This window comes from Pseudomonas sp. Fl4BN1, assembly GCF_009908285.1.
Classification (GTDB): Bacteria; Pseudomonadota; Gammaproteobacteria; order Pseudomonadales; family Pseudomonadaceae; genus Aquipseudomonas.
Window position 1 is genome coordinate 1 of record NZ_JAAARM010000008.1, and the last position, 230686, is coordinate 230686.

Annotated in this window: 214 protein-coding genes, 4 tRNA genes, 1 rRNA gene and 2 pseudogenes (1 of these 221 cut by a window edge); 128 read left to right on the plus strand and 93 right to left on the minus strand. The window is 58.5% G+C overall.

What is annotated here, in order from left to right; translation table 11 throughout:
- The 51 genes and pseudogenes from rrf to bfr form a co-directional block, all read left to right on the plus strand.
- A 5S ribosomal RNA gene (rrf, locus tag GV818_RS35300) occupies positions 1 to 84 on the plus strand; the annotation flags it as partial.
- A 169-nt stretch (positions 85 to 253) separates the two neighbouring features.
- The gene (birA, locus tag GV818_RS10990; RefSeq protein ID WP_161776654.1) at positions 254 to 1213 is read left to right on the plus strand and encodes a bifunctional biotin--[acetyl-CoA-carboxylase] ligase/biotin operon repressor BirA; all 960 of its coding nucleotides are present in this window, start codon (positions 254 to 256) and stop codon (positions 1211 to 1213) included.
- A 68-nt stretch (positions 1214 to 1281) separates the two neighbouring features.
- Positions 1282 to 1617, plus strand: a pseudogene (locus GV818_RS34415) (pantothenate kinase); the annotation flags it as partial.
- 7 nt (positions 1618 to 1624) lie between these two features.
- Positions 1625 to 2071, plus strand: coding sequence for a hypothetical protein (locus tag GV818_RS10995; RefSeq protein WP_161756647.1), 447 nt, complete (start codon positions 1625 to 1627; stop codon positions 2069 to 2071).
- 142 nt (positions 2072 to 2213) lie between these two features.
- Positions 2214 to 2298 (plus strand) — tRNA-Tyr (locus tag GV818_RS11000).
- A 24-nt stretch (positions 2299 to 2322) separates the two neighbouring features.
- A tRNA-Gly gene (locus GV818_RS11005) sits at positions 2323 to 2396 on the plus strand.
- A gap of 26 nt (positions 2397 to 2422) precedes the next feature.
- A tRNA-Thr gene (locus tag GV818_RS11010) sits at positions 2423 to 2498 on the plus strand.
- 84 nt (positions 2499 to 2582) lie between these two features.
- Positions 2583 to 3776 carry an elongation factor Tu gene (gene tuf / locus GV818_RS11015; RefSeq protein ID WP_161756629.1) on the plus strand — a complete coding sequence of 398 codons (1194 nt, stop codon included), beginning with the start codon at positions 2583 to 2585 and terminating at the stop codon, positions 3774 to 3776.
- A gap of 54 nt (positions 3777 to 3830) precedes the next feature.
- Positions 3831 to 3906: transfer RNA gene (locus GV818_RS11020), tRNA-Trp, on the plus strand.
- Positions 3907 to 3951: 45 nt separating this feature from the next.
- The gene (gene secE / locus GV818_RS11025; RefSeq protein ID WP_016968680.1) at positions 3952 to 4320 is read left to right on the plus strand and encodes a preprotein translocase subunit SecE; all 369 of its coding nucleotides are present in this window, start codon (positions 3952 to 3954) and stop codon (positions 4318 to 4320) included.
- A 9-nt stretch (positions 4321 to 4329) separates the two neighbouring features.
- Positions 4330 to 4863 (plus strand): transcription termination/antitermination protein NusG, encoded by a 534-nt coding sequence (nusG, locus tag GV818_RS11030; protein ID WP_003317113.1) that lies wholly within the window; start codon positions 4330 to 4332, stop codon positions 4861 to 4863.
- A gap of 118 nt (positions 4864 to 4981) precedes the next feature.
- The gene (rplK, locus tag GV818_RS11035) at positions 4982 to 5413 is read left to right on the plus strand and encodes a 50S ribosomal protein L11 (RefSeq protein ID WP_003176435.1); all 432 of its coding nucleotides are present in this window, start codon (positions 4982 to 4984) and stop codon (positions 5411 to 5413) included.
- Positions 5413 to 6108, plus strand: coding sequence for a 50S ribosomal protein L1 (gene rplA, locus GV818_RS11040; RefSeq protein WP_025132370.1), 696 nt, complete (start codon positions 5413 to 5415; stop codon positions 6106 to 6108). The genes rplK and rplA overlap by 1 nt, the downstream gene beginning before the upstream one ends.
- Positions 6109 to 6307: 199 nt before the next feature.
- Positions 6308 to 6808, plus strand: a complete 501-nt coding sequence (rplJ, locus tag GV818_RS11045; protein WP_161756634.1) for a 50S ribosomal protein L10 — start codon at positions 6308 to 6310, stop codon at positions 6806 to 6808.
- Positions 6809 to 6888: 80 nt separating this feature from the next.
- Entirely contained in the window at positions 6889 to 7254 is a 366-nt protein-coding gene (gene rplL / locus GV818_RS11050; RefSeq protein ID WP_161756633.1) for a 50S ribosomal protein L7/L12, read from the plus strand.
- 221 nt (positions 7255 to 7475) lie between these two features.
- Positions 7476 to 11549, plus strand: coding sequence for a DNA-directed RNA polymerase subunit beta (gene rpoB / locus GV818_RS11055; RefSeq protein ID WP_161756632.1), 4074 nt, complete (start codon positions 7476 to 7478; stop codon positions 11547 to 11549).
- A 64-nt stretch (positions 11550 to 11613) separates the two neighbouring features.
- Complete coding sequence (rpoC, locus tag GV818_RS11060; protein WP_161776568.1) at positions 11614 to 15813, plus strand: DNA-directed RNA polymerase subunit beta'; 4200 nt, start codon at positions 11614 to 11616, stop codon at positions 15811 to 15813.
- Positions 15814 to 16028: 215 nt separating this feature from the next.
- On the plus strand, positions 16029 to 16400 hold the full coding sequence (gene rpsL / locus GV818_RS11065) for a 30S ribosomal protein S12 (protein WP_003186084.1): 372 nt from the start codon (positions 16029 to 16031) through the stop codon (positions 16398 to 16400).
- Between the two features lie 111 nt (positions 16401 to 16511).
- Positions 16512 to 16982 (plus strand): 30S ribosomal protein S7, encoded by a 471-nt coding sequence (rpsG, locus tag GV818_RS11070; RefSeq protein WP_007925959.1) that lies wholly within the window; start codon positions 16512 to 16514, stop codon positions 16980 to 16982.
- A gap of 30 nt (positions 16983 to 17012) precedes the next feature.
- Positions 17013 to 19160, plus strand: coding sequence for an elongation factor G (gene fusA / locus GV818_RS11075; RefSeq protein WP_161756630.1), 2148 nt, complete (start codon positions 17013 to 17015; stop codon positions 19158 to 19160).
- A gap of 34 nt (positions 19161 to 19194) precedes the next feature.
- Positions 19195 to 20388 (plus strand): elongation factor Tu, encoded by a 1194-nt coding sequence (gene tuf / locus GV818_RS11080; RefSeq protein WP_161756629.1) that lies wholly within the window; start codon positions 19195 to 19197, stop codon positions 20386 to 20388.
- Between the two features lie 140 nt (positions 20389 to 20528).
- Entirely contained in the window at positions 20529 to 20840 is a 312-nt protein-coding gene (gene rpsJ, locus GV818_RS11085) for a 30S ribosomal protein S10 (protein WP_003186070.1), read from the plus strand.
- A gap of 80 nt (positions 20841 to 20920) precedes the next feature.
- Positions 20921 to 21556, plus strand: a complete 636-nt coding sequence (gene rplC, locus GV818_RS11090) for a 50S ribosomal protein L3 (RefSeq protein WP_003186059.1) — start codon at positions 20921 to 20923, stop codon at positions 21554 to 21556.
- Between the two features lie 12 nt (positions 21557 to 21568).
- A complete protein-coding gene (gene rplD, locus GV818_RS11095; protein WP_003228735.1) occupies positions 21569 to 22171 on the plus strand; it encodes a 50S ribosomal protein L4 in 603 nt (200 codons plus the stop codon).
- On the plus strand, positions 22168 to 22467 hold the full coding sequence (gene rplW / locus GV818_RS11100) for a 50S ribosomal protein L23 (protein WP_002555488.1): 300 nt from the start codon (positions 22168 to 22170) through the stop codon (positions 22465 to 22467). The genes rplD and rplW overlap by 4 nt, the downstream gene beginning before the upstream one ends.
- Positions 22468 to 22481: 14 nt before the next feature.
- The gene (gene rplB / locus GV818_RS11105) at positions 22482 to 23306 is read left to right on the plus strand and encodes a 50S ribosomal protein L2 (protein ID WP_161756628.1); all 825 of its coding nucleotides are present in this window, start codon (positions 22482 to 22484) and stop codon (positions 23304 to 23306) included.
- A 16-nt stretch (positions 23307 to 23322) separates the two neighbouring features.
- Complete coding sequence (gene rpsS / locus GV818_RS11110; protein ID WP_002555486.1) at positions 23323 to 23598, plus strand: 30S ribosomal protein S19; 276 nt, start codon at positions 23323 to 23325, stop codon at positions 23596 to 23598.
- A 13-nt stretch (positions 23599 to 23611) separates the two neighbouring features.
- On the plus strand, positions 23612 to 23944 hold the full coding sequence (rplV, locus tag GV818_RS11115) for a 50S ribosomal protein L22 (protein WP_003103908.1): 333 nt from the start codon (positions 23612 to 23614) through the stop codon (positions 23942 to 23944).
- A gap of 13 nt (positions 23945 to 23957) precedes the next feature.
- Positions 23958 to 24644, plus strand: a complete 687-nt coding sequence (gene rpsC / locus GV818_RS11120) for a 30S ribosomal protein S3 (protein ID WP_003176422.1) — start codon at positions 23958 to 23960, stop codon at positions 24642 to 24644.
- A gap of 12 nt (positions 24645 to 24656) precedes the next feature.
- Positions 24657 to 25070 carry a 50S ribosomal protein L16 gene (gene rplP / locus GV818_RS11125; protein WP_019409905.1) on the plus strand — a complete coding sequence of 138 codons (414 nt, stop codon included), beginning with the start codon at positions 24657 to 24659 and terminating at the stop codon, positions 25068 to 25070.
- Positions 25070 to 25261: a 50S ribosomal protein L29 gene (rpmC, locus tag GV818_RS11130; RefSeq protein ID WP_002555481.1), complete on the plus strand. Its 192-nt coding sequence runs from the start codon at positions 25070 to 25072 to the stop codon at positions 25259 to 25261. The genes rplP and rpmC overlap by 1 nt, the downstream gene beginning before the upstream one ends.
- Before the next feature lie 2 nt (positions 25262 to 25263).
- Complete coding sequence (rpsQ, locus tag GV818_RS11135) at positions 25264 to 25530, plus strand: 30S ribosomal protein S17 (protein ID WP_003194644.1); 267 nt, start codon at positions 25264 to 25266, stop codon at positions 25528 to 25530.
- Between the two features lie 23 nt (positions 25531 to 25553).
- Positions 25554 to 25922, plus strand: coding sequence for a 50S ribosomal protein L14 (rplN, locus tag GV818_RS11140; protein ID WP_002555479.1), 369 nt, complete (start codon positions 25554 to 25556; stop codon positions 25920 to 25922).
- 11 nt (positions 25923 to 25933) lie between these two features.
- The gene (gene rplX, locus GV818_RS11145) at positions 25934 to 26248 is read left to right on the plus strand and encodes a 50S ribosomal protein L24 (protein WP_071553151.1); all 315 of its coding nucleotides are present in this window, start codon (positions 25934 to 25936) and stop codon (positions 26246 to 26248) included.
- A gap of 20 nt (positions 26249 to 26268) precedes the next feature.
- On the plus strand, positions 26269 to 26808 hold the full coding sequence (gene rplE, locus GV818_RS11150; RefSeq protein ID WP_003210069.1) for a 50S ribosomal protein L5: 540 nt from the start codon (positions 26269 to 26271) through the stop codon (positions 26806 to 26808).
- A 13-nt stretch (positions 26809 to 26821) separates the two neighbouring features.
- Positions 26822 to 27127, plus strand: a complete 306-nt coding sequence (gene rpsN / locus GV818_RS11155; protein ID WP_161756627.1) for a 30S ribosomal protein S14 — start codon at positions 26822 to 26824, stop codon at positions 27125 to 27127.
- 207 nt (positions 27128 to 27334) lie between these two features.
- The gene (gene rpsH / locus GV818_RS11160) at positions 27335 to 27727 is read left to right on the plus strand and encodes a 30S ribosomal protein S8 (protein WP_011063773.1); all 393 of its coding nucleotides are present in this window, start codon (positions 27335 to 27337) and stop codon (positions 27725 to 27727) included.
- A gap of 12 nt (positions 27728 to 27739) precedes the next feature.
- The gene (gene rplF, locus GV818_RS11165; RefSeq protein ID WP_025129400.1) at positions 27740 to 28273 is read left to right on the plus strand and encodes a 50S ribosomal protein L6; all 534 of its coding nucleotides are present in this window, start codon (positions 27740 to 27742) and stop codon (positions 28271 to 28273) included.
- Between the two features lie 10 nt (positions 28274 to 28283).
- Complete coding sequence (rplR, locus tag GV818_RS11170) at positions 28284 to 28634, plus strand: 50S ribosomal protein L18 (RefSeq protein WP_003186037.1); 351 nt, start codon at positions 28284 to 28286, stop codon at positions 28632 to 28634.
- A gap of 3 nt (positions 28635 to 28637) precedes the next feature.
- Entirely contained in the window at positions 28638 to 29138 is a 501-nt protein-coding gene (gene rpsE / locus GV818_RS11175; RefSeq protein WP_007924184.1) for a 30S ribosomal protein S5, read from the plus strand.
- Between the two features lie 2 nt (positions 29139 to 29140).
- Positions 29141 to 29317 carry a 50S ribosomal protein L30 gene (gene rpmD / locus GV818_RS11180; protein WP_003176408.1) on the plus strand — a complete coding sequence of 59 codons (177 nt, stop codon included), beginning with the start codon at positions 29141 to 29143 and terminating at the stop codon, positions 29315 to 29317.
- Positions 29318 to 29320: 3 nt separating this feature from the next.
- On the plus strand, positions 29321 to 29755 hold the full coding sequence (gene rplO, locus GV818_RS11185) for a 50S ribosomal protein L15 (protein WP_025129399.1): 435 nt from the start codon (positions 29321 to 29323) through the stop codon (positions 29753 to 29755).
- Positions 29756 to 31084, plus strand: coding sequence for a preprotein translocase subunit SecY (secY, locus tag GV818_RS11190; protein ID WP_007924182.1), 1329 nt, complete (start codon positions 29756 to 29758; stop codon positions 31082 to 31084). It begins immediately after the preceding gene.
- 24 nt (positions 31085 to 31108) lie between these two features.
- Positions 31109 to 31225, plus strand: coding sequence for a 50S ribosomal protein L36 (gene rpmJ / locus GV818_RS11195; RefSeq protein WP_002555468.1), 117 nt, complete (start codon positions 31109 to 31111; stop codon positions 31223 to 31225).
- Between the two features lie 130 nt (positions 31226 to 31355).
- Positions 31356 to 31712 carry a 30S ribosomal protein S13 gene (rpsM, locus tag GV818_RS11200; protein WP_003186020.1) on the plus strand — a complete coding sequence of 119 codons (357 nt, stop codon included), beginning with the start codon at positions 31356 to 31358 and terminating at the stop codon, positions 31710 to 31712.
- 30 nt (positions 31713 to 31742) lie between these two features.
- Complete coding sequence (gene rpsK, locus GV818_RS11205) at positions 31743 to 32132, plus strand: 30S ribosomal protein S11 (RefSeq protein ID WP_007924177.1); 390 nt, start codon at positions 31743 to 31745, stop codon at positions 32130 to 32132.
- An 18-nt stretch (positions 32133 to 32150) separates the two neighbouring features.
- Positions 32151 to 32771 carry a 30S ribosomal protein S4 gene (gene rpsD / locus GV818_RS11210; protein ID WP_025129398.1) on the plus strand — a complete coding sequence of 207 codons (621 nt, stop codon included), beginning with the start codon at positions 32151 to 32153 and terminating at the stop codon, positions 32769 to 32771.
- 22 nt (positions 32772 to 32793) lie between these two features.
- Positions 32794 to 33795, plus strand: a complete 1002-nt coding sequence (locus GV818_RS11215) for a DNA-directed RNA polymerase subunit alpha (RefSeq protein ID WP_007970428.1) — start codon at positions 32794 to 32796, stop codon at positions 33793 to 33795.
- A gap of 42 nt (positions 33796 to 33837) precedes the next feature.
- A complete protein-coding gene (rplQ, locus tag GV818_RS11220; protein WP_007924175.1) occupies positions 33838 to 34224 on the plus strand; it encodes a 50S ribosomal protein L17 in 387 nt (128 codons plus the stop codon).
- A 176-nt stretch (positions 34225 to 34400) separates the two neighbouring features.
- A complete protein-coding gene (locus GV818_RS11225) occupies positions 34401 to 35849 on the plus strand; it encodes a catalase (RefSeq protein ID WP_161776569.1) in 1449 nt (482 codons plus the stop codon).
- Between the two features lie 155 nt (positions 35850 to 36004).
- A complete protein-coding gene (gene bfr / locus GV818_RS11230) occupies positions 36005 to 36469 on the plus strand; it encodes a bacterioferritin (protein ID WP_161776570.1) in 465 nt (154 codons plus the stop codon).
- 117 nt (positions 36470 to 36586) lie between these two features.
- Here bfr and uvrA read toward each other — a convergent pair whose 3' ends face one another.
- Positions 36587 to 39421, minus strand: coding sequence for an excinuclease ABC subunit UvrA (gene uvrA / locus GV818_RS11235; RefSeq protein ID WP_161776571.1), 2835 nt, complete (start codon positions 39419 to 39421; stop codon positions 36587 to 36589).
- Between the two features lie 178 nt (positions 39422 to 39599).
- On the opposite strand from uvrA, the gene GV818_RS11240 reads away from it, so the two are divergent.
- The 14 genes from GV818_RS11240 (at position 39600) to GV818_RS11305 (ending at position 54810) form a co-directional block, all read left to right on the plus strand.
- The gene (locus GV818_RS11240; protein WP_161756622.1) at positions 39600 to 40994 is read left to right on the plus strand and encodes an MFS transporter; all 1395 of its coding nucleotides are present in this window, start codon (positions 39600 to 39602) and stop codon (positions 40992 to 40994) included.
- Positions 40995 to 41003: 9 nt separating this feature from the next.
- Positions 41004 to 41513, plus strand: coding sequence for a single-stranded DNA-binding protein (locus GV818_RS11245; protein WP_011063767.1), 510 nt, complete (start codon positions 41004 to 41006; stop codon positions 41511 to 41513).
- 257 nt (positions 41514 to 41770) lie between these two features.
- Complete coding sequence (locus GV818_RS11250) at positions 41771 to 43141, plus strand: flippase (RefSeq protein ID WP_161776572.1); 1371 nt, start codon at positions 41771 to 41773, stop codon at positions 43139 to 43141.
- Positions 43142 to 43411: 270 nt separating this feature from the next.
- Complete coding sequence (locus GV818_RS11255; RefSeq protein ID WP_161776573.1) at positions 43412 to 44242, plus strand: class I SAM-dependent methyltransferase; 831 nt, start codon at positions 43412 to 43414, stop codon at positions 44240 to 44242.
- An 87-nt stretch (positions 44243 to 44329) separates the two neighbouring features.
- Positions 44330 to 45430: a glycosyltransferase family 4 protein gene (locus GV818_RS11260; protein WP_161776574.1), complete on the plus strand. Its 1101-nt coding sequence runs from the start codon at positions 44330 to 44332 to the stop codon at positions 45428 to 45430.
- Between the two features lie 4 nt (positions 45431 to 45434).
- Positions 45435 to 46394 (plus strand): GDP-mannose 4,6-dehydratase, encoded by a 960-nt coding sequence (locus GV818_RS11265; protein WP_161776575.1) that lies wholly within the window; start codon positions 45435 to 45437, stop codon positions 46392 to 46394.
- A 50-nt stretch (positions 46395 to 46444) separates the two neighbouring features.
- A complete protein-coding gene (gene gmd, locus GV818_RS11270; protein WP_161776576.1) occupies positions 46445 to 47569 on the plus strand; it encodes a GDP-mannose 4,6-dehydratase in 1125 nt (374 codons plus the stop codon).
- A gap of 1 nt (position 47570) precedes the next feature.
- Positions 47571 to 48548: a GDP-L-fucose synthase gene (fcl, locus tag GV818_RS11275; protein ID WP_161776577.1), complete on the plus strand. Its 978-nt coding sequence runs from the start codon at positions 47571 to 47573 to the stop codon at positions 48546 to 48548.
- Positions 48549 to 48732: 184 nt separating this feature from the next.
- On the plus strand, positions 48733 to 49155 hold the full coding sequence (locus tag GV818_RS11280; RefSeq protein WP_256679464.1) for an acyltransferase: 423 nt from the start codon (positions 48733 to 48735) through the stop codon (positions 49153 to 49155).
- Entirely contained in the window at positions 49152 to 50339 is a 1188-nt protein-coding gene (locus GV818_RS11285) for a glycosyltransferase (RefSeq protein ID WP_161776579.1), read from the plus strand. Before GV818_RS11280 ends, GV818_RS11285 begins: the two co-directional genes overlap by 4 nt.
- The gene (locus tag GV818_RS11290; protein ID WP_161776580.1) at positions 50336 to 51490 is read left to right on the plus strand and encodes a glycosyltransferase family 4 protein; all 1155 of its coding nucleotides are present in this window, start codon (positions 50336 to 50338) and stop codon (positions 51488 to 51490) included. Before GV818_RS11285 ends, GV818_RS11290 begins: the two co-directional genes overlap by 4 nt.
- A 2-nt stretch (positions 51491 to 51492) precedes the next feature.
- Complete coding sequence (locus GV818_RS11295; protein WP_161776581.1) at positions 51493 to 52623, plus strand: glycosyltransferase; 1131 nt, start codon at positions 51493 to 51495, stop codon at positions 52621 to 52623.
- Positions 52624 to 54033 carry a mannose-1-phosphate guanylyltransferase/mannose-6-phosphate isomerase gene (locus GV818_RS11300; RefSeq protein WP_161776582.1) on the plus strand — a complete coding sequence of 470 codons (1410 nt, stop codon included), beginning with the start codon at positions 52624 to 52626 and terminating at the stop codon, positions 54031 to 54033.
- A 9-nt stretch (positions 54034 to 54042) separates the two neighbouring features.
- Positions 54043 to 54810 (plus strand): glycosyltransferase family 2 protein, encoded by a 768-nt coding sequence (locus tag GV818_RS11305; RefSeq protein WP_161776583.1) that lies wholly within the window; start codon positions 54043 to 54045, stop codon positions 54808 to 54810.
- A 276-nt stretch (positions 54811 to 55086) separates the two neighbouring features.
- Here GV818_RS11305 and GV818_RS11310 read toward each other — a convergent pair whose 3' ends face one another.
- From GV818_RS11310 to GV818_RS11370, 13 genes are all read right to left on the minus strand, one after another.
- The gene (locus GV818_RS11310) at positions 55087 to 56139 is read right to left on the minus strand and encodes a hypothetical protein (protein WP_161776584.1); all 1053 of its coding nucleotides are present in this window, start codon (positions 56137 to 56139) and stop codon (positions 55087 to 55089) included.
- Between the two features lie 32 nt (positions 56140 to 56171).
- The gene (locus GV818_RS11315; protein ID WP_161776585.1) at positions 56172 to 58013 is read right to left on the minus strand and encodes a hypothetical protein; all 1842 of its coding nucleotides are present in this window, start codon (positions 58011 to 58013) and stop codon (positions 56172 to 56174) included.
- 3 nt (positions 58014 to 58016) lie between these two features.
- Positions 58017 to 59291, minus strand: a complete 1275-nt coding sequence (locus tag GV818_RS11320; protein WP_161756611.1) for a hypothetical protein — start codon at positions 59289 to 59291, stop codon at positions 58017 to 58019.
- A gap of 25 nt (positions 59292 to 59316) precedes the next feature.
- Positions 59317 to 60258 carry a hypothetical protein gene (locus tag GV818_RS11325; protein ID WP_161756610.1) on the minus strand — a complete coding sequence of 314 codons (942 nt, stop codon included), beginning with the start codon at positions 60256 to 60258 and terminating at the stop codon, positions 59317 to 59319.
- Between the two features lie 68 nt (positions 60259 to 60326).
- Positions 60327 to 62708, minus strand: a complete 2382-nt coding sequence (locus GV818_RS11330) for a hypothetical protein (protein ID WP_161776586.1) — start codon at positions 62706 to 62708, stop codon at positions 60327 to 60329.
- Positions 62709 to 62718: 10 nt separating this feature from the next.
- Positions 62719 to 63891, minus strand: a complete 1173-nt coding sequence (locus GV818_RS11335; RefSeq protein ID WP_161776587.1) for a hypothetical protein — start codon at positions 63889 to 63891, stop codon at positions 62719 to 62721.
- The gene (locus tag GV818_RS11340) at positions 63870 to 65315 is read right to left on the minus strand and encodes an alkaline phosphatase family protein (protein WP_161776655.1); all 1446 of its coding nucleotides are present in this window, start codon (positions 65313 to 65315) and stop codon (positions 63870 to 63872) included. Before GV818_RS11340 ends, GV818_RS11335 begins: the two co-directional genes overlap by 22 nt.
- The gene (eboE, locus tag GV818_RS11345; RefSeq protein WP_161776588.1) at positions 65305 to 66543 is read right to left on the minus strand and encodes a metabolite traffic protein EboE; all 1239 of its coding nucleotides are present in this window, start codon (positions 66541 to 66543) and stop codon (positions 65305 to 65307) included. The genes GV818_RS11340 and eboE overlap by 11 nt, the downstream gene beginning before the upstream one ends.
- Entirely contained in the window at positions 66540 to 67424 is an 885-nt protein-coding gene (locus GV818_RS11350) for a TatD family hydrolase (protein WP_161756606.1), read from the minus strand. Before GV818_RS11350 ends, eboE begins: the two co-directional genes overlap by 4 nt.
- 56 nt (positions 67425 to 67480) lie before the next feature.
- On the minus strand, positions 67481 to 68248 hold the full coding sequence (locus GV818_RS11355) for an EboA domain-containing protein (RefSeq protein WP_161776589.1): 768 nt from the start codon (positions 68246 to 68248) through the stop codon (positions 67481 to 67483).
- Entirely contained in the window at positions 68245 to 69129 is an 885-nt protein-coding gene (locus GV818_RS11360) for a UbiA family prenyltransferase (protein ID WP_161776590.1), read from the minus strand. Before GV818_RS11360 ends, GV818_RS11355 begins: the two co-directional genes overlap by 4 nt.
- On the minus strand, positions 69126 to 71009 hold the full coding sequence (locus tag GV818_RS11365) for a 3-dehydroquinate synthase (protein WP_161776591.1): 1884 nt from the start codon (positions 71007 to 71009) through the stop codon (positions 69126 to 69128). The genes GV818_RS11360 and GV818_RS11365 overlap by 4 nt, the downstream gene beginning before the upstream one ends.
- A 728-nt stretch (positions 71010 to 71737) precedes the next feature.
- Entirely contained in the window at positions 71738 to 72304 is a 567-nt protein-coding gene (locus GV818_RS11370; protein ID WP_161756602.1) for a cysteine hydrolase family protein, read from the minus strand.
- Between the two features lie 158 nt (positions 72305 to 72462).
- Here GV818_RS11370 and GV818_RS11375 point away from each other — a divergent pair, with 158 nt between their 5' ends.
- Positions 72463 to 73404 (plus strand): GlxA family transcriptional regulator, encoded by a 942-nt coding sequence (locus tag GV818_RS11375; protein WP_178124866.1) that lies wholly within the window; start codon positions 72463 to 72465, stop codon positions 73402 to 73404.
- Between the two features lie 50 nt (positions 73405 to 73454).
- Here the strand turns inward: GV818_RS11375 and GV818_RS11380 are convergent, their stop codons facing one another.
- Entirely contained in the window at positions 73455 to 77738 is a 4284-nt protein-coding gene (locus GV818_RS11380; protein ID WP_161776593.1) for a DEAD/DEAH box helicase, read from the minus strand.
- Positions 77739 to 78045: 307 nt separating this feature from the next.
- Here GV818_RS11380 and GV818_RS11385 point away from each other — a divergent pair, with 307 nt between their 5' ends.
- Positions 78046 to 78930 (plus strand): sugar nucleotide-binding protein, encoded by an 885-nt coding sequence (locus GV818_RS11385; RefSeq protein WP_161756599.1) that lies wholly within the window; start codon positions 78046 to 78048, stop codon positions 78928 to 78930.
- The gene (locus GV818_RS11390) at positions 78923 to 79852 is read left to right on the plus strand and encodes an NAD-dependent epimerase/dehydratase family protein (RefSeq protein WP_161776594.1); all 930 of its coding nucleotides are present in this window, start codon (positions 78923 to 78925) and stop codon (positions 79850 to 79852) included. Before GV818_RS11385 ends, GV818_RS11390 begins: the two co-directional genes overlap by 8 nt.
- A gap of 60 nt (positions 79853 to 79912) precedes the next feature.
- Here GV818_RS11390 and GV818_RS11395 read toward each other — a convergent pair whose 3' ends face one another.
- The 5 genes from GV818_RS11395 to GV818_RS11415 form a co-directional block, all read right to left on the minus strand.
- Positions 79913 to 80611 (minus strand): OmpW/AlkL family protein, encoded by a 699-nt coding sequence (locus GV818_RS11395; protein WP_161756597.1) that lies wholly within the window; start codon positions 80609 to 80611, stop codon positions 79913 to 79915.
- A 223-nt stretch (positions 80612 to 80834) separates the two neighbouring features.
- On the minus strand, positions 80835 to 81356 hold the full coding sequence (locus GV818_RS11400; protein WP_178124867.1) for a DUF3299 domain-containing protein: 522 nt from the start codon (positions 81354 to 81356) through the stop codon (positions 80835 to 80837).
- 25 nt (positions 81357 to 81381) lie between these two features.
- Positions 81382 to 82647, minus strand: a complete 1266-nt coding sequence (locus GV818_RS11405; RefSeq protein WP_161756595.1) for an ABC transporter permease — start codon at positions 82645 to 82647, stop codon at positions 81382 to 81384.
- 1 nt (position 82648) lies between these two features.
- Positions 82649 to 83359 (minus strand): ABC transporter ATP-binding protein, encoded by a 711-nt coding sequence (locus GV818_RS11410; RefSeq protein ID WP_161756594.1) that lies wholly within the window; start codon positions 83357 to 83359, stop codon positions 82649 to 82651.
- Positions 83360 to 83423: 64 nt separating this feature from the next.
- Positions 83424 to 84035 (minus strand): DUF2796 domain-containing protein, encoded by a 612-nt coding sequence (locus tag GV818_RS11415; RefSeq protein ID WP_161776595.1) that lies wholly within the window; start codon positions 84033 to 84035, stop codon positions 83424 to 83426.
- A gap of 135 nt (positions 84036 to 84170) precedes the next feature.
- Here GV818_RS11415 and GV818_RS11420 point away from each other — a divergent pair, with 135 nt between their 5' ends.
- Complete coding sequence (locus GV818_RS11420) at positions 84171 to 84512, plus strand: hypothetical protein (RefSeq protein WP_161756592.1); 342 nt, start codon at positions 84171 to 84173, stop codon at positions 84510 to 84512.
- A 92-nt stretch (positions 84513 to 84604) separates the two neighbouring features.
- Here the strand turns inward: GV818_RS11420 and trxA are convergent, their stop codons facing one another.
- From trxA to GV818_RS11435, 3 genes are all read right to left on the minus strand, one after another.
- Positions 84605 to 85477 carry a thioredoxin gene (gene trxA / locus GV818_RS11425; protein WP_161756591.1) on the minus strand — a complete coding sequence of 291 codons (873 nt, stop codon included), beginning with the start codon at positions 85475 to 85477 and terminating at the stop codon, positions 84605 to 84607.
- A gap of 78 nt (positions 85478 to 85555) precedes the next feature.
- Positions 85556 to 86245 carry a class I SAM-dependent methyltransferase gene (locus GV818_RS11430; RefSeq protein WP_161776596.1) on the minus strand — a complete coding sequence of 230 codons (690 nt, stop codon included), beginning with the start codon at positions 86243 to 86245 and terminating at the stop codon, positions 85556 to 85558.
- Complete coding sequence (locus tag GV818_RS11435) at positions 86242 to 86700, minus strand: hypothetical protein (protein ID WP_161756589.1); 459 nt, start codon at positions 86698 to 86700, stop codon at positions 86242 to 86244. The genes GV818_RS11430 and GV818_RS11435 overlap by 4 nt, the downstream gene beginning before the upstream one ends.
- Before the next feature lie 129 nt (positions 86701 to 86829).
- Here GV818_RS11435 and nrdR point away from each other — a divergent pair, with 129 nt between their 5' ends.
- From nrdR to GV818_RS11495, 12 genes are all read left to right on the plus strand, one after another.
- Positions 86830 to 87294 carry a transcriptional regulator NrdR gene (gene nrdR, locus GV818_RS11440; RefSeq protein WP_019095943.1) on the plus strand — a complete coding sequence of 155 codons (465 nt, stop codon included), beginning with the start codon at positions 86830 to 86832 and terminating at the stop codon, positions 87292 to 87294.
- Positions 87291 to 88424 carry a bifunctional diaminohydroxyphosphoribosylaminopyrimidine deaminase/5-amino-6-(5-phosphoribosylamino)uracil reductase RibD gene (ribD, locus tag GV818_RS11445; RefSeq protein WP_161776597.1) on the plus strand — a complete coding sequence of 378 codons (1134 nt, stop codon included), beginning with the start codon at positions 87291 to 87293 and terminating at the stop codon, positions 88422 to 88424. Before nrdR ends, ribD begins: the two co-directional genes overlap by 4 nt.
- Positions 88425 to 88471: 47 nt before the next feature.
- Positions 88472 to 89134, plus strand: a complete 663-nt coding sequence (locus tag GV818_RS11450) for a riboflavin synthase (RefSeq protein WP_161756587.1) — start codon at positions 88472 to 88474, stop codon at positions 89132 to 89134.
- A gap of 16 nt (positions 89135 to 89150) precedes the next feature.
- Positions 89151 to 90242, plus strand: a complete 1092-nt coding sequence (ribBA, locus tag GV818_RS11455; RefSeq protein ID WP_161756586.1) for a bifunctional 3,4-dihydroxy-2-butanone-4-phosphate synthase/GTP cyclohydrolase II — start codon at positions 89151 to 89153, stop codon at positions 90240 to 90242.
- Between the two features lie 91 nt (positions 90243 to 90333).
- The gene (gene ribH, locus GV818_RS11460) at positions 90334 to 90810 is read left to right on the plus strand and encodes a 6,7-dimethyl-8-ribityllumazine synthase (protein ID WP_161756585.1); all 477 of its coding nucleotides are present in this window, start codon (positions 90334 to 90336) and stop codon (positions 90808 to 90810) included.
- The gene (gene nusB, locus GV818_RS11465; protein ID WP_161756584.1) at positions 90807 to 91307 is read left to right on the plus strand and encodes a transcription antitermination factor NusB; all 501 of its coding nucleotides are present in this window, start codon (positions 90807 to 90809) and stop codon (positions 91305 to 91307) included. Before ribH ends, nusB begins: the two co-directional genes overlap by 4 nt.
- An 18-nt stretch (positions 91308 to 91325) precedes the next feature.
- Positions 91326 to 92291: a thiamine-phosphate kinase gene (gene thiL / locus GV818_RS11470; RefSeq protein WP_161756583.1), complete on the plus strand. Its 966-nt coding sequence runs from the start codon at positions 91326 to 91328 to the stop codon at positions 92289 to 92291.
- Complete coding sequence (locus tag GV818_RS11475; RefSeq protein WP_161756582.1) at positions 92288 to 92791, plus strand: phosphatidylglycerophosphatase A family protein; 504 nt, start codon at positions 92288 to 92290, stop codon at positions 92789 to 92791. Before thiL ends, GV818_RS11475 begins: the two co-directional genes overlap by 4 nt.
- Positions 92792 to 92802: 11 nt before the next feature.
- Entirely contained in the window at positions 92803 to 93561 is a 759-nt protein-coding gene (locus tag GV818_RS11480) for a substrate-binding periplasmic protein (RefSeq protein WP_161776598.1), read from the plus strand.
- Between the two features lie 113 nt (positions 93562 to 93674).
- Positions 93675 to 94292, plus strand: a complete 618-nt coding sequence (ribA, locus tag GV818_RS11485; RefSeq protein WP_161756580.1) for a GTP cyclohydrolase II — start codon at positions 93675 to 93677, stop codon at positions 94290 to 94292.
- Positions 94289 to 94708, plus strand: a complete 420-nt coding sequence (locus tag GV818_RS11490) for an MFS transporter (RefSeq protein ID WP_161756579.1) — start codon at positions 94289 to 94291, stop codon at positions 94706 to 94708. Before ribA ends, GV818_RS11490 begins: the two co-directional genes overlap by 4 nt.
- Complete coding sequence (locus GV818_RS11495; RefSeq protein ID WP_161756578.1) at positions 94708 to 95505, plus strand: cobalamin-binding protein; 798 nt, start codon at positions 94708 to 94710, stop codon at positions 95503 to 95505. The genes GV818_RS11490 and GV818_RS11495 overlap by 1 nt, the downstream gene beginning before the upstream one ends.
- A gap of 63 nt (positions 95506 to 95568) precedes the next feature.
- Here the strand turns inward: GV818_RS11495 and GV818_RS11500 are convergent, their stop codons facing one another.
- The 9 genes from GV818_RS11500 to GV818_RS11540 form a co-directional block, all read right to left on the minus strand.
- On the minus strand, positions 95569 to 97452 hold the full coding sequence (locus GV818_RS11500; RefSeq protein WP_161776599.1) for a TonB-dependent receptor domain-containing protein: 1884 nt from the start codon (positions 97450 to 97452) through the stop codon (positions 95569 to 95571).
- 129 nt (positions 97453 to 97581) lie between these two features.
- Positions 97582 to 99483, minus strand: coding sequence for a 1-deoxy-D-xylulose-5-phosphate synthase (gene dxs, locus GV818_RS11505; RefSeq protein ID WP_161756576.1), 1902 nt, complete (start codon positions 99481 to 99483; stop codon positions 97582 to 97584).
- Positions 99484 to 99595: 112 nt separating this feature from the next.
- The gene (gene ispA / locus GV818_RS11510; RefSeq protein WP_161756575.1) at positions 99596 to 100483 is read right to left on the minus strand and encodes a (2E,6E)-farnesyl diphosphate synthase; all 888 of its coding nucleotides are present in this window, start codon (positions 100481 to 100483) and stop codon (positions 99596 to 99598) included.
- Positions 100480 to 100722: an exodeoxyribonuclease VII small subunit gene (locus tag GV818_RS11515; RefSeq protein WP_011063724.1), complete on the minus strand. Its 243-nt coding sequence runs from the start codon at positions 100720 to 100722 to the stop codon at positions 100480 to 100482. The genes ispA and GV818_RS11515 overlap by 4 nt, the downstream gene beginning before the upstream one ends.
- Positions 100723 to 101206: 484 nt before the next feature.
- Positions 101207 to 102511: an MFS transporter gene (locus tag GV818_RS11520; protein ID WP_161776600.1), complete on the minus strand. Its 1305-nt coding sequence runs from the start codon at positions 102509 to 102511 to the stop codon at positions 101207 to 101209.
- 20 nt (positions 102512 to 102531) lie between these two features.
- Positions 102532 to 103470: a LysR substrate-binding domain-containing protein gene (locus GV818_RS11525; RefSeq protein WP_161776601.1), complete on the minus strand. Its 939-nt coding sequence runs from the start codon at positions 103468 to 103470 to the stop codon at positions 102532 to 102534.
- Between the two features lie 77 nt (positions 103471 to 103547).
- A complete protein-coding gene (locus GV818_RS11530) occupies positions 103548 to 105554 on the minus strand; it encodes a CocE/NonD family hydrolase (RefSeq protein WP_161776602.1) in 2007 nt (668 codons plus the stop codon).
- A gap of 60 nt (positions 105555 to 105614) precedes the next feature.
- The gene (locus GV818_RS11535; protein ID WP_161776603.1) at positions 105615 to 106916 is read right to left on the minus strand and encodes an OprD family porin; all 1302 of its coding nucleotides are present in this window, start codon (positions 106914 to 106916) and stop codon (positions 105615 to 105617) included.
- A complete protein-coding gene (locus GV818_RS11540) occupies positions 106913 to 108511 on the minus strand; it encodes a BCCT family transporter (RefSeq protein WP_161776604.1) in 1599 nt (532 codons plus the stop codon). The genes GV818_RS11535 and GV818_RS11540 overlap by 4 nt, the downstream gene beginning before the upstream one ends.
- A 612-nt stretch (positions 108512 to 109123) precedes the next feature.
- On the opposite strand from GV818_RS11540, the gene GV818_RS11545 reads away from it, so the two are divergent.
- From GV818_RS11545 to nirK, 7 genes are all read left to right on the plus strand, one after another.
- Entirely contained in the window at positions 109124 to 109915 is a 792-nt protein-coding gene (locus tag GV818_RS11545; RefSeq protein WP_161756574.1) for a YfaP family protein, read from the plus strand.
- 37 nt (positions 109916 to 109952) lie between these two features.
- Positions 109953 to 111683 carry a DUF2138 domain-containing protein gene (locus GV818_RS11550; protein ID WP_161776605.1) on the plus strand — a complete coding sequence of 577 codons (1731 nt, stop codon included), beginning with the start codon at positions 109953 to 109955 and terminating at the stop codon, positions 111681 to 111683.
- Positions 111668 to 112327, plus strand: a complete 660-nt coding sequence (locus GV818_RS11555) for a DUF1175 domain-containing protein (RefSeq protein ID WP_161756645.1) — start codon at positions 111668 to 111670, stop codon at positions 112325 to 112327. Before GV818_RS11550 ends, GV818_RS11555 begins: the two co-directional genes overlap by 16 nt.
- On the plus strand, positions 112324 to 116904 hold the full coding sequence (locus tag GV818_RS11560) for an alpha-2-macroglobulin family protein (protein WP_161776606.1): 4581 nt from the start codon (positions 112324 to 112326) through the stop codon (positions 116902 to 116904). Before GV818_RS11555 ends, GV818_RS11560 begins: the two co-directional genes overlap by 4 nt.
- 1 nt (position 116905) lies before the next feature.
- On the plus strand, positions 116906 to 118549 hold the full coding sequence (locus tag GV818_RS11565; RefSeq protein ID WP_161776607.1) for a DUF2300 domain-containing protein: 1644 nt from the start codon (positions 116906 to 116908) through the stop codon (positions 118547 to 118549).
- A 3-nt stretch (positions 118550 to 118552) separates the two neighbouring features.
- A complete protein-coding gene (locus GV818_RS11570; RefSeq protein WP_161756570.1) occupies positions 118553 to 119371 on the plus strand; it encodes a YfaP family protein in 819 nt (272 codons plus the stop codon).
- 113 nt (positions 119372 to 119484) lie between these two features.
- Entirely contained in the window at positions 119485 to 120576 is a 1092-nt protein-coding gene (nirK, locus tag GV818_RS11575) for a copper-containing nitrite reductase (RefSeq protein ID WP_161756569.1), read from the plus strand.
- 58 nt (positions 120577 to 120634) lie between these two features.
- Here nirK and GV818_RS11580 read toward each other — a convergent pair whose 3' ends face one another.
- From GV818_RS11580 to exaC, 24 genes are all read right to left on the minus strand, one after another.
- Positions 120635 to 121714: a dienelactone hydrolase family protein gene (locus GV818_RS11580; RefSeq protein ID WP_161776608.1), complete on the minus strand. Its 1080-nt coding sequence runs from the start codon at positions 121712 to 121714 to the stop codon at positions 120635 to 120637.
- Between the two features lie 136 nt (positions 121715 to 121850).
- Positions 121851 to 122300, minus strand: a complete 450-nt coding sequence (locus GV818_RS11585) for a DUF3828 domain-containing protein (protein WP_161756567.1) — start codon at positions 122298 to 122300, stop codon at positions 121851 to 121853.
- 10 nt (positions 122301 to 122310) lie between these two features.
- Positions 122311 to 122682, minus strand: coding sequence for a CHAP domain-containing protein (locus GV818_RS11590; protein ID WP_161776609.1), 372 nt, complete (start codon positions 122680 to 122682; stop codon positions 122311 to 122313).
- A 356-nt stretch (positions 122683 to 123038) separates the two neighbouring features.
- Positions 123039 to 123956 (minus strand): NAD-dependent epimerase/dehydratase family protein, encoded by a 918-nt coding sequence (locus GV818_RS11595; RefSeq protein ID WP_178124861.1) that lies wholly within the window; start codon positions 123954 to 123956, stop codon positions 123039 to 123041.
- A complete protein-coding gene (locus tag GV818_RS11600; protein ID WP_372242090.1) occupies positions 123910 to 124872 on the minus strand; it encodes a glycosyltransferase family 2 protein in 963 nt (320 codons plus the stop codon). Before GV818_RS11600 ends, GV818_RS11595 begins: the two co-directional genes overlap by 47 nt.
- Complete coding sequence (locus GV818_RS11605) at positions 124862 to 126175, minus strand: glycosyltransferase family 61 protein (protein ID WP_161776611.1); 1314 nt, start codon at positions 126173 to 126175, stop codon at positions 124862 to 124864. The genes GV818_RS11600 and GV818_RS11605 overlap by 11 nt, the downstream gene beginning before the upstream one ends.
- A 12-nt stretch (positions 126176 to 126187) precedes the next feature.
- Positions 126188 to 127807, minus strand: coding sequence for a glycosyltransferase family 61 protein (locus GV818_RS11610; protein WP_161776612.1), 1620 nt, complete (start codon positions 127805 to 127807; stop codon positions 126188 to 126190).
- A gap of 229 nt (positions 127808 to 128036) precedes the next feature.
- Positions 128037 to 129128, minus strand: a complete 1092-nt coding sequence (locus tag GV818_RS11615) for a DegT/DnrJ/EryC1/StrS family aminotransferase (RefSeq protein WP_161776613.1) — start codon at positions 129126 to 129128, stop codon at positions 128037 to 128039.
- On the minus strand, positions 129125 to 129541 hold the full coding sequence (locus GV818_RS11620) for a sugar 3,4-ketoisomerase (protein WP_161776614.1): 417 nt from the start codon (positions 129539 to 129541) through the stop codon (positions 129125 to 129127). The genes GV818_RS11615 and GV818_RS11620 overlap by 4 nt, the downstream gene beginning before the upstream one ends.
- Positions 129528 to 130646 (minus strand): FkbM family methyltransferase, encoded by a 1119-nt coding sequence (locus GV818_RS11625; RefSeq protein ID WP_161776615.1) that lies wholly within the window; start codon positions 130644 to 130646, stop codon positions 129528 to 129530. The genes GV818_RS11620 and GV818_RS11625 overlap by 14 nt, the downstream gene beginning before the upstream one ends.
- On the minus strand, positions 130643 to 131803 hold the full coding sequence (locus tag GV818_RS11630) for a Gfo/Idh/MocA family protein (RefSeq protein WP_178124862.1): 1161 nt from the start codon (positions 131801 to 131803) through the stop codon (positions 130643 to 130645). The genes GV818_RS11625 and GV818_RS11630 overlap by 4 nt, the downstream gene beginning before the upstream one ends.
- Positions 131800 to 132984, minus strand: coding sequence for an ATP-grasp domain-containing protein (locus tag GV818_RS11635; RefSeq protein WP_161776617.1), 1185 nt, complete (start codon positions 132982 to 132984; stop codon positions 131800 to 131802). The genes GV818_RS11630 and GV818_RS11635 overlap by 4 nt, the downstream gene beginning before the upstream one ends.
- Positions 132977 to 133720 (minus strand): ABC transporter ATP-binding protein, encoded by a 744-nt coding sequence (locus tag GV818_RS11640; protein WP_161776618.1) that lies wholly within the window; start codon positions 133718 to 133720, stop codon positions 132977 to 132979. Before GV818_RS11640 ends, GV818_RS11635 begins: the two co-directional genes overlap by 8 nt.
- Positions 133721 to 133726: 6 nt before the next feature.
- The gene (locus GV818_RS11645; protein WP_161776619.1) at positions 133727 to 134515 is read right to left on the minus strand and encodes an ABC transporter permease; all 789 of its coding nucleotides are present in this window, start codon (positions 134513 to 134515) and stop codon (positions 133727 to 133729) included.
- 1716 nt (positions 134516 to 136231) lie between these two features.
- The gene (gene ppa, locus GV818_RS11650) at positions 136232 to 136759 is read right to left on the minus strand and encodes an inorganic diphosphatase (protein WP_003219382.1); all 528 of its coding nucleotides are present in this window, start codon (positions 136757 to 136759) and stop codon (positions 136232 to 136234) included.
- A gap of 238 nt (positions 136760 to 136997) precedes the next feature.
- Positions 136998 to 137810, minus strand: coding sequence for a zinc-dependent peptidase (locus GV818_RS11655; RefSeq protein ID WP_161776620.1), 813 nt, complete (start codon positions 137808 to 137810; stop codon positions 136998 to 137000).
- Between the two features lie 5 nt (positions 137811 to 137815).
- Entirely contained in the window at positions 137816 to 138472 is a 657-nt protein-coding gene (locus GV818_RS11660) for a DedA family protein (protein ID WP_161756558.1), read from the minus strand.
- 244 nt (positions 138473 to 138716) lie between these two features.
- Positions 138717 to 139175, minus strand: a complete 459-nt coding sequence (locus GV818_RS11665; protein WP_161756557.1) for a GNAT family N-acetyltransferase — start codon at positions 139173 to 139175, stop codon at positions 138717 to 138719.
- Positions 139176 to 139281: 106 nt separating this feature from the next.
- Positions 139282 to 140106: an ethanolamine ammonia-lyase subunit EutC gene (eutC, locus tag GV818_RS11670; protein ID WP_161756556.1), complete on the minus strand. Its 825-nt coding sequence runs from the start codon at positions 140104 to 140106 to the stop codon at positions 139282 to 139284.
- Positions 140107 to 140117: 11 nt separating this feature from the next.
- Positions 140118 to 141512: an ethanolamine ammonia-lyase subunit EutB gene (locus GV818_RS11675; RefSeq protein ID WP_161756555.1), complete on the minus strand. Its 1395-nt coding sequence runs from the start codon at positions 141510 to 141512 to the stop codon at positions 140118 to 140120.
- 51 nt (positions 141513 to 141563) lie between these two features.
- Positions 141564 to 143759: an ethanolamine ammonia-lyase gene (locus tag GV818_RS11680; protein ID WP_161776621.1), complete on the minus strand. Its 2196-nt coding sequence runs from the start codon at positions 143757 to 143759 to the stop codon at positions 141564 to 141566.
- Positions 143760 to 143787: 28 nt separating this feature from the next.
- The gene (locus tag GV818_RS11685; protein ID WP_161776622.1) at positions 143788 to 145224 is read right to left on the minus strand and encodes an ethanolamine ammonia-lyase reactivating factor EutA; all 1437 of its coding nucleotides are present in this window, start codon (positions 145222 to 145224) and stop codon (positions 143788 to 143790) included.
- A 25-nt stretch (positions 145225 to 145249) separates the two neighbouring features.
- The gene (gene eutH, locus GV818_RS11690; RefSeq protein ID WP_161756552.1) at positions 145250 to 146530 is read right to left on the minus strand and encodes an ethanolamine utilization protein EutH; all 1281 of its coding nucleotides are present in this window, start codon (positions 146528 to 146530) and stop codon (positions 145250 to 145252) included.
- Between the two features lie 188 nt (positions 146531 to 146718).
- Entirely contained in the window at positions 146719 to 148239 is a 1521-nt protein-coding gene (gene exaC, locus GV818_RS11695) for an acetaldehyde dehydrogenase ExaC (RefSeq protein WP_161756551.1), read from the minus strand.
- A 435-nt stretch (positions 148240 to 148674) separates the two neighbouring features.
- Between exaC and GV818_RS11700 the strand changes: the two genes are divergently transcribed.
- The 4 genes from GV818_RS11700 (at position 148675) to GV818_RS11715 (ending at position 153052) form a co-directional block, all read left to right on the plus strand.
- Positions 148675 to 150594, plus strand: a complete 1920-nt coding sequence (locus GV818_RS11700) for a sigma-54-dependent Fis family transcriptional regulator (RefSeq protein ID WP_161776623.1) — start codon at positions 148675 to 148677, stop codon at positions 150592 to 150594.
- Positions 150595 to 150793: 199 nt separating this feature from the next.
- Positions 150794 to 152143 (plus strand): UDP-N-acetylmuramate:L-alanyl-gamma-D-glutamyl-meso-diaminopimelate ligase, encoded by a 1350-nt coding sequence (gene mpl, locus GV818_RS11705; RefSeq protein WP_161756549.1) that lies wholly within the window; start codon positions 150794 to 150796, stop codon positions 152141 to 152143.
- Complete coding sequence (gene ubiX / locus GV818_RS11710) at positions 152140 to 152772, plus strand: flavin prenyltransferase UbiX (protein WP_161776624.1); 633 nt, start codon at positions 152140 to 152142, stop codon at positions 152770 to 152772. Before mpl ends, ubiX begins: the two co-directional genes overlap by 4 nt.
- Positions 152765 to 153052 (plus strand): YceK/YidQ family lipoprotein, encoded by a 288-nt coding sequence (locus tag GV818_RS11715; protein ID WP_161756547.1) that lies wholly within the window; start codon positions 152765 to 152767, stop codon positions 153050 to 153052. The genes ubiX and GV818_RS11715 overlap by 8 nt, the downstream gene beginning before the upstream one ends.
- A gap of 57 nt (positions 153053 to 153109) precedes the next feature.
- On the opposite strand, the gene GV818_RS11720 is transcribed toward GV818_RS11715, so the two are convergent.
- The 3 genes from GV818_RS11720 to GV818_RS11730 form a co-directional block, all read right to left on the minus strand.
- Positions 153110 to 153751, minus strand: coding sequence for an oxidoreductase (locus GV818_RS11720; protein WP_161776625.1), 642 nt, complete (start codon positions 153749 to 153751; stop codon positions 153110 to 153112).
- Between the two features lie 28 nt (positions 153752 to 153779).
- On the minus strand, positions 153780 to 155498 hold the full coding sequence (locus GV818_RS11725) for a C13 family peptidase (RefSeq protein ID WP_161776626.1): 1719 nt from the start codon (positions 155496 to 155498) through the stop codon (positions 153780 to 153782).
- Positions 155499 to 155600: 102 nt separating this feature from the next.
- Positions 155601 to 156056 carry a MaoC family dehydratase gene (locus GV818_RS11730; protein WP_161756544.1) on the minus strand — a complete coding sequence of 152 codons (456 nt, stop codon included), beginning with the start codon at positions 156054 to 156056 and terminating at the stop codon, positions 155601 to 155603.
- Between the two features lie 177 nt (positions 156057 to 156233).
- Between GV818_RS11730 and GV818_RS11735 the strand changes: the two genes are divergently transcribed.
- Genes GV818_RS11735 through GV818_RS11745 form a run of 3 tightly spaced genes read left to right on the plus strand, consistent with a single transcriptional unit; the run spans position 156234 to position 157910 of the window.
- Positions 156234 to 156596, plus strand: coding sequence for a CidA/LrgA family protein (locus GV818_RS11735; RefSeq protein WP_161756543.1), 363 nt, complete (start codon positions 156234 to 156236; stop codon positions 156594 to 156596).
- A complete protein-coding gene (locus GV818_RS11740; RefSeq protein ID WP_161756542.1) occupies positions 156593 to 157309 on the plus strand; it encodes an LrgB family protein in 717 nt (238 codons plus the stop codon). Before GV818_RS11735 ends, GV818_RS11740 begins: the two co-directional genes overlap by 4 nt.
- 10 nt (positions 157310 to 157319) lie before the next feature.
- Positions 157320 to 157910 carry an LON peptidase substrate-binding domain-containing protein gene (locus GV818_RS11745; RefSeq protein ID WP_161776627.1) on the plus strand — a complete coding sequence of 197 codons (591 nt, stop codon included), beginning with the start codon at positions 157320 to 157322 and terminating at the stop codon, positions 157908 to 157910.
- A gap of 30 nt (positions 157911 to 157940) precedes the next feature.
- Here GV818_RS11745 and GV818_RS11750 read toward each other — a convergent pair whose 3' ends face one another.
- Both GV818_RS11750 and GV818_RS11755 read right to left on the minus strand, forming a co-directional pair.
- On the minus strand, positions 157941 to 159257 hold the full coding sequence (locus GV818_RS11750; RefSeq protein WP_161776628.1) for a bifunctional DedA family/phosphatase PAP2 family protein: 1317 nt from the start codon (positions 159255 to 159257) through the stop codon (positions 157941 to 157943).
- Between the two features lie 47 nt (positions 159258 to 159304).
- Positions 159305 to 159991 carry a DNA-3-methyladenine glycosylase gene (locus GV818_RS11755; RefSeq protein WP_161776657.1) on the minus strand — a complete coding sequence of 229 codons (687 nt, stop codon included), beginning with the start codon at positions 159989 to 159991 and terminating at the stop codon, positions 159305 to 159307.
- 176 nt (positions 159992 to 160167) lie between these two features.
- Here GV818_RS11755 and GV818_RS11760 point away from each other — a divergent pair, with 176 nt between their 5' ends.
- From GV818_RS11760 to GV818_RS11820, 13 genes are all read left to right on the plus strand, one after another.
- The gene (locus tag GV818_RS11760) at positions 160168 to 161433 is read left to right on the plus strand and encodes a glutamate-5-semialdehyde dehydrogenase (protein ID WP_161756539.1); all 1266 of its coding nucleotides are present in this window, start codon (positions 160168 to 160170) and stop codon (positions 161431 to 161433) included.
- Complete coding sequence (nadD, locus tag GV818_RS11765) at positions 161433 to 162077, plus strand: nicotinate-nucleotide adenylyltransferase (RefSeq protein WP_161756538.1); 645 nt, start codon at positions 161433 to 161435, stop codon at positions 162075 to 162077. The genes GV818_RS11760 and nadD overlap by 1 nt, the downstream gene beginning before the upstream one ends.
- Before the next feature lie 70 nt (positions 162078 to 162147).
- Positions 162148 to 162642: a ribosome silencing factor gene (gene rsfS / locus GV818_RS11770; RefSeq protein ID WP_161756537.1), complete on the plus strand. Its 495-nt coding sequence runs from the start codon at positions 162148 to 162150 to the stop codon at positions 162640 to 162642.
- A 9-nt stretch (positions 162643 to 162651) separates the two neighbouring features.
- Positions 162652 to 163119 (plus strand): 23S rRNA (pseudouridine(1915)-N(3))-methyltransferase RlmH, encoded by a 468-nt coding sequence (gene rlmH / locus GV818_RS11775; protein ID WP_111454206.1) that lies wholly within the window; start codon positions 162652 to 162654, stop codon positions 163117 to 163119.
- 11 nt (positions 163120 to 163130) lie between these two features.
- Positions 163131 to 165026 carry a penicillin-binding protein 2 gene (mrdA, locus tag GV818_RS11780; protein WP_161776629.1) on the plus strand — a complete coding sequence of 632 codons (1896 nt, stop codon included), beginning with the start codon at positions 163131 to 163133 and terminating at the stop codon, positions 165024 to 165026.
- 31 nt (positions 165027 to 165057) lie between these two features.
- Positions 165058 to 166161 (plus strand): rod shape-determining protein RodA, encoded by a 1104-nt coding sequence (gene rodA / locus GV818_RS11785; protein WP_178124873.1) that lies wholly within the window; start codon positions 165058 to 165060, stop codon positions 166159 to 166161.
- 17 nt (positions 166162 to 166178) lie between these two features.
- On the plus strand, positions 166179 to 167189 hold the full coding sequence (mltB, locus tag GV818_RS11790) for a lytic murein transglycosylase B (RefSeq protein WP_161756534.1): 1011 nt from the start codon (positions 166179 to 166181) through the stop codon (positions 167187 to 167189).
- A complete protein-coding gene (locus tag GV818_RS11795) occupies positions 167189 to 168199 on the plus strand; it encodes a septal ring lytic transglycosylase RlpA family protein (protein WP_161756533.1) in 1011 nt (336 codons plus the stop codon). Before mltB ends, GV818_RS11795 begins: the two co-directional genes overlap by 1 nt.
- A 185-nt stretch (positions 168200 to 168384) precedes the next feature.
- The gene (locus GV818_RS11800) at positions 168385 to 169542 is read left to right on the plus strand and encodes a D-alanyl-D-alanine carboxypeptidase family protein (protein WP_161756532.1); all 1158 of its coding nucleotides are present in this window, start codon (positions 168385 to 168387) and stop codon (positions 169540 to 169542) included.
- An 81-nt stretch (positions 169543 to 169623) separates the two neighbouring features.
- Entirely contained in the window at positions 169624 to 169899 is a 276-nt protein-coding gene (locus GV818_RS11805) for a DUF493 domain-containing protein (protein WP_161756531.1), read from the plus strand.
- Positions 169899 to 170546, plus strand: a complete 648-nt coding sequence (lipB, locus tag GV818_RS11810; RefSeq protein ID WP_161756530.1) for a lipoyl(octanoyl) transferase LipB — start codon at positions 169899 to 169901, stop codon at positions 170544 to 170546. Before GV818_RS11805 ends, lipB begins: the two co-directional genes overlap by 1 nt.
- A 1-nt stretch (position 170547) precedes the next feature.
- A complete protein-coding gene (gene lipA, locus GV818_RS11815) occupies positions 170548 to 171570 on the plus strand; it encodes a lipoyl synthase (RefSeq protein WP_161776630.1) in 1023 nt (340 codons plus the stop codon).
- Positions 171571 to 171733: 163 nt separating this feature from the next.
- Positions 171734 to 172681 carry a S66 peptidase family protein gene (locus tag GV818_RS11820; protein ID WP_161776631.1) on the plus strand — a complete coding sequence of 316 codons (948 nt, stop codon included), beginning with the start codon at positions 171734 to 171736 and terminating at the stop codon, positions 172679 to 172681.
- Positions 172682 to 172722: 41 nt separating this feature from the next.
- Here GV818_RS11820 and GV818_RS11825 read toward each other — a convergent pair whose 3' ends face one another.
- The 5 genes from GV818_RS11825 to leuS form a co-directional block, all read right to left on the minus strand.
- A complete protein-coding gene (locus GV818_RS11825) occupies positions 172723 to 174045 on the minus strand; it encodes a lytic murein transglycosylase (protein WP_161776632.1) in 1323 nt (440 codons plus the stop codon).
- A 63-nt stretch (positions 174046 to 174108) separates the two neighbouring features.
- Positions 174109 to 174270, minus strand: coding sequence for an alternative ribosome rescue factor ArfA (arfA, locus tag GV818_RS11830; protein ID WP_161776633.1), 162 nt, complete (start codon positions 174268 to 174270; stop codon positions 174109 to 174111).
- A gap of 112 nt (positions 174271 to 174382) precedes the next feature.
- Complete coding sequence (gene holA / locus GV818_RS11835; RefSeq protein ID WP_161776634.1) at positions 174383 to 175420, minus strand: DNA polymerase III subunit delta; 1038 nt, start codon at positions 175418 to 175420, stop codon at positions 174383 to 174385.
- Positions 175421 to 175459: 39 nt separating this feature from the next.
- Complete coding sequence (lptE, locus tag GV818_RS11840; RefSeq protein WP_161756524.1) at positions 175460 to 176065, minus strand: LPS assembly lipoprotein LptE; 606 nt, start codon at positions 176063 to 176065, stop codon at positions 175460 to 175462.
- An 89-nt stretch (positions 176066 to 176154) separates the two neighbouring features.
- Entirely contained in the window at positions 176155 to 178761 is a 2607-nt protein-coding gene (leuS, locus tag GV818_RS11845; protein ID WP_161756523.1) for a leucine--tRNA ligase, read from the minus strand.
- Positions 178762 to 179020: 259 nt separating this feature from the next.
- Here leuS and GV818_RS11850 point away from each other — a divergent pair, with 259 nt between their 5' ends.
- Together GV818_RS11850 and GV818_RS11855 are read left to right on the plus strand one after the other, a co-directional pair.
- Positions 179021 to 179341 carry a hypothetical protein gene (locus tag GV818_RS11850; protein ID WP_161756522.1) on the plus strand — a complete coding sequence of 107 codons (321 nt, stop codon included), beginning with the start codon at positions 179021 to 179023 and terminating at the stop codon, positions 179339 to 179341.
- A gap of 124 nt (positions 179342 to 179465) precedes the next feature.
- Positions 179466 to 180227 (plus strand): YdcF family protein, encoded by a 762-nt coding sequence (locus tag GV818_RS11855; RefSeq protein ID WP_161776635.1) that lies wholly within the window; start codon positions 179466 to 179468, stop codon positions 180225 to 180227.
- A 48-nt stretch (positions 180228 to 180275) separates the two neighbouring features.
- On the opposite strand, the gene lnt is transcribed toward GV818_RS11855, so the two are convergent.
- The 5 genes from lnt to miaB form a co-directional block, all read right to left on the minus strand.
- Positions 180276 to 181799, minus strand: a complete 1524-nt coding sequence (gene lnt, locus GV818_RS11860; RefSeq protein ID WP_161776658.1) for an apolipoprotein N-acyltransferase — start codon at positions 181797 to 181799, stop codon at positions 180276 to 180278.
- A gap of 190 nt (positions 181800 to 181989) precedes the next feature.
- A complete protein-coding gene (locus tag GV818_RS11865; protein WP_161756520.1) occupies positions 181990 to 182829 on the minus strand; it encodes an HlyC/CorC family transporter in 840 nt (279 codons plus the stop codon).
- Between the two features lie 42 nt (positions 182830 to 182871).
- Positions 182872 to 183330 carry an rRNA maturation RNase YbeY gene (gene ybeY / locus GV818_RS11870; RefSeq protein WP_161756519.1) on the minus strand — a complete coding sequence of 153 codons (459 nt, stop codon included), beginning with the start codon at positions 183328 to 183330 and terminating at the stop codon, positions 182872 to 182874.
- Positions 183323 to 184342, minus strand: coding sequence for a PhoH family protein (locus GV818_RS11875; RefSeq protein WP_161756518.1), 1020 nt, complete (start codon positions 184340 to 184342; stop codon positions 183323 to 183325). The genes ybeY and GV818_RS11875 overlap by 8 nt, the downstream gene beginning before the upstream one ends.
- A 184-nt stretch (positions 184343 to 184526) precedes the next feature.
- Positions 184527 to 185855 (minus strand): tRNA (N6-isopentenyl adenosine(37)-C2)-methylthiotransferase MiaB, encoded by a 1329-nt coding sequence (gene miaB / locus GV818_RS11880; protein ID WP_178124863.1) that lies wholly within the window; start codon positions 185853 to 185855, stop codon positions 184527 to 184529.
- A gap of 134 nt (positions 185856 to 185989) precedes the next feature.
- Here miaB and GV818_RS11885 point away from each other — a divergent pair, with 134 nt between their 5' ends.
- Positions 185990 to 186316, plus strand: a complete 327-nt coding sequence (locus tag GV818_RS11885; protein WP_007927079.1) for a DUF1820 family protein — start codon at positions 185990 to 185992, stop codon at positions 186314 to 186316.
- A gap of 58 nt (positions 186317 to 186374) precedes the next feature.
- Here GV818_RS11885 and GV818_RS11890 read toward each other — a convergent pair whose 3' ends face one another.
- From GV818_RS11890 to GV818_RS11905, 4 genes are all read right to left on the minus strand, one after another.
- A complete protein-coding gene (locus GV818_RS11890; RefSeq protein ID WP_161756516.1) occupies positions 186375 to 186929 on the minus strand; it encodes a tetratricopeptide repeat protein in 555 nt (184 codons plus the stop codon).
- A gap of 221 nt (positions 186930 to 187150) precedes the next feature.
- Positions 187151 to 188434, minus strand: coding sequence for a glutamate-1-semialdehyde 2,1-aminomutase (hemL, locus tag GV818_RS11895; protein WP_161756515.1), 1284 nt, complete (start codon positions 188432 to 188434; stop codon positions 187151 to 187153).
- A gap of 33 nt (positions 188435 to 188467) precedes the next feature.
- A complete protein-coding gene (gene thiE, locus GV818_RS11900; RefSeq protein ID WP_161756514.1) occupies positions 188468 to 189091 on the minus strand; it encodes a thiamine phosphate synthase in 624 nt (207 codons plus the stop codon).
- Positions 189092 to 189109: 18 nt separating this feature from the next.
- Positions 189110 to 189907 carry a hydroxymethylpyrimidine/phosphomethylpyrimidine kinase gene (locus tag GV818_RS11905; protein ID WP_161756513.1) on the minus strand — a complete coding sequence of 266 codons (798 nt, stop codon included), beginning with the start codon at positions 189905 to 189907 and terminating at the stop codon, positions 189110 to 189112.
- A 290-nt stretch (positions 189908 to 190197) separates the two neighbouring features.
- On the opposite strand from GV818_RS11905, the gene GV818_RS11910 reads away from it, so the two are divergent.
- From GV818_RS11910 to GV818_RS11925, 4 genes are all read left to right on the plus strand, one after another.
- Positions 190198 to 192564, plus strand: coding sequence for a hybrid sensor histidine kinase/response regulator (locus GV818_RS11910; protein ID WP_161776659.1), 2367 nt, complete (start codon positions 190198 to 190200; stop codon positions 192562 to 192564).
- 74 nt (positions 192565 to 192638) lie between these two features.
- Positions 192639 to 194291, plus strand: coding sequence for an acyl-CoA dehydrogenase family protein (locus GV818_RS11915; protein ID WP_161776637.1), 1653 nt, complete (start codon positions 192639 to 192641; stop codon positions 194289 to 194291).
- Positions 194292 to 194364: 73 nt separating this feature from the next.
- Complete coding sequence (gene amn, locus GV818_RS11920; RefSeq protein ID WP_178124864.1) at positions 194365 to 195837, plus strand: AMP nucleosidase; 1473 nt, start codon at positions 194365 to 194367, stop codon at positions 195835 to 195837.
- Positions 195838 to 195984: 147 nt separating this feature from the next.
- Complete coding sequence (locus GV818_RS11925; protein WP_368668895.1) at positions 195985 to 196551, plus strand: pseudouridine synthase; 567 nt, start codon at positions 195985 to 195987, stop codon at positions 196549 to 196551.
- Here GV818_RS11925 and GV818_RS11930 read toward each other — a convergent pair.
- Positions 196546 to 196755: a DUF2788 domain-containing protein gene (locus GV818_RS11930; RefSeq protein ID WP_161756509.1), complete on the minus strand. Its 210-nt coding sequence runs from the start codon at positions 196753 to 196755 to the stop codon at positions 196546 to 196548. The genes GV818_RS11925 and GV818_RS11930 overlap by 6 nt on opposite strands.
- 193 nt (positions 196756 to 196948) lie before the next feature.
- Positions 196949 to 197428 carry an Lrp/AsnC family transcriptional regulator gene (locus GV818_RS11935; protein ID WP_161756508.1) on the minus strand — a complete coding sequence of 160 codons (480 nt, stop codon included), beginning with the start codon at positions 197426 to 197428 and terminating at the stop codon, positions 196949 to 196951.
- A 413-nt stretch (positions 197429 to 197841) separates the two neighbouring features.
- On the opposite strand from GV818_RS11935, the gene GV818_RS11940 reads away from it, so the two are divergent.
- Positions 197842 to 198936 (plus strand): DUF6515 family protein, encoded by a 1095-nt coding sequence (locus GV818_RS11940; RefSeq protein ID WP_161776638.1) that lies wholly within the window; start codon positions 197842 to 197844, stop codon positions 198934 to 198936.
- Here the strand turns inward: GV818_RS11940 and GV818_RS11945 are convergent.
- Positions 198930 to 199826, minus strand: a complete 897-nt coding sequence (locus GV818_RS11945) for a cation diffusion facilitator family transporter (protein WP_161776639.1) — start codon at positions 199824 to 199826, stop codon at positions 198930 to 198932. The two genes, GV818_RS11940 and GV818_RS11945, sit on opposite strands and share 7 nt — an antisense overlap.
- Positions 199827 to 199853: 27 nt before the next feature.
- On the minus strand, positions 199854 to 200273 hold the full coding sequence (locus GV818_RS11950) for a polyribonucleotide nucleotidyltransferase (RefSeq protein WP_161756505.1): 420 nt from the start codon (positions 200271 to 200273) through the stop codon (positions 199854 to 199856).
- A 130-nt stretch (positions 200274 to 200403) separates the two neighbouring features.
- Between GV818_RS11950 and hrpB the strand changes: the two genes are divergently transcribed.
- Positions 200404 to 202926: an ATP-dependent helicase HrpB gene (hrpB, locus tag GV818_RS11955; protein WP_161776640.1), complete on the plus strand. Its 2523-nt coding sequence runs from the start codon at positions 200404 to 200406 to the stop codon at positions 202924 to 202926.
- A gap of 89 nt (positions 202927 to 203015) precedes the next feature.
- On the opposite strand, the gene GV818_RS11960 is transcribed toward hrpB, so the two are convergent.
- The 4 genes from GV818_RS11960 to GV818_RS11975 form a co-directional block, all read right to left on the minus strand.
- Positions 203016 to 203858: an alpha/beta hydrolase gene (locus GV818_RS11960; protein ID WP_256679461.1), complete on the minus strand. Its 843-nt coding sequence runs from the start codon at positions 203856 to 203858 to the stop codon at positions 203016 to 203018.
- A 234-nt stretch (positions 203859 to 204092) separates the two neighbouring features.
- Positions 204093 to 206972, minus strand: a complete 2880-nt coding sequence (locus GV818_RS11965) for an autotransporter domain-containing protein (protein ID WP_161776661.1) — start codon at positions 206970 to 206972, stop codon at positions 204093 to 204095.
- Between the two features lie 305 nt (positions 206973 to 207277).
- On the minus strand, positions 207278 to 208354 hold the full coding sequence (locus GV818_RS11970; RefSeq protein ID WP_161756501.1) for an endonuclease/exonuclease/phosphatase family protein: 1077 nt from the start codon (positions 208352 to 208354) through the stop codon (positions 207278 to 207280).
- 88 nt (positions 208355 to 208442) lie between these two features.
- The gene (locus GV818_RS11975; protein WP_161756500.1) at positions 208443 to 209105 is read right to left on the minus strand and encodes a YciC family protein; all 663 of its coding nucleotides are present in this window, start codon (positions 209103 to 209105) and stop codon (positions 208443 to 208445) included.
- A gap of 179 nt (positions 209106 to 209284) precedes the next feature.
- On the opposite strand from GV818_RS11975, the gene GV818_RS11980 reads away from it, so the two are divergent.
- The 3 genes from GV818_RS11980 to GV818_RS11990 all read left to right on the plus strand — a co-directional run bounded on the left by GV818_RS11980 (position 209285) and on the right by GV818_RS11990 (position 211302).
- A complete protein-coding gene (locus GV818_RS11980; RefSeq protein ID WP_161776641.1) occupies positions 209285 to 210046 on the plus strand; it encodes a DUF2076 domain-containing protein in 762 nt (253 codons plus the stop codon).
- Positions 210047 to 210183: 137 nt separating this feature from the next.
- The gene (locus GV818_RS11985; RefSeq protein ID WP_060841231.1) at positions 210184 to 210663 is read left to right on the plus strand and encodes an NYN domain-containing protein; all 480 of its coding nucleotides are present in this window, start codon (positions 210184 to 210186) and stop codon (positions 210661 to 210663) included.
- Between the two features lie 27 nt (positions 210664 to 210690).
- Positions 210691 to 211302 (plus strand): 3'-5' exonuclease, encoded by a 612-nt coding sequence (locus GV818_RS11990; RefSeq protein WP_161756498.1) that lies wholly within the window; start codon positions 210691 to 210693, stop codon positions 211300 to 211302.
- A gap of 237 nt (positions 211303 to 211539) precedes the next feature.
- Here GV818_RS11990 and GV818_RS11995 read toward each other — a convergent pair whose 3' ends face one another.
- Positions 211540 to 211992 (minus strand): Lrp/AsnC family transcriptional regulator, encoded by a 453-nt coding sequence (locus tag GV818_RS11995; protein WP_161756497.1) that lies wholly within the window; start codon positions 211990 to 211992, stop codon positions 211540 to 211542.
- A gap of 164 nt (positions 211993 to 212156) precedes the next feature.
- Here GV818_RS11995 and yedA point away from each other — a divergent pair, with 164 nt between their 5' ends.
- On the plus strand, positions 212157 to 213068 hold the full coding sequence (yedA, locus tag GV818_RS12000; protein WP_161776642.1) for a drug/metabolite exporter YedA: 912 nt from the start codon (positions 212157 to 212159) through the stop codon (positions 213066 to 213068).
- Between the two features lie 26 nt (positions 213069 to 213094).
- Here yedA and GV818_RS12005 read toward each other — a convergent pair whose 3' ends face one another.
- Positions 213095 to 214135 carry an alpha/beta hydrolase family protein gene (locus tag GV818_RS12005; protein ID WP_161776643.1) on the minus strand — a complete coding sequence of 347 codons (1041 nt, stop codon included), beginning with the start codon at positions 214133 to 214135 and terminating at the stop codon, positions 213095 to 213097.
- Positions 214136 to 214422: 287 nt separating this feature from the next.
- Positions 214423 to 217644 carry a discoidin domain-containing protein gene (locus tag GV818_RS12010; protein ID WP_256679462.1) on the minus strand — a complete coding sequence of 1074 codons (3222 nt, stop codon included), beginning with the start codon at positions 217642 to 217644 and terminating at the stop codon, positions 214423 to 214425.
- A 309-nt stretch (positions 217645 to 217953) separates the two neighbouring features.
- On the opposite strand from GV818_RS12010, the gene GV818_RS12015 reads away from it, so the two are divergent.
- A complete protein-coding gene (locus GV818_RS12015; RefSeq protein WP_161756494.1) occupies positions 217954 to 219285 on the plus strand; it encodes a DEAD/DEAH box helicase in 1332 nt (443 codons plus the stop codon).
- Between the two features lie 45 nt (positions 219286 to 219330).
- Here the strand turns inward: GV818_RS12015 and GV818_RS12020 are convergent, their stop codons facing one another.
- The 5 genes and pseudogenes from GV818_RS12020 to GV818_RS12035 form a co-directional block, all read right to left on the minus strand.
- Positions 219331 to 220563 carry a TIGR03862 family flavoprotein gene (locus GV818_RS12020; protein ID WP_161756493.1) on the minus strand — a complete coding sequence of 411 codons (1233 nt, stop codon included), beginning with the start codon at positions 220561 to 220563 and terminating at the stop codon, positions 219331 to 219333.
- A gap of 111 nt (positions 220564 to 220674) precedes the next feature.
- Positions 220675 to 220917 (minus strand): glycosyltransferase family 4 protein, encoded by a 243-nt coding sequence (locus GV818_RS12025; RefSeq protein WP_161756492.1) that lies wholly within the window; start codon positions 220915 to 220917, stop codon positions 220675 to 220677.
- A gap of 17 nt (positions 220918 to 220934) precedes the next feature.
- On the minus strand, positions 220935 to 221948 hold the full coding sequence (gene galE, locus GV818_RS12030; RefSeq protein WP_161776644.1) for a UDP-glucose 4-epimerase GalE: 1014 nt from the start codon (positions 221946 to 221948) through the stop codon (positions 220935 to 220937).
- Between the two features lie 512 nt (positions 221949 to 222460).
- Positions 222461 to 222912: pseudogene (locus GV818_RS34420) on the minus strand (hypothetical protein); the annotation flags it as partial.
- Positions 222913 to 223215: 303 nt separating this feature from the next.
- Positions 223216 to 224136 carry a histone deacetylase family protein gene (locus GV818_RS12035; RefSeq protein ID WP_161776645.1) on the minus strand — a complete coding sequence of 307 codons (921 nt, stop codon included), beginning with the start codon at positions 224134 to 224136 and terminating at the stop codon, positions 223216 to 223218.
- 75 nt (positions 224137 to 224211) lie between these two features.
- On the opposite strand from GV818_RS12035, the gene GV818_RS12040 reads away from it, so the two are divergent.
- The 3 genes from GV818_RS12040 (at position 224212) to GV818_RS12050 (ending at position 226344) form a co-directional block, all read left to right on the plus strand.
- Positions 224212 to 224781 (plus strand): GNAT family N-acetyltransferase, encoded by a 570-nt coding sequence (locus GV818_RS12040; RefSeq protein ID WP_161756489.1) that lies wholly within the window; start codon positions 224212 to 224214, stop codon positions 224779 to 224781.
- Positions 224782 to 224884: 103 nt separating this feature from the next.
- A complete protein-coding gene (tesB, locus tag GV818_RS12045; RefSeq protein WP_161756488.1) occupies positions 224885 to 225754 on the plus strand; it encodes an acyl-CoA thioesterase II in 870 nt (289 codons plus the stop codon).
- Positions 225751 to 226344: an HAD family hydrolase gene (locus GV818_RS12050; protein ID WP_161776646.1), complete on the plus strand. Its 594-nt coding sequence runs from the start codon at positions 225751 to 225753 to the stop codon at positions 226342 to 226344. The genes tesB and GV818_RS12050 overlap by 4 nt, the downstream gene beginning before the upstream one ends.
- A 24-nt stretch (positions 226345 to 226368) precedes the next feature.
- On the opposite strand, the gene GV818_RS12055 is transcribed toward GV818_RS12050, so the two are convergent.
- Both GV818_RS12055 and ypfJ read right to left on the minus strand, forming a co-directional pair.
- Complete coding sequence (locus GV818_RS12055) at positions 226369 to 227340, minus strand: alpha/beta hydrolase (protein ID WP_161776647.1); 972 nt, start codon at positions 227338 to 227340, stop codon at positions 226369 to 226371.
- On the minus strand, positions 227341 to 228237 hold the full coding sequence (ypfJ, locus tag GV818_RS12060; RefSeq protein WP_161776648.1) for a KPN_02809 family neutral zinc metallopeptidase: 897 nt from the start codon (positions 228235 to 228237) through the stop codon (positions 227341 to 227343).
- A gap of 140 nt (positions 228238 to 228377) precedes the next feature.
- Here ypfJ and pcaQ point away from each other — a divergent pair, with 140 nt between their 5' ends.
- The 3 genes from pcaQ to pcaG all read left to right on the plus strand — a co-directional run.
- On the plus strand, positions 228378 to 229307 hold the full coding sequence (gene pcaQ / locus GV818_RS12065; RefSeq protein WP_161756484.1) for a pca operon transcription factor PcaQ: 930 nt from the start codon (positions 228378 to 228380) through the stop codon (positions 229305 to 229307).
- Between the two features lie 103 nt (positions 229308 to 229410).
- The gene (gene pcaH, locus GV818_RS12070) at positions 229411 to 230130 is read left to right on the plus strand and encodes a protocatechuate 3,4-dioxygenase subunit beta (protein WP_161756483.1); all 720 of its coding nucleotides are present in this window, start codon (positions 229411 to 229413) and stop codon (positions 230128 to 230130) included.
- 10 nt (positions 230131 to 230140) lie between these two features.
- On the plus strand, positions 230141 to 230686 hold the 5' portion of the coding sequence (gene pcaG, locus GV818_RS12075; RefSeq protein ID WP_161756482.1) for a protocatechuate 3,4-dioxygenase subunit alpha. 60 nt of this gene lie beyond the right edge of the window; the window shows 546 of its 606 coding nt (coding positions 1-546); it begins with the start codon at positions 230141 to 230143; its stop codon lies beyond the right edge, outside the window.

The following is a 230686-nucleotide window of genomic DNA, read 5'->3' on the forward strand; positions in this document are numbered from 1 at the left end:
TCCCATCCCGAACTCAGTAGTGAAACGATGCATCGCCGATGGTAGTGTGGGGTTTCCCCATGTGAGAGTAGGTCATCGTCAAGATTAAATTCCGAAACCCCAATTGCGAAAGCAGTTGGGGTTTTGTTTTGCCCGAGAAAAAGCTCTGTTGCTGGCTCTTGGTGTTTTTACCTTGCCCCTTGCTGGTGGTGATTTCTATGCAATGGCTTTCGGCGTAGCTATTATGCCTGCCTCATTAGGGGGCGGAACTTGCATGTTAACGTTGTTAGAGCTTCTTAAGGATGGGCGATTTCACTCAGGGCAAGCCCTTGGGGAGGCGCTGGGTATCAGTCGTAGTGCTGTATGGAAGCAATTACAGCTTCTTGAGGCTGAGCTGGGGCTCGTCATTCATAAGGTGCGAGGTCGTGGGTATCAGCTGGCCTCTCCAATCATCTTTTTAGGCACTGCAGAGATCGCCAAATACTCTCCTGGGAGTACTTGGGGCGTTCAGGTTTTCGACTCTATCGACTCGACAAACGCAGAGGCGCTGCGATCCATTGCTCGAGGGTGCTCGTCCCCTTTTGTGGTTCTAGCTGAGCGTCAAACGGCGGGGCGAGGGCGGCGTGGTCGTAAGTGGATCAGTCCTTTTGCCGAAAATATTTATTACAGCCTTGTGCTGCGCATTGAAGGTGGCATGCGACAGCTGGAAGGGCTCAGTTTGGTTGTGGGGCTTGCTGTTATGCATGTCCTGCGAGAGTTTGGAGTTCTGGGTGCGGGGCTGAAGTGGCCTAATGATGTTTTGGTAGGGCAGAAGAAGATCGCCGGCATACTTTTGGAGTTGGTAGGTGATCCTGCGGATGTATGTCACGTGGTCCTGGGCATTGGGATCAATGTGAATATGCAGAATGCTGAAGAGGTTGATCAGGAATGGACTTCAGTAAGGTTGGAGTCCGGCAGGATGGCTGATCGCAATCAACTGGTTGCCCGTCTGGGTGAGATCCTTGCTTCTTATTTGGAGCGCCATCAGTTGAAAGGATTCCCTGCTATCCGAGAGGAATGGGAGCAAAACCATCTCTGGCAGGGGAGGGCTGTATCTTTGATCGCGGGCGTAAATAAAGTCGATGGCGTGGTGATGGGTATCGATCGCCAGGGGGCTTTGTGCTTGAGTGTCGAAGGTGAGGAGCGGGTGTATAGCGGTGGTGAGTTAAGCCTGAGGCTGCGTGATGATTCCTGAGCTTGACTGCGGCAATAGATTTATAAAATAGCGGGTGATGATTGTAAGTCTGTTAAATATTTTTCTGAGGTGAGCATCTGAGAGGATTTATTTATCCGGAGATGCTCCTTATGCGTAATCAGTTGCGTCCAATACTCGCCGAATCTGTTATGACGATCTCTCGGCTGAGAGTGTGCTCTTGGGCTCTGCGCCAGGAAGGCCAATGATGGTGAGACGTGGTTGTTCACTGATGTTGCAGGGATTTGTGCTGATGTAGTTGAAGTTGGTGCGAGGGTGCTGGGGAAGGGGGTGCAGTCTTTCTCGCCGGCGGTGACGCCGACCTGGTTGTCGCGTTGGTACCACAAGGCCGGGTTGTGTCTGACCTGGTCTTTGTTGGGTTGGTTATGGCCTGTCCTCTGTCCTGAGGTTCTTATGCGTTGGTTGTTTCTGCTGTTATTGGTCCTCAATGGCTTTTACTACGTCTGGCATCAGCAGGAGGCGCCGCTTCGGGCTAAAGAGGTGATGCCGCTGTCGCTTTATCGTGGTTCTCAACAAGATATTCGCTTGCTGAGCGAGTCCGCTGACTCGGTAGAGCGACGCGATAAAGGTAAGGGTGGGGAGGTAGATGCGAGCTGTCTTTATCTGGGGGGCTTTACTCGTCGAGAGGTGGCTCAGACCCTTGAGCAGCGTTTGGTAGGGCTTGGGGTAGAGGTTCGATTGCAGTCTTTGAGTGTTCCTGGTTCTGTGGGGTTTTGGTTGCGGGTATCTCCCGAGAGTAAGTATTTGTTGGATGATCCTCAGCTGCAGAACCTTGCTAAGGAATTCAATGAGTTAAAACATAAAATAATGCCGTGTGAGGGGGTTGCAACTGTCGAATAGGTTGCATAGAATGGCGCCCGCTCCGCAGTGAAGACTTCTTGAAGTCAAAGCGGTGGAGTGAGGTCAACGCAGCTAACCTCAAGATTTTATTGAGAAAATGCTTGACAGAAGGGTAGCGTGATGTATAATGCTGCCTCGCTTAGGAGGGGTTCCCGAGCGGCCAAAGGGATCAGACTGTAAATCTGACGTCTACGACTTCGAAGGTTCGAATCCTTCCCCCTCCACCAGATTTAGCGAGAGCTGCAGGCTCCGCGGGTATAGTTTAGTGGTAGAACCTCAGCCTTCCAAGCTGATGATGCGGGTTCGATTCCCGCTACCCGCTCCAAGTTTGCAGGTTTTGCAAGGTGTTACGCTCTTGTAGCTCAGTTGGTAGAGCACACCCTTGGTAAGGGTGAGGTCAGCGGTTCAAATCCGCTCAAGAGCTCCATATAACAAGGCAGATATGAAAATATCTGCCTTTGTTTTAATGGCTTATGTTGGTTGCTTAATTCTTCTCCTAGGGGTGATTTCGATGGCTAAGGAAAAGTTCGAACGTAAAAAACCGCACGTTAACGTGGGTACTATCGGTCACGTTGACCACGGTAAGACCACTCTGACTGCTGCTTTGACTCGCGTTTGTTCCGAAGTTTTCGGTTCGGCCAAGGTTGACTTCGACAAGATCGATAGCGCCCCGGAAGAGAAGGCTCGTGGTATCACCATCAACACTTCTCACGTTGAATACGATTCGGCTGTGCGTCACTATGCGCACGTTGACTGCCCAGGTCACGCCGACTACGTAAAAAACATGATCACCGGTGCTGCCCAGATGGATGGCGCGATCCTGGTTTGCTCGGCCGCTGATGGTCCGATGCCACAGACTCGTGAGCACATCCTGCTGTCCCGTCAGGTAGGCGTTCCGTACATCGTTGTCTTCCTGAACAAGGCTGACATGGTTGACGACGCTGAGCTGCTGGAACTGGTTGAGATGGAAGTTCGCGACCTGCTGAGCACTTACGACTTCCCAGGTGATGACACTCCAATCATCATCGGTTCGGCTCTGATGGCTCTGAACGGCCAAGACGACAACGAAATGGGTACCACCGCTGTTAAGCGTCTGGTAGAGACTCTGGATACCTACATCCCAGAGCCAGAGCGTGCAATCGACAAGCCGTTCCTGATGCCAATCGAAGATGTATTCTCGATCTCGGGTCGCGGTACTGTTGTGACTGGTCGTGTTGAGCGTGGCGTTGTTCGCATTCAGGAAGAAGTTGAGATCGTTGGTCTGCGCGATACTCAGAAAACTACCTGCACCGGCGTTGAGATGTTCCGCAAGCTGCTTGACGAAGGTCGTGCTGGCGAGAACTGCGGCGTACTGCTGCGCGGCACCAAGCGTGACGATGTTGAGCGTGGCCAGGTTCTGGTTAAGCCAGGCACCGTTAAGCCGCACACCAAGTTCACCGCAGAAGTATACGTTCTGAGCAAGGAAGAAGGCGGTCGTCATACTCCGTTCTTCAAAGGCTACCGTCCACAGTTCTACTTCCGTACTACTGACGTGACTGGTAACTGCGAGCTGCCAGAAGGCGTTGAAATGGTAATGCCAGGTGACAACATCCAAATGGTTGTTACTCTGATCAAAACCATCGCGATGGAAGATGGTCTGCGTTTCGCTATTCGTGAAGGCGGTCGTACCGTCGGCGCTGGCGTCGTAGCCAAAGTCATCGAATAAGTTCTTGAAATATCTCCATCAGGCCGACATAATGGTCGGCCTGATTTTGTTTTTAGGTCAGTAGCTCAATTGGCAGAGCGACGGTCTCCAAAACCGTAGGTTGGGGGTTCGATTCCCTCCTGACCTGCCAGATTCACTCAATGTGTCTGGCTTTCTTTTCACAGGATCTTCATAGATGACTCCTAAGGCTGAAGCTCAAGGCTCTCGCTTCGATCTGCTCAAGTGGCTCGTTGTGGTTGCTTTGGTGATTGTTGGTGTTGTTGGCAATCAGTATTACTCTGCTTCGCCGATCCTGTACCGTGTCTTGGCGCTGCTTGCCATTGCCGCTGTTGCTGCCTTCGTTGGTTTGCAGACTGCAAAGGGTAAGTCGTTCTTTGTTCTGGTCAAGGAAGCTCGCACTGAGATTCGTAAAGTCGTATGGCCAACTCGCCAAGAGACCACGCAGACCACTCTAATTGTTGTGGCTGTGGTTCTGGTTATGGCGTTGCTGTTGTGGGGGTTAGACTCCTTGCTCGGCTGGCTTGTTTCCTTGATTGTTGGCTAAGGGTGTCCCGTGGCTAAGCGTTGGTACGTTGTGCATGCTTACTCGGGTTACGAGAAGCATGTAATGCGCTCGTTGGTCGAGCGTGTGAAGCTGGCAGGCATGGAAGATGGCTTCGGCGAAATTCTGGTTCCCACTGAAGAAGTGGTTGAGATGCGTAATGGCCAGAAGCGCAAAAGTGAGCGTAAGTTCTTTCCAGGCTATGTGCTGGTTCAGATGGATATGAATGAGGGTACTTGGCACTTAGTCAAGGATACTCCTCGTGTCATGGGTTTCATTGGTGGGACTGCGGATAAACCTGCTCCTATCACTGATAAAGAGGCGGAAGCAATTCTGCGTCGCGTTGCTGATGGTAGCGACAAGCCCAAGCCTAAGACCTTGTTTGAGCCAGGTGAGGTGGTCCGTGTTACTGACGGCCCATTTGCTGACTTTAATGGCACAGTTGAAGAAGTTAACTACGAGAAGAGTCGGATCCAAGTGGCCGTACTCATTTTCGGTCGCTCTACTCCGGTAGAGCTAGAGTTCAGTCAGGTCGAGAAGGCGTAACTGAACGAGAATCCCATACCCCACAGTCTTAGGCTGTGGGGTTTTGTCGTCACTGGGATAAACGCGCAAGTAACCGGGGAGCCTGTTTAGGCGTCTGAACCCGTAATTGGAGTGCCTCATGGCTAAGAAGATTACTGCTTACATCAAGCTGCAAGTTAAGGCCGCTCAGGCCAACCCAAGTCCGCCCGTTGGTCCAGCACTGGGTCAGCACGGCGTGAACATCATGGAGTTCTGCAAGGCCTTCAACGCCCGTACTCAGGGTCTTGAGCCGGGTCTGCCGACTCCTGTGATCATCACTGTTTACAGTGACCGCAGCTTCACTTTCGAAACTAAGAGCACCCCTGCTTCGGTTCTGCTGAAGAAAGCTGCTGGTCTGACTAGCGGTTCCGCTCGTCCGAACACCGTTAAGGTTGGCACCGTTACCCGTGCTCAGCTGGAAGAGATCGCGAAAACCAAAAACGCTGATCTGACTGCAGCTGATATGGATGCAGCCGTGCGTACTATCGCCGGTTCTGCTCGTAGCATGGGCCTTAACGTGGAGGGTGTGTAATGGCTAAGCTGACCAAGCGCCAAAAGGCTATCGCCGGCAAGATTGAAGCAGGCAAGGCCTACAACTTTGTAGACGCCGCCGCTCTCCTGACCGAGCTGTCGACCGTTAAGTTCAGCGAGTCCGTAGACGTTGCTGTGAACCTGGGCGTAGACCCGCGTAAATCTGACCAGGTTGTTCGTAGCGCTACTGTGCTGCCACACGGCACTGGCAAGACCGTACGTGTTGCTGTGTTCACCCAGGGCCCAGCGGCTGAAGCTGCTCTGGCTGCCGGCGCAGACCGCGTAGGTATGGACGATCTGGCTGCCGAAATGAAAGGCGGCGACCTGAACTATGACGTAGTTATTGCTTCCCCGGATGCAATGCGCGTTGTTGGTCAGCTGGGTCAGGTTCTGGGTCCTCGCGGCCTGATGCCTAACCCGAAAGTTGGTACCGTGACTCCAGACGTAGCTACGGCAGTTAAGAACGCCAAAGCTGGTCAGGTTCGCTACCGTACCGACAAAAACGGCATCATCCATACCTCTGTTGGCAAGGTCGGCTTCGACGCCGTCAAGCTGAAGGAAAACGTTGAAGCCCTGATCGCTGATCTTAAGCGTATCAAGCCGGCCTCCTCGAAAGGTATCTACGTCAAGCGCGTTACTCTGAGCACCACTATGGGCCCAGGTCTGGTCATCGACCAAGGTTCGCTGGACGTATAAGACACAAGCTGGTGCAAGCGATTGCGCCAGCTGAAAGATTGGGGTCCCTGCCTGGCGGGGGCTATCCAAGACCGTAGGCGACGCAAGTCTTAAACCATCAAGCCTACGCAGATGGTGCTCCCGGTTCCTTACCGAATCAGACACCAAAACGACATCCAGCCTCGGTTGGATGAAACGGTAACAAGCAGGAGTTAAACCCGTGGCAATTAAACTCGAAGACAAGAAGGCCATCGTCGCTGAAGTCAACGAGGCTGCCAAAGCCGCTCTGTCTGCTGTCGTGGCTGATGCCCGTGGTGTGACAGTAAGCGCTATGACCGGACTCCGTAAAGAGGCCCGCGAAGCTGGTGTTTATGTACGTGTCGTACGTAACACACTGCTCAAGCGCGCTGTTGAAGGCACTCAATATGACGTGCTCAACGACGCGTTCGTCGGCCCTACCCTGATTGCATTCTCCAAGGAACATCCGGGCGCTGCTGCTCGTATTTTCAAAGAGTTCGCAAAGGGTCAGGACAAGTTCGAGATCAAGGCAGCTGCGTTCGAGGGCAAGTACCTCGCAGCAAACGAGATCGACGTGTTGGCTTCGCTGCCAACTCGCGACGAAGCTATTGCAAAGCTGATGAGCGTGATCCAAGGCGCTACCAGCAAGCTGGCTCGTACTCTGGCGGCTATTCGCGACCAGAAAGAAGCTGCTGCTGCCTAAGGCACTGCAAGCCCTTTCAAAATCATATGTTTAATTTGATGGCTGCGTAGGCTGTCACCCCAATACAGGAATTTATAGTCATGTCTCTGACTAACGAGCAAATCATCGAAGCAATCGGCCAGAAAACCGTTCTGGAAGTTGTTGAACTGATCAAAGCTATGGAAGAAACCTTCGGCGTTACCGCTGCTGTTGCCTCTGCTGGCCCAGCTGCTGCCGCTGCCGTTGTTGAAGAGCAAACTGAATTCAACGTCATGCTGACCGAAGCTGGCGAGAAGAAAGTTAACGTGATCAAGGCTGTACGTGAGCTGACCGGTCTGGGCTTGAAAGAAGCCAAGGCTGTAGTTGACGGCGCTCCTGCCATGGTTCTGGAAGCTGTTGCTAAAGAAGCAGCTGAAAAAGCCAAAGCAACTCTGGAAGAAGCAGGCGCTAAAGTCGAGCTCAAGTAAGCATCGACTTTGTGTCTCCAGCCCAAGCGTCAAGCGAACGGCTGATGGCTGGTGGCTTTTGCCACCGGCCTTTTTCCGTTATTGGCAGCCGACTGGGTCGGTGCCTTTAACGTGCTGTAACCCACCCTGTGTGGTGGAGCAAACCAAAGGGTTTGCACGATTTTCTGGCTGCTCCCGTCGGGAGGAGCCGAATAAGCAGGTGACCAAGCTGGGGAACGCTGATGGCTTACTCATATACTGAGAAAAAACGTATCCGCAAGGACTTTAGCAAGTTGCCGGACGTCATGGATGTGCCGTACCTCCTGGCCATCCAGCTGGATTCGTATCGTGAATTCTTGCAAGCGGGAGCGACTAAAGATCAGTTCCGCGACGTGGGCCTGCATGCGGCCTTCAAATCCGTTTTCCCGATCATCAGCTACTCCGGCAATGCTGCGTTGGAGTATGTCGGTTATCGCCTGGGCGAACCGGCGTTTGATGTTAAAGAATGCGTGTTGCGTGGCGTAACTTACGCCGTACCTTTGCGGGTAAAAGTTCGTCTGATCATTTTCGACAAAGAATCGTCGAACAAAGCGATCAAGGACATCAAAGAGCAAGAAGTCTACATGGGTGAAATTCCCCTGATGACTGAGAACGGTACCTTCGTAATCAACGGTACCGAGCGTGTAATTGTTTCCCAACTGCACCGTTCTCCTGGCGTATTCTTCGACCACGACCGTGGCAAGACGCACAGCTCCGGTAAGCTGCTGTACTCCGCGCGCATCATTCCTTACCGCGGTTCGTGGTTGGACTTCGAGTTCGACCCGAAAGACTGCGTGTTTGTTCGTATCGACCGTCGTCGCAAATTGCCTGCTTCGGTGTTGCTGCGTGCGCTGGGCTACACCACTGAAGAAGTGTTGGACGCTTTCTACACCACCAACGTATTCCACGTGAAAGGCGAGACCTTGAGCCTGGAGCTGGTGCCTCAGCGCCTGCGTGGTGAAATTGCTGTTCTGGATATCCTGGATGACAAGGGCAAGGTTATTGTCGAGCAGGGTCGTCGTATCACCGCTCGCCACATCAACCAGCTGGAAAAAGCCGGTATCAAGGAATTGGACGTACCTCTGGACTACGTCCTGGGTCGTACCACTGCCAAGGTCATCGTGCACCCGGCTACCGGCGAGATCCTGGCAGAGTGCAATACCGAGCTGAACACCGAGATCCTGGCAAAAATTGCCAAGTCCCAGGTTGTTCGCATCGAAACTCTGTACACCAACGACATCGATTGCGGTCCGTTCGTTTCCGACACTCTGAAGATCGACTCCACCAGCAACCAATTGGAAGCACTGGTCGAGATCTATCGGATGATGCGTCCTGGCGAGCCGCCAACCAAAGATGCTGCCGAGACTCTGTTCAACAACCTGTTCTTCAGCCCTGAGCGCTATGACCTCTCCGCCGTTGGCCGGATGAAGTTCAACCGTCGTATCGGTCGTACCGAGATCGAAGGTTCGGGCGTACTGTGCAAAGAAGATATCGTTGCGGTTCTGAAGACTCTGGTCGACATCCGTAATGGTAAGGGCATCGTCGACGACATCGACCACTTGGGTAACCGTCGTGTTCGCTGTGTTGGCGAAATGGCCGAGAACCAGTTCCGCGTTGGTCTGGTGCGTGTTGAGCGTGCGGTCAAAGAACGTCTGTCGATGGCTGAAAGCGAAGGCCTGATGCCGCAAGACTTGATCAATGCCAAGCCAGTGGCTGCGGCAGTGAAAGAGTTTTTCGGTTCCAGCCAGCTGTCCCAGTTCATGGACCAGAACAACCCGCTGTCCGAGATTACCCACAAGCGTCGTGTCTCTGCACTCGGCCCGGGCGGTTTGACTCGTGAGCGCGCAGGCTTTGAAGTTCGTGACGTACACCCGACTCACTACGGTCGTGTATGCCCGATTGAAACGCCGGAAGGTCCGAACATCGGTCTGATCAACTCCTTGGCGGCCTACGCGCGCACCAACCAGTACGGTTTCCTCGAGAGCCCGTACCGTGTGGTGAAAGATGCGCTGGTAACCGACGAGATCGTGTTCCTGTCCGCTATTGAAGAGGCCGATCACGTGATCGCGCAGGCTTCGGCGACCATGAACGACAAAGGTCATCTGATCGATGAGCTGGTAGCTGTTCGTCACTTGAACGAATTCACCGTCAAGGCGCCAGAAGACGTCACCTTGATGGACGTGTCGCCGAAGCAGGTAGTTTCGGTTGCTGCGTCGTTGATTCCGTTCCTCGAGCACGACGACGCCAACCGTGCGTTGATGGGTTCCAACATGCAGCGTCAAGCTGTACCAACCCTGCGTGCTGACAAGCCGCTGGTAGGTACCGGCATGGAGCGCAACGTTGCCCGTGACTCCGGCGTTTGCGTCGTGGCTCGTCGTGGCGGCGTGATCGACTCGGTCGATGCCAGTCGTATCGTGGTTCGTGTTGCCGATGACGAAGTTGAAACTGGTGAAGCCGGTGTCGACATCTACAACCTGACCAAGTACACCCGCTCCAACCAGAACACCTGCATCAACCAGCGTCCATTGGTTAGCAAAGGTGATCGGGTTCAGCGCAGCGACATCATGGCTGACGGTCCGTCCACCGACATGGGTGAACTGGCTCTGGGTCAGAATATGCGCATCGCGTTCATGGCGTGGAACGGCTTCAACTTCGAAGACTCCATCTGCCTGTCCGAGCGTGTGGTTCAGGAAGACCGCTTCACCACGATCCACATCCAGGAACTGACCTGCGTGGCTCGTGACACCAAGCTTGGCCCAGAGGAAATCACTGCGGACATCCCGAACGTGGGTGAGGCTGCACTGAACAAGCTGGACGAAGCCGGTATTGTTTATGTAGGTGCTGAAGTTGGCGCAGGCGACATCCTGGTGGGCAAGGTCACTCCGAAAGGCGAGACCCAGCTGACTCCGGAAGAAAAACTGCTGCGTGCGATCTTCGGTGAAAAGGCCAGCGACGTTAAAGACACTTCCCTGCGCGTTCCTACTGGTACCAAAGGTACTGTCATCGACGTACAGGTCTTCACTCGTGACGGTGTAGAACGTGATGCTCGTGCTCTGTCCATCGAGAAGAGCCAGCTCGACGAGATCCGCAAGGACCTCAACGAGGAGTTCCGTATCGTTGAAGGCGCGACTTTCGAGCGTCTGCGTTCCGCTCTGGTCGGTCATAAAGCCGAAGGCGGCGCTGGCCTGAAGAAAGGTCAGGAAATCACCGACGAGGTCCTCGACGGTCTTGAGCACGGCCAGTGGTTCAAACTGCGCATGGCTGAAGATGCTCTGAACGAGCAGCTCGAGAAGGCCCAGGCCTATATCGTTGATCGCCGCCGTCTGCTGGACGACAAGTTCGAAGACAAGAAGCGCAAACTGCAGCAGGGCGATGACCTGGCTCCGGGCGTGCTGAAGATCGTCAAGGTCTACCTGGCAATCCGTCGTCGCATCCAGCCGGGTGACAAGATGGCCGGTCGTCACGGTAACAAGGGTGTGGTCTCCGTGATCATGCCGGTTGAAGACATGCCGCACGATGCCAATGGCACCCCGGTCGATGTAGTCCTCAACCCGCTGGGCGTACCTTCGCGTATGAACGTTGGTCAGATTCTCGAAACTCACCTGGGCCTCGCGGCTAAAGGTCTGGGCGAGAAGATCAACCGCATGGTCGAAGAGCAGCGTAAGGTCGCAGAGCTGCGTACCTTCCTGGACGAGATCTACAACCAGATCGGCGGTCGTAACGAAGACCTGGACAGCTTCTCCGACCAGGAGATCCTGGATCTGGCGAAAAACCTGCGCGGCGGCGTACCGATGGCCACTCCGGTGTTCGACGGTGCCAAGGAAAGCGAAATCAAGGCCATGCTGAAACTGGCAGACTTGCCAGAAAGCGGCCAGATGCAGCTGACCGATGGCCGTACCGGCAACAAGTTCGAGCGTCCAGTTACCGTTGGCTACATGTACATGCTGAAACTGAACCACTTGGTAGACGACAAGATGCACGCTCGTTCTACCGGTTCGTACAGCCTGGTTACTCAGCAGCCGCTGGGTGGTAAGGCGCAGTTCGGTGGTCAGCGTTTCGGGGAGATGGAGGTCTGGGCACTGGAAGCATACGGTGCTGCATACACTCTGCAAGAAATGCTCACAGTGAAGTCGGACGATGTGAACGGTCGTACCAAGATGTACAAAAACATCGTGGACGGCGATCACCGTATGGAGCCGGGCATGCCCGAGTCCTTCAACGTGTTGATCAAAGAAATTCGTTCCCTCGGCATCGATATCGATCTGGAAACCGAATAACACGTGACGCGAATCGAGAGCGGGGCAGGATTGCCCGCTCTCTGCTCCGCCAGGAGGAAAGGCCTTGAAAGACCTACTGAATTTGCTGAAAAACCAGGGTCAAGTCGAAGAGTTCGACGCTATCCGTATTGGATTGGCCTCGCCTGAGATGATCCGTTCGTGGTCGTTCGGTGAAGTTAAAAAGCCGGAAACCATCAACTACCGTACGTTCAAGCCTGAGCGTGACGGCCTGTTCTGCGCCAAGATCTTTGGCCCGGTAAAGGATTACGAGTGCCTGTGCGGTAAGTACAAGCGCTTGAAGCATCGCGGCGTGATCTGCGAGAAGTGCGGCGTTGAAGTCGCACTGGCCAAGGTTCGTCTTGAGCGCATGGCGCACATCGAACTGGCTTCGCCGGTTGCCCACATCTGGTTCCTGAAATCGCTGCCGTCCCGTATCGGCCTGCTGATGGACATGACCCTGCGTGATATCGAACGCGTTCTCTACTTCGAGAGCTATGTCGTTATCGATCCAGGCATGACCACCCTTGAAAAAGGTCAGCTGCTGAACGACGAGCAGTACTTCGAAGCGCTGGAAGAGTTCGGCGACGATTTCGACGCCCGTATGGGTGCCGAAGCTGTCCGTGAACTGCTGCACGCTATCGATCTGGAACACGAGATTGGCCGTCTGCGTGAAGAAATTCCGCAAACCAACTCGGAAACCAAAATCAAGAAGCTGTCCAAGCGTCTGAAGTTGATGGAGGCCTTCCAGGGTTCCGGCAACTTGCCAGAATGGATGGTGCTGACCGTTCTGCCGGTTCTGCCGCCAGATCTGCGTCCACTGGTCCCGCTGGATGGCGGTCGCTTCGCGACTTCCGACCTCAACGATCTGTATCGTCGAGTGATCAACCGTAACAACCGTTTGAAGCGCCTGCTTGATCTGTCCGCTCCGGACATCATCGTGCGCAACGAAAAGCGTATGTTGCAAGAAGCTGTCGATGCGTTGCTCGACAACGGTCGTCGTGGCCGCGCTATCACCGGTTCCAACAAGCGTCCTCTGAAATCCTTGGCTGACATGATCAAGGGTAAGCAAGGTCGTTTCCGTCAGAACTTGCTCGGTAAGCGTGTTGACTACTCCGGTCGTTCGGTAATTACCGTAGGCCCGACCCTGCGTCTGCACCAGTGCGGTCTGCCTAAGAAGATGGCACTTGAGCTGTTCAAGCCATTCATCTTCGGCAAGCTGGAAATGCGCGGTCTCGCGACCACCATTAAAGCGGCCAAGAAAATGGTCGAGCGCGAACTGCCAGAGGTTTGGGACGTTCTCGCTGAAGTGATTCGCGAACACCCGGTTCTCCTCAACCGTGCACCGACCCTTCACCGTCTGGGTATCCAGGCGTTTGAACCGGTACTGATCGAAGGTAAGGCTATCCAGCTGCACCCTCTGGTCTGTGCTGCGTACAACGCCGACTTCGACGGCGACCAAATGGCCGTGCACGTACCGCTGACGCTGGAAGCCCAGCTGGAAGCGCGTGCGTTGATGATGTCGACCAACAACATTCTGTCGCCAGCCAACGGTGAGCCAATCATCGTTCCGTCGCAGGACGTTGTATTGGGTCTGTACTACATGACTCGTGAAGCGATCAACGCCAAAGGCGAAGGTCGTATCTTTGCTGACTTGCAGGAAGTCGACCGCGTATTCCGCGCCGGCGAAGCTGCCCTGCACGCTAAGATCAAGGTTCGTATCAACGAAACCGTAAACGATCGTGATGGCGGCAGCGTGAGCGGTACCCGTATCGTCGACACCACTGTCGGCCGTGCTTTGCTGTTCCAGGTTGTGCCTAAAGGCCTGTCCTTTGACGTCGTCAACCTGCCGATGAAGAAAAAGGCGATCTCCAAGCTTATCAACCAGTGCTACCGCGTGGTTGGTCTGAAAGAGACCGTGATCTTCGCTGACCAGTTGATGTACACCGGTTTTGCCTACTCGACCATTTCCGGCGTTTCCATCGGTGTTAACGACTTCGTTATTCCGGATGAAAAAGCTCGCATCATCGGTGCTGCTACCGACGAAGTGAAAGAAATCGAAAGTCAGTACGCCTCCGGCCTGGTAACCCAGGGTGAGAAGTACAACAAAGTGATCGACCTTTGGTCGAAAGCGAACGACGAAGTCTCCAAGGCAATGATGGCCAACCTCTCGAAAGAGAAAGTCATCGACCGTCATGGCGACGAAGTCGAGCAAGAATCGTTCAACTCGATGTACATGATGGCCGACTCCGGCGCACGGGGTTCTGCTGCGCAGATCCGTCAGCTGGCCGGTATGCGTGGTCTGATGGCCAAGCCGGACGGCTCCATCATCGAAACGCCGATTACTGCGAACTTCCGTGAAGGTTTGAGCGTACTCCAGTACTTCATCTCGACTCACGGTGCTCGTAAAGGTTTGGCGGATACCGCGTTGAAAACTGCGAACTCCGGTTACCTGACTCGTCGTCTGGTAGACGTGGCGCAGGATCTGGTTGTAACCGAGATCGATTGCGGCACCGAACATGGCCTGCTGATGACTCCGCACATTGAAGGCGGTGATGTTGTAGAACCGTTGGGTGAGCGCGTATTGGGCCGTGTTATCGCTCGTGACGTATTCAAGCCGGGCACCGAGGACGTTATCGTTCCTGCTGGCACTCTGGTTGACGAGAAGTGGGTCGAGTTCATCGAGCTGAACAGCATCGACGAAGTGATCGTGCGTTCGCCAATCAGCTGTGAAACCCGTTACGGCATCTGCGCCAAGTGCTACGGCCGTGACTTGGCTCGTGGTCACCAGGTGAATATCGGTGAAGCTGTCGGCGTTATCGCTGCCCAGTCCATCGGTGAGCCGGGTACCCAGCTGACCATGCGTACGTTCCACATTGGTGGTGCGGCAAGCCGGACCTCCGCAGCCGACAGCGTTCAGGTGAAGAATGGCGGTACTGTCCGTCTGCACAACCTGAAGCACGTTGAGCGAGTGGATGGCCACCTGGTTGCTGTGTCCCGTTCCGGTGAGCTGGCAATCGCTGATGACTACGGTCGTGAGCGTGAGCGTTACAAGCTGCCGTACGGTGCTGTGATTTCGGTTAAAGAAGGTGACAAGGTCGACGCTGGCGCAATCGTGGCCAAGTGGGATCCGCACACTCACCCAATCGTTACCGAAATGAAAGGTACCGTGACCTACGTGGGCATGGAAGAAGGCATCACGATCAAGCGTCAGACTGACGAATTGACCGGTATGACCAACATTGAAGTACTCGACGCGAAAGATCGTCCAGCTGCCGGCAAGGATATCCGTCCTGCCGTTAAGATGGTCGATGACAACGGCAAGGACTTGTTGCTGCCAGGCACTGACGTAATCGCTCAGTACTTCCTGCCAGCCAACGCCCTGGTCGGTGTAGCGGATGGTGCGAAGATCGCGATCGGTGATGTTATCGCGCGTATCCCGCAAGAAACTTCGAAGACCCGTGACATCACCGGTGGTCTGCCGCGTGTTGCCGACTTGTTCGAAGCTCGTCGTCCGAAAGAAGCGTCGATTCTGGCTGAAGTCAGCGGCACCATCGCGTTCGGTAAAGAGACCAAAGGCAAGCGCCGTCTGGTCATTACCCCGAACGACGGTAGCGATCCGTATGAAGAGCTGATTCCGAAGTGGCGTCACCTGAACGTGTTCGAAGGCGAACAGGTAAACCGCGGCGAAGTTATCTCCGACGGCCCGAGCGATCCACACGACATCCTGCGTCTGCTGGGTGTGAGTGCGCTGGCCAAGTACATCGTTAACGAGATCCAGGACGTTTACCGTCTGCAAGGCGTGAAGATCAACGATAAGCACATCGAGACCATCCTGCGTCAGATGCTGCGTAAAGTTGAAATCGCTGAATCCGGCGATTCCAGTTTCATCAAGGGCGACCAGATGGAACTGACTCACGTATTGGTAGAGAACGAGCGTCTGGCTGGCGACGACAAATTCGTTTCCAAGTTCACTCGTGTGTTGCTGGGTATCACCAAGGCGTCGTTGTCCACTGAGTCGTTCATCTCGGCGGCCTCCTTCCAGGAGACCACTCGCGTACTGACCGAAGCAGCGGTAACCGGCAAGCGCGATTACCTGCGCGGCCTGAAAGAAAACGTGGTTGTGGGTCGTCTGATCCCAGCTGGTACCGGTTTGGCCTATCACAGCGAGCGCAAGCGCCGCCGTGAACTCGACAAGCCGCTGCGCGTAAGCGCCAGTGAAGTGGAAGCTGCACTGACCGAAGCGCTGAACTCAAGCGGTAACTGAGTTCTGCGATAGAAAGACTGGGCCCTGGCAGCCCCGTTCGTCGGATCTAGGCAGTTTTGCCTTGGTTCAGCGGAGGGGGAGGTCGGGGCCTTGCCTTGACTGGGGACAAGATCCTCTTTAGACTCTTGTACCCCTAAATTTGGCGGGAATTCGTTCCTGCCATTTTGCTTTTCTTGCAAGACAATAGCGTCGCAAGACAACAGTGGAGCTAGTAGATGGCAACTATCAACCAGCTGGTACGTCAGCCGCGTAAGCGTATCGTCGAGAAATCCGACGTGCCTGCGCTGCAGAACTGCCCGCAACGTCGTGGCGTGTGCACTCGCGTGTATACCACTACGCCGAAAAAACCTAACTCGGCACTGCGTAAAGTATGCCGTGTGCGCCTGACCAACGGTTTCGAGGTTTCCTCGTACATCGGCGGTGAAGGCCACAACCTGCAAGAGCACAGCGTCGTACTGATTCGTGGCGGCCGTGTAAAAGACTTGCCAGGTGTTCGTTACCACACCGTTCGCGGCTCCCTGGATACTTCCGGCGTTAAAGGTCGTAACCAAGGTCGTTCGAAGTACGGTACCAAGCGTCCGAAGTAATCGGCCGTTTTGCAGTTTTTAATTATATTGAGTCGATAAGAGTAAGGTCGGGCACGCGTCCATTGGATCAACTGTCCCGAGCTAACCTGAAGACCGTTTGAGGGCTTATCAATGCCAAGACGTCGCGTAGCAGCCAAGCGTGAGATTCTGGACGATCCGAAATACGGAAGCCAGATCCTCGCAAAATTCATGAACCACGTAATGGAAAGCGGCAAGAAAGCCGTTGCCGAACGTATCGTTTATGGTGCGCTGGAAAAAGTTAAGGAACGCAAGAACAGCGATCCCCTGGAAATCTTCGAGAAAGCTCTCGACGCCATCGCTCCGCTGGTCGAAGTGAAGTCGCGCCGTGTAGGCGGTGCTACTTACCAGGTTCCGGTCGAAGTTCGTCCGTCCCGTCGTAATGCTCTGGCAATGCGCTGGTTGGTAGACTTCGCGCGCAAGCGCGGTGAGAAGTCTATGGCTCTGCGTTTGGCTGGCGAACTGCTGGACGCTGCCGAAGGCAAGGGTGCTGCAGTTAAGAAGCGTGAAGACGTACACCGTATGGCTGAAGCCAACAAGGCTTTCTCGCACTACCGCTTCTAATATCAGCATCATTCAATTTGCGAGGGCTTTATGGCTCGTACTACAGCAATCAACCGCTACCGTAACATTGGTATCTGTGCCCACGTTGACGCGGGCAAGACTACCACTACCGAGCGGATCCTGTTTTACACAGGTCTCAGCCATAAGATGGGTGAGGTGCATGACGGCGCTGCTACCACAGACTGGATGGTGCAGGAGCAGGAGCGTGGTATTACCATTACCTCCGCTGCTGTAACTACTTTCTGGAAGGGTTCGCGCGGCCAATTCGATAACTATCGTGTAAACGTTATCGATACCCCGGGCCACGTTGACTTCACCATTGAAGTAGAGCGTTCGCTGCGCGTACTCGACGGTGCGGTCGTTGTGTTCTGCGGTACTTCCGGTGTTGAGCCTCAGTCTGAAACCGTATGGCGTCAAGCCAACAAATACGGCGTTCCACGTATTGTTTACGTGAACAAGATGGACCGTGCTGGTGCTAACTTCCTGCGCGTTGTTGGTCAGATCAAGAACCGTCTGGGTCACACCCCGGTTCCTGTTCAGCTGGCTATCGGCTCTGAAGATAACTTCGAAGGTCAGGTTGATCTGATCAAGATGAAGGCTATCTACTGGAACGACGACGACAAAGGTACTACTTATCGCGAGGAAGAAATTCCTGCCGATATGCTGGACCTGGCTAACGAGTGGCGCTCCAACATGGTTGAAGCTGCTGCTGAAGCCAACGAAGAGCTGATGAACAAGTACCTTGAAGAAGGTGACCTGACTGTCGAAGAGATCAAGGCCGGCCTGCGTGCGCGCACCCTGGCTAGCGAGATCGTTCCGGCTGTCTGCGGTTCTTCGTTCAAGAACAAGGGTGTTCCCCTGGTTCTCGACGCCGTTATCGACTTCCTGCCTGCTCCTACCGAGATCCCAGCGATCAAAGGTATCCACCCGGATCTCATCGAGAAGCCGAAGGAAGAGCTGGTAGAAGCGGATTACGACGAGCGTCATGCTGACGATTCGGAACCGTTCTCGGCTCTGGCATTCAAGATCGCTACTGACCCGTTCGTTGGTACTCTGACTTTCGTGCGCGTTTACTCGGGCTTCCTGAGCTCGGGCGACTCCGTGATCAACTCGGTCAAGGGCAAGAAAGAGCGCGTTGGTCGTATGGTGCAGATGCACGCCAACCAGCGTGAAGAGATCAAGGAAGTACGTGCAGGCGACATCGCTGCCCTGATCGGCATGAAGGACGTCACCACTGGTGACACTCTGTGCGATCTCGACAAGCAGATCATTCTTGAGCGTATGGACTTCCCTGAGCCTGTGATTTCGGTAGCGGTAGAGCCGAAAACCAAGCAGGACCAGGAAAAGATGGGTATCGCACTGGGCAAGCTGGCTCAGGAAGACCCGTCGTTCCGCGTCAAGACCGACGAAGAGACTGGTCAGACCATCATCTCTGGTATGGGCGAGCTGCACCTGGATATCCTTGTTGATCGTATGCGTCGTGAATTCAACGTTGAGGCCAACATCGGTAAGCCGCAGGTTTCGTACCGCGAGAAGATCAGCAAGAGCAACATTGAGATCGAAGGCAAGTTCGTTCGTCAATCTGGCGGTCGCGGTCAATTCGGTCACTGCTGGATCCGTTTCTCGGAGCCGGACGTCGATGCGAACGGCAACATCACCGAAGGTCTGGTCTTCACCAACGAAGTTGTTGGTGGTGTGGTTCCTAAGGAATACATCCCGGCTATCCAGAAGGGTATCGAAGAGCAGATGAAGAACGGCATCGTTGCCGGTTATCCGCTGATCGGCCTGAAGGCTACCGTGTTCGATGGTTCCTACCATGACGTCGACTCCAACGAGATGGCGTTCAAGGTGGCAGCCTCCATGGCGACCAAGCAGCTGGCCCAGAAGGGTGGCGGTGTTGTGCTTGAGCCGATCATGAAGGTTGAAGTAGTAACCCCAGAGGACTACATGGGTGACGTGATGGGTGACCTGAACCGTCGTCGTGGTCTGATTCAGGGTATGGATGACTCGGTGTCCGGCAAGGTTATCCGTGCTGAAGTGCCGCTGGGTGAAATGTTCGGTTATGCAACTGACGTTCGTTCCATGTCTCAGGGTCGCGCGAGCTACTCCATGGAATTCTCCAAATACGCCGAAGCTCCGTCGAACATCGTCGAAGCTCTCGTTAAAAAACAAGGCTGATTCAGTCTCCCCTTTAGGCTAGGAGTTAATTGTCGTGGCTAAAGAAAAATTTGAACGTAAAAAACCGCACGTCAACGTTGGCACCATCGGTCACGTTGACCACGGTAAAACCACTCTGACTGCTGCTCTGACTCGCGTTTGTTCCGAAGTTTTCGGTTCGGCCAAGGTTGACTTCGACAAGATCGATAGCGCCCCGGAAGAGAAAGCTCGTGGTATCACCATCAACACTTCTCACGTTGAATACGATTCGGCCGTGCGTCACTACGCGCACGTTGACTGCCCAGGTCACGCCGACTACGTAAAAAACATGATCACCGGTGCTGCCCAGATGGATGGTGCGATCCTGGTTTGCTCGGCCGCTGATGGTCCGATGCCACAGACTCGTGAGCACATCCTGCTGTCCCGTCAGGTAGGCGTTCCGTACATCGTTGTCTTCCTGAACAAGGCTGACATGGTTGACGACGCTGAGCTGCTGGAACTGGTTGAGATGGAAGTTCGCGACCTGCTGAGCACTTACGACTTCCCAGGTGATGACACTCCAATCATCATCGGTTCGGCTCTGATGGCTCTGAACGGCCAAGACGACAACGAAATGGGTACCACCGCTGTTAAGCGTCTGGTAGAGACTCTGGACACCTACATCCCAGAGCCAGAGCGTGCAATCGACAAGCCGTTCCTGATGCCAATCGAAGACGTATTCTCGATCTCGGGTCGCGGTACTGTTGTGACTGGTCGTGTTGAGCGTGGCGTTGTTCGCATTCAGGAAGAAGTTGAGATCGTTGGTCTGCGCGATACTCAGAAAACTACCTGCACCGGCGTTGAGATGTTCCGCAAGCTGCTTGACGAAGGTCGTGCTGGCGAGAACTGCGGCGTACTGCTGCGCGGCACCAAGCGTGACGATGTTGAGCGTGGCCAGGTTCTGGTTAAGCCAGGCACCGTTAAGCCGCACACCAAGTTCACCGCAGAAGTATATGTTCTGAGCAAAGAAGAAGGCGGTCGTCATACTCCGTTCTTCAAAGGCTACCGTCCACAGTTCTACTTCCGTACTACTGACGTGACTGGTAACTGCGAGCTGCCAGAAGGCGTTGAAATGGTAATGCCAGGTGATAACATCCAAATGGTTGTTACCCTGATCAAAACCATCGCGATGGAAGATGGTCTGCGTTTCGCTATTCGTGAAGGCGGTCGTACCGTCGGCGCTGGCGTCGTAGCCAAAGTCATCGAGTAATCGACGACTCATAAAGAGGCCCCCGCTTGCGGGGGCTTTTTTATTGGGTTGACACTCTGTGGGGCCGTCTATAGAATTGCGCCTCCTTTTAACGGGCGTATTGCGTCCGGTGGGAATAGCAGCCTGGAGTCTGAAATCCAATGCAAAATCAGCAAATCCGTATCAGGTTGAAGGCTTTTGACCATCGCCTGATCGACCAATCCACCCAGGAAATCGTGGAAACCGCGAAACGTACTGGTGCTCAAGTGCGTGGTCCAATTCCACTGCCTACCCGTAAAGAGCGGTTCACCGTTCTGGTCTCCCCGCACGTCAACAAAGACGCGCGTGACCAGTACGAGATCCGCACTCATAAGCGCGTACTGGACATCGTCCAGCCAACGGATAAAACCGTTGATGCACTTATGAAGCTTGATCTTGCGGCAGGTGTGGAAGTGCAGATCAGCCTCGGCTAAGACTCGGTCTTAGTCGTGTAACGCTCTGAAATGGGCGGCCATAGCGGGTGAAAGCCCCGTACACTCATGAGGTTTACAACATGACTATTGGTGTAGTCGGTCGTAAATGCGGTATGACCCGTATTTTCACCGAAGAAGGTGTCTCCATTCCGGTCACGGTCATTGAGATCGAGCCGAATCGCGTCACCCAGTTCAAAACTGAAGAAACCGATGGCTATCGTGCAGTGCAAGTCACTGTAGGTGAGCGTCGTGCTTCGCGTGTGACTGCTGCTCAAGCAGGTCACTTCGCTAAAGCCAACGTTGCAGCTGGTCGTACTGTTATGGAATTCCGTCTTGAAGAAGGCGAGTACCAGGCAGGCGATCTGATCAACGCTGAAATCTTCGCCGCTGGTCAGCTGGTTGATGTAACCGGTCAGTCCAAAGGTAAAGGCTTCCAGGGTACGATCAAGCGTTGGAATTTCCGTGGCCAAGACAACACTCACGGTAACTCCGTTTCCCACCGCGTCCCGGGCTCTATTGGCCAGTGCCAGACTCCTGGTCGTGTATTCAAGGGCAAAAAAATGTCCGGTCATATGGGCGCTGAGCGCGTGACCGTGCAGTCCCTCGAAGTAGTGCGCGTCGACGCTGAACGCAATCTGTTGTTGGTCAAGGGTGCTGTTCCTGGCGCTACTGGCGGCAACCTGGTTGTACGTCCGGCGGCCAAGGCTCGCGGTTAAGGGGAAGCTGACATGCAATTAAATGTAAATGACGCTCAAGCGATCGAAGTTTCCGAACTGACATTTGGCGGCGAATTCAACGAGACGCTGGTTCACCAAGCAGTCGTGGCCTACATGGCCGGCGGCCGTCAAGGTAGCAAGCAGCAAAAGACCCGTTCCGACGTTCGTGGTGGCGGTAAGCGCCCTTGGCGTCAGAAAGGTACTGGCCGTGCTCGTGCCGGTACTATCCGTAGCCCAATCTGGCGTGGCGGCGGTACCACTTTCGCAGCTCGTCCACAGGATCACTCGCAGAAGCTCAACAAGAAGATGTATCGCGCAGCAATGCGTTCCATCCTCGCTGAGCTGGTACGTACTGATCGCCTGGTCGTGGTTCAGGATTTCGCTGTTGAAACTCCGAAAACCAAAGATCTGCTGGGCAAGCTGAACAACATGAGCCTGACCGACGTTCTGATCGTGTCGGACGCTGTTGATCAGAACCTGTACCTGGCTGCTCGTAACCTGCCACACGTTGATGTACGCGACGTGCAGGGTTCCGATCCAGTTAGTCTGATCGCATACGACAAAGTGTTGATCACTGTGTCGGCCGTGAAGAAATTCGAGGAGCTGCTGGGATGAACCAGGAACGCGTATTTAAAGTTCTGCTTGGCCCGCACGTTTCCGAGAAGGCTACGGTTCTGGCAGACAAGAAAGGCCAGTTCGTTTTCAAGGTTGCTACTGATGCAACCAAGCTGGAAATCAAGAAGGCCGTCGAAAGCCTGTTCAGCGTGAAAGTGGAACGTGTTACTACCCTGAATGTTCTGGGTAAGAGCAAGCGTACCGCTCGCGGTCTGGGCAAGCGTAATGACTGGAAGAAGGCAGTTATCTCCCTTCAGCCAGGCCAAGATCTCGATTTCAGCAGCAGTGCTGAGTAAGGAAGGGGTGCATCATGGCAATCGTTAAATGCAAACCGACTTCCCCTGGCCGCCGTTTTGTGGTCAAGGTGGTCAACCAGGAGCTGCATAAAGGCGCTCCTCACGCACCGCTGCTCGAGAAGAAATCGAAGTCTGGTGGTCGTAACAACAATGGCCGTATTACCACTCGTCACATCGGTGGTGGTCATAAGCAGCATTACCGTCTGGTCGACTTCCGTCGCAACGACAAAGATGGCATCTCTGCCACTGTCGAGCGTATCGAATACGATCCAAACCGTACTGCTCACATCGCTCTGCTGCTGTACGCAGATGGCGAGCGTCGCTACATCATCGCCCCTAAAGGCGTGAGCGCTGGCGACCAGCTGATCGCAGGTGCTCTGGCACCGATCAAGCCGGGCAACGCTCTGCAGCTGCGTAATATTCCAGTTGGTAGCACCGTACACGGCATCGAACTGAAGCCAGGTAAAGGCGCGCAAATCGCTCGTTCGGCTGGTGCTTCGGCTCAGCTGGTCGCTCGTGAAGGTGTCTACGTGACCCTGCGTCTGCGTTCTGGTGAGATGCGTAAAGTGCTGGCTGAATGCCGCGCGACCTTGGGTGAAGTCTCGAACTCCGAGCACAGCCTGCGTTCGCTGGGTAAAGCTGGTGCCAAACGCTGGCGTGGCGTTCGCCCAACCGTTCGTGGTGTTGCCATGAACCCGGTTGACCACCCACATGGTGGTGGTGAAGGTCGTACCTCTGGTGGTCGTCATCCGGTATCGCCATGGGGCTTCCCGACTAAGGGCGCGAAGACTCGTGGTAATAAGCGTACCGACAAAATGATCGTCCGTCGTCGCAAGTAAATAGAGGGATACGACAGTGCCACGTTCTCTGAAAAAAGGTCCTTTTATTGATCTTCACCTACTGAAGAAGATCGAAGTGGCGGCGGAAAAGAACGATCGCAAACCAGTTAAGACCTGGTCGCGCCGTTCTATGATCCTGCCACAAATGGTCGGTCTGACCATTGCTGTGCATAACGGTCGTCAACATGTTCCAGTTCTCGTGAACGAAGACATGGTCGGCCACAAACTGGGCGAGTTCGCCGGTACCCGTACATATCGCGGGCACGTGGCTGACAAGAAAGCCAAGCGTTAAGGGGTAAGGAACGATGGAAGTAGCCGCTAAGTTGTCGGGCGCTCGAATCTCCGCCCAGAAAGCCCGCTTGGTCGCCGACCAGATCCGCGGGAAGAAGGTGGGCGAAGCGCTCAACCTGTTGGCTTTCAGCAGTAAGAAAGCCGCCGAGATCATGAAGAAAGTGCTGGAGTCGGCCGTAGCCAACGCCGAGCATAACGAAGGCGCAGACGTTGATGACCTGAAGGTCTCCACCGTTTTCGTCAACGAAGGGCGTTCGCTGAAGCGCATCATGCCACGTGCCAAAGGCCGTGCTGATCGCATCGTCAAGCGGTCTTGCCATATCACTGTCAAGGTTGCTGACAAGTAACGGAGTCGAAGAGATGGGTCAGAAAGTACATCCCATTGGCATTCGCCTGGGAATCGTCAAGGAGCACACCTCCGTCTGGTACGCAGACGGTCGGACTTATGCGGACTACTTGTTCGCTGATCTGAAGGTGCGTGAGTATCTCCAAGACAAACTAAAAAGCGCGTCCGTAAGCCGTATCGATATCCATCGTCCGGCCCAAACTGCACGCATCACCATCCACACCGCTCGCCCAGGTATCGTTATCGGGAAGAAAGGTGAAGATGTTGAGAAGCTGCGTCAGGACCTGACCAAGCAAATGGGTGTGCCTGTGCACATCAATATCGAAGAGATCCGTAAGCCGGAGCTCGACGGTATGCTGGTTGCGCAGAGCGTAGCTCAGCAGCTGGAGCGTCGTGTAATGTTCCGCCGCGCTATGAAGCGCGCTGTACAGAACGCCATGCGCATTGGTGCCAAAGGCATCAAAATCCAAGTGAGCGGTCGTCTCGGCGGTGCTGAAATCGCACGTACTGAATGGTATCGCGAAGGTCGTGTGCCACTGCACACCCTGCGTGCCGACATCGACTATGCCAACTACGAAGCTCACACCACTTACGGTGTGATCGGTGTAAAGGTTTGGATCTTCAAAGGCGAAGTAATTGGTGGTCGCCAAGAAGAGCTGAAGCCACAAGCACCAGCGCCTCGTAAAAAAGCTGCTAAGTAAGGGGTACGCCAAATGTTGCAACCAAAGCGTACGAAGTTCCGCAAGCAAATGACCGGCCACAACCGTGGTCTGGCATTGCGCGGTAGCAAAGTCAGCTTCGGCGAGTATGCGCTGAAGTCTGTAGCTCGTGGTCGTCTCACCGCTCGTCAGATCGAGTCAGCGCGTCGTGCTCTGACCCGTCACGTGAAACGTGGCGGCAAGATCTGGATCCGTGTATTCCCGGACAAGCCTATTTCCAAAAAGCCACTCGAAGTTCGGATGGGTAAAGGTAAGGGTAACGTCGAATACTGGGTTGCCCAGATTCAGCCAGGCAAAGTCCTGTATGAGATCGAGGGTGTTTCTGAAGAGCTGGCGCGTGAGGCTTTCGCCCTGGCTGCTGCAAAGCTGCCGCTCGCCACCTCCTTTGTTAAGCGGACGGTGATGTGATGAAAGCGAATGAACTTCGTGAAAAATCCGCACAGCAGCTGAACGAGCAACTGCTCGGCCTGCTGCGCGACCAGTTCAATCTGCGTATGCAGAAAGCAACTGGCCAGTTGGGGCAGTCGCATCTGCTCTCGCAAGTTAAGCGCGACATCGCTCGCGTGAAGACTGTGCTCAACCAGCAGGCAGGTAAGTAATCATGGCTGAAGCCGAAAAAACTGTCCGTACGCTGACTGGCCGTGTTGTCAGCGACAAGATGGACAAGACCATCACCGTTCTGATCGAGCGTCGCGTTAAGCACCCTATCTACGGTAAATACGTTAAGCGTTCGACTAAGCTGCACGCGCACGACGAAACCAATCAGTGCCACATCGGCGACAAAGTCACTATTCGTGAAACTCGTCCGATGGCCAAGACTAAGTCTTGGGCTCTGGTTGATGTTCTCGAACGCGCTGTGGAAGTCTAAGGGCTAGGGGTCGGAGAAATTATATGATTCAGACTCAATCCATGCTCGATGTGGCCGATAACAGCGGCGCTCGCCGCGTTATGTGCATCAAGGTGCTGGGTGGCTCCCATCGTCGTTACGCTGGTATCGGTGACATCATCAAAGTTACCGTTAAGGAAGCAATTCCTCGCGGTAAGGTGAAGAAAGGCCAAGTGATGACTGCTGTTGTAGTCCGCACTCGCCATGGTGTTCGTCGTGCAGACGGCTCCATCATCCGCTTTGATGGCAACGCTGCTGTTCTGTTGAACAACAAGCAAGAGCCGATCGGCACCCGTATCTTTGGGCCAGTGACCCGTGAACTTCGTACTGAGAAGTTCATGAAGATCGTCTCGCTCGCCCCAGAAGTGCTGTAAGGAGATCCGACATGCAAAAGATTCGTCGTGACGACGAGATCATCGTGATCGCCGGCAAAGACAAAGGTAAGCGCGGTAAGGTGCTTAAGGTTCTGGCTGATGACCGTCTGGTCATCGGTGGCCTGAACCTGGTCAAGCGTCATACCAAGCCTAACCCGATGTCGGGCGTACAGGGCGGTATCGTCGAGAAAGAAGCGCCACTGCACGCTTCCAACGTCGCCATTTTCAACGGCGAAACCAACAAGGCTGACCGCGTTGGTTTCAAAGTAGAAGACGGCAAAAAAATTCGTGTCTTCAAGTCGACCCAAAAAGCGGTTGATGCTTGAACACTGCTAGGTAGAAGACCATGGCACGACTAAAAGAGATTTACCGGAAGGAAATCGCTCCGAAACTTAAGGAAGAACTTAAGCTTTCGAACGTGATGGAAGTTCCGCGCGTTACCAAAATCACCCTGAACATGGGTCTGGGCGAAGCTATCGGCGACAAAAAAGTCATCGAGCATGCTGTTGCTGACCTGGAAAAGATCACCGGCCAGAAAGTCGTTGTGACCTACGCTCGTAAATCCATCGCTGGCTTTAAAGTCCGCGAAGGATGGCCGATCGGCGTCAAAGTGACCCTGCGCCGTGAGCGTATGTACGAGTTCCTGGATCGTCTGCTGTCGATCTCCCTGCCTCGGGTTCGCGACTTCCGCGGCCTGAATGCCAAGTCCTTCGATGGTCGTGGCAACTACAGCATGGGCGTGAAAGAGCAGATCATTTTCCCGGAAATCGATTACGACAAGATCGATGCTCTCCGCGGTCTGGACATTACCCTGACCACCACTGCTAAGAACGATGATGAAGGCCGCGCTCTGCTGCGTGCTTTCAAATTCCCGTTCCGCAACTGATTGGAGTAGGAAAATGGCCAAGACGAGCATGAAGAACCGTGAGCTGAAGCGTCAGCTCACCGTTGCCAAGTACGCCACCAAGCGTGCAGCGCTGAAAGCTATCATCGTGGATCTGAACGCAAGTCCAGAAGCACGTTGGGAAGCTACTGTAGCTCTGCAGAAGCAGCCACGTGATGCAAGCGCTTCGCGCATGCGTAACCGCTGCCGCCTGACTGGTCGTCCGCACGGCGTTTACCGCAAGTTCGGCCTGGGCCGTAACAAGCTGCGTGAAGCTGCAATGCGTGGTGACGTGCCAGGTCTGGTTAAAGCCAGCTGGTAATAGCTATCAAAGTCGCGATTAGCGGCTTCGCAAGAAGCCGATAATCGGTGGCCTTGAACGTGAATCAAGCCCCTTTTGGGGCTTGATTCATTTCTGGGGTGTGTCTAGAATGACCGGCTCGCCTGAGCCCGTGTTTTTTGCCCGGAATTTCTCGGCGACAGTTGTAGCCGCAAGGCTAATTCTTTTTGTATCAGGAGCATCTAGCCCATGAGTATGCAGGACCCGTTAGCGGACATGCTAACTCGAATCCGTAATGCCCAGATGGCTGAAAAGTCCGTCGTAAGCATGCCGTCTTCCACGTTGAAGGTGGCTGTAGCAAAAGTCCTGAAGGACGAAGGTTACATCGCGGGTTATCAGATCAGCAGCGAAATCAAACCTCTGCTGTCCATCGAGCTGAAGTACTTCGAAGGCCGTCCGGTCATCGAGGAAGTTAAGCGCGTTAGCCGTCCAGGCCTGCGTCAGTACAAGTCCGTTGAAGAACTGCCGAAAGTACGTGGCGGTCTTGGCGTGTCTATCGTCTCCACCAACAAAGGTGTGATGACTGATCGTGCTGCGCGCGCTGCCGGTGTCGGCGGCGAAGTTCTTTGCACTGTGTTCTAAGGGGGGATAAGCATGTCTCGCGTCGCTAAGAACCCCGTTAAGCTGCCAGCTGGTGTCGAAGTTAAATTCGCCGGCCAACAGCTTTCGGTGAAGGGTGCCAAGGGCACTCTCGAACTGAACGTACACTCGTCCGTTGAAATTGTTGAGGAAGCTGGTGAGCTGCGTTTTGCTGCTCGCAATGGCGACCAACAAACTCGCGCAATGGCCGGTACCACTCGTGCTCTGGTAAACAACATGGTCCAAGGCGTAAGCCAAGGCTTCGAGCGTAAGCTCCAGCTGGTCGGTGTTGGTTACAAGGCACAAGCAAAAGGCACAGTGCTGAATCTGGCCCTCGGCTTCTCGCATCCAGTGGATTACGAACTGCCGGAAGGCATCACCGCTGAGACTCCTAGCCAGACCGATATCCTGATCAAGGGCATCGATAAGCAGCTGGTAGGTCAAGTGGCCGCTGAGATCCGCGACTTCCGTCCACCAGAGCCTTACAAAGGCAAAGGTGTGCGCTACGCGGACGAAGTCGTCCGTCGTAAAGAAGCCAAGAAGAAGTAGGGCATAGCAAATGACCGACAAAAAAGTTACTCGACTGCGTCGCGCTCGCAAAGCACGCCTGAAAATGCACGAACTCGAAGTCGTGCGTCTCTGCGTGTTCCGCTCTTCGCAGCACATCTACGCCCAGGTCATTTCGGCCGACGGCAACAAAGTCCTGGCAAGTGCCTCGACTTTGGATAAAGAACTGCGTGATGGCGCCACTGGCAACATCGACGCGGCCACTAAGGTTGGCCAGCTGGTCGCTACGCGTGCTAAAGCCGCTGGCGTCTCGCAGGTGGCTTTCGACCGCTCTGGCTTCAAGTATCACGGCCGCGTCAAGGCGCTGGCTGATGCTGCTCGTGAAGCTGGGCTGGAGTTCTAAGTTATGTCAAATAACGACCAAAAGCGCGACGAAGGCTACATTGAGAAGCTGGTTCAAGTTAACCGCGTAGCCAAAACCGTAAAAGGCGGCCGTATCTTCACCTTCACCGCGTTGACCGTGGTTGGTGATGGTAAGGGCCGTGTTGGCTTCGGCCGTGGCAAGTCGCGTGAAGTGCCTGCTGCGATCCAGAAGGCAATGGAAGCTGCTCGTCGCAACATGATCCAAGTTGATCTGAACGGCACCACTCTGCAGTACGCAATGAAGTCCGCTCACGGCGCTTCGAAGGTGTACATGCAACCTGCTTCTGAGGGTACCGGTATCATCGCTGGCGGCGCTATGCGTGCTGTTCTCGAAGTTGCTGGTGTTCAGAACGTTTTGGCCAAGTGCTACGGCTCGACTAACCCAGTAAACGTGGTTCACGCCACTTTCAAGGGTTTGAAAGCAATGCAGTCCCCTGAATCCATTGCCGCCAAGCGTGGCAAAAGTGTCCAGGAGATCATCTGATCATGGCTACCGTAAAAGTAACGCTGATCAAAAGCATGACCGGCCGTATCCCTAACCACAAACTGTGCGTTAAGGGTCTGGGTCTGCGTCGCATCGGTCACACTGTAGAAGTCCAGGATACTCCCGAGAATCGCGGGATGATCAACAAGGCTTACTACATGCTGCGTGTCGAGGGTTAATCGATGAAACTCAATGATCTGAGTCCAGCGCCGGGTTCCCGTCGCGAAAAGCATCGTCCGGGCCGTGGTATCGGTAGTGGTTTGGGTAAGACTGGTGGCCGTGGTCACAAAGGTCAGACCTCCCGCTCCGGTGGCACCATTGCTCCAGGCTTTGAAGGCGGTCAACAGCCGCTGCATCGTCGCCTGCCGAAGTTTGGTTTCGTTTCCCTGAAGGCCATGGACCGCGCAGAAGTGCGTCTGTCTGAACTGGCTAAAGTGGAAGGCGACATCGTTACCGTGCAGTCCCTGAAGGATGCCAACGTGATCAACGTCAACGTTCAGCGTGTGAAAATCATGCTGTCCGGCGAAGTTACTCGCGCTGTGACCATCAAGGGCATCGCCGCCACCAAAGGTGCGCGTGCGGCTATCGAAGCAGCTGGCGGCAAGTTCGAGGAATAAATGGCTAAGCAAGGTGCTCTCTCTGCGCTCGGCAAAGGCGGTATGTCTGAACTCTGGGCTCGACTGCGTTTTCTGTTCCTGGCGATTATCGTCTACCGAATAGGCGCACACATCCCGGTTCCAGGTATCAACCCGGACCGACTCGCAGACCTGTTTCGACAGAATGAGGGGACCATTCTTAGCTTGTTCAACATGTTTTCCGGCGGTGCGCTGGAGCGGATGAGCATCTTTGCATTGGGGATCATGCCGTACATTTCGGCATCGATCATCATGCAGCTGATGACCGCCGTCAGCCCGCAGCTGGAGCAGTTGAAGAAGGAAGGTGAAGCTGGCCGTCGCAAGATCAGCCAGTACACCCGCTACGGCACTGTCGTCCTAGCTCTTGTTCAGGCCATCGGCATGTCCGTCGGTCTGGCAGGGCAGGGCGTTGCGTTCACTGGTGACTTTGGCTTCCATTTCGTCGCGGTATCCACTTTTGTGGCTGGTGCGATGTTCATGATGTGGCTGGGTGAGCAGATTACTGAGCGTGGTGTTGGCAACGGTATCTCGATGTTGATTTTCGCAGGTATCGTCGCCGGTCTTCCGAGAGCGATCGGGCAGTCTTTCGAGTCTGCACGTCAAGGTGATATCAATATTTTTGCCTTGGTTGCGATCGGTTTGCTGGCAGTAGCGATTATCGGTTTTGTGGTGTTCATTGAGCGTGGCCAGCGTCGTATTGCTGTTCACTACGCCAAGCGTCAGCAGGGCCGCAAGGTGTTTGCTGCGCAGACCAGCCACTTGCCGCTGAAAGTGAATATGGCCGGTGTTATTCCTGCTATCTTCGCGAGCAGCATTTTGCTGTTTCCGGCTTCGTTGGGTGCCTGGTTCGGTCAGTCTGAAGGTATGGGCTGGTTGCAGGACATCTCGCAGTCGATCGCTCCTGGTCAGCCGTTGAATATTCTGCTGTTTAGTGCAGGGATTATTTTCTTCTGCTTCTTCTATACGGCGTTGATGTTCAATCCGAAAGACGTAGCGGAAAACCTGAAGAAGTCCGGTGCCTTTATTCCGGGCATCCGTCCAGGTGAGCAGTCAGCGCGCTACATTGATGGCGTTCTGACCCGTTTGACCATGTTCGGTGCTCTATATATGACGGCCGTCTGCCTGTTGCCCCAGTTCCTGGTGGTTGCTGCAAACGTTCCGTTCTACCTTGGCGGGACCTCGTTGCTGATCGTGGTCGTGGTTGTTATGGACTTTATGTCGCAAGTACAATCGCACCTCGTTTCCCACCAGTACGAATCCCTGATGAAGAAAGCCAACCTGAAGGGTTACGGCAGCGGCATGCTGCGTTAATCCATAAGGTTCGAGGAGTTGGTGATGAAAGTTCGTGCATCGGTGAAAAAGCTGTGCCGTAACTGCAAGATTATTCGCCGCGAAGGTGTTGTTCGAGTAATTTGCAGCGCGGAACCGCGTCACAAACAGCGCCAAGGCTGAGTGTGATTGTGCTTCAAGCCCGGCAGCTAGTGCGCTGCCGGGTTGATTATTTGTTATTACAGCGATATTATCTCGCGCCCTATTTCTTGGCTTCCGGGGCGTAGGTAGCTGTCAATTGGAGTCCCACTGAATGGCCCGTATTGCAGGCGTTAACATTCCAGATAACAAGCATACTGTTATCTCGCTGACCTACATCTATGGTGTTGGTCGCACTACTGCGCAGAAAATCTGCGCGGTGACTGGGGTCAACCCAGCTGCGAAGATCAAGGATCTGAGCGACGAGCAAATTGAACAGCTGCGTGGCGAAGTGGCGAAGTTCACCACTGAAGGTGACCTGCGTCGCGAAATCAACATGAAAATCAAACGCTTGATGGATCTGGGCTGCTACCGCGGTCTGCGCCATCGTCGTGGTCTTCCAGTGCGCGGTCAGCGTACCAAGACCAACGCGCGTACTCGCAAAGGTCCGCGTAAGCCGATCCGCAAGTAATCGCACCAGCGAATCGACAGGAATTTAGTCATGGCAAAACCTGCTGCTCGTCCTCGTAAAAAGATTAAAAAGACAGTGGTTGATGGCATCGCCCACATCCACGCGTCTTTCAACAACACCATCGTGACCATCACCGACCGTCAAGGTAACGCTCTTTCCTGGGCAACCTCCGGTGGTTCGGGTTTCCGCGGTTCTCGCAAGTCCACCCCGTTCGCTGCTCAAGTAGCTGCTGAGCGTGCTGGTCAAGCTGCGCTGGAATATGGCCTGAAAAACCTCGACGTTAACGTCAAGGGTCCAGGTCCAGGTCGTGAATCCGCAGTCCGCGCTTTGAACGGCTGTGGCTACAAGATCGCCAGCATCACCGACGTGACGCCAATCCCGCACAACGGGTGCCGTCCGCCGAAGAAGCGCCGCGTGTAATCCAGGAGATTGTAAAGAATGGCTCGTTACATTGGTCCAAAATGCAAACTGGCTCGTCGCGAAGGCACCGATCTCTTCCTGAAGAGCGGCGTGCGCGCTATCGAATCTAAGTGCAACATCGAAGCAGCTCCTGGCATTCACGGCCAGCGCCGTGGTCGTCAGTCCGACTACGGTACTCAGCTGCGTGAAAAGCAAAAAGTTCGTCGTATCTACGGCGTACTTGAGCGTCAATTCAGCGGCTACTACAAACAAGCAGCTGGCAAGAAGGGCGCAACCGGCGAAAACCTGTTGCAACTGCTCGAATGCCGTCTGGACAACGTTGTATACCGCATGGGCTTCGGTTCTACTCGTGCCGAATCCCGTCAGTTGGTATCGCACAAGTCGATCAGCGTAAACGGTCAGACCGTTAACGTTCCGTCCTTCCAGGTTCGTGCTGGTGACGTGGTCGCTGTTCGCGAGAAAGCAAAAAATCAACTTCGCATTGTCCAAGCTCTCGATCTGTGTGCTCAACGTGGCCGCGTAGAATGGGTAGAAGTAGACACTGAGAAGAAGTCGGGCGTTTTCAAGAACGTTCCAGCTCGCAGTGATCTGTCCGCCGACATCAACGAAAGCCTGATTGTCGAGCTCTACTCCAAGTAAGGGCTAGAAAATAGGTGCATCCATGCAGATTTCGGTAAATGAGTTCCTGACACCCCGCCACATTGATGTGCAGGTTGTCAGTCCAACCCGCGCCAAGATCACCCTCGAGCCTCTCGAGCGTGGTTTTGGCCACACCCTGGGCAACGCGCTGCGCCGCATCCTGTTGTCCTCAATGCCCGGCTGTGCAGTAGTCGAGGCCGAGATTGACGGTGTGCTCCACGAGTACAGCGCCATCGAAGGTGTACAGGAAGACGTAATTGAAATCCTGTTGAACCTTAAAGGTCTGGCTATCAAGCTGCACGGCCGTGACGAAGTTACGCTGACCTTGTCGAAGAAGGGTTCGGGGGTGGTTACCGCTGCCGATATTCAGCTGGATCATGATGTCGAGATCGTTAACCCCGATCACGTAATCGCTAACCTGGCGTCTAACGGCGCCCTGAACATGAAGCTCGTAGTAGCTCGTGGTCGTGGTTATGAACCGGCGGACTCGCGTCAGAGCGATGAAGACGAAAGCCGCAGCATTGGTCGCTTGCAGCTTGACTCTTCGTTCAGCCCGGTTCGCCGCATCGCATACGTGGTGGAAAACGCCCGTGTCGAGCAGCGTACTAACCTGGACAAGCTGGTTATTGATCTGGAAACCAACGGTACCCTGGATCCTGAAGAGGCTATCCGTCGTGCAGCAACCATTCTGCAACAGCAGTTGGCTGCGTTCGTCGACCTCAAGGGTGACAGTGAGCCAGTGGTAGTCGAGCAAGAAGACGAGATCGATCCGATCCTGCTTCGCCCGGTTGACGATCTGGAACTGACTGTACGTTCGGCTAACTGCCTTAAGGCGGAAAACATTTACTACATCGGCGACCTGATTCAGCGTACCGAAGTAGAACTGTTGAAGACTCCGAACCTGGGCAAGAAATCCTTGACCGAAATCAAGGACGTTCTGGCCTCCCGCGGTCTGTCCCTCGGCATGCGCCTCGACAACTGGCCGCCTGCAAGTCTTAAGAAGGACGACAAGGCGACTGCCTGATCGTCGTAATCACCGAACGTTGTGTTTGGTAAGGAATGAACCATGCGTCATCGTAAAAGTGGGCGTCACCTGAGCCGCACCAGCTCGCACCGCAAGGCCATGTTCCAAAACATGGCGGTGTCGCTGTTCGAGCACGAGCTGATCAAAACTACACTGCCGAAAGCTAAAGAACTGCGCCGCGTTGCTGAGCCGCTGATCACTTTGGCCAAGACAGACAGCCTGGCTAACCGCCGTCTGGCTTTCGACCGTACTCGTTCGAAAGCTATCGTTGGTAAGCTCTTCAACGACCTGGGCAAGCGTTACGCTACCCGTGAGGGTGGCTACCTGCGCATCCTCAAGTGCGGTTTCCGTGCTGGCGACAACGCTCCTATGGCGTACGTTGAACTGGTTGATCGTGCTGTCGGCGGTGAAGCTGTATCCGCTGAGTAAGACGTCAGTCTGAAACAAGAAACCGGGCCTAGTGCCCGGTTTTTTGTTGTTGGATGTATTAGATATTTCTATCGTTAACGAATGTGTAATGCATTGGATGTTGTAACATCCATGGTCAATACTCCTTGTCAGCCGATTAGCCGGCAGTTTCCCAGACTGACAGAGGAAGAATGAGCATGAGCCAAACTAAAGTTCTTACTACAGCGAGTGGCGCGCCTGTCGCTGATAACCAGAACTCTCGTTCCGCCGGCCCCCGAGGCCCTTTGCTTCTTGACGATTTTCACCTGATTGAAAAGCTTGCCCATTTCAATCGTGAGAATATTCCCGAGCGCCGTGTGCACGCCAAGGGATCGGGTGCTTACGGCACTTTCACCGTCTCTCGCGATATCACGCAGTACTCCAGCGCCAAGCTGTTTGAGTCGATAGGCAAGAAAACCCCGACTTTCCTGCGCTTCTCCACGGTTGGCGGTGAGCGTGGTTCGGCAGATACCGAGCGCGATCCACGTGGTTTTGCCCTCAAGTTCTACACCGAGGAGGGCAACTGGGACATCGTCGGCAACAACACCCCGGTATTTTTTATCCGTGACCCGTTGAAGTTTCCCGACTTTATCCACACCCAGAAGCGTCTGCCCCAGAGCAACCTGAAAAGTGCACAGATGATGTGGGATTTTTGGTCGCACTCGCCTGAGGCGTTGCACCAAGTAACCATCCTCTTCTCGGATCGGGGTATTCCTGATGGCTACCGCCATATGCATGGTTTTGGCAGTCACACCTACAGCTTGATCAATGCCAAAGGTGAGCGGCATTGGGTCAAGTGGCACTACAAGACCAAGCAAGGGATCAAGAACCTGGCGCCAGCAGAGGCTGCTCGTTTGGCGGGTACAGACCCGGACTACGCCCAGCGCGACCTGTTTAATGCGATCGAGCGTGGGGACTTCCCGAAATGGAGCGTCTGCATCCAGGTCATGACTGAAGCCCAAGCTGCAGCTCATTATGAGAACCCGTTTGACGTGACCAAGACCTGGTCGCAGAAAGAGTTCCCTTTGATCGAAGTTGGCGAGTTGGAATTGAACCGCAACCCGCTTAACTATTTCGCCGAGGTCGAGCAGGCGGCCTTCGGTCCAAGCAACATGGTACCGGGCGTGGGGCTTTCACCCGACCGCATGTTGCAGGGTCGGGTGTTTGCTTACGCTGATGCCCATCGCTACCGCGTAGGCACCAACCACCAGCAACTGCTGGTGAACGCCCCATTGAGTCCAGTGAACAGCTACCAGCGCGATGGAGCCATGGCGTTCGGGCCTAACGGCGGTGCTGCGCCGAACTACGAGCCCAATAGCTACTCAGAGGCGCCGAAGCAGGCGCCGCGTTACGCAGAACCGGCACTGGCACTCAGTGGCGCTGCAGATCGCTACGATCACCGTGAGGACACTGATTACTACAGCCACGCGGGTGCCTTGTTCCGCTTGATGAATGATGAGCAGAAAACTCTGCTGATCAACAACATTGCCGGTGCGATGGCTGGGGTGACTGCGGATGTAGTGGGGCGTCAGTTGCAACACTTCTTCAAGGCAGACCCGGCTTATGGCGAAGGTATTGCCAAAGTCCTGGGCGTATCGCTCAAGTAAGTCTAAATAAGAAGCAGAACCGCCCTCATTTGGGCGGTTTTTGCGTTATTTAAACTACTTTTCTCAGATAATCTTCACTTTTTCACTCGTTTCTAAGTGACCTGCAAGTCAGCTTGGTTCAAACTATCCACTTTCAAGCAGGGAGATGTAGGGCGATGCAAGGTCACCCGGACGTAATCGATTACCTCAACACGTTGCTGACGGGCGAACTGGCAGCCCGCGACCAATATTTCATCCACTCGCGGATGTACGAAGACTGGGGCTTCACCAAGCTTTATGAACGTATCAACCATGAAATGGAAGAAGAGGCGCAACACGCTGATGCCCTGATGCGCCGTATCCTGATGCTCGAGGGCACGCCGCGTATGCGTCCCGATGATCTTGATACCGGGACCACGGTGCCGGAGATGCTGGCCAGCGACCTGCGTTTGGAATACAAGGTTCGCGCTGCGCTGTGCAAAGGCATTGAGCTGTGCGAGTTGCACAAGGACTATGTCAGCCGCGAGATCCTGCGAATTCAGTTGGCGGATACTGAGGAAGATCATACCTACTGGCTGGAAAAACAGTTGGGTCTGATCAAGTCCATCGGACTGGAGAACTACCTGCAGTCGCAGTTCTGATTGCAGCCAGCGTTAGTGTTGGGCCCAGAGCAGATTTGCTCCTGCGGCAAACTCGCTAACCGCCAGATGTAAAAAAGCCCCTGTCACCGTGAAGTGACAGGGGCTTTTTCATGAGCCTCAGGCGCGATCGCGGATCAGCAGCGGCTTGAGGTAGTGCCCGGTATAGGATTGCGGCATTTCCGCCACTTGCTCCGGAGTGCCGACAGCGATGATCTGACCACCTTTGGAGCCGCCTTCCGGCCCCAGGTCCACCATCCAGTCCGCGGTCTTGATCACGTCCAGGTTGTGTTCGATCACCACCACGGTGTTGCCGTGGTCGCGCAGTCGGTGCAGAACGTCCAGCAACTGCTGGATATCCGCGAAGTGCAGACCAGTGGTCGGCTCGTCGAGGATGTAGAGGGTTTTACCGGTATCGCGTTTTGACAGCTCGCGGGACAATTTGACCCGCTGCGCTTCACCACCGGACAAGGTGGTGGCTGATTGGCCGAGCTTGATGTAGGACAGGCCGACATCCATCAGCGTCTGTAGCTTGCGCGCCAGGGCCGGGACTGGGTCGAAGAACTCGCGGGCCTCTTCGATGGTCATTTCCAGGACTTCATGGATGTTCTTGCCCTTGTACTTGATCTCCAGAGTTTCACGGTTGTAACGCTTGCTCTTGCACACGTCGCAGGGCACATAGATGTCCGGCAGGAAGTGCATCTCGACCTTGATCAAGCCATCGCCCTGGCAGGCCTCACAGCGCCCACCCTTGACGTTGAAGGAGAAGCGGCCAGGCCCGTACCCCCTGGAGCGCGACTCCGGCACCCCGGCGAACAACTCGCGGATTGGCGTGAACAGCCCGGTGTAGGTCGCCGGGTTGGAGCGCGGAGTACGACCGATGGGGCTCTGGTCGATGTCCACCACCTTATCGAGATGCTGCAGGCCATTGATACTGTCGTGAGGTGCAGCCTCGAGGGTTGTCGCGCCGTTCAGCGCTGTGGCGCTCAAAGGGAACAAGGTGTTGTTGATCAGCGTCGACTTGCCCGAGCCAGACACCCCGGTCACACAGGTCAGCAGGCCAATAGGGATTTCCAGATCGACGTTGCGCAGGTTATTGCCGCGAGCGCCCTTGAGGGTCAGGGACAGTTTCTTGTTGCGCGGGGTACGTTTGGCCGGAACCACAATCTTCACCCGGCCCGACAAGTACTTGCCGGTCAAGGAATCAGGGTGCGCCATGACTTCTGCGGCGGTGCCCTCGGCGACGATGCGCCCGCCATGCACACCAGCACCTGGACCGATGTCGACTACATAGTCGGCAAGGCGGATGGCGTCTTCGTCGTGTTCAACGACAATTACTGTATTACCGATATCCCGCAGGTGTTTCAGGGTCCCCAGCAAGCGATCGTTGTCCCGCTGGTGCAGACCAATGGACGGCTCGTCGAGGATGTACATCACCCCTACCAGGCCGGCGCCGATCTGGCTGGCCAGGCGAATACGCTGGGCCTCTCCGCCGGACAGGGTGTCGGCGCTGCGATCCAGGGTCAGGTAGTCAAGCCCGACGTTCACCAGGAACTGCAGGCGCTCGCGGATTTCCTTGAGGATCTTGTCGGCGATTTCACCACGGCGCCCGGTTAGCTTCAGGGTGCCGAAGTAGTTGGTGGCGTCGCCGATAGGCAGGCTGGTGACCGCCGGCAGGGTTTTCTCACCGACCCAGACGTGCCGCGCTTCGCGCCGCAAGCGAGTGCCACGGCAATCCGGGCAAGGTTGTGTACTGAGGAACTTGGCCAGTTCCTCGCGCACTGTGGCCGATTCGGTTTCGCGGTAACGGCGCTCCAGGTTCGGCACTATGCCCTCGAACGGGTGGGAGCGCTTGACGATGTCGCCCCGGTCGTTCAGGTATTTGAAGTCGACGTTTTGGCTGCCGCTGCCGTGCAGAATGACCTTCTGCTGATCCGCAGACAATTGGTTGAACGGTATTTCCAGGCTGAACCCGTAATGTGCCGCCAGTGAGCCGAGCATCTGGAAGTAGTAGACATTGCGCCGGTCCCAGCCGCGGATTGCCCCTTCGGCCAGGGTCAGCTCGCCATTGACCAGGCGCTTGATGTCGAAGAATTGCTTGACCCCCAGACCGTCGCAAGTCGGGCAGGCGCCCGCCGGATTGTTGAAGGAAAACAGTTTGGGTTCCAGCTCGCTGATGGCGTGACCGCAGATCGGACAGGCGAAGCGCGCGGAGAAGATCATTTCTTCTCCCGGCTCGTCGTCCATCGGAGCCACCAGGGCGATCCCGTCCGCCAGCTTCAATGCTGTTTCAAAGGACTCGGCCAGCCGCTGTTGCAGATCGGCGCGGACCTTGAAGCGGTCGACCACTACATCGATCGAATGCTTCTTCTGTTTATCCAGCTTCGGTAGTTCGTCCAGTTCACACAGTTTGCCGTTGACCCGTGCGCGAACGAATCCCTGCGCCCGCAGTTCTTCAAATACCGATAGGTGCTCGCCCTTACGCTCGCGAATCACCGGTGCCAGCAGCATCAGCTTGTTGCCCTCGGGCTGGGCCAGCACCAGGTCGACCATCTGGCTGACGGTCTGGGCTTCCAGCGGGATGTCGTGATCCGGGCAGCGTGGAGTGCCGACACGAGCATAGAGCAGACGCAGATAGTCATAGATCTCGGTGATGGTGCCGACGGTGGAGCGGGGGTTGTGCGAGGTGGATTTCTGTTCAATCGAGATCGCCGGCGACAGCCCTTCGATGGTGTCGACATCGGGCTTTTCCATCATCGACAGGAACTGTCGGGCATAAGCCGACAACGATTCGACATAGCGGCGCTGGCCTTCGGCATACAACGTATCGAAAGCCAGGGACGACTTGCCGGACCCAGACAGCCCGGTGATGACGATCAACTTGTCCCGTGGCAGGGTCAGGTCGATGTTCTTCAGGTTGTGGGTGCGGGCCCCACGAATCAGAATCTTGTCCAAAAGTGGCCTCGATCGGCGGGCGTAAAGGCAGGAGTATAAAACTAAACACTGGATGGATGCACACTATCCAGCGGTGCTTTTTCGGTCGCAGGCAAGGGCTGCGCGGCAAAGCGTCGCCATATACCCCCTCAATCGATCGGACTGGTAGAATCGCCGCCGGTTCACACGAGGTTTTTCCATGCACGATCCCCACAGCGAACGCATGAGTGGCAGCGAGACCCGCGCGGCAAGCGGTCTGGCCCTGGTGTTCGCTTTCCGTATGCTTGGCATGTTTATGGTACTGCCGGTCCTGGCGACCTATGGAATGGATCTCGCAGGAGCGACCCCGGCCCTGATCGGGTTGGCGATCGGTGCTTATGGCCTGACCCAGGCGGTTTTCCAGATTCCCTTCGGGATCATTTCCGACCGTATCGGTCGTCGTCCGGTGATTTACCTGGGGCTGATCGTGTTCGCCCTGGGCAGCGTGCTGGCGGCCAATTCCGACTCGATCTGGGGGGTGATCGCCGGGCGTATCCTGCAGGGCGCCGGTGCCATCTCTGCAGCGGTAATGGCGCTGTTGTCTGACCTTACCCGTGAGCAGCATCGCACCAAGGCCATGGCCATGATCGGCATGACCATCGGCCTGTCCTTTGCGGTGGCCATGGTGGTCGGCCCGCTGTTGACCCGCAGCTTTGGCCTGTCCGGGTTATTCCTGGCCACCGGCGCTATGGCCCTGGTGGGCATTCTGATCGTCGCCTTCATGGTGCCGCGCTCCACTGGCGCCTTGCAGCACCGTGAGTCCGGCGTGGCGCGCCAGGCACTGATCCCCACACTCAAGCATCCCGACCTGCTGCGCCTCGACCTGGGTATCTTCGTGCTGCACGCGATGTTGATGTCGAGCTTTGTCGCGTTGCCGCTGGCGCTGGTGGAGAAAGCCGGCCTGCCAAAAGAGCAGCACTGGTGGGTGTACCTTACCGCGCTGCTGATTTCCTTCTTCGCCATGATCCCGTTCATCATCTACGGCGAAAAGAAACGCAAAATGAAACGAGTTTTACTCGGCGCGGTCACTACGCTGATGCTCACCGAGCTATTCTTTTGGGAGTTCGGCGACAGCTTGCGTGCGCTGGTGATTGGCACCGTAGTGTTCTTCACTGCATTCAACTTGCTGGAGGCGTCTCTGCCGTCGTTGATCAGCAAGGTTTCGCCGGCAGGCGGCAAGGGCACTGCGATGGGGGTGTACTCCACCAGCCAGTTCCTCGGTTCGGCACTGGGCGGCATCCTCGGCGGCTGGTTGTTCCAGCATGGCGGTTTGTCGGTTGTGTTCCTCGGATGCGCAGTCCTGGCTGCACTCTGGCTGGCCTTTGCTGTTACCATGCGCGAGCCCCCGTATGTGACGAGCCTGCGCTTGCCGTTATCGCCCGAAGCGATCCGCGAAGCCGGCCTGGTCGAGCGCCTGAAGGCCGTTGTTGGGGTAACAGATGCCGTAGTAGTGGCCGAAGAGGCCGCCATTTACATCAAATTGGACACCGAATTATTGGATCGCGCGACCCTCGAGCAGCTGGTCAATCCAGCGCCGTCGGCGAGCGAAGCCTAGGAGAACGTTATGGCCCGTGGGGTTAACAAAGTCATATTGGTCGGCACTTGCGGCCAGGATCCCGAAGTTCGCTATCTGCCTAACGGTAATGCCGTGACCAACCTGAGTCTGGCCACCAGCGAACAGTGGACCGACAAGCAAACCGGTCAGAAAGTTGAACGCACCGAATGGCACCGAGTGTCGATGTTCGGCAAGGTCGCGGAGATCGCCGGCGAGTACCTGCGTAAAGGTTCGCAGGTTTACATCGAAGGCAAGCTGCAGACCCGCGAGTGGGAAAAAGACGGTATCAAGCGTTATACCACTGAGATCATCGTCGACATGCAGGGCACCATGCAGCTGCTGGGCGGCCGTCCTCAGGGCGACCAGCAAGGCCAGGGCGGCATGTCCAACTCGGCACCGCGTCCTCAGCAGTCCCGTCCTGCTCCGCAGCCACAGCGCGAGTCGCGTCCAGCGCCACAGCAGGCCGCTCCGCAGCCGGCCCCGGATTTCGACAGCTTCGATGACGATATTCCGTTCTGAATCGAAGCTTTTTATTGACGTAAACATTAAGAGCGAAGCCATTAATTTGGCTTCGCTTTTATATGGATGGTCGCTTGTGATCTTTTTCTCATATAGTTGACAGGCGTCGTATTTATTGTATGACCGCCATGGTAAAGAAATGCTGTTCTTAATCGTTAGACGGTAGAAATATAATAGAGGGGTTTATCAATAAATCTTGTTCTCAGGATTTGGTTTGGTGGAATATTAAGTTTTTATACTTTTGGTATGGACTTTAGATGAGTGCTTTGCAACCCCCCAGAAAACCAGCGTGGTTAAATATACTTCCTGAATTCATTGGGCGGCATTTGGATGGGCGGAAGAGTATTGCCTCAATAGTTTATAATAGCGGTTGGTTACTGTTTGATCGAGTTGTCAGATTGTTGCTTGGGCTTTTAGTAGGGGCGTGGGTTGCTCGTTATTTGGGGCCGACGCAATATGGTGAGCTAGCATATGCACTTGCCTATATCGCTTTTTTTCAAGCGATTGCTACTCTGGGACTGGACGGTGTTGTTGTTCGTGATATTTCTAATTCTCCGGAGTCTGCCGGAGCAATATTGGGCACAGCCCTCTCTCTAAGGCTCATGTCGGGTGTGGTTTGTTGGTTGTCGGCTGTTTTGGGTATGGCCGTAATAAATGGGATTGACAGTCGAAGCGTGATTTTGACGGCCTTGGCTGGTGGGACACTGATTTTTCAGGCAGCAGACACCATTGATTTATGGTTTCAGAGTCAGAGTCAGGTGCGGCGCACGGTTTTGGCAAAGCTTGCGGCCTGCTTGATTTCAAATGGTGTAAAGGTCATGCTAATTCTTATTGATGCTCCTCTTATAAGTTTTGCAGCTGTGCTGGCATTCGATGCTCTGATTGCTGCCTTGGGGTTGATGGTTGCGTATAAGTTGTACCCTTGCGAGAGTCGCTGGGAAAGAGTAGCGGCGACTTCGAAGGAGTTGTTGAGAGAGGGCTGGCCTTTTATGCTTAGTGGACTCTCTATAATTGTTTATATGCGAATTGATTTGATAATGATCAAGGAGTTGATCGGGGAGGGCGAGCTAGGGGTTTACGCGGCAGTATTGCCAATAGCTACGCTTGGGCAAGTAGCGCCGGTTATTTTGGTTACTAGTTTGGCTCCTTTTGTGGCCAGGAAAAAGGCTGAAGGAGAGCAGGCATATTGGAATGCGCTTGAGAAAATATTCCAAGGATTTGCTCTGGTTGGGTGGTTGGCATGTATATTTATCTCGATTTTTTCGCACCTGATAGTTGATTTGCTTTTAGGTGAGAGTTATAGTTCAGGCGCTACTGTATTGGCGATTTACTCTATAACGAGTATTTTTATAAGTTTGGGTGTTGCGCAGTGGCTTTGGTCATTGAATGAAAAGAAGTCTAGGTTCTATTTGTATAAGACCTTGGCGGGTAGCGCTGTATGTGTGCTTGGCAATTTTTTAGTTGTGAGTCGTTTCGGTTTGATTGGGGTGGCCTGGGTTGCTGTGGCCTCTCAATTTGTTTCGGCGGTGTTGAGTAATTTATTTTTTGCTCAAAAGGTTATAAGGCTTCAGATTTCGTCAATTTTTTTTTACGCTTACATAAAAAATCTGATCAAGAAAAAATATTGAATGTCAAAGTGTTGGTGACTTGTCAGAGGTTCGGGGGGGGGGGCAGTTTTTGGAATGGGTGCTGTGTGTTCGAGGCTCTCTTCCTCTCCCCCGGAAAGCTTTATATTATTCGACATCAAGAGGCGCGACTTAGGTGCGGTTTTAGGTTTTTTGCTCTTGATTGCTTTTAGAATTTAGGTATTCGGTATTCGGATTTCGGGGTTTGTACTTTTTTATAAGTTCATGGTGTGGGTGGTGTTTTTTTACTGTTTTTTCAATGTGGAAATTAGGATGCCTAATCATTGTCTTGGTGCGGTTCAGGGTGAAGTTGAGCTGGTGTGCCGGTTATGCGCCGGTCCTCTGACTAAAAAATTTAATCTGATTGTGCTTCAGAAGTATACGGTTGATTATTTTTTTTGTGCTGGGTGTCATTCGTTACAAACGGAAAAGCCTTATTGGTTAGGTGAGGCATATGGTGAGAATAACCTGTCAAGCCTAGATACGGGAGCTGCACAGCGTAATTTTTACAACCTGGCAGCCTCTTATGGAATATCAAAATTATTTGGGGTTAAGAACGCGATCGATATCGGCGGAGGTGATGGTTTACTCTGTCGGCTGCTGCGCGATTACGAAGTAAATTGTTATGTAACAGATAAGTATGCATCACCTGTATATGCTCAAGGATTTACGGATCCTGATTTCGATAAGCCGGAAATAGTATTGGGCTTCGAGGTGTTGGAGCACTTTGCGGATCCTGTGGTAGATCTTGTAGATGTGTTTAAGCATCAGTCAAAAGTGATCCTGTTAAGCACAGAACTTTTTTGGGGGCAGCAGAAAGATTGGTGGTATTTAGTTCCCGACTCGGGGCAGCATATATTTTTTTATAGTGCTAAGTCTTTGGAGCTCTTGGCGGAGAGATATGGTTATACTGTTCTTGCTCGTGGTGGCTTTGTTTTGTTTATTAGGCCTGATGTGTCGGCGATAAAAAGATGGATTGCTGGTCTTTTATTGAGTTCTCGTGTGTGTCGTTTGATTAAGGTTTTGATGGCGATTTTACCTGCTCGCGGAGTAGCAGTAGATCACTCGTTTCAGATTGAACAATCTAAACTTCGTCATAAGTGAGTTGCGCTGCAGTTCTCGGGTGTGCGAGGGGTTATGACCGTTTTGAAGTGTTAGCCGTATTTTGCGATTTTGTTTCTAGGGGGTAGCGTGCGGATTGCTTTTGATCATCAAATATTTTGCTTGCAAAATTACGGTGGTATTTCTCGGTACTTCTCCCGCATAGCTGAAGAGATGATTGGCTTAAGTCATGAGGTCGGTATTTTCTCTCCTCTCCATCGCAATGCCTATATTAATGATCTTCCAGGCAAAGTGGTTCGCGGGCGTATAGTGAAGGAATATTGGCCCAGAACTACAAGGCTTGCATTGATTGTTAATCATGTTCTTGGTCAGCATGCCATGAAAGAATGGCGGCCGCATATAGTGCATGAGACGTATTATTCGCGCTTTAGTCCGGCGCCTAAAGAAAGTCTGGTTGTACTGACGGTTTACGACATGATTCATGAGTTGTTTCCCGAGAGCTTCTCCCCACGAGACAGCACCACAGATCTAAAGCGATTGGCTGTGGAGCGTGCCGATCACATTATTTGCATTTCAGAAAGCACCCGACGGGATCTCATACAATTATTTTCCGTTCCTGAGGAAAAATTGTCAGTTGTCCATTTAGGATTTGAACAATTCAAGCCTATGTCGGATGGCAAGCAGGTTAAGCCGGTTAAACCTTACCTGCTTTATGTGGGGAGTCGGCAAGGCTATAAGAATTTTTCGGGGTTGCTCAGGGCTGTGTCGAGCTCAGTTCGGCTAAGGTCCGATTTTGATATCGTTGCTTTTGGTGGCGGTGGATTTTCGGTGAGAGAGCAAGAATTGATTGGAGAACTAGGCTTTTCCCCAGAGCAGGTTCGTCAGGTCGGGGGCGATGACGCGGTGTTGGCAGATCTTTATGACGGGGCACGTGCGTTTGTTTATCCCTCTCTTTATGAAGGTTTTGGGCTTCCTCCGTTGGAGGCGATGGCACACTCCTGTCCTGTAATCAGTAGCAATACCAGTTCTATGCCTGAGGTTATCGATGATGCAGGAGTGTTTTTTGATCCTGCCCGTAATGATGAAATTATCGGTGCAATAGAAAGAGTAGTTTATTCTGATAGTGAGATATCTAGGTTGATCGAACGAGGTCGTAAGCGCCTAGATCACTTTTCCTGGCAGCGCTGTGCGCAGGAAACACTTTCCATCTACCAGTCCTTGCAAAGGTAAGATTTTGGATTACTCAGAAAAAACAGCCTTGATTTGTGGGGTGAGTGGGCAAGATGGTGCTTATCTTGCGAAGCTCCTGCTCGACAAGGGCTACACCGTCTGGGGAACGTCGCGGGATGTGCAGGGCTCGTCACTTGGTAATCTGAAGCGTTTGGACATTTTGTCTAGAGTGAATTTGCTTTCGATGGTGCCTGAAGATTTTCGCAGTGTATTTATGGCATTAAAGTCCAGCCAGCCTGATGAGGTTTATTTCCTCGCGGGGCAGTCATCCGTCGGGCTTTCATTCGAACTGCCGGCGGAGACTATCCAGAGTATCACTCTTGGGACGCTGAACATGCTTGAAGCTTGTCGGATGAGCGAGCGTCCGATTCGTTTTTATCAAGCAGGTTCCAGTGAATGCTTTGGCGATACTAAGGGTGAGCCTGCTTCTGAGGTAACCCCTTTTCATCCGCGTAGCCCCTATGCCGTCGCAAAATCCTCGGCGTTCTGGCTGGTCGATAATTATCGCGAAGCTTATAATCTGTTCGCTTGTACCGGAATCTTGTTCAATCATGAATCCCCAATACGCCCTCTCAGATTTGTCACGCAAAAAATTGTGACAACGGCTAAGCGCATCGCCTCTGGGTCGGACGAACGGCTTACGCTCGGGCGACTAGATATTGCGCGTGATTGGGGGGCCGCTGCAGAGTACGTTGATGCAATGTGGCGAATGCTTCAATGCGAGCAGCCGAGCGACTTTGTTATCGCTACTGGCAAGACGCACACGCTGGAAGCCTTCGTATCTGAAGCCTTTACACAACTGGGCTTGGACTGGAGGCAGCATGTGGACCAGTCGGAGGCGTTTTTTCGGCCCACTGATCTATTGGTTAGTCGCGCAGATCCCTCGAAAGCCGAACAGGTTCTGGGTTGGAGGGCAAAAGCGACGATGCCTGATGTTATCGCCAGCATGCTAAGTGCCGATTGAGCCGGGATTCCCCGATTAAATACACATTTAAAGAGTTCTAGGACTTAGACATGACCCTGAAAAAAGCACTGATCACCGGGATTACCGGTCAGGACGGTTCCTACCTAGCCGAATTACTGTTGGAGAAAGGCTATGAGGTTCACGGTATCAAGCGACGTGCATCCTCCTTCAATACTCAGCGCGTCGATCATATCTATCAAGATCCGCACGTCGACAATCAGCGTTTCATCTTGCATTACGGTGACTTGTCCGACTCTTCGAATTTGACCCGCATCATTCAGGAAGTACAGCCTGACGAGGTTTACAACCTAGGTGCTCAGTCGCATGTCGCCGTGAGCTTTGAGTCGCCGGAATACACCGCCGATGTCGATGCGATGGGGACTCTGCGTATTCTCGAAGCCATTCGCTTACTTGGTCTTGAAAAGAAAACGCGCTTCTACCAAGCCTCTACTTCTGAGCTGTATGGTCTCGTCCAGGAGACCCCCCAGAAAGAAACCACACCGTTCTATCCGCGCTCACCGTATGCGGTAGCTAAGTTGTACGCCTACTGGATCGTTGTGAACTACCGCGAAGCTTACGGCATGCACGCTTGTAACGGGATTCTCTTCAATCATGAATCACCACGCCGTGGCGAGACGTTTGTAACACGCAAGATTACCCGCGGTTTGGCGAACATTGCTCAAGGACTTGAGCAATGCCTCTACATGGGAAATATGGATGCCCTGCGTGACTGGGGTCATGCCAAGGACTATGTGCGCATGCAGTGGATGATGCTGCAGCAGGATGTGCCAGAAGATTTCGTCATTGCCACTGGGGTTCAGTACTCCGTCCGTGATTTCATTTGTTGGTCTGCTGCCGAGTTGGGTATCACTTTGCGTTTCGAGGGCAATGGTCTGGAAGAGCGCGGTATCATTGAAGCGATTTCTGGCGACAAGGCCCCTGCCGTCAAGGTCGGGGACACTTTGGTACGCATCGACCCGCGTTATTTCCGCCCTGCTGAGGTCGAGACCTTGTTGGGGGATCCGACTAAAGCAAAAAACAAGTTGGGCTGGGTTCCTGAAATTACAGCACAGGATATGTGTGCCGAAATGGTCTGCGAGGATTTGAAGGTTGCCCAGCGGCATGCGCTGTTGAAGAACCATGGCTACGATTTGCCGGTGTCGCTGGAGAACTAAGATGTCACGTCAATTGAGCGAGCGCATTTTTGTCGCCGGGCACAAGGGGATGGTTGGCTCGGCCATTGTCCGTCGTCTGCAAGCATTGGGCTATACGGATATTGTCACTTGCGACAGGGCTCAATTGAACCTGCTGGATCAGCGTGCGGTAGAGGACTTTTTCCATACCGCGAATATCCAGCAGGTCTATGTTGCTGCAGCCAAGGTTGGTGGAATTCATGCGAATAACACCTATCCTGCCGAATTCATCTACGAAAACCTGATGATGCAGGCAAACATTGTTCAAGCTGCTCATCGCAATGATGTGCAGAAGATGTTGTTCCTTGGCTCCTCTTGCATCTATCCGGTGGGTGTTCAGCAGCCCATGTCTGAAGGTGCCTTGTTAACGGGGGTTTTGGAGCCGACCAACGAGCCATACGCTATTGCGAAAATCGCTGGGATCAAGCTTTGTGAAAGCTACAACCGTCAATACGGTCGTGATTACCGGAGTGTCATGCCGACAAATCTGTATGGGCCGCATGACAACTTTCATCCGGAAAACTCTCACGTCATTCCCGCGCTTCTACGTCGTTTCCACGATGCAGTGACGCAGGGGGTGGAGGAGGTCGTGATCTGGGGAAGTGGGACGCCGATGCGTGAGTTTCTGCATGTCGACGACATGGCCAGTGCCAGTGTTCATGTCATGGAACTCGCTGAAGAGCAATACAGAGAGCATACCCAACCGATGCTATCCCACATCAATGTCGGGACCGGAGAGGACTGTAGCATTCGCGAATTGGCAGAAACGATTGCCAGGGTGACAGGCTTCAAAGGTCGCCTTGTCTTTGACTCGAGTAAACCAGATGGTTCACCGAGAAAACTGATGGATGTCTCTCGTCTCAGTCTGTTGGGCTGGCGTGCCAGTGTCAGCTTGGAGGACGGGCTGCATGATGCGTACAGATGGTTTTCCGAGAACGTGTTGTACGCTCGTTCACGATAAGTCGGTTGTCGCGCGCAAGTAGCCCTGTTTCAGAGTTTGCGCTCTTGCGCGTTTTTCCTTTCCCTGAAAGTGTTCCCGTTTTCGGGAGCTCTCCGTTGAACGTTAGTCGGTAGTTATGATCAGGCATTTATTCAACATCTTGCTGTCTTTTTTGCCGCCTTCCCGTTTTTTTTCCTTCAGGGCGATGCTATTGCGTCTGGCCGGAGTCGAGATACATAAGGATGTGAAGTTCTGTGGTCGCGGGTGGATCTATGGTCGAGGGCGCCTGAGTATTGGTGAGGAAACCTGGTTGAGCCCAGGCGTTGTTTTTCACACCCACAGCGATGCTGATATTCGACTGGGGGCACGTTGCGACATTGGTCATGGTGTTGAGTTTATCCCGGGCAGTCATGAAATTGGTTCCCACCAGAGGCGGGCCGGAAAAGGTACCGCGCTTCCGATTACAGTTGGAGCCGGGTGTTGGCTAGGTGCTAGGAGTATTGTGCTGGGCGGTGTCACTATCGGAGATGGGGCCGTCGTCGCCGCTGGATCTGTTGTGACGCGCGATGTCGCAGCCAATACGATGGTGGCTGGTGTACCAGCGGTCGTGAAGAGGCAGTTGTCATGAAAAGGCCATTGGTCTTGGTGGTCTGCAATACGCTGGATGACGTAACGCGTCTCGAAAGAAGTATTGTCAGCGACAGCCCTGCTGCTTCTCGCAAGGTAATCATGCTGTGCCAGGCACTAAGAGAAGCTGGCGCACGTCCTTGTATCTTGAGTCTCGGTCGAGGACGGGCAAACGGTTCGTTTACTTATTTTTCGCGTAAAGTCAAAAGGGTTGGCGGTGTACCTATTGTCTATGCTCCTTTTTCACACATTCGATTCCTTTCTCAATTTCTCTCTCTGTTCTTTTTGATCGGTACGTTGTTTCGCTTATCCTCCAACGAAAAGAAGGCGGTGATTTTTTACAATCGCATGACGGCCTATTTACCGATGTTGTTTGTGGCTTGGATGACGAGATACATGCGGTTTCTCGACCTTGAAGATGGTGAAGTCCTGGGGCCAGAACAGACGGGCGGACTGAGAGCTCTCAAGGAGCGTGCCATCCGATGGCTTTACGATTCCCTGTGCTCACAGGGCGCCTTGCTGGCCTGTAGTGCACTGTCGGGTATGACAAAGATACGACCGGTGCTTTGTTACTACGGCTCGACTTCTGCCAGGATTTTTAGCGTTCGCCCTGTCGAGGTCAGTCAATCTGTCCTTATGGCCGGGACACTCAACGCCGATACTGGCACCGATCTGCTGATCGAGGCGATCCGTTTAATGCGTCAGGACGGGAGTGAGTGGGCAAGTAAACTCCACTTTGAAGTGACCGGAAAAGGTGAGGCTCTTGCTGCTCTCCAAGAGTTGGCAGGAGAGAAGGGAATGCCGCAGATCACTGTGCATGGCCGTACGACGGATGCCCAGTATGCGGAAGTGCTTGGGCGTTGCAGTGTCGGATTGGCTTTGAAACCCGTAGGCGGCCCGCTGGCCGATACCACTTTTCCCTCCAAAGTTATTGAGTTCGCCGAAGCGGGGCTTTTGGTCCTCAGTACTGATATCAGCGATGTCAGGGCGGTGCTTGGTTCGGGGGCTGTCTATTTGACCCAAAACGACCCAAAGGAGTTGATGATCTTGCTACGAGATATCGTCGAGAGCCCTGAAAAGAGCCAGGCTTGCGCTCGGCAAGGCCAGCAGGCTGTTCTCCAGCGTTGCGCCCCGCAATTGGCCGGTCCCACCGTGTTTGATTTTCTCTTTGGTCGTCAGCCATGACTGAATGTTCTTTGTTCGTTACTTGGCAACCCGTATTGACGGATCATCAGGCGTTTACCTACGAGCAGTTGTCGCATCAAGCTCAAACCCCGATTTTGGCTTATGTATTTGCCATGGAGGACGAGACTCGCCGCTCTCAGGGCTGGAGGGATACCCAGGTTGAGTCGATTGAAAGACGGCTTATTCCTCAGCAAGGTTCGCTGTCCTATTGCTACAGGAAAATGCGTGAGCACCGGCACGATGTACATTTTTTTGGCAGTCCCTTCCAGAACCTGAAAATGCTTTACTGCTGGATGTTGGCTGTCTGTTTGGGAGTGGAGTTCTACATTGTATCTGAGCCTTATTCGTCCATTGCTCTTGGGTATTTCAATGATCGGTCGTTGAGTGTCGGGCGCATCAAGGCATTGTTGCGACCCTACATCTACAAGCTGTATGTGCTCTTGCTTCGGCGTCGGATGTCAGGCGTATTCGCTATTTCTCGCCGAGCTGTTGCGCAATATGCCGACGCGGGAGTACCCAGGGAAAAACTCTTTCCTTTTGGTTATTTTGTGCCCTCCATTGAGACTACCTCCGAGCAGCGGCGGGAAGCGGAGAGGGGCTCAGCACCTTTACGTGTGATCTTTATCGGTACGTTGATCGGTGTCAAAGGTCTTGACAAACTGATCGGGGCGATCAAGGCGTTGGGCTTTCCCGTTACACTCGATATTTATGGGCCGGGTGATCCAGCCTTGTTCGAGATCGATGGTCGGACGGTCCATTATCGGGGAAGCATTCCATTTGGTAGGGCCCAAGCCGTCGTGGGGGCTTATGATCTTCTAGTTTTACCTAGTCGCTACGATGGCTGGGGAGTTGTAGTGAATGAGGCGCTTTGCGCAGGCGTGCCCGTGGTTTGCAGCGATCAGGTCGGCGCGGGCGTTCTGGTCGAGCGCTTTGGCGCAGGGGTTGTATTCAGCTCGACAGTACCGCAGGCGCTGGAGCATGTGCTGACGGAGTTAGGGCGTGATCCGGAGCGCTTATTGGCGATGCGCCGAGCCACGAGCCGGGCGGCCGAGGCCATACAGCCCAGCGTCGCGGCGAATTATATGCTGGCTGTCTTGCGTGCGGGACCGGCGGATAAGGCACGGACTCCCTCCCCTTGGTATCAGGAGTAACCATGCCGCTTCATCAAGCATCCGTTCGTGTACACCTGACCAACATTGCAGGTCTTGGAGCTATACAGTTGCTCAACTCGTTGCTGCCTGCACTGGAGGGCAACAAGGGTATTCAAGTAGTAGAGACGTATCTGCCTGATCGGGGCGAGCTGGCCTCATACACCGGTTCAGATCCTCTGGTGCGACGTATCCACTATCGACGCTATCTGCCAAACGCTCTGTCTCGCCTGGTTGAGTGCATGCTTCCTGGAAGTCGCTTTGACAGTGCGGTGCCCTTGTTGGTAATGGGTGACCTGCCCATCCGTTGCAGGGCTCCTCAAACGGTCTTCGTACAGACACCACACCTTTTGTACACCAGAAAAAAAGCCTGGAGTGTGACGGGCTTGAAGCGATCGTTACTCCGGTTGGTCTTTCGCTTGAATATTCGTTATGCGCAGGCGGTGATTGTCCAGACAACCTTTATGCGTGATGCTTTGATCTCCTCATATCCTTCATTGCATTCCCGAGTGCATGTCATTGCCCAGCCTGTTCCTGCGTGGCTGTTGAAGTCGGGGTTGAAACGAGAACGTAGAGAGGGAGCGCTAAAGGCGCCGCTACGACTGATTTATCCAGCCGCGGGTTATCCACATAAAAACCATCGTTTGCTGGCGGCCATAGACCAGGCTGATGTTGGAAACTGGCCAATTGAGAGCCTGGTAATTACGCTGGCAGCAAAAAGCAATCCTGCCGCATATATACCCTGGTTACGTTGTGTTGATCGTCTTGTCGCATCCCAGATGCTTGATGCTTACGAGAGCGTGGATGGTTTGCTGTTTCTCTCTAGAGACGAGAGCTATGGTTTTCCGTTAGTCGAGGCGATGTTTGCAGGTTTGCCAATCATTTGCCCGGACCTGCCTTATGCGCGCGTCTTGTGTGGCGATGAAGCCATATACTTTCAGGTCGATGATGCCGGCTCTTTGAAGCATGCGGTAAATGAGTTGTATGAGAAACTTACTACCGGTTATTGGCCAGATTGGAGCGAGCAGCTCAAGGCGATTCCTAAAGATTGGGAAACGGTAGCGCAATCCATGTTGAAGATCGCTGTTTCTCCCTCTGCCGAAACACCCAACGAATTGAATGCGAGGGATGATTAAATGTTGATTCCGGTAATTATGGCCGGTGGTTCCGGCTCTCGGCTCTGGCCACTTTCACGCCAGCTTAATCCCAAGCAGTTTCTTTGTCTGACCGACAGTGAATTGTCGATGCTGCAGGCTACGATCCTTCGTCTCGAAGGGCTCGATGTTGAGCTGCCACGTCTTATCTGTAACGAAGAGCATCGTTTTTTAGCCGCAGAGCAGCTAAGGCGCATGGGAATGGAGAATGCCAACATTCTTTTGGAGCCAATGGGGCGTAATACTGCACCTGCCTTGGCCCTGGCTGCCCTGCAAACGAGCAGCGGAGAGTCGGATCCTGTGTTGTTGGTGTTGGCTGCAGACCATCTGATCAGAGACATTGTGGCATTCCAGCAGAGTATTCAACAGGCACTGCCGTTGGCGCTTGCTGGAAAACTCGTCACTTTCGGTATTGTCCCGACACAGGCTGAAACGGGTTATGGCTACATTGAGAAGGGGGATGCTCTGGATGCCTCGGGGTTCGGAGTCGCTCGCTTTGTAGAGAAGCCAGATATAGACGCAGCGCAAGCCTATGTGGCCAGTGGTAACTATCTCTGGAACAGCGGCATGTTTATGTTTCGTGCCCGTCGCTATCTGGATGAATTGGAGAAGTTTCGCCCCGATATTCTCGTTGCCTGTCGTAGTGCTCTAGCCGCGGGCGAGCAGGACATGCATTTTACTCGGGTAGGGCGCGAGGCGTTTGCACATTGTCCCTCAGAGTCTATCGACTATGCGGTCATGGAAAAAACAGCGGATGCGGTGGTAGTGCCGCTGGATGCAGGCTGGAGTGATATTGGTTCTTGGTCGGCACTGTGGGAGGTCGGAAACAAGGACGCTCAAGGAAATGTTTGTCATGGCGATGTCTTGGTCGAGCAAACTAGCAACACCCTGGTTCACTCGCAAAGCCGTTTGGTCAGTGCCTTAGGTGTCAATGACTTGATCATTGTGGAAACCAAAGATGCCGTATTGGTGGCACATAAGGACCATGTACAAAATGTGAAGAGGATTGTCGACACGCTGAAGAGTGAGGGGCGTGGAGAGTCGATTGATCACCGTGAGGTCTATCGACCTTGGGGGGTCTATGACTCAATCGACAACGGTAGTCGTTATCAGGTAAAGCGCATTACTGTTAAGCCGGGTGCGAAGCTTTCATTGCAAATGCACCATCATCGAGCTGAGCATTGGATCGTGGTGAGTGGCACGGCGAGGGTGACCAATGGAGAGAAGACCTACTTGGTCACTGAAAACCAGTCGACTTATATCCCAATAGGGCAGATCCACACACTAGAAAACCCGGGTGTGATTCCGCTGGAGCTTATTGAAGTTCAATCGGGTTCTTACTTGGGAGAAGACGACATTGTTCGTTTTGAAGATGTCTATGGTCGTAAGTAAGGGGTAATCTTGAAGTTATCAATTATTACGGTTTGCTATAATAGCGCATCGACAATCAGGGATACGATAGAGTCTGTCCTGTCGCAGAGTTATGCCGACATTGAATACATCGTGGTCGATGGTGGTTCAACGGATGGTACGCAGGCGATTGTTGAATCATATGGCCAACGTATCAGTGCGTTTGTCAGCGAGCGGGACAAGGGTATTTACGACGCCATGAACAAGGGTGTGGCTTTGGCTACCGGGGATGTCATTGGCATTCTGAACTCCGACGATTTTTACGAGGAGATCGGGGTTATTTCCTCTGTAGTAGAAGCATTTGAGCGTCGTCCTGACAGCGATATTGTTTTTGGCGACGTGGTTTTCGTTAATGCCGATAACCTGCGGAAAATAACGCGCTTTTATCGAGGTAAACAGTTTTTTCCTTGGAAATTGCGATTTGGCTGGATGCCGCCCCATCCGGCGAGTTTCATTCGCAAATCTGCCTACCAACGAATAGGTATGTATTCCTTGGGGTACAAGATATCTGCCGACTACGAGTTCTTTGTCCGACTCTTCTTGATTCATCGCCTCAGCTATTCGTATCTCAGCCAGGTGCTGGTGCGCATGCGCTCAGGAGGTGCTAGCACCGCGGGCTTGAGAAGCAGCCTGAAGTTGAATCGGGAAATAGTGAACGCCTGCCGAAGCAACGGTGTGTACACCAATCTGTTTTTGGTTTTATTGAAGTTACCGTTCAAGCTCTACGAACTTCATAAGCGTCCTGATGATGCTTCTTGATGCCCGTCTGGGAAATTGTTTTCGTCGGTGATCACTGTCTTGCCATCCTTGAGTCGTGCACGAACCATAGACTGATGGCATAGACTCGCAAGCACACTGGCCAATCCCTCTGCAGGGTTACGCTGGTCTTTTGCCGGCTGCGATTTTTACCTACTCGGGGCCGATCTGGTTACTTCTCAAGACCCTTCGGTAACAAATAGATACGGGGCCATGAAAATGGCCCCGTTTTTTTGTGCCGATGTTTACGTTGTCCGGGGAGCACAGATCTGGCGAGAATCAAAGTTGCACATACCGCAACTGTCCACTAAGGGGCTGGGTCTGTTGGTTTGGGGCAGGGATCAGGCGGCCACTCAGTCCCATGCCCTCGCTGATCAAGACGGCTTCCCCTAAATTGCAGAGGTTGGACGGTGTGTCCAAGCCTACGGCTAATACACTGACCTTCCGGCTCTGCAGGTCGCAGCGCAGCAACCGTCCGCTGAAACGGGCGAAGCCGCCGTGCAATACCTCGCCGGACCACTCCGGGGGCAAAGGCTGCAACAGCCGGTCGCACAGTTCCAGCACCAGGATCTGGCCTTGCGCGGTGAGCGTCAGGCCGGTGGGCAGTTGCAGCCCACGAATCAGTACCTCGATCCTGCCGTTGTCAGGCCAGACCCGGATCACCTGGCCGGCCTTCTCGGCGAAGTCGATGCCCATCCGCGCAGGGTCCCGGCGCAGCTCACCGGAGAACAGGCTGATCAACACTGCATCGGTTTGCGGCTCGTGCACCAGGGTCACGGGGACGGCTTCCTGGCTCTGGTCCAGATCGGGCAGTTGGGCCAGGACCTGCTCGCCGTCCTGGGTGAACTCCACCAACTGGTTGGTATCGGGCTTGACCGCCAGCCAGCTTTCGCGGGAAGGGTGGTAGCACAATGAGTTGAGATTGCCGCGACTGTGGAACAGCGCTTCGGGCGGGCTGTATTGCAGGTCCAGGAGCTTTGAACCGGCGACGTAATCGGTCTGGCTTGCCAGGCAGCGCCCGCCCCCGGAGGCGATATCCGACAACCCCATGATTTCATCGCGGAGCATGCGTGACTGCATGTTCATCGAGCGAAAGCCCTGGGCCAGGATTTCTGCAGGCAGGTAGCCGCCTGGAGTTTGCGGGTCGGGGCGTAGTCGGCTGATACGGCCGCTGAACGGCTGGTCCGGCAGCCCGGAGCCGGCTTCGGCCAGCAGCAGGCTGCCATCGTTTTGCAGGCAGAGGCCTCGGGGATTCAGCAATCCCTCGGCCACGAGTCTGCTGGGGCGCAGGTTTTCCTGCGGCTGGCTAGGGATAAGCAATGCAATCGGCATACAGATTCTCCATCGCAGTTAGATCGACCCCATCACTTAAGTGGTTGCCAGGGCTCACTGGTGAGCCAGCACTTGAGCAGGGCTCGCTGGCTGGGCGACATCGAGTGGACCACTGGCATGTACAAGGTGGTGCCGTTGTACACCTGCGAGGTGCGCGCCAGGATCATCTGGCGCGCACCCCAGACGGCGTCTTGTTGATTGAGTGCGATGTAGCGGGACATGGCGGGGAAGGCCAGGTAGTGAAAGCGCAGTACATGTTGATACACCTGGTCCCAGGTGAGGGTGCTGCCTGAGGCAATACCGAAGTCAGTCTGGGCGAACTTGCGCAGGTTGATGAAAAAACCATTGGAGTGCCCGTTTTCGACTGTACAGGTCAAGGTGGCAAACCCGGCCTGGGCCTCGGAGCCTGGCTTGAGGTTGACCTTGAAGGTCACGTTGGATTGGCCTGCCTTGACCGTTTGCTTGGGCTCGAATGTCAGGAAGTCCCAATATTGTTTGTTGAGGTAGGGCGCTGTCTTCGAGCGGTTCGAGGGCCCGGGGCTGATTGTGATCACCGTGTCCTTGGTCACGGGGCGTCCCAGCTGGCTCAAGTTCAGAGTGATCTCGATGCCCTGGGGGTGATCATCCAGATAGACGTTACGTTGATCCGAACTCAGGCGATAGAGCTGCTCGGTCGCGGCCACATTGATAGGGACGGGAGTGTCGCCGGAGGTGTCGTAGTGCGTCAGTGGTGCGCTGATGGAGAGCGGTTCCAGGCTCGCCAGTTGCTGTTGTTCGCCAGTCAACGGCAGGTCAACGATGCCTCCATACACGTAGTAATTCGACAGCGGTGGGTCGAGGGGGTCCAGGGTACTCAGCGTCGTGGAGCCAACGGCAATGGCGACCGGGCCAAAGTTCGCATTGGGACCGATGGGGGAGGTGTTGTCGGTTCGAACGCTGCGGAAGGCCTGCTTGGGAATGATGTTGAGCATGTCGATGCTCAGCAGATTGTTCTTCAGCACGCTTGCGTAGCCTGCGCTGCCTGTGGATGGATTGAGCAGCTGGCGCCCGGCGGTAACGATCAGTGGTTCTCCTGCAAAGGCCGGGGCCAGCGTCCCGACCACACGACCAATACTTGGATTGGAGGTGTATTGGTGGGCAGCGTAATCGGCGTCCAGCTGGGGCGTGGTCATTTTCGGACACATTTCGAACATGACGAAGCGCACGACTACGCCTGTCGCGCCGGGGGCCTCGATGATCGAGCGCAGAAGCCTGTTGTCCTTGTTGTAGCTGATGATCTGCTCGCGAGGAAAGGTCACCTGGAAACTGCCGCTGATACGGTTGGAGCCCGGGGCATCCTGTTCCGGATCGATGATCCGCAAGGCCAGGTCATAGCTGCTGCACACCGTGTTGCCTCGAATCAGCAATTGCGGAGGCGTGCCGAGGCCGATCTGTAGGCCGCCGATGAAAATCTGGCTAGTAGTGCTGCCAGTCGGATCCAGGTCGAGCATCATTGGGCCGGTCACTGGCGCCGCGCCGGTGACCGGGTCCACCGAACCCAGCAGATAGATAGGTTCGCCTACAAGGTCACCCTCGGTACTGATATCGCCGGGCGTTCCCTGGGAGCTGATGGCGACTTTGTCCAGGGTGACAACATGCTGGCCGTAGTGGTTCCAGCCGCCTGCGGTGTAGTAGTCCCCATTGGGGGAGTTCATCAGATTGTTCAGCTCGTCGTCGCTGTAGGGCTGGGCCTGCGGTGCCACGGTCGAGGTGGTCAGGTTGAAGAGCTGAAGCGTTTCCTTGCCAACGGGAATGCTGGGGGAGTTGTTCGGCAAGCTCACATTGGATTCAATCCCGCCCCAGAAATTCAGCCGCGGGCCGTTGAGAATACTCATGATTCACTCCTTGTTCTGGATGGAAAGGCTGCTGGGTGACTTGGCGAATTTGAACAGGTAGGAAAAGTCGGACTTGTGCGGATTGTTGATCGGCGTTGCCATGGAGTGGCAGTTTGTACAGCTGCTACTGGGCTGGATGTAGCTTTCCATGGTTACGTTGGCCGAGAGCTCTGGAGTCAATTGGCCCGAGGGCGAGCCAGGATTGGGTGGGCTGCTCCATTGGGTGGTGATCAACTGGTAGTACTTGAACACCGAAGCCTGTACCTGCGGGGCCGACTGAAACTGACTGTTGAGCTTCGTCGTGGCCTTGGTCAGCGGGGTAAAACGGTCCAGCGGATTGGGCGTGGTGAAGCTCATCCCCGCCTTGGGCACGCAGGTCATCTGGCCATTCTGCAGGGTCCAGTCACAGGGGGACTGGTTGAGGGTGTTGGCGGGGGCGCTGACGTTGAAATAGGAGTATTTCACCCCCGGCACCGGTTGATTGACCCACTGGTTTCCTGACTGGACTTTGGGCGGTACGTTGTCGACCTGCTCGAAGGTCGACCAGATCCACTGGGGGTAACCTTCGGCCTTGTTGACGATATGCAGCCCTACCAGGCCCAGCGTGGCTTGCTCTGTGCCATTGGCTACGCCCTTGTCGTTGTAGGTGGTGATCTTGGCCGGCATTTGCAGGTAACGGCTGCTGTCATCCTGCTGGGTGAGCACCCGCCAACTGGACTTGATCTCGCTGGTTGCGTTGGGAAATGTAATGTTGCCGGCCTTGGCCACGACATCGGCGTTGTAGAACTGGTTGGCAACGATGTAGTTGTAGGAGAGCTCGTTGGCGGCAATCTCGTAGTAAGTGGGTTTGCCGTTCTGGTCGATCAGCCAGCCGCCGACGGCCTGGTTGTCGGAGTTTGCGGTCGCCATGTTCTTTCGCCCGGCGATGTTGATCAGGCTCAGTTTCTTGGCCAGCAGTGGCGAGTTCCAGGGGCCGGGAGACCGCCCTTCAGGCAGGAAGATCTCATGCACCCCCTTGTAGGTTTGCCAGACCGTCTGACCGCGACTGCCCAGGGCCGCCGAACAGTCGGGCTGTCCGCGCTGCCCCGTCTGAGCGGGCCAGTTCAGGGCGACGAACATCTGCCAGCTGTAGCGATCGAACGCCTCCTGACCAGCACTGGCGTCAGGGGCGGCGCTTGGCGGATGGCAGTTCAGGTCGATGTCCTGGGCCGCCTGGGCCAGCGCCGGCAGACTCGCCAGGCCGAGAAACAGCAAGGTGAAGTGCAATAGTCTGTTCATGGCTATCCCTCATCATGATCAGGGTTCAGGGTTGGGATTGCAGAAGCTGGTTCCACTGTGGCCGGGCGCCGTTGTCCAGCGATGGCGGCGGTACGAACAGCTGGCAGTCGGGTGGGCTGGCTGGGCACATCTTCGCCACCAGGTCCCAGGTCTTTGCCGGGTCCGGTTTGGCGATCAGGAAGTTGACGTAGTTCTGGCTGACGATAGGCGCGTTGGCGATGCTGGTATCGCCGGAGAAGTAGAACGACTGCGGGTGCTTGTAGCTCGGTTGTCCAGGCCCGTCGCTGGTGGCCTGTTTGTTGAAGGCATAGCCGAACAGGATCGGGCTAGGTTTGACCGGGATCTCCAACGCGTAGGCCTGCACGCTGGCATCGAGATGCTGGCTGCGGGCGGCGCTATAGGGCAGGTGCTTGATGAAATCCTGGCGCGGCGGGTGATTCATCGGCGAGAACATGCAGCAGGCTGGCATGTCCTTGGGCCGATCCTCGGGGTAGGTGAGAAAGTAGGCCTTGTTGCCCAGGGAAATGAAGGAGCAGGTGTAGTTGTTGTCCTTGATCGGGAAGATCGGCAGGCAGTACTTCTCGTAGTGTTCCATCATCGCCCCAGTGCCGTCTTTGTCGGCCGGGACATAATTGTTGTCGTAGTAGCTGGTGCCTTGAGACACGGTGTAGTCGGAAGGTTGCAGGGTACTGGGCGGGTTGCTGTAGGGCGGCGGGTTCTTTTCATAGTTGGCGGTGACCCGGTACATGGTCCAGTTGCTGACCCAGGTCGCCGGAAAGAGAGGGTCAGCCGGCTCACCGGCCTGGCGCTTGGCGATGCAGTTATTGGTTAGGGCGTTGCAACCCTTGGTGTTGTGCACGCCCATGTTGAAGTAGACATTGTCGGGGTATTTCTGGGCCCACAGTGTCTGGCTGCCACACAACAGCACGGCAGCCATCAGCAGGCGATTCAGGATTCGGGATTTCATCTGACACTCCTTTGAAAAACCGGGTGCCCTACAGGCCACCCGGAGCTCCTTTGCGTGACGTTGAGGGATCAGGTCTGCGGGTAGTCAGCCGGGTTCAGTGGCATTGGCGGATAGCCCTGTTTCACCAGGTCCCTGGCCCAGATCTCCAGTACGTTGCGCCGGCTCTGGGGCATGTCCCGGGTAATGGGCATCGCCAGGGTGCTTTCCTCCTGGTACGGCTTGCTGATCAGCCTGATCAACTGGTCCACTGCCCCTTCGATGCGCTGCAGCGAATTGAGCGGCATGAACTTGTTCATGATCGGGTAGAGGTAATAGAAGGGCTGCAAGATGCGCGGGAAGATGAATTCGTTCCAGATTCGCACGCCGGCATTCTTATCCTTGTAGATCTCGTTCCAGTAACTGATGAACTCCCCCTGCAGTAGCGGCTCCTGGGGCAGTACGCGTAACGGCGAGAGGAAGTCGGCGTAGGCGTCGAAGAAGCTGAAACTGAAGGGGATCGTCGGACGTTTGCCGTTTTCCTCGATAAAGAAACGCAGGGTCGGGAAACCAGGGGCCACGGCTTTGACCGTCAGTTGAGCGATGCCCTGGTCGTTGGTCTGGATACGCACCAAGCTGTAGTTCACCGTGTCGCTCAGGTTGTCGTTGAGGGTGCCGCTCATGGCGGTGGCGTTGCTGAACTGCAGGCAGGGTCGCAAGTTCACCGCGGCCGGGGTCTGCAGGTAATCCTGATAGTTCACCGGGATTCCCTGCTCCAGTTCCTGGACGCTGGCAGGTTTCAGGATCGCTTTGAGTTTGCGGCCACTGCCGATAGTCCGGAAACTGGCGACCGCCTCGCTGTCGATGAACTGTGGCAATGCGGCCTGGTTATCCTCGCGATGTGACGGAAAGTCATCGAAGAGTTTGAAGTTGGCCTGGTTGCTGAACGCCATGTAGTAGTTGCTGGTGGTCAGCATGAAGGCGTTGTCATATTCAGCGACCCACAGCCCGACACCGGCCTTCGCGGGCAGGCCATTTTCTTGCACCATGATGTTCAGGGTGCGGTTGTCGCCGACATCGATGAAGCTGCCGCTTTCGATGACCTCTGCGGTCCATTGCTGCTGGGTGGCGGCCGTTACGCTGGGGCTGGCCTGCAACTGCAACTCCAGGCGACCTTTTTGCAACAGGTTCTGGGCATCGGTGCTGAGAGGTAGATCCAGCAGCCCGGCACGCTTGTCGAAGGCCGCCTGCTGATACTGCTCGAAGCCGAAGCTGGCCACGGACTGGAAGGGACCATTGTTCTCCCTGACCCCCACTTGATAGCTGCCCGCGGTAAATTTCTCTGCCACCGGGATAGTCTTAACGCTGTCCGTGAGGGGATAAAACGGAAAGGTATTGCCCAGGTCCAGAGACAGCGTGCTGTCGTGGACTTCGGCGCTGATCACTCCCAGTGTCATGCTGGTTGGGGCTTTGGGGTTGATGTGAGGCTGGAGCGGAACCGGATTCGTGGCCACCAAGCGCCGGCCGGCCGGCGCCGTGGGAAACTCATCTTCGAACCACAAGCCCAAGGTGCCCGCGGTGCGGCTATAAGCGGGGTTGAAGAAGATATCGGCGACGTTGTCCAGGCCCTTCTGATACATCGCCTGCAGATCAGCCTGGCCACTCTGGGTGCGAGTGTCCACCTTGGGATAATTATTGAAGATCTGGTTCTTGTCGTAAAAGGTCAGGTAGGTGCTGAACCTGAACATCAGCCCCTTGGCGTTCTGCTTGATCATCTCCTGTCGCAGGGTCTGCAGCAGCTTTGAATCGCTCTCCACCCATTGCAGATTCTCTCTCGAGAAACAGGTCTGCCAGGTGGTGGTGACGTAGTTGAGGCCGCCAAAAGCTCCCCAATTGAAGTTGAGGAAGCGATCGAGCATGCGGTATTGCCGGTTCAGGGTCAGGCCGCAGTTTTCGTCCCCCAGCACCAGCTTGTCGAAGTACAAGGCGGTGAAGGTGTTTTGCCAGGGGCTGACATCGACAAAGCGTGCCGGAGTGGGTGCGCTACTGCCAAAGGGGTTGCCCAGCAGTTGGAAGTTCTTCCGGATCAGCGAGTCCTGGTCGATGTAGCTATTGGCCTGGAACTCGCCGCCGATGATTACCGAATGGGTGGTGTTGTAGTCGACCGTGCCACAGGCGTTGTCGCCGAACAGGTCCCACTCCGCGGGAATCATCGGATAGTGGGTGGGGTCGCCGTTACCTGGTACCTGGAGCACATAATCGGGGACGTTTGCATAAGCCAGTGGGGCGATGCTCCAGGGCATAAGCTCGGTGTTGGCGTTCTTGTCGTTGATGTCGTAGTAGGACAGGAACGGCCAGTTCATCTGCATCTTCACGGCGTCATACAGTGGATACACGTCGTTGTTGTTGGCTGTTGGCGGGTTCCAGAACATATGGCCGTTGAGGTAGATCCGGGGAAAGTTCAAGACGCTCATGGGCTGCTCCTTAGCGTTTCCACTGGGCGCGTTTGAGCGACCAGACGTAATCCAGTTTCTGATAACCGACAAAGTCGGAGGCCGGCAGCACGCTGGTGGGATAGACGATGCCGTCATTCTCGGGCAGGGCGAAATTGAAGAAGCTGTTCTGCTTCGAGTAGGCCGCGGTGTTGTGGCAGGCCAGGCACGATGAATGACTCTGGAACGCCGACTCCATTTGCGAGTTGGCCAGTAGTTTGGGTTGTGGCTGGTGCTGGTCGAATTGCACGCCGATCAGTTCGTACTGCCCCAGCGCCGGGTACTGCTGCTGGAAGCTGGCATTGACTGGTTGGGCCAATGGGGTGGGGCCGGTGATGTTGGTCATCGGCTTGGCCGGCATATCGTTGGTGACCGTGTATTTGCTGTTGTTGACGTTCTCGAAGGTGGTCCAGACCCAGTCCGGGGTCAGTTTGTTGATCACGTGCATGCCGCTGAGGGCGGCATAGCCGACCTGATACTGGCCTTTCTTGTCGACGTAGTAGGCCTGGGTGATGTAGTAGCCGTCCCGGCTCAGCGTGGTCTTGAACGCCTGGTCGAGGGCGATCCACAGCCAAGCGGTTTTCAACTCCCAGGCGGTGGCGGGGAAGTCCAGGTCGCTGGTCAGCGCGGCAATGCCGTTGCGGTTGTAAAGCTCTTTGTCGACGATGAGGTTGAAAGTGTCCTGGCCCATCATCAGGTGGAAGCGTACCGACTGGCCGCGTTGCGCCTCGGGCACCTGGTTGCCCATTTGCAGGACCAGGCCATCGACTTGCTGGGTGCCGTTGTCGGTGCTGCCATCGTTGTCGCTGCCCAGGTTCTGGAACGCACCCTTGGGGTCCATGCCCTGGCTTTGCGCCAGTTGCAGCACCCGGGCTGGCACTGGTTCGCGCTGGGCGTAGGGCAGGGGCGGCTGGCCCTCGCTCTGATAAACCTGCTCGGAAGGCTTGAAGGCTTCCCAGACCCGCTGTGTATTACCGGCGCTGACCGGCTGGTTGAGGCAGACGAACCAGTTCCAGGCCATGGTTTCTGGACTCTGCTTGAAGGTTGTCAGGGTGCCGGCCGGATTACCTGCGAAGTTGAGGAAGGTGCTGCAATCAAAGGTGCTCTGAGCTTGAGCGAAACCGCTCAACAGGCTGAGCACTGCTATAGGGATGGTTCGCCGCATGGAATCTCCTTGGCCTGAGCCGTGTCGTCATAGGGGCGCCCTAGGAAATGCTCTAGGAGCAGTTGCTTTACCGCAGTGGCCGGCAGGTACTCCGGCAGTGGTAAATCACAATCGGTGATCAGCAGGGGCCCGACCTGGTCGTTGCTCGGCAAGCGTCCATGGCTGCCGCGAATCAGTCGGGTGTCCAGGGGAATCAGGTCCATGTAGTAGCGAAAGCCGAGCTTTTTCTGTAGCAGGCGGCGTGCTACCCGTAGCTTGGGAAAGCGGATGGCCGGGTCGATGAACAATTCCAGCGGGTCGTAGCCCGGTTTACGGTGGATATCCACGGTGCGGGCGAAATCCGGGGCCAGGCGGTCGTCGAACCAGTAGTAGTAATCGAACCAGGAGCCCGGAGCGGCCACCGCCACCAATTCACCACTGCGCGGATGATCGAGCTGCCAGGCCCGCTGCTCGGTTTTATCCAGCACCTGCTCGATGCCGGGGTGGCGCTGCAACAGCGCCTTGACCCGGGCGACATCCGCAGGCTGGCGCACGTAAACGTGGGCGATCTGGTGGTCGGCCACGGCAAAGGCGGCGCTGGCGCCGGGGTCGAGCAACTCCCAGCTCAGGGAGCGGCGTACCTCAAGCAAGCCTTGTTCACGCAGTAGGCGGTTGATGGAAATGGACTGCTGTACCGGCTCGATGCCGTATTCGGAGAGCAGCATCACCGCCGCGCCTTGCTGCTCGGCAAAGTCCAGCAGGCGTCCGACTTCATGGTCGATGGCCTGCACTTCGTCACTGATGGACGGGTGCTCTGGCCCCAGGCGTTGCAGGCTGTAATCCAGGTGCGGCAGGTAGATCAGTTGCAGGTCGGGGCGAGTGATCTGGAATTCGGCAATGGCGCAGTCGACGATCCAGCGGCTGGAAGCGATCCCTGCCATGGGGCCCCAGAAGCTGGCAAAGGGGAATTCGCCGATCTGCTGTTCGATGCGTTCATGCAGGCCCGGCGGCGACGAATAGAGGCCGAACATCTTGCGCCCGTCGGCCGGGTAGTGCGGCCTCGGGGTAATGGCCGCGTCCACCTGGGCGTACATGTTGAACCACCAGAACAGCTGGCTGCAGCGCAGGCCGGGGATTTCCCGTTGCAGGGTCTGCCAGACCTTTTCACCCTGGATCAGCGCATTGGGCTGCAGCCAGAAACGCACTTCGGCCTGGTCACGAAAATACCAACCGTTGCCGACGATACCGTGCTCCGACGGCGGCAGCCCGGTGAGGATCGAGGCCTGTACAGTCGAGGTCACGGCGGGGAACACCGGTCGCAGCTTGGCCATTTTCGCGCGTCGCAGCAGGGCGTTGATCCGTGGTGTGGCCGGTCCCAACAAGCTCGGCGTGAGCCCAACCACGTTGATCAGCAGCAAGGGTTGGCGCAGGCGCTCAGTGGGCATGGGCATGCGCCTCCTGAGAGATGGACTGCGCACGCAGCAAATGCCGTTGGCGCAACTGGCCTTCGACCCATTGCAACTCCGCCGCTATGCCTTGCAGCAGGGCGTGCTGAGTGTCCGGGCGCAGGGCACCGGGCAAAACATTCCAGCTGTAGGTTTCCACCTCCAGTACCGGCTGGAAATGCGGATGCGCGGCCAGGAAGTCGAAGGTCTGCATCAGGGCCTGTTGACTGCCACTGAGCTCCGTCAGCAGGAACTGCTCGCTGAACAAGGGCACGTGGAAGTGAATCCGCAACTCAGGGCATTGCCCCTGCGTCGCCTCCACGGCTTGCAGTGCCGCTGGCAGATCGGCCCAGGCCAGCAATTGTCCCTCGATGTCCCGGGCTTTCACCTGATGCAGGTAGGTGGCTTCGGCGAAGTTGCCCAGGGCCTGCAGCACCTGCTCGCGGCGTTGACGGTCAGCGAACGGCAGGTGGCAGATCAGCGCGTTGGACAGTTGGATCTTGCCCACCGGTATGCGCGCCTGCAGCAGCCGTTGCAGCGACTGGTAGCAGTCCTCGAAGAGCACCGCCTGGTGGCAGACATCGAAGCACAGGGCGAGATAGCTGTGATGGGGATCGGTGGCTTGCCAGCGTTTGAAAAAGGCGATGGCCTGCTCTGTGTTTTCCAGCACGCAGTCCGGCTCCATCTCCAGGCACACCACGATTTTCTTGCCGCTGTGCCGATGCAGGCTGGCCAGCTCGGCGGTCAGTTGCCGCAAATGGTCTTCGGCCCGTTGCTGCTGCTCGTCGTCCCAGGTGGCGGCATAGCCGAGGGGCACGCTGGAAATCACCCCTTGATGGCAGTCCAGAGGCAAGGCGATGGCGAGGAACCTGGCCAGTTGCAGGCTGTATTCCAGGCGCTGCGGCTCGGCCCAGGTCGGCCGATAGACCTCGGCCTTCACGGCACCCTGATGAAACTGGCCGTAGGGAAAACCGTTGAGGGATGTCAAGCGCAACCCGCAGTCACGCAACTGGTCGAGGAATGCCGCACACACTTCTGGTTGCTGCAGTTCGGCGGCGGCCTGGGCGCTGATCCACAGGCCGCTGTCCTGCACCGCCAGCCCACGCTGACGGCGTACTTCCTGGAAGTGCTCCTGAATTGATAGCCGCAGGCCGGCCACGTCCCGGGCCGGGTGCACGTTGCTGCAGTAACCGATCTGCGCGGCGCTCCAGCCGGCCCGGGTGCTCATTTGACCACCGGGTCCTGGCCCCGCAGGGCGGAGTTTTCCTGCCATTGGCGGCGTTGGTCGATAGGCAGTGGGGTGCTCACCAGCTGTTTGTCCAACTGCCCGCTCTGGGCGAAAAAATCCACCGGGTTGTGGAACAGCACCTGTTCCACCTGGGCCTCGGTGAACCCGGCGGCGAGCATGGCCTGGCCGGTCTTGGGCACCTTGAGCGGATCGCTGATGCCCCAGTCGGCAGCGCTGTTGACCACCATCTTCTCGGTGCCGTACTCCTTGAGCAGGGCCACCATGCGCTGTTCCGACATCTTGGTATTGGGGTAGATGGAGTGCCCACGCCAGCAGTCGCTATCGAGTACCAGCGGCAGGGTCAGTTCGTTGAGGTGATCGATGATCACCAGGTGCTCGGCGATGGCCACTTCGCGGATCACTGCCAGGGTGCGCTTGGTGCCACCGATCTTGTCACGGTGCGGGGTGTGCACCAGCACCGGCAAGTTGAACTGTTTGGCCAGTTCCAGTTGCGCGGCGAGAAACCGGTCCTCCTCCGGCGTGATGTCGTCATAGCCGATTTCACCTACCGCCACCACGCCGTCCTTGACCAGGTAGCGCGGCAGGATCTCCAGTACTTCGTTGGCCACCGACAGGTCGTTGGCTTCCTTGGGATTGAGGCCAATGGTGCAGAAGTGATGGATGCCGAACATGCTGGCGCGAAAGCGCTCCCAGCCCAGCAGGGTGTCGAAATAGTCGATGAAGCTGCCGACGCTGGTGCGCGCCTGGCCCTGCCAGAAGGCTGGCTCGATCACCCCGGTGATCCCGGCGGCGGCCATGTTCTGGTAGTCGTCGGTGGTGCGGCTGACCATATGGATATGCGGGTCGAAGTACTTCGGCATGGTGAGTCCCTGATGTGGCGGTAGAAAAACAGTGATGAGGTCCGGCCTGAGGTGGTTCAGGTGTCGCTCGCAAGATGTTCGAGCCAGTGCGGTGGCAGTCGTCGCTGCTGGCACAGCCCGCGCAGACGCTGGCGCTGGGCCTGGCTCAAGAGTTCGAAGGCGATGGCCTGGGGCAGCCCGTCGGAGACGGCGCGTTCGGCGGCCAATTGTTCTTCCATCAGCTCCAGCGCCAGCTGGTTGAGGTCGACACTGCGACGCTGGGCCAGGCCGTTGATCCGGCGGCTGTCCAGGCCCATGCCCAAGCTCTTGAGCACTAACTGATGGAATGCCCGGTCGTGGTAATGCTGAGCGGGGAAGGGGTTGTCCAGGGCGATGGCCGCGAACACTTCGCGGTTGTTGGTGCGTCCTGCCTGGAGCGCGAGATCCAGATTGAGGCCGGTTGTATCCAGGTCATCCAGGACCTTGAGCAGCACGCTTTTCTCCTGATCGTCGCCCCAGAGAAACAGCTGGCGCAGCAGGCCCAGCTGATCGGCGCCAGCCTGCTGTTCGAGGAGTTGCGCCAAGAGCAGCGCACGAGCCAGTTGGGTGCGGGTCCAGCCTTGGCTATTGGGCACCGGTTCGTCGCCGAGGTGGCGCTTGCACTGACTGCTGAGCAGCACCAGGGTATTGGCCGACGGCTGCCGGGCCAATTGCTCAAGGGCCTCCAGCCACCAGTTGCGGCGGTTGTCGTCGAGTTGCCCATCGAGTAGCCGGCGCCGCTGGGCAAAGGCTTCATGGCGGATGGCTAGCGGGGGCGCGGTGGGGGAAATGACGTCCATGGTCATGTCGGCTTGATCCAGCGTTGAAGGTGGGGAAGCAGGAAAAACACCAGCACGCACAGCAGGCTGCCCAGGGGTTGATTGGCCAGGGCCAGTACCAGGGCATCGAACAGCGGCAGGGCGGCCAGGCCGGCACCGATGAAGGCGCGGATCTGCCGTTGTTGCGGGTTGGCCAGGTGGCGCCGGTAGTGCCAGCCCAACCAGCCGAGCCACAGCAACAGGACCAGCCAGAACACGCTGTTGTCGGCATAGGCTGCCAGGGCCAGGGGGCTGAGCATGAGCAGCAGCGGCAGGCGGCTGAGCAGTTGGTTGCGATGTTCCAGTCGGGCCAGATAGGTCAGGCCGGCGATGTAGGTACCCAGCAGCGCGGCGCACAGCCACAGGGGCTGCGGCGGCATGGCCAGGCTGGCGGCGGCGGTCAGGTACAGGGCCGAGCGGCAGCCGCCCATCAGCCAGACGCTGTGTGGGTAATTTTTGTGCAGCAGGTTGTAGGCCAGGATAAACAGTAGCAACAACCCGGCGCTGGCCAGCAGCCAGTGCGGCTGGGCGATCAAGTGACTGAGCCCCAGCACCGAGAGCATCGCCAGCAACAACAGTGCGGCGGTGGCTAGGCTCACCTGGGTGCGACTGACCAGGCCGAGGACAATCGGGCGCGGGTTGTGGTGCTGCTGGTCCCAGTCGGCATCCAGCAGGTCGTTGAGCAGCATGCCTGCCAGGTACAGCGCCGACAGCGCCACCAGCAACAAGGTCCAGACCAGCGGTGAGGGCGGCGCCAGGGTGGTGGCGCTGCTGGCCAGCAGTGCGGCGGCCAGGGCATTGGTCCACACCGTCGGCAGGTTGGTGACCCGTCCCAGGGTTAGCCAGGTGGTCAGTGAGGAATGGCTCATTGCGCACAGCCCTCGCTCCAGGCGAAGTCCGGTCCGCCGAAACTGGCCAGGCGCAGCAGTGCCTGCTCCATCAGCGACAGGTCAATGTGGTGCACATCGATGGACTGGCCCACGCGGTTGAGCATCGGAATCGACAGCTGCCCTCCAAGATGCTGGCGGAACTCTTCCAGCCCCAGCAGGACCAGGGAGCGTCCCTGGTTATCCTTCAAGCTCAGTTCCGCGGGGCAGAGGTTGAAGCCGAGTTTGTCCAGCAGTTGCAGCAGGCGCTGGGTTTCGGTGTTGGAGAGCAGGCCGATGGCGTTGGCATAGAGCGCATCCAAAGCCATGCCCACCGCCACCGCCTCGCCATGGCGCAAGCGATGCTGGCTGAGGTTTTCCAACTTGTGGGCGGCCCAGTGCCCGTAGTCCAGGGGCCGGCCGTTGCCTCGCTCGAAGGGGTCGCCGGCCCCGGTGATATGGCCCAGATGCAGCTCGGCGCAGCGCCGGATAGCGTAGCGGCTGGCGCCGTGTTCGAAGCTGGCCAGGGCCTCGGCCTGCTGCTCCATCCACAGGAAGAAAGCCGCGTCCTTGATCACCGCGACTTTCACCGCCTCGGCCAGGCCGGCTATCTGGTCCCGATGCGACAGGCTGAGCAGCAACTGGAAGTCATTGATCACCGCCGTAGCCGGGTAGAAGGCTCCCAGCAGGTTCTTCTGGCCGAAGGCGTTGATGCCGTTTTTCACCCCGATACCGGCATCGTTCTGGGCCAGTACCGTAGTCGGGATGCGGATCAGGCGCATGCCTCGGTGGAAAGTGGCGCAGGCGTAGCCCACGGCGTCCAGCACCGCACCGCCACCCACGGCCAGTACATAGCAATGGCGGTCCAGGCCATGCTCTAGCATGTGCGTATACAAGCGTTGGAGGACGGCCGGGGTTTTGCTCAACTCTCCCGCCGGTACCGCAATGGGTGCGGCTTGCAGGTGCAGGTCGGTGGCATGGGTGCTGAAATAGTCGCCGATCTGTTGCGGTAACTGTGGTGAGCACTGCAGCATTTGTTCATCGACAAACACCAGAACCGTGGTTCGTCCCTGGTGCTGCTGGGTGAGTTGTTGATGCAGGCAAGGATTGTCCGCCTGGAAGATGTGGTCGGTGAACAGCACCGGGTAGTGGTAGCTGACCTCGAAGCGGCCCTCCAGAGGGCGTGCCTGGTCGATCTCAGGCTGCGCGGTGCGGGTTCTCAGCAGGCTGCGGGCGCCCAGGAACAGCCCCGGCAGGACCATGCTGGCGAGAATGGTTGCCAGCAGGGCATCCTGTTCCACCAGTAAACTGCCGATGGCGGCGTAGGCCAGGGCCAGCCCGGCGTTGGCCAGGGTGGTGACCAGCAGGAACTGGCGCAATGGATAGCGCTGCATGCCGGCGGCCAGCACTGAGGTTTCTGCCAGCACCGGAACGCCACGCAGGCAAATCAGCGACAAGGTACTGAGGCGGTAGGCCATCTGCCCGGGTTGCCAGGTCCTGAGCCCCAGCCAACTGGACAGCAGGCGAAAGTAGCCAGCTCCCAGCCAATAGCCCAGGCAGGCCCCCAGGCACAGGCCGATGAAGATCACTAGATAGCCGCCGATCGCGCCCAGGGCCGCCACGGCCAGCAGGGCCACCAGGCTGGAGGGCACCGGCAACAGCACATCCAGCGCTAGCAAGGCCACCAGTAACAGGGCCAGGCTGGTACGTTGCAGTGGGTCGGTAGGAAGGAAACTGCCCAAGTGATGCAGCATCTGTTGGATCTGCTGTTCAAACAGCAGGAAGCTGGCGACCACCAGGGTCGAAAACAGCAATAACGAGAGCCAGTAGTTTTCAGCTGTACCTTTCAACGAGAAGGCACGAGGCAACGAGCTGCGCTTCATCAAGCGTCCCTCTTGATTGATATGACTAATTCCGTGTCAGTGTCAGCTGGTAAGGCAGGGATGGCGTTCGGTTATTGAATTCCTCAACTGTTCTTATTGGTTTTCTAGCGGCTGAAGAGCACTTCAGTGGCGAGTAGCTATCAACTTAGCCAAGGCCGAGGGTTTTGCAAGTAAGCCGAATAAGCTGGCGTGAGAGGTGTTTTTGTGGCGGGGTGAAAAAGTGCAGGAGGTGCGTACTCATTGCCTTGCAAGCACCCTTGTAGATTGGGTTGGTAGCGCCTGGGTTGGAGGCGTTAATGGCTAATGAATACGGAGGATTCAGGGGTTTTCTTGGATTCGCTATAGATGGTATGAGCTTTCGGTATATTAAATTTCAGTAACCATAGGAAGTAAGCGTGGGGATTGATAAGAGGCGAAGTTATGAGGTCGGGGGTGGATGTTCTTATATTTCAAATCAGAATTTTAAATAATAAATCTACCGTTGATGGCTATTAGTCAGCTATTGAGTGGGCGATTTGTTAACCCGCTCATTTATTTGCTCGCTTCAACAGAGTTGTTAGATCCGGGAAGTAGCTGGAGGCGTCGAGATTCAGTAATAAGAATCATTCGTGCGCTTGCTGGCTAAGTTGTTCTTTATCCAACCCTCAGCATTGTCAGTTTCATGTCGCAGGCAAGTTTCAGGCAGGTTGCCTGCACGTGTCAGGCAACCCATGGGTGCAGCCCTAGACTCAGATCGAAGTGGCTCGCTGCGCGGCGAGGAATTCCTCGCTGGACAGGACGCTGGCGTAGGCGAACGCCAGGGCCGCCATCACTGTGCTATGAACCTGTGCAGCCGGCACTCGCTGGCCATTGAACTCCAGGTCGAGGGTGGCACAGGCATCGTGGATCACCTTCACCGGGTAGCCCAGGTCAGCAGCGGCCCGGGCGGTGCCTTCCACGCACATGTGGCTCATGTTGCCGACGATCACCAGTTCATCGATGCCCTGTTGCTGGAGGATCGCCTGCAGTTCGGTTTCCCGGAACGAATTGACGAAGTGCTTGAGCACCACGGGTTCGTCGGCGCGATTCAGCACCTTGGAGTGCAAGCGAGCCCCCTCGGAGCCTGGGGTGAAGAAGGGGGCGCTGTCGGAGGTGAATTCGTGACGAATGTGCACCACGGGTTGCGCCTGTTGGCGAAAGGCCTGAATCAGCCTGGCGGCGTTGTCTGCCGCGGCATCGACCCCGACCAGCGGCCACTTGCCGTTGGCGAAGTAGTCATTCTGGATATCGATTACGATGAGCGCCTGTTTGGCCATGGTATTGCCTCCAAGGGAGTGGTTGACGTGGGGCTCAGTATCGTTATCCCAGGTCTCCTCGAGGATTGGCCGCATCGACATTAACAGGGGGAAAACTGACAGTGGGCATTCAAGGCACCGTCGCCGAACTGGGCGTACTGCTGTATCCCGGGGTACAGATGGCCGCGGTACATGGTCTGACTGACCTGTTCGAAGTGGCCAATCGTGTTGCCAGTGAACAGCCTCTGGCGCAGTTGCCGCGGTTACGCGTCAGCCATTGGCAGGCGTCCGGCGAGCAAGCCCCGGCGCGAATCTATGACAGTCTGGCAGACGCCTCCGAGGGCTTGCTGGCGGTGGTGATCCCGCCGTCACTGGCCGGTTTCTCCAGCAGTCAGTCATCCACCGCCCTGATGAATTGGTTGCGCCAGCAACATGCGGCCGGCGCCACCCTGGGCGGTGTCTGCGTGGGCTCGATCCTGTTGGCCGAAAGCGGCCTGCTTGATGGCCGCAGTGCTACCACCCATTGGACCTCTGCGAAGGCCTTCGCCGCGCGTTATCCACAGGTGCGGCTTGCGGCCGATCAACCCATCGTCGATGACGGTGACCTGATCACCACGGCCGGGCTGATGGCGTGGGCCGAGTTGGGCCTGCGCCTGGTGGACCGCTTGCTGGGGCCGAGCATCGCCAGTGCCACCGCACGTTTTCTGGTGATGGAACACAGCGACAGCGCCAGCCAGTGCGGCAGCAACTTCGCCCCGATCCTCAATCACGGCGATGGTGCGATTCTCAAGCTGCAGCACTGGCTGCAGGCCAATGGCGCAGTGGATGTATCACTGCCGGTGATGGCGCAACAGGCGGGGCTTGAAGAGCGCACCCTGTTGCGGCGTTTTCGCGCAGCCACTGGCCTCAAGCCAACCCAGTACTGCCAGCACCTGCGGGTGGGCAAGGCTCGGGAAATGCTCGAATTCACCAACGGCACCATCGATCACATTGCCTGGACGGTGGGTTACCAGGACCCGGCGACCTTTCGCAGCCTGTTCAAGAAAATCACCGGCCTGGTCCCCAGTGAATACCGCAACCGTTTCGGCGTTTCTCCGGCGGCTGCCAGCCGGGCGCAGTAGTCCCGTCCCGTCCTTGGGCGGCGGCGAGAGCCAGGAATCAATGCATGGGCTTAGCGCTGTACCAGCTTGTTGCGCAGGGCCTGGGCGTCCTGTGCTTCCAGCTCGACCCAGAAGTGTTGGGCGCCGGCGATATCGGCGGCGGCCGGTAGACCGTCGCGATACACCAGGCGGTTGCCACTCAGCGCCGGCACCTTGGGGCCGGGCAACAGGGTGCCCGCCAGGTTCAGCGGGTCCACGCCGCAGACTGCGATCAGGCTGCCGTCATGGGGGCGGCGACGGACTTCGCGCAGCACTGGGATGGCTTCCGGCAAGGCGAATTGCTCACCGGCCAGGCCGCTGACAAAACGTCCGCCACGGATCTCGCCGCGCGCTTCCAGGCGATGGAAAGTGCGTAGCAGTTCGCGCCAGCTGGGTAGCCAATCTGCCTCGCGTTCCAGCAAGCGCCAGAAGACCACGCCGTAGCGCCGCAGCAGCGTCCTGGCCACATGCTCCAGAGTGGCCGCCGAGTCCTGGTTCGATGAACGACGCAGTAAAGCCCAGCGGCCGGCATCGTCCATGCCGCCGACAAAGGCTCCGCGTCCCCGTCGGCTGCTGCGGTTCTGGCGTTTGCTCGCCGGGGTGATCAAGGCCCGCAGCCCGGCGAAGCTGTCAGCGTTCACCTGTCCAGCGCCCACCAACTCTTGCAGCACGCTCTCCAGTTCGCTGCGCAGCAGATGAGTCTCATGCAGCAGCTCATCGAAAAACAGCGCGCCCTGCTGGCTCAGCACCGCGTGGACTTTCTGTGCCTTGGGTGACCGCTCATGGCTGGCGGTGGGGCTGGGCAAGCCACTCCAGAGTGCTACTTGGGCGCGTGGCAGCAATACGATCGGGGTACTGCGCAAAGCATTGCTGGTGGTCTTGCCGCTGTTGATGCGGCTCCAGGCCACTTTGCCGCTGCGGCACAACTCGTCCAGCCAATTTGCCGAGTAGTCCTTCAACCGTGACGGCAGCAAGTCGCTGTCCCAGGCTGCAGCGGCGGCCGGATAGCCTTCAAACTGCTGGACCACTTCGGCCAGCATGGCGCTGCCCTGACCCTGGGTGCGTGGGGACAGGTGCTGCCAGTCGAACAGAAACCGCATGAAGTCCTGCAGCGCCACGGGCTCGATCTCCCGACGCAGGCGTTTTACCGTGTAGCGATGAATCCGCGCCAGCAGGTGTCGTTCGCACCATTGTTCCTCTAGGCTGCCCGGGCTGAAACGGCCGCGCAGCACATAGCCTTCAGTCTCAAGCTGGACCAGGGCCTGGCTGACCTGTCCGTGAGGCAGCGCCAGGGGCGCGGCGATCTGCGCCAGGGTCAGGGGCGCAAAACCACTGAGTCGGGCGCGAATCACCTCCACCAGCGCAGGCTCCGTGTCCCAGGCTTGATCGAAACCGGGCACCGCTTGCAGTGCAGGCTGCAAGGAGGCCTGGGGGTACAGCGCGCGCAGGCAGTTGATGCGCTCCAGCGCCAGCCACAAGCCACCCTCGGTCCCGGTCTGCAAGCGGCAGGCACGGCCATTTGCTGCCAGGGTTTGCAGCCACTGCGGCCAATGGGCATTGGCCTGGGCTTCCACCTCGCTGATACAGGCCAGGCTCATCAACGCCTCGTGCATCTCATCGCTATTGGCTGGGCTGGGCCAGGCCTCTTCGGCCACTGCAGCAATGGCGCCGGCATCCAGGGCACCGAGGTTGCCCGTGGCTTGCGGATCGCTCCAGCGTCGGGCCAGTACCGCCTGGGTACGACGTTCCTCCAGGGGCGCATCGTCGAGAAAGGTGTAGGGTTTGGCGCTGAGAATCTCCGCCGCCAGCGGCGAGGGGGCCGGCAGGTCGCAGCTGAGCAGGCGCACCTGGCCCTGTTCCATGCGCCGTAGCAGATTCAACCAGCCGTCGCTGTCCATGGCCTCGTGCAAGCAGTCATCGAGGGTTTGCTGCACCAGCGGGTGGTCGGGGATCTCGCGCTCGCCGGCGAGGTTTTCCAGGCAGGCGATCTGGTCAGGGAACACGCTGGCGATCAGGTCCTGGCTTTTCATCCGCTGGATCTGCGGTGCCACTTTGCGTCCGCTGCTGTAGCGCGGCAGGGCCAGGGCAACGCCGGCGTTCCAGCGCCAGCGCACGCCGAACAACGGGGCATCCAGCAGGGCTTGGATAAGGATGTGTTCGGCGCTGTTGCTGTGCAGGTAGTGCCAGACGTCGTCCAGAGCAAAGCTGTGGCTGGTGGACAGCGACAGGACAATCGCGTCTTCGCCGGCGGCGGCCTGCAATTCGAAATTGAAGGTGCGGCAGAAACGCTTGCGCAGCGCCAGGCCCCAAGCGCGGTTGATACGGCTGCCGAAGGGGCTGTGGAGCACCAGTTGGGTGCCGCCGGACTCGTCAAAGAAACGCTCCATGATCAGCGTGTCCTGGGACGGTAGTGCGCCCAGGGCCAGGCGCGCTGGGGCCAGGTAATCCACCAATTGTTCGGCGCTGGAGCGGTTCAGGCCAAGCTCCCTGTGCAACCAGTCGATGGCGCCTTGCAGCTGGCCCGGGGTCGCGCCCAGCAGGGCGTCCAGTTGGGCCAGCAGACGCGCCACGGCGCTGGACAATTCGGCGCTGCGCCCCGGGGCCTCGCCGAGCCAGAAGGGAATGTTCGGCGGCTGGCCCTGGGCGTCCTCGACCCGCACCTTGCCAGTCTCCACCTGCAGGATGCGATAGGAGGTGTTGCCCAACTGGAACACGTCGCCGGCGATGCTCTCGACGGCGAAGTCTTCGTTGACGCTGCCGATGTTCAGGCCCTGGGGTTCCAGCAAAACGCTGTAGTCGGCGTTGTCGGGAATGGTCCCGCCGCTGGTGACCGCGGTCAGCTTTGCGCCCCGGCGCCCGCGTAGGGTGCGGGTCAGGGCATCACGGTGCAGATAGGCGCTGCGCAGTCCCTGGCGGCCATTGAAACCTTCGGCGAGCATGTGCAGCAGGGCCTGATACTGCCCCTGGTCCAGGTCGGCATAAGGCGTGGCTCGGCGCAGCATTTCCAGCAATGCCGCTTCTGGCCATTCCTGACAGCTGACTTCGGCGACGATCTGCTGGGCCAGTACATCCAGTGGTGCGTGCGGGATCAGCAGGCTGTCGAGCTCTCCCCGGCGCACGCAGTCCAGCAGGGCCGCGCATTCGATCAGGTCGTCGCGGGTCAGTGCGAACAAGCGGCCTTTCGGCGTGCCGCCGACCTGGTGGCCGGAGCGGCCGACGCGTTGCAAAAAGGCCGAGATCGAGCGTGGCGAACCGATCTGGCACACCAGGTCGACATCGCCGATATCGATCCCCAGCTCCAGGGAGGCGGTGGCGATCAGTACTTGCAGGTCCCCGGCCTTGAGCCGTTGTTCGGCCTCCAGGCGCTGCTCCTTGGCCAGGCTGCCGTGGTGCGCGGCCACGGCCTGCTTGCCCAGGCGCTCGCTCAGGTGCCGGGCCAGCCGTTCGGCCAAGCGTCGGGTGTTGACGAATATCAGCGTAGTGCGGTGTTCCTGGGCGAGAGTGGCAAGGCGTTCATACACCCGCTCCCAGACGTCATTGGCCATCACTGCCGACAGCGGCACCGGCGGCACCTCGATGTCCAGGTCGCGGGGCCGGGCATGGCCGATATCGATGATTTCGCAGGGGCGTCCCTGACCCACCAGAAAGCGCGACACGGCATCGATGGGTTTCTGCGTGGCCGACAGGCCGATGCGCAGCAAGGGCTCTGAACATAAGGCCTGCAAACGCTCCAGGCTCAGGGCCAGGTGGCTGCCGCGCTTGCTCCCGGCCAGCGCGTGGATCTCGTCGACGATCACACTGCGTGTGCTGGACAGCATCTTGCGGCCGGAATCCGAACCCAGCAGCACATAGAGAGATTCCGGGGTGGTGACGAGGATCTGCGGCGCGCACTTGCGCATGGCGTTGCGGTCTTTCTGCGGGGTATCGCCGGTGCGCACTGCGGTGCGGATGCACAGCTGCGGCAAACCCATCAGGCGCAACTGCTCGGTGATGCCGGCCAACGGGTCTTGCAGGTTGATCTGGATATCGTTGCTCAGGGCCTTGAGCGGCGAGACGTACACCACCAGGGTTGCGTCCGGCAGTTGGCCGCCTTCGGCCAGGCCCTGGCGTACCAGGTCGTCGATCACCGCAAGAAAGGCGGTCAGGGTCTTGCCCGAACCGGTGGGCGCGGCGATCAGGGTCGAGTGGCGCTGGGCGATCAACGGCCAGGCGCGAGCCTGGGCCGTGGTCACGGAGGCAAAGGTGCGTTTGAACCAGGCGCTGACAGCGGGATGAAAACCGTCCAGTACCGGGTTCGTGGATTCGGCAAGGTTCATGGATGAATTTATGCGGCCGAGCACAACAACTTGCAAGCACCGCACCCGGTAGCCGCCGCTGCAGTCTGCGATGGACCGTTCGGCCTGATAGGCGCTCTGAGGCCCTTGAAGGCCCAGCGGTCCTTATTGCCGCTTGCGGCAGAGGCTACAATCGGCGGGGATGGCACAAGGTCGCAGCGGTACTTTCTCAGTGACGGTTGCGCGACAAACCCGCAAAATGCAACGATTCTGGCAATTCTCGACGGTCGACCCCACGGGATCGACCGATCCAAACCATCGTTCTGAACAGATTGGGCCTGCTGACTTTATGCGAATGCGCCTTATGTTACTGGGCGGCGGAAATGCCCTTGGGCAGGCGCTGATTCGCCTGGGTGCGGAGGAAGACATCGGTTTCCTCGCCCCGCGTCCGCCGCAAGACGGCTGGGACGCTGCGAGCCTCACGCAACTGCTTGATGACACCCGCCCGGATGCCGTGATCAACCTGGCTTACTACTTCGACTGGTTTCAGGCGGAGACGGTGAGCGAGGAGCGCCTGAGCGGTCAGGAGCGGGCCGTCGAGCGTCTGGCAGAGCTTTGCCAGCATCACAACATCATTCTGCTGCAGCCTTCGAGCTATCGGGTATTCGACGGCTCTCGGGCTACTGCCTACAGCGAGAAAGACGAACCGGTGCCCCTGGGGCTGCGCGGCCAGGCGCTGTGGCGGATCGAGCAGAGCGTTCGCGCGACCTGCCCGCAGCATGTGTTGCTGCGTTTCGGCTGGCTGCTGGATGACAGTGCCGAAGGTATTCTCGGGCGCTTCCTGACACGCGCCGAATCCCCGGGGGAATTGCTCATGGCGGATGACCGTCGGGGCAATCCGACCCCGGTGGATGACGCCGCGCGGGTGATTATCTCGGTGCTCAAGCAACTCGATTGCGCGGCGCCATTGTGGGGTACTTACCACTACGCAGGTCAGGAGGCGACCACGCCACTGGCCCTGGGGCAGGCGGTGCTCACTGAGGCGCGGCAATTGCACCCGCTGGCCATCGAGGCACCTACCGCCCAGGCCCATGCGGCCTGCGCCGATGCCGCCGAAGAACCGCAGCACGCGGTGCTGGCCTGCAAGAAGATCCTTCACACCTTCGGGATCAAGCCGCGCGCCTGGCGCGCTGCGCTCCCGGCCTTACTGGATAGGTTTTATCGTCATGGCTGATGGCCCTGTATTGATCACCGGTGGTGCCGGTTTTATTGGTTCGCACCTGACTGATGCCTTGCTTGCCAAGGGATATACGGTGCGGGTGCTGGACGATTTGTCCACCGGCAAACCGAGCAACCTGTCACTGGATAATCCACGGGTGGAGTTGATCGAGGGCAATGTTGCCGACGCGGCCCTGGTGAGCCGAGCCATGCAGGGTTGTCAGGCTGTGGCGCACCTGGCGGCGGTGGCTTCGGTGCAGGCTTCGGTGGACGATCCTGTACAGACTCACCAGAGCAACTTCATCGGCACCCTCAATGTCTGCGAGGCCATGCGCGAGCACGGCATCAAGCGGGTATTGTTCGCCTCCAGCGCAGCGGTCTATGGCAACAACGGCGAAGGCGAGTCCATCGACGAGGACACCCCCAAGGCACCGTTGACGCCTTACGCGTCGGACAAGTTGGCGAGTGAGTATTATTTTGATTTCTACCGGCGCCAGCATGGATTGGAACCGGCGACTTTTCGTTTCTTCAACATCTTCGGCCCGCGCCAGGATCCGTCTTCGCCGTATTCCGGGGTCATCAGTATCTTCAGCGAGCGGGCTCTGCAAGGTCTGCCCATTACCGTATTCGGCGATGGCGAGCAGACCCGGGATTTCGTCTATGTTGGCGATCTGGTGGAGGTGTTGGTGCAGGCTCTTGAAGCGCCGCAACTGGAAGTCGGAGCGGTCAACGTCGGCCTGAACCAGGCCACCACGCTCAAGCAGATGCTCGCGGCGCTGGCCGAGGTGGTCGGTGAGCTGCCGCCTATCAGCTACGGTCCGGCCCGTGCCGGTGATATTCGCCATTCGCGGGCTGCCAACCAGCGGCTGCTGCAGCGCTTTACCTTCCCCAAGCCCACGCCGATGAGCATCGGGCTGGGCCGTTTGCTCGGGCGTTGAGGTTTATCGCGGACATGCAAAAGGCGCCTTGAGAGGCGCCTTTTTTTGTCGCTGGCGGGCTTAGAACTTGTAGCCCAGGCCAACCATGTAGACCATCGGATCGACGTCGACATTGACCTTGGCACGAGTGCCGGCGGCCAGTGCGTTGTTGTCCACATAAGCACGGGTATCGATATCGATGTAGCGTGCCTGGGCGTTGATCATGATGTTGTCGGTCAGCATGTAGTCGGCACCGATCTGCCAGGCCAGGCCCCAGGAGTTCTTGGCGCGGAAGTTGTCGAAACCTTCGGATTGGGCGCGGCTGCCGACGTGCTCGTCGTAGATCCAGGTGTAGTTGATACCGGCACCGACATAGGGTTGGAACGCCGACTTGTGATCCAGCGGGTAGTACACCACGCTCAGGGTCGGTGGCAGGTGCTTGAGGGTACCCAGCTTGCCGTTGGCCGGAGCCAGGGAAGTGTCGCGGATCTTCACGTCATGTTCGAACGGGGTCGCGGCCAGCAGTTCGATACCGATGTTGTTGGTCACCATGTAAGCGAAGTTCAAACCCAGCTGGGTGTCGCTGCTCATGGTCGCCTTGCCGCCCAGGTTGGCGCCGGCCAGCGGGCCGCTGTCGACCTTGACGTCGGAGCTGTTGGCTTTCGGATTGACGGTGATCGCACCGGCGCGAACGATGATGTCACCGGCTTCGTGGGCGTTGGCAAGCGGGGCGGCGAGTGCGAGCGCGATCAGGGAGGCGCTAAGCAGAGACTTGTGCATGGGAGCTCCAAAGGACGATTCAGATTGGCTATGTCCAATGGTAAGGATCGTCAAGTTGACTGCCTTGACTCAGCTCAATGAAATGGCAAACCCCGGATGCAGTGCTGAACTATTCTTTTGCCCCGCACTCTTTTGCTGTTCGTTTCCTTCGCTGGCAAGCCGGCTCCTACACATGCCTTGCTCAGTACCGGCTTGCCGCTGAAAAGATCGATGTGGTCCGCGCTTATTCCTGCAATTCGTAGACGTAGATCTTCTGCGCCGTCATCTGGTAACCGGCATCCGCCAGTTCACTGCTGGAGGGTTTGACCTGCATGTCGCCCTCGATCCAGTAGGGCTGGTACAGCTCATCGAGTTTCACTCCGACTTTGCTGGTGACATGGACGATCTGGTTCGACGGTGGTGGCGGCACGTGAATGCAGGCGCCGAAGTAAGGCACCAGCAGGAAGTCCGTGGTGCGGCCTTCCTCATTCACCTCAAGGGGCACGATGTAGCCCGGGAGGCGCACCGACTTGCCGTCGAGACTCTTCACCACCGGTGCATTGGGCAGATCCTGCTTGGCAGCAGGTGCCGATTCCGCGGACAACGCGTTGCTCATTTGCGACAGGTCGTGCAGGGGCTTCATGTCCGGTACTTCCGGTGGCGCATCCGCCGGGATCATTTCCGACCAGGTCAGGTCCTTGGGGGGCCCAGCCGCCCACAGCGGTGTGGCGATCAGCAGCGACAGGGCAAGCAGGGAGCGCAGCAGGCGTTGGGTCTTCATAAACCGTTGCTCATAAACGAATCGACAGGCCATCGGCCAGGGATTGCCGGTAGGCGCGCCAGGCCGGCACGCTGCCCATCAGCAGCGCGGCGATCAGGATACCGCCCAGCAGCGTCCACTCATACTGGCTGGGCCAGGACAGTGGCAGGTACAGGCCATAAGCCGACTGCACGTAGCCCTGGGCCAGGGCGATGCCCAGGTACAGGAGGCCCAGCCCGGCCAGGACCCCGAACAACGCCAGGGCAAATGCCTCCAGCACCAGCAGGGTTGCGATATGCCAGGGGCGTGCCCCCACCGAGCGCAGGATGGCCATCTCCCGGCGGCGTTCGTTGAGGCTGGTGAGGATCGCGGTGAGCATGCCGATCAGGCCGGTCAGGACCACAAACAACGAGACCACGAACAAGGCTTTCTCGGCGGTACCCATCAGGCTCCAGAGTTCCTGCAGGGCGACTCCGGGAAGGATCGCGAGCATTGGTTCGCCACGGAACTCGTTGATCTCCCGTTGCAGGGCAAAGGTCGAGATCTTGCTGTTGAGACCGAGCATGAACGCGGTGATCGCCTGGGGCGTCAGGTCCATGTTGCGTGCCTGGTCGGCGCTGATGCGCCCATCGCCACGGGCCGGCACGCCGTTGTGCCAGTCGATGTGGATCGCCTCCATGCCGCCGAGGCTGATGTGCAGGGTGCGGTCCACCGGCGTGCCGGTACGCTTGAGGATGCCGACCACGGTGAAGGGTTTGTCGTCGTGCTTGACCAGGCTGATGGCCGCTACGCCATGGGCCAGCACCAACTGGTCTCCCAGTTTGTAATGCAAGGCGTCGGCGACTTCGGCCCCCAGCACCACTTCAAAAGGGTCTGTGGCAAAAGCCCGACCTACGGCCAGTTGCAGATTCTGCTGATGGCCGTACTGGTAGTGCTGGAAGTAAGCGTCGGTGGTGCCCATGACCCGGTAGCCGCGATGGGAGTCGCCCAGGGAAATCGGGATTGCCCACTTCACTTTCGGGTTGTTGGCGAAGTGTTCGAAGCTGTCCCAGCGAATGTTGTTGGTGGCGTTGCCAATCCGAAACACCGAGTACAGCAGCAGGTTTACCGAGCCGGAGCGGGCACCGACGATCAGGTCGGTACCGCTGATGGTACTGGCGAAACTGGCCCGGGCCTCGGTGCGCACCCGCTCCACCGCCAGCAGCAGGCAGACCGAGAGGGCGATGGCGAAGGCCGTGAGAATGGCGGTGAAGCGGCGGTTAGCCAGGCTGGCCATGGCTAGACGGAACAGATACATCTCAGACCTCTGCGGGCATGGCGGCGCGATTGAGTTCGGCCAGCGACAGGTTGCGATCGAACAGCGGTGCCAGGCTCTGGTCGTGACTGACGAACAGCAGGCTGGCCCCGGCTTCGCGGCATTCGGCGAAGAGCAACTGGAGGAAGGCTTCCCGAGCGTCGTAGTCCAGCGCCGAGGTGGGTTCGTCGGCGATCACCAACTCGGGTTGACCGATTAAGGCCCTGGCCGCAGCGACTCGTTGCTGCTGGCCGATGGACAGCGAATCAGCGCGACGGCTGAGCAGGTCCGGATCTTTCAGGCCCAGGTGAGCCAGCAAGGTGGCGGCGGCCTGGTCGACGCTGCCGTGGCGCTGAGCTGCGCGGCTGGCCCGCAACTTGGAGAAGTGGCAGGGCAGCTCGACGTTTTCCCGTACCGAGAGAAATGGCAGCAGATTGAACTGCTGGAAGATGTAGCCGGTGTGATCCACACGAAAGCGGTCACGGGCCCCTGCGGACAGTTCGGTCAGCTCCTGGCCCAGCAGGCGGATGCTGCCGTGGTTGGGCTTTTGCACGCCGCCCAACAGGCCCAGCAGGGTGGTCTTGCCGCTGCCGCTGGGGCCTTTGAGAAATAGTGTTTCGCCGGCTTCCAGACGGAAGGCCGGGATGTCCAGCAACTGTGGATGACCGGGCCAGCTGAAGCCCAGTTCGGACAGTTCGATAAGTGCTTGGGTCATGTTGGGCCGATCATGAAATGAGTTTTGCAGCTGCGGCCGAAGGCGGCAGCTACAGGGGCAGCGGTCAGAACTTCAGAGTAGCGGCCTGGGCCGTGGCCTCGACGCCTTGCTGGCCACTTGGCGAAATAAGTTGTACCTGAATTTTCACGGTGGCGGGGAAGGTCTTGAAGATCTGGCTCAGGTCGAGGGTTTTCAGAACGTCCGGCTTGGCGCAGGTGAGCTGGTAGTGGGCGTGGATCTCACTGTGTTCGTGGTGATGTTCATGGCCGTCGGCGGCTTTGGCATCTGCGTCGTGGTCATCATCGTCGTCGTGTTCATTGGCATCAGGTTTGTCGCCGAACAGCGGGCTTTGCAGTTCCTGCTTGGCGACTACGCAACCGGCCGCCTTGGGCAGGCTGAACAGTACCAGGGGTTGCTCCAGCTGAGCGCGGGCCGCTGCGACCTTGGCCTTGTCGGTATCGGTGCTGGGGGCGTGCTCGAAGCCCACCAGGTTCATCGCCGGGCTTTCCAGCTCCAGCTCCAGAGCCAGGCCATCGAGCACTGCGTTCAAGCGTCCGACACCATGTTCGTGAGCGCCGAGGCTGCCGTGCTCATGTTCGTGATCATGGACCTCGGCCGCCTGGGCAATGGCCAGCGGCAGCAGGGCAAACGGCAAGGCGAGTAGCAGACGACGCATGGCAAGTCTCCAGGGGCGAAGATGAAATAAATGTTATGTGATCTTATAACAATCGGTTGCGGAGTTTGCCCCTCCGCTTGGCGTTGTGCAAGACGCGTGGGAGCATGCTCGTCAGAAATATTCAGGAGCATAGCGATGTTGCGGATTCGTGGAAGCATCGGTGACTGGCCGGTGGACTTGACCCTGGAACTGGATGAGGGCGATTGGGCACAGCTGGGTGCGCAATTGCAGGCGGCGAAGCCTGAAAGCGTTGTGGCGGCGGCCAAGCCGGTGAATCAGGACGATGCCCTGTGGCAGATCACCAAGGACCTGCTGCGCAAGGCTGGGCAGCTCAGCGGGCCGGAACTGCTGGAACAATTGGAAGGGCTGACCGGCAGCGCGGCGGCGGGTAAGCGCCTGCTGGTGCGCCTGCGCCACTGCGCTGAGGTCAAGGTGGTGAGTGGCGCCGATACGCCGATCTACAGCTGGGTGCAATGACCCTGTAGGAGCCAGCTTGCTGGCGAAAGGGCTCTGTCTGTCAGAACGCATTCGCTGGCAAGCCAGCTCCTACACAAGCCAGCACATCCGGCTCAGTACAGCGCGGCGAACAGTTTACGGCGATACGCGGTCACCAGCGGGTGATCGTTGCCCAGCAAGTCGAAGACTTGCAGCAGGGTCTTGTGGGCGACCCCTTCGTTATAGCTGCGGTTGCGCATGAACAGCTTGAGCAGGGCTTCCAGCGCCGCTTCGTACTGCTGGCGGGCCAGTTGCTGGATTGCCAATTGATACGCCGCTTCGTCGTCCAGCGGATCCTTGGCCAGGCGGGTCTTGAGATCAGCGGCATCCGGTAAGTCGGCGGCCTGCTTGAGGAAAGTGATCTGCGCCTTGGCACCGGCCAGCGCGGCTTTGTGTTCATCGCTCTTGACGGCGTCGAGCACGGTCTGAGCTTCATCCAGTTCGCCGCGTTCGGCCAGGCAGCGAGCATAGAGGATCAGCGCCTTGGCGTTGCTGTTGTCTTCGCCCAGCAGCACTTTGAGGAGCGTTTCTGCGTCACTGATACGTCCGTCGTTGAACAAGGCTTCGGCCTGCTCCAGCGGATCGGCGGCGGGTGGTGGCGGCATCTGCACATGGGGTTCGAGCATGGCGCGCACTGCGGATTCCGGTTGTGCACCGGCAAAGCCGTCCACCGGTTGGCCGTCCTTGAACAGCACCACGGTAGGCAGGCTGCGGATACCGAAGCGGGCGACGATGTCCGGCTCGATGTCGCAGTTGACCTTGGCCAGCAGCAACTCACCCTGATAGCTCTCGGCAATCTGTTGCAGCATCGGCATCAAGGCTTTGCAGGGCGCACACCACTCGGCCCAGAAGTCCACCAGGACCGGCTTGTGGAAGGAGTTCTCGATGACCGACTGGTCGAAATCAGCGGTGCGGGCGTCGAAGATGTACGGCGTGTCCTGACTCATGGGGTATCTCGAATAAGCGGGAATGGTTCCACTATAAAGGGTGTACGGGGGCAATCGCCATCGTCGGCAAGCTAGCGCCTACAGGGTTTCTACCGACGCCGGTTGGTGGTCATTTGGTCGTTGCGCGTGATACAGGCTTACGTTGCGAAACTCCCAGGGCTCGGCCAGGTCCGGCAGGGTAAAGGCCTTGAGCATTTCCAGGCGCTGATACAGCGGGTGCCTGAAGTCCCTGACTCGGGAGTCTGCGACCAGGGCGGCGTGGCCACGGCTGAGGAATTGGTCCAGCAGCGGCAGGTTGGCTCGGTCATACAGCACGTCCGCCACCAGGATCAGGTCGAAGCGATCGGCCTCGGCGAAGAAGTCCGTGGAATAGCTCAGTTCCACGCCATTGAGTTCGGCATTGGCCCGGCAGGCGGCAATGGCCAGGGGATCGAGGTCGCAGGCCACGACTTCCAGAGCGCCGGCCTTGGCCGCGGCAATCGCCGCTACTCCGGAGCCGGCACCGAAGTCCAGCACCCGCTTGCCTTGCACCCACAGCGGGTGCTCGGCCAGGTAGCGAGCCAGAGCCAGGCCGCTGGCCCAGCAAAAACTCCAGTAGGGCGGCTCGTGAAGGATGCGTCGGGTTTCTTCCGGGGTGAAGGCGCGGTCCATATTCTCGGCATCGATCAGCCAGAGTTTGAGCGTGGTATCCGGCAGCTCGCAGGCCACCAGTTGCGCGTCCCCCAGCAGCTCGCTGAGGGCGTCTTGCAGGTCGAACAGTACCTTCATGGGGCTTTGACGAATTGCAGTTGCCCCAGGGCCTGGGTGGTGGGCTGGCCGATACGCTGTGCCGGCAGATGCAGGATCAACTGGCCTGACTGGCTGGCACGGCCACGCAACTCGACCCGGGCGCCCTCAGGGAAGGCCTCGGGGGCAAAGCGCAGACGAAAGGGCAGGGCCTGGTTGGTACCGGTCAGGTTGCTGCTGGCCAACAGGCGCTGCGGGCGACCGCGTTCATCAATCACCAGCAGCGCCAGTTCGACGTCAGCGCCGGCCGGAACGCCATCGAGGGTGCCGCTCAGCTCGCGCTGGTAGGCCGGCAAAGGGCCAAGGTCGGCGGGTTCCTGGTTTTTTTTCTGCGTTTGTTGCGAGGAGGGGGAAGGTGCCGCAGGTTTCGGGGCATCGCTGCTGCAAGCGACCAGCAGGCTGACAAGACTGAGCAAAACGAGCGGTCTGAGCGGCATCTGAAGCTCCAACAAGGCGAAATTCCATGTGCGAAACATAATAGTCGGTCTGTATACCGTAAAGGCTATGGCTTGTCTTGCCAGTGGGATGCGCTACCATGGCCCTCCCTTTTTTTGTTGCCTGCCACCATGCACTGTCCCTTCTGCGGTGCCAACGACACCAAGGTCATCGACTCGCGTCTGGTCGCCGAGGGCGAACAGGTGCGCCGCCGGCGTGAATGCCTGGCCTGTGGTGAACGTTTCACCACCTTCGAAACTGCCGAACTGGTGATGCCGCGCCTGATCAAGACTGACGGCAGCCGTCAGCCCTTCGACGAAGAAAAATTGCGCGCCGGTATGCAGCGCGCCCTGGAAAAACGCCCGGTGAGTGTCGAGCGTCTGGAGGCGGCGCTGGTGCATATCAAGCACAAGCTGCGGGCCACCGGCGAGCGCGAAGTCAAATCCCTGGTCGTGGGTGAGCTGGTGATGACCGAGCTGCAGAAGCTCGATGAAGTCGCCTATATCCGTTTCGCTTCGGTCTATCGACGTTTCCAGGACCTCAACGAATTCCGCGAAGAGATCGACCGTCTCGCCCGCGAGCCGGCCAAGCAATGAGCCTGTCCCCGGAGCAGGCGGTACTCGACGCGCACTACATGGCCCGTGCCCTGGAACTGGCGCGCAAGGGGTGGTACAGCACCCATCCCAATCCCCGTGTCGGTTGCGTCATCGTGCGCGACGGCCAGGTGGTAGGCGAAGGCTGGCATGTGCGGGCCGGTGAGCCCCACGCCGAAGTGCATGCCCTGCGAGCCGCGGGGGAGCAGGCCCGTGGCGCCACGGCCTATGTGACGCTGGAGCCCTGCAGTCATCACGGGCGTACCCCGCCTTGCGCCGATGCCTTGGTCAATGCCGGGGTGGCGCGGGTGGTCGCGGCCATGCAGGACCCGAACCCGGAAGTTGCCGGCCGCGGTTTGCAGCGCCTGGCCCAGGCTGGCATCGCGACCCACAGTGGCGTGCTGGAAGGTGAGGCCCGGGCGATCAACCAGGGCTTCCTGAAGCGCATGGAACACGGCCTGCCTTATGTGCGGGTCAAGCTGGCGATGAGTCTCGACGGTCGTACGGCCATGGCCAGTGGCGAGAGCCAATGGATCACCGGACCTGCCGCGCGTTCCGCGGTGCAGCGCCTGCGGGCGGAGTCCTCCGTGGTGTTGACCGGTGCCGACACGGTGCTGGCGGATGGCGCTCGGCTGAACGTGCGCGCTGCCGAGCTGGGCCTGGACCCTGAGCAAACGGCTCTGGCCATGAGTCGGCCGCCGTTGCGAGTGTTGATCGATGGCCGCTTGCGAGTGCCCCTCGACGCGCCGTTCTTCAAGGCCGGCCCGGCCCTGGTGGCCACCTGCGCAGCGGTGGAGGAGCAGTATGCCAACGGTCCGGAGTGCCTGATCGTGCCTGGCCCCGATGGCCAGGTCGACCTGCGTTGCTTGCTGTTGGAACTGGCCGCCCGTGGCGTCAACGAGGTGCTGGTGGAAGCCGGCCCGCGGCTGGCCGGAGCCTTTGCCCAACAGGGACTGGTGGACGAGTACCAGATCTTCATCGCCGGCAAGTTCCTCGGTTCCTCGGCGCGTCCGCTGCTGGACTGGCCATTGGCGCAAATGCGTGAGGCGCCGTTGCTCAAGATCATTGAAATGCGTGCGGTGGGCGATGACTGGCGAGTCACTGCCATCCCGGCCCCGCCAGCGAGCGTATAATTCCCGACTTTCGCCTACCCGGCGGCCCTGTTCTCGAGGAGGACTCCATGTTCACCGGCATCATCGAATCCATCGGCAGCATTCGCGCATTGACCCCAAAAGGCGGAGATGTGCGGGTCTATGTAGAAACCGGCAAGCTTGATCTGGCCGACGTCAAACTGGGCGACAGCATCGCGGTGAACGGCGTCTGCCTGACCGCTGTTGAGCTGCCGGGCGATGGTTTCTGGGCCGATGTCAGCCGTGAAACCCTGGACTGCACCGCCTTTCATCAATTGAAGGCCGGTAGCCGGGTCAACCTGGAGAAAGCCCTGACCCCGACCACCCGCCTGGGCGGTCACCTGGTCAGCGGCCATGTCGACGGCGTCGGTGAAGTGGTGGCGCGGGAAGAAAATGCCCGGGCCATCCAGTTCCGCATCCGCGCACCGAAAGAGCTGGCCAAGTACATCGCCCATAAAGGCTCGATCACCGTCGACGGCACCAGCCTGACGGTCAACGCGGTGAATGGCGCCGAGTTCGAGTTGACCATCGTGCCCCACACCCTGGCGGAAACCATCATGGCCGACTACCGGCCGGGTCGGCAGGTCAACCTTGAGGTGGATCTGCTGGCGCGTTACCTGGAGCGCCTGCTGCTGGGTGACAAGGCGGCCGAGGCCACGGGCGGCAGCATTACCGAAAGTTTTCTGGCCGCTAACGGCTATCTCAAATCCTGACTCAAGGGGGTGCCGAGTGGCGCTCAACAGCATCGAAGAACTGGTTGAAGACATCCGCCAAGGCAAGATGGTCATCCTCATGGATGACGAAGACCGTGAGAACGAAGGCGACCTGATCATGGCCGCCGAGTGCTGCAAGGCCGAACACATCAACTTCATGGCCAAGCACGCCCGTGGCCTGATCTGCATGCCCATGAGCCGCGAGCGCTGCGAGCTGCTCAAGCTGCCGCTGATGGCGCCGCGCAACGGCTCCGGTTTCGGCACCAAGTTCACTGTCTCCATCGAGGCCACCGAAGGCGTCACCACCGGCATCTCCGCCGCTGACCGTGCGCGTACCGTGCAGGCAGCCGCTGCCAAGGACGCCAAGGCCGAGGACATCGTCAGCCCGGGCCACATCTTCCCGCTGATGGCCCAGCCCGGCGGTACCCTGGCCCGTGCCGGCCACACCGAGGCCGCCTGCGATCTGGCGCGCATGGCCGGTTTCGAGCCGAGTGGGGTGATCTGCGAGGTGATGAACGACGACGGCACCATGTCCCGTCGCACCGAGCTGGAAGCCTTCGCCGCCGAACACAAGATCAAGATCGGCACCATTGCCGACCTGATCCACTACCGGATGATCCACGAACGTACCGTTCAGCGGATTGCCGAGCAGCCCCTGGACAGCGAACTGGGCCAGTTCAACCTGGTGACCTATCGTGATTCCGTGGAAGGCGATGTGCACATGGCGCTGACCCTGGGCGAGATCTGCGCTGAAGAACCGACCCTGGTGCGGGTGCACAACATGGACCCGCTGCGCGACCTGCTGATGGTCAAGCAACCGGGCCGCTGGAGCCTGCGGGCGGCCATGGCCACCGTGGCCGAGGCGGGCAGTGGCGTGGTACTGCTGCTGGGTCACCCATTGGACGGTGACGTACTGTTGGCGCACATTCGTGAAACGGCCGATCACCAGCCGCCGAAGAAACCGACCACCTACAGCATCGTGGGTGCCGGTTCGCAGATCCTCCGGGACCTGGGCGTGCGCAAAATGCGCCTGATGAGTGCACCGATGAAGTTTAATGCGATATCCGGTTTCGACCTGGAAGTTGTAGAATACGTGCCCTCCGAATAAAAGCCGGTCGTTTCTGGCTTGAAATTCGCGGTTCAAATATCACTAAAGGGCGTGTGCTAGACACGCCCTGGCTCTTTAAGAGATTTGTCGAATGACCCTGAAGACCATCGAAGGTACCTTCATCGCCCCTAAAGGCCGCTATGCCCTGGTGGTCGGCCGTTTCAACAGCTTCGTCGTCGAGAGCCTGGTCAGCGGCGCGGTTGACGCCCTGGTTCGCCACGGCGTGAGCGAAAGCGACATCACCATCATCCGTGCTCCTGGCGCCTTCGAAATTCCGTTGGTTGCGCAAAAAGTCGCACAGAAGGGTGATTACGCGGCGATCATCGCCCTGGGCGCGGTCATTCGTGGCGGTACTCCGCACTTCGAATACGTGGCCGGTGAATGCACCAAGGGCCTGGCCCAGGTGTCCATGGAGTTCGGCGTGCCGGTGGCCTTTGGCGTGTTGACCGTTGACTCGATCGAACAAGCCATTGAACGTTCCGGCACCAAGGCCGGTAACAAAGGCGCTGAAGCCGCCTTGTCCGCCCTGGAAATGGTCAGCCTGCTGGCGCAGTTGGAGGCCAAGTGATTAGCGACGATAGCGATCGTTTCAACCCACGCGATCCCAAGCCTGCCAGTGCTGGCAAGCCATCCAAGAGCGTCAAGCGTCGTGAAGCTCGTCAGCTCGCGACCCAGGCGCTGTATCAATGGCACATGGCCAAGCATTCGCTGAACGAGATCGAAGCTCAGTTTCGGGTCGACAACGATTTCACTGACATCGACGGTGCCTACTTCCGCGAGATCCTGCACGGGGTTCCGGCCCACAAGAACGAGATCGATACTGCTCTCGTGCCTTGCCTGGACCTGGCCATCGACGAGTTGGACCCGGTTGAACTGGCGGTCCTGCGCCTGTCGACCTGGGAGCTGCTCAAGCGCGTCGACGTGCCGTACCGCGTGGTGATCAACGAGGGTATCGAACTGGCCAAGGTCTTCGGTTCCACCGACGGCCACAAGTTCGTCAACGGTGTTCTCGACAAGCTGGCCCCGCGCCTGCGTGAAGCTGAAGTGAAGGCGTTCAAGCGCTGATCCGCGCTTGCAGCTGCCATGGGCGAGTTTGAGCTGATCCGTAATTTCTTCGCTGCCGCGCCCTGTGCGCAGGGCGGCGAAGGTGTTGTTCTAGGGATCGGTGATGACTGCGCCTTGCTGGCAGTTGCTCCTGGCGAGCAGTTGGCGATTTCCACCGACACCCTGGTGGCCGGAGTGCATTTCGCCGATCCCTGCGAACCGTTTCTTTTAGGCCAACGCTCCTTGGCGGTGGCTGTCAGCGACCTGGCTGCCATGGGCGCCACCCCGCTGGCCTTTACCCTTGCCCTGACCCTGCCGACGGTAAGCACCGATTGGCTGCAGGCCTATGCCCGCGGTTTGAACGCCATGGCCCAAAACTGCGGTGTGCGCTTGGTCGGTGGCGACACCACACGCGGCCCCCTGACCTTGACCTTGACGGTGTTCGGACGTGTGCCCGCAGGCCTTGCCCTGACCCGCAGCGGCGCCCGCGAGGGTGACCTTCTATGTGTCGGCGGTGAGCTGGGTAATGCCGCTGGCGCCTTGCCCCTGGTGTTGGGACAGCGTCGCGCCGAACCGGCCGTGGCCGATCCGCTGCTGGCTCATTACTGGTCGCCGCAGCCACAGTTAGCCCTGGGCCAGGCCTTGCGTGGCAAGGCCAGCTCCGCCCTGGACATCTCAGATGGTCTGTTGGCCGATTGTGGGCACATTGCCGCAGCGTCGGCAGTCGGTCTGCAGGTGGAGGTCGAAAGGCTGCCCTTGTCTGCGGCGCTGCTGAGCTTTCTTGGCGAGCGGGGCGCTCGTGCTGCCGCCTTGAGTGGCGGCGACGACTACGTGCTGGCCTTCACTCTGCCGCCTGCCGAGCTTGCGCCGCTGTTGGCTGCAGGTTGGCCGGTGCATGTGGTTGGACGGGTGGTGGCCGGGCAAGGGGTGACACTGCTGGATGCCGGCGGACAGGACATCACCCCGGGCATCCGGGGTTATCAACATTTTCCGGAGACACCGTGACAGATCATCCAAAACAGCTCCCTGCGGAGTTCGTGCCGCCATCGGTCTGGCGCAATCCCTGGCATTTCCTGGCTTTCGGCTTTGGCTCCGGCACCTTGCCCAAGGCTCCGGGCACCTGGGGTTCGCTGGTTGCGCTACCCTTTATCCCGTTGTGGCAGATGCTGCCGGATTGGGGTTATTGGTTGATGCTCGGCGTCACCATGCTGTTCGGCTTCTGGCTGTGCGGCAAGGTTGCCGATGATCTGCGAGTACATGACCACGAAGGCATCGTCTGGGACGAAATGGTCGGTATGTGGATCACCCTGTGGCTGGTGCCTGAAGGCTGGTACTGGTTGCTGGCGGGATTCCTGGCATTCCGCTTTTTCGACATTCTCAAGCCCTGGCCGATTCGCTGGATCGACCGGCATGTTCATGGTGGCGTCGGCATCATGCTCGACGACGTCCTGGCTGGTGTGTTTGCCTGGCTGGCGATGCAAGGGCTGGTGTGGTGTTTTAGCTGAGGGGCAAGGCAATGGGTGTCTGTCGCGCGCTGCTGCTGTTGCTGGTCGTCTGGAGCTGCAGTAGCGTCCGGGCCAGTGAGTTGCAGGCGCCGCCCCAGTCCATCCGCATTGCCAGCGAGGAGTGGAGCCAGTACACCGAAGCCAACGGCCAGGGCTTGGCCTGGGAGATCCTGCGGGAAGTCTTCGAGCCCCTGGGAATCCGCATTGAACGCTGCAGCGTGCCCTATACCCGTTCGGTGGGGCTGGTGCAGCGGGGTGAAGTGGATGCCCAAGTGGGGGCTTACCGTGATGAGTCGCCCGGGGTGCTCTACCCGGAGCGCAACTACGATACTGACCACATCTATGCTCTGGGGCTGGCCAGCAATCCCGAGTTGAACCTGGCGAGCCTGGGCAGCTATCGGCTGGTCTGGGTGCGTGGCTACAAGTACCAGGACTACCTGCCCAACGTTCACCGTTACAACGAGATTCGCCGGAGGATCGGCATCCTGCCGATGCTGCTGTACAGCCGGGCTGACTACTACATCGACTCCCAGACCGAGATCGACTACGTGCTGGGGCAGGCCCAGAACCCCGGCCAGTTCAAGCGCACCCACCTGACCGAGCTGCCGCTTTACCTGGGTTTTGCCAGTAACCCGCGAGGGCGCGAGCTGCTGGCGCTGTATGACCGGCGCATGGAACAGTTGGTGAGCACGGGCCAATTGCGGCCGATATTCGCGCGTTGGAAGCAGCCTTATCCCTTTGACGGGGAGCGGCGCCCGGCAGCCCGTTGATCAAACTTATCGATCTTTATCTCCGATAATTCAGCCTAAGCACCCAGTGGAGGCTGCTGTTACAATGCCGCCTCTGCGAATCTTGAGTCCTCATACAGATCAGGAGCACAACAGTGCCCGTCGTTTTTGTTGCCGCTTGCAAGCTGCCAACCCCTTTTGCGCAATTCACCATGCATGGTTTTCTCGATCAAGCCACCGGCCGTGAACATGTAGTGCTCAGCCTTGGCGACATCGCCGATGGCGCACCGGTGCTCGGTCGCTTGCACTCCGAATGCCTGACCGGCGATGCCTTGTTCAGCCAGCGCTGCGACTGTGGTTCGCAACTGGAAGCCGCCATGCAGGCCGTTGCTCGTGAAGGTCGTGGCGTCATTTTGTACCTGCGCCAGGAAGGCCGCGGCATTGGTCTGCTGAACAAGATCCGCGCCTATGAGCTGCAAGATGGCGGCGCGGACACCGTTGAAGCCAACGAGCGCCTGGGGTTTGCTGCCGACCAGCGTGACTACGCCATGTGCCTGCCGATGCTCGAGCACCTGGGGGTCAAGTCCCTGCGGCTGATGACCAACAATCCGCGCAAGGTCAAGGCATTGACCGAGATGGGCATCCAGGTCGCCGAGCGCGTTCCTCTGCACACCGGTCACAACCCCCACAACAAGTTGTACCTGGCGACCAAGGCCAGCAAGCTCGACCACATGATGGGCAACGAGCACCAGGGTGAGGTCGACCGCCTGTGACTCGGGGTCAAGTGCGCCGACGGCTGACCGTCAGTTGGTGGCAGTACCTGGCGTTGGCCTTGTTGCCTTTGTTCGTGATCAATGCGGTGTTCGGCAAGGGCGAAGCGATCATGCCGGTGCTGGCGATGCCGTTCTTTATCGCCGGCACGGCCTCGATGTTCGTCAGCCTGCGTTTCTTCAACGGCTACAAGCATGCCTTGATCGCCGCCGGTAAAGCCCTCGACACCCCTGATGAGCCGGCTGCCTGGATCACCCTGGCAGCTCGGCGTCGCGCGGCCTTCCTGGCAGCCTCGTTGCCGGCCTGGATTGGTGCCCTGGCGGTATTCGTCGGCCTGGAAGCAGTGCCGCTAATGCTGCTGGCGCTGTCCAGCGCAGTGCTGTTCTACCTTTACCGTATCCCGCGTCAACTCGCCTGATGCTGCGTTGGCTGGCGCTTCTGTGCCTGCTGGCCAGCGTTCCCGCACTGGCGGCGCCGCGGGTCGTTAGCTTGGCGCCTTCGCTCTCGGAAATCGTTGTCGAATTAGGCGCCGCCGAGCTGCTGGTCGGCGTGTTGGATGCCGGCGAGCGTCCGCCACAGATCGCGGGTCTGCCTTCGGTGGGGCGCTATGGTCAACTGGATATGGAGCGGCTGCTCAGTCTCAAACCCGACTTGCTGCTGCTCTGGCCGGGCAGTGTGGGCCCGGCCCAGCGCGAACAGCTGTCGCGCCTGGGGATTGCCATCTACGTCGCCGAACCCCATGACCTTCAGCAACTGATTGCGCAGATCGCCGAGATCGGCGAGCGCCTGGGGCGGCCTGCGGCTGGCCAGCAACTAGCGGCGCAGTTGAGTCGGCAATTGAGTCGGTTGCGCGCGCGCTATCATCGCGAGCCCCCCTTGGCGGTGTTCTATCAAGTCTGGGATCAGCCGCTGTACACCGTGGGTGGCGGGCAGATCATCAGTGAAGCGCTGAGCGTCTGCGGTGCCCGCAATGTATTTGCCGACCAGCAGTTACCGGCGCCTCAAGTCAGCGTCGAAGCGGTGTTGCAGCGCAACCCGCAGGTGATCCTGGCCACTGCTCAGGGGCAGTTGGATGCCTGGAAGGCCTGGCCGCAGATTGCTGCGGTCAAGCAAGGACGCTTGTTGCTGGTGACTGATAAAGGACTGGAACGGCCCAGCGGGCAAATGATTGCCGCGACTGCCAAGCTCTGTGCATTGATCGCGCCTGAGCGCTGAGCCCTGTTCGCCGGCCCTACGCCATCACTGTAGGAGCCGGCTTGCCGGCGAAGGCGGCGGATCTTACAGCTCCGGCGTCCAGGTCACGCCGAGCATCCAGGTGCGGCCTTCGGTGCGGTAGCCATAGTCGCTGCCCTGGTAGCTGTAGAGCGCGCGCGTGTAGGACTTGTCGAAAAGATTGTCGAGCTTCAGGTCCAGCTTGATTTCATTGTTGACCGCCCAGCTGCTGCGCAGGCCGAACAGGCTATAGCCGGGGATCGAGAATCGATTCTCCATGTCGTTGTAACTACTGCTAATTGCCTGCCAGCTGGCACCGAGTCCCAATCGATCAAATTGCCGATCCAGATCCAGGCTCAACGTGCGCCGTGCACGTCGGTTCAGGGTGTGTCCGGTGTCACGATCCCTGGGGTCGATGATCGCCAACCCAAGGTTGCTCTGCCAACCCAATATCTCTTGTTTGAGACTTGCCTCGAAACCGTTAATGCGCGCGGAGCCAATGTTCTGTGGGCGGTACCTGGCATCAGGGGTAATAGCATCCTTGATGTCTGTGCGATAAAGCGAGGCCTCCAGGCGGCTGCTTTCGCTTAGTTGGCTGCGCCATTGCAGTTCATAGCTCTTTGAGTGTTCTGGCTTGAGGTTGGGATTGTCGTATCCCGGGTAGTACAGATCACTGAAGTTCGGTGCCCGAAAGCCTTCGCTGTAGGACAGCAGCAGGTCGTTGTCCGGATTCAGCGGCAGGGTGAAGGTGCCGCTCCAGGTGTTTTGCCCGCCATATTGCTGATTCTGGTCGCGACGCAGGCCCAGCTCGGTGGAGAAGCTGTCCCCGCGAAAGCGGTGCTGGATAAAGGCGGCGCGGTTCCAGCGGCTGTCCTCGGCAAATCGGGCTGGGCTGGTATTGAGCCGGTCTTCATACCAGTCGGCTCCGACGATCAGGCTGTTCTGGTCGTTCAGGCGCAGATCGTTCTGCCAGTTGAGTGAGTCCCGATAGGTATTGAATACACTGCGCTCGTCACTGAGCTTGTCGCGTTTGAGATCGCGGTTCTCGCTGTGCCCCAGTTCTATCCGCGACTGCCAGCGGTCGTTGATGGTTGCGTCGAGATACCCGCTGACGCTACTGACGCTGAAGTCGGTGTAGGGGTCCTGCTCGAAGACGTTGTAGTTTGAGTCGTAGCGACCAAAAGGGTTGTCATAGCGCGTACGACCACGGTTATCCAGCAGGTTGAACCCCGCCTCCAGGTCATCACTCAGCGCGTGGCTGAGGGTGAAGCTCAACGATTTGTTGCGATAACCATCGTGGTCGGCGTCGCTGGGGAATGACTCACGAGTCCAGTCGATCCCGGCAGTTTCATCCAGGCTGGCGCCCAGGCTGAAGCGCGTCTGTTGATCACCGCCGGACAGCCCCAGGCTGCGCTCCCAGGTCTGGTTGCTGCCGACACCAACGTGCATGCGCCCGTGCAGCCCAGACTCGGTGCCGCGCCGAGTAAATATCTGGATTACGCCACCCAAGGCATCACTGCCGTAGAGGGCCGAGCGTGAGCCGCGCAGTACTTCCACGCGCTCGATCTGGTCGACGCTGATGAATTGCAGGTTGCTGTCGCCGGACGAGGAGCTGCTGATGCGTTGGCCGTCTACCAATACCAGGCTCTGGGCCGAGTTGGTGCCACGGATGAAAATGTTCGGCGGACTACCACGCCCGCCACTCTGGGCGACCTGCACCCCCGGCACCCGTTGCAGCAGGTCGATCAGGCTGCTGGGTTGCAGGCGATCGATTTCTTCCCGGGTGAATACGCTGTTGGCGGCGCTGCTGTCGTTGCGTGCCTGTACCTGGCGATTGGCACTGATCAGCGTCTCCGGAAGTTTCAGGGCTTGATCGCGTTCAAAAGTGTCTGCGAGCAAATCGGCACAGGGCAGGAGGCACAGGGGCAGGGCAAGGCGAGAGAGTTTCATGGCTATTCCATTAGCGCGGCGGGGGCCTTGGCCGCAAGAATCGGGGAATGCGGCACCCAGGTTGCCGATGCGGGCGAGTCGCGCAGGGCTACAGGGCCCGGAGGGCAGGCCCTGCATTCGCTAGAGAGTTTACGACAGGCCCAGCAGTTGCAGGCGCTGGCGCACCGCGGCCTCGATGCCGGCCTCGTCGAGGCCACATTCGGCAAGCATCTGCGCCGGCTTGGCGTGCTCGACATAAGCGTCCGGCAGACCCAGGTGCAGAATCGGCTTGAGGATGCTTTCGCGGGCCATGAATTCACTGACCGCGCCACCGGCGCCGCCCATGATGGCGTTTTCTTCGATAGTCACCAGCAGTTCGTGGCTGGCGGCAATTTCGCGGACCAGGGCTTCATCCAGAGGCTTGACGAAGCGCATGTCGACCACGGTGGCGTCGAGTTTCTCGGCCACTAGCAGGGCTTCGGCCAGTTGCACGCCGAACACCAGCAGAGCGACTTGTCGACCTTGGCGACGGATCAGGCCCTTGCCGATCTCGATCGGCTCCAGGTCCTTGTCGATCGGCGCATTGGGGCCAGTACCGCGTGGGTAACGCACGGCCGCCGGGCCGTTGTACAGGTGGCCGGTGCTGAGCATCTTGCGCAGTTCATTCTCGTCGCTTGGGGTCATCACCAGCATGCCGGGGATGCAGCGCAAGTAGGACAGGTCAAAGCTGCCGGCGTGGGTCGGGCCGTCTTCGCCCACCAGGCCTGCGCGGTCGATGGCGAACAGCACGTCGAGGTTCTGCACCGCCACGTCGTGGATCAGTTGGTCGTAGCCGCGCTGGAGGAAAGTGGAGTAGATCGCCACCACCGGCTTGGCACCTTCGCAGGCCATGCCGGCCGCCAGGGTCACCGCGTGCTGTTCGGCAATTGCCACGTCGAAGTAGCGCAGCGGGAAACGCTCGCTGAAAGCCACCAGGTCGGAGCCTTCCTTCATCGCAGGGGTAATGCCCACCAGCCGCGGGTCGGCGGCGGCCATGTCACACAGCCACTCGCCGAACACGCCGGAGTACTTCGGTCCGCCGGCCTTTTTCGGCGCAGCGGCCGGAGCGTCCAGAGGTTCCAGCTTGGTGATGGCGTGGTAGCCGATCGGGTCGACTTCCGCCGGGGCGAAGCCCTTGCCCTTCTTGGTCACCACATGCAGGAACTGCGGCCCCTTGAGATCGCGCATGTTGCGCAGAGTGGCGATCAGGGTCGGCAGGTCGTGGCCATCGATGGGGCCGATGTAGTTCCAGCCCAGCTCTTCGAACAGGGTGCCGGGTACCAGCATGCCCTTGGCGTACTCTTCAGTACGGCGGGCGATTTCCCAGGCGCCTGGCAGGCGCGACAGGACCTTCTTGCTGCCCTCGCGCATGCTGGCGTAGGTGCGGCTGGAGAGGATCTTGGCCAGGTAGTTGGACAGGCCGCCGACATTGCGCGAGATCGACATGTCGTTGTCGTTGAGGATCACCAGCATGTTGGCGTCCACTTCCGGCGCGTGGTTCAGGGCCTCGAAGGCCATGCCAGCAGTAAGGGCGCCGTCGCCGATCACCGCGATAGCCTTGCGCTCGCTGTTCTGCAGGCGGGCGGCAATGGCCATGCCCAGCGCGGCACTGATGGAGGTGCTGGAGTGGCCGACGCCAAAGGTGTCGTACTCGCTCTCGGAGCGCCGGGGGAAAGCGGCCAGGCCGTCTTTCTGGCGCAGGGTGGCCATTTGTTCGCGGCGACCGGTGAGGATCTTGTGCGGATAGGCCTGATGACCCACGTCCCACACCAGCCGGTCGTCCGGGGTGTCGAATACGTAATGCAACGCGATGGTCAGCTCGATGACCCCGAGGCCGGCACCGAAGTGCCCACCGGTCTGGCCGACCGTGTAGAGCAATTCCAGGCGCAATTCATCGGCCAGGGTTTCCAGCTCGGCTTCACCTAACCGGCGCAGGCCGTCCGGCGTCTTGGCACGGTCGAGCAGCGGCGTGGTCGGGCGTTTGCGGGGAATCTCATGAAACGTCGTGGGCATCAGGCGAATCGTTATAGGTATAGAAAGAGGCGGCAGTTTACCTTATGCATCGCAAGCTGCCCACGCAGAGCACCGAACTTGGCCGATATGCGGTCCGGGTGCGGGCCGCCGATCAGCTGCGGCGCTCGACGATATACCGCGCCAGCTCGCGCAGGGGCTCGGCCGCTGCGTCAAACGGACGCAGGGCGTGCAGCGCCTGGTCGCGCAGTTCCAGGGCGTATTCCTTGGCGGCGGCCAGGCCCAGCAACGCCGGGTAGGTTGGCTTGTCCCGGGCAATGTCGGCGCCCTGGCGTTTGCCCAGGGTCGCGGTATCGCTTTCGACGTCGAGGATGTCGTCCTGCACCTGGAACGCCAGGCCGATGGCTCGGGCATAGGTCTGCAAGGACTTCAGTTCGTCTTTCTCCGCCATGCCGCTGGCCAGGGCGCCGAGGATCACGCTGGCCTCGATCAGGGCGCCGGTCTTGTGCCGGTGCATGTACTCCAGAGCCTGCTGATCGAGCTTGAGGCCCACCGAGCCGAGGTCGATGGCCTGGCCGCCGACCATCCCCGCAGGGCCTGCGGCCAGGGCCAGGGTGGTGACCATGCGCAGGCGGATCTCGGCGCTGGCGTCGCTCAACTGCGGGTCCAGCAGGGCACTGAAGGCCAGGCTCTGCAGGCCGTCACCGGCAAGGATCGCGCAGGCTTCGTCGAAGGCCTTGTGAGTGGTGGGCTGGCCGCGACGCAGGTCGTCGTCGTCCATCGCCGGCAGGTCGTCGTGCACCAGCGAGTAAGCGTGAATCAGTTCCACCGCACAGGCTGCGCCGTTGGCTTGCTCGGGCTTGCCGCCCAGAGCCTCGCAGGCGGCATAGGCCAACAGTGGGCGCACTCGTTTGCCACCATTCATCACGCTGTAGCGCATGGCTTCATAGAGGCGGGCAAGTTCGGGGCTTGGAGCAATGAACAGGGTTTGCATTGCAGCGTCGACGCGGGCCTGACTGGTGGCCTGATAGGCGGAAATCATTCTGGCTGTTCCGCATCGAAGGGCTGTTCCGCCAGCTCGCCATCGCGCTCCAGCAGGATCTGTACTTTCTGCTCGGCCTGGGCCAGGGCGGCCTGGCAGTCACGGGTCAGGCCGATGCCTTGCTCGAAAGCGGTCAATGAGTCTTCCAGCGACAGCTCGCCGTTCTCCAGACGCTCGACCAGGGTTTGCAGGTCGGCGAGGGATTGTTCGAAATCTAAGGCAGCTTTTTTGCGGGCCATGGCGGCTATCCCGGTTGACGTTAAACCGGCGCGACACTAGCAGACACCGGGGTTTCGGGCAAATGAGAAGGGCTCGCTGGCGCGCCTGCTCAGGACCTTGGGAGGTGACTTTCCACGGACTTTTTCCCGTCGCGATGAAGAGGCCGGAACACAAGGTGCGCAGCGGGTACGGCGGCGCGGCCCATGAGGCAAAGCTGTTCTGCAACAGAGCGTCCAGTTCACTCTGGGCTCAGAGCTCCTGGCCCACCACTCCCGATATCCGCAACAAGCGTCCTTGCACTTGGACGCATTCACGCAAAGCGGGGCAAGATATTCAGCCTGCCAGTCGAAACTGTGCCAGGTAGGGGTTGCCAGGCCTGGCGCGAATGGTCCATGGACGGATTCTCTGGGAGCGAATGCATCACCTATTTGACTCATTGAATGAGCCGAATGTGCGAGAAAACCGGCTCAGTGTCCCATTGCCCTCAGTCCTGGGAGTGCGGGGTCAGGCTTCGAGTTTTTCCTTTCTATGGGGCGCTTCATCCTGGGCAGCCTCATGGATCAGCAACTCCTCAGGCACTTCATCCACCCGTGGGTCCAAGGTGGCGGCCAGCACGCTGACCGGATGTTCGGGCATGGCCACGTGCTGCAGGGGCGCACCCTCAACCAGGAATTCCCCGGTGACCTGGTTCGGCTGTACGCGCCAAACCAGCAGCAGGGCGCACAGGGAAAACACCATGTAAAAGGCGTTGTGCCCATAGAGGTTCATCAGCGCGCCGCAGAGCAGTGGTCCCAGGCAGGCACCTACCCCGTGGGTGGCCAGGAGCATGGCGCTCAGGGCCACGCGCCGGGGCTGCTCGATATTGTCGTTGGCCAGGGCCACGGCCAGCGGATACAGGGTGAAAAGCAGCAGGCCGCTGAGGAAACCGAACAGCAACAACACCGTAAAAGATAGATCGAACAGCCCCCACAGCGGTACCGCCACAAGGCACAGGGTTACCGCGCAGCCACGAATTAGCCGTGAACGGTCGATACGGTCCGACAGCCAGCCGATCGGCCACTGGCCGCAGAGCCCGGCAAAGATCGCCACGGCGACGAAGGTGCTGGCCTGGGCGGTGTCCAGGCCACGGAGGGTGATGAATACCGGGGCCAGGGCGTAGAAGGAACCGACCATCAGCCCTGTGACGAACACGGTGCTCAGGGCTTGGGGGACACGGCGCCAGAAGAAGCTGATCTGCAGTGGTGCCGCCACCAGTTTGGCTGGATGCAAGCGCCGGGTCAGGGCCACTGGCAGCAGGCAGGCGGCAAAACACAGAGCGACGATCAGCAAGGGTTTGAAGTCCAGTTCCGGGCGCCAGATCAATACGCTCTGGCCGAGGATCAACCCCAGGGACACCGCCACCATGTAGCCGGCAAACACTGCGCCGCGCTGGTTGTTGTCCGCCTGCTCGTTGAGCCAGCTCTCGATCACCATGTACTGGTTCATCATCACCAGACCGGTGATGAAGCGCAGTACCAGCCACAGCCACAAGTCCTCGAACAGAATGTGCAACAGGACGATCATCGTCGCGGCGCCGGCGCAGGCCACGTAGGAGCGGATATGACCGACGGCGGCGATCATCTGGTGGCCGAACTTGGCGCCGCAGACCATGCCCGCGTAGTAGGCAGCGGTGAGGCCGCCGATCCACAGTTCGTCAACGCCCTCATGGGTCAGGCGCAGGCCGATAAAACTGAAGAACAATCCATTGCCCGTGAGCATCAGGATGGTGGCGCAGTAGAGCGCGGGGAACGTCAGCAGGGTCAGGTTCATGAATTCGTCAGCAATGGCGGTCAGGGACCGATTTCGTTGGAGGGAAGGGTGTTTTCCAGCAGCCACTGGCGAAAGCGGCGCACGGCGGGTGGTGGGTTGCGGTGGTGGGGTTGCATCAGGTTCAGGCGCCCGCGGCTGAGCATGCGGTTCGGCAACGCCAATTGCAGGCGTCCGGCGGCGAGTTCGCCTTGCAGCAGGCTTTCCCAGCCCAGGGCTACGCCCTGGCCCATCACCGCCGACTGCATCAGCAATTGGTAGCTGTTGGTGCGCAGGGCGTGTTGCGGCGATTGGTAAGTGGCGCCCACTGCGCTGAACCAGTCGGCCCAGGTCAGCCAGTCGTGATAGTGGTCTTCGACGATCAGCAGGCGGTGTTCTTCCAGCAGGTGCTGCGGGTCGCGAATCGGCCCTTTGCGGCTCAGGTAGCCTGGGTTGCAGATGCAGATCACCTGTTCACTGGCAAATACCGGGGTCAGCTCCAGCCCCAGAGGCGCCGGCAGTTCGTCGAGGTGATAGAACAGCCCCAGGTCGTACTCGCTGACGTCCAGGTGCAATGGGCTTTCACTGCACAGGATGCGGATGTCCAGGTCCGGGAACAGGTTCTGGAATTGCGGCAGCAGGCGTGCCAGCCAGATCGAGCTGATGGTCGGCGTGCTGGCCAGGGTCAGTTGACGCTCGGCGCCGCGCCGACGCAGTTCGGCGGATTCGCGGTCCAGCTCCCGCAGCAGGCGTTGGATGGTACGAAAGTAGCGCTCCCCCGCCGGGGTCAGACTGATGCCCAGGGTGTGACGGTGGAACAGTGGGCGCGCGAGGTTTTCCTCCAGTCGCTTGATCTGGCGGCTCACGGCGCTCTGGGTCAGGTTCAGTTCCTGGGCGGCCCGAGTAAAGCTCAGGTGACGGGCCACGGCCTCGAAGGGCTGCAGGCAGTTCAGCGGTGGAAGATCGACATTGCGACGTGACATGCGGGTACCCGTCTGCTGGGGCGGGTAGCGTTCCGGGCCACCCGCCAATTCTCAGAAATTGGGCATCCTGCCACGCTTTACAGCGTGGATCGGGCAATCCGTTTCTGCCACTGGCGATGATGGATCTGCTGGCCGTCGAGCCGTGCCATTTGCTCTGCTTGCAGATAGAACCACTGGGCATCGGCCTGCAGGTGCAAGGTGCTGTCTACCTCGACCGCCCATGAACCGCGGCCGACGCGGTAATTCCACTGGATATCCGCTCGGGTCGACAGCGGGTCCCAGGGCAGGGTGCGATATTGCTCGGTGCAGCGCTGGTCGACCCACAGGCCATGATCGAGAAAACGCATGGCGCCCAGATCGTCGTCGATACGCACACAGACTTCGCCACTGCCCACGTCCTCGCTGAGGGTGCGCTTGGGGGCGGCGGCGCGGATGATTTCCAGGTTGGCCGGCGGCGCGCTTTGCGGAGCCTCGAAAGGACAGTCCACCGGTTTCCCGGTAAACACCGGCAGTTGCACACTTTGCACTTCGGGCAGCAGGGTCAGGGTGGCCAGCTCGCGGCTAGGCCACAGTAACGGGAAGCTTGCCGTGCTCAGGGCCAGGCGCAGGCGATAGCCGGCGGGCAGGCGATAACCCACGTGATCCAGGTTGAAGCGAACCTGCAGCGGCTCGTCGGGCACCGGTGGATTGGCCACTGCAAAATCATCCCGCAGGTTGAGGTTCAGGGTGCCGTAGGTGATCTGTGCCACCTGGCCATCGGGGGCCACGGCATTCAGCCGAGCGACGATCTGCCCGCACGACTTGTCCGACGTCAAGCGCAGGTCGAGGCGTACATCACCCAGCAGATCCATGGGCTGGTCCAGGGGCGCGCTGTCGAAGCACAGCGAGTGAGCGTCATCTCGACGCTGATCGGTAGGACCATCCGGGCCGAACCAGATGGCGCAGTACTCGCCCTGGTGCAGGCCGGTGGTCAGGGGCGAGCAGACGCTACGTTGCTGACTCAAGCCCCGGGTACCGGCCACCAGTCCGTTGTCGCTGAGGCTGAAGTCTTGCCACTGCACTTGTGGATCGGGCCAGCCAGCGGTTTGTACCCAGGCACCCGGGCGTTCGGCGTAGCTGCCTTTAGGCGCCACGGCATCCTGCAAATAGAAGGCGCAGGCCGGCTCGTCCATCACTCCGTTGTTGATGCCCTTGAGCCAGTGGTCCCACCAGCGCTTGGCTTCCTGGAGAAAACCGATGGCCGGGTTGGGCACCGCAAAGTGCGGATACTTGTGAATCCACGGCCCGAGCATGGCTTTCTTCGGGCTGCTCAGGTGCTGCATCAGCCGTGGCACGCTGTTCTTGTAGGCATCGCCCCAGCCACCGACGCAGTACACCGCGGCCTTGATCGCCGCGTAGTCCTCGCACACGGAGCCTTGGCGCCAGTAATCGTCGCGGGTCTGATGTTGCAACCAGGTTTCGGCAAGCATCGGCATGGCGTCCAGGCGCTGCTGCCAGAGGGCCTGCCAGTCGTCCACCAGCAATGGGTCTGGAACGGCGGCGCTGAAGTTGAGCATGGTCGCCGCCCAGCCCTGATTCTCCATCAGCAGGTTACCGCCTTTGTAATGAATGTCATCGGCGTAGCGGTCATCGGTGGAGCACAAGGTAATGATTGCCTTCAACGCCTCGGGCTGCAGGGCCGCCACTTGCAGGCTGTTGAAGCCGCCCCAGGAAATGCCCATCATCCCCAGGTTGCCGTCGCACCAGGGCTGCGCGCAGAGCCAGTCGAGCACTTCCAGGGCGTCTTGTTGTTCCTGGGGCAGGTATTCGTCGGCCATCAGTCCTTGGGATTCACCGTTGCCACGCATGTCTACCCGCACGCAGACGTAGCCCTGGCCGGCCATCCACGGATGGCTCAGGGCATCGCGTACGGCGGTGCCGTCGCGCTTGCGATAAGGGAGATACTCAAGGATCGCCGGGTAGCGCTCGACCCCGGCACTGGCCGGTAGCCAGATACGCGCAGCTAAGTGGGTGCCGTCACGCAGGGGGATCAGGCAGTGCTCGATCTCGCGGATCGGGTGGGGAAACTCGCGGATAACGTCCATTCGACACTCCAGTCGATAAAGGGCTCGCCGCCCGGGTTGGCCAGGCGGCGAGCGGGGCGATCAAAGCAGGCTGAAGGGGTATTCGGTGATCAGGCGGATGTGATCGACATTGCCGTCCGAGGTCCCGCGGATGCGATGGGTGCCTTGGCGCAAGGTCAGGGACAGGTCCTTGGCCTTGCCGCCCTGCACCACGTAGCGCACATCGATATCCCGCTCCCAGTGCTTTTCGTTGTCGGCGTAGTAGCGGTATGGGCTGTCCACCGGCACGCGCTGGCCATCGACATGGCTGCCGCGGATATAGCGGGTGTTGAGCGACAGGCCGGGCACGCCTAGGGGCGTGAAGTCGAGCTTGTAGCCCAGGCTCCAGGAGCGCTCGCCGGGGCCGTTGAAGTCGGCGATCAGCGAGGAGTTGGCCAGGTAGATCGAGTCGTGGAAACCGCCACCGCCCAGGGCCACATAGTCAAACGGCTGATTACCATGGATGCGTTGGTGAGCCAGGCTGAAGGTTTGCGGGCCGCTCTTGAAGGCCAGCGCTGCCGACCAGGCGGTGACCGCGATGTCTCCGGCCAGAGCCTTGCCCTCATCCAGGGAGCGATAGAGGTTGAGGTCCAGGTTCAGGCTGCGGTAGGCCTCGGCATCCAGTGGCTGATCAAGGTTCAGATTGACGTAGTGCTGGCGCCACAGGTCTTCATAGCGTGAGCTGTAGAGGCTCATCCCGACCTGCGGATGCAACCGATAGGTGCCTCCCAGGTAGTCCACGTTGCCACCTTCGACCCCTGCATAGCCGGCGTAGAAACCACCTCGGTGGCCGGTCTGGTTGAAGTCTCGGGCCGCCGTGAAGTGCCCGCCCTCCAGCAGCAGGCCTTCGGCCTCGCGGCTGCTGAAGGTGAAGCCGGTGGCGGTCGCGGGCATGATCCGGCTGTCGGCCAGGGCCAGTACCGGGTTCTGCGGGCGCAGGTCGCCGTATTTGAACTCGGTATTGGACCAGCGCATTTTCAGTGCCGCACCGGCGGTAGCCGACTCATCACGGCTGCGCCCGTCACCATCGCTGACCAGCAATTGAGTACGCGCCCGTCCGCCGCCACTGTCGAGCTTGGTAGCGAAGTAGGCGTGGGCATCCAGGCCAAAACCCAGCGTGCCTTGGGTGTAGCCGGAGCGATAGTCCAGTTGCAGGCCTTGTGCCCACTCGCGGCCATCCTTGTCGCGGTCGCGGTAGTCGTTATTGCGGTAATAGTTGCGTACCAGGCCCTTGAGCTGGCTGTCTTCGATAAAGCCCAGGGCTTGTTCTTGGGCGGCTTCGACCAGCAATGGGCAAAGCAACGCCAGGCCTGCGCTTTGCAGGCTGAGATGACGAATGTTCATGCCGTGGGCTCCAGAGCGATATCAGGTGCATGTGCGTTGCTGTTCGAGGGGCTCGCCGCCGGATCGCGTGGCGTGACTGGCAGGGACAGCAAGGCCGGATTCCTCAGCCAGATGATCAGTGCGCTGCTGGCGAGCAAGACGATGATCATTCCGGGCAAGCCGCCGAGGTTGGACAGCATCTTGACCCCGTCGATACCGACAAAGGCCACCATGACCCACGACACGCTGCCGATGATCACGCCCCAGACCACCTTGAGCAGCGGGCTGCCGTCCAGGTCCGAGTCGGCGGTGACGCCGCGGCTGCATAAGTTGCCGATGACGTCGGTGCTGGAGTCGGCCGCGGTGACGAAGGAGATGAAGGCGATGAACAGCAGGAAGGCGATCATCAGGCCGGCGGCCGGCAGTTGCTGGAACATCTGGTACAGCACATGTTCCACCCCTTGCTCATTGAGCACGCGATTGAGCATGCCGGATCCCTGGGCGTCGAAGTACAGGCTGCAGCCGGAGAAGATGCAGATCCACAGGGCGGTGAACAGCGCCGGATAGAGCATGTTGGTGTGGATGAATTCGCGCACCGTGTAGCCGCGGCCAATCTTGCCGAGGAACAGTGCGCTGACCGGGGCCCAGGCGAACCACACCGACCAGTAGAACACCGTCCAGCTCTGGGGCCAGCTGTCGCCACTGGCCGCGCCGGTGAACAGGCTGCGACTGAAGAATGTCTGCAGGTACACCCCTAGGGACTCGACGCCGAGGCTGAGGATGTAAAGGGTCGGACCGCAGACCAGTACGAACCCCCCCAGGGCCAGCATGATCCAGGTATTGAAGGTCGAGAGCTTGACGATGCCTTTTTGCAGGCCGCTGGCGGCCGAGGCAACGAAGGTGATGACGATCACGCCGATGATCAATGCCAGGCGCAGGGGCGTGGTTTCTCCGCCGATATACTGGCTGAGTCCACCGGACAGGGTCAGTGCTCCAGTGCCCAGGGAAGACGCCATGCCTGCCACCAGGGCGAACATCGCCAGGGTGTCGATCAGTCCGGCATAGCGCTTGACCCGCTTGGCGCCGATCAACGGCTGCAGCATGGCGCCGATGGAGAAGTTGCTGCGCAGGTTGTAGAAGACCAGGGCAAACACCAGCGATGGCACCAGGTAGATGGCATAGGGTGTCAGGGTCCAGTGCAGGAACATCGTCGACATGGCGAAGCTGGTGGCCTCTGGGCTGCCTGCGGCGAGCTTCATGCTGTCGGGCGGGCCATAGAGGTGATAGAGCGGTTCAGCGGTGGTCCAGAACAGCACGCCGACGGCCAGGGTGGTGCACAGCGCCACCATGAACCAGCGCCATTTGCTCAGCAGTGGCTTAGCGTCTTCGCCACCGATGCGCACCCTTCCCAAAGGCGAGAAGTAGACGATGGCGGTCAGGACCAGGAGAAAGAACGAGCTGGCACTGAACAGCCAGGAGAAGTTGTCGAGGATCATCCGGTTGAGCGATTTGCTCACGGCCAGGAAGGCCTGGAGATCAAGGTAGCTGGCAATCACTGCCGCCAGCAGAATCAGAAAGGTGGGCCAGAAGACCAGTGGCCTTAACGGATACTTCATAAGTGAGGCGCTCCGGTTGTTTATCTTTTTTATGGTCAGGCGAGGCATCGGCAATACGTTGGGCAATGTGCCCGTCAGCGCGTGAGTGCAAACCCGCGGCGTTCATAGATAAGCGTTTCCCGGCGCGGCGAAGCAATCGATGAATAGGTATGGGGTCATTCCCTGAGGGAATGCGCGGCGCGATGAGAGTCCCCGGCGTAGAACGCCCTGGTTCCGGGCAAAGAGGCGTTCCAGAGAGCTTGTTGTGGTTCTTCCAGGAGGTGCCGCGAGGTGTCTGACGCGGCGTTGGTGAAGGACGGAGGGTGAGGTGTTCAGCGCTAGATTCGTACTTGAACTAGGAACCCTTCCTGGGGATTAAAGCGAAAGGCTTGCAGCAGACGAAGATCAGCAGAGCACTTTCGGTAATGTCGCGGTGATAGCACTTGCTGCGCGGGTTGCAAGGCTGTGCCGATTGCTGCGCAAAATCCCCTTTCTCCAATTGTGTAACAGGCACCAAGTCGCTAATCTGCGGCCTCTTCTATGCCCTCTTTCGTCGGGCTGACTTTCTGAATGTTTGCAGCTGCGCCGAGGATCTGGCGCCAGGGTTTTCCCATGCATGGCAGGACGCAGTACATGCGCGCTCTATCCTCCCTTCTGCTGACCCTGGTGTTGGCCGGGACGGCGTTCGCCGAGCCTTCCGCCGAGCTTCAGGAACCCCTGGCCGGCTGGCGTTATTCCGGGTTGCTGGACCGGACCGAGCAGGACCGGGTGGCTTATCCGACGCCGCCCATCGATCGCGGCATTCAACGCAACCGCACCATGATCGAAGGCCAGCTCAAGGCCATTGGCCATTTGCGCCAGCCCCACAGCCTGTCGGTCAACGGTAACCCGCTGAACCTCTACACCGACGAGCAAGGTCGCTTCGGCCGGCCCTATGCGTTCGGTGCCGGCTCCAATAGCGTCGAAGTACGCAGTTCCGAGGGCAAGTCCCTCAAGCGCGTGCAGTTCTATGAAGCCAATCAGAACAAGACACCGCCGCGCATTCGCGTGGTGCTCGGCTGGGACGACCCCAAGGCCGAGCTCGACATGCACATCATCACCCCGGATGGTCAGCATGCGTTCTTCGGCCATCCCGGCTTGACCAACGGCGGAGGCCTGGACCCGGATGGGGTCGATGGTCCGGGCCCGGAAATGTTCACCATGACCGCGCCGCTGCGGGGCACCTATCTGATCTACGTCAACTACTGGGGCAACTTCGGCAGTGGCGGATACAACTTCGACGAAGGCAGCAATCAGAACGAGGTGATCACCTCGCAGATCAACCTGATCCTTAACGAAAACACCGTCGATGAGAAACGCGAGACCTTTATCGTGCCCATGCGGGCCATCGGCGACCTGTTGCTGGTCAAGTCTTTCAACTATTGAACATCCCGCACCACGGATGAATTGGGCTTTGTGAATCATGAGCGAAAACACAGCATCCCCGGCAGTCGGTATCCCCGCTACAGATCAACCCGCTGGCAAGCGGCGCTGGCCGGCCCTGGTCGTGGGCTTGTGCATGGTAGCGGCGGCGATCACGGGCGTGGGCTGCAAGCCCAAGACGCCGGTGGCGGAGCTGGCCGGCGACAAGCTTGGCCTGAGCCGTCCGGACGGGTTGCTGGAGACGCATTCGCTGTCCCAGTTGCCCAAGGACTTGCTGGCGGTGCCGTTCCTCAAGGAAACCCTGACCGAGGATTTCGTCTTCTACTATCAGACTCACGCCGACCGCCTGGGGTTGATCGGTAGCCTGCGGCGGATCATCTACGAGCATGACCTGAAGCTGCAGGACAACCTGATCGAGCAACTGTTCGACCAGCCGGCGGATGTGGCGCTGTGGCGCGGCGCTGATGGACGTCTCAAGGACTTTTTGCTGGTGATGGACCGTGGCGGGCTGGCGAAATTGCTGGAGCCTTTGGCCAAGGTTGCCCTGGATGACAGCCAGTTGAGCCAGCTGGCGGATCTGAAGGTCGGCGGCGATGCGGTGACGCTCTACCAGTTGAACTACAACGCCGGTAAATCCCTGGCGTTCGCTTCCCACGGCGACAAGCTGGTGGTGCTGTCCAACCCGGCAAAACTCTATGACCCGAATGCCAGCAGCGATGAGGAGGAGGGCACCGATGATCAGCACGGCGACGTCTCCACCACGGCACTGGAAGCGCTGCTCAATGGCGACAAACTGTTCCCCGAGGCCTTCGGCCTGGAGGCGCGCAAGCCTGAAGTGCAGCAGCGCCTGACGGTTAACGCCAGTGTCCTGGCCATGGGTTACCAGCGCTTTATCCCCAACTTCGCCGGCCTGCGCTTCGAGATGGATGACAAGGGCTGGCACAGCTACCTGGCCATGGAGGAGCAGGACAACCAGCCGGACTTCGACTTCAAGCCGATCTGGCAAGCCATGCCCATGGGGGCCAGTGCCTGCGTCGCACTGCCGTTGGCGGTAGAGCAGCAGAAGCCGTTGCTGGTCAAGCTCGGTGCCGAAGAGTCGGTGGCCGCAACGCTGACCGAGCACATGGCCGGCACCGCCGGATTGTGCTGGTACGCTGATTCGCGGCTGTATACACCGCTGCTGGTGGCGAGCCTCAAGGACCAGGACAGTGCCAAGCTCGATGCCGACCTGGGTAAGCTGTTTGGTTCGATGGTGGGCTCCCGGGAGAGCAAGGTCGAGGAGCGGATCTTCCCGGTGCTGGAGCAGCAGAATGGCGACGTGCACCAGTGGCAGCGCCAGGTCAGTTCCAACTTCGGCCAGTACCCGGCCAAGAACGCCAAGGACCCGAACACCATTACCGGGCGTGCCTTCATGCAGGTCAGCCTGGCTCGCCACGGCTCGACCCTGGTGTTCTCCCTGGATGACAAACTGGTGGGCAAGGCCCTGGGCACGCTCGACAAACGCTTCCCGCCACTGGCCGACGTGCTCCCCAAGGACGCGCTGATGCCGGTGTACCTGGGCCCGCAGTCCCTGGCGCAACTGATCCAGCAGGAAACCTTCGACAGTGTGCCCCAGGACATGGAACCGGTGTTCAACAACGCTGCGCAGACCTATCTGGTGCCCAAGCTGCGCACCCTCGGCGGTTATGGCACATACGTCCTGACCCTGCCTGAAGGCAGTGAACCCAAGGGGCACTGGCAATGGCTGCCCCTGCAATGGCGTGCGCTGTGAGCGCATTGCGCAAGCGCCTGAGCAGCCTCGGCCTGCTCGCTTTGTTGCTGAGCACTGCCGTGGGCGCGACGCCGGTCCCGCCGCTGGACGTGCCGCAGTCCCAGGTGTTCCGCGCCTGGTTCGTGCGCATCGCCCAGGAGCAACTGAGCCAGGGGCCGAGCCCGCGCTGGTATCAGCAGGATTGCGCCGGACTGGTGCGCTTTGCCGCCAACGAGGCGCTCAAGGTCCACGACAACAAATGGTTGCGGGCCAACGGCCTGTCCAATCGCTACCTGCCACCGGAGCTGCAATTGAGCGAGGGCCAGCGCGGCTTGGCTCAGCAATGGCAGCAGGGCGGGGGCCAGGTCGGGCCTTACGTCAACGCGATCAAGCTGATCCAGTTCAACAGCCATCTGGTGAGCCGTGACCTGGGTCAGGCGCGCCCCGGAGACCTGCTGTTCTTCGATCAGGGCGATGACCAGCACCTGATGATCTGGATGGGCCGCAACATTGCCTATCACACCGGTACCACCACTCCCACCGACAACGGCATGCGCTCGGCTAGCGTGCAGCAACTGATGACATGGAAGGACACTCGATGGATACCCGACTCAGCCAACCCCAACTTCATCGGCATCTATCGACTGAACTTCCTCACCCAATGAGCGAATCGCGTATGTCCCGTTTTCTGTTTCGCCTGACCCTGGCCTTGACCCTGCTGGCCCCCGTGGCGCTGGTCAATGCCGAAGATTCGGTGCCGTCCAGCGATTACGCGGCGGTCTCCGGCGAGAGTTTCTTCCTCCTGGCCGATAGCAGCTTCGCCAGTGACGAGCAGGCCATGGTGCGCCTCGAGGCCCCGGGCCGTGACTACCGGCGTTTCCGCATGGAGCCCTATGGTGGAGCGGACATTCGGGTGTACCGGATCGACCAGCCGCTGGATTTCCTCAAGCGCCAGAAAAACCTGCACCGGGTGGTCAGTGACGGTCAGTTCAAGGGCGAGGGGCTTTCCAACACCCTGGCTTACCTGTGGGACAACTGGTACCGCAAATCCCGGCGGGTGATGCAGCGCGCCTTCTCCTACGAGTCGCGCAAGCAGGTTACCGAAGAGGTGCCGGAGCTGAAGGTGGGCAACTCGATGCTGGCGCCGACGCCGTATGACGTCCAGCCGCAATTCGCCCTGATCCCGGGGCTGCCCCTGGTGACCCAGTTCCGCTATCCGCTGTGGCAGGCCAAGCCGATCCAACCGCCGGCCGGGGTTGACCTGTCCGGTTCCTCCAGCCAGTTCATCAACGTCGCGCCGGGCAACGTCTATATCCCGCTGGGGCAACTCAAGCCGGGGCTGTACCTGGTGGAGGCCCTGGTGGGCAAGTACCGCGCCACCACCATGGTGTTTGTTTCCAATACCGTGGCAGTGAGCAAGATTGCTGGCGACGAACTGCTGGTGTGGGCCGCGGGTAAACACGAAGGCAACTCGGTGCCCAAGGTCAACGTGCTGTGGACCGACGGCCTCGGCGTGATGAACAGTGGCGCCACCGATGAGCAGGGCCTGGTGCGCCTGAAACACGCCAGCCCCGAACGTTCCTATGTGATCGGTGAAGACCAGGAAGGCGGGGTTTTCGTCTCCGAGAACTTCTACTACGACAGTGAAATCTACGACACCAAGCTCTATGCCTTTACCGACCGGCCGCTGTACCGCCCGGGAGACTGGGTGTCGTTGAAGATTGTCGGCCGTGAGTTCAAGAACGCTCGGGACTCGGTGCAGCCGGGAGCCGGCGCGGTAAATGTCAGTGTGCTCGATGCGGCCGGTACCGCGCTGCAGAACCTGACCCTGAGCCTCGATTCCAAGTCCGGCACCCAGAGCCGTTTCCAACTGCCGGAAAATGCCGTGGCCGGTGGTTATGAATTGCGTTTCAGCTACAAGGATCAGGTCTACAGCAGTGCCTTCCGTGTCGCCGAGTACATCAAGCCGCACTTCGAGATTTCCTTGAGCCTGGCCAAGCCGGACTTCAAGACCGGCGAGGCCGTGAAGGGTAACTTGGTGCTGCTCTACCCGGATGGCAAGCCGGTGGCCAACGCCCGCCTGCAACTGAGCCTGCGGGCCCAGCAGCTGTCCATGGTGGACAACGAACTGCAGTACATGGGGCAGTTCCCGGTGGAGCTAACCAGCGCCGAACTGACCACTGACGCCAAAGGCAGCGCCACTCTGGACTTGCCGGCTGCGGACAAACCGAGCCGCTACATGCTCACCGTGTTCGCCAGCGATGGCGCCGCGTACCGGGTCAAGACCACCAAGGAAATCCTCATCGAGCGTGGCGCCGCGAGCTTCAGCCTCGGCGCGCCGCAGCGTTTCAGCGCCGCCGGTGACAAGGTGCAGTTCAGCTACGCCAACCAGAACACCAGCGAGCAGAGCAAGAGCGTCAAACCGAGCCGCTACAGCTGGGTTCGCCTGGAAGACCAGTCCACCGGCGACGGCAAGCTGGCTGCCGCCGACAGCGGTTTTGCCCTGGCCTTCGAGCGTCCTGGCACCTACAACCTGACCGTGCGCGACGAGCATGATCGGGTACTGGGTGGTACCAGCCACGCGGTTACCGGCGAAGGCATCAAGGCCGTGCCAGGCACCGTTGAAATCGTCCTCGACAAAGCCGAGTACAAGGCTGGTGAAGAGGCCCTGGCGCTGATCACCTTCCCGGAGCCGATCAACGATGCGCTGCTGTCCCTGGAGCGCGACAAGGTCGAGGCCACTGCGCTCCTGTCCAAGGGCGGCGATTGGCTGAAAGTGGAAAAACTCAGCCCCACCCAATACCGCGCCCGAGTGCCGGTGAAGGACAACTTTGCGCCAAACCTGACCTTCTCCGTGCTCTACACCAAGGGTGGTGAGTACAGCTTCCAGAACGCCGGGATCAAGGTGCTGACACCGCAGATCGACGTCGCCATCCATACCGACAAGGAGAAGTACCAGCCGGGTGACATGGTCACCGTGGACCTGTCCACCCAGTTCGCTGGCAAGCCGGTACCGGCGCACCTGACGGTCAGCGTGGTGGACGAAATGGTCTATGCCCTGCAACCGGAAGTGGCTCCGAGCATTGATCAGTTCTTCTACCATCCGCGGCGCAACAACGTACGTACCAGCGCCAGCCTGTCGTTCATCAGCTACGACGTGGCCCTGCCAGGCAGCCCCACGGCTCCAGGCAAGGCCAACCGCAGCGAGCGCGGGGTCAAGGTGCTGGAGCGCCCTCGCCGTGAAGACGTCGACACCGCGGCCTGGCAGCCGGAGTTGGTGAGCGATGGCAGCGGCAAGGCGCGGTTCACCTTCCGCATGCCGGATTCCTTGACGCGCTGGCGCATCACCGCTCGGGCCATCGCCGATGATGGCCAAGTGGGGCAGAAGAAGCAGTTCGTCCGCTCCGACAAGGCTCTGTACCTGAAGTGGAGCGGCCCAACCCGTTTCCGCAGCGGCGACAAACCAGAGCTTGGGGTATTCGCCTTCAGCCAGTCCGAGCAACCGGCCAAGGCCGAGTTGGTCATCCATTACGCCGGGGAGTCCCAGCGCCTGCCATTGACCCTGAACAGTGGGATCAACTACGTGGCGCTGCCGGCCATTGTCCCGGGTAACGGTGAGTGGAGCGCTGAGTTGGTGCAGGGCGGCAAGACCGTGGATGCTCTGGCAGTGCGCCTGGTGAGCAGTGCCGCGGGCTGGCAGACGGTGCAGACCCAGAGCCTGGATGTAGTCACCACCAGCACCCCATTGGGGGTGCCGGCCGATGCCGCCGAGATCCGCCTGCGCCTGGACGACAGCCCGCAAGCGCTGTTTCGTTCAGCCCTGGATGACTTGCTGGAATACCCCTATGGCGGCGTCGAGCAGACCGCTAGCCAGTTGCTACCGCTGAGCGTTGCCTACCCGGCGCTGGCCAGCAACCCGCAGGTCCGCGACCGGCTGCGCCTGATGATGCAGAACAGCCGCCTGCGCCTGGTGCACATGGCCGGGCCGGAAGCTGCGTTCACCTGGTGGGGCGAAGACGTTGATCCAGATGCCTTCCTCACCGCCTATGCCTATTACGCCGACTGGAACGCGAGCAAGGTGCTCGACCTGAACCTGCCGCCGGAACACTGGCAGCGGGTGCTGGATGTCTACGCCAAGCAGGCTGGTAATACGCCGCTGCTGCAGCGGGCGTTGATCCTCTCCTTCGCCCGTGAAATGAAGCTGCCGATCGCTACCCTGGTCAGTGGGCTGATGGATGATCTGGCCAAGGCCGGTGCCGGTCCGGCTGCCAGCATGCAGGACGACAGCAGTGACAGTCTGGTGATGGATGATCCGGATTCGGCCCTTGGCCTGGCCAGCGCTCGCGTGCTGGCTGCGACCCTGGCGCGGGATGCCAAGGTCACGCCGCCGCCGGCGTTTGTGGCGCAACTGGAAGCGGCGCAGCAGCAGGTCGAGATCAGCTCCAAACCGTTCATCCAGGCCCTGAGCCTGTCGTTGAAACCGTTCGATCAAGCAGCGGCGCGAGCCTTGCTGCAACGCCTGTTGCCGTCGCAGTCGACCTTGGAACGGGCCCTGGCCCTGACCTGGCTGCAACGCAGCGTGGCCCAGTCGGCACCTGCCGTGGCCTTGAACCCGGGGCAGGGCTGGCAACAGCAGCAGGGCGCCAGCGGTGAAAACTACTGGCTGTGGCAGGGACCTCAGGTGCCTACGGTGCTGACCTTGAACGCTGTGCCGGAACGTCCGCTGCGGGCCTCGGTGAGTTACCTGAGCAAACTGGACCTGGGCACCACGCCATCGCCGGTGAATATCACTCGCCGCCTGCTGCGCCTGGTACCGGGCGACGAGGCCTTTACCTTCAAGCTGGAGCCTGTGGGCAACAAGCCAATCGCCAGCGACGGTCTGTACCTGGATGAAGTGATCATCGCCAATCAGGGCAGCCGGCCGCTGCTGTACGGCATGCTGGAAGTACCGCTGCCGCCGGGCGCTGACGTCGAGCGCACCACCTGGGGGATCAAGCTGGCCGGTCCTGCCGGTACCGAAGCGGCGTCCCTGGAAAAGGCCCGTTTCGAGCCTGGGCAAATGAGCTACGCGGTGCCGCTGGATGCGCTGAATGACAGCAGTGAAGTGCGTCTGCGCCACTTGATCCGCTTCTCCCAGAAAGGCCAGTTCAACCTGCCTCCCGCACGTTTCTACCAGGTGTATGCACCAGAGCGTCAGGCTCAGGAGCGTACGCCGGCCTTGGGTCAGGTCACGGTCAAATAACATGACGCGGCGTTGGGCCTGGTTGTACCTGTGTTTGCTCCCTGGGCTGGTAACGGCCCAGGAAGAGCCCCTGCGCCTGGCCTGGAAGACTGCCCCGGACAGCGAGCTGGTGAGCCTGAGCAAGACCCAGGTACTGGCGCGCGAGTCGTTGCCGAAGGACCTGCAGGCGCCGCTTGGCAGTGTCTGGAAACTCTTCGTCTATGCCTGGCTGGTGGATACTGGCGCCCAGGAGCCGGCCTATGCCTGCCAGGGCAAATCCAAGGAAGAAGTCTATTGCTGCACGGTGGGTGGCAGCATCGCCCGGGACCAGGCGCTGGTGCGTTCCTGTGGTTTGTACTTCGAGCCCCAGCGCCTGCAGCTGTCCGCGGCTCAATGGCGCCAGTACTGGCAAGCGCACAATGCCCCGGACTGGTTGCAGGACCTGAATCAACTGCAACCGCAGACGCGGGTTCCGGTGGCGGAGCTGTTGCAGGTGCTGGCGCTGTTGCCGGCTCGGGACACGGCCCGCCGGGTATTGCTGGATGTGCTGCTCAAGGCCGGCGACGGTGCTGTGGTCGGCGCCTTGGGCGCACGTCTGCGGGTCAAGACCTGGAGTTGGCTGGCGGATCAGGACCCGCAGTCGCGCCAGGGCGGTTTTGCCGGCTGGCTGGTGGACGGCACGCCCTTGTGGGTCGGTGGTCGAGGTACCAGCCAGCGAGTCTTGAAGGACTACGCTTCAGCCCTGAACCAGGTACTGCCGGACAGCATGCCTGTGGATAAGCAGCGTTGCGTGGAAGTCAGCCTGTTTTCCCGCTACCCGTTGAAAAGTGTCAGCCAGAGTGGTCAGCTCGCCAAACCGGGTGCCCTGCAGGGGGATTACCGGGTGGAGTTCACCAATGGTAATCAGCTGGATATCCACAGCACTGGCGAGTTGTTCCTGCAACGTGACGTGTCTGCCCAGCGATTGGTGGCGCGCCTGGATCGTGAAGAATATGTGGCCCGGGTGCTGCAGCGGGAAGCGTCAAGTGAACCGCTGGAAGCAGCCAAGGCCCTGGCCGTGGCGATCCGCACCTACCTGCTGCAGAACGCCGGCCGCAGCGGCGAATGCCTGAGCATCGACGACAGCAGCAGTCGGCAACGGGTCGCGCCACGTCCGGCCACTGCCGAAGCCCGGGCCATTGCAGCCTGGACCGACGATCTGGTCCTGGCCGGTACGCAGGTTACTTATCACTCGGACCTGCGAGCGCCAGACAAACTGTCCTGGCAGCAGGCCGTGGAGCAGGCTAGATCCGGCCAGCGCTACGACGCCATCCTGCTGCATGCCTACCCCAGGGCCAGCCTCAGCCGCTGGGACAACCCGGTGGCCTCCTGTGAACCCTTGCCCGCTGCCCAGGACTGGTTGCTGAGCCAGCGGCGACGCTGGCGTCAGCCCCTGGAACAGGAGGTTGGCTACAACGAAGTCAGCCAGTTTGCCGTCTGCCGCCTGGGCTTCGGTCGCCCTTACGTCGACCGCGAGCGGCAGCGCATCTACGTGCGCGGTGTGCTGTCGCTGCAGGACCGCCTCGACCTGACCCACGAATACTTGCACCTGGCCTTTGAAGCCCATCCCAACGGCCAGGATGAAACCTATATTGAAGGGCTCGCCCGTCACCTTTTGTTGGAATAGGCCATGAAACTTCCTGCTCCCCCGGTCCTCCTGTTCCTTTGCGGAATATTCAGCCTGCCTATGGCCATGGCCGACAGCGGCATCCAGCTTGATACGCCAAAAGGCGGCTGGCGTACCCGCGCCGATGACGGAGAGCAATACCGCCAGACCGTCAACTACCCGGCTTCCTCGGTGAACACTCCCCAGGGCCAGGCCGATACCGCGCGTATTCGCGGTCAGATCAAAGGCGCGCCCAAGGTCGCCAACCAGCCAGGCAAGCTGATCGTCAACGGCGTCAGCATGCCGCTCAAGTTCGATGATCAGGGCGGCTTCGACCGGCCTTATTCCTTCCCCAACGGCAGCAACAGCGTTGAGGTACGCAGCCCCGATGGCCAGCAGCGCAAACGCGTGCAGTTCCTCAATGCCGGTGGTGGCGTCACCCCGCCGAAACTGCGGGTGCTGCTGTCCTGGGACAGTGACAACACCGACCTCGACCTGCACCTGGTGACTCCCGACGGCGCGCACATCTGGTATGGCGACCGTGTGGCTCACAACGGCGCGGCCCTTGATGTGGACGTGACCACCGGCTATGGCCCGGAAATCTTCTCCATGCCGGCGCCGCTCAAGGGGCAGTACCTGGTTTATGTGAACTACTACGGTGGTGGATTGCGCAGCGATGATGACGAAGACGGCGGCCAGGAAAATGCCGTACAGCCGCTGACCACCGCCCAAGTCACGGTAATCACCGAGGAAGGCACGGTGAATGAAAAGAGCGAGTCGTTCATCGTGCCGATGCGTGCCCCCGGGGAGCTGACCCTGGTGCGTAGTTTCAGCTATCCATGATCGAGCTCAACCTATCCGGCGGTTCGGGCATTCGTTTATTGCCCTGAGACAATACGATTGCCCGGCATTTGCCTTGCAATGAATCACCATTCATTGGCAGGGAAATGCAGAGCATGGGTACGTTTCAAGCGTGGTTGAAGTGCTGTGTGGTGGCCGGCAGCTGTGCCTCCAGCCTGGTGTTGGCCGCCGGGGCCGATGGCTTGCAGAGGGTCAAGATTGACCTGGTGGCGCCGCCCCAGGTGCATGTCCATGAGCAGGCCGTCAACGGGCCACCGAAGGTCGTGCAGTTCCGCATGAATGTAGAAGAGAAAAAGATGGTGGTGGATGACCAGGGCACCACCTTGCAGGCCATGACCTTCAACGGCTCCATGCCCGGCCCGACTCTGGTGGTGCACGAGGGCGACTACGTCGAGCTGACCTTGAGCAATCCGGCCAGCAACAGCATGCCCCATAACATCGACTTTCATGCGGCCACCGGGGCCCTGGGCGGGGCGGCCCTGACCCAGGTACTGCCGGGGCAGGAAGTGGTGCTGCGCTTCAAGGCCGACCGCAGCGGAACCTTCGTCTACCACTGCGCGCCGCCGGGCATGGTGCCCTGGCATGTGGTCTCGGGCATGAGCGGGACCTTGATGGTGCTGCCGCGCGAAGGCTTGAAAGACCCTGCCGGCAAGCCCTTGCACTATGACCGTGCCTACACCATCGGCGAGTTCGACCTGTACATTCCCAAGGACAAGGACGGGCACTACAAGTCCTACCCGGATCTGGCCTCCAGCTACCAGGATACCCGCGAGGTGATGCGTACGCTGACACCGAGCCATGTGGTGTTCAACGGGCGGGTTGGCGCCCTGACCGGGGCCAACGCGCTGACCGCCAAGGTCGGTGAAAGCGTGCTGTTCATTCACTCCCAGGCCAATCGCGACAGCCGTCCGCACCTGATCGGCGGCCACGGCGACTGGGTCTGGACCACCGGCAAGTTCGCCAACGCCCCGCAGCGCAACCTTGAAACCTGGTTCATTCCTGGCGGCTCGGCGTTGGCGGCGCTCTATACCTTCAAGCAGCCGGGCACCTACGTGTACCTCAACCACAACCTGATCGAGGCGATGGAGTTGGGAGCCCTGGCTCAGGTCAAGGTCGAGGGACAGTGGGACGATGACCTGATGACTCAGGTAAAGGCCCCGGGGCCTATAGTGCCGGCCAAGCAATAGGCGGCAGCAGGCGTAGCGCCGGGGCTTCTGGGAAAAGCTCCGGCGCTGCTGATCGGGGTTAGAGGTTCAGGGCAAACTTCAGGTAGTCCGGATACACCTTGCGCCAGTCGGCCTGGAAGGTGTGGCCTTCGCTGTGTTCATGGCTCTGTAGCTGATTGCCGGATTCCAGGGCCTGCTGCGTGGTGGCGGTCAGTTTCTGGTTGCTCTCATGTTCCTGGGCGCCGTGGACGATGACAATGCGTTTGTCCCGGGCCTTGTTTTCGCCGAACGGAATCCGGTAGCCGCCGGGTGACAGCAGCAACGCGCCGCTGTACTGCTGCGGGTAGTCGGCAATCAAGTGAGCGGCGTGCTCGGCGCCTTGTGAGAAACCCATCAAAGCGATGCGCGAGCGATCAATACGGGTTTGTTTCTCGAGTTTTTTCAGTGCCGCGCTGACAGCGGCTTCGGTGCTGGCCACCGAGTCCTGCTGCCACATGAAGCGGTGCTCGTCACGCTTGAGAGTACCGTTGATACCAACCAGCACGGCTTTATCTCCCAGCAGGTCGGCACGCATATCAATGCCGTCGCTGCCTTCGGTGCCGAATCCCGATAGCCAGACCACTACCGGCCAGCCCTCGGCCGGCGCTTTGCCCTGAGGAATGCTGAAGGCCGCCAGGCCCGCATCCTTGGCCATGGCCGGGTAGTTCTTCTCGGCGGCTTGCAGCAGCTTCTTGTAGGCAGGGGCCTGATGCAGGGATTCCAGTTCGTCATCTTCCTTGAGCAGCACCAGTTGCCAGAAACCACGTTCGCGGGCTTGATCAAGGTACTCGGCCGCCCGTTTGTTTTTGTCCATAGCTGCCAGGCTGCCGGCAGCCTGGTAGGAGGCAAAGGCGTTCTTCGGGTCCAGGCGGGCGGCAGTCAGGTAGTAGGTGAGGGCGCCGGCATAGTTGTCGTGCTGGCTCTTTTCATTGTCCCCGGCTTCGATGAAGTCCTCGGGTGTGGCGTCGTCCAGGTACAGATTGGCCATGGCGGCCATGCCCTGCCAACGGCCCTTGGCGATGTCCTGCTGTTCGTCGGCATGGACGCAGGTGCTGCCGAGGAAGGCCGTGCACAGGGAGATAAAGGCTAGGGGCAGGCGTACTGCGGCCGGCAACGACATGACTGAGAGTCCTTTTCCAGTGAAGGATGCCCCGGACCCTTGCCCGAAACGGCGCGCAGCTTAGCATGGCAGGTCGCTCGATTCGACGACCTGCACGCCAGTCCGCTTCAGCGTTGTGCTAGGGCAGGACAGCGGATCAGTCGCTCTGATCCGCAGTGGAAGTCACCTGGTCGATCTTCCAGCAGCCCTTGTCCTTGATCATCCGCACATCGACAACTTGCGTGGTGTCCGGGGTATTGCCCAGAGTCACTTGCTCCTTGGCAGTAGAACCCTGAACTTGCGGATCGCTGACCTTGATCTGGGTCAGCCACTCCTCCATGTAGTCCTGGGCCTTGATGAAGTAATCCTCTTCCAGGCCATCGGGACTGGCCATCTGCGTTTTGATCTTGGCAATCAGCGATTCCGAGACGTACTGCTTCATCTGCGGCAGGTTGTCAGTCAGCGGATCCTTGTCTTCGCTGAAGGTCTGCAGGTACCAGCTGTAAAACGCCTGGGTAGCGGGTTTCGGCGAACTGGCGCAGTCGGCCAGGGCGACTGATTGATGCAACGCGACGGCTGCCAGCAACGAGCAGAAAAGCATTCTCATGGGTGACCCCTTATGGATGGCGATAGATTTTGTAGTCGGGCTTCTTCACCCGGTAGGAGTGCCCCGGGTAGAAACCATGCAACTGCTTGAAGTCTGACACCCAAAGTGTGCCGTTGAACATCGCCATATGCCCGTGGGGATGGCCGGGAATCGGCTGGATGATCACCACGTCGCCAGCCTGAGGGGCCTGGCCGGCGGGCTGCTCGACAAATCCGGCGGAGGTCAGGGATGAGCCGAAGTCCTTGGCCGAGTGCTTCCTGTGCAGAATCACACCACCGCCGCCGGCCTCGATCGCCTGGCGGGTATAGGCCGCGCAGCGTCCTGTACTGCCGGCGTGAGCATGCGCGTTCACGTGACTGATAGCCGCTTGTTTATTCCACATTCCTTGTCATCCGAGAGTCCTGGAGAGCGGTGATTTTATTCATGTAGCGGGGTGCCGGAAATACTGACGAAATACCTTTTAGACAGTTTTTGTGAGGAGCGTCACTGACCGTGAATCAGGCGGGAAAATGGGTGGAAATGCATTTGTTGTTACTGCGAGACTACCGAAAGCTCAGTTGGTGGTCTTTGTTACAGAGGAAGGGTCTTGAGTGATTGGCCCTTATGTAGAAAAGATAGTTTTGACGGCTGGGCTAACGAACAGTGAGCGATCTGGCTTCAGGAACAAAAACAGAGGATGCCAAGTTGTTGGCTGTAACTTTAAACTCTGCATCTCGACAATGTTGAAGAGTTCTAAATTTATATGTCTTGTGGTGGGAGATCATTTGGGCTCAAGATAAATGATCGCGGTTTGAATCCAAAATCATGCATTGCATCTTCATGATCAAAAAACATATCAATTTCCATTCGTTTAGCCATAGCGCTGTTCCAGTGACGATATCTAGGGAGCAGACGGATCAATATGACAGATAATTTGAAAAAAAATAATGGGATAGGCAATAAGCGCACCGGGCGATTAAGATGTAAGAAAATACGCTTAACCATCTCTCGGTATGGCAGCACTTCACTTCCTGAGATATTATAGGATTTGTTGGTGGCGCTAGGGGTGTTCATTGCTGCGACACAAGCCCATGCTACATCATGAACATGTACAGGTTGTCGAAGTCCTTTTGCTGTCCCAAAAATCGGGAAAAAACTAAATCTCTGGATGAAGCGGGCAATCTCTACAATATTCTTATCCCTGCCATCACCATAAATCAGTGTGGGGCGTAGTATTGTCCATTCAATGTGGTGTTCTTCTGACCAACTCCTGACTTTCAGTTCAGCCTCCTCTATCCTGCGAGCGATATATTGATCTTCGGGGGCAGATGAAGAAATTTTAGTGAAGCGGCTTGTGGATGATAGAGTAACTACACGGCGCATACCAAAAGCCTTCAAAGTCGATAAGTTGTCTGCCAATACCCAAATTGGAGCAACGCAGATCCAATTTTTTATATTTTCAGATCCGTGGGTCACGGGAGATAAAGGGAGTGCCATCCATTTAACAAGGGGGTCTGTATTCGGTACTTCTTGTCGTGTAAACGCGTATACTCGTAAGTTTGAATGCGTTAGTATTGAGATTAAAGAGGAACCTAGCGAACTGCGTGCACCTAACAGTCCTATATGTAGATTATCCACGTTTAACACCCGATCTGATAAGAGCAGTTCTCGTGGCATAGTAGCCTACCATCAAAGAAAATCTAAACCAAACTCCAAATACAACTGACCACCAAAGTAAGCCAGTATACTTACTACGGAAAAATTTCTTATAGAAGCGAAGCATGCCATGGTGCTTATGCCACTCCACAAAAAACGGTCTACTGCGGCTGCAAGCGCCCCATGCGTGGACTACTTTTGCATTAGGGACGAACATAACCTTAAGCCCCGAAAGTTTGAAACGCATGCACCAGTCTAAGTCCTCACAGTGCAGAAAGTAATTTTCGTCCCATAAGCCAACAGAGTCGATAGATTCGCGTTTAACCAGCATGCAGGCTCCTGATATAGCTTCAACAGCTACTGGTCCCTCTGGCAAAGGTTCCAAATGTAGTAAGAAGTCTGACAGGGTTTCTGGGAAGAATTTAGCGAACTTTGATAAACCAAATGCTCGCATGAACGCTCGTTTTGGTGTTGGAAAAACTCTACGGCCTCCCGGCTGCTCTGAACCGTCGGGGTTGACAAGAAAACCGCCAACCATTCCGATATTACTCTCTGATTCAAGAGTTTTGATCATTAACTCTAATGAGTGTTTTGCTATGATACAGTCGGGATTTAAAAAAAGAATTTTCTGTGCTGATGATATGTTCGTGCCAATATTGCATGCCTTGGCAAAACCGACATTCTTTGGGTTTTTAATAATCAAGAGGCGAGAAGAGTTAACTGTTTTTTTTAGATTTTTAATGCTTTCGTCAGTTGAGGCATTATCTACGACTATTATCTTTGCTGCGCCTGCTTCAAAGGAAGATGATACCGCGTCGGTAAGTAGTGCGCCGGCATTGTAGTTGACAATTATAACATCGCATTGCGATTCGTAATCTGTACCTTCCGTCAATATGGTTTTCTGTAGAGGAGTATCAGGGCTACCTTTAACATTCACTAGAAATTACCTTATTAAGTGTTTCATCAAAATTGTTTATATCAATGTGGTAGTTTCGATGGATCGGGTGCAGATCGGTATCGCTCTGCGGGCCTAAGACATAATATAGCTCATGGCCTAGCACTCCGCTGAGATTTGAATAATAAAAATAACTGGCATCTTGATAATAAGGCGCTAGCGCGATGATTTTACAGCCAGGGCGGCAAAATATCATGTTCGATAAAGAAGCTCCTATAGGAGCAATGATGACTTTCGCATAAAAACATGCAGCTATTTGTTCAGAGAAAGTCATTGAGTCTGATGTTATTTTTTTTATACCCTTAGCGGCTATCATTGATTCAATTTCGATAATATTTTTGATATGGCGGATGTTGCCACTTTTCTGGCTGCGGGCAAGGTATACCCACTCATTCCCTGGATTACCTATAGATTCGAGCGTAGAACACAGGCTGTCTCTAAGAGTATGTAATGCTTTGCCTGAGAACCTATTAATATAGGGCGGGGGTTCTTTAGAGTAAATGTCATGATGGTTGTAGCGCTCATACCCAGGCTGAGAAACCAAAATTAAATTTTTTACACGTAATGGATTCCAAGCTCCGACTTTAATGATATCTCGATGATTTTTATTTGTTAATCTGAGTGATTCATATATATTTGGGTGTAGGTTTGCATCTACAATTAAAGGGAAGTTTTTATACTTGCCTGTAGCATCCAATAATGCGAGTTTGGGTAGTGTTTCTGTTAGCCAGTGAGCGTAGTTTTCGCTGCACTGGCCTAACAAGCTAACTGCATTATTAACGCTACTTGGTTTGATAGTTAAGTAGAGCTTGATTTTGCTTGTTGTCCTGTTTATTGAAGTTATACCAAAATTCTCCGAAGGTGTTTCATGGCTTCCTGCATCAAAAAGGTCATGGTGAATAGCCACTTGACCATTAAAGACAATATCTAGTTTTCCAACAACCATTGCGTCAGATAGTTTGAATATCTCCAGGCGAGGAGCGCTTATTTCTATTTGAACATTAGACTCTATTGCAGCTGTTGATAAGTACCCTGAAAAAATAGGAGCAGGTATATCAATTTTTTCTTCGAAGGCAATGAGGGTTCTTTTTGTAAATGAGTTGTCGGGAGTAGATGATAGTCCTACTAGTGAATATGTCCCGGATTCAGGGATGTGTTTAATAAAGCTATGCAGACGATGAGAAAGTCGATACATGCTGACAGCGATTTCTTTTAAAATCCTAGACAGTAAGTATTTTGCTAGATATCTACGATATATAACTAATAGGGTTTTTTGGGGCTTCATTCAATTGCTCGCTTAGTCTTGGTTGATTAAGTCTAGCGCTACTTTTAATGCGGCTATATCTACTTCATAGTCTCTATGAAGTAGGTGTCCGGCTTCACTAACCTGATGGCCCAAAACGTAATATAGTTGGTGTCCGAGGGCTCCCATGAAATTGGAAAAGTAGTAATAGTTCGCATTTTCATAATAAGGAGAGAGCCCCAGGACTTTGCAGCCGACTGGTGCGAAAATCATGTTGGATAGAGCTGCCCCAAGAGGCGAGACTATATGTGACGCAGTGCTGAAAACAGTAACTTGCTCATTGAAGCTAAGTTTGGCTGGATCCAAAAATATATAGCCATAGGATTTTATTGTTTTTTCTACAGCATCGATATTTCTTACATGTCTTGTATTGCCGCAAGTGTCTTTTGAACGGTGTAAAAAAAGCTTGGTATGTTTTTCAGAGTTCTCGATTTTAAGAGTTTGAAAGGCATTGGTTTTCAATAAGTTGAGGGCTATTTTTGAAAAAGGGAAGTCGTTTGAGCATGGGAGAGGGAGTTTTTTATTTTCATGGAAAAATCGATATTCTGGGGGGACGTAGGCTGTCGGTGAAATGTCAATTAGATGTTCAACTTTTATTGACTCCCACCTACGAACACGGATCAATTCTCGATCAGTTTTTTTGATTAAATTTATAGAGTCAATAAAGTTTTTATGAATCCAGCTGTCCACCAATAGTGGGTAGTCATTAAAATCTTCCAGAGAATCTATGAACAGCAATTTAGGTAAGGTTTCTGTAAGCCAATGAGCATAATTACCTGTGCAGCAGCCAAGTAGTGAAATTGCTTTTTTTATGTTTCGAGTGTTTCCCGTATATAATGAGATAGTCTGTTCACTTACGTCTAGCATTGCAATACCATTTAACTCGGCAGGACAAACGTCGCGAGCTGGTATGTACTGATCGGGGTGCACGATTGTGTCACTAATTATTATGTAGTTCGTGCCTCCCATGACAATAGCCTTTTCAATAAATATTGCGTCAAGTTTCGGTTGTTCTAACTTTACTGTTTTGTCTCCAATAGGCGTAAAGTTATAAGCGCCGATAAATCGTGGTCCAGCAATATCCAGCGTACTATGGTTATGGAATTCTATGGTTTTTGAAGGGTGTAACTTTATAAAATTAGAGCGGCTTAGTAATTTGTATTTTTTAGCTTTTAAACCATGTATTATTCTTGCTCTTGATTTATGTATTAAACTTGAGGCGTGTCTTATAAGCTCCCTGGTGGACTTGAAGAATTTGTATTTAAAAAGGTAAGAATAAAAGTGTTTTTTTGCTTCTGCTTTTATGAGGTAGGGTAGGCTGCGAAGCCTCCAATATATTTTCAATGCGATCAGCCTTGAAAACCAGAATGCTTTAAGCGCAGTGGAACGTAACCGCCAGAAGGTTATCAGGCTAATTGATCTGAAACGCCAGAAGGTTATCAGGCTAATTGACCTGAAACACCAGAGAATCTTGAGTAATAGCGCTTTTGAGTATCCAATTACCTTGAGCACAGTAGCTTTTGTCCAGTAGTAAAGTGCGAGAGTATAGTTCCGGAGTCTCCGGTATATACTCAGCGGCAGAGCTCTTAGTGGATTAATAATATGATTGACCAATCTATAGCTCTCCCTAAGCGTAAGTCGAGTGGTGGCGAATGTAGATACTGCTTAAGAAGTCATATGGAGTTATATGCCTTATTAAATATAAGGCTCCATTTTTGGAAGCTTTTCCTTGTTTAAAATTGTGGCGATTGGTCTAAATAAATACTCATATATATAATGTTCTTTTCTCTGAGGTGGTTGATAGTGTTTGTGTTGATTTTGCTATTAGTGTCTGGCGTTGTTTTTACTTGAAGTTCAATATTCTGTCAATGACATAGTCGACATGTTCCATCGGCATTGATGGTGATATTGGAAGGCTGAGAACTTCAGTAGCAAGTTTTTCTGCTATAGGTAATGTGTGAGTAACTTCATTGGTATAGCATTTTTGTTGGTGTGGAGGAATTGGATAGTGTACCAATGTCTCAATTCCGTTTTCCTTCAGATATTTTTGTAATTGATCCCGATCAGCTGTACGTATAACATATAGATGCCAAACTGGATTGGCCCACTCAGGAACAAAAGGTGTAATTATGTTAGAGCCTTTCAATCCTTCCGTATAGCGTTGAGCAATCTGCTTGCGGCTTCCGTTTGCAGCGTCCAGAACGTTCAGTTTTACACGCAGGAACGCGGCCTGTATTTCATCCAATCTTGAGTTGTAACCAAGTGAATCATGCTGATATTTTAGTGGCGAGCCGTAGTTTCTAAGCTCCCTTACCTTTTTGGCAATTGAACTATCATTGGTCAATATTGCACCACCGTCACCTAATGCTCCCAAGTTCTTCCCTGGATAAAAGCTTGTTGCAGCGGAATGCCCGAGGCCTCCAGTTGGTTGACCCCGATACAATGCTCCCTGAGATTGAGCGGCATCTTCGATGACTAGTAGTTTGTATTTTTTAGCGATGGTATTTATTGCCCCCATATCTGCAGGCTGTCCATAAAGGTGAACAGGTATAATTGCTGCTGTTGAAGGTGTAATAGCCGCTTCGATAGACTCTGCAGAGATGTTATAGGTTTGTAAGTCTGGCTCAACTGCGACAGGAGTGGCGCCAGTGCGAGAGACTGCTAACCATGTCGCGATAAATGTATTTGAGGGCACAATAACTTCGTCGCCAGGGCCGATACCGTAAGCAACGAGTAGTAAATGAATCGCGTCCAGCCCCGTACCAACACCAATGCAGTATTCCGTCTTGCAATAAGCTGAAAACTCCGACTCAAAAGCCTCTAGCTCTTTACCTTGAATGTACCAGCCCGACTCTATAACACGATTGAATGCGGTGCTCATTTCGCTTTTTGTCACATCATTGACCAGCTTTAAATCGAGGAATGGAACTTTCATGATTTTTTCTCTAGAGTCGCCTGGAGGAAGTCTTCGTAATTTCTGAAATAGTCACTTTCATCATAGAAATCAGATGCCAAAACCATGCATACTGCAGCTGATGAAAAGTTGTCTAAATCTCTCCACATCATAGGAGGGATGTACAACCCATAGTAAGAGCGATTCAAATGAAAAGTTTTCTTCTCGTGACCATCATCTAACGTGACATCAAAACTTCCAGAAATAGAAATCATAAGTTGATGTAGGTTTCGATGACCGTGAGCCGCACGACTGGCACCACCAGGTACATCGTAAAGATAATAAGTTCGTTTGATATCAAAAGGAATGTGACGCCCTGACTCTATAAATGTCAAGTTGCCTCGTTGGTCCGTAATTTTTGGTAACTCAATGAGTTTACAATTAATTATAGACATTATCGGCCGCCAACGTGTTTGATTTTGGAATGAAAAACATTACTGTCTCATATATGGATTCTGTATAGTGACGCATATAAATTTCATAGTCGTTACGAATAGATAGTATAAAATCTGGTATTCTCCAGAAGTCTCCGGGTTTATGATAAACACTAATGGCTAGGCGTGGATGATTATTGTAGATAGTCTGGCGCGCCCCCTCTAGAGCTGAAAGTTCCTCTCCCTCTATGTCAATCTTTATGAGTGAGGGGGGGTCGTTCAGCACGTTATCCAACTTATCCACGTTTATGGTTACTGTCCCGTACTCAGAGACGCTTGAGGCAGAACCCTGCACATCGATTTTTAACTCAGCTTTGGTATTAGATAACCCGAGATTGTGCACATGAATTTTAGCACGCCCTTTGAGGCTATCTAGGCAGTCTTGATAGTTGCTAGGTTCAGGTTCAAATACGTGAATCGACTTGTAGTTAGGGCATCTCTTAATGAACTCAAGACTGGTATAGCCATTAAACCCGCCTACATCTATGAAAACCTCTCCTTTCTCTTGCAATTTTAAGAACTCTTCAAAATACTGAAGGTCTTCCCTCCAAGAAAAGCCTTCTAAGTGTTTGATATCGTAATCAAATCTGAAGCTCACTAGTTTTTTGAATGAATCCTTTGACTCTTCATCGCAGAGAAGTTTGTAGATCCACTCGTAATTATTTATATTTTCAATAAACTCCTCTTTGAAACCTTCATTGAAGCGCATAGAAGGCAATGAAGCGCCGGAGTATCTGTAAAATGTAAAATAATCAAGATTTCGTAGATTGGATTCATCCAGCCGTCGCTTGGCGGATAAAGGACGCCCCCCAGCCACGTTGAGAACTAATGAATCTTTTGGTATGTCGACAAGCTTTACTATAGGGCAGCCAAGATATTCAACATCTGTTGTGTAGTCATCTATGATTCCATCCAGGTTAACTTCTGTTAATAAGCTGTCGGTGTATATATTTCGACCTAGAACATATTTTTTACTAGTGGTGCTATTATAAAAGTCGAAACAAAAAGCGCGGGCGTTTTTTTCGTCGGCTGCTAGATGTTCATTTTTTAAAATCAAGAGGGTCATACTATCTCTTCCCAACGTTTATTCGAGGAGGATTTTGATATTGCTTCCAGCATTCGTAGCCCTTCTAGGGATTCTTCAATACCGAAAACATACTCTTGAGCGACGCTATTCTTTTTAAGTAAGTAATATTTAAGCGCATCTGCCACGTCGTAATAGTAGTTTGCAAATGCCTCTATAAAACCGGCAGGATGGCCTGCCTTAAACCGGGTGTAACGTAAGTGATTGGCTACGCTTATATTATTACTTGCGCGATCAACCAGAAGGCGATTCCCGGAGTTGTCCGATATATTGAGATGTTCGGAGTCTTCTTGTACCCACTCTGCGGAACCTTTGCTTCCAAAAATTCTCACCTTTAGGCCATTTCTATAACCTAACGCCGATTTGCTATACCAGATACTGCATGATATGTCGTTAGAGTAATTACTTATGCAGGAAATACTATCTGTAACTTGATTGAAGTTACCATATGACTTGGAGGTTGATACTACCTCTAGTGGCTGCTCGCCAGTAAGGAAGCGGATCATCATATGGATATGAACACCTAGATCTAGAGAGAGTGTTGGGACTTTATTATCCTGTAGCCTCCAGTCTTGTGGCGTAATTGGTTGGCCGTTCGCCCCTAGTCTTGCGAAACCCTCTTGCGGCATTTCGATTTGGACTTGCTGTATTTTTCCCAATTTTCCGTGCTTAATCATGTATCTTAGTTCACGGAGTATAGGGAAGCCGGTATAGTTGTATGTGACGGCAAGAAAACCTTGAGAAGATAGTAGTTTTCTCTGAATTAAAAGTGCTTCTTCGACAGAACCCACCAAAGCTTTCTCGCAGATGACAGGCAAATCTGCTTCTAGGCAGCGCATAACATGTTTGCTATGTTGATCCTGTGGGGTCATTATCACAACTGCGTCGAGTTGACTTGCTTCGCTCGATAAAAAATGATCAATGTCTGAGTACGAGCGATCAAGATCAATGCAGTATTTCAATGCTGTTGACTTGCTAACTTCGGGTTTTCTGCTAAAGCAACCAGATACCAATTCAAAGCGTTGGTCCATCTCAATCGCAGCACGATGAGCTCTTCCAACAGCTGATTCGAAACCACCGCCCAAAAATCCAACTTTAAGTTTTCTGGTATTGAGTGATTCAAGGTTTATCTTGTTCATGCTTGACATCCTAATTCCGTGATATCGATTAAATCTGCAAAGTTTGGAGTGACCGTCAGCATTGAGTTTTGGTCATTGAACTCAGCAAAAATAATAGCAAGCTTGTCAAAAGGGGCCTCCTTTAACCTCTCACCGCTTCCTTTAAGAGGGACTATCTCAACACGAACTGATGGGATCTTGTTAGAGAACGAAAAGTTTATAAGGGGGCTATTTCTGGACACTGTATGACGACCGAAATATTTGTGTTTGTATATGGGGGTATTTGGGGGAAGTCTTTGCTCGATAAAGGAGCGAATATATAAATCAGCGTAATTTACTCCGGTGGAAAGTTCAATCATTGAACCATACAAGTCACCAGGGCACCGTCTCATACACTCGATGATCCATACCGTCTCTCCACTCACAATAAACTGTGTATGTAATAGGCCATTATTCAGTTCAAGACTGTTTATTAATCGCATCACCTCCTCTCGTACAGCTGACCGAGTCCTCTCAGAAAGCCCGGAAGGGTGGTTTGAGCAATTAACTTGATATGGGTACATCGTACAAAACTCATCAGCAAAGAAATCGAGTGCAATTTCTTTATCTTCGATAAAGGCTGAATGGCTATGTAGGGCACCATCAATGAACTCTTCGAGAACAACTTCTCCAGAGCGAGATTCATCAACTGCATGGAGTACTGCTTGTTGAAGACTTGAAAAGTCTGAAATCTTAGTCATTCCTCGCCCGCTAAAGCTATCGACAGGTTTTACTAATAAAGGAAATTTCATGTCGCCGATATCTAGATTCTGTCTTTCTTTGATTCGCATAAATTTAGGCGCTGAGATAGAGAACTTCTCTGCTGCTTCGCGAAATTTGCTTTTATTATGAAGTGTGCTTGCGATATCTAGTTTATCAAAGCCTGAATAGCCATACTGTTCTGCTACAAATGCGCAAGACATATAAGCATAATCATTACAACTGGGTACGATATAGTCAAATTTTTGCTCTCCAACCAGTATTAATAGATCTTCTGGTTTGGAGTAGTCAATGTAGAAGGATTCGTCTGCATATTGATGGCATGGATCTGTTTTTAAGCTTCCACAAACAGATACATGAAGGTCAAGCCTTTTTAGCGCAAAAAATATAGGCGATGCACTGAAACTGCTCCCAACAAGCAATACTCTTTTTGGGTTAGTCATGTTTATTGCCCTTAATATACTTGTTTACGATTGCTTCTGGCTCACCATCTGCGATTATTTTTCCGTGATCCATCCAAATAACTCTGTTGCAGAGAGTTTTTACTAAGTTGTGATCATGTGAAACCATTATCATTATATTGGCGTTGTTTATCATGTTGTGCATCCTTGCTCTTGCTTTAGTCAAAAACGCGGCATCGCCACCAGCAAAAATCTCATCAAGTACTAATATGTCTGGATGCATCGCAGTAGCGAGAGAGAATGCTAGGCGCATATACATCCCTGTTGAGTAATATTTAACAGGAGTGTCAATGAATTTTTCAAGCTCAGCAAATGCTATTATTTCAGGTTCGATTTTTTTAATCTGAGATTTTGCGTATCCTAAAATTGAACCATTTAAATAAATATTTTCGCGTCCGGTAAACTCGGGATGAAAGCCAGCGCCAATTTCAATAAGAGGCGCAATTTTACCACTTACAGAAATTTTTCCGTTTTCCGGTTGGTATATTTTACATATGGCCTTTAATAGGGTGCTTTTACCGGCTCCATTATGGCCAATAATACCTACTCTTTCGCCTGAATTTATTCTGAAGGAAACCCCGTTAACGGCTGAAAATTTTGAATAACTTGGTTTTTGGTTTCTTTTTAGAATATGTGCAAAGTATTCTTTCAGTGATGGAGAGTGATTGTGATAAATTCGAAAATCGATATAAAGATTTTCTACGACTATGCTGGTCATGATTAGTTATAACCTAAAGATTATTTTTTTCTCTTGTCGAGAAAAAACGAGAAGCCCACAGATCATCGATATCAGTGCTAAGCATAGTGCCTGTGTAACTATCTGGAGACTAGGTAGTGTAGCTTCATACAATGGTGCTCGGAATAGGTCAATGAATGGGTTGAATGGATTGAGGGCAACAATCCATCCGATGGAACCAGTCAATAAGTCTTTCTTGTATAAGATTGGCGATAGAAAAAACATCCCTTGCATCGCGATGACCACAACATGTTGTATGTCACGAAAGTAGACTGTCAAAACTGACATGATTAATGCGATACCAAACGCAAAGAAAAACAGTAATATGAAGGCAGCTGGAATAAAGAAAGCTGTCCAGGTTAAAGATCCTCCACTGATAATAACGATTGAAAATAGAGCAACAAAGGAGAGCGCGCTGTCGATAAGTAATGCAAAGCAAATGCTTGCGGGGAAAATGATTTTTGGCAGATATATTTTTCTGATCAAGCCTTCATTGCTTATGAAGGAAGAGCCAGCTTGCACTACTACCGAGTTAAAAAAAGTCCATGGAATCATTCCCGCAAATAGGAAGACCGCAAATGACTTCAGGTCGGACTTAAATAAAGTTGAGAACACAATAGCCATGATGGACATCATTAGTAGAGGATTGATCAATGTCCATAGGTATCCAAGTGTAGTGCGGCGATAACGTAGTATTAGTTGTTGGGTTACTAGTTGATAAAGTATATTTCGACTGTTTTTTAGTTCAAAAAATATCTCTGAGAGTCTAGATTTCATCGCGATTTTATTTCCTTAAAAGTACATGCTACAATATGTAGAGGAGAATTCAATGTGGCTGTATCTTTGATTCTCAAGTCTACTTTATAAAGAGCTAAGATTTATTAAAGAACTCAGATCTACGTTGTGCCGCTGTAGAAACGTTGTGATTTTATTACTCTTGCCATTAATGTTTCTTACTTTAAAGGAGCCCATAGATTTTGATGGGCTCTGATCACTGGCAGCTCGGAAGGCATGTGTAAAATCTCTGAGTAATGATGAGTCACTATAATCTTCTTTGAGAGACTCGTCATTATAGATACTTACGACGGCATGGTTGAGCGCGGTGTTTTGTGGTGCTTCACCACTCTTCGCTCATGAGCTTTCATGGCCTCTGTAGCTGGCAGCAGTAAACTTTGAGCATTTCGGTTTGGTGCGGGTGGCTTTCCTTTGATTATATGGCTTTCTGCTAGATGATTGCGTATATGTGGCTTGAATCAACTGGGTATTTTTTACGAATAAAACACAAAATGTATTATTTTCTTTTTCTGGTAATAATGGCTAATTGATGCCTTCCGGTTTGCTGCATTCATATTGCAGTGTGAGCTCCGCATGGCAATAACTCAAAGCTGAGGCGGAGCGCATAGATGCGTGATCTTTCCTTGGGCATAGCTAATTTCTCTGTAACTCATAAGAAGATTCTCGAGGACGCAAGAAGCACTTCCTAGTGCTGGCCTTTCTTTGGATTTGTACAGTATTAAGCTTCAAAATCAATAGCATCATGAGTATTTCCTTGAACCCAAGGCAAGTCAAGATGGCCTTATAGTGGCTCTCTGGGTGTCTCGTATCATTCTCTTGTTATGTTCTCATATATCAAAATGCTCTATAAAATCCGACTGTCGTGCTCAGTTGCTACAGCCGTGCTCTAACTCTATCCACGAGAGCCCCTGTGCACGGGCCTTATCTCTGAAATTCCCAATCGTTGATCGCTGTATTTTCTTGCCAAAAATGTCAAGAATTTTTAATTAGATGGTTAACGCTATCGACCTTCTGATGAGAGTACAGGTGGAAGGAGAGCGAAAGCTTATCTGGTAAGCCCTTGACGACGTTTCGGTGCAAAAAAACGACACGATCTAAGCGCCGTTGTCTGTTCGTGCCTCGGGAAAGCTTAAACCGCACCGTCCCGGAATAATAGATTGCTCTGGTGTCTTCGCACGCTTCAAGCACCTTATGGAGTATTGAGTGGAGATTTGAGCGTGAGCGTTTCCTCCGTCTGGAAAAGATACCAAACGCAAGGGGCCAATAGGTTGTAGGTTTTTTATACGCGAAGGGATTATTTTTGTGAAATTAAAAAGCCGGCTTGTGGCCGGCTTCTCGGGGACTGGCTTGGTTCATTTTTGGTAAACCGCACCAGCCTTCAAAACGTACACCCAGCTCTTGCGGCTGGCTGTGGGACTGGGCGAGAAAATCATCCGCTTCGTCGGGCGATCTGACCGCAGGGAGGGTCGATGCGCAAATGTGGGGCGCAGCATACGCATTTTTGTCGGGAATTCCCAGTGCGAAGCGCGATCCAGAGGCTTTGAAGCGGCAGAAAGTGCGGGGAATTTGTTGCTGGATGCGTGAGGTTCGCTGGCAAGCCGGCTCCTACGGTAAAGGGTGAAAGCTGCAGGAACAAAAAAGCCCCGATCACTCGGGGCTTTTTCTTGAAGCTTGTTGCTCGAAGCTTACCGCTGCTGCTTAGCCTTTATAGGCGGCAACCGACTTCAGGATCTCGGCGCGGGCTGCATCGGCATTGCCCCAACCGTCGATCTTCACCCACTTGCCTTTTTCGAGGTCTTTGTAGTTCTCGAAGAAGTGCTTGATCTGTTCCAGCAGCAGTGGCGGCAGGTCGGTGTATTCCTTCACGTCGACGTACAGCTGGGACAGCTTGTCGTGTGGTACCGCGATCACTTTGGCATCGCCGCCGCCGTCGTCGGTCATGTTCAGGATACCCACTGGACGGGCGCGGATTACTGAGCCTGGAGTCACTGGGTAAGGGGTCACGACCAGCACGTCGAGGGGGTCGCCGTCGTCAGCCAGGGTGTTGGGGATGAAGCCGTAGTTGGCCGGGTAGAACATTGGGGTGGCCATGAAACGGTCAACGAACAGGCAATCGCTGTCTTTGTCGATTTCGTACTTGATCGGCGCGTGGTTGGCCGGGATTTCGATAGCGACGTAGATGTCGTTCGGCAGGTCTTTGCCCGCCGGAATCTTGCTGTAGCTCATTGGGCGTTGCCCCCGTTAGTTGACCAAATGACTTGGCCGGATTGACCAAAAAGTGGCGGCGATTATAGACACACTCCGCTACCGATGCTACGTGCCAAGGGTCGTAGGACCTTGGTTGTACTGTCTTGCAGGCGTGTTCGGCCTGGCTGCGCGACCGGCGGTTTTGCCATCGGTCGGCAGGCGGGTAGTTGTCGTGTAACCCACCTTCAGAAGAACAACGTAATCGCGCGACAGGACATTAGTGGTGCGTTTGATAGACCGGATCTTCAGTTTGAAGTTGCTGCAATCGGGCCAATGGATTCTGCCGATAAAACAGCCGCAGCTGTGCATAGACTTTCGGATAAGCCGCTACCAGCAAATCCGGGGCGCTGAAGAAGTATTCGCTGGTGACGGCGAAGAATTCGGCCGGGTTTTCTGCTGCGTAGGGATCTATGGCGGTTTCTGCATCCGGGTCATGGTCGAGCTGACGATTGAGGTCGTCGTAGGCGCTCTGCATCACCTGGGCCCAATCGCTGACGCGCATGTCACTGTGTAATGGCGGCAGGCCATTGGCGTCGCCGTTGAGCATGTCCAGTTTGTGGGCCAGTTCGTGGATCACCAGGTTGTAGGCTTCCCAGCCGCCGCTGGCCAGGACTCCAGGCCAGGCGAGGATGATCGGGCCTTGTTGCCAGGCTTCGCCGCTGTGCTCGCCGTTCCATTCGTGTTCGATGCCGCTGGCATCGCGATGGCGCTGGGGGCTGAGGAAGTCGTCGGGGTAGAGGATGATTTCATGAAAGCCCTGATACCAGTTCAGGTCTCCCAGGTGCAGCAGTGGCAATTGCGCCTGGGCCGCCAGCAGCAGGCGTTGTTCCTGATGCAGTTCGACCCCGGGCAAGGCGGTGAGGTGCTTGTCATCGAGAAACAGCACGCTGGCTTCCCGCAGCCACTGGTCCTCGGCAGCGCTGATGCCGTCGAGGAAGGGCAGGTGCTGGCGCACCCGCTGCCAGGTTTCATCGCTGACCGGATGCTTGGCCAGCCGGCGCTTGCGGCGCCAATTGCTGAGGGACCACATGCCGTTTAGCGGTTTTCGGCTTTTTCAGCGCTGCGACCGAAGCGGCTGCGCAATACGCCAATGATCATCGGTACCAGGGACAACAGGATGATGGCCACCACCAGCAGCGAGAGGTTCTTCTTGATGAACGGGACGTTACCGAAGAAGTAACCCAGGGTCACCAGGCCGCCGACCCAGAGGATAGTGCCAACCACACTGAAGGTGAAGAAGCGCGGATAGGGCATTCGGGCCACACCGGCGACGAAGGGTGCGAAGGTACGGATGATTGGCAGGAAGCGCGCCAGGGTCACGGTCTTGCCACCGTGCTTTTCATAGAATTCGTGGGTTTTTTCCAGGTAGTCGCGGCGGAAGATCTTCGAGTTGGGGTTGCTGAACAGGCGTTCTCCTGCCGTTCGTCCAATCACGTAGTTGGTGCTGTCGCCAAGGATCGCCGCCAGCATCAGCAAGCCGCCCAGTAGCACCGGATCCATGCCGCCGCCTGCCGCTACCGCACCGGCAATGAACAGCAAGGAGTCGCCGGGAAGAAACGGTGTCACCACCAGGCCGGTTTCACAGAAAATCACCAGAAACAGGATGGCGTAGATCCATGGCCCGTAATTGTTCACCAACATGTCGAGATAAACGTCGAGATGAAGGATTAAGTCGATCGGGTTGAAATCCATTGGGGCACCTGTGGTGACAGCCTGACTCGACAGGCCTGTGCGATAGCTCGGGGCAAGGGACTACAGGGATATGTAGCTTCTCTTACGATCCGAAAAGGTCGGCATTATAAAGGCTGGTAGGTGAAATGCGTGTTCAGATTGTAGCGGGGCATTTCGGCTTGAGAGATCGCCGATAGATGGTACAGAGGGCCGTCACAGAAAGGCCGGAAATGACAAAGCGGCCCTGAGGCCGCGGTCTGTCGGGTCAGTCGTCGCTGAGGGGCAAGACGTAGTTCTTGAACTCGGTGTCTTCGCGAAAACCGATGGACTCATAGGTTTTTCGCGCCACTTCGTTGTTGCTACTAGTGGACACTCGCAAACGAACGGCGTTGGTGTCCTTGGCCATCTTCTTCGCGGTGCGCATCAGGTTGTCGGCCACCAACTGGCGGCGAGCGTCTTCGGCGACATAGATGTCGTTGAGAATCCATACGCGCTTGAGGGACAGGGAAGAGAAGCTTGGGTACAGCTGGCAAAAGCCCAGTAGTTTGTTGTTGTCATCATCGGCCAGGGCCAGGTAAATCACCGATTCCTTGCGGCGCAAACGCTTTTCCAGAAAGCTCCGGGACGAGTCCGGATAGGGCAGGGCGCCATAGAATTCGCGGTATTTGACGAATAGCGGGGTCAACAGATCCAGGTGCTCGAGGGTTGCTTGAGTAATCCGCATGGTGGCTCTCAACTTCAAGTGGATGTGACGGCGCGGGGTGGATGACTCGGGCAGCCGTGTTCCGATGCTGCCCAAAGCGGCGAAAAAGCGCAATCGTCTCGCAAAATCACGTTTGAGGTGGACCCAGGAGGAAGTTGCCCTTCATATCCGCAGGCGAGTCGCTGTCCAGTGTCTGGATTTGTGCTTCGTCCTTGAGGTTCACCCCCGATAATTGCCGGCGGCAGGCTTCGCGCATGAGGTACAGCAGGCGGTGGGCGGCCATGCCGTAGCTCAGACCTTCCAGGCGCACATTGGAGATGCAGTTGCGATAGGCGTCGGTAAGGCCGACTTTTGGCTGGTAGGTGAAGTACAGCCCCAGGCTGTCAGGGGAACTGAGACCAGGGCGTTCGCCGATCAGGATCACGGTCATTTTTGCGCCCAGCAGTTGGCCTACCTCGTCGGCCACCGCTACTCGGCCTTGTTCCACCAGGACTACTGGCGACAACGACCAGCCTTCAGCGGCGGTCTGCTCTTCCATGCGCGCCAGAAACGGCAAGGTATGGCGATGCACCGCCAGGGCCGAAAGGCCGTCGGCCACCACCACTGCCAGGTCCACGCCGCCGGGATGGGCGCTGGCGTAGTCACGCAGAGCCTGTGCCGACGTGTCACTGAGTCGGCGCCCCAGATCAGGGCGTTGCAGGTAGCTGTGGCGATCGCTGGCGGCGCTGTGCAGCAGCAGGCTGTCACGGCCGCGTTCCGCCAATTGCGTGCTAAGTCCGGCATGGTCGAAGGGCAGGTGCACGGCGTCCCGGGCTTGGGCGTGGGCGTACTGGAAGTCCAGTTGGGCGCCGGTCGGCAGGCTGGTGCCGGTGCGGCCCAGGGCAATGCGCGCTGGGGTCAGGCGGCGCAGTTCCAGCCAGGGGTTTTGCGAATCGGTCGGGTGTTTTTGCATGAGCCTGCTCCTTATCCCAGCTGTGCCAGTGCCTGGCGGAAAGCCGGCGGCAGATTGTTGCCGAAATGCACCTTGCCGTCGGCCTGGGTGAAGATCCCGGTCCTGGCCAGCCATTGCTCGAATTCGGGAGCAGGTTTCAGGCCAAGGGTCTGGCGAGCGTAGAGCGCGTCGTGGAAGGAGGTGGTCTGGTAGTTGAGCATGATGTCGTCGGAACCCGGGATGCCCATGATGAAGTTGATCCCGGCCACCCCCAGCAGGGTCAGCAAGGTATCCATGTCGTCCTGGTCGGCCTCGGCGTGGTTGGTGTAGCAGATGTCGCAGCCCATGGGTACGCCCAGCAGCTTGCCGCAGAAGTGGTCTTCCAGGCCGGCGCGGATGATCTGCTTGCCGTTGTACAGATACTCGGGGCCGATGAAGCCGACCACGGTGTTCACCAGAAAAGGCTTGAAGTGCCGAGCCACCGCATAGGCGCGGGTTTCACAGGTCTGTTGGTCGATGCCGAAGTGCGCGTTGGCCGACAGGGCACTGCCTTGGCCGGTTTCGAAGTACATCAGGTTGTTGCCCAGGGTGCCGCGGTTCAGGCTCAGGCCCGCTTCGTAACCTTCCTTGAGCACGTTGAGGTTGATGCCGAAGCTGGCGTTGGCCGCTTCGGTGCCGGCAATCGACTGGAACACCAGGTCCAGAGGCACGCCACGGTTGATCGCCTCGATCGAGGTGGTGACGTGGGTCAGCACGCAGGCCTGGGTCGGGATCTCGTAGCGCTGGATAATGGCGTCGAGCATTTCCAGCATGGCGCAGATCGAGGCGATGCTGTCGGTAGCCGGGTTGATGCCGATCATGGCGTCGCCGTTGCCGTACAGCAGGCCGTCGAGAATGCTCGCGGCGATGCCCGCCGGTTCGTCGGTGGGATGGTTGGGCTGCAGGCGGGTGGAGAGCCGCCCGCGCAGGCCCATGGTGCCGCGGAACTGGGTCACCACGCGGATCTTTTGCGCCACCAGCACCAAGTCCTGCACCCGCATGATCTTCGATACCGCAGCGGCCATTTCCGGCGTCAGGCCCGGGGCCAGCTCCCGTAGGCTCTGCTCGTCGGCCGCGTCGCTGAGCAACCAGTCGCGAAAGCCGCCAACCGTGAGATGGCTGACGGTCGCGAAGGCACTTTTGTCATGGCTGTCGATGATCAGCCGGGTGACTTCGTCGGACTCGTAGGGGATCAGCACTTCCTCGAGAAAGTGCTTGAGGGGGATATCCGCCAGAGTCATCTGCGCAGCGACTCGCTCGCCGTCGTTGAGGGCGGCGACCCCGGCCAGAAAGTCTCCGGAGCGGGCCGGACTGGCCTTGGCCATGACTTCCTTGAGGCTGTCGAAGCGATAGGTCTGAGAACCTACGCTGTGGGAAAATTGGGCCATCTCAGTCTCCGTTTCAACGATGTAGGGGCGTTGCCGAATGCTGGCGGATCATCAGGATGCCACCTTCTTCAGCAGATTTTCCAGACGATTGCCGGCGGCCCGGTGGTGAAGGATGGCAAAGGCCTTTTCCGCCACCACACTGCCGCCTTCCAACGGTGGCAGGCCACCGCTGTAGATGTTCGAGATCACTGTGTATTCGTAGCGGATCTGCGGGTTGCCGCTGAACTGCGCGGCGGCCTGGCGCGCCTTGTCGTCCGGCAGGCGGTAGCCCAGGTAGGCGGACATGCTCCGTGAGGCCAGGGCATCGCCGCCGGGCCGTTCGCCAATCAGTACGATGATCAATTGCGGTTGCAGGGCCTCACCCACTGACTCTGCCAGCTTGACCCGGCCGTAGGGCGCGAGGATCGGCTGGCCGATACGCAGTTCGCGGCTGCGCAGGCCGTCCAGCAGCACCGGTAGCAATTCGGGAATGTTGTGATGGATGGCCTCGGCGCTGAGGCCGTCGGAGATCACGATCTGCACGTCGTTGTATTCCGGTTGCAGGTGACGCAGCACTTCTTCGGTGAGCCGTGCCCCCAGTTCCGGGTCCTGCAGGTGGGCCAGCTTGTCCGGGGCCGCGGTGCGCAGCTCGCGCAGGGGGATGGCGCCGATCTCGGTGGGGCGCAGGTCGACGTAGATCGCCTCCCGGGCCACCGCCAGGTTGGCCCGTACCGTGCGCGACACGCTGTTGGCCGGGCGCGGCCCGGCGTTGTCGAAGCCATAGGTGGCCGGAGTGGACTCCAGCAGGCGCTGGAAGTCGATCTCCGATTCGCAGAAGATCCGCGGGTTGCCCCAGTTCGGCCCGCGCTCCACGTTGCCGTGGGCGTCTTCCTGGAAAATTCCCTTGCCCAGCGCCCAGCGCAGGTACTCCGGGGCCGGGGCCAGGTCGTGGACCTCGCGCAGGGTCTGGTTGTCGTGGGCGCTGGTGTCGAAGTAGGCGAGCATGCGGTCGGTGCTCAGGTACACGTCCATGAAGAAGTTGGCCCCGGCGGCAGTCAGCAACTCGGTGGCCATCTGCTGGCCTTCGAGGGTCACTTGCGAGTGCAGGGTGTAGCAGGGCGCCATGCCCATGGGCAACCCCAGCAGCTTGCCCATGAACTGGTCCTGCAGGCAGGAATAGGTCATCTCGAAGTTGTCGAGGTGGGTTTCCGGACCGATGAAACCGGTGACGTTGTTCACCATGTACGGCCGGTAGCGCCGCGCCAGCCCATAGCACAGGGCTTCACAGGTGGTCATGTCGATGCCTTCGTGCTTGCCATAGGTCAGCTCGCTGCCCTGGCCGGTCTCGAAGTACATGAAGTTTTCCGCCACGTCCCGCAATGGACCGCGTTCGGCCATGGCCTGCCAGGCCAGGTCCAGCAGTTGCACGGTGACGTCGAATTCGTCGGTCAGGGTGCGTTCGGTGCCCGCCAGGCTCTGGAACATGATTTCCACCGGCGCTCCCTGGTCGAGGCAGGCCAGTTGGGTCTTGATGTGGGAGAGCACGCAGATCTGCGTCGGCGCTCCGGTTTCCCGGCGCAGTTTGTCCAGGTGGCGCAGGGTGGCGCTGATGTTGTCCACGGTGTCGATGGCCGGGTTGAGCCCGATCAAGGCGTCGCCCGAGCCCATGCTCAGGCCGGTGTAGACCAGCAGGGTGATGCCGCTGAGGTTGTCGGTGGGGTGGTTGGGCTGCAGTCGCGACGATAGGGTTCCGGGCAGGCCTACCAGGGTCCGGGCCTTGGCTGCGGCGCCGCTCTTGAGCTTTTTCGACAGCAGGATCAGTTCATGCACATCCAGCAGCTTGGCCAGGGCCGCCACCATCACCCCGGTCAGCGCCGTGCCGATGCGGCGTATTTCAGTGCCGTGGCTGCGCAGCAGGCGATCTTTCAGGCCGCCCAGGGGCAGTTCGGCGATCTCTCTGAAGACCTCGTGGTCGATGTCATAGTTGACCTGCATGACGCTGTCGATCTGGCCGTGGCGGTCAGTCAGCGGGTGCTCGAAATAGTGAGCCAGGGTCAGTTCTGAGAGCACCTTGCGTGCGCCCTCGCGGGTGATTTCATCCACGGCTGCAAGCCCCGCTACGCGGTCGCCGGCCTTACTGATGTCGGCGGCGCCGAGCACCGCCTTGAGGCTGGCGAACGTGATCTCGCGGTCCAGCACCCGGGTGCTGTAGGGGCGTTCGCCAGTTGTGGCAGGTAGGCGGATCTGCGGCAGTGGGGTAAGTGACATGGCAAGACTCTCCTTGGCCGGCATCGGCTCAGTGCACGCCGTAGAAGGCGACGGGCACGATGTGCTGGTGGGGTTTTCCCAGATTGATGAAATGCGCTGAACGCTCGCGCACTTCATCGATGACGATCAGGTTGCAAGAACTGCGCCCCCAATCCGTGGCGTAGTTGCCCAGGACCTTGCCGACGTTGCTTTCCAGCAGCAGCACCAGCGGCCATTGGCGACCTGGTGAGGCTTCGGCCAGGGTCTGGGACAAACGAGCTCCCAGTTGGCGGATTTCTTCCAGGCGTGGGGCCTGCCCGCCGTCGAGCAATTGCAGGCAGGCACCGTCTTGGCTGCTCAAGGCCAGGGCCAGGGCATTCTCCAGCTGTTGCTGGGAGGCACGAATGGACAGGCGGGCGACGATGGGCAGGTCCTTGAGCGGTAGCGCCTCGGGATGAGGCAAGAACAGCGTACTGCCGGAGATTTCAGTGTTATGCAGGGTCAGGCCGTAGACCGTGGCCCGGCCGCGGTTTTCCGGCACCAGCCGGGTGGCATCGCGCACCAGTCGCGGGTGACGAGAGATCGCCAGGGCCAGGTCGATACCCAGGTCGCCGTAATAGGTGGTGCCGGGCAAAGACTCCCCTTGCAGGTGCCGATAGAGCAGCTCGCCAACGCCCCCGGAAAAGGTCAGGGCCAGGGGCGCTGCGTGGGGCGGGAGGATCAACGGCAGTTGCTCGGTCAACTGGCCGAGTTGGTCGGCAAAGAACGCCCGATCGCCCTCGACGATCGCCACCAGGGCATCGATGTACCAACTGAGCACGGCGTCCAGTTCCGGGGTATCGAGGCGCTGCCCGGGCATTTTGTCGATACCCAGGTGATCGAGCAGTGCCCGCCCGAACTCTGAAACACCGCTGAGGCGGTAGCTGCCCGGCTGAAACTGCAGGTGCCGGGCACCGATGAAGTGGCAGCCGCTGGCCAGCACATTGCCGTCCAGGCCCAAGGCGGCGTTAGTGGTGCCGCCGCCGATATCCAGGTTGAGCATTGGTTGTTCGCGGTGAAAACGGCTGAGGGCCGAGCAACTGCCCATGAACGCCAGCCAGGACTCCAGGCCACCGTCATCGGCGCGGGTGACCAACGCGTTGCCGATCAGTTGCCCCACCAGTTGCGCCAGGGCCTGGGCGTTGTGCCGCCGGGCCGCCAGGCCGGTGATGATCACCCCACCGGAAAACAGCTGCTCCGGGCGTACCCCGGCCTGTTCAAGCCAGGTTTCGATCAAACCCTGGATCGCGGCTTCATCGATGACCTTGTCCTTGAACGGCGTGAACACCGGGTCGCCGCGAAACAGCACTCGGGGTTCGTTGAGGGCCATGCGTCCGGTAACGCAGTGGCTGCTGAGGCTGGCCTGGGCGATCAGCACGCTGCTGGTGGTGGACCCGAAGTCCAGCCCCAGCAGCAGTACCGGTGCGCCGCCAATGGTGGCTTGCATGCAGGCGATCCTCGCCGCGCCGGAATCAGGCCGTGGCCTTCTGGCCCGCCGGTTCTGGGGTTTCTACTGCCTTGCCGCCCAGGTACTCGCCTTCGGCGATGATCCCCGCCGCCCGGTCCTCGGCTTCCAGTTGCAGGGCCTTGGGCACCGACAGCCAGTAGGCCAGGCCCACCGCGACAAAGCCGGCGCTGATCTTGCCGATCAGGACCGGCAGGATGATGGTCGGCTGGAAGTTGGCGGTGAAGGACAGGTGGTCCCCCAGCAGGAAGGCTGCGCACACGCCGAAAGCGATGTTGATCACTTTGTCCTTGGGCGGCATGAAGCGCACCAGGCGGAACATGGCGAGGATGTTGGCGATGGTTGCCAGCATGCCGGCGCTGCCCACGGCACTTAGGCCGATCTTGCCGCCGAGGTTTTCCAGCGGCTTGCCCAGGTATTTGCGCAGCAGATAGACCATGGGGAAGGCCCCGGCCAGCATGATGCCGATGTAGCCGGCGGTTTCCAGGGCGCGGGTCTGGTCCTGGGCATCGGCGATGATCGGGTGGAAGCCCCAACTGCCGAACACCACGGAGAAGACCCCGGTGAAGTATTCGACGATGGAGAACACCAGCACCAGCTTGATCGCCGCGTCCATGGCCCGGCCGAAGATGATGAAACCCTTGATCATCATGTCGGGCAAAAACCGCAGGCCCAGGGCCAGGGCCACGACGAAGATCAGGATCGGCAGCAGATTGGCGAAGATGCTCCCCAGGCCCAGGGCCAGTTGATAGCTGGCTTCACCGTTGGTGGTCACCAGTTCACGCACCAGCGGGTTGCTGAAGGCCAGGATCAGGCTGGCGATCATCACGCCTACCGGGATGGTCAGGATGCCGGACATGATCCCCAGGGCCATGTACTTGTGGTCGCGCTTGTCGAGCATCGCCAGGCCCATGGGGATCGAGAAGACGATGGTGGCACCGCCCATGAAGCCGGTGATCAGCGCCATCACCAGCGCTTCCTTGCTGGCGGCCAGGGCCGAGGCCAGCTGATAGCCGCCCATGTCCGAGGCGATGATCATGGTTGCCGCCAGGGCCGGGTCGGCACCCAGGGAGTTGAAGAACGGACCGAAGACGGTCTCGATGACCACCGTCAGGTAGGGGATGGAAGCCATGATCCCTGCAGCCGGCACGAAGATATAGCCGGTGGCATGGATGCCTTCCATGAATTCTTTGCCCAGCCCGCGCTCGCTGTCGTAGATAGCGGCGAAGGCGCCGAGTACGGCGCAGAGCATGATGAGGTAGAGCACGTAGTTGCCGATCTGATCCATTGGGTGTGTCCCTTGTTATTGTTTTTCAGCAGCCTCTTTGGGCCTTGTGCACGACTGTTTTGGCGCAGAACTTCCGACAGCAGTGTCCCGTCCGGCAAGCCTTTGGCGTCGGATCGGAGCAGGTCAAGCGGGCGCGGCGAGGCCGCAAAAAAAGACCTCCCGGCGACCTGGGTCGCCGGGAGGGTCGATCAGAAGAAGCCCAGTGGGTTGATGTCGTAGCTCACCAGCAGGTTCTTGGTCTGCTGGTAGTGGTCGAGCATCATCTTGTGGGTTTCACGACCGACGCCGGACTTCTTGTAGCCGCCGAACGCGGCGTGCGCCGGGTACAGGTGGTAGCAGTTGGTCCAGACGCGGCCGGCCTTGATCCCGCGGCCCATGCGGTAGGCGCGGTTGATGTCGCGGGTCCAGACCCCGGCACCCAAGCCGAACTCGGTGTCGTTGGCAATGGCCAGGGCTTCGGCTTCGTCCTTGAAGGTGGTGACGCTGACCACCGGGCCGAAGATTTCTTCCTGGAACACCCGCATCTTGTTGGTGCCCTTGAGCAGGGTCGGCTGGATGTAGTAACCGGTCGCCAGGTCGCCTTCGAGTTTCTCTACCTTGCCGCCAGTGAGCAGTTGCGCGCCTTCGTTCTTGGCGATGTCGAGGTAGGAGAGGATCTTGTCGAACTGCTGCTCGGAGGCCTGGGCGCCGACCATGGTGTCGGTATCCAGTGGGTCGCCACGCTTGATCTGTTCGATCTTCTTCATCACCACTTGCATGAATTCGTCGTAGATCGACTCCTGCACCAGGGCGCGGGACGGGCAGGTGCAGACTTCCCCCTGGTTGAAGAACGCCAGCACCAGGCCTTCGGCGGCTTTTTCGATGAAGGTCGGTTCGGCCTGCATGATGTCGGCGAAGAAGATGTTCGGCGACTTGCCGCCCAACTCCACGGTAGAGGGAATGATGTTCTCGGCGGCGCACTTCATGATGTGCGAGCCCACCGGAGTGGAACCGGTGAAGGCGATCTTGGCGATGCGCTTGCTGGTGGCCAGGGCTTCGCCGGCTTCGCGGCCGAAACCTTGCACTACGTTGAGTACGCCTGGAGGCAGCAGGTCGCCGATCACTTCCATCAGCACGGTGATGCCCAGTGGGGTCTGCTCGGCGGGCTTGAGTACCACGCAGTTGCCGGCGGCCAGGGCCGGGGCGAGTTTCCAGGCGGCCATCAGGATCGGGAAGTTCCACGGGATGATCTGCCCAACCACGCCCAGAGGTTCATGGATGTGATAGGCGACAGTGTTGCCGTCGATTTCCGCGGCGCTGCCTTCCTGGGCCCGCAGGCAACCGGCGAAGTAGCGGAAGTGGTCGGCGGCCAGTGGAATGTCGGCGTTCAGCGTCTCGCGCACGGCCTTGCCGTTGTCCCAGGTTTCGGTGATGGCCAGCAGTTCAAGGTTCTGTTCGATGCGGTCGGCGATCTTCAGCAGGATCAGCGAGCGAGCCTGCACCGAGGTAGTGCCCCAGGCATCGGCGGCGGCATGAGCGGCGTCCAGGGCCTTGTCGATGTCTTCGGCAGTGGAGCGGGGGAATTCGGCAATGGGCTGGCCGTTGACCGGCGAGGTGTTGGTGAAGTACTGGCCTTTGACGGGGGCGACGAATTCGCCACCGATGTAGTTACCGTACTTGCTCTTGAACGAAACGATAGCGCCTTCAGTACCGGGGTGTGCGTAACGCATGGTGGGTATCTCCTGGCTTTTATGCTTATGGGGGAGGACGCGCTGTAGCGCATGCAAAGCGTAGAGCAAAGGTCGGGCCAGGGTGGTGCGGACCCTATGGATCAAGGGTTTGTGGATGTTGCGAAGGTTCTTCGCGCAAGCGCTGTAACGGATCAGGCACAGTCGCGAGTGACAGTTTGTAACGCAGATGGCACAAGCTGTGACTCATGGGTCAAACCAGCATTGCAATGAAACGGCGGCTGGAGGATGCTGGTCCGCATGCCGAATCTTGTCGGACAGATTTGATGGTTTGTTGCTGTTTCTGCAGGAAGGGAAACGTCCCGGACGTCTTTGGCAGCCTCAAGATTTTGCGTCCCCTTCGGTGCCGATCGCAGCCTCTGGCAGCGGCTACAGGCTCCGTCCGTGCGTGACAGCGCAGCAGGAGAATAATAAGAAATGCACAGTAGTAATCACTTGAGTCGGCATGCCCAGCAGGTGCTGACCGTGGCCCAGGGCAAAGCCCATTTGCAGGGCCCGGGCAGCGATCCCTCCATTGCCCGGTCCTGGCTGCGTTGCCTTGAGGACTATCATCTCGATCCGACCCAGGCCATGGCGCCTACGGTGCTTGAGCACAGTCGCCTGCTGGAGAGCCGCGAGCGCCTGCAGGATGTGCTGCAAATCGCCGGGGCCGAGATGAGCAACCTGCATCAGCAATTGTCCGGCGCCGGTCACGCGGTGCTGTTGACCGATGCCCGGGGCGTAATCCTCAACCGCATCACCGCTCCCAGCGAGCGCAAGATCTTCGAGCATGCCGGCCTCTGGCTGGGCGCCGACTGGAGCGAGGCCCGGGAGGGCACTAACGGCATCGGCACCTGCCTGGTGGAGCGCCAGTCGCTGACCATTCACCAGGGCGAGCACTTTCGTGGTCGGCATACTGGGCTGACCTGTTCCGCGAGTCCGGTGTTCGATCCTCATGGCGAACTGCTGGCAGTGCTCGATGTATCGTCGGCGCGCCAGGATGTCTCACGCCAGAGCCAGTTCCACACCATGGCCCTGGTCAACCTCTCGGCGAAGATGATCGAGAGCTGTTATTTCCTGCGGTATTTCGAAAACCAGTGGCTGCTGCGCTTTCATTTGCAGGCGGAGTCTGTGGGGCTGTTCAGCGAGGGGTTGTTGGCGTTTGACGGTGAGGGCCGGATCAGTGCGGTGAACCAGAGTGCCTTGAACCTGCTGGGACATGTTCGTGGCGGTTTGTTGGGCAAGCCGGTGGAGAGTTTTTTCGACTGTTCCCTGAATGAGTTGCTCAGTCGCGCCAGTGTCAACGCCAGTGCCAGTTGGCCATTGCGTACCCGGGATGGACGCCGCTTGTTTGCCTTGCTGCGTGGCCAGCCGCAACCTGTCACGCAACCGCTGCTGCGGGCGCCAACAGATGTTGTGCAGCCGCGAACCTCAGGTATCTGCCTGGGGGATGAAGGGCTGCAGAATGATTTTCGCCGGGCCTCGCGCGTGTTCGAGCGTGACGTGCCGTTGTTGATCAATGGTGAAACCGGTTCTGGTAAGGAGGCCTTCGCCAAGGCTGTGCACCAGGGCAGTGCCCGGGCGGAAAAAGCCTTTGTCGCGCTCAACTGCGCGGCAATTCCGGAGAGCCTGATCGAGAGCGAGCTGTTCGGGTATCGCGGCGGCAGCTTTACCGGCGCGCGCAAGGAGGGCATGCGCGGTAAGTTGCAACAGGCTGATGGCGGTACCTTGTTCCTCGATGAAATCGGCGATATGCCCCTGGCTTTGCAGACCCGTTTGCTGCGGGTGTTGGAGGATCGCCTGGTGGTGCCTATCGGTGGTGAGCCCCTGGCGGTCAACGTACGCATCATCAGTGCCACCCACCGCGATCTGCTGGAGCGGGTGCGAGACGGCAGTTTCCGTGAGGATCTGTACTACCGGCTCAATGGCCTGGAGATTGCGCTGCCGGCGTTACGTGATCGCAGTGATAAATCCCAGTTGCTGGACTTTCTCCTGGCTGAAGAGGCGGGTGGGCAGCCGGTGGTGCTGGATGAAGCGGCGCGCCAGGCGTTGTTGAGTCACTCATGGCCGGGCAACGTACGACAGTTGCGCAACGTACTTCGGACCTTGGCGGCCCTGTGTGAACACGGCCGTATCGACCTGGAGGATCTGCCGCCATTGATCCGGCATGCCCGACCGATGCCCGTCAGCGGGCCAGTCGAGGCAATCCCCGAACGGCCCCTGGAAGACGCCGAGCGTGCGGCGTTGCTGGTGGCTCTGGAGCAACAGCGCTGGCATATGACCCATACCGCCGAGCAACTGGGGGTCAGTCGCAACACTCTCTATAGAAAGCTGCGCAAGCACGGTATCGCCCGCTGAGCCCCTGCGGCTCACGGGTAACCGCTGGTGCAGAGTGCTTTGAGTCGTAGGCGGCGATTCAAGGCTCGCTGCAGGTCCTGCAAATTTATCCTCTGGACGCGGCCCGAGCCTGCGGAGGCGGCTGTACCTCCCCGTCAGCTAAAGGGTGCGATTTGCAGCCCTCTAGGCTAACCTGCGCCGATGTTTTATGAGGTCGACTATGCACATCCATATTCTCGGTATCTGCGGCACTTTCATGGGCTCGATGGCGGTTCTGGCCAAAGAACTTGGCCATCACGTCACCGGTTCCGACGCCAACGTCTATCCGCCGATGAGCACCCAGTTGCAAGCCCAGGGCATCGAGCTGACGCAAGGTTATGACCCTGCTCAGTTGGACCCTGCGCCGGATCTGGTGGTGATCGGCAATGCCATGTCTCGGGGTAATCCGGCCGTGGAATATGTGCTGAATAAAGGCCTGCCCTATGTCTCCGGTCCGCAGTGGCTGGCGGACCATGTGCTGCAGGGGCGTTGGGTGCTGGCAGTGGCCGGCACCCACGGCAAGACCACTACTAGCAGCATGCTGGCCTGGGTCCTGGAACATGCCGGCATGAGCCCGGGCTTCCTGATCGGCGGTGTGCCGCAAAATTTCGCCGTCTCGGCACGCCTGGGGGGCACGCCGTTCTTCGTGATCGAGGCCGATGAGTACGACAGCGCCTTCTTTGACAAGCGCTCCAAGTTCGTCCATTACCGCCCGCGCACCGCGATCCTCAACAATCTTGAGTTCGATCATGCGGATATTTTTCCTGACCTGGCGGCCATCGAGCGGCAGTTCCACCATCTGGTGCGCATCATCCCCAGCGAAGGCCTGGTCATTCATCCCACCACCGAGTCGGCCTTGCAGCGGGTGATCGAAATGGGGTGCTGGACTCCGGTGCAGACCACCGGCGTTGGTGGCCAGTGGCAGGTCAAGTTGCTCAGCGCCGACGGTTCGGCTTTCGAGGTGATGTTCGAAGGCGTGAGCCAGGGTGTGGTGGAGTGGGAGCTGACCGGGCAGCACAACGTCGCCAACGCCCTGGCCACCCTGGCTGCTGCACGCCATGTGGGGGTTGTGCCGTCCCTGGGGATCGCGGGATTGAGCACATTCAAGAGCGTGAAGCGGCGTATGGAGAAAGTCGCCGAAGTGCAGGGCGTGACTATTTACGACGACTTTGCCCACCACCCAACCGCCATCGCCACCACGCTGGACGGCCTGCGCAAGCGGGTCGGCGATGCACCGGTGATTGCCATTATCGAACCGCGTTCCAACTCCATGAAGCTCGGCGCACACCGTGATGGGCTGCCGGAAAGTGTCAATCAGGCCGATCAGGTGATCTGGTATGCGCCGGCCAACCTGGGTTGGGACCTGGCGGCAACGGCGGCGCTGTGTACGGTGCCGTCGATTGTCAGCGACTCGCTGGAGGGAATCATCGAGCGGGTGAAAAGCCAGGCCAAGCCTGGTACCCAGGTGGTGATCATGAGCAACGGCGGATTCGGTGGCCTGCACGGCAAGCTGGCTGAGGCGCTGCAATGAGCAACGGCCCGGAACGCATCACTCTGGCAATGACCGGTGCCTCCGGCGCCCAGTACGGGTTGCGCCTGCTGGATTGCCTGGTGCGTGAGGACCGAGAGGTGCACTTCCTGATTTCCAAGGCCGCGCAGTTGGTCATGGCCACGGAAACCGATGTAACGCTGCCGCCCAAGCCGCAGATGATGCTGGCCTTCCTTACCGAATACACCGGTGCGGCGGTAGGGCAGATCCGTGTCTATGGCAAGGAGGACTGGATGTCGCCGGTGGCTTCGGGTTCCGGCTCTCCCGCGGCGATGGTGGTGGTGCCGTGTTCCACCGGTACCTTGTCGGCGATTGCCACAGGCGCCTGCAACAACCTGATAGAGCGGGCTGCGGACGTAACCCTCAAGGAGCGCCGTCAGTTGATACTGGTACCTCGCGAGGCTCCGTACTCCAGCATTCACCTGGAGCACATGCTCAAGTTGTCGAATATGGGCGTGACCATTCTGCCGGCTTCGCCGGGCTTCTATCACCAGCCGCAAACCATCGACGATCTGGTGGATTTCGTCGTGGCGCGGATTCTCAACCTGTTGAATATTCCCCAGGACATGTTGCCGCGCTGGGGCGAGCACCATTTGAGCAGCGATGAATAAGTCCCTGCTGATGTTGCTGGCCGCCTTGCAACTGGGCGGCTGCGCCACGGCGCGTACGCTGAATGCGGCACAGCCTGGCGCTCCGGTGGTGTATTCGGGGACGCGCCTGGACCTGTATGCGATGCAGGGTGGCTGTTGCGCCATGGACCGGTTTGGCGCGCAGGCGCCCAGCTATCCGAGGCTGGATCTGCCGGCCAGCGCATTGCTCGATACATTGTTGCTACCGTTGTCGGTATTGACTGTTCTGGGAGTGGGGTTTCAGGCTACTGGCGGGTTGTAGCGCTTTGCCGGTAAGCCGGTTCCTGCAGGCGCAGGGACCGGCTTGCCCGTGATGAGATCATTTGCCCAGCTTGCGCAGCTCATCGGACTCCACCACCCGAGTGCTGCTTTGCTCTTCCAGGGCTAGGCGCCACATGGCTCGGGCCAGTTGGCAGGCCTCGATACCGCGATATTTGCCCGGAATCAGTCGCGACAAAGGGCCGGCCAGTTGTTCGCCCAGACGCGGTTCGATCCGGTCTCCCAGCAGCAGTGAAGGGCGGCAAATGGTCAGTTGTGGCCAGCCCTGTTGCTTGAGCGCTTCTTCCATTTCCCCTTTGATCCGGTTGTAGAAGATCAACGACTTGGGATCGGCGCCCAGGGCGCTGATCACGATCAGGTGGCGTGCGCCCATTTCCCGCGCACGCTTGCCAAAGGCCACCACCATGTCCAGGTCCACTGCGCGAAAGGCGGCTTCGGAGCCGGCTTGCTTGATGGTGGTGCCCAGGCAGCAGAAGGCGATTTCGACTTTGCCGCTGAGCTGCGGCAGGAACACTGCTGGATCACCGACGGGGTTTTCCAGTCGTGGATGGTCGCTCAGTGGACGCCTGCTGGGAGCAAGGACACGGATGATGGTGGGCTCGTTGAGCAAGCGATCGAGCAGTTGCTCTCCGGTCAGCCCTGAGGCACCGGCAAGCAGGATATGCTGAGGCGTCAAGTACATGGTCATTCCCCCTTGATACAGTTTCAGCTTAGTTGCTCTGTACTTCCTTGCTGCCTATAGAGACACTTTGCAGTGCCTTTCGTGCCTGTTGTTTGCGCAATTGTTGCCAGTGCGCGATGACCCCTTTGGGAGCCCAGATCTGTGGCTCCGATGCTTCGAAATTGTCCGCTTGTTCGCGTTCCGCCACAGTGGCCTTGGCCAGCTTGAATGCATGCTCAAGATCGTCGGTCTGGTTCAGGGCCTGGGCGAACAGGGCATCGCCAAAGTAGGTGAAGTCGGCTTCTTCCGAGCAGCCGAAGGACACCCGGTCCGCCTTGGAGGCGGTCATGATCAGGGTTCGTTCGTCCTTGAGTGCCGGGATGAAGCCGCCGGAGTAGCAGGACGAAATGACGATGATCTTGTCGCGGTTCTTTAGCGGTGCCAGGACACTGGCCAGCTCGTCGGCAGGTAGGTCCGCCAGCTCCAGGCGCGGTTGATCGAGTACCAGTTCATGCGCGCTGGTGCCGTGGCTGGTCAGGTAGATGAATACCAGGTCTTCGGGGCCGCTACGTTCGGCCAGGGTCTGGGCGGCGCGGCGCAGATTTTCCCGAGTGGCCATGGGCCGGTTCATCAAGTGGTCGCGGTGGTTGACCAGGCGGATCTGGCCGTAAGCACCGAAGCGGCTGGCGAGCATGTTGCTGACGTAGTCGGCCTCGCGCAGGAACACGCTCTGCTTGCCATCGCCCGCCAGGGTCAGCGTGTAGAGTTCGATGGCCGGGGTGGAGGCGGGCACCGCATCGAGAGCTTCCTTGAGCAGGCGGCCCTGGACCAGCAGGGCGGTTTCCAGTGGGTCGGGTAGCAGCTTGCCGTCGGCATCGCGAACCCGCAGGCCGTTGTTCCACACGCCGCTCTGCACGCTGCCATCACGCTGTACCAGCACGCCATGGCCCTGATAGTTGTCGCTGTCGAAACCACCGACGTAGAAGCTGCCATCGCTGAGATTGAGGCGGCCCTCGCCGCTGAAGCGCCAGTCGCTGAATGTGCCGACATAGTGGCTGCCGTCGGCACCGACCAGCTCACCTTTGCCACCTAGGGCACCTTCCTTGAACTGGCCGATCCAGACATCGCCGTCGGAGTTTTCGTAGCGACCCTTGCCATTCAGCTGATTGTGTTTGAAGCCGCCGACGTAGATGTCGCCTTCGGCGCTGTTGAAGGTGCCGTTGCCTTCCAGTTGGCCATTGACGAAGTTCCCGCTGAACTGGTTGCCGCTGGCATCGCTGCGCTGGCCTTCGCCATTGGGTTTGCCCTTGGCGAATTGGCCTTGATATTGGCTGCCGTCGTCCAGCTCGAGACGACCCAGGCCCGAGTACAGGTCGGCCTTGAACTCGCCACGATAGGTCATGCCATCTTCTTTGAGGGTGCCTTCGCCATCCCGCCGGCCGAGCTTGAAGCCACCGCTGTAGCTGCTGCCCTTGGTGGTCAGGGTGCCTTGCCCGTGGAACAGCCCTTGCTGGAACTGGCCGCGATAGACCTCGCCATTGCTGCCGTGCCATTCGCCCTGGCCATGCCATTGCCCTTTATCGAACTGACCGGCATACCAACTGCCATTGGGGTAGTCGATGCGTCCCTGTCCCTGTAGCAGGCCATTGACCAGGTCGCCGCGATAACGTCCACCGTCCGGCAGGCGAGCATCGGGCGGCAACAGCGACTCGCCGTCTCCGCAGGCGCTGAGCAAGAGGGTCAAAACCAGGGGTACAAGTGGGCGCATAACGGGTTCCGGATAATTAGGGGCCGAGTATGCCGTAGCTGCGTGACTTATATATAGAGAGGTTGAGCGAAACAGCGTGAGCTGCTTCGCATCAGGGGCATTTCAGACGAAGCAGAGCGACAGGGGTTCGGCGATAAAAGCGGGCTTTTCCTGGCCATCGATTTCCAGGGTGGCGGTGGCCTTGAGCAGCCACTGGCCGGGTTTTTTCTCGGTGACTTCAGTCAGCTCGACCTTGAGTCGCACCTTGGAATCGACTTTCACTGGCTGGATGAAACGCACGCTGTCCAGGCCATAGTTGACCACCATCTTCAGGCCCTGGGGGAGCACGAGGATGTCTTCCATCAATTTGGGGATCAGCGACAGGGTCAGGAAGCCGTGGGCAATGGTACTGCCGAACGGGGTTTGCGCAGCCTTGACCGGGTCGACGTGAATGAATTGAAAGTCGCCGGTGGCTTCAGCAAACAGGTTGATACGCTCTTGATCAATGGTGAGCCATGTGGAACGTCCGAGTTCCTTCCCGACATAATCTTTGAGCTCTGCAACAGGAACATAGGGCATTGAGACTCTCCTTGGTTCAACGATTTTTAGTATTCGACCCAGTGTTTTGCGGTCTGAAGCTTCCACTCTAGATCATCATGGTGATCCAGCTCGGTAAACATCCATGCTTTTGGCGAATGCCGGTTCATAGTGCCTGCGTGCTTATAATGCGCCACGGGATCTGGCTGGGGAGGCGGTATGTTGTTACGCGGTTTGACATGGCTGGTGCTGTTCCAATTGCTCGGGACGGCGCTCAATCACTTGCTGGTACCCGTGCTTCCCGGGCCGATCATCGGCCTGTTGCTGATGCTGGTTTTCTTGGTTATCCGCGGTGAGGTGGGGGAGCCGTTGAGCCAGGCGGCCAGCAGCCTGCTGCGTTACCTGCCACTTTTGTTGGTGCCGCCCGCCGTCGGAGTGATGGTGTATGCCCGGGATATCGCCGCGGATTTCTGGGCCATCACCGGAGCGCTGGTGCTGTCGTTGGTGATCTCCATGGCTTTTGTCGGGGTGCTGATGCAGCGCCTGGTCAAGCGCCAGGCTCGCCGGGAGGACAGTCAGTGAGCGTTGATTGGCAGGGCGCCTGGGCGGCGGTGATACACCATCCATTGTTCGGAATCGGCATCACCCTCGGTGCCTATCAGCTGGTGCTGGCGGCCTTTGAAAAAACTCGCTGGATGTTCCTGCAACCGGTGCTGGTGTCGATGTTGCTGGTAATCGGCGTACTGCTCGGTTGTGGCCTGAGTTACACCGAGTACCGTAAAAGCACCGAGATCCTGAGTATTCTGCTGGGGCCGGCCACGGTGGCCCTGGCGGTACCGCTGTATCTCAATCTGCGGCGCATTCGCCAATTGTTCTGGCCGATATTTACTACGCTGGTGGTGGGTGGAGTGCTGGCTACCAGCTTGGGAGTGTTGCTGGGATGGTGGTTCGGCGCCGAGCACATGATCCTCATGACCATGGCGCCCAAGTCTGTGACCTCGCCGATTGCCATGCTGGTGGCCGAGCAGATCGGCGGAGTTGCGGCGCTGGCAGCAGTGTTCGTGTTGATTACCGGGGTGATTGGGGCGATTTTTGGTCCCGGCATCTTGAATCGCCTGGGGGTGCATGGTCCTGAAGCACGGGGCATGGCCCTGGGCATGACCGCCCATGCGGTGGGTACTTCGGTGGCCTTGCAGGAAAGTGATGAATGTGGCGCTTTCGCGGCGCTGGCGATGAGTCTGATGGGCGTTGCCACGGCAGTGTTGCTGCCGCTGGCGGTGTCTTTGCTGGTTTAAGGATGGGTGTATGAGCCTGGCGCTTTTTCCTCTGAATACCGTGCTGTTCCCCGACTGCATTCTCGATCTGCAGATTTTCGAAGCGCGTTACCTGGACATGATCAGCCGTTGCATGAAGCAGGGCTGCGGTTTCGGGGTGGTGTGCATCCTCGAGGGCGAAGAGGCCGGTGTTGCCGCGCCAGGCTATGCCCTGGTGGGCTGCGAGGCGCTGATCACTGACTTTCACCAGCAGGACAATGGGCTCCTGGGAATCAGGGTCAAGGGCGGCCGACGTTTCCGTGTGCTCAGCAGCGAAGTGCAGAAGGACCAACTGACGGTGGCGCAAGTTGCGTGGCTGCAAGAGGCTCCCGAACAGCCGTTGGCGGATGAGGATGCCGACCTGATTGCGTTGCTCAAGGCCCTGGCCGAGCACCCGATGGTCGAGGCATTGAGCATGGGGGCTGAGGCCGAGGGGCAATTATCCTTGGCCAACCAGTTGGCCTATCTCCTGCCTTTTTCCGAGATGGACAAGATCGACCTGCTGCAACTCGATGACCCACAACAGCGTCTGGATGCCATCCAGCAGTTGCTGGATGAGCTGCAGGGAGAGCTTTTCGCCTGAGCCAACGGGGCCTTTCGGCTCGGCTACACCTCAATAGGCGTAGCGCAGCAGAGCGTGCGGCAAATGCCGCATGGACATGAAGGCGCACAGCATCAGCAGCACCGGGAGCAGCAGCCACCAGGTTTTGGCTGGCATCGGCTTGAGCGGGGTTTGCCACTGGATCAAGGTCAAGCTGGCCGCACAGACACAAGCTGCGAGCATCGCGCCGGCAAGAATATCGGTAGGCCAGTGTGCTCCCAGATACACCCGTGACACGGCGATCGCCGCCGCCGGCAGGCATCCCAGCAGCAGCCAGGTCAGACGCATTCTGGGCGGTTGGCCGCGACCTGCCAGCACTGCCAGGGTCAGGAATAGCGCAAAGGAGCCTGAAGAATGGCCGCTGGGCATGCTGTAGCTGGTCAGGGGATCAGTCAGGACTTCGGGGCGTACCCGGGCGAAAAACCATTTGCAGGTGGTATTGGCCAGCGCAGTGCACATCAGCGTGGCGCCGGCGAACAGTGCCTGGCGCCATTGACGCAGCGCTAGCAACAACAGGGTCAGTACTGCGCTGATGATGAACATGGCGCGAAATTCGCCGATCTGCGTGATCATTACCATGATCTTGTCCAGGGCTGGGTCGCGGTGCTCCTGCACCAGGGCGATCAGGCCTTGATCGAATTGAACCAGGTAGGGATAGCCGATAAACAGCCCGGCCAGGATCAGCAGGCTTAGCCCGGACATCAGTAGGGTCGCGCGGCGATGGCGGCGCAGGCTGCTGTTGACACTCAAGCCGATCAGCACCGCCAGGCTGCCCATGACCACACCGGCTTGTGGCCAGAAACCTTCGGGGAGTGGCAAGCGAATGGCCGCGCCAGTAGCCCAGCCGGGTAGCAGGTAGGCCACTGACCAGCCCGCCGCAGCCAGCAGGCTGACGGCGAAGAAGCGCACAAAGGGCATGTCGAACATCCCCGCGACCATTGGCAGCATCGGCCGCAGGGGGCCGATGAAGCGTCCCACCAGCAAGCTGGCAATGCCGTATCGCTGGAAATAGGCTTCGGCGCCGCTGATCCATTCAGGGTGATGACGCAGCCCCGGCAGGCGGCGGATGCTTTGATGGAAACGACGTCCCAGCAGGTAGGAGACCACATCCCCCAGCACGCCACCGAAGAAGCCCAACAGCAGGGTTTCCCCCAGTGACAGCGCGCCATTGCCGGCCAGCACGGCAATGGCGAACAGCAATACCGTGCCGGGGACAATCAGGCCGGCAATGGCCAGGCATTCCACGCAGGCCACGATAAACACAGCTGCGGCCAGCCATTGCGGGTTGCTGGTCAGCCAGGCTGTTACGCTATCGAGCCATGGGCCCATAAATTCAACTCCATTGTCAGTGTCTGGCGGATGCGGCAGGTGTGGTGTCAGTCGAGGATGAGGTAGTCGCGCCCTTCGACCTGGCCGCGCCGCAGCGGGTTCCGTGTGCAGTAGGGGGCGTAGGCGGCATCGACGAAGCGGTACATCAGGTGCTCGTCGCGCCCTTGGGGGATGCCCAGGCGAGTGGTCTGAAGGGTGTGCGGCACTATAGCGCCGACGTCCTCGACAAAGAGGGCCTCATGGTCGAAGCGCTTAGCATCCCAGGCTGGAACTTTCAGGCCCAGGGCCTTGCACAGCAGGGTCTGGCCGGCGCAGAGCTTTTGCGATGGCCTGGGCCGTCCACTGGCGTCGGGGTTGTTCAGTAGCATCTGCGCCAGGCTGGCAGGGCCGGAGACTCCGTCGACCCAGGGATAGGCCGATTTGATCAGCACCGCGTTGCCAGGACCCTGGGCACTGAAGTTCAGCGAGTCACCTCCGCGGGCGTAATACATGTAGATATGCCCGCCATCCAGAAACAAAGCCTTACGCTTTTCCGTGTAGCCGAGGGAGGCATGGCTGCCTTTTTCTTCGCAGTAATAGGCTTCGGTTTCGATAATCCGTGCGGATAGCCACAGCTCGCCGACTTTATGGCGAATGACTTTGCCCAACAGATCATTGGCCAAAAGCTGGGCGTCACGGTCGAAAAAGCTGTCAGGCAGGGCCTTGGGCAGTTTCGCAGAGGTCAGGATGGACATGATGGCGAAGGGTTGTGATGGAAAATGTGACGGAATCATAACAACACCGGGCTTAATTCAGGCTGAACCGCGAGTATTTGCACTCCATTTCGACCATCCGCCTGTGACCGCTGTCCGTGGAACGACGCGACAGCTATAATCAGCCGCTTTCCTCTTTGCCAAGACCACACCAGACCATGACTGAGTCCGTTCTTGACTACATGACCCGCTTGGGTCGCGCTGCCCGCCAAGCCTCCCGGGTGATCGCTCGTGCTACCACCGCGCAGAAGAACCGCGCGCTGCTGGCTGCTGCCGATGCGTTGGACGCTGCGCGACCGGAGCTGACTGCAGCCAACGAGCAGGATCTGGCAAACGGTCGGGCCAATGGTCTGGAGCCGGCTCTACTGGATCGTCTGGCTCTGACTCCTGTGCGTATCGATGAAATGATCGAAGGTTTGCGTCAGGTGGCCAAGCTGCCTGATCCCATCGGTGAAATCCGCGATATGCGCTACCTGCCTTCGGGCATTCAAGTCGGCAAGATGCGTGTGCCCTTGGGCGTGATCGGAATCATCTATGAGTCGCGTCCGAACGTGACCATCGATGCTGCCAGCCTGTGCCTGAAGTCGGGTAATGCCACTATCCTGCGTGGCGGTTCCGAGGCGATCAACTCCAACCGCGCCATCGCTACCTGCATTCAGCAGGGGCTGGCGGTGGCTGACTTGCCAGCCCATGTGGTGCAAGTGGTGGAAACCACCGACCGTGCTGCGGTGGGTGCGTTGATCACCATGCCCGAGTTCGTCGACGTGATCGTGCCCCGTGGTGGCAAGAGCCTGATCGAGCGGGTCAGCCGTGATGCCAAGGTGCCAGTGATCAAGCACCTGGATGGCGTGTGCCACGTATTCATCGACGTGGCGGCGGACCTGGACAAGGCGATCCGCATTGCCGACAACTCCAAGACCCAGCGTTACGCACCGTGCAACACCATGGAAACCCTGCTGGTACACGCCGCCATCGCTGAGCGTGTACTGCCGCCACTGGCTGCGATCTATCGCGACAAGGGCGTCGAGTTGCGGGGTTGTGCACAAACCCGCTCGATCCTCGGCGCCGAGGTGCTGGAAGCCACCGAAGAAGACTGGCGCACCGAGTACACCGCGCCGATCCTTTCGATCCGGGTGCTGGACAACCTGGAGCAGGCCATCGAGCACATCAATACCTACGGTTCGCACCATACCGACTCCATCGTCACCGAGAATTTCAGTGACGCCCGGCGCTTCCTCAACGAAGTGGATTCCAGTTCGGTCATGGTCAATGCCTCGACGCGTTTTGCCGATGGCTTCGAATATGGCCTGGGCGCGGAAATCGGCATTTCCACCGACAAACTGCACGCCCGTGGCCCGGTTGGGCTGGAAGGGCTGACCAGTGAGAAGTACGTGGTCTTTGGCGACGGTCACGTGCGCACTTGATGGGCAAACGTATCGGTCTGCTGGGCGGCACCTTCGATCCAGTGCATATCGGCCACTTGCGTGGCGCGCTGGAAGTGGCTGAATCCATGCAACTCGATGAGCTGCGCCTGACACCCAGTGCCAGGCCGCCTCATCGGGATACACCGCAGGTGTCGGCGCTCGATCGTCTGGCGATGGTCGAGTGCGCGGTAGCGGGTGTCCAACCTCTGGTGGTGGACGACCGTGAACTGAAGCGGGACAAGCCGTCCTACACTATCGACACCCTGGAACAGATGCGGGCCGAGTTGGCCGCAGATGACCAGTTGTTTCTGTTACTGGGCTGGGACGCGTTTTGCGGCCTGCCCACCTGGCATCGTTGGGAAGAATTACTCCAGCATTGCCACATCCTGGTGCTGCAACGCCCGGATGCCGACAGCGAACCGCCGGATGCCTTGCGCAACCTGTTGGCGGCGCGCTCGGTGAGCGATCCACTGGTCCTCCAAGGGCCGGGCGGACACATTGCATTCGTCTGGCAGACGCCGCTTGCGGTATCCGCCACCCAGATCCGTCAACTGCTGGCCAGCGGTAAGTCGGTACGTTTCCTGGTGCCTGACGCGGTCCTGGCCTACATCGATGCGCACGGACTTTACCGTGCGTCGAACTAAAGCGGCGCGCTTGAAGGCACGAACAGTCGTGTATTGAAGCGCCCGAACATACGAGCAAAACGAGTTTTATATGACGAACAACGACGTAAACAAAGTAAAGCGCAAAGGCACATTCAAAAGTGCACCGCTGCCGGAAAAAGTCCTCATCGGTGAGCCCCTCAAGGGCGACGAACTGGTCAAGGTTGCGGTAGCGGCCCTGGAAGACGTCAAGGCCCAGGACGTACTGGTCATCGACGTGCGTGACAAGCAGAGCATCACGGACTACATGATCATCGCCACCGGTACTTCCAACCGCCAGATCGGCGCGATGCTGGACAAGGTTCGCGAGGCAGTCAAAGCCCAGGGCGTCAAGCCGCTGGGTGAAGAAGGCAAGGGCGACAGCGACTGGGTACTGCTGGATATGGACGACGTCATTGTTCACATGATGACCTCCAATGCCCGTCAGTTCTACGACCTCGAGCGTCTGTGGAAAGGCGCTGAGCAGAGCCGCGCGGCTGATGGCAAGCACCACAGCCCTGAAGTTGGTCACGAGCACTTCAACAAGCTCAACAAAGACCAGGAATAAGGAACGGCTGTGCGCCTGCGTCTGATCGCTGTCGGTTCACGCATGCCCAAGTGGGTGGAAGAAGGCTGGCACGAATATGCCAAGCGTCTGCCATCCGAGCTGGCGCTGGAACTGGTGGAAATACCGCTTAACACCCGGGGCAAGAACGCCGACGTGGCTCGCTTTATCCGTCAGGAAGGCGAAGCCATGCTGGCTAAGGTCGGTTCCAATGAGCGGGTTGTGACTCTCGAAGTGCATGGCAAGCCCTGGAGCACCGAGCAATTGGCGGTGGAACTGGATCGCTGGCGCCTCGATTCGCGCACTGTGAATTTCATGGTCGGCGGCCCGGAAGGGCTGGCGCCGGAGGTCTGTGCGCGGGCAGATCAGCGTTGGTCGCTGTCGCCGCTGACCTTGCCGCACCCGCTGGTGCGGATTCTCATCGGTGAACAGCTGTATCGCGCCTGGACCGTGCTGTCCGGGCACCCTTACCACAAGTAGCCCGCGCCCTAATGTCTCAGCCGATCCGTATCAAGGACCACGAAAAAGACGCCCGTCTGGTGCGTGGCCGGGTCGTGTTCGGCGCCATTATGGTGATCTCCCTGATTGGCGTGCTGATTGCCCGGCTGTATTACCTGCAGGTGATCCAGTACGACTATCACTCCACGCTGTCGGAGAACAACCGGGTTCACGTGCAGCCGATTCCTCCGACTCGCGGGCTGATTTTCGACCGCAATGGCGTGGTAGTAGCCGACAACCGGCCCAGCTTCAGCCTGAGCATGACCCGCGAGCGTTCCGGTGACTGGCAGCAGGTCCTTGATGCCATTGTCGAGGTGTTGGAGCTGACGCCGGAAGACCGTGTGCTGTTTGAAAAACGCATGAAACAGGGGCGCCGGCCGTTCGAACCGGTGCCTATCCTGTTCGAGTTGACGGAAGAGCAGATCGCCCGCATTGCGGTGAACCAATTCCGGTTGCCCGGAGTGGAAGTGGTTGCCCAGTTGGTCCGGCATTACCCTCAGGGGGCGCACTTTGCTCACTCTGTGGGGTACATGGGGCGGATCAACGAAAAGGAGCAGAAGTCTCTGGACCCGGTGAACTACGCGGGTATTCACCATATCGGCAAGACCGGCATCGAACGTTTCTACGAGTCGGAGCTGCATGGGCAGGTGGGTTACGAAGAAGTTGAGACCAACGCCCGTGGCCGGGTGTTGCGAGTACTTAAGCGTACCGATCCGATTCCCGGCAAGGACATTGTCCTGAGCCTGGATATCAAGTTGCAGGAAGCTGCCGAGCTGGCCCTGGGTGGGCGCCGTGGCGCGGTGGTGGCGCTGGATCCGAACACTGGCGAAGTCCTGGCGATGGTCAGCCAGCCGAGCTTCGATCCCAACCCGTTCGTGACCGGCATCAGTTTCAAGGCTTATGCCGAGTTGCGGGACTCCATCGATCGGCCGCTGTTCAATCGGGTGCTGCGTGGTTTGTATCCACCGGGCTCGACGATCAAGCCCGCAGTGGCGATTGCCGGGTTGGACGCGGGTGTGGTTACAGCCTCCACCCGAGTCTATGACCCGGGTTACTACCAACTGCCTAACTACGATCACAAATATCGCAACTGGAACCGCACTGGCGACGGTTATGTCGACCTGGACACGGCGATCATGCGGTCCAACGACACCTACTTCTATGACCTGGCCCACAAGCTGGGTATCGATCGGCTTTCGGCCTACATGAGCAAGTTCGGGATCGGCCAGAAGGTCTCCCTGGACATGTTTGAAGAGTCTCCCGGGCTGATGCCGACACGTGAGTGGAAGCGCGCGACCCGGCGTCAGGCGTGGTTCCCGGGTGAAACCCTGATTCTCGGGATCGGCCAGGGATACATGCAATCGACACCGCTGCAACTGGCTCAGGCCACAGCGCTGGTGGCCAGCAAGGGGCGCTGGAATCGTCCACACCTGGCCAAGAGCATCGAGGGCGAGAAACCGGTGGATCACAACCCGATCCCGGACATTGTCCTGCGCGATCCGTCGGACTGGACCAAGGTCAATCACGGCATGCAGCAGGTGATGCACGGTGCCCGTGGTACTGCGCGCAAGGCCGCAGTCGGCTCGCAGTACCGCATTGCCGGCAAAAGCGGTACTGCGCAAGTGGTGGCAATCAAGCAGGGCGAGAAGTACGACCGCTCCAAGGTTCAGGAGCGGCACCGCGACCACGCCTTGTTTGTCGGCTTCGCTCCGGCGGATAACCCGAAAATCGTGGTCTCGGTGATGGTCGAGAACGGTGAGTCGGGTTCTGGCGTCGCGGCGCCCGTGGTGCGTCAGGTGATGGATGCCTGGCTTCTCGGCCAGGACGGCCAGCTCAAGCCTGAGTTCGCCAGCCCTATCAGCACGGAGGCCACGGCCCGTGAAGAGTAATTTTGACCGCATCCTCTCCAGTGAGGATGTGATGCGGCGTCGTGCGACGCTGTTGCAGCGCCTGCATATCGACGGTCCTTTGCTGATCCTGCTGCTGACCCTGGCCGCTGGTAGCCTGTTCGTACTGTATTCGGCCAGCGGCAAGAGCTGGGACCTGCTGGCCAAACAGGCCACATCATTCGGCATCGGTCTGGTATCGATGATGGTCATTGCCCAGTTCGAGCCGCGCTTCATGGCTCGCTGGGTACCCCTGGGCTATGTGGTTGGCGTGGTGTTACTGGTGGTGGTGGACGTCATGGGACATAACGCCATGGGTGCAACTCGCTGGATCAACATACCAGGGGTGATCCGCTTCCAGCCTTCGGAGTTCATGAAGATTCTCATGCCGGCGACCATCGCCTGGTACTTGTCCAAGCGCACCTTGCCGCCTCATCTCAAGCATGTGGGGGTCAGCCTGGTACTGATCGGTATTCCGTTCATTCTGATCGTGCGCCAGCCGGACCTGGGCACTGCCTTGTTGATCCTGGCCGGCGGCACCTTCGTGCTGTTCATGGGGGGGCTACGCTGGCGCTGGATTCTCAGCGTGCTGGCTGCCGCGGTGCCGGTGGCGATCGCCATGTGGTTTTTCATCATGCATGACTACCAGAAGCAGCGGATCCTGACCTTCCTCGATCCGGAAAGCGATCCGCTGGGTACCGGCTGGAACATTATCCAGTCCAAGGCCGCGATTGGTTCGGGCGGGGTCTTCGGCAAGGGTTGGCTGCTGGGCACCCAGTCGCACCTGGACTTTTTGCCGGAGAGCCACACCGACTTCATCATCGCGGTTATGGGCGAGGAGTTCGGCCTGGTGGGTATTTGTGCGTTGTTGCTGATCTACCTGCTGCTGATTGGGCGTGGACTGGTCATCACAGCGCAGGCTCAGACACTGTTTGGCAAGTTGCTCGCGGGCAGCTTGACCATGACGTTTTTTGTTTACGTTTTCGTCAACATCGGTATGGTCAGTGGCTTGTTGCCGGTGGTGGGGGTTCCGTTGCCGTTCATTAGCTACGGAGGAACTTCGTTGGTGACACTACTGTCAGCGTTTGGGGTTTTGATGTCGATCCATACCCATCGCAAGTGGATCGCGCAGGTTTGATTAAGGTGAAGAATTCAATGCAAGTAATGCGTGGCTGGGCCGCTCGGCATGCGCCGTGGGTCGGTCTGGTAAGCATCCTGGGTACAGCGCAACCTGCGCTTGCCGGTGATTACGAAGGTTCGCCCCAAGTGGCCGAATTCGTCGGTGAAATGACTCGGGACTATGGTTTCGCCGGTGAGCAGCTAATGGCTGTGTTCCGCGAGGCCGAACGCAAGCAGGCGATTCTTGATGCTATTTCGCGCCCCGCCGAGCGGGTCAAGCAATGGAAGGAATATCGCCCGATGTTCATTACCGACGCGCGCATTGCTCGCGGTGTGGACTTCTGGCGCCAGCACGAGGCGGTACTGGCCCGTGCCGAGCAGGAATATGGGGTGCCGGCCCAGGTGATAGTGGCGATTATTGGTGTCGAAACCTTTTTCGGTCGTAATACCGGGAATTATCGGGTGATCGATGCATTATCGACTCTAGGTTTTGATTACCCGCCTCGGGCCGAGTTCTTCCGCAAAGAGCTGCGTGAGTTTTTGCTATTGGCCCGTGAAGAGCAGCTCGACCCGCTGACCCTCAAGGGCTCTTACGCGGGTGCTATGGGCTTGCCGCAGTTCATGCCGAGCAGTTTTCGCGCCTATGCAGTGGACTTCGACGGTGATGGGCACATCAATATCTGGACCAATCCGGACGATGCCATTGGCAGCGTGGCCAGCTACTTCAAGCGTCATGGCTGGGTCGCCGGCGGGCCGGTGGTCAGTCGTGCCGATGTACGTGGCGATCGGGTGGACGAAGGTTTGACCACGGGAATCGAGCCGACCAAGACTGTCGGGGAGTTGCGGGCCCTGGGCTGGTCGAGTCATGATGCGCTGCGCGATGATATGCCGGTCACTGCTTTCCGCCTGGAAGGTGACAATGGCCCGGAATACTGGATGGGCCTGAAGAATTTTTACGCGATCACTCGCTATAATCGCAGCGTGATGTATGCCATGGCCGTACATCAGTTGTCTGAACAGCTGGTCCAAGCACGGGGCGTCAAGTAATGCTGGCAATGCCAATCCGCAACCCCCTGAAGCTGGTGGCTTTTGCCGCGTTGTCCCTGTTGCTGGTCAGCTGCTCGACGAGCCGCTCGCCTCAGCAAAAATCCTCGAGCGCCGTGCGTTCCATGCCAGGCCTGGACGTCAACCGTGCTCACAAAGATGGCGCACCCTGGTGGGATGTCGATGTCTCGCGTATTCCCGACGCGACCCCGACCCTGCACACCGGACCCTACAAGGCCAACCCCTATACCGTACTGGGCAAGAATTACTTTCCTATCCAGGACTCCAAGAACTACGTGGCTTCCGGTACGGCATCTTGGTATGGGACCAAGTTTCATGGGCAGAACACCGCCAATGGCGAGGTGTATGACCTCTACGGCATGAGTGCTGCGCACAAGACCCTGCCGCTGCCCAGCTATGTGCGGGTGACCAACCTGGACAATAACCGTAGCGTGATCCTGCGGGTCAACGATCGTGGTCCCTTCTATTCCGACCGGATCATCGATTTGTCTTACGCTGCGGCGAAGAAGCTCGGTTACGCCGAGACCGGGACTGCCCGGGTCAAGGTTGAGGGTATCGACCCACAGCAATGGTGGGCCCAGCGTGGCCGGCCGGCGCCGCTGATGCTCAACGAACCGCAAGTGGCGCAGAATAGCGCGCCGGTGGTCACGGCCTCGGCCGGCACCGTTGAGCAATGGACGCCGCCGCCCCAGCAACACGCCGCTGCTGTGGTTCCGCTGCAAGTGGATGCAAAAAAAAACACCGCTGCAGCAGCCTCTGGCCAGTATCTGCAGGTGGGCGCCTTCGCCAACCCGGACGCTGCCGAGCTGTTGAGGTCGAAACTGAGCTCGATGGTGAGCGCCCCGGTATTCATCAGCTCGATCGTACGCAATCAACAGACGCTGCATCGGGTGCGCCTGGGGCCATTCGGTTCGCCGGGTGAGGCCCAGCAAGCGCAGAACAGCGTGCGCCTGGCCAATCTGGGCCAGCCGAGCGTGGTTACTGCCGAGTAGGAACACTGAGAATTGAAGGTCCGCTTGCGGTATTGGGAGGCGGGCCCTGGTTGTTGGCTCGTCGAACAACAAAAGCCCGGCAAGGGTCAGTGAGTGAACAGCTGCATACGCGGCAGCCCTTAGATGGCTGCCTGAAATAGTTTTGCCCTTGGGGGCAAGTTTCCATTAGCAACTTCGAGAGACGGATGAACATCACCACCTTTGCCAAACGCCTGTGCCTGCTTGTCCCGCTGATCATCACGCCTGCCGCCTGGGCGGTCGAAGCGATGCCGTCGCCACCGCAACTGGCCGCCAAATCCTATGTGCTCATGGACGCCAGCAGCGGTAATGTGCTGGTGGAGAACAATGGCGACCAACGTCTGCCGCCAGCCAGCCTGACCAAGCTGATGACCGCGTACATCGCGACCCTGGAAATTCGTCGCGGCCAGATCGGTGAGAATGACCCGGTGACCGTCAGCGAGAATGCCTGGCGCACCGGCGGTTCGCGGATGTTCATCAAGGTAGGTTCGCAAGTCACCGTCAGCGACCTGTTGCACGGCATCATCATTCAGTCGGGTAACGATGCCAGCGTTGCGATTTCCGAGCACATCGCCGGCAGCGAAGACGCCTTCGCCGACATGATGAACAAGACTGCTACCGACCTGGGTATGAGCAACAGTCACTTCATGAATCCGACCGGCCTGCCGAACCCCGAGCACTACTCGTCGGCTCACGACATGGCGGTACTGGCTCGCGCGATCATTCACGAAGACCCGGCGCACTACGCGATCTACTCGCAGAAAGAATTCTTCTGGAACGGCATCAAGCAACCCAACCGCAACCTGCTGCTGTGGCGTGACAAGACCGTAGACGGTCTGAAAACCGGTCACACCGACGAAGCCGGCTACTGCATGGTGTCCTCGGCAGTACGTGATGGCATGCGTCTGATCGCCGTGGTCTTCGGTACCAATAGCGAACAGGCTCGCGCCGCTGAAACCCAGAAGCTGCTGACCTACGGTTTCCGCTTCTTCGAAACCCAGACCTTCTACCAAAAGGGCACCGAGTTGGCCCAGGCCCAGGTGTGGAAGGGCACTACGCATCAGGTCAAGGCCGGTCTGGCCGAAGATCTGACCATGACCATGCCTAAAGGCCAGCTTAAGAAACTTGCTGCAAGCATGACCATGAACCCGCACCTGGTCGCGCCGATCGCCAAGGGCGACGTGATTGGTAAAGTCGAAGTGAAACTGGACGATAAAGTGGTGCACAGCGCCGACCTGATCGCCCTGGAAGCAGTCGACGAAGGTGGTATCTTCCGCCGCATGTGGGATAGCATCCGTCTATTCTTCTACGGCTTGTTCAACTGATATTGTCGACCCGCATGGCCCTCGCTCTCAAGCAGAGCGGGGGCCATGTCCGTTGCCACGGCTTGCGAGGCCGTTACTGCCATGACAGACACTGACGTTAAGTCGCACAAGATTGAATTCCCTGTCGATGACTATCCGATCAAGGTGATCGGTGACACGGTTGTCGGCTTCAAGGACACCGTGATCGAGATCCTTGCCAAGTACGCCACGCTGGACATCAAGACCCTGGCCGAGCGTCAAAGCAGCAACGGCAAGTACACCACGGTACAACTGCACATTACGGCCACCGGCGAAGACCAACTGCGTGATATCAATAGTGCCCTGCGCGCTACCGGTGTCGTCCACATGGTGCTGTGATGCCACAGACGCTGGGCTTTCGCGAGCTTGGCCAGATGGCTTACGAGCCGGTCTGGCAGGCCATGCAGCGCTTTACCAATGAACGCGACACCCATGCACCAGACGAAGTCTGGCTGGTGCAGCATCCGCCGGTCTTCACCCAAGGCCAGGCGGGCAAGGCCGAGCATCTGCTGCTTCCCGGGGACATTCCGGTGGTGCAAGTGGACCGCGGCGGCCAGGTGACCTATCACGGGCCCGGCCAACTGGTTGCCTATCTATTACTGGATGTACGCAGGCTGGGTTTTGGTGTGCGTGATCTGGTGAGCCGAATGGAGTTGTGCCTGATCGAGTTGCTGGCCAGCTATGGCGTGCCGGCAGCCGCCAAGTCCGACGCGCCGGGTGTCTACGTCGATGGGGCAAAAATCGCCTCGCTGGGCCTGCGTATCCGTCGTGGATGCTCCTTTCACGGGCTGGCCTTGAACGTGGATATGGATTTGCAGCCGTTCCGACGGATCAACCCCTGTGGTTATGCCGGGTTGGCAATGACCCAACTGAGCGACCATGCAGGGCCGATTGAATTTGCCGAGGTAAGTGCCCGGCTGCGTGCGCAGCTCGTCAAACACCTCGACTATGCTGAGCAGACGACCCTAACGGGCGGAATCGATTGATATGACTACTGCGCAAGACGCTGTTCAAACCCTGATCCCGACGCTGGATATTTCCGAGCGGGCGGCCCGTCCGAAAGTTGAAGCCGGCGTCAAATTGCGCGGTGCGGAAAAGGTCGCGCGCATTCCGGTGAAGATCATTCCGACCACCGAACTGCCGAAGAAGCCCGACTGGATTCGTGTGCGTATTCCGGTTTCGCCAGAAGTCGATCGGATCAAGCAGTTGCTGCGCAAGCACAAGCTGCACAGCGTCTGCGAAGAGGCTTCCTGCCCGAACCTGGGTGAGTGCTTCTCCGGTGGTACCGCGACCTTCATGATCATGGGCGACATCTGCACCCGTCGTTGCCCATTCTGCGACGTCGGCCATGGCCGACCAAAGCCTCTGGATGTCGATGAGCCGATGAACCTGGCGGTGGCCATTGCTGACCTGCGTCTGAAGTACGTGGTGATCACTTCGGTAGACCGTGATGACTTGCGCGACGGCGGTGCCCAGCATTTTGCCGACTGCATCCGCGAAATCCGTAAGTTGTCGCCGAATGTACAGCTGGAAACCCTGGTTCCCGACTACCGTGGCCGTATGGATGTCGCCCTGGAAATCACTGCCGCCACTCCACCGGATGTGTTCAACCACAACCTGGAAACCGTGCCGCGCCTGTACAAGGCAGCGCGTCCGGGGTCGGACTACCAGTGGTCGCTGACCTTGCTGCAGAAGTTCAAGCAGCTGGTGCCGCATGTGCCGACCAAGTCCGGCTTGATGCTGGGGCTGGGCGAGACCGATGATGAGGTCATCGAAGTCATGAAGCGCATGCGCGAGCATGACATCGACATGCTGACCCTTGGCCAGTATCTGCAGCCGTCCCGCAATCACTTGCCGGTGCAGCGTTTCGTGCATCCGGACATCTTTGCCTGGTTTGCCGAGGAAGGTTACAAGATGGGCTTCAAGAACGTTGCTTCCGGTCCGTTGGTGCGTTCCTCATACCATGCCGACGAGCAAGCGAAGCTGGCCAGAGAAGGCTTGGTTTCCTGATTTGCCACGCCCGTGAGGCTCAGGCCTTGCGGGCGACTCCCCAGCTCTTTCGAGCGCGTTTGCCGTTTCGACTTTTTCTCCCCTCCTATAGGTGACTGCCCTCTTCTGTTTAGTGGCATTCATGGCTACTGTGCTTGAGTGAACTCACACAGGGAGAATTTGCATGCCCATCCAACCGACCGCTGCCCTTCACGCTCACCTGCCGGTTCCGGCACTGGCCGCAGAGGGCGTCATTGGCCTTATCGCCCCTGCCGGTCCCGCGGAGCTGGATACCGAGAAAGCCTTTCAATGGATGCGCTCCCGCGGATACACCCTACGGATCTTTCCCGGAGTTGGGCAAAAGGATGGCTATCTGGCCGGCAGCGACGAGGTTCGCCTCCGGGACCTGCATGAGGCTTTTGCCGACAGTGATATCGACGCCATCCTATGCCTGCGTGGGGGATATGGCAGTCCACGTTTGCTGGACAAGATCGACTTCGATCTGTTGAGGCGCAACCCCAAGCCCTTCATCGGCTACAGCGATATCACCGCCTTGCATCTGGCGATCAACCGTTATGCAGGCTTTGTGAGTTTTCATGGGCCGATGCTCAATGCAGACTTGCTGGGCGCTAAACAGCCCCCTACCGAGGCGTCCTTGTTCAATCTTCTTCGGGGGCGGGTAAAGGCCGGCAGCCTATTGCCCCATCCGGTGGCTTTCCCTTTGATCACGGTAGAGCCGGGTATCGCGCTAGGGGCATTGCTGGGTGGCAATCTGTCGATGATTGCCAGCACCCTTGGCACGCCGTATGAAATCAATACCGATGGCGTCATCCTGTTTTTTGAGGACGTCAACGAGCCGCTGTATCGCATCGACCGCCTGCTCAATCACCTGCGCTTGGCCGGCAAGTTCGACAAATTGCGCGGCGTCTTGGTGGGAGATGTGGCCGGTGTGGATTTCACTGCACTGTGTGCTTTGCTCAAGCAGACGTTCGAACCTTTGCGGATTCCGGTATTGGCAGGATGGCGTAGCGGTCACTGCGACCCGAACCTGAGCCTGCCGATGGGCGCGCGGGTCAGGCTGGATGCGGGGGCCAAGGAGTTGACCCTGGCTCAGGACGTGGTGTTCAAGTAAGCAGGTGCTGGCGAAGAGGAGGTGCTTCGCCAGCGCTCAACTTAGCGGCTACGCAAGCTCTCTAGCAGCTTATGGGTTGGGTAGCCGTCTGCAGGCCAGCCCAAAGATTGCTGGACGCTGCGAATCGCCTTGCGGGTGTTGGCGCCGATGATGCCGTCAGGGTTGCCAGCATCGTAGCTGTGAGCGCTGAGCAGGGTCTGCAACTCGATGCGTTCGGAGCGGCTCAGGGGCAAGTCGCCCTTGGGCCAGCTACCGTTGATCAATCCGGCGCCATTGAAGCGTTCCGACAACAGGTTCACCGCCAGAGCATAGGACGATGAGTTGTTGTACTTCAGTACTGCACGGAAGTTGTCCAGGATCAGGAATGCTGGTCCCTGGTATCCCGCAGGCAGCAGCAGCGAAGCCGACAGTTGTTCCGAGTCATAGGGCAGCGCCTTGCCATTGGCCGGGGTCATGCCCAGGCGCATCCATTCGGCCACGCTCTTGCGGGTGGAGGCATCGGCCAGGGCGTAGTCGAAGCCGTTGTTGAGTTGTACTTCAAAGCCCCAGGGCTGACCTTTCTGCCAGCCTGAGCTCTGCAGGTAGTGCGCGGTCGAGGCCAGTGCATCACCTGGGCTGTTCCAGATGTCCCGGCGGCCATCGCCATCGAAGTCCACGGCATGGGTGTTATAGGTCGTGGGAATGAACTGGGTCTGGCCCATGGCGCCGGCCCAGGAGCCGAGCATCTTCTCTGGCTGAATGTCACCGTGTTGAATGATCTGCAATGCAGCAATCAGTTGGCTGTTGGCAAAGGCTGGGCGTCGGCCCTCATAGGCCAAGGTGGCCAGGGAGCGGATCACCGATTTGTTGCCCTGGAAATCACCGAAATTACTCTCCATGCCCCAGACGGCCACCAGGGCCTGGCGATCAACACCGTAGCGCTGTTCGATCCGTTGCAGAATATCGCTGTACTGGTTCAGCAGTGCCTGGCCTTTGCGTACCCGTACCGGAGACAGTGCTCCATCCAGGTATTCCCATACTGGACGGGTGAATTCCGGTTGGCTGCGATCGGCTTTGATCACGCTCATGTCCGGAGTCACTCCGGCGAAGGCGCGGTCGAACACATCGGCACGAATACCGGCATTCAAGGCCTCGGCGCGGAAAGCGCTCAACCATTCGTCGAAGGTCTGGGAGGGTTGGATATCCAGATTTTCGGCCACCAATGGTGTGGCGGTGACAGGTGCGGCTAGGGAGGCTGCCTGGAGGTTGGGCAGTGGCTGGGCGTCGGCGGCGGTGGGTTTTTCCGCGCAGGCGACTAGCAGAACAAGGCTGGAGGCAGCGATCAGTTGGCGCATGTGCCAACGACGGGAAAGACAAAAGGGCATGCACGGGTCCAGAGAGAATAACAATCAGGTGCAGACCTTATCATGCCAATGGGGTTCTGGGCTTCAGGCGGCCAGAAAGTAAGAAGCCTCCCAGCTTTTAGACTGGAAGGCTTCGCGGCGGTAGCTGCCTTTGCCCTTGACCGGGCGTTCCTGGCGACTGCGGAACAGTGGTTGGGCAATGATGGATTTGGCCTTGTTGGGGCCATGCTTGGATGGCTTGCTCATTGTGAGTGCTCGCTTTTGGGGAGAGATACTGCGGCGCAAATCATCGGCCAGAGTGGGGCCGCTGTCCAGCACCTGGAGTAAGAAGATTGTAAGCGGGGGCTGGTCGGCTGGCTTACTCGGCTGGCAGGGCCAGGCGTTGGCCGGCCATCAGCAATGACAATCGGCTCAGGCTGCTCCACGGCGAGCCGCTGGCCTGTCCCTTGATTTGTGCATCGATGCGTTGGGCGTCCAGTAGCAGTTGGCCCCAGCGTTGCGCGGAATAGCGCTGCAAGGCTTTGCTCATCAGGGGTTTGCGTTTGTCCCAGACAGGCGGGCGAGCCTGGCTGAAAACCTTGTCCAGGGGTATGCCCTGGCTGAATTGCAGGGCCAGGTTGGCCAGCAGTCGCAGTTCCCGGGACAGGGCCCAGAGTATGACGGGTGGTTCGACGCCTTCGCCGCGCAGGCCTTCAAGCATGCGCAAGGTATGGGCCGCTTCACCGTTAAGAATGGCGTCCACTAGCCCGAATACATCGAAGCGGGCGCTGTCGGCCACCGCCGCCTGTACCGTTTCGACGGTAATTTGCCCGCCTTCAGCCATCAACTTAAGCTTTTCGATTTCCTGGGCGGCAGCCAGCAGATTGCCTTCTACGCGAGCGGCGATCAATTCCACCGCATCCTGGCTGGCAGAAAGCCCGGCCTGGGACAGGCGTTGACGAATCCACTGTGGGAGCTGGTTGGCATCCACTGGCCAGATCTGCACAAACTGGGTCTGGGCCCCTTCAACCAGTGCCTTGCCCCACTTGGTCTTCTGTGCACTGCCATCGAGCTTGGGCAGGCTGATCAACAGCACTGTATCTTCGGCTGGGCGCGAGCAGTACTCGATCAGCGCCGCTGCGCCTTTGTCCCCGGGCTTGCCCGAGGGCAGGCGCAGTTCCAGCAGGCGTTTTTCAGCAAACAGCGACATGCTGGCACCGGCTTGCAGCAGGGTGCCCCAGTCGAAGCTGGCATCGGCGCTGAACACTTGGCGCTCGTCGAAACCCTGTTGGCGTACAGCAGAGCGGACGGCGTCGGCGGCTTCCTGGCAAAGCAACGGGTCATCGCCGCTGATCACGTAGACCGGAGCGAGAGAACCTTGCAGGTGTTTGCCGAGTTGGGCGGGAGCGAGTTTCATAGGCGGGTGCCTGCGGGGCGCGGGAGCGCCCCACAAGGCTTACTGGTTCGGTAGTTCCAGAGGGGACTGCTGCGGAGTTTCCGCCTCAGCCTTGCGTGCCGCTTCCAGGGCCAGTGCTTCTGCCTTGGCTTTGGCTTCGGCAGTGGCTTGCATCTGAGCGAGTTGTTCCGGGGTCAGCAGCTGTAGGCGGATCAACATGCGCTGAACCAGGTCGCGACGAATTTCCTTGCGAGTTTCGGACGACTCCTGATCGGAACCAGTGATGTTGTTGCCGTCGTGCAGGAAGACCTTCTGCACTTCCAGCTTGTCGCTGAACAGGTGCAGATTGTCGTGCGTCAGAATCTCGTAGTTGAGCGTGGTGCCGATCTCGTACTCTGCGGAGGCGCCTCCCCCGGTATAGCTAAGAGTACGCTGCGAGTTCTGTTCACTCAGCAGTACCAGCTTGTATGGCGCGCCGGCATGAACCCGCACACCGCTATTTTCCAGCTGCTGCTGGAGCAGTTTTACGGTGGTGCCGTAGACATCTCGAGCACTCAGGTCGAGTTCCTTGATGGTCAGCTCATTGGTGCCCGTGCCGCGCAACTGGAAGCCGCAGGCGCTCAGCAGTACAGCCAGGCCCATCACCAGCAGGTTACGTTTGATCATGTATTGCTCCCCTTGAAACCAGATGGGCCAACCTTGTGGCCCTGGAGGTTTTATTCGGCGCCCGATCGCGGATCGGGCGCCTGATCCAATTAGCTGGCGACGATATTGACCAGTTTGCCCGGTACCACAATCACCTTGCGGATGCTCAGGCCTTCGGTGAAGCGCAGTACGTTCTCGTTGGTACGAGCGGCGGCTTCGACTTCTTCGCGGCTGGCGCTGGCAGGCATGTCGATCTGGCCACGCAGTTTACCGTTGACCTGAATCACCAATTGCAGCGTGTCCTGCACCAGGGCGCTTTCATCCTGTACCGGCCAGCTGGCATCGATTACCGCGTCGCTGTGACCCAATTGGTTCCACAATTTGTGGCTGATATGCGGTGTGATTGGAGCCAGTAGCAGGGTGACCGTTTCCAGGCCTTCCTGTACCAGTGCGCGATCCTGTTCGGTGACTTGCGGCGCTTTTTCCAGCACATTCATCAGCGTCATCACCTGAGCGATAGCGGTGTTGAATTTGTGGTGCTGGCCGACGTCCTGGCTGGCTTGCTTGATGGCCAGGTGGGTGCTGCGGCGAATGGCTTTTTGCTCATCGCTCAAGTCGGCCACGTTCAGCTTGCCGGGCAAGCCCTGGACGATGTGTGTGTGTGCCAGGCGCCAGACGCGTTTGAGGAACCGGTGCGAACCTTCTACGCCGGAGTCGGACCATTCCGCGCTCATGTCGGGCGGGGAGGCGAACATCATGAACAGTCGGCAGGTATCTGCACCGAACTGGTCAATCATCGACTGTGGGTCGACACCGTTGTTCTTCGACTTGGCCATCTTCTCGGTGCCACCGATTTCCACCGGCAGGCCGTCGGCGATCAGCTTGGCGCTAATAACCTTGGCCTTGCTGTCACGCTCCAGCTCGACATCCGCTGGGTTGAACCAGGTGTAGGCACCATTGGCTTCACGACGGTAGTACGTCTCGGCAATCACCATGCCCTGGGTCAGCAGGTTCTTGAACGGCTCGTTGGAGCTCACCAGGCCTTCGTCACGCATCAGTTTATGGAAGAAGCGTGCGTAGAGCAGGTGAAGAATGGCGTGTTCGATGCCGCCGATGTACTGATCCACCGGCAGCCAGTGGTCGGCTGCGGATTTTTCCACCAGGCCGCCTTCATAGTGTGGCGAAGCGTAGCGAGCGTAGTACCACGAGGACTCGACGAAGGTGTCCATGGTGTCGGTTTCACGCTTGGCCGGTGCGCCGCATTTCGGGCAGCTGCATTCGTAGAACTCGGGCATGCGAGCCAGTGGCGAACCAGCACCATCCGGCACTACGTCTTCTGGCAGTACAACAGGCAACTGGTCTTCGGGTACCGGCACATCACCGCAGGTGTCGCAGTGAATGATCGGGATCGGGCAGCCCCAGTAGCGCTGACGGCTGATGCCCCAGTCGCGCAGGCGGAACTGGGTGCGCGAGGTGCCAAGGTTTTTCTTCAGCAGTGCCACTTCGATGGCGTCGAATGCGCCTGCGAAATCCAGGCCGTCGAATTCGCCGGAGTTGATCAATACACCGTGCTCGCCGTAGGCGTCTTGCCACGGGGCCGGATTTTCGTCGCCACTGCTGGTACGCACCACCGATTTGATCGGCAGGCTGTATTTGGTGGCAAATTCGAAGTCACGCTCATCGTGAGCAGGAACTGCCATCACCGCGCCGTCGCCGTAATGCATCAGCACGTAGTTGGCGACCCAGACCGGCAGCTTTTCACCCGTCAGTGGGTGCTCGACGAACAGCGAGGTTGGCAGGCCTTTCTTTTCTTGAGTGGCAACGTCGGCTTCTGCCACGCTGCCGCCTTTGCATTCAGCGATGAACGCCTGCAGCTCGGGGTTGTTCTGTGCTGCCAGGGTTGCCAGCGGGTGCTCGGCTGCCACCGCGACGTAGGTCGCGCCCATCAGAGTGTCCGGGCGGGTGGTGAAAACCTTCAATGCGCCGGCTTCGCCAATGGATGCCTGGTGGTACGGGAACTGCACTTCCATGCCACGGGATTTGCCAATCCAGTTGCGCTGCATGGTTTTGACTTGTTCAGGCCAGCCGCTCAGTTCGTCGAGACTCTCCAGCAGCTCATCCGCGTAAGCGGTGATCTTGAAGTAGTACATCGGAATTTCGCGTTTTTCGATCAGCGCGCCGGAGCGCCAGCCACGACCATCGATCACCTGTTCATTGGCCAGGACGGTCTGGTCGATCGGATCCCAGTTCACGGTGCCGTTCTTGCGGTAGATCACACCCTTTTCGAACAGGCGAGTGAACAGCCATTGTTCCCAGCGGTAGTAATCCGGTTTGCAGGTAGTGACCTCGCGCGACCAGTCCACCGCCAGGCCCAGGCTACGCAGCTGGGTTTTCATGTAGGCGATGTTTTCGTAGGTCCACTTGGCCGGTGCAACGTTGTTCTTCATTGCGGCGTTTTCTGCCGGCATGCCGAAGGCATCCCAACCCATGGGTTGCAGGACGTTCTTGCCTTGCATGCGCTGGTAGCGGGAGATCACGTCGCCGATGGTGTAGTTGCGCACGTGCCCCATGTGTAGCTTGCCGCTGGGGTAAGGGAACATGGATAGGCAATAGAAAGTCTCCTTGCCTGGCTGTTCACTGACTTCAAAGGACTTTTGCTCGTCCCAGAATGACTGGGCGGCGGCTTCGATTTCACGGGGCTGATAGTGTTCGTGCATGGCTACTTTTGTACTGAATAGGGGTGGCCTAATCCTCTTCAATGCATCATCGGACGTTGAGGGCGCCAAATGCGGCGTTTTCAGTGTCCGGTGGAGCTGGAAGTGGAGTTACAGGAAGCGCCGTAGCATACATGACCGCGCTCTGCCGAGGGAAACCCTGATTGCTCGGGCGGGCCGTTGGTCGCGGCGGCGCGACGCATTCAGCTGCCCGACTAAGCTCAAAAAGGGGAGTGAGTCTTATCTTCGATGAGGTGAACGGATGCTTGAGTCGCAGCAAAAAGTAACAGAACCGGAGGTGTATGAAAGGCTGCTGAATCGACTGGCTCTAGCCCTGGATGCGGCAAAAACCGCAGATCGACTGCGCAACGAGCGAGCTGTCGAGTTGGAGCTGCGGGGTTTGAGTTGCGCTGAGCTTGAATTGATCAGGGCCTATCTGGCCCAAAGTCAGCGTGAGCTGCAGGTCAGTGTATTGGGCAGTCTGCAACACCAGGAAATGCCTCGCTCAGCCAAGATCATATGGCTGAAGGATCAGGCGCCCGTCAGGGGTTCGGTAAAAGTCCGATCCCAGCAATTCAAGTAACTTTCTGGACCCTTTCCAGGGTGAGTGAGGTCGTTGCCGAGGGCCTCGAAGGCAAAGTGTTTGGCATTGGTTGTGAGTGGGTGGGTGTTCCCTTTAGGCTTCGGGCATCTTTTGGAGATGCTCGATGCCTTTTCGCTATTTCATCAAACAATTGTTGCTGCCTCCCGGCATTCTCTTGCTGTTGCTTCTGCTTGCCTGGGGCCTGCGTCGTTCCAGGCCGCGGCTGGCGGGCTGGTGTTTCGCGCTCGGGCTGGGTGGTTTCTGGTTGATGAGCCTGCCGGTGATGGTGGAGTGGGGTGCTCGCGGGCTCGAACGGGTAGCGCCTTTGTCGCAAAGCCAATGGGCAAGCCTGGCTGAGCAGGCGGATGCGATTGTGGTTTTGGGCTCTGGCCGCGAGCGGGGCGATCCTGCCTGGGGCTTTGATCAGCCCACAGGCGTTGGGCTGGAGCGCGAGCGCTATGCTGCCCGACTGGCCAAAGCCTCCGGTCTGCCGCTATTGACCAGTGGTGGTTTGCACTACGGCACGCCGCCTACCGAGGCGGCGCTGATGGCCGAGTCGCTGCTCAGTGACTTTGGTGTCGCGGTGCGCTGGCAGGAGGGTCGCAGTTGCACCACTTGGGAGAACGCACAGTTCAGTGCTGAAGTGTTGCAGCCTCTGGGAATCAAGCGTGTGGTGGTAGTCACCCAAGCCTGGCACATGCCCCGTTCCGTCTGGAGTTTCGAGCATGCGGGGTTTGTCGTGGTGCCAGCGCCGGTCGGATTTCTTGGGGTGGACAATGCCCGCCCGCTGGGAGGCTGGATGCCGGAGTTCAAGTCGATCTGGCAGAGCGGCCAGTTGTTGAACGAGGCGGTGGGTCAGTTGGGGTATCGGTTGTTCTATCGCTGATCGCCGGCAAGCGCACTCCTGCAGGAGCGTGCTTGCCGACGAAGGCTTTTAGACGGTCTTGGCAATGCGACTGGCGAGCAGCGCCCAGCCAAACAGCAGCAAGCACAACACCGTCAGTGGCCATGAGCGCCATTGCAAGTAAGGTGTCAGGTTATGCATGGGCACCACTTCGCCGTACAGAATGCCTCGCTCGAATTGTGGGATCTGCACGGTGATCCTGCCGAACGGGTCGATCAGGCCGGTGACGCCATTGTTGGTGGCGCGGATCATCCAGCGCCCGGCTTCCAGGGCTCGCATCTGTGCCATCTGCAAATGCTGAAGAGGGCCGATGGAGGTGCCGAACCAGGTGTCGTTGCTGATGGTCAGTAGCAGGTCGCTGCGGGCTGAGAGGCTGGCGGCGAATTCGGGGTAGACCACTTCGTAGCAAATGAACGGTGCGATCTGATAGCCCTTGGCCTGCAACAGCGGTTGATCGGCGGGGCCGCGGGCAAAGTCCGACATTGGCAGGTTGAAGAAGTCGATCAGCCCGCGCAGCAGCTCCTGCAGGGGCACGTACTCGCCAAAGGGCACCAGTTTCTGTTTCAGGTAAGTGCCGTCACCTTCGCCGGTCACGGTGATGCCGTTGAAGTAGCGTTTCTCATGGTGTACCAACTGGCGTACCGGAACCCCGGTAATCAAGGCGGAATGGCGATCAGCGGCGAAGTTGCCCATCATCGTCAGGTAGCCCTCGGCGGACTCCTTGAGCACCGGGACTGCGGTTTCCGGCCAGACCAGCAAGTCCACACGCTTGCTGCTGAAACTCATGTCGCGGTACAGGGCCAGCTGAGCGTTGAGCTCCGCTGGGTCCCATTTCATGCTTTGTTCGATATTGCCCTGAATGGCAGCGACCGACAGAGGCTCTCCTGCAGGGCTGGTCCAGGCGTGGTCTTTCAGTGCCAGGCCCACTCCCCAAGGGGCAGCCAGCAGCAATAGGCCGGCAACGATAAAACCCTTGCGTCCGGCCTTGATCAGGCGTGGCAGGTTGTAAAGCAGCGCGGCGGTCATGGCCAAGGAGAAGGAAATAAGCCAGATGCCGCCCACTGGTGCGAGCCCGGCCAAGGGGCCGTCAAGTTGACTGTAGCCGGAATACAACCAGGGGAAGCCGGTGAGGAACCAGCCGCGAAATGCTTCCTGGCCCACCCATAGAGCAGCAAACGCCAGCGCGTCGGCCAGCGGCGCTTCGTTGCGCCGCAGCCAGCGAGCCCAAAGCCAGGCGGGCAAGGCAAAAAACCAGGCGATGGCGGCAATGAAGGCCAGCATCAGCAGGCCGGCGAGCAGCGCCGAAGCACCGCCATAGGTGTGGATGCTGACGTAGATCCAACTGGTACCGGCACCGAACAGGCCGAAGCCGAAGCACCAGCCACGGCCCAGGGCCTGACGAGGGGTCAGCTCACGCAGGCCGGCATAGAACAGGCCTACCGCCAGCAATGCCAAGAGCCAGATGTTGTAAGGAGCCAAGGCCAGGGTCGTGATGGCGCCGGCTGCAACGGCCAGCAGGTTGCCGGGCCAGCCGGGTCGGGTTGAGCGCTGCAAGAGGCGTTTCATCAGCTCTTTCCTGTTTCGTGCCGGGCAAGGCGCGAGGAGATGGGTTGGGTTGTTTCGGATGAGCGTCGAGTCACGCAGCGTCGTACCTTCAGTTCGCCCCCGAGGTTTATCGCCTGAGGCCGAGTGGGTGGCCTCAAAACGATAATCCTGTGCGGGAGAGGGCTGATGACCCCGGTCCTCAACGGGCGATGGGGGTCAGGCGCAGCAAGTGAATCCGCCGGCTGTCGGCGTTGAGAACGCGGAAGCGATAGGGGCCGATTTCGGTGATTTCGTTGCGTTTTGGCAAGTGGCCAAAGGCGCTCATTACCAGGCCGCCGACGGTATCGAATTCGTCATCGGAGAAATGGCTGTCGAAAAACTCGTTGAAGTTTTCGATCGGCGTCAGCGCCTTGATCAAAAAGTCGCCGCTGGGCAGAGGCTTGATGTAGCTGTCTTCCTCAACGTCGTGCTCGTCCTCGATGTCGCCGACAATCTGCTCCAGCACGTCCTCGATGGTCACCAGGCCCGCCACTCCGCCGTATTCGTCGATGACGATGGCCATATGGTTGTGATTGGCGCGGAACTCGCGCAACAACACGTTCAGGCGCTTGGACTCGGGGACGAAGGTTGCCGGGCGCAGCAGGTCCTTGATGTTGAAGCTGTCGCCGTTCTCCTTGAGGATCAGCGGCAGTAGGTCCTTGGCCAGCAGGACGCCCATCACGTCGTCATGGCTTTCGCCGATCACCGGGTAGCGCGAGTGCGCCGAATCGATGACCGCGGGCAGGAACTCCCGTGGGGTCTGGGTCGCCTTGATGCTGATCATCTGCGAGCGCGGAACCATGATGTCCCGGACTTGCAGGTCAGCGACCTGGATGGCGCCTTCGACGATGGCCAGCGCTTCGCTGTCCAGCAACTTGTTCTGATGGGCTTCGCGCAGCAGCTCCAGCAGCTCCTGACGGTTTTTCGGCTCATGGGCAAAAGCCTGGGTCAGTTTGCCCAGCCATGACTTTTGCCCGTTGCTCGATCGATCTTCGCTCATAGCGATTGCTCTGAATCCTTGGTTGTTACAGGTGGTTGTTGATCAGCTTTCGTCGTCTGCATACGGGTCTGGATGACCCAGTTCTGCAAGCAAAGTTCGTTCCAGTGCTTCCATTTCTTCGGCTTCGTCGTCATCTATATGGTCGTAGCCCAACAGATGCAAGCAGCCGTGAATCACCAGATGGGCCCAGTGGGCCTGAAGTTCCTTGCCTTGTTCGGCCGCTTCGCGCTCGACCACGGGAATGCAGATCACCAGGTCTCCCAGCAGTGGGATATCCAGCAGCTCATCCGGCACGTCCGCAGGAAATGACAGCACATTGGTGGCGTAATCTTTGTGGCGCCAGGTGTGGTTCAGCTCGCGGCCTTCGTCCTCGTCCACCAGGCGGATGGTCAACTCCGAATCAGCTGTGCGCTGGCGCAGGGCCAGCTCGCACCACTGGCGGAATTGTTCATCGCTGGGGGCCGGCTGTTGGCTGGCGCGCTGCAGGTCAAGCTCAAGCATCGTGACGATTGCCCCTGTTGGCAGAAGCCTTGGCGGCCTCGTCATCGGCCTGCAGCTCGAAGCGCTCGTAGGCTTCGACGATGCGTTGCACCAGCGGGTGGCGAACCACATCCTTGGGCATGAAGTGCGTGAAGCTAATACCAGGTACATCCTTGAGTACGTTGATCACCTGGCCCAGGCCCGACTTGGTGCCCTTGGGCAGGTCAACCTGGGTGATGTCGCCGGTGATCACCGCAGTGGAGCCGAAACCGATCCGGGTGAGGAACATTTTCATCTGTTCCACGGTGGTGTTCTGGCTTTCGTCGAGAATGATAAAGCTGTTGTTCAGCGTCCGGCCGCGCATGTAGGCCAGGGGCGCGATCTCGATGACTTGGCGCTCGATCAATTTGGCCACATATTCGAAGCCGAGCATTTCGTACAGCGCGTCATACAGTGGGCGCAGGTACGGGTCGATCTTCTGTGCCAGGTCGCCAGGCAGGAAGCCGAGCTTCTCGCCTGCCTCTACTGCTGGACGCACCAACAGGATGCGGCGCACCTGTTCGCGCTCCAGGGCATCCACGGCGCAGGCTACGGCCAGGTAGGTTTTTCCGGTACCGGCCGGGCCAATGCCGAAATTGATGTCGTTGCTGAGAATCTCTTTGACATAGCGCTGCTGATTCAAGCCGCGAGGGCGAATCATGCCCTTCTTGGTGCGCAGGGCTACGGCGGCGTCGGCCACTGAAGGATTTTCCAGCTGCTCCACGGCAGACTCCTGGAGGAACAGGTGCACCAGGTCCGGCGACAGCTCGGTGCCCTTGGTTTCCCGATAGAGACGGCGCAGGAGATTTTCCGCAGAGGTGGTGTGCTTGAGTTCGCCGATCAATTCGAATTGATTGCCGCGGTTGCGGATCTCGATCGTCAGGCGCTGCTCGATCAAGCGCAAATGCTCGTCGAATTGCCCGCACAGATTGGCGAAGCGGCGAGCCTCAAAGGGCTCGAGGATGAAGCGATGAGGTTCTATGGGTGCGTTCAAGGTTGTTTTTTAGCCGCCCAACGGCAATTAAGATGAATTCAAGGATAACGCCAGTGGCCTGGGTGCGAAAGCTCTTATGCGGAGCAATGGCTGTTGGTGCTTGTTCTGTTGCCGCAGGCTGGCCGCTGAAGGCGATCTTGCGAGGCCCTTCGCCGGCCAGCCCAGCCTCTACGTCAACCTGCTCTCACGATAGCAACGAGCCGCGCAGCGAGTGAGGCTGTGCCGAGTCGATGTGCACGTCGGCGAACTGGCCAATCAGTGTGGGATTGTCGCAGCGAAAGTTGACGATTCGGTTGTTCTCGGTTCGCCCCTGCAATTCACCCGGGTCTTTCTTGGAATAGTCGGTGACCAGGATACGCTGGGTGGAGCCCACCATTTGTCGGCTGATTTCGAAGCCCTGCTGGTTCAGGCGATGTTGCAGGGCGTTCAGGCGTTCCTTCTTCAGCGCTTCCGAAGTGTCATCGGTCAGGTCGGCGGCCGGTGTTCCTGGGCGCTGGCTGTAGACAAAGGAGTAGGAAAAGTCGAAACCGACATCTTCGATCAGCTTCATGGTCTGCTGGAAGTCTTTCTCCGTTTCCCCTGGGAAGCCAACGATGAAGTCCGAGCTGATGCAGATCCCAGGTACCGCGGCTCGCAGTTTGCGCAGCTTGGACTTGTATTCCAGGGCGGTGTGGTTGCGTTTCATCGCCGCCAGGATGCGGTCGGAGCCCGACTGCACCGGCAGGTGCAGATGCTTCACCAGTTCGGGTACTTCGGCATGGGCCTGGATCAGGCTGTCGGAGAACTCCAGTGGGTGCGAAGTGGTATAGCGAATCCGTTCGATACCGTCGACGGCGGCGACCACGCGGATCAGTTCGGCCAGGTCGGCCATGCGTCCATCGTGGGTCTGGCCGCGGTAGCCATTGACGTTCTGGCCCAGCAGGGTGACTTCACGGACGCCGTTTTCCGCCAGGTGGATGATCTCGGCGATCACGTCGTCAAACGGCCGGCTGACCTCTTCGCCGCGGGTGTAGGGCACTACGCAGAAGGTGCAGTACTTGCTGCAGCCTTCCATGACCGATACGTATGCACTCGGGCCATCGATACGAGGCTCTGGCAGGTGGTCGAATTTTTCGATTTCCGGGAACGAAACGTCCACTTGCGGCAGTTTGGTGACGCGCGCGGCGTCGATCATTTCCGGCAGGCGGTGCAGGGTCTGCGGGCCAAATACCACATCGACGTAAGGGGCACGGTCACGGATCGCTGCGCCTTCCTGGCTGGCCACGCAACCACCGACGGCAATCACCATTTCCGGATTGGCCTGCTTCAGTTCGCGCCAGCGTCCCAGTTGGGAGTACACCCGGTCCTGGGCTCGTTCACGTATCGAACAGGTGTTGAGCAGGATGACGTCCGCGTCTTCGGCGCGAGCGGTGACTTCCAAGACCTGATGTTCACCCAGCAGATCCACCATGCGCGAGCTGTCGTACTCGTTCATCTGGCAACCGTGGGTTTCGATGTAAAGCTTCTTGGCCATGGACGGGGTCATCAAGTGATTCAAAGAACCGCGCATTATAGGGGCCATGCCCGCAGGTTCCTAGCGCTGTGCATCAGGTAGCTATGCTATAGTTCGCGCCCTATTTTTATCTCCCGATGTGTTACCCGCCCACCATGACCAAACGCGAAGCTCCAATCTACAAGGTGATTTTCCTCAACCAGGGCCAGGTGTTCGAAATGTACGCCAAGCAGATCTATCAAAGTGATCTGTGGGGCTTTCTGGAAGTGGAAGAGTTCGTCTTTGGCGAGCGCACGCAAGTGGTCGTCGATCCGAGCGAAGAAAAGCTCAAGGCCCAGTTCGAAGGAGTGGTGCGCAGCTTTGTGCCGATGCATTCGATTGTGCGCATCGATGAGGTGGAGCGTTTGGGGACGCCGAAGATCAGCGAAGCGCGTGGCGTGAGCAACGTCATGCCGTTCCCGATGCCGATGCCTGAGAAATAAGCCTGGCTGGCGTCTTCTTGTAGGTGCTGGCATTACCAGCGAACCCTGCAAGGGTCGGTTATGGCAGGGGAGAAAAGGGCGAGCGCCCGTCTGCACTCTGCAGTTCCATCAGGTATTTACGGAAAATCTGTCCCAGCACCTGGGTAGCGACTTCCAGTTCGTCGCGCTGCATGTGCTCGGCGACTTCGTCGGCGGTGTCCAGAGCGTCTTCAGCACCGTTGACCGCAGCCATCTTCAGCACGATATAAGCCTGAACGTTATTGGCTGGCACGCCTTCACCGTGGAAGAACATGGTGCCGAGTTTGAATTGCGCCTGGGCATGGCCTTGCAACGAGGCCTTTTCGAAATAGCTCAGGGCCTGATTGAGGTCGCGCGCGGTACCTTTGCCTTCGTAGTAGAACTCACCCAACTCGTATTGCGCCTCAGCATCCCCTTCATCAGCCGCTTTCTGGCAGGCCGCGAGTGACTCGGCCTGGTCTTGTGCCTGAGGATCGAGGGTGCAGCGACCCAGCGCTGGGATCAACAACGAGTTGCCGCCTGCTTGTGCGTGCGCGAGCAGGGGCTGAAGGAGCAACAGGCAGCCCAATGTCAGGGCGCGGCCGGTGCGGTTCATGGGAATCGACTTACCTCTGAGGGGCGCGCGAACCCGGCGAGGGTTCCAATAAGCGCGCATTATGAAATAAGCAGGGCCAACCTTACAAAGTCTTTACTCGTTTTTCTGCTGCGTGGGCGCTATATCCGCAGGATTAGCCCGCATTTCCTGGTTTGAGGGTAGAAAAACTTGAGTAAAGAGCACGACTGGCGCGGTTGATTACCCCGCCAGTCGGACAGTGCTTACTTCAAAGCGGCAAACGCGCGCTCTGCGGCATCCAGGGTCAGCTGCAATTCAGTCTCGCCGTGGGCGATGGAAGTGAAGCCGGCCTCGAAGGCGCTAGGTGCCAGGTATACGCCACCTTCCAGCATCAAGTGGAAGAAGCGCTTGAACAGGTTGGCGTCGCTGGACATCACGTCGTCGAAGGTGACGATATCGTCGGCGCTGCTGAAGTACAGGCCGAACATGCCGCCTGCCTGAGTAGTGACAAACGGAATTCCTGCCGCGTCAGCGCGTTGCTGCAGGCCTTCCAGTAGTCGGCTGGTGTAGTCGCTCAGTTCGGCGTGAAAGCCCGGGCGGCTGATCAGGCGCAGGGTGGTCAGGCCCGCTGCCATGGCCAGCGGGTTGCCGGACAAAGTGCCAGCTTGATAGACCGGGCCCAGTGGCGCGATATGTTCCATGATCTTGCGTTTGCCGCCGAAGCAGCCCACTGGCATGCCGCCACCAATGATCTTGCCAAAAGTGGACAGGTCCGGAGTTACGCCGTAGTGAGCCTGGGCGCCGCCGAGGGCCACGCGGAAACCAGTCATCACTTCGTCGAAGATCAGCACCACGCCGTGCTGGTCGCACAAGCGACGCAAGCCTTCGAGGAAACCTGGAGCTGGTGGTACACAGTTCATGTTGCCGGCCACAGGCTCGACGATGATGCAGGCCACTTCCTGGCCGACTTCGGCGAGCATTTTTTCCACTGCGGCGATGTCGTTGAAGGGCAGGGTCAGGGTGTGTCTGGCGAAGGCCGCGGGCACTCCGGCGGAGCTCGGGACGCCTTGAGTCAGAGCACCGGAGCCGGCCTTGACCAGCAGGCTATCGGAGTGGCCGTGATAGCAACCTTCGAACTTGATGATGCTGTCGCGGCCAGTGAAACCACGGGCCAGTCGAATGGCGCTCATGGTGGCTTCAGTTCCGGAGCTGACCATGCGCACCATTTCCATGGACGGCACGATGGAGCACACCAGGTCGGCCATTTCGGTTTCCATGGCGGTCGGCGCGCCGTAGGAAAGGCCATGCTCAAGCTGCTTGCGCACCGCATCCAGCACGTCCGGATGGCTGTGGCCGAGGATCATCGGCCCCCAGGAACCGACATAGTCGACATAGCGCTTGTCGTCTTCGTCAGTCACGTAGGCACCTTCTGCATGCTTGAAGAACAGCGGGGTGCCGCCCACGCTCTTGAAGGCCCTGACCGGCGAATTGACGCCGCCGGGGATGTGTTTCTGAGCATTGGCAAATAGAGTTTCGGAACGAGACATGATTGGGCTCTCAAAAAATCAGCAGGTGGCTATTCAAAGATCGAACAAGGCGTTGAAGGCACGGGCGCGGCGAGTCACTTCTGCAGTGCTCTGGGCACCGAACAGGCCGTGGACCACCGCCAGCAGGTCGGCACCGTGGCTGACCAAGGGGGCGGCGTTGTCCAGGGTGATGCCGCCGATCACGCAGATCGGCAAGTGCAGGCTGGCCCGAGCCTGGTCCAGTAACTCAAGGGTGGCGGTGGGCGCGCCGGGCTTGGTCGTGGAGTTGAAGAAACGGCCGAAAGCGACATAGCTGGCGCCTTCCTTCGCCGCCTGCTCGGCCAACGACAACTGGCTATGGCAGGTGGCGCCGATGATCGCCTGGCGTCCCAGCAGGGCTCGCGCCGGAGTCAGGGGGCCGTCGGTCTGGCCCAGGTGTACGCCGGCACCGATGCGCGCGGCCAACTCGGCATCATCGTTGATGATCAGCCGAGTCTTGTAGCGCTCGCATAGGTTGAGCAGGGTTTCGGCTTCCCGCAGGCGGCGAGCCTGGTCGTCGCTTTTATCGCGGTACTGCAACAGGGTGACGCCGCCTTCCAGCGCCGCCTCCACATACTTCAGAAACTTGCCGGCCAACAGTTGGCTGTCGGTGATGGCGTATAGACCACGTAGTTTCATTAAGTGGACCTCATGACATTACGAGCAGAAATCCAATGGCAAGCGGCGCGGGACGAACTGGCCACGGCCCAGTTGCTCGGCATCGCGCAGGGTGCGCCAGGTGTAATCGAGGGCTGACTTCACCGCGCTGGCCAGGTGTTCACCTTGAGCCAGGCGGCCGGCCAAGGCGCTTGCCAGGGTACAGCCGGAGCCGTGGTAGCTGCCCGGTAGACGCTGGCAGGTGTAGGTTTCGCGCAGGCCATCACGGCTGTAAAGGCGATTGTGTACTTGGTGTTCATCACCGTGGCCGCCGGTGATCAGCAAGTGCTTGACGAACGGCAAGAGTTTTTCGGCGCATTGGTCGGCGCTGCCTTCAGGCAGTTCCGCAAGAATTCGGGCTTCAGGAAGGTTGGGGGTGGCAATGGTGGCCAGGGGCAGCAGGCGTTCGCGCATGGCGTAACCCACTTCATCCTTGCCCAGTCGACCGCCGCCGCCGGCGCGCAGCACCGGGTCGCAGACCAACGGTAGATGCGGGTGTGCCTGGAGCAACTCGACCACGGTGTCGACCATTTCCAGCGAGCCGAGCATGCCCAGCTTGACCGCGGCAACCGTGGAATCGTTGAGCACGGCATTGGCCTGGGCCAATACCCACTCGCGATCCAGGACGCGGAAATCGCTGACGTTGACCGTGTCCTGCACGGTCAGGGCGGTGACAGCCGGAGCTGCGTGACAACCCTGAGCCAGCAGGGCTTCGATATCTGCCTGCAGGCCGGCGCCACCACTGGGGTCGTGGCCGGAGAGACAGAGGACAACGGGGCGAGAGCTGTAGATATTCATGGGCGGCGAGCTTACCACCAAACGCTTTTTTTCGCGGCGCCCGGCGTGGAGTGGCGAGTGTTGCTTTCCTCTCGGCAATTATCTTGACCGAGGCAACAGCTCTAGCTCGCTGGATTGCGCTGAAAGGCCCGTTCTAGAGCCTTTAGACTAAAATTTTCAATGGTGCTCAATGGCCATCAGCGGCTATGCTAAAGTGCATTCAAATCAATAACAGGTCATGCCGGTATTACGTCTACTCAAAGGAAATGGGGGACTTCCTGACACCACCGGACAAGCCACGCTGGGGCTTTATGCGCTATTTGCTGATGTTGCTGTTGAGCTTGCCGATGCTGGCTGGCGCCGCCGAGTTTGACGAATTCACTCAACGCCTGCCTTTGGGGCGAGTGATGCAAGTCCTCGAAGATGCGAGTGGTGAGGCGACGATCGCCGATGTCAGTTCGCGGCCTTTGGCTGAACATTTCAAACCCCACGATAAAGACACACTCAATGCCGGTTATTCACGTTCGGCGTTCTGGTTGAAAATCGACCTCGATTACCGGCCTGCAAATCCGGCAGCGCAGCGCAGCTGGTTGCTCGAACTGGCCTATCCGCCGCTGGACCACCTGGACCTGTATGTCCCTGATGACGTAGGTGGTTATCGGCTGGCGGCGCGTACCGGCGATGCATTGCCATTCGACAGTCGGCAGATCCGCCAGAACAACTACCTGTTCAACCTGAATTTCTCCCCCCATGAACACAAGACCGTCTACCTGCGGCTGGCCAGCGAAGGCTCGATCCAGGCACCGGTGAGTCTCTGGTCCAGTACAGCCTATCTGGAAGCCCAACCCCTGCGGTTGTACGTGCTGGGGCTGATCTACGGGGTGTTGCTGGGGATGCTGGTGTACAACCTGTTCATCTACCTCAGCGTGCGCGACACCAGCTACCTCTACTACATTTTCTATATCGCCTCCTTTGGCCTTTATCAGCTGTCGGTGAATGGCGCGGCAGTGGAGTACTTCTGGCCGAACAGTCCCTGGTGGGCAAATGCCGCGACGCCATTCTTCATCGGCTCGGCGGGACTGTTTGGCAGTCAATTTGCCCGCAGTTTTTTACAGACTTCCCGTCACAGTCCCTGGGTTGACCGTGTGTTGCTGGCGCTGATGGTGTTCGGTGCACTGGTCATGGCTCTGTCGTTGATGACCAGCTATGCCCTGGCGTTGCGCCTGGCCACCACCCTGGCGTTGTTATTCACGGTGGTGATCTACGTGGCCGGTATCGTGACCTGGTGTCGAGGGTTACGGGTGGCGCGTTATTTCATCATTGCCTGGTCGGCCTTTCTCTTCGGAGGGGTGATCAACACGCTGATGGTGCTGGGTTACCTGCCCAACGTGTTCCTGACTATGTACGCCAGCCAGATCGGCTCGGCGATCGAGGTGGCGCTGCTGTCTTTGGCCCTGGCCGACCGGATCAACATGATGCGCGAGCAGCAGTCCCAGACTTTGCTGGAGGCGGGGCAAAAGCTCGAAGTGCTGAACCAGCAATTGGCTCACAGCAACCGCCTCAAGGACGAGTTCCTGGCCACTCTGACCCACGAACTGCGTACACCGATGAATGGTGTCATTGGTTCTCTGGAACTGATGCAGACCTTGGAACTGGACCCGGAGTTGGAGCAGTACCAGCAGACGGCGGCGGGTTCGGCGCGAGACATGATGCGCATGGTCAACGGCATTCTCACCTTGACCGAGCTGCAGGCCGGCAAGCTCAGCGCTCAGCGTCAGCCGTTCAGCCTGCGCTCGTTGCTGACCGCGCTGCAGACCCAGTTCGGTGCCAGCGCCGCTGCCAAGTCCCTGTCCTTTCACATTGACCTGAGCGCCGGGTTGCCCGACCGTTTGCAGGGCGATCGCTGCAAGCTCAGTCACTGCCTGGAGTGCCTGCTGGATAACGCCATCAAGTTCACCCCTTCCGGTGGAGTGGTGTTGCGGGTGCTGACAAGGTCGGTCTCGGCCGAGCGGGTCAGTCTGACCTTTGAGGTGATCGACAGTGGGATAGGTTTTGTCAATCTGGATGAGGCGACGCTTTATCAGCGGTTCTTCCAGCTCGATGGTTCCATGACGCGTGAATATGGTGGGTTGGGAATCGGTCTGGCGATCTGTCGGCAGTTGGTGGAGTTGCTGGGGGGGCAACTGACCCATGAGTCCACGCCTGGCCAGGGCAGTCGTTTCCGCTTGCAGGTGGAGTTCGACGCACAGGAACCGATTCCGCGGTTGCCGGGAGCTCTCCAGCGACGCGTACCTCAGGATTGCACGGTGCTCTTGGTGGACGACAACGACATTGATCAGTTGGTGGTGCGGGGCATGTTGCTCAAGCTGGGTTATCGGGTGCGCACCGCCGGCAGTTCCACTGATGCGTTGCAACTACTGGGACGTGAGCCTGTCAGTGCGGTACTGGTCGACGGCGAGATTTCCACGGCTCAACTGGAGGCGTTTCGCCTTCAGGCCCATGCGATGCCCGGTTATGCCCAGTTGCCGATCTTGTTGGCCTGTATTCCCGGAACGTCAGGGGCCACTGCGGGAGCAGGAGCCGATTATCTCGGCAAACCGGTGAAATTCGAGGTATTGCAGGCGCTGCTGTCGAAACGTGTTCTCTATGTCGAGCAGGGCGAAAGCGCCGATATTTAGGCGCGTATGCCACTTTGTTCGTTGTGGTGCGGGTGCTTAACTGGGGTCTTGGCACACCCTGAAGGAGCCCCGCAATGAACCTCCACCAGTTCGCTGAAACCCACGAAGTCACCAATCAGCCGCCTGCGTTGGACGGCGCCAACCTCTACCGAATCGACCTGCCGCTGCAACAGTGGATGCGGCGCTTCGATGCCGGCTGGGCCGAATCCCAGGTCGACGCCTATGGCGCACTGGCGGGTGGGCCATTGATGGCTGCGGGGTTCCTGGCCAATCAAAACAAGCCGGTATTTTCCAGTCATGATCGTTTTGGGCACCGTATCGACCTGGTGGAGTTTCATCCGGCTTATCATCAGTTGATGCAGGCGGCCATCGAAGGTGGCCTGACCTCGCTGCCCTGGACCAATCCGCAAGCGGGTGCCCATGTGGCCCGCGCCGCCATGACCTATCTGCACAGCCAGGCCGAGGCCGGCAGTGGTTGCCCACTGACCATGACCTTCGCCTGCGTGCCAGCGTTGAAACTGCAGCCGGATATTGCCGAACGCTGGTTGCCGAAGATCCTCGCCACCGAGTACGACCCGCGCAACGTTGGCATGCAGCACAAGGCCGGGCTGACCATCGGCATGGCCATGACCGAGAAGCAGGGGGGCACCGATGTTCGGGCCAACACCACCCGGGCCTATCCGGTAGGGGCTACTGGGCCGGGGCAGGCGTATGAACTGGTGGGGCACAAATGGTTCTGCTCGGCGCCGATGTGCGATGCGTTCCTGACCCTGGCCCAGACCGAAAAGGGCCTGACCTGCTTCCTCCTGCCCCGTCATCGCCCCGATGACACTCGCAACCAGTTCTATATCCAGCGCCTGAAGAACAAGCTCGGCAACGTATCCAATGCTTCCAGCGAGGTGGAGTTTCGCGGTGCCCTGGCCTGGATGATCGGTGAGGAGGGGCGTGGCGTGCCGACGATCATCGAGATGGTGGCCATGACCCGATTCGACTGCATGGTCGGCTCCAGCTCGCTGATGCGCCAGGCTCTCAGCCAGGCCAGCCATCATTGTGCCCATCGGCAGGTGGGTGGGCGTCTGCTCAGCGAGCAGCCGCTGATGCAGAACGTGCTGGCCGACCTGGCCCTGGAAAGCGAGGCGGCCTTGGCCCTGAGCATGCGTATGGGGCGAGCCCTGGATCATCAGGACGATGCCCAGGAAGCGAAGTTCTCCCGGCTGGTGACGGCGGTGGGCAAATACTGGATCTGCAAACGCGCCCCGGCAATGATCAACGAGGCCGCCGAGTGCATGGGCGGCGCCGGTTATGTTGAAGACAGTATTCTGCCGCGGCTGTACCGCGAGGCACCGGTGAATTCCACTTGGGAAGGTTCCGGCAATGTGCAGTGCCTGGACGTATTGCGGGCCCTGTCGAAAGAGCCGGGCGTGCTGGATGCCTTGTTTGCCGAACTGGGCGACGGTCATGGTGATCTGCGCCTGGCGGCGCATATCGTGGCGTTGAAAGACAGCTTCAAAGACACCGCCGACATTCAGTACCGCGCCCGCCAGTTGACCGAGGACATTGCACTGGGCCTGCAGGCCAAGCTGCTGCTGGAGGCTGGCAATGCGCTGGTCAGCGACGCCTTTATCGCCAGTCGCCTGGGTGGCCAGGGCGGACGGGTCTACGGCACCTTGCCTCGCGGGTTGGATGTTGCCGCTATCGTCGCTCGATCCACCCCCCAAGGCTTCTGATCCTTGATGAATCCGCTGTTCCCGTGGGACGGCGTTGCAGGCAAGATGAACGTCTGCAAGATCAGAACACAGGATGCTTATCGTGACCGAAGCTTTTATTGTCGTTCAAACCGCCGAGCAAGCCGTGGACCGGCTTGCTGCTTTGCATGAGCGGGCCACCACGGCGCTGAGTCAGGCACTCAAGCGTTATCTCAAGGATCGGGTCGAGCCGGATGCCGAGCAGCGAGCGCTGTTCCGCTACCCCGAACTGCGTTTGACTTATCAATGCCACGGTGAAGTCCCGCAGACCACCCGGGCTTACGCCAAGGTCCAGTTGCCGGGCACCTACAGCGTTACCGTCACGCATCCCGCGGCTTTTCGTAACTACCTGCTGGAGCAACTGGTTCCCCTGATGCACGACTTCACTGTAACGGTGGAGGTGGGCGTGAGTGAACAGAACATCCCTTATCCCTATATTGTCGAGCAGGGCGACGAGCTGGCAGGTTCCGGCGTGACCGCCGCCGCCCTGGCCCGGGTATTCCCGAGCACTGACCTGTCGGCTGCCACCGACGGCATTGCCGACGGCCTCTACGATTGGGAAAATACTCACCCGCTGCCGTTGGCTCTGTTCGATGCTGCACGAGTGGATTTCTCCCTGCGCCGGCTGGTGCACTACACCGGTAGCGACTGGCGCCACGTGCAGCCGTGGATCCTGCTGACCAACTATCACCGCTACGTTGACCAGTTCATCGTCCATGGCCTGGAGCAACTACGCAGCGATCCGCGTTTCGTGCGCATGGTCCTGCCCGGCAACGTGATCATTGAAAAGAGCATGGATCACGGTGAAGCCTCGGCGATTGCCGCTGGTGTGGTCTGGCACCGCTACCAGATGCCGGCCTATCACCTGCAGGCCAGCGATGGCCATGGCGTAACCTTGGTGAACATCGGCGTCGGCCCGTCCAATGCTAAGAACATCACCGATCACCTGGCGGTGTTGCGTCCCCACTGCTGGCTGATGATCGGCCACTGTGGTGGTCTGCGGCAATCACAGACTATCGGCGACTACGTACTGGCCCACGCCTACATGCGTCGTGATGGCATTCTCGATCGCGTGGTGCCGCCGAACATTCCGATCCCGGCGTTGGCCGAAGTCCAGCTTGCGTTGCAGCAGGCGGCGGCCAACGTGACCGGAGAAAAAGGCGAGCAACTGAAGAAGCGTCTGCGCACCGGTACGGTCCTGACCTACGACGATCGTAACTGGGAGTTGCGCTGGGCCGAGGAGCGTCCGCTGATCAACCTGTCGCGGGCTGTGGCGGTGGACATGGAAAGTGGCACCGTCGCTGCCCAGGGTTATCGCCTGCGAGTACCCTATGGCACCTTGCTGTGCGTTTCGGACAAGCCCCTGCACAGTGAAATCAAGTTGCCGGGCGCCGCCAATGCCTTCTATGAGCGGGCCGTCAGCCAGCACTTGAAGATCGGCATCGAGGCGGTGGACCTGATGCGCAGCGAACTCAACTCCCTGCACTCGCGCAAATTGCGCAGCTTCGACGAACCACCTTTCCGCTAAGCGTTTAATCCATGGTCATTTGGCGATCAGGCCACTAGCATTGTCGGTCCTGATCGCTGAATGTTCCTGGCTCCCATGTCCCGTCCGTCCCATCCCGCTTCCCGTCGTCCCGGCGCGAAGCCGTTTTCCGCATCTCCCTCCAAGCGCGTGGCCAAGGCGCCACCGGCGGAGCCGAAGCTGATCCTGTTCAACAAACCCTTCGATGTGCTGACTCAGTTCAGTGATGGCGAAGGCCGGGCGACGCTCAAGGACTTCATTGCGATCCCCGGCGTCTACCCGGCCGGTCGCCTGGACCGCGACAGCGAAGGGCTGCTGTTGTTAACCAATGATGGGCAGTTGCAGGCGCGCATCGCCGATCCCAAGCACAAGCTGGCCAAAACTTACTGGGTGCAAGTCGAAGGTGAACCCAGCGCTGAGCAGTTGCAGCGTTTGCGTGAGGGGGTGGAGCTGAATGACGGCATGACCTTGCCGGCTCAGGCTCGGCAGCTTGATGAGCCTGAACTGTGGCCACGCAACCCGCCGGTGCGATTTCGCAAGAGCGTACCCACCAGTTGGCTGGAGTTGGTGATTCGCGAGGGACGCAATCGGCAGGTGCGGCGCATGACGGCGGCGGTGGGCTTGCCGACCCTGCGACTGGTGCGGGTCAGGATCGGCGACTGGACCCTGGACGGTCTGGATCAGGGCCAGTGGAAGGAAGTTCCGGCGCGTTTATAGGGCGCCGGATTCGATCAGGCCAATCACCACGCTCTTGATGATGAAGGCGGCCACGCCCAGGCCCAGCACGAAGAACAGGATGAACGAGCCGAAACGCCCAGCCTTGGACTTCTTGGCCAAGTCCCAGACGATGAAGCCCATGAACAGGATCAGGATGCTGACCAGGCCGGTCATCATCCACTCTTCGAGTACTGCTGGGTCCATCGTTCATCTCCAGTGCAGGCAGGGTAAAAAATGCCGGGCGAGTATACGCCAAGCGACCCTTGCCAAGCATTGATCTGCGTGCGTTACGTCGCCACAGCCCAAGGAACTGGCTGGTCAGTGAAAGTACCCTGATGAGCAACACAGAGCTTGTGCGTCTCTTCGCCGGCAAGCCGGCTCCTACAAGAGAGGGGATTCAGTTACGCAGGTGGGTCAGTGGCAGTTCGGTGCTATTGAGCACCTGATTGAGCACGAAGCTCGAGCGTACGCTGGTCACGCCGTCGATACGGGTCAGATGGCCGAGCAGGAGCTTCTGGTAGTGGTCCATGTCCGGTACCACAACCTTGAGCTGGTAGTCGGCATCGACCCCGGTTACCAGGCTGCATTCCAGCACTTGGGGCAGGTTGCGGATCGCCGCTTCGAAGTTCTCGAAACGCTCCGGCGTGTGTCGGTCCATGCCGATCAGCACGTAGGCGGTCAGGCTCAGGCCGAGCATTTTGCGGTCCAGCAAGGCGACCTGGCGGGAAATGTAACCATCGTCCTCCAGTTGCTTGACCCGACGTGAACACGGCGACGGGGACAGGCCGATACGTTCGGCCAGCTCCTGGTTGGAGATGCGGGCGTCGCGTTGCAGTTCCGCCAAAATACTCAGGTCATAGCGGTCGAGTTTGCTCATCAATCAGGCCTTTGTCATAACTATTGCGGTTAATTATCTATCTTGAGTTAAAAATTGCGCAAGAGGTGTTTTTGCAAGCAATCTTCGCAATCCTCTGTCGCCGCCCCAGGCCTATTCTTATCACCAGAATCACTGCCCGGACATAGAGTCCACTGCGGCCCGCCGAATCAGGCCTGCCGCGGCCGCCAACCCCACAGGGTTGAGCCGGCCCCCGGGCTACACACTGTCCAGAAGACGGAGTGAGGTGAGCCGGCGTCAAAAGCGTCGAGCACGGACAAAATCTCAAAGGGTGGCCGACGGGCCGCCCTTTTTTATTGCCTGCGAAATAAGTCTCGTGACTGATAATCTCTAGCAGAACCGCCCCGGGCTTTTTCAGTCTTATGTACAGGCCCCAATCCGTAGTGAGGAATAGCATGAAGTCGCGCATCTGGCGTTTGGCAGGTGTTGGTTTGTTGTGCGTAAGCGTCACGGCCCAAGCGCTTGCCGAGGATCGGGACGAGAGACGACCTCCCCAGCAGGGAGCGCCTTCCGACGGGCAGCGAGAGCATCCCTCCGAGGGACGGGGAGAGCACAATCAGGGCCATCCAGCGAATGTCCCCAATCGTCCGCAACCCGCCCCTGCACCTGCACCTGCACCTGCACCGCCGCGTCCGCAGAATGAAATCATTCGTGGCGAGAACAGCCGTCAGTTCGAACACAATGGGCAGAATCCGGGAGGGCAATGGCAGAATCGCCCCCAGCACGATGCCAATCAGCAGAGCCGACCGGCACCGCAGCAACAGCCGCAACCTTCGCCAAGCCTGCCGATCCAGGGCCGGCCCGACACCGTGCGCCAGACTCAGGAGCCCCAGCGTGGCTACTATCAGGACATTCCTCGGCGCAACGACTACAACCAGCATTGGCAGGCCGGTGGTCCTGGTTCACGCCCAGACGACCATCGTTGGCCCGGTCGGCCTGACGGCCATGGCAATGGCTGGGGCCCGGGCCCGCAGTACCGTCCGGGTTATGTGATCGATCGTTTCCCCGAGCGTAACTACCGTGTTCCCTATCGTGGCCAGGATTACTTCTTCTCCGGTGGCTACTGGTATCGCCCACAAGGCACACGCTATGTGGTGGTGCATCCACCCTATGGGATTCGAGTCGGTTACCTGCCCGATTACGCACGGGAAATCTGGATCGGTAGCGCGCTGTTCTTCCTCGCTGCTGGGGCCTACTACACCTATGAGGCCGATACCCAGCAGTACTTGGTGGTGCAGCCACCGCAGGGGATGCCGGCACCGGACCAGCAGCAGAGCGGTAATGGCTACGATGTGCTGGCCTATCCGGTCAATGGTCAGTCGCCGCAGCAGATCGATCAGGATCGTTACGACTGTTATCGCTGGGCCGTACAGCAGAGTGGCTTCGATCCGGCCAACGTGTCCTACCAGCCGGCCCCCGAAGTGGTCCAGGCCTATCGTCAGGCTCAGGGCAACTGTCTGAGCTCGCGGGGCTATCAGGTGACTTACTGAGCCCTGGCGGCTTTGACCACTTCCTGCGGGTCGGCGTGCACCAGCACTTCGGCCTGCGGGTAGGCCTGATGGATCGCATCGGCAGCCTGATCGCTGATGCTGTGGGCCACCGACAGCGTCAGATCGCCGGGTAATTCCAGATGCAGCTGGACAAACCAGTGGCTGCCGGAAATCCGTGTGCGCAGGTCATGAGCGCCAAGCACCCCCGGCACACTGCACGCCAGCTCGAGCATGTGTTGGCTGACGTCCACTGGCAGCTCCTCGTCCATCAGCACCGAGAAACTCTCCCGGGCAATCTGGATGGCGCTCCAGAGGATATAGACGGCAATCCCCAGGCCGAACCAGGCATCCACTTGGTGCCAGCCGAAGGCGGCCAGCACCAGGGCCAGCAGAATGCTGCCGTTGAGCAGCATGTCGGAGCGGTAGTGCAGTGAGTCGGCCCGCACCGCATTGGAGCCGGTGATGCGGATCACCCGATGCTGCAGGGTCAGCAGCGCTGCCGTCAGTGCCAGCGACAGCACAATCACGCCGATGCTCAGCCATGGCGCCCCGACCGGTTCTGGATGGTTCAGGCGCTCGCTCGCCTGGAAGGCAATCAGGATTGCACTGCCGGCAATGAACAGGGCCTGGGCCATGCCCGCCAGGGATTCCGCCTTGCCGTGGCCATAACGGTGATCGTCATCGGCTGGGCGCAGGGCATAGTGCACCGCCAGCAGGTTGAGCAAGGAAGTGAAGCCGTCGAGCACCGAGTCAGTGAGCCCCGCCAACATGCTCACCGAGCCGCTGAGCCACCAGGCAATGGCCTTGGTCACAATCAGGATGCTCGCCACGGTGACTGAGGCACGAGTGGCCAGGCGCAATAGGCGAGCGTGTTCCGGGTTTCCGATCATCGACGGCGGTTTCCTTGAGCCGGGTTATCAGGCTGCAGGTTGCAGACCATACAGCGCCAGTTGTTGCACGCTGCCTTTGTGTTGGATGAGGCGTGGGTCATCCAGTGGGAAGCTGCCTCCCAGTTCACGCTCAAGAATCACCTGCAGTTTGCGGTTGTCGACTTTACCGTCGGCGCCGATGGCCTGCTGGAGTTTCTCCGGAGCGATCTGCGCGGTCTTGCCCGGCTCCAGGTAGATCGCTCCGGTGGCGAAGTCGACGCCAAAGGCAATCAGCCCCGGAATCACATAGAACAGCAAGCCCACGGCATCCAGCACCACGATTAGTGGATCGATCTTGCCGTCGATCTGGCCACGCCGGTCGGGAAAGAAGATCGAACCGCAGGCGGTGAGTTGGGTCAGCAGAGCGGTCACCAGAACGCCGCCAATGACACGGTGGGGAATACGCATGGATATCTCCTGGTAAGTACGAAAGCATAAAGGAATGGAGCGGGGTGTTGAGTCTTGTCGGTCAGCACTCAGACCATGATTAACCCCAGGCAGTTCGCCGTTATACTCGCGCCTCTGTTTTGGAGCCAGCATGAATTCTTTGCCAATTGATGAAGTTTTGCCTGCACTGCGTGCCGCCCTGGCGGCACGCCACGAAGTGGTGCTCGAAGCCCCGCCCGGTGCCGGCAAGACCACCCGCGTGCCTCTGGCGCTTCTGGATCAGGACTGGCTGGCCGGGCAGACCATTCTCATGCTCGAGCCTAGACGCTTGGCTGCACGCGCGGCAGCTGAACGCATGGCGGCGGAACTTGGCGAACGTGTTGGTGAGACGGTGGGCTACCGTATTCGGCTCGAAAGCAAGGTTGGACCAAGTACGCGGATTGAGGTGGTCACTGAAGGTATTCTGGCCAGGCGGCTACAGGATGATCCTTCGCTGGATGGCGTTGGACTGGTTATTTTCGATGAGTTTCACCTGCGGAACATGGACGCTGATCTGGCCTTGGCGCTTGCTCTCAATGGTCGAGAGCTGTTTCGTGATGATTTGCCCATGAAGGTCCTGTTGATGTCCGCTACCTTGGAAGGCGAGCGGCTTTCTCGATTGCTGGACGATGCGCCCATCGTGACAAGTGCAGGGCGGATGTATCCAGTGACAACGATCTGGGGCAAGCCGTATCAACAGGGTGATTTCATCGAGCCTCGCGTTGTCGCGACCTGTCTAGAAGCATTGGATGATCAACGCGGAAGTCTCTTGGTCTTCCTGCCCGGCCAAGCGGAGATTCGTCGCGTTCATCAGGGGCTACAAGAACATTTGCAACAACGCCAGGACATCCTGCTTTGTCCATTGCACGGCGAACTCGACCTGAGTGCACAACGCGCGGCGATCGATCCTGCACCTCCTGGAAAGCGCAAGGTGGTGCTGGCCACCAACATCGCGGAAACCAGTATCACCATAAACGGCGTGTGTGTGGTGATCGATGCAGGCCTTGAGCGAGTACCTCGCTTTGACCCTCGTAGCGGTATGACTAGGCTCGACACTCAGCGCATCTCAAAAGCCAGTGCCACTCAGCGTGCAGGTCGAGCAGGGCGCCTGGAGCCTGGTGTCTGCTATCGATTGTGGTCTGAAGCTCAGCATGAACAACTGGCTGGCTTCAACAGTCCGGAGATTCAGCAGGCCGACCTTGCGGGTTTGGCGCTTCAGCTCGCGCGTTGGGGCGTCCAGCCGAGTCAACTGAAGTGGCTCGACGTACCACCTCCTGCTGCTTTTTCTCAAGCGTGTGATCTGTTGCGTCGACTCGGCGCTCTGCAGCCAAACGATCAACTGACCCCGCACGGACAGGCCATGGCGGGATTGCCCGCCCATCCTCGGATTGCTCATCTACTCCTGCGCGGTCATGCGCTGGGCTTGGCAAATCTTGCCAGCGACATTGCTGCATTGCTGGGAGAGCGAGACATTCAGCGCGGAGCAGGGGCTGACCTGCACAGCCGATTGGCGATCTTGTCCGGTGAGCAGCGTGCACAGCGCGGTGAGCAAGGTGCCGCACAGCGGTCACGCCAGCTCGCCAGGCAGTATCGTTCCTTTCTGCGTGGAACGGCTACGGATGCAGTGCTGGATGGCGATCATCCCAAGTGGGTGGGGTGCTTGCTGGCATTGGCCTATCCCGACCGTGTTGCACAGCGCCGCCAGGCGGGTGGTTCGGGTTACCGACTCGCCAATGGCCGGGCTGCGCTGTTCACTGAGCCGGACGTGCTCATGAAGCATGACTGGCTGGTGATCGCTGATCTGGGAAGTCGTCAGGGACAGCGTGAAGAGCGTATCTATCTGGCGGCAGAGCTTGATCCAGGTTTGTTCAACACTGTTCTGCGTGAGCAGGTGAGTCAGGTGGATGAGCTTGATTGGGATGAGCGCGAGGGAGTGCTTCGAGCTGAGCGACAGCTCAAGGTAGGAGAGCTTGTACTCTCGACATCACCTTTGTCTGACCTCGATGACGAAAGCCGTGCCCGTGCGTTGGTGAGTTACGTGCGCCGTAAAGGGCTGGAGCTCTTGCCCTGGACCCCGGAGTTGCGCCAGTGGCAGGCGCGCGTGGAGCTTCTGCGAAGGCTGGATCTTGATAGCGTCGCAGAGAGTGAATGGCCTGACCTCAGTGATCAGATGCTTAGGGCGACACTAGAGGACTGGCTTGCTCCTTACGTGGCGAATGTCACCCGCCTGAGCCATTTCGGACAACTTGATTTGCCTGCGATTCTGCGCAACCTCCTGCCTTGGCCGCTTCCACAGCAACTGGATTTGCAAGCGCCGCAGACCATCGCCGTGCCTTCCGGCTCGAACATCCGAATCGATTACAGTGAACAGCCACCCGTGTTGGCCGTCAGGTTGCAGGAGTTGTTCGGTCTGTCCGATACCCCGCGTATTGCCAGTGGCAAGCAAGTGCTCAAGCTTCACTTGCTGTCACCGGCTCGTCGGCCGGTACAGGTTACCCAGGATTTAGCCAATTTTTGGCGTACGACCTATAGCGACGTGAAGAAAGACCTTAAAGGGAGATACCCCAAGCATTACTGGCCTGATGATCCCTTGGTGGCGCAGGCGACTGCTCGAGTGAAACCCAGGGGCACCTGACCTGAACCTTTAATCGCTATTCAGAGCCTGATCGACTTGACGCGCGCAACGCCGAAGTCGAATTGCGAACTACAGGCGTTGCGCGGTGGTTAGTCTGCGACATGTTTCTGCCAAAGTTCCGCCCAGTTCTGTGCCCAGCAGCAGTGGTGGTCATAGCCAGGTATCACCCTGACGATAGCGCGGCTCCCCGCTGGATAGCTCGCGATGAACCCTTTGGCCAAATCCGCAGGCATTACCGAGTCAGCGTCACCTACCAGGTGCACCTGCCTTAGATTGGCCAGGGATGGGCGGAGATTGGCCGGGTTGAGTGAGTCCTTTAGCGGCGTGACCATGTGGCGGCGCGTCCAGGAAGCGTGGTCGAGATTGCCGGCTACCGTAACGACTAGCTCCACGTCACTCCGTCGCGCCGCCAGCAGCAGAGCCAGAGTTCCACCGCCGGAATAGCCGACCAGGATCAGGCGCTGTGCGCCCGCTCGCGCCTTCAACTGGTCAGCGGCCTGGTCCAGGCTCAGCACCACGTCTTCAGCAAACCGCGCTCCAGTCCAGTAACGCTTCTGGCAGGGCGGTCGCGTGGCCCCCAGATATTGGCAGGGACGACCCAGGTAGGCGGCATTGCCTGTTGGCTGTGTCATTGCCAGCTTGAGAGCTAAAGGATCTAACGGGGTCGGGTCAGGGGAAGGCTGTCGGGAGTTGATCCACGCAAAACCGTCGCCCTCAAGGTAGAGCGTGAGTACAGGGTTTACCGTGTAGGTCGGTGGTCCATAGGATTGCAGCTGGAAAGCTCCGGCGTTCAATTTCAGACCCTGCCAGTGATGCGCCCGTGCCAAGGCGTCGACCTGCTCTCGACGCTCATTCGGCGATGGAAACACGGCGCAGGCTGCGAGGCACGTTGTGATGGACAGCGGTAATAGGTATTTGAGTCGCAGGTGCATTGGAACTCCTCGAACTTGCCGTCGCTGCCTCAAGGGATGCTGCCCGCACTGCAGTTGAAATCGAGTGTGAAGGTATAGTCCAGCGCTGCTCGGATGCTTTGACTGGGGGCGGATTGCACCGTCCCCGTCAACGTTCGCTTTCCCACCAGATGAACTTCGAGCACATCCGGTGCGTGTTGCCAGAGAAAAAGGCCACTGCGTGGGGTGTGGCCTCTTTCTCTGCGCTTGAGCGAATCAGAGGGCCCATCGGGCCTTGATCGAAGCGCCCTGGTTGGTGAAGCCGCTACGCGCCTCGGCATCATAGCGCAGGCTGACTTCGGTGCCGTTGTCCAGGGTGTGAGTCAGGCCCAGACCGGTGCGGGCCAGCCAAGGTTCAATGTCCATGCCCTTGGTGTGGAAGGCCGCACCTGGAGCCCCGGCGTAGGCCGAGGTGATGGAACTACCTGCGTCGATCACATCGTAACCGGCGCCCAGGTTGGCGTTGAGTACGGTGGCATCGCTGAGTAAATAGTTGAACTTGCCGTCGACGCCAAGCAGCAGTTCTTCGCTGTCGTTGCTGTCGACGTTCAGGTTCAGCGCGCCGGCACCCTTTTCACGGTATGCCTCGGTGCCGATCCAGGTGTAGTCGGCGCGTGCCGAAGGTACAAAGCTCAGCTGTTCTGAGAGGCGAAGGGTACGACCAATGCCAAGTCCGGCGTGGACGTTATAGCCGTTGTAGTCTGCTGTGGCGGTGGCGTCCGCGAACGGCATGTGGCGCTTGCCCTCGGAGCGGTTCTGGCCGCCATCGAGCTGGAAGTTCAACTCGGTTTCGGGCGTCAGGGCGTAGCTGGCGTAACCGATCAACTGGTAAGTATCGATCTTCGCGTCTTGGGGGGCGACGTGCGAGTGGTTGTCCAGGTCGGTCCGACCATAGGCGAAGGCCAAGCCTAGGCGCGCGAACTCGGATACGGCGGCATCGGCGCCGATGGCCATTCCCTGGGTGCTGGCGCTGTAACCGGAGATACCACTGCGCTCGTCCTGTTCGGCCCAGGAGCCGAAAGGCTTGATCCACAGATTGTTCTCGGCCTGTACCGCGTCGCCGGAGGAGAGGCCGCTGTTACTTTCCTGACGTGCCTGGACCACGCGGTTGATGCTGGCCAAGGTACCCCGGGTGGCATTGTTGGCGTTTCCGGCGACGGTGGGCAGGGTTTGAGTGACGGCGTCGGAGACGTCCCGTGCGTTGGTCAGGCCGACGAAGTGCTTGGCCAGTTCGCCAGTGGGATTGCTGGTGAAGGCGTGGTCAAGCACCTGGGCGGCACCGACTGCCGGGCTGTTACCCCGGTTACGGACGATTTCTTCCACAAGTCCGGTGCGGTTTGCTCCGCTCGGGTCACTTGTGCCTCCTGCGGCGACCAGGGTCAAGTCGACAGTGTTGGCGTCTTTGACAGCGCCGAAGTTGAACAACAGGGAGTTATCGGTGACGGAGAAGGTGCCATCGCTGACCAGTGTTCCGGCGCTGAGGACGTCCTGCAGGGTCTTGGCACTGAAGCTGTAGCCAGGGTTGCTAACATCGACCGCAATTCTGGCGTTGCTGGGCAGGGTCGCGATGCCATCCACCACCAGCCTGCCATAGGTTTTTTCGTTGGCTACACCAATTTTCAGGGTGCCGTCGGAGGTCTGGGTATAGGCGCCATGTACGGTACCGGTCACGCCGCTGGCGAGGGCGAGAGTGCCATTGTTTTGCAAGCCATTGCTGACGTAAATACCCTCAGCCATTCCGCTCGTGGATGTGCTGGCACCCAGGTTGAAGGTGGCTCCCTTTTCCACCGTGAATCTCTGCACCTCGAAGGCATTGTGGTTACTGAACACCGCGCCGGACTTGATCGTGACATCGGTCCCCTTGGCCTGCACATCGCCCAGGAAGGCGGCGGTGTCGATACCCTCAATGTCAATATTGCTCAGGGTGGTAGCCTTTTCGGACCCGACGTAGACCGCGTAGACACTGCCTTCAATGCGACCGCTGTTGGTGAGCGAGCCAACGCTGGAGCCGCTGTTGATCAGCAAGCCGGAATAGTCGCCGTTAATGGTGGCGCCTGACTCGTTGGTGATGCTGTTTGTGGTGCTGCTTTCAAGGCGCAGACCCGTCACTAGACCTTGAATGGTTCCTGTGTTGCGGATGCTGTCGACATGGCTTTTATCAAGGGAAACACTCGCAGTCGCGCCACGGCTATTAAGCAATCCCTGGTTGTCCAGAGTGCCGGTAATGGTGCTGCCTGTAAGCCGGATCGCGCCTTCTCCGCCATCGATCACGGCATTCTTGGCATTGACCAGACTGCCGCCAATAGTGAAGCCGTTAAGCTCGATCGCGGATTGGTTGCCATCGCCAAGGTTGGTAATGCGCCCATTGTTGAGCAGGTCATGACCGATGCCACTCGAATTGCCATAGATCGCCGCGTAGCCGCCATTGCTGCTGATTTCTCCGTCGTTGACCAAGCTGTCGAGGATCAAGGCGTTATTAATCAGGTATATGGCGTTGCCAGAATTGGCGTTGGAAATGCTGCCTGTCGCCTGATTGTGGAGGAAGCCTATGGACGCATTATCGATCGATACGCCTGCCCCCTTGATGTTGTAGCTGACGATTTGGCCTGCGTTAATCAACGACCTCAGACGGTAGCCATTGGAGAGGGCTATGCCGTTTTTTCCACCTTGGATTGTCGAGTCCTGCTGGTTTACGATTTTGTAGCCAGTGCTATTACCCGTCAGGTTGATGCCGGAACCGATTCCGTTACCCAATACCGTGCCGTTATTGGTGATGACGTTGAAGCCGTTGGGAGCGGTGATGGCATCACCACCGATTTTCATCAGTGTGGCATTGACCTCAACACTACCTTGTCCGGATGAGTGGAGTTTGCAGCTGTCGTTCCCGGAGCCATTGTCGGAAATCTCCACTTCCATGGTTGTGCAACGCTCTTGAGCCAGCACCATGCCTGAGTTCGCCAAGGCCAAACAGCTGGTGCCTGCTGCGATCAGAAGCAGGCGTGCGCTACTGTGGTTACCGTGTGCGCTGGCGAGCTTATCCGCGACCACAAACGCTTGGCGGGTGTGACTCCAGATAATGCGAAATGCACGGTTCATACTGCTCCTCGATGTGGCTTCGCAGCCGTGTGAGAAATGACCGCGGGAATCTAATCGATAGGGCAGGGTTTAAAACTGAGCAAATCTGAGCACTGCCCGAGCGGGCACGAGCGAGGGGGCGCTCTGCAGTAGCGCTCGTGATAGCGCATTGGGATTCAACCAGGCAGCGTCATTGCGCTACTCGACCATCTTTGTTGCAGGCCGAGCATGCTTGTCGTCCTGTTATTCGTGCAGGGGCATTGGTGTACTTCTCCCCCTTTTCGTGGGTAATGGTTCATTGGATCTGCTGGCGGGCTCGGCAGCCGCTACAGGGCCGGTAGCAGGAAGCGCGCGAGCACCGGCAAGTGGTCGGAGATGCGCAAGGTGTCGTCCTGGCGCACCCGGGATTCAACCCGCTTCACGAGTGGGCTGTAGAACAGGTAGTCCACCGTGCGGTCCGGGCCGTCAAGGCTTGGGTCGTTGGGGTAGTGGGTCAGCCAGCGCGCGCGGTCGACGCCACTGGCCTGGGTGTTGCTGGGGATCATCGGGTACTTGTCCCACAGCAGATGCAGCGGGCTGTCGGCGCTGTAGGGCGCGCGATGTACTTCGCTCAGACGCTGATACTGGCCCAGGGGCAGCAGGTTGAAATCGCCGCCAATCACCCAGGGCGTGCCGCGGCTCTCCAGTTTGTCCAGCACCTTGATGATGGCCGCAACTTGTTTCTGTTGGGTGTCTTCGACCTTGCGCGCGCGCTCCAGGTGGGTGTTCACCACCACCAGTTGGCCGCCATCGCTCAACGGCAAGTAACTCAGCAACAAGGCGTCCTTGGGCTGGAACTGACGGCTGATGAGGTGGCCCGGAGTCACAGGCAGTTGCAGGCGCTCGGCGTGTTCGATGCGGTAGCGGCTGAGGGTCGCCAGTTGCCGGCCGACGCTGCCAAAAATGTGCGGGGAGGGGACGAAGTCGGCTTTCCAGTCATAAGCCTGGGTGCTGCAGGGGTAGAGATCGGCGAGACGTTCCTGCAGGAGCTTGAACTGATCCTGGTAGGCGCTGGCCTTGGCGCCGTTGTCGACTTCCTGCAGCAGGACCAGGTCCGGCTGTTCGTCACGGATCACCCGGGCCACTTCGTCGAGGCTGAAGGCCATGTCTTCGAGGGTCGGACGTTCATCCTCACCCTGGAGCTGGTCGTTCCAGAACACGTAGCGCTTGCCCGCCAGGTATTGCAGGTTCCAGGTCAGCACTTTCAGCGCCTGCCCGGGTACCAGGGGCGCGGCCTTGGCGCTGCAACTGACGGTCAGGCTTTCCTTGGCTTCCGGGCGCCAGGTCAGGCTGTAGATCAGGCCGCTCAGCAGTGCACCGATCAGCAGCAGGCTCAGCAGGGTAACGCGAAGTAGACGGATCATCGGCTCGGCTTATGGCGTTGCAGGATTGCACCGGAGCATAACCGAGAGCGCGGCCGTCACCCAAGGGGCAGAGCGGCCGCAGGCTGAGTCAGCGCTTGTCCGGCTGCTCGCTGATAAGCATGAACAGGCGGAACAGCACCACGCTGGTGAACAGCTGCAGGAAGCTGTAGGTGCTGTCCATGGCCAGGGACAGGAGCGGGTTGAGTGGCTCGGGATAGGCCGCTTCGCTGACGCCTTTGAGCAGCCACAACGGCGTCATCACACAGAGGATGCACACCAGGATCCGCAGGAAATGCCCACGGCTGAGGCGCAGGCTCTCACCGATGGCGGCCAGGGGCGCCATGCCCTTGAGTACCAGCAGGTACTCGGAGAAGGCCAGCACCACCATCAGAAACAGCCCCGGCAGGAAATACAGCGACAGTCCCAGCAGGATCAGCAGGGTGCTGACCGCCGTCAGCAGTGCAAAACGCGGCCACAAGGTCAGGGCCATGGCCAGCAGGTCGCGGGTACGTGGCGATTCACCCCGGGTGCGGGCATCGAGAAACAGGATCAGCGCGCCGGTGTACAGCGGATACACCAGCAGGCCCACCACCACGTTGTAGCCGGGAAAGGCATCCGCGCCCAGGGCACTGCTCAGCCCTTGTTGCAGCAGCGCCTCAAGAATCACCAGCGGCAGGCACAGCTGGGCGATCCGGCCGAGGTTGCGCTGGAAGAAATACAGGGAGTCGCGGAGAACAGCTAACGGATTCATCGATGGGATCGCAGTTGACGAAGCGGTTGCACACTTTAACCGATGCCGGCGCCTTTGGAGCAAACGTAAACCTTGGGTAAAGACCATTGAAAGTCGTCGCATCAGCCCCATAACTGGTGCGTACCGCAGCTTCTTGGGGCCGCGGACCAGATTTCTACCGGCAATCTAAAGAGGTCGCCATGAACAACGAAGAGCAAAGCCTGATCGATGGACTGTTTTCACGGTTGCAGCAAGCCGAAACGGATTCAGCCCCGCGTGATGCCCAGGCCGAGGCGCGGATCAAGGAGCACCTGACCCGCCAGCCTGCCGCCGGGTATTTCATGACCCAGGCGATCCTGGTGCAAGAGGCTGCTCTCAAGAGCCTCGACGAGCAGAACAAGCAACTGAGTCAGCAAGTCCAGCAACTGCAGGCAGAACTGCAACAGGCCAGGTCCCAGGCCGCGACGCCGGCGCCGGCTTCGGGGGGCGGTTTCCTGTCGAGCATCTTCGGTGGTTCCCGCGAGTCGCAGCCGGCTCCTGCCCCGAGCGCTGCGCCATCCTCCGGCGGTGGCTGGCGCGAACCCGCGCGGCCGTCCTTTAGTGCGCCACCGCAGCAGAACTTCGCGGCGCCACAGCAGAACTATGCGCCTCAGCAGGCGCCAGCCGCAGCAGGCGGTGGCTTCCTCGGCGGCGCGTTGAAAACCGCTGCCGGAGTCGCCGGTGGGGTGATGCTGGCGCAGGGTATCAGCAGCCTGTTCCACAGCAACCAGCAGCCCCAGGAAGTCGTCGAAGTCATCAAGGAAGAACCGGCTCCGGCCAGTGACAACAGCGGCTGGGGCAATGACGATCAGCGCCTGGCCAACAACGACTCCTGGGGCAACAACGATCAGGGCAGCTTCAATAACGCCGACTACGACAACGACGACAGCTCGCTGTTCTCCGACGACGACTCCTTCGTCTGACGCACCGTCGGTCCGGGGCAGTTGCCTGCTCCGGACCGATTATTCGCGGAACAATCCTTGTGACTGGCATACTGGGCGACTTTTCGGGGCCTGAGGCCCGATCCAGCCCCTGCGCTGCTGCGCCATGAGGATTAGCGGTGAAAAAAATCGCTGTGTTCGCCGATGTCCAGAACCTCTATTACACCGTCCGCCAGGCTTATGGTTGTCACTTCAACTACGCAGCCCTGTGGGCGGATATCAGCAAACAGGGGCAGATTGTCGAAGCCTATGCCTATGCCATCGATCGCGGTGACAGCAAGCAGCAGCAGTTTCAGCAGATCCTGCGCAACCTGGGCTTCACGGTAAAGCTCAAGCCCTACATCCAGCGCAGCGATGGTTCGGCCAAGGGTGACTGGGACGTGGGTATCACCATCGACATCATGGACGCCGCCGCCCAGGTCGACGAAGTGGTGCTGGCTTCCGGCGACGGTGATTTCGACCTGCTGCTGGAGCGCATCATCCACAAGCACGGGGTCAGCGCGGTGGCCTACGGGGTGCCGGGCCTGACGGCCAATTCACTGATTCGCGCGGCCACTCGCTATGTGCCGATCGAAGGCGCCTTGCTGCTGAAAAGCTGATCAATATTTATACGGAGCAGGACAGGTTTGGAACGCATTGCGGTCATCGACTTTGAAACCACCGGGATTTCCCCGAGCAGCAGTTGCCGGGCCACGGAAATCGCCGTGGTGATCCTTGAACAGGGGCGCATCGTCGAGCGTTACCAGAGCCTGATGAATGCCGGCGTGCGTGTGCCGGGGTTCATCGAACAGTTGACCGGTATCAGCAATGCCATGCTGCGCAGCGCCCCACCGGCAGAACAGGTGATGAACGAGGTCAACGAGTTTGTCGGCACCACGCCCTTGCTGGCGCACAACGCGGCCTTCGACCAGAAGTTCTGGGATTTCGAACTGGGACGGATCAAGCGCACCCGCCTGCAAAATTTCGCCTGTTCCCTGCTGCTGGCCCGGCGCCTGATGCCGGCGGCGCCGAACCACAAGCTCGGCACCTTGACCTCCTATGCCGGCTTGCCTCACACCGGCCAGGCTCACCGGGCCATGGCCGATGCCGAAATGGCCGCCAACCTGGTGGCGCACCTGGCGACAGAGCTAAGGCACAAGCATGGCATGCAGGCGCTGTCCCATGATTTTCTGTGCAAGCTGCAGAAAGTCCCGGCGGCCAAGGTGCCCGAGCACCTCAAGCGCCATCGCGGTTGTTGAACGCTTTTCCACGGTAGCCTTTGTCGCTGGCTTGAGCCTTGTTTTTGGCGTGTCTGGTCCACAAGGTTTCGGTGTGTCTGCAGTCGTCAGGTTTCTACGGTTACGATTGATCAAAAAATAGCCAGTTCTCTGGAGGTCTTGCGTGCTCAAGGCTGCAGAGGCTTTTGCTCAGGTTATCCACAGGCGGCTCCCCAAGGATTGGGGGTAAGAGGGTCGCCGGCGGTGAGCCGGGGCGGATCATTTATCGAGGTTCTCCAGCTGTCCCAAGGGCACGCGCCGCTCGATGGCACTGGACAGCACGATAGAGGTCTTGCTGAAACCGAACTGGGCCACACGGTTGATCAACTCCTCCAGTTCCGGCATCGAGCCCACCGCCGCTTGCATGATTACGCAGGGATCGCCGGTGACCCGGTGGCATTCGGTGAGCTGTGGAATCCGAACCAGTTCGTCATAGGCCTTCTGGTTGCCATGCTGGGCCAGGCGCAGTTCGATCACGCACTGGATCGGCAGCCCCAGCTTGCTCATGTCGACCTTGGCCTGGTAGCCGGTGATCACTCCGCCGGCTTCGAGCTTGGCCACGCGCTCGGCCACAGCCGGCGCCGAAAGATTGACCTTGCGGGCCAGCTCGGCATAACTCGCCCGGCCGTTTTCCAGCAGCGCGGCGAGGAGCATGCGGTCGTACTTGTCCATGGAAAACTCCCAAACCCAGGCTGACTTTCGAAAGCACGGTATATAGCCTTGATCTCCATGTTTTGAAAAGTGTATGGGTCTTATAAACAGGTTTTGTAACTTAATTTCCGTTGACCGGCTTTTTAGAATAGATCTCCCCTCATGCCTGCCTTCGAGCCGTTCCCATGCCTGGCCAAAGTCGTTTTCCGCTGCCCCTGATTGCTGCCTTCTTTGCTCTGTACGTGATCTGGGGCTCGACCTACCTGGTGATCCGGATTGGTGTCGAGTACTGGCCTCCGTTGATGCTGGGGGGCATCCGTTTCGTGATCGCCGGTGGCCTGATGTACGCCTTCCTGCGCTGGCGCGGAGTACCGGCACCGACCTGGGCGCAGTGGAAGGCGGCGGGCATGATTGGCATTCTGCTGCTTAGCTGCGGCAATGGCGCAGTGACCGTGGCTGAGCATAGTGGTGTCACCTCCGGGGTCGCCGCATTGGCAGTGGCCACCGTGCCTTTGTTCACCTTGCTCTGTGGTTATTTCTGGGGCGCACGCAACACCCGCCTGGAGTGGGCCGGGATCATGCTCGGGATGATTGGCATCGGCATGCTCAACCTGGGTTCCAATCTGCAGTCCAGTCCACTGGGCGCGGGCTTGTTGCTGTTCGCCGCGGCAGCCTGGGCGTTCGGTTCGGTATGGAGCAAGCACCTGCCACTGCCCCAGGGCGCCATGGCCAGCGCCGCGGAGATGCTGGTGGGTGGCGTGGTGCTGCTGATTGGCAGCGCCCTGAGTGGTGAGCGCCTGGAAGCGGTACCGCCGCTGGAAGGCTGGTTGGCCCTGCTCTACTTGATCGGCTTCGGCTCGATCATCGCATTCAATGCCTACATGTACCTGCTCAAGCATGTGCGTCCGGCCGCGGCTACCAGCTACGCCTACGTCAACCCGGCTGTCGCGGTGCTGCTGGGCATCGTGTTTATCGGCGAAACCATCGGCATCGAAGAGGCCGTGGCCATGGTGGTGATCATCAGCGCGGTGGTGCTGATCGGCCTGCCCCAGTGGCGCAAGTCCAAGTCGAAAGTGGTAGTCCAGGAAAGCGCCTGACCCGCTCGGGTCAGGTGCTGGGCCGATTATTGCGGCGGGATTGCCTTGGCCAGGAAGGCGCTGACGGTGTCGGCGACCTGCTGGTGAATCGCCTCACGGCTGCGCCCGTCACCGTCCTGGCAGATGATTTCGTCACCCGGCGCCTCTTTCTTGAGAAGAGCGACGGCCCCCGGCTTGCAGTTCTGCATGAAGCTGAAGTGGCTGGCGTCGGCGATTTTCTCACTGTTCACCCGGTCCTGAGGGAGCTGGGCGGCCAGGTGGGCCGACTCCATCTGGAACGGCAGGTCACCATTGATATCAACCCCCGCACCCAGGACCAGTAGCGGGTGCTCGATGCTCGCCAGGCTCTGTGCAGTGAAGCCACGGGCGAACCCCAGGTCGAGCGAGACGAAGGCCTTGACCCGTGGATCCCGCAGGTCCTGGCCAAGGAGCGATTGCTGTTCAGGGACTATGCCCATTTCTGGGGCCAAGCCGCAGATCCTCGGGTTCGGGTGCAGCTGGCATTCCTCCTGCAAACGTTGCGCACTGTAGCGTGCGCCGGCCAGCGCGGTGACGGTCCAGCCTCCCAGCGAGTGGCCGATGGCCGCGATCCGATCACCTTGGACAGGGCCAGCCAGGGCTGGGTTCTGGGTCAACTGGTCGATGACTCGGCTGAGATCGCGGGGGCGTTCCCAGAGTCTTGCCGCCTCTTCCGAGCGTGTGTCGAACGTGGTTGTGCCCGGGTGGTTGGGGGCGGCGACCACATATCCCTGGCGCACCAGGTCCGCCGCCAGCCAGCTGAGGTTTCGCCAATTGCCGCGATAACCATGGGACAGGACCACTAAAGGATGTGGCTGCTGGGTAAGCGGTGCATCGCGGATGGCCGGTACCCCATAGAACACCTGGTTTTCCCCGGTCGAGACAACGGGCTCAGTGGTGGCCGTCGGGTACCAGAGGGCGACATGCAGTGCTCGGTTGTCGGGTGACTGGGCCAGCTCGATTTCGCGGAAACCGATGCTCTCGGCGGCCTGCGCACTGGCGATTGAAAGGCCCGCTAGCATCCATGCGGACAGGGCAGTCTTGAGCATTGAAATCTCCGTCGGAAAGTATTCGTGCGCCGCTGGCGAACGTGCCGGGGTGGCGAGCGTGAGATTAATGCGAATCAGGATTGGAGGCGAGCGAGGTTTATCTTGGCGAGCCTAAGCCTGTTTGCCAGGGACTGTTGAAGAAGGGGCGCGCCATGCCTGGCGCGCCTTGAGGAGGGCGGATCAATTGCCAGCAGCAGTCAAGGGGGCGTGCCAGTGTTCCGGCCCCTTGCCGCAGCTTCAGGTTTTCGGGACTGGCGAGCGATCCTGGGATCGCTCGTCAGGTGTCTTCAGTTGCAAGGACCGCCGTCGCGCCAGACCTTGCCGCTGTTGTCCGGGCCGACGGTGCTGCTGTTCGGTTGAGTGCCACGGGTCCACCAGCGTGCGATGTAGTAGCGCCCGTCGTGGCTGACCTTGTTACCTGTCACATAGATCGCGCCTGCGCTCCAGGGGCCCTGGCATCCCGCTGGCGGAATCGGCTCTTCGGCCAGCACCATTACGCTGTGGTCCCGGATCACGCTGTGCTTGCCGTTGTCCAGGGTCAGGCTGAAGCGGTAGCTGGTGTCCTTGTCCTGCTTGGGGGCGATGAAACTCAGCTTGGCTCCCGACGCCTGGAAGGCCACATTTGGGGTTACGCTCCAGCGGTAGCTCAAGGCCAGCCCGGCCGGATCGCTGGAGCCGGAGGCGTCCAGGATGACCGACTCGCCGCCCTTGGCCTGGACAGCACCGCTAATGGTCGCCACGGGTGGCTTGACCACTGCGGGGGCATCGGCCATGACCTTGACGTTATGCTCGCGAGTCGCACTCTGCTTGCCGTTGCTCACCGTCAGGCTGACCCGATAGACGACGTCCTGGTCGACTTGCGGGGCGACGAACTTCATCAGGGTGCCCGCGGCTTCGAAACCGACGCTGGGGCTGACTTTCCAGCTGTAGCTCAGGTTCAGGCCGGCCGGGTCACTGGAGGCCGTCGCGTTGAGGTAGACCATCTCACCAGGCTTGGCCTCGGTTGCGCCGCCAATGATCGCTACGGGAGGCTTGAGCGTTTCCACCGGTGGCTCGGTCGGTTTATCCCCGCCGCCCTGGCAGGGGCCGAGGTCGCGCCAAACCTTGCCGCCGCCATCAGGGCCGGTGAAGGCTGGGTTGCCCGGTTCGCTGCCTGAAGTCCACCAACGAGCCTGGTACTGACGACTTTTCCACTGCACCACATCGTTGGTCACGTAGATTCCGCCGACTTTCCACTCAGCCTTGCAGCTGCTGGTGGCGGCCTTGCCCTTGACCCGTATTTCGTGGGTCCGGGTACTGCTCAGCTTGCCGTTGCTCAGGGTCAGGGTGAAACGATAGCGAGTATCTTCAGCCAGCTCTGGCGCGATAAACGACACGCTTGAACCGTCGAAGCTGAAGTCCAGCTTGGGCGACGCTTCCCAGGCGAAGCTCAAGGCATTGCCTTGCGGATCGCTGGAGGCGGAGGCGTCCAGGACGATCTTGTCGCCGGCATTGGCCTCGGTCTTGCCACTGATTACGGCTATCGGTGATTTACCCGCTTCCACAGGTTTCAGCGAAGCAGCCTTGACCTCGTTGTCAGCGTTGAACTCGCCGTCGGCGAGCAAGTCCCAGGCGCCGCTCGGGCTGTTGCTGCCGTAGACCTGGTAGCCCTTGATGTTGCCCGTTTGGCCCGCGTCCTGGCGAGGCAGGTAATGTAGTTGCGAGAAGCGGCGTTCGGCCCCCAGATCAATGATGATTTCATGGGGATAGCGTGCGTTCGCGGCCGAGCTCCAGTAGGTCTTGGGGTTGCCGTCGATGGCCTGGTCGCCCATGACCAGGCCGGTTCCGGCACTGCTGGTGGAGTGGATGCGCCAGCTGTCACGCGGCAGCGATTGGCCCTTGGCGTCGGCCAGTAGCAATTCCGCCACGCTGGCATTGTCCTTGCCATCCACCGAGGAAGCGGCTACCAGTTTCAGGTAGCGGGCCTGGGCGGTTTCACTCCGCTGCGCATAGCTGAAGCCTTCCAGAACCAGGTCGGAGGCGGTTTTATTGTTGTTCGTGCGCAGGGCCAGGTACCAGCGGCCGGCACGAGGAGTGTTGACCGCCAAGGACGGGCCTGAGTTTTCCTGGGAGCGATAGTCGTAGGCGCTGAGGCTCGGTTGGGTTCCGTACTTGATCAGCAGCTGGGTGTTCCCCGTGTATTCGGTACGTTGGCCATTGGTGACCATGAACACCAGGCGCTCGGTGCCGGGCGCAACATCGATCGGGAAGTAGCGCCACTGTTTTGCCTCCAGGTCGATCTTCTGCTCGAGGATCTTGCTCGCCTGCTCTTCGGCCAGGGGCACGACGGCAGGGCTATAGGCGGACATCTTCGCCGCGTTTTCGCGCCATACCCGGGCCATGTTGGCGGTGCGCGCATCCCCTACAGGCACGCCGCGGATGTCTTTCACATCGGGGTTGGAGTAATAGCCGATGTGGTTGCCGCACAAGATGCTGCCGACGGTGCCGTTGTTGTGGCCGAATTTATAGCTGCTGCCATCGGAGCAGTGATGGCCCCCGGCGTTGTGGCCGATCTCGTGGCGGAAGGCCGCGGATGAGCTAATGGCGTTGACGGTATAGCGTCCACCGACATAGCCCCAGGCCAAGGCGGTGTCCACCCCTGGGGTACCTTTGACGAAGGCGGCCACAAGATCCGGGCTGTACCGCTTCATGCCTTCGGCGAACAGGGTGCTGACCTGGCCCAGGGTTCCGTCGGAGCTTGCGGTAATCGGGTAGTCGCCGGGAATCACCTGGGTGCCTACCAGGCGCAGGCGTACGCCTTGAACCTGGGATTGTTTCAAGGCTCTGTTGACCGTCGCGATCTGGCCCAGGGCATAGGCTTCGTGATCGCCGATGTAGTTGACCGCTACTTGTGAGAAACCGGCCAACACGTCGATGACGGTCTCACCCTGGGCGTTGCGGTTGAGCTGCAGGCTGCGTTGGCCGCTCAGGGTTTCCAGCTCGTGGACGGTCTCCTCGATGCTGATTTCTTCAGAATCGCTGCCGCCTCCAGGCTGGCCCAGGCGATCTTCAGAACGGATCATCGACTGTTCGCCACTGGCGTGGCCACGAATGATCGCGCCGGCGTCTGGCAGAAGGGCGATAAAACTGCCATCGCCACGGGTGACCAGGATCATTTCTCCCGGTGCGTTGAGCGAGCGGGCACGACCCTCGAGCTGGCCGGTCATGACCTTGAGATCCTTGAAGGTGTCGTTCTGCTCTGGGATCAGGCGGCGAATGCGCATCCCGGTTTCCTGCAATAGCAACTCGGTCCCGACTTCGCTGGTGCTGCGCTGGTTGGGGTTGTTGTTTAGCGCCTGGATGTTGATGAAGTGCCCGCTGATCACGTTTTCACTGCGCGATTGCGTGGTATTGGCAGACTCTTCGCTGGCCAGTGCCAGACCGCTCAGTGGCAGTAAAACAGCAGTCCCCAGGCCGGCGACCCAAAGGCGGGTGGCACGGGACAGGGCGTTCAATCTGAAGCTCGGCATAACCATTCCTGGATTGTTGCAACGCGGCGCAAGACCTTACGAACAGGCGCATTGAAGCGTCCGCGTTGATGATGTGGATAAGGAGTTGTGCCGGCGGGGGGATCATAGGCAGGGGAATCGACGTCGTACATCGCAGGCCGGGCTTTTCGTACCGGTCCTAGGGAACTTGTTTTTATCGAGCCCAATACCGCAGATATAGGGGCTCCTGACGCGGATGGGTGGCAACGCGAGGGTCGGAGCAACCTCGAGAAATTCAGGTAAACTGCCGCCCATTGCGTCCCTGCGCTGAATCTTTCCTACGGTACCCCCATGACATTCGCCACTCTTGGCCTGATCGAACCCTTGCTGCGTGCCCTTGAAACCCTCGGCTACCAGACCCCGACGCCGGTCCAGGCCCAGGCCATTCCAGCGGTGTTGGCCGGTCGCGACCTGATGGCCGCAGCCCAGACCGGTACTGGCAAGACCGCGGGTTTCGCCCTGCCGCTGTTGCAATTGCTGACCATGGAAGGGCCGAAGGTCGAGAGCAATTCGGTGCGTGCACTGATACTGGTGCCGACCCGCGAGCTGGCCGAGCAGGTTCACGAAAGCGTACGCCAGTACGCCGAGCACCTGCCGCTGCGCACCTATGCGGTGTACGGCGGGGTCAGCATCAACCCGCAGATGATGAAGCTGCGCAAAGGCATCGACTTGCTGGTGGCAACTCCGGGCCGCCTGCTGGACCTTTACCGGCAGAATGCGGTGAAATTCAGCCAGCTACAGACTCTGGTGCTGGATGAAGCCGACCGCATGCTCGACCTGGGCTTCTCCGAGGAGCTCAAGGATATCTATGCCGCCCTGCCGAAAAAGCGTCAGACTCTGCTGTTCTCCGCAACCTTCTCCGATGCCATCCGCCTGTTGGCCGGGCAAATGCTCAATGACCCCCTGAGCATCGAAGTCAGCCCGCGTAACGTGGCCGCCAATACGGTCAAGCAATGGGTGGTGACGGTGGACAAGAAGCGCAAGCCGGAGCTGTTCAGTCACCTGCTGCGTAAGAACCGCTGGAAACAGGTGTTGGTGTTCGCCAAGACCCGTAACGGCGTGGATGCACTGGTAGAAAAACTCCAGGGCCAGGGCGTGAATGCCGACGGCATCCACGGCGACAAGCCCCAGGCCACTCGCCAGCGCGCCCTGGACCGGTTCAAGGCCAGCGAGATCCAGATCCTGGTGGCCACCGATGTGGCGGCCCGCGGCCTGGACATCGAAGACCTGCCGCTGGTGGTCAACTTCGATTTGCCGATCGTGGCCGAGGACTACATCCACCGCATTGGTCGTACCGGGCGTGCCGGGTCCACCGGCGAGGCGATTTCCCTGGTCTGTGCTGACGAGGTCAACCTGCTGTCGGCGATCGAGATGCTCACTCGCCAGACCCTGACGCGCCACGAAGAACAGGATTTCGAACCCGAGCACCGGGTACCGGAAACCGACGCCAGTGGTCAGGTACTCAAGAAGCCGAAGAAACCCAAGAAGCCGAAAACCTCTGGTGGCGGCAAGCGCAACCTGGGCAAGTGGGTGGACAGCGGTGAAGTGGCCGAAGCGCCTGCGGTGAAGCCGGTGCGCAAGGTCCCGGTGTTCAACACCGGGCCGCGCAAGCGCAAGCCTTGATCTGAAATCCCGTTGAACCCTTCGCCGGCTTGCCGGCGAAGCTGTTTATGGCCTATGGCGCAACCACTGCAGCATCCCCAGCCCGGCCCGGCGCCCACTGGCAAAGCAGGCGGTCAGCAGGTAGCCGCCGGTCGGCGCTTCCCAGTCGAGCATTTCCCCCGCGCAAAATACGCCTGGCAGTTGCTGGAGCATCAGGCCTTCGTCGAGAGCCTCAAAAGGCACGCCACCAGCGCTACTGATGGCCTCGTCCAGCGGGCGGGTCTTTACCAGCGTCAAGGGCAGTGCCTTGATCGCCGCTGCCAGGAGCGCCGGATCGTTGAAGGTTGCTGCTGGCGTCAGCTCACGCAGCAACGCGGCTTTCACGCCTTCGATACCTAACTGGCTCTGCAAGTGCTTGGCCATCGACCGTGAGCCGCGAGGTTTGGCTAGGGCGGCCAGGACCTTGTCCTGGGGTTTGCTCGGCAGCAGGTCGATATGAATAGTCGCCTGGCCATGTTGATTGATCGCATCGCGAATCGGCGCCGACAGCGCATAGATCAGGCTGCCCTCGATGCCACTGGCGGTGATCACGCACTCACCCAGCCGCGGCACGTCGTCGCCAAGGCCGATGGCCACGTTCTTCAGTGGAGCCCCGGCGAATTTGCTGCGTAGCAACTCGCTCCAGGCGCTGACCTCAAAACCACAGTTGCTCGGTTGCAACGGCGCAACCTGCACACCGCGCTGTTCCAGCAAGGGCAGCCAGGCCCCGTCGGAACCCAGGCGTGCCCAACTGCCGCCGCCCAATGCCAGCAGAACCCCATCTGCCTGTATCGCGCTTTCACCCTCGGCGTGCTGGATGCGCAGGCTGCCGTCGGCATCCCAGCCCAGCCAGCGGTGACGGGTGTGGATCACCACGCCGGTATCTCGCAGGCGCTTGAGCCAGGCGCGCAGCAGCGGCGCAGCCTTCATATCGGTGGGAAACACCCGCCCGGAGCTGCCGACAAAGGTTTCGATGCCCAGGTCATGAATCCACTGGCACAGCGCCTCGGCACCGAATTCGCGCAGCAGCGGGGCGATGTACGGTGCCCGTTCGGCGTAGTGGGCGAGAAAGGCCGGGTAGGCTTCGGAGTGGGTGATGTTCATGCCACCGACTCCGGCCAGGAGGAATTTACGGCCCACCGAAGGCATGGCGTCGTACAGGTCAACCCGGATTCCAGCCTGGCTCAGTACCTCGGCGGCCATCAGACCAGCGGGGCCGCCACCGATAACCGCGACGTGGGAAGTAGAGGAGGGGGACATCAGAAAGCCTAGAGAATGGGAGGGGTGGCTATTGTAAGCAATGCTCGGGAACAGCGTCTGCTGGATGAGTTGTCGGCCATTGGCGTGAGACGCATGCGATGGGATTCATCATCAGATATCCAACAGGTTCAGCAGTCGTTGATTGACCTCTTGTGCATCAAATTTTTCCTGTGCGATGCGATAGCTTTCCTGGCCCATTCTTTCCAGACGCTCGGGGTGCTCGATGATGAAGAGCATCTTTTCTGCGAGATCAATGACTGCTGAACCGCAATCTGGCACGTCTGTGGTAATCACAGCGCTACCCACGACATTGGAGACATGTCCTGGGTGCACCACCGGCCCATCTTCAACCAACTGTTTTTCATTTAAAGCTACCGGTACCCATCTGGGTTATTCGACTGCCAACGCCACGTATCCTCCATCATCTCCTTCAACCCGAGTTCTGCCTTCCAGCCCAGATCGTGAAGTGCCTTGGACGGGGTTGACCAGCATTGTGCAATGTCGCCCTGGCGACGTGGGGAGAGTGTGTAGGGAATGCTGCAGCCAGAGGCTTCCTCGAATGCTCGGATCATTTCCAGTACTGAGTAACCCACCCCGGTCCCGAGGTTCCAGGCATTGATACCGGTGTGCTGGGAAATGTAGTTCACGGCTGCTATGTGCCCTTTGGCAAGATCAACTACATGAATGTAGTCCCGAACACCGGTGCCATCGGGGGTCGGATAGTCGTTGCCATAGATGGAAAGTCTTTCGAGTTTTCCCACTGCGACACGGCTTATGTAGGGCAATAGGTTTTCCGGCAGGCCGTTTGGGTCCTCGCCCAGAAGTCCACTCTGGTGTGCACCCACCGGATTGAAGTAGCGCAACAGGGCAACTGACCAGCGTGGGTCAGCGGCTGCCATATCCTGCAGCATCTTCTCTACCATTAACTTGGAGGTGCCATAGGGGTTGGTAGGTGTTCCCAGCGGGCAGCTCTCGACAATCGGTATCTGCACTGGGTCGCCGTACACTGTGGCGGAGGAGCTGAACACCAGGCGGTAGATGCCTGCTGCGGCCATGGCCTGGCACAAGGTGATGCTGCCACTAACGTTGTTCTGATAGTAGGACAAGGGTTGTTTTACGCTCTCTCCGACGGCTTTCAGACCAGCGAAGTGCAATACCACATCAATCTCGTACTGGGAAAAAATACGATCGAGGAGGGCGCGGTCGCAAACATCACCTTGAACAAATACAGGGGTGCCACCGGTTATTTGTTGAACGCGCTGTAGCGAGAGCATTGAACTATTGCACAGGTTATCCAGAACCACCGCCTCGTGGCCTGCCTGAAGCAACTCCAGCAACGTGTGTGAACCAATATACCCTGCACCGCCAGTTATTAAGAACCGCATAGTTATGAGCCTGCTTCAAGTGAGTACTGACAATCCGGTCGCAGTATTATCTGGATCTGATGGTGGATTTTGAAAAATGATACAACACTGCCAATGGGTTTTTAATGCTTTTATTCAGAAAAATCTAGTGCTGTCAATCCTATCGCTTCGGCATAACCCAACAGTTTTTGTGTGAGGCTCCGCTGTGTGTTCTGTAGTCGAACAGCACTACGTCTATGTTTTTCCACTTGACTCCCAAGTGTTTTAATCTTGGCCGCAAGCCGTAATCTCAGACTTGAAACTGGCGTTATATTCGTTGGGTTTAATAATTAATTATTTTCGATAAATCATGGCGTTGTGGGGGGGAGTGGTTTTTATATCTGAGTAACTTGTCTATGTTGGCGCCTGGCGCCCTTGGTATAGATCAAGATTCCCATAATGGTGCCTTGGGGGATATTTCGTCTAGGCCGGCGGGCTTTTACCCCATCACTAGTGTTATTTCTCTAAATGATTTACCCATTGGCCTGTAAGCCCGTAGCCTCACGTAGATACACAGTGATATTCCGGAAAAAGTGCCCGATCATGTTCATCCACTAGCTGGAAGTTGGGGTGGAATGCATGTGCAAGCGTTTATGTTTTTCCAGCGACGCTCTCATAGTGGGGTGCTTGTGAGGGGCGTAGTTTTTGGCGAACCAGTGCAGTTGGAGAGGCTTGGGTGTTTCTCGATGGATCCTCTTGAGAAACTCCAGCCGCTGCTGATGCCAATGTTGATTTCAATATTCCTGGTCGACGGTCTCTGAAGAGAGTCCAGGGTCGTGAGCAGCGTCACGGTGCCATGACGTACATGATCGTGCGACTGGGTCATGCTCCTGCCGATCCATCGAGGTTTACCGATGTGCGGTTGAGCGACTTGCTCAAGGACACGACGCGCAGCTTCGAGGGGCAAAAAAGGTTGACGGCCCCAGCCTGGCTTATCGAGCAAACCGTTATCTGGCAACCAGTGTGGGTGTCGAAAAACACTAGGGAGGTGCGTCGCCCCCCTGATCAAAAAACATCCACCGTTCTGCAGGCCTTGCAGAACAACGGCTCCAGAGCCTTTCACGCAGGTTATCCACAGGCGGTTCCACAGGGATTGGGGGTAAGCGATCCACAACTCCATGACCGTCTGATGTCACTGATCAAAAAACAGGCGATAGCCTCGGGGCCCCGTGGAACAAAGGCTGTAGAAGCTTTCTCCCAGGTTATCCACAAGCGGTTCCACAGTGGATGTGGGTAAGGATGAGGGCGCTCAGTAGCACCCTGACGTTTCCCAGACCCGCTGTGCACTGTGGTGAAGGATGCCGTGGCGACGGGCCAGGGCCTGGCGGTCCTTGCTGTAGCCGCCGCCGATCACGCCGACCACCGGGATGTCGCGGCCCAGGCAATGGCGCATGACTCTTTCGTCGCGCTCGGCTACGCCGGCATCGGTAAGTTTGAGGTAGCCCAGGGCATCATCCTGATGCACGTCGACCCCGGCGTCGTACAGCACCAGGTCCGGTTGGTACAGGGGCAGCAGGTAGTTGAGGGTGTCATCCACCACGTTGAGGTAGTCGGCGTCGCCCATGCCCATCGGCAGAGGGATGTCCCAGTCGCTCTGGGCCTTGCGCGCAGGGAAGTTCTTTTCGCAGTGCAACGAGACGGTCACCGCATCAGGGGTATGTTGCAGGATCCGCGCGGTGCCATCGCCTTGATGCACGTCGCAGTCGAATATCAGCACTCGTCCTACGCGCCCGCTTTGCAGCAGGTAATGGCTGATCACCGCCAGGTCGTTGAAGATGCAGAACCCCGCCGGATAGTCGTAATGGGCGTGATGGGTGCCGCCGGCCAAGTGGCAGGCCAGGCCATGTTCCAGTGCCTGTTCGGCGGCCAGTAGTGAACCGCCGACGGCGCGCACGGTGCGCCGGGCCAGGGCTTCGCTCCAGGGCAGGCCGAGGCGCCGTTGGTCTTCCCGGGATAACTCGCCACTCATGTAGCGTTCGATATAGCCGGGGTCGTGAGCCAGGGCCAGGACCTCCGGAGGGCAGAGTTGCGGGCGCAGCAGGTCGGCGTCCCGGGTCAGGCCGCTGTCCACCAGGTGATCGCGCAGCAAGCGGAACTTATCCATGGGGAAGCGGTGTTCCGGCGGAAATTCGGGGCTGTAGTCGTCGTGATAAATCAGTGGCAATGGCATGGCATTTTCTTAGATGAACCCGTAAACGATCCTACCAGCGATGTAGACTTGCACCCATGGAAACGGAGGGCACCGATGGAGCCGATATTGCAACTCGAGAGCGCGCGCCTGTTGCTGCGCCAATGGCGCGACGACGATTTGCCGGCATTTGCGGCAATGTGTGCCGATCCACAGGTGATGCGCTACTTTCCCGCGCCCTTGAGTCGTCTGGAAAGTGCCGCGCTGATCGGGCGGGTACGCGGGCATTTTGCCGAGCACGGCTTCGGGGTCTGGGCCCTCGAGCGTAAGGACACTGGTGCTTTCATCGGTTTTACCGGCCTGGGCGTCGTCGGTTTCGAGGCGTCGTTCACCCCGGCAGTGGAAATCGCCTGGCGCCTGGCTCGCGAGCACTGGGGCCTGGGTTATGCCAGCGAGGCGGCCTGGACTGCCTTGCGTTGCGGCTTCGACCGCCTGGCCCTGGACGAGGTAGTGGCCTTTACCACCCGGGCCAATCTGCCGTCGCAGAAGGTCATGCAGGCCATCGGCATGCACCACGCCGCCGAGGAGGATTTCGCCCATCCGAACCTCGCCAGCGATCATCCGCTGCGCGAGCATGTGCTGTACCGAATTACCCGTGAACAATGGCTGGAAACCTTGCATGGATAGCAGGCGCGCACGTTTAGAATGTGCCGACGAGATAGCTGGCCCCAATTGAAGTCACCGCCGCAGCCGAGATTGCGCGGTTTTGCTCTGTGTGAGGAGAGTCTGAATGAGTCATGTGTTGGATGACCTGGTCGATCTGTTGACCCTGGAAGCCATCGAAGAAAACCTGTTTCGCGGTCGCAGCCAGGACCTCGGTTTTCGCCAGCTGTTTGGCGGCCAGGTGCTCGGCCAGTCGTTGTCCGCGGCCAGTCAGACGGTGGAGGAGGCGCGCCATGTGCACTCCATGCACGGTTATTTCCTGCGTCCGGGGGATGCCGCCTTGCCGGTGGTGTACCAGGTGGACCGGGTGCGCGACGGTGGCAGTTTCAGCACCCGGCGGGTGACGGCGATCCAGAAGGGCAACCCGATCTTCACTTGCAGCGCCTCTTTCCAGTACGACGAACAAGGCTTCGAGCACCAGAACAGCATGCCGCAGGTAGTGGGGCCGGAAAACCTGCCTTCCGAGCTGGAAATCACCACCCAGCGCGCGCACCTGATTCCCGAGCACATGCGTGAAAAACTGCTGTGCCCCAAACCCATCGAAGTGCGCCCGGTGACCGAGAAGGATCCCTACAACCCACAGCCGATGGACCCGGTGAAGTACGTCTGGTTTCGCGCCGATGGCGCCTTGGCCGATAGTCCGGCTTTGCACAAGTACCTGTTGGCCTACGCCTCAGACTTCGGCCTGCTGACCACTTCGATGCTGCCGCATGGCAAGTCGGTGTGGCAGAAGGATATGCAAGTCGCCAGCCTCGACCACGCCCTGTGGTTCCACGGTAACCTGCGCGCCGACGACTGGCTGCTGTACGCCATGGACAGTCCCTGGGCTGGTAATTCCCGAGGCTTTTCCCGGGGCAGCGTGTTCAACCGTGCCGGTCAGCTGGTAGCCTCGGTGACTCAGGAAGGGTTGATCCGTCATCGCAAGGATTGGGCATGAGTCTTTCAGACATAGAACATTGGGTGTTCGACATGGACGGCACCCTGACCATTGCCGTGCATGACTTCGCGGCGATTCGTCAGGCACTGTCGATTCCTCCTGAGGAGGACATCCTCACGCATCTGGCGGCGTTGCCGGCGGCTGAGTCCGCAGCCAAGCACGCATGGCTGTTGCAGCATGAGCGCGAACTGGCGCTGGGTTCACGCCCGGCGCCGGGTGCGGTAGAGCTGGTACGTGACCTGGCCGCACGCGGTTATCGGCTGGGCATCCTGACCCGCAATGCTCGGGAGTTGGCCCACGTAACCCTGGAGGCCATCGGCCTGGCAGACTGCTTTGCCGAGGCGGATGTACTGGGGCGTGACGAGGCACCGCCCAAACCCCATCCCGGTGGTTTGTTGAAGCTGGCCCAAGCCTGGGATGTGGCACCGGAGCGAATGGTCATGGTTGGTGATTATCGTTTTGACCTGGACTGCGGGCGTGCAGCGGGAACCCGTACCGTGCTGGTGAACCTGCCGGACAATCCATGGCCGGAGCTGACCGACTGGCATGCGCAGGATTGCGCGCAGTTGCGTGGGTTGCTTTCGGCCTGAGGGCCTTCGCCGGCAAGCCGGCTCCTACTGGAACAGTGCTGCCTGTCCTTCGGGCGAGGTGAGCATCCGGTCGCCGTCATGGCCGACCCCAGGCACCTCCACCAGGCGTTGTGGCAAGCCTTGAGGATGACGTCGCTTGAGGTAGTCGAAGTAGTTGTGACCACGAATCAGTCGATAGGCGCCCTGGGTCTCGGCGGCGCAGCTGCGGTCCAGGGCCGGATGATGGGGGTCGATGTCCTGCTGGCCCAGCAGATAGGTGATGTCCTGTTGTGCATAGTCTTGTTCGAGCCGTTCCGGTGAGCGCTCGGCGGCATAGGCCGGGAGTTGCTTCAGGCCATATTTCCAATCATTGAAGCGTGGGCAGGCTGTCGGGTCGACGGGCTCCGGCCGCCAGGCATCGAAGTAGGCATAAGACGAAGGATTGGCTATCACGTAGCGCAGGCCGATCCCGGCGTGTTTCAGCTCGGCATGCGCGCCTGTGGTCAGGGCATAGCGCTGTACCACCTGGGCACCGCCGGAGTGACCGGCAATCACCACTTCCTTGAGTGCAGGAAAGCGCTTGCGCTCGCTCAACCGTTGCAGGATGGCGTCCAGCGCAGCATAGGAGCTCAAGGCGACAGGGCCAGTGGCCGCTTCACCGGCCATCCAGTCGTTGCCTTTCCAGCGCAGCAGCGTGTCCGGCAAATGATGGCGGGCAATGTCACTCTGATTGAGGAACTGTGGGGCAATCACCAGCGTCGTGGCGGTTTGCCCAGCCTGTTCGGCGGCGCTTTCGCCACTGTGCAGATAAGTCTGGGCATTGCGCAGCCGGCCATGGACGATGATCAAGGCTCGCTGCACTTCGGGCAGCGGCTGGCGCCAATCCTGGCTCAGGCCCAGCGACAGTTGCCCGGCGTCCAGGGCCATTTGTTCAGGGCTGACGACCTTGACCCCATGATCCGCGGCCTGGGTCGCGAAGCTTCCCAGGCACAGCAACACCGCAAGCAACCGGCGCATCTACAGATTCTTGGTGGCAAAGGTGTCGCACTGGCTGACCTGGCCCTGGCTGAAGCCAGTCTTGAACCAGCGCACGCGTTGCGCCGAGGTGCCATGGGTGAAGGAGTCCGGCACCACTCGGCCCTGGCCTTGCTGCTGCAAGCGGTCATCGCCGATGGCATTGGCAGCATTCAGGGCCTCTTCCACATCCCCGGGCTCCAGCCAGTTCAGGCGTTGCTGGGCGTGATAGGCCCAGACTCCGGCCAGGCAGTCGGCCTGCAATTCCTGACGCACCAACAGGCCGCCATCGCCTTGCATTTTCTGGCCTTGCTGGCGCGCGGCCTGGATTTTCGCCGAGACCCCTAGCAGGGTCTGTACGTGGTGCCCGACTTCGTGGGCAATCACATAGGCCTGGGCGAAGTCCCCGGCGGCGGAAAAGCGCTGGGCCATTTCCCGGAAGAAGTCCATGTCCAGATACACCTGGCGGTCGGCCGGGCAGTAGAAGGGCCCGCTGGCCGAAGTCGCGGCGCCACAGGCGGAGTTGACCCGGCCGCGGAACAGAATCAGCTTGGGTGGCTGATACTGCTTGCCGGCCTGCTGGAAGATCTGGCCCCAGGTGTCTTCGGTGTCGCCGAGGATCGCGCGGACGAACTCGGCCTGTTGGTCGTCGGCCGGCGGTACCTTGCGCGCCTGGGTGGTGGCCGGGGCCGAAGTCTGGCTGCTCTGTCCGCTCTGGCCGATCAGTTGCCCGAGGATCTGCAGCGGGTCCTGGCCGGTAGCCCAGCCAATGCCGACGATCAGGATGATCGCAGTCAGGCTCAAGCCCTTGCCGCCGCCGAAACGCATGCCGCCGCCACCGCCACTGTCATCTCGCGCATCCACGACGTTGTCGCTGCGCCGGCCTTTTTTCCAAAGCATGGGGAGTCCTCGTTTTTTTTCTGCTGGTCAGTGTTGCTGGTGGCTCAGACCGGCGCCAGTCCGGTCGTCAGGGATTTTTTCGCACGCTACCATGGCCCGGCACCGGATCGATCCGGTCCAGACACATTCGGGGCCCCCTATTGAACATCGATACCCGCATCAAATTCCGTCACTTGGTGTGTTTTCTTGAAATGGCCCGCCAGGGCAGTCTGGCCCGTGCCGCTGATGTGTTGGCGGTGAGCCAGCCGGCGATGTCGAAAACCCTCAAGGAACTGGAGGCGTTGCTGGACACCCGGTTGTTCGTGCGCAGCAAGTCCGGGCTCAGCCTGACCGAGGCCGGCCGGGCGTTCCTGCGTTATGCCGGGCCCTCGGTGCAGGCCCTGCGCGAAGGCGTGAGCAGCCTGCGTGGTGGCGAGTATGCGGCCGGGCTGGTGCGCATCGGAGTGTTGTCCACCGTGGAAAGCCTGTTGCTGCCGGAAGTCATGCGGCGCCTGCACCAGCGGCATTCGGCGCTGACGGTGAGTGTGGTGACCGGTCCCAGTGCCTATCTGCTCTCGCAACTGCGGGTCGGCGATCTCGACCTGGTAGTGGGGCGCATGACCGAGAGCCCGGAGATCCAGGGCCTGAGCTTCGAGCATTTGTACAGCGAATCCCTGACCCTGGTCGCTCGCCCCGAGCATCCGCTGGCGGTTGGGCCATTGGATCGTGAGGCCGTGAGTACCTATCCCCTGGTGCTGCCCCTGGCCGGCACCAGTATCCGCAAACATGCCGACAGCCTGTTCGTGCAATGTGGCATCGCCCCGTCGCGACAGCGCCTGGAAACCCTGTCGGTGGCCCTGAGCCGACGTTACACCTTGTCCAGCGATGCGCTGTGGATCGCTCCCCTGGATGCGGTGCGCCTGGATCTGGCCAACGGCGAGCTGCTGGAACTGGAGCTGGGCCTGCGCGAACCCGGGGGCTCGGTGGGCATCTCCAGCAACGCCAGCCTGCCGTTGTCCCTGGCGGCACAATGGGCGGTAGAGGTGCTCAGGGAAGTGGGATTGGCCTATCGCGAGGGCAGCTATCCATAACCTTTTGGTTATGTGTGTTGGGTGGCTTTTCAATTTTCCACCCTCCTGGTTTGTTTGAAACTGTGCGGGCTGCGCTCCATAAATCAAACAACAGGAGATCGACATGTCTGATGCAGACAGCAGTCGTTTCGTGATTCGTGACCGTAATTGGCACCCCAAGGCCCTGACCCCCGACTACAAGACCTCCGTTGCCCGTTCCCCGAGCCAGGCGCTGGTGAGCATTCCACAGTCGCCGAGCGAAACCAGCGGCCCGGATTTTTCCCACCTGCGTACCGGGCGTTTCGATAACGACCTGCTGCTCAACTTCAACAACGGCGGTTTGCCGGTGGGGGAGCGGATCATCGTCTCCGGACGGGTCTGTGATCAGTACGGCAAGCCGATTCCCCACACTCTGGTAGAGATGTGGCAGGCCAACGCCGGCGGCCGCTATCGGCATAAGAACGACCGCTACCTGGCGCCCCTGGACCCGAACTTCGGCGGGGTCGGCCGGGCCCTCACCGACCGTGACGGCTACTACAGCTTCCGCACCGTCAAGCCCGGTCCCTACCCATGGCGCAACGGCCCGAATGACTGGCGCCCGGCGCACATTCACTTCTCCATCAGCGGTCCATCGATTGCCACGCGCCTGATCACCCAGCTGTATTTCGAAGGCGACCCGCTGATTCCGCTGTGCCCGATCGTCAAGTCCATCGCCAATCCGGACGCGGTGCAGAGCCTGATCGCGCGCCTGGACATGGGCCACGCCAACCCCATGGATTGCCTGGCCTATCGCTTCGACATCGTGCTGCGCGGCCAGCGCAAGACCCACTTCGAGAATTGCTGAGGAGCCTGCCATGCCTGTTCAATTGTTGCCTGAAACCCCCTCGCAAACGGCCGGCCCATACGTGCATATCGGCCTGGCCCTGGCGGCGGCGGGAAACCCGTCCCGTCCCGAGGAGATCTGGAACCAGATGGCCAAGCCCGAGGCGCCGGGTGAGCGGATTTTGTTGCTGGGCCACGTCTACGATGGCAATGGCCACCTGGTGCGGGACTCGTTCCTGGAGTTCTGGCAGGCCGACCATGCCGGGGTCTACGACCCGGTGTTCGATACGCAAAAGCCGTTCAACTGTTTTGGCCGCACCGCGACCACCTTCGATGCCGGCGAGTGGACCTTGAACACCGTCAAGCCTGGGGTGGTGAACAACGCCGCCGGGGTGCCGATGGCGCCGCACATCAACCTGTCGCTGTTTGCCCGGGGGATCAACATTCACCTGCACACGCGCTTGTACTTTGCCGATGAGCCGGAGGCCAATGCCCAGTGTCCAGTACTGAACCTGATCGAGCAGGCGCCGCGTCGGGAGACCTTGCTGGCCCTTCCTTGCGAAGTGAATGGCCAGCGC

Coding starts and splice junctions, on each gene's coding strand:
- gmd (WP_161776576.1), top strand. CDS start 46,445: ATGACCCTGAAAAAAGCACTGATCACCGGGATTACCGGTCAGGACGGT.
- GV818_RS11540 (WP_161776604.1), bottom strand. CDS start 108,511: ATGAAGTATCCGTTAAGGCCACTGGTCTTCTGGCCCACCTTTCTGATT.
- ribH (WP_161756585.1), top strand. CDS start 90,334: ATGACCCTGAAGACCATCGAAGGTACCTTCATCGCCCCTAAAGGCCGC.
- GV818_RS11420 (WP_161756592.1), top strand. CDS start 84,171: ATGTTGCGGATTCGTGGAAGCATCGGTGACTGGCCGGTGGACTTGACC.
- GV818_RS11550 (WP_161776605.1), top strand. CDS start 109,953: ATGAGCGAAAACACAGCATCCCCGGCAGTCGGTATCCCCGCTACAGAT.
- rplO (WP_025129399.1), top strand. CDS start 29,321: ATGAAACTCAATGATCTGAGTCCAGCGCCGGGTTCCCGTCGCGAAAAG.
- GV818_RS11725 (WP_161776626.1), bottom strand. CDS start 155,498: ATGCGCCCACTTGTACCCCTGGTTTTGACCCTCTTGCTCAGCGCCTGC.
- rplR (WP_003186037.1), top strand. CDS start 28,284: ATGACCGACAAAAAAGTTACTCGACTGCGTCGCGCTCGCAAAGCACGC.
- rplA (WP_025132370.1), top strand. CDS start 5,413: ATGGCTAAGCTGACCAAGCGCCAAAAGGCTATCGCCGGCAAGATTGAA.
- hemL (WP_161756515.1), bottom strand. CDS start 188,434: ATGTCTCGTTCCGAAACTCTATTTGCCAATGCTCAGAAACACATCCCC.
- GV818_RS11655 (WP_161776620.1), bottom strand. CDS start 137,810: ATGTGGTCCCTCAGCAATTGGCGCCGCAAGCGCCGGCTGGCCAAGCAT.
- GV818_RS11530 (WP_161776602.1), bottom strand. CDS start 105,554: ATGGACGTTATCCGCGAGTTTCCCCACCCGATCCGCGAGATCGAGCAC.
- tesB (WP_161756488.1), top strand. CDS start 224,885: ATGAGTCATGTGTTGGATGACCTGGTCGATCTGTTGACCCTGGAAGCC.
- GV818_RS12020 (WP_161756493.1), bottom strand. CDS start 220,563: ATGTCCCCCTCCTCTACTTCCCACGTCGCGGTTATCGGTGGCGGCCCC.
- GV818_RS11375 (WP_178124866.1), top strand. CDS start 72,463: ATGGCCGCGGTACATGGTCTGACTGACCTGTTCGAAGTGGCCAATCGT.
- miaB (WP_178124863.1), bottom strand. CDS start 185,855: ATGGCCAAGAAGCTTTACATCGAAACCCACGGTTGCCAGATGAACGAG.
- GV818_RS11380 (WP_161776593.1), bottom strand. CDS start 77,738: ATGAACCTTGCCGAATCCACGAACCCGGTACTGGACGGTTTTCATCCC.
- rpmC (WP_002555481.1), top strand. CDS start 25,070: ATGAAAGCGAATGAACTTCGTGAAAAATCCGCACAGCAGCTGAACGAG.
- GV818_RS11720 (WP_161776625.1), bottom strand. CDS start 153,751: ATGTACTTGACGCCTCAGCATATCCTGCTTGCCGGTGCCTCAGGGCTG.
- GV818_RS11590 (WP_161776609.1), bottom strand. CDS start 122,682: ATGTGGAATAAACAAGCGGCTATCAGTCACGTGAACGCGCATGCTCAC.
- rpsN (WP_161756627.1), top strand. CDS start 26,822: ATGGCCAAGACGAGCATGAAGAACCGTGAGCTGAAGCGTCAGCTCACC.
- arfA (WP_161776633.1), bottom strand. CDS start 174,270: ATGAGCAAGCCATCCAAGCATGGCCCCAACAAGGCCAAATCCATCATT.
- rplK (WP_003176435.1), top strand. CDS start 4,982: ATGGCTAAGAAGATTACTGCTTACATCAAGCTGCAAGTTAAGGCCGCT.
- lipA (WP_161776630.1), top strand. CDS start 170,548: ATGACTACTGCGCAAGACGCTGTTCAAACCCTGATCCCGACGCTGGAT.
- secE (WP_016968680.1), top strand. CDS start 3,952: ATGACTCCTAAGGCTGAAGCTCAAGGCTCTCGCTTCGATCTGCTCAAG.
- GV818_RS11755 (WP_161776657.1), bottom strand. CDS start 159,991: ATGTCCATCCTGACCTCTGCGAAACTGCCCAAGGCCCTGCCTGACAGC.
- GV818_RS11325 (WP_161756610.1), bottom strand. CDS start 60,258: ATGAAATCCCGAATCCTGAATCGCCTGCTGATGGCTGCCGTGCTGTTG.
- rplN (WP_002555479.1), top strand. CDS start 25,554: ATGATTCAGACTCAATCCATGCTCGATGTGGCCGATAACAGCGGCGCT.
- rplE (WP_003210069.1), top strand. CDS start 26,269: ATGGCACGACTAAAAGAGATTTACCGGAAGGAAATCGCTCCGAAACTT.
- rplX (WP_071553151.1), top strand. CDS start 25,934: ATGCAAAAGATTCGTCGTGACGACGAGATCATCGTGATCGCCGGCAAA.
- GV818_RS12055 (WP_161776647.1), bottom strand. CDS start 227,340: ATGCGCCGGTTGCTTGCGGTGTTGCTGTGCCTGGGAAGCTTCGCGACC.
- eboE (WP_161776588.1), bottom strand. CDS start 66,543: ATGAGCACCCGGGCCGGCTGGAGCGCCGCGCAGATCGGTTACTGCAGC.
- rplP (WP_019409905.1), top strand. CDS start 24,657: ATGTTGCAACCAAAGCGTACGAAGTTCCGCAAGCAAATGACCGGCCAC.
- GV818_RS12040 (WP_161756489.1), top strand. CDS start 224,212: ATGGAGCCGATATTGCAACTCGAGAGCGCGCGCCTGTTGCTGCGCCAA.
- GV818_RS11535 (WP_161776603.1), bottom strand. CDS start 106,916: ATGAACATTCGTCATCTCAGCCTGCAAAGCGCAGGCCTGGCGTTGCTT.
- GV818_RS11250 (WP_161776572.1), top strand. CDS start 41,771: ATGAGTGCTTTGCAACCCCCCAGAAAACCAGCGTGGTTAAATATACTT.
- rpmJ (WP_002555468.1), top strand. CDS start 31,109: ATGAAAGTTCGTGCATCGGTGAAAAAGCTGTGCCGTAACTGCAAGATT.
- GV818_RS11320 (WP_161756611.1), bottom strand. CDS start 59,291: ATGAACAGACTATTGCACTTCACCTTGCTGTTTCTCGGCCTGGCGAGT.
- ribD (WP_161776597.1), top strand. CDS start 87,291: ATGAGCCTGTCCCCGGAGCAGGCGGTACTCGACGCGCACTACATGGCC.
- secY (WP_007924182.1), top strand. CDS start 29,756: ATGGCTAAGCAAGGTGCTCTCTCTGCGCTCGGCAAAGGCGGTATGTCT.
- rpsE (WP_007924184.1), top strand. CDS start 28,638: ATGTCAAATAACGACCAAAAGCGCGACGAAGGCTACATTGAGAAGCTG.
- GV818_RS11750 (WP_161776628.1), bottom strand. CDS start 159,257: ATGGGCCCATGGCTCGATAGCGTAACAGCCTGGCTGACCAGCAACCCG.
- GV818_RS11545 (WP_161756574.1), top strand. CDS start 109,124: ATGCGCGCTCTATCCTCCCTTCTGCTGACCCTGGTGTTGGCCGGGACG.
- GV818_RS11515 (WP_011063724.1), bottom strand. CDS start 100,722: ATGGCCCGCAAAAAAGCTGCCTTAGATTTCGAACAATCCCTCGCCGAC.
- eutH (WP_161756552.1), bottom strand. CDS start 146,530: ATGGATCAGATCGGCAACTACGTGCTCTACCTCATCATGCTCTGCGCC.
- GV818_RS11335 (WP_161776587.1), bottom strand. CDS start 63,891: ATGCGGCGAACCATCCCTATAGCAGTGCTCAGCCTGTTGAGCGGTTTC.
- GV818_RS11700 (WP_161776623.1), top strand. CDS start 148,675: ATGCACAGTAGTAATCACTTGAGTCGGCATGCCCAGCAGGTGCTGACC.
- GV818_RS12005 (WP_161776643.1), bottom strand. CDS start 214,135: ATGCTCAAGACTGCCCTGTCCGCATGGATGCTAGCGGGCCTTTCAATC.
- GV818_RS11685 (WP_161776622.1), bottom strand. CDS start 145,224: ATGCAAGCCACCATTGGCGGCGCACCGGTACTGCTGCTGGGGCTGGAC.
- GV818_RS11855 (WP_161776635.1), top strand. CDS start 179,466: ATGCCTTTTCGCTATTTCATCAAACAATTGTTGCTGCCTCCCGGCATT.
- GV818_RS11850 (WP_161756522.1), top strand. CDS start 179,021: ATGCTTGAGTCGCAGCAAAAAGTAACAGAACCGGAGGTGTATGAAAGG.
- rplF (WP_025129400.1), top strand. CDS start 27,740: ATGTCTCGCGTCGCTAAGAACCCCGTTAAGCTGCCAGCTGGTGTCGAA.
- GV818_RS11435 (WP_161756589.1), bottom strand. CDS start 86,700: ATGCCGCTCAGACCGCTCGTTTTGCTCAGTCTTGTCAGCCTGCTGGTC.
- GV818_RS11660 (WP_161756558.1), bottom strand. CDS start 138,472: ATGGATTTCAACCCGATCGACTTAATCCTTCATCTCGACGTTTATCTC.
- GV818_RS11940 (WP_161776638.1), top strand. CDS start 197,842: ATGAAGTCGCGCATCTGGCGTTTGGCAGGTGTTGGTTTGTTGTGCGTA.
- GV818_RS11480 (WP_161776598.1), top strand. CDS start 92,803: ATGGGTGTCTGTCGCGCGCTGCTGCTGTTGCTGGTCGTCTGGAGCTGC.
- GV818_RS11745 (WP_161776627.1), top strand. CDS start 157,320: ATGAGCCTGGCGCTTTTTCCTCTGAATACCGTGCTGTTCCCCGACTGC.
- GV818_RS11665 (WP_161756557.1), bottom strand. CDS start 139,175: ATGCGGATTACTCAAGCAACCCTCGAGCACCTGGATCTGTTGACCCCG.
- lipB (WP_161756530.1), top strand. CDS start 169,899: ATGCCACAGACGCTGGGCTTTCGCGAGCTTGGCCAGATGGCTTACGAG.
- fusA (WP_161756630.1), top strand. CDS start 17,013: ATGGCTCGTACTACAGCAATCAACCGCTACCGTAACATTGGTATCTGT.
- GV818_RS12050 (WP_161776646.1), top strand. CDS start 225,751: ATGAGTCTTTCAGACATAGAACATTGGGTGTTCGACATGGACGGCACC.
- rplV (WP_003103908.1), top strand. CDS start 23,612: ATGGAAGTAGCCGCTAAGTTGTCGGGCGCTCGAATCTCCGCCCAGAAA.
- ispA (WP_161756575.1), bottom strand. CDS start 100,483: ATGATTTCCGCCTATCAGGCCACCAGTCAGGCCCGCGTCGACGCTGCA.
- rpsL (WP_003186084.1), top strand. CDS start 16,029: ATGGCAACTATCAACCAGCTGGTACGTCAGCCGCGTAAGCGTATCGTC.
- pcaH (WP_161756483.1), top strand. CDS start 229,411: ATGTCTGATGCAGACAGCAGTCGTTTCGTGATTCGTGACCGTAATTGG.
- holA (WP_161776634.1), bottom strand. CDS start 175,420: ATGAAACTCGCTCCCGCCCAACTCGGCAAACACCTGCAAGGTTCTCTC.
- GV818_RS11625 (WP_161776615.1), bottom strand. CDS start 130,646: ATGACCCTCTTGATTTTAAAAAATGAACATCTAGCAGCCGACGAAAAA.
- rpsM (WP_003186020.1), top strand. CDS start 31,356: ATGGCCCGTATTGCAGGCGTTAACATTCCAGATAACAAGCATACTGTT.
- lptE (WP_161756524.1), bottom strand. CDS start 176,065: ATGATCAAACGTAACCTGCTGGTGATGGGCCTGGCTGTACTGCTGAGC.
- mrdA (WP_161776629.1), top strand. CDS start 163,131: ATGTCTCAGCCGATCCGTATCAAGGACCACGAAAAAGACGCCCGTCTG.
- GV818_RS11415 (WP_161776595.1), bottom strand. CDS start 84,035: ATGCGTCGTCTGCTACTCGCCTTGCCGTTTGCCCTGCTGCCGCTGGCC.
- GV818_RS11495 (WP_161756578.1), top strand. CDS start 94,708: ATGCTGCGTTGGCTGGCGCTTCTGTGCCTGCTGGCCAGCGTTCCCGCA.
- GV818_RS11565 (WP_161776607.1), top strand. CDS start 116,906: ATGACGCGGCGTTGGGCCTGGTTGTACCTGTGTTTGCTCCCTGGGCTG.
- GV818_RS11355 (WP_161776589.1), bottom strand. CDS start 68,248: ATGACCATGGACGTCATTTCCCCCACCGCGCCCCCGCTAGCCATCCGC.
- rplL (WP_161756633.1), top strand. CDS start 6,889: ATGTCTCTGACTAACGAGCAAATCATCGAAGCAATCGGCCAGAAAACC.
- rpsC (WP_003176422.1), top strand. CDS start 23,958: ATGGGTCAGAAAGTACATCCCATTGGCATTCGCCTGGGAATCGTCAAG.
- GV818_RS11905 (WP_161756513.1), bottom strand. CDS start 189,907: ATGAATATCTACAGCTCTCGCCCCGTTGTCCTCTGTCTCTCCGGCCAC.
- GV818_RS11760 (WP_161756539.1), top strand. CDS start 160,168: ATGACTGAGTCCGTTCTTGACTACATGACCCGCTTGGGTCGCGCTGCC.
- GV818_RS11820 (WP_161776631.1), top strand. CDS start 171,734: ATGCCCATCCAACCGACCGCTGCCCTTCACGCTCACCTGCCGGTTCCG.
- hrpB (WP_161776640.1), top strand. CDS start 200,404: ATGAATTCTTTGCCAATTGATGAAGTTTTGCCTGCACTGCGTGCCGCC.
- GV818_RS11225 (WP_161776569.1), top strand. CDS start 34,401: ATGAGCCAAACTAAAGTTCTTACTACAGCGAGTGGCGCGCCTGTCGCT.
- GV818_RS11960 (WP_256679461.1), bottom strand. CDS start 203,858: ATGCACCTGCGACTCAAATACCTATTACCGCTGTCCATCACAACGTGC.
- GV818_RS11805 (WP_161756531.1), top strand. CDS start 169,624: ATGACAGACACTGACGTTAAGTCGCACAAGATTGAATTCCCTGTCGAT.
- GV818_RS11285 (WP_161776579.1), top strand. CDS start 49,152: ATGAAAAGGCCATTGGTCTTGGTGGTCTGCAATACGCTGGATGACGTA.
- bfr (WP_161776570.1), top strand. CDS start 36,005: ATGCAAGGTCACCCGGACGTAATCGATTACCTCAACACGTTGCTGACG.
- rpmD (WP_003176408.1), top strand. CDS start 29,141: ATGGCTACCGTAAAAGTAACGCTGATCAAAAGCATGACCGGCCGTATC.
- nirK (WP_161756569.1), top strand. CDS start 119,485: ATGGGTACGTTTCAAGCGTGGTTGAAGTGCTGTGTGGTGGCCGGCAGC.
- GV818_RS11970 (WP_161756501.1), bottom strand. CDS start 208,354: ATGATCCGTCTACTTCGCGTTACCCTGCTGAGCCTGCTGCTGATCGGT.
- nrdR (WP_019095943.1), top strand. CDS start 86,830: ATGCACTGTCCCTTCTGCGGTGCCAACGACACCAAGGTCATCGACTCG.
- GV818_RS11800 (WP_161756532.1), top strand. CDS start 168,385: ATGAACATCACCACCTTTGCCAAACGCCTGTGCCTGCTTGTCCCGCTG.
- ypfJ (WP_161776648.1), bottom strand. CDS start 228,237: ATGCTTTGGAAAAAAGGCCGGCGCAGCGACAACGTCGTGGATGCGCGA.
- GV818_RS11585 (WP_161756567.1), bottom strand. CDS start 122,300: ATGAGAATGCTTTTCTGCTCGTTGCTGGCAGCCGTCGCGTTGCATCAA.
- GV818_RS11385 (WP_161756599.1), top strand. CDS start 78,046: ATGCGAATGCGCCTTATGTTACTGGGCGGCGGAAATGCCCTTGGGCAG.
- GV818_RS11935 (WP_161756508.1), bottom strand. CDS start 197,428: ATGAGCAAACTCGACCGCTATGACCTGAGTATTTTGGCGGAACTGCAA.
- GV818_RS11645 (WP_161776619.1), bottom strand. CDS start 134,515: ATGAAATCTAGACTCTCAGAGATATTTTTTGAACTAAAAAACAGTCGA.
- GV818_RS11675 (WP_161756555.1), bottom strand. CDS start 141,512: ATGGCCCAATTTTCCCACAGCGTAGGTTCTCAGACCTATCGCTTCGAC.
- GV818_RS11915 (WP_161776637.1), top strand. CDS start 192,639: ATGAACCTCCACCAGTTCGCTGAAACCCACGAAGTCACCAATCAGCCG.
- thiL (WP_161756583.1), top strand. CDS start 91,326: ATGGGCGAGTTTGAGCTGATCCGTAATTTCTTCGCTGCCGCGCCCTGT.
- GV818_RS11330 (WP_161776586.1), bottom strand. CDS start 62,708: ATGAGCGTCTTGAACTTTCCCCGGATCTACCTCAACGGCCATATGTTC.
- GV818_RS11635 (WP_161776617.1), bottom strand. CDS start 132,984: ATGACTAACCCAAAAAGAGTATTGCTTGTTGGGAGCAGTTTCAGTGCA.
- GV818_RS11640 (WP_161776618.1), bottom strand. CDS start 133,720: ATGACCAGCATAGTCGTAGAAAATCTTTATATCGATTTTCGAATTTAT.
- yedA (WP_161776642.1), top strand. CDS start 212,157: ATGCCTGGCCAAAGTCGTTTTCCGCTGCCCCTGATTGCTGCCTTCTTT.
- GV818_RS11680 (WP_161776621.1), bottom strand. CDS start 143,759: ATGTCACTTACCCCACTGCCGCAGATCCGCCTACCTGCCACAACTGGC.
- GV818_RS11605 (WP_161776611.1), bottom strand. CDS start 126,175: ATGAAGCCCCAAAAAACCCTATTAGTTATATATCGTAGATATCTAGCA.
- eutC (WP_161756556.1), bottom strand. CDS start 140,106: ATGCAAAAACACCCGACCGATTCGCAAAACCCCTGGCTGGAACTGCGC.
- GV818_RS11825 (WP_161776632.1), bottom strand. CDS start 174,045: ATGCCCTTTTGTCTTTCCCGTCGTTGGCACATGCGCCAACTGATCGCT.
- galE (WP_161776644.1), bottom strand. CDS start 221,948: ATGCGGTTCTTAATAACTGGCGGTGCAGGGTATATTGGTTCACACACG.
- GV818_RS11290 (WP_161776580.1), top strand. CDS start 50,336: ATGACTGAATGTTCTTTGTTCGTTACTTGGCAACCCGTATTGACGGAT.
- GV818_RS11280 (WP_256679464.1), top strand. CDS start 48,733: ATGCTATTGCGTCTGGCCGGAGTCGAGATACATAAGGATGTGAAGTTC.
- GV818_RS11570 (WP_161756570.1), top strand. CDS start 118,553: ATGAAACTTCCTGCTCCCCCGGTCCTCCTGTTCCTTTGCGGAATATTC.
- ybeY (WP_161756519.1), bottom strand. CDS start 183,330: ATGCTTGAGCTTGACCTGCAGCGCGCCAGCCAACAGCCGGCCCCCAGC.
- GV818_RS11560 (WP_161776606.1), top strand. CDS start 112,324: ATGAGCGAATCGCGTATGTCCCGTTTTCTGTTTCGCCTGACCCTGGCC.
- GV818_RS11735 (WP_161756543.1), top strand. CDS start 156,234: ATGTTGTTACGCGGTTTGACATGGCTGGTGCTGTTCCAATTGCTCGGG.
- rplW (WP_002555488.1), top strand. CDS start 22,168: ATGAACCAGGAACGCGTATTTAAAGTTCTGCTTGGCCCGCACGTTTCC.
- thiE (WP_161756514.1), bottom strand. CDS start 189,091: ATGAAACTACGTGGTCTATACGCCATCACCGACAGCCAACTGTTGGCC.
- GV818_RS11360 (WP_161776590.1), bottom strand. CDS start 69,129: ATGAGCCATTCCTCACTGACCACCTGGCTAACCCTGGGACGGGTCACC.
- rpsK (WP_007924177.1), top strand. CDS start 31,743: ATGGCAAAACCTGCTGCTCGTCCTCGTAAAAAGATTAAAAAGACAGTG.
- GV818_RS11340 (WP_161776655.1), bottom strand. CDS start 65,315: ATGCCCACTGAGCGCCTGCGCCAACCCTTGCTGCTGATCAACGTGGTT.
- GV818_RS11995 (WP_161756497.1), bottom strand. CDS start 211,992: ATGGACAAGTACGACCGCATGCTCCTCGCCGCGCTGCTGGAAAACGGC.
- GV818_RS11980 (WP_161776641.1), top strand. CDS start 209,285: ATGAACAACGAAGAGCAAAGCCTGATCGATGGACTGTTTTCACGGTTG.
- GV818_RS11975 (WP_161756500.1), bottom strand. CDS start 209,105: ATGAATCCGTTAGCTGTTCTCCGCGACTCCCTGTATTTCTTCCAGCGC.
- fcl (WP_161776577.1), top strand. CDS start 47,571: ATGTCACGTCAATTGAGCGAGCGCATTTTTGTCGCCGGGCACAAGGGG.
- ppa (WP_003219382.1), bottom strand. CDS start 136,759: ATGAGCTACAGCAAGATTCCGGCGGGCAAAGACCTGCCGAACGACATC.
- GV818_RS12035 (WP_161776645.1), bottom strand. CDS start 224,136: ATGCCATTGCCACTGATTTATCACGACGACTACAGCCCCGAATTTCCG.
- GV818_RS11295 (WP_161776581.1), top strand. CDS start 51,493: ATGCCGCTTCATCAAGCATCCGTTCGTGTACACCTGACCAACATTGCA.
- exaC (WP_161756551.1), bottom strand. CDS start 148,239: ATGCGTTACGCACACCCCGGTACTGAAGGCGCTATCGTTTCGTTCAAG.
- GV818_RS11405 (WP_161756595.1), bottom strand. CDS start 82,647: ATGTATCTGTTCCGTCTAGCCATGGCCAGCCTGGCTAACCGCCGCTTC.
- GV818_RS11450 (WP_161756587.1), top strand. CDS start 88,472: ATGTTCACCGGCATCATCGAATCCATCGGCAGCATTCGCGCATTGACC.
- rplB (WP_161756628.1), top strand. CDS start 22,482: ATGGCAATCGTTAAATGCAAACCGACTTCCCCTGGCCGCCGTTTTGTG.
- rplQ (WP_007924175.1), top strand. CDS start 33,838: ATGCGTCATCGTAAAAGTGGGCGTCACCTGAGCCGCACCAGCTCGCAC.
- rodA (WP_178124873.1), top strand. CDS start 165,058: ATGCGGCGTCGTGCGACGCTGTTGCAGCGCCTGCATATCGACGGTCCT.
- rsfS (WP_161756537.1), top strand. CDS start 162,148: ATGACGAACAACGACGTAAACAAAGTAAAGCGCAAAGGCACATTCAAA.
- GV818_RS11350 (WP_161756606.1), bottom strand. CDS start 67,424: ATGCCGAAGTACTTCGACCCGCATATCCATATGGTCAGCCGCACCACC.
- rpoB (WP_161756632.1), top strand. CDS start 7,476: ATGGCTTACTCATATACTGAGAAAAAACGTATCCGCAAGGACTTTAGC.
- GV818_RS11525 (WP_161776601.1), bottom strand. CDS start 103,470: ATGTCACGTCGCAATGTCGATCTTCCACCGCTGAACTGCCTGCAGCCC.
- GV818_RS11930 (WP_161756509.1), bottom strand. CDS start 196,755: ATGGACCCAGCAGTACTCGAAGAGTGGATGATGACCGGCCTGGTCAGC.
- GV818_RS11395 (WP_161756597.1), bottom strand. CDS start 80,611: ATGCACAAGTCTCTGCTTAGCGCCTCCCTGATCGCGCTCGCACTCGCC.
- GV818_RS11865 (WP_161756520.1), bottom strand. CDS start 182,829: ATGAGCGAAGATCGATCGAGCAACGGGCAAAAGTCATGGCTGGGCAAA.
- GV818_RS11410 (WP_161756594.1), bottom strand. CDS start 83,359: ATGACCCAAGCACTTATCGAACTGTCCGAACTGGGCTTCAGCTGGCCC.
- GV818_RS11555 (WP_161756645.1), top strand. CDS start 111,668: ATGGCGTGCGCTGTGAGCGCATTGCGCAAGCGCCTGAGCAGCCTCGGC.
- rplC (WP_003186059.1), top strand. CDS start 20,921: ATGACTATTGGTGTAGTCGGTCGTAAATGCGGTATGACCCGTATTTTC.
- rpsQ (WP_003194644.1), top strand. CDS start 25,264: ATGGCTGAAGCCGAAAAAACTGTCCGTACGCTGACTGGCCGTGTTGTC.
- rpsH (WP_011063773.1), top strand. CDS start 27,335: ATGAGTATGCAGGACCCGTTAGCGGACATGCTAACTCGAATCCGTAAT.
- GV818_RS11255 (WP_161776573.1), top strand. CDS start 43,412: ATGCCTAATCATTGTCTTGGTGCGGTTCAGGGTGAAGTTGAGCTGGTG.
- GV818_RS11730 (WP_161756544.1), bottom strand. CDS start 156,056: ATGCCCTATGTTCCTGTTGCAGAGCTCAAAGATTATGTCGGGAAGGAA.
- rpsG (WP_007925959.1), top strand. CDS start 16,512: ATGCCAAGACGTCGCGTAGCAGCCAAGCGTGAGATTCTGGACGATCCG.
- GV818_RS11300 (WP_161776582.1), top strand. CDS start 52,624: ATGTTGATTCCGGTAATTATGGCCGGTGGTTCCGGCTCTCGGCTCTGG.
- GV818_RS11390 (WP_161776594.1), top strand. CDS start 78,923: ATGGCTGATGGCCCTGTATTGATCACCGGTGGTGCCGGTTTTATTGGT.
- GV818_RS11370 (WP_161756602.1), bottom strand. CDS start 72,304: ATGGCCAAACAGGCGCTCATCGTAATCGATATCCAGAATGACTACTTC.
- GV818_RS11715 (WP_161756547.1), top strand. CDS start 152,765: ATGAATAAGTCCCTGCTGATGTTGCTGGCCGCCTTGCAACTGGGCGGC.
- GV818_RS11215 (WP_007970428.1), top strand. CDS start 32,794: ATGCAGATTTCGGTAAATGAGTTCCTGACACCCCGCCACATTGATGTG.
- GV818_RS11945 (WP_161776639.1), bottom strand. CDS start 199,826: ATGATCGGAAACCCGGAACACGCTCGCCTATTGCGCCTGGCCACTCGT.
- GV818_RS11240 (WP_161756622.1), top strand. CDS start 39,600: ATGCACGATCCCCACAGCGAACGCATGAGTGGCAGCGAGACCCGCGCG.
- GV818_RS11580 (WP_161776608.1), bottom strand. CDS start 121,714: ATGTCGTTGCCGGCCGCAGTACGCCTGCCCCTAGCCTTTATCTCCCTG.
- GV818_RS11620 (WP_161776614.1), bottom strand. CDS start 129,541: ATGTCTATAATTAATTGTAAACTCATTGAGTTACCAAAAATTACGGAC.
- GV818_RS11245 (WP_011063767.1), top strand. CDS start 41,004: ATGGCCCGTGGGGTTAACAAAGTCATATTGGTCGGCACTTGCGGCCAG.
- GV818_RS11615 (WP_161776613.1), bottom strand. CDS start 129,128: ATGAAAGTTCCATTCCTCGATTTAAAGCTGGTCAATGATGTGACAAAA.
- mltB (WP_161756534.1), top strand. CDS start 166,179: ATGCAAGTAATGCGTGGCTGGGCCGCTCGGCATGCGCCGTGGGTCGGT.
- GV818_RS11310 (WP_161776584.1), bottom strand. CDS start 56,139: ATGCCGATTGCATTGCTTATCCCTAGCCAGCCGCAGGAAAACCTGCGC.
- GV818_RS11365 (WP_161776591.1), bottom strand. CDS start 71,009: ATGAAGCGCAGCTCGTTGCCTCGTGCCTTCTCGTTGAAAGGTACAGCT.
- trxA (WP_161756591.1), bottom strand. CDS start 85,477: ATGAGTCAGGACACGCCGTACATCTTCGACGCCCGCACCGCTGATTTC.
- GV818_RS12010 (WP_256679462.1), bottom strand. CDS start 217,644: ATGCCGAGCTTCAGATTGAACGCCCTGTCCCGTGCCACCCGCCTTTGG.
- GV818_RS11430 (WP_161776596.1), bottom strand. CDS start 86,245: ATGAAGGTACTGTTCGACCTGCAAGACGCCCTCAGCGAGCTGCTGGGG.
- GV818_RS12015 (WP_161756494.1), top strand. CDS start 217,954: ATGACATTCGCCACTCTTGGCCTGATCGAACCCTTGCTGCGTGCCCTT.
- rplD (WP_003228735.1), top strand. CDS start 21,569: ATGCAATTAAATGTAAATGACGCTCAAGCGATCGAAGTTTCCGAACTG.
- ubiX (WP_161776624.1), top strand. CDS start 152,140: ATGAGCAACGGCCCGGAACGCATCACTCTGGCAATGACCGGTGCCTCC.
- GV818_RS11630 (WP_178124862.1), bottom strand. CDS start 131,803: ATGAACAAGATAAACCTTGAATCACTCAATACCAGAAAACTTAAAGTT.
- dxs (WP_161756576.1), bottom strand. CDS start 99,483: ATGCCCACGACGTTTCATGAGATTCCCCGCAAACGCCCGACCACGCCG.
- GV818_RS11795 (WP_161756533.1), top strand. CDS start 167,189: ATGCTGGCAATGCCAATCCGCAACCCCCTGAAGCTGGTGGCTTTTGCC.
- GV818_RS11595 (WP_178124861.1), bottom strand. CDS start 123,956: ATGCCACGAGAACTGCTCTTATCAGATCGGGTGTTAAACGTGGATAAT.
- mpl (WP_161756549.1), top strand. CDS start 150,794: ATGCACATCCATATTCTCGGTATCTGCGGCACTTTCATGGGCTCGATG.
- GV818_RS11890 (WP_161756516.1), bottom strand. CDS start 186,929: ATGAACCGCACCGGCCGCGCCCTGACATTGGGCTGCCTGTTGCTCCTT.
- GV818_RS11520 (WP_161776600.1), bottom strand. CDS start 102,511: ATGAACCTGACCCTGCTGACGTTCCCCGCGCTCTACTGCGCCACCATC.
- GV818_RS11500 (WP_161776599.1), bottom strand. CDS start 97,452: ATGAAACTCTCTCGCCTTGCCCTGCCCCTGTGCCTCCTGCCCTGTGCC.
- GV818_RS11965 (WP_161776661.1), bottom strand. CDS start 206,972: ATGAACCGTGCATTTCGCATTATCTGGAGTCACACCCGCCAAGCGTTT.
- amn (WP_178124864.1), top strand. CDS start 194,365: ATGCTTATCGTGACCGAAGCTTTTATTGTCGTTCAAACCGCCGAGCAA.
- nadD (WP_161756538.1), top strand. CDS start 161,433: ATGGGCAAACGTATCGGTCTGCTGGGCGGCACCTTCGATCCAGTGCAT.
- tuf (WP_161756629.1), top strand. CDS start 2,583: ATGGCTAAGGAAAAGTTCGAACGTAAAAAACCGCACGTTAACGTGGGT.
- leuS (WP_161756523.1), bottom strand. CDS start 178,761: ATGCACGAACACTATCAGCCCCGTGAAATCGAAGCCGCCGCCCAGTCA.
- rpsD (WP_025129398.1), top strand. CDS start 32,151: ATGGCTCGTTACATTGGTCCAAAATGCAAACTGGCTCGTCGCGAAGGC.
- GV818_RS11950 (WP_161756505.1), bottom strand. CDS start 200,273: ATGCGTATTCCCCACCGTGTCATTGGCGGCGTTCTGGTGACCGCTCTG.
- GV818_RS10995 (WP_161756647.1), top strand. CDS start 1,625: ATGCGTTGGTTGTTTCTGCTGTTATTGGTCCTCAATGGCTTTTACTAC.
- GV818_RS11315 (WP_161776585.1), bottom strand. CDS start 58,013: ATGAGTATTCTCAACGGCCCGCGGCTGAATTTCTGGGGCGGGATTGAA.
- birA (WP_161776654.1), top strand. CDS start 254: ATGTTAACGTTGTTAGAGCTTCTTAAGGATGGGCGATTTCACTCAGGG.
- GV818_RS11910 (WP_161776659.1), top strand. CDS start 190,198: ATGCGCTATTTGCTGATGTTGCTGTTGAGCTTGCCGATGCTGGCTGGC.
- GV818_RS11885 (WP_007927079.1), top strand. CDS start 185,990: ATGACCAAACGCGAAGCTCCAATCTACAAGGTGATTTTCCTCAACCAG.
- rpsJ (WP_003186070.1), top strand. CDS start 20,529: ATGCAAAATCAGCAAATCCGTATCAGGTTGAAGGCTTTTGACCATCGC.